This is a genomic window from Rhodococcus koreensis (assembly GCF_017068375.1).
Taxonomy (GTDB): domain Bacteria; phylum Actinomycetota; class Actinomycetes; order Mycobacteriales; family Mycobacteriaceae; genus Rhodococcus_F; species Rhodococcus_F koreensis.
In genome coordinates this window covers 8,664,362-8,895,047 of the sequence record NZ_CP070609.1, presented here as the reverse complement: position 1 = coordinate 8,895,047, position 230,686 = coordinate 8,664,362, and the positions used below count along the sequence as shown (strand labels likewise).

Genomic DNA, 230,686 nt, shown 5'->3' with positions numbered 1-230,686 from the left:
CGGACTGGAGTGTCCGCTGACGGGCAGAGCGGGTGTCCGGGGTGATCGACTCTCGGGTGATGACGATGCGGTCGCGGTGCGCCACGTGCCGCACCGTGGTCTCGCTCTGTGCGGTGGCGGGGAAGGCTGCCTCGATCGTGCGGGAGAGCTCCTCGAACTGTTTGGGCCGAATGACGGTGCCACGGTGCAATGTGATCCTCGCGCGGCGGATCACACGCCACCCGGGCGAGAACGAGACCACGATCTTCGTCGGCAGGTGCCCGGTGGCCTGCCGGACCACCGATTCGACCATCTGCGACCACCTGTGCATGCGGTGGCGCAGGACGTCGACGATGACGAGCAGGGCAGCGGCGGCAACGAGCAGCGCCCGGTAGTCGTGCAGCTTCGCCAGCACCTCGGACGACCGTCTCGTTGCCGACGGCCGCCGACACCACACACAGGGAGTACACGGCAACGCCCGCGGCGGCGACGGCGATCGGCGAGAGCGGGGTAAACCGGCGGATGCGCGTCGGCTGACCGTCCGCGCCGACCCGGCCGGCGCGACCGCCGCCGGAATCGCCGAAGGTATCGCGCCACGTCGCGACCAACCAGTCCTCGAGTGGGTCGTGATTTCCGCTCACCGCCTGTGCCTTTCGATCGTTTCGAGCCTGAACGCCGTCCGGGGGCGTCGTTGAGCACAGTGACAGAAACCCGCGATTTTCCTCAACGGGGTGTCCCCTCGTGCGCCGCACCCCCGGTGGTGCGACGAACACCGCTCTCGTGCACGATCTGCAGGCCGGATTTCCCGAACCTTCACCGCGTTCGGCTGGCACCCTGACGGGCGCTCTGTTCACCGCCCGCGTGCACGGTGGTTGCATCGGGCCGTCGACCGCTGCGCCGGGTGCTCTGCCGAGTGCTGTTCGGCACGCTCGTTCGAGCGCTGTTCGGCACGCTCGTTCGAGCGCTGTTCGGCACGCTCGTTCGAGCGCTGTTCGGCACGCTCGTTGGAGCGCTCTACGGGGCGTGCACCGAGTGCTCTACGGGGCACTGTGAGGCGCTGTTTTCAGCGCTCGCGGCAGTGCTCTGTCGAGCGCTTCGCCGCGCGCCTCTGTGGGCGGTTCCGCATGCTCGATCGAGCGGTGTTGTGAGCGCTGCGGAACGCGTGGACACCCGTGGCGGTGAGTGCTCGCCGCGGCACTGCTTCGAGCACCGCGTATAGCGTTCTACATGGGCGCTTTCGAATAGCGTTGGCGCTGAGCGTAATTCTGGATTACACTCCCCCCAAGGAACGCCGGGGGGAGTGACCCCCGGAGGGGGTGGGCGTGGGAGCCGTATTTTCGGGCGGTCGAATCCACCGCCGAAATCCATAGCCGAATCCGGCGCCGTTTTCACCGCGCATCTGAGCGCTTTCTCCACGCACCGGTTCACTGGGTGCTCGATCCGCTCGCTGCGGACCTGCCGCGACAGCCCGTCTGGGCGCAGTCTCCGACGCCGCCGTCTGCACCGCGTGCGCACACCGCCCGACCTCACGCTTGTAGAGCCCGTGTACGTACCCATAGCCTCGACGCTCGACGGCGCCTATACGCGAGCACACCACTGCGCCCCATAGGGTCCTGATCACCGCGCCGACACACGGGCCGCCCCGTCGTGCGAATCACCGCGGGAATCCCCTCACCCGCCTGGTTACCGGCTGACCATCGAGGTCGTGCGGTTCCCGCCGCGCCGCCGCTGCGCGCCCGTCGCGGGAATCGACATTCCCGATGCCGCACAGCTCCGTTGGCCTGCGTCGATGACCCGATCCCGGCGCGGACACCCCGTTGAGATGAAAAGCGACATCGACTTACGGTCGTGCGCATCCACATTCAGGTGCACCTACCGAACTCAGCGATGGAGTGTGCTCATGTCCCTCACGTCCGCAGTCGTCGACCTCGCGACCACCCCCACCCCGGGCATCGACGTACTCGCCCAGAACACCGAAGTCACCACGGGCGGGCTGCGCGCATGGATCGGCGACAACATCGTCTTCACGATCCTCGCCCTGATCGCATGCGTCGTCCTCCTCGGTGGCCTGCGCGGCAACCTGTCGAAGGTCTTCACCGTCGGCAGCCTGTCGCTCGTCGGTATCGCGTTCTTCTCCCTCGCGAGCAGTGAGAGCGCCACGACCGGCATCGACCGCTGGATTCTGAGCCTCTTCGGGATCCGGGTGGTCTGAGCTGCCATGCCTGATCACCGACCGACGATCGACGGGAGCCGACCGTGATCGACAACGACGACCTGCTGCACCGGGTGGATCAGCACTACCTCGGCCCGACCGGGTTCACCCTGCCGGTCCGGATTCGGTACGCGGCGCTCGGGCTCGGGGCCGCGTTCATGGTCACCGTCTTCGTCGTCGCCCGCGCCGTCGTCCACGTGCCACTGGGGTTCAAGTCCCTCGTCGTGATGATCGTCATCACCATCGCGCTCACCGCGCGGGTGACGAAGTTCGTCAACGCCGATCGCCCGGTCCGTTCGGTGATCCGGGCCGCGTGGAACGACCTGAACGCACCCGCCCACCGAAGCCCGGCCAGACCGTCACGGTCCGCATTCCCACCATTTCCCGCGCCGCCGGCAGCGCGCATGCCCTCACGCCGACCGAAGGTGAGTCCTCCCGATGACTGTGCAGCCCGACAACGAGATCACCGCACTGTTCGATCCGAACTTCGACGAGCCCGAGCCGACCATCGTTGCGCCCGGTGCGTTGCCGCCGTCGTGGGCGGCGGCAATGGCAGCGAACCGGGCCGCCCCCACCCCGCACCGGGCGCGGAGCCAGAACCCACCGCACAGGGCACCCGGCGCGGAAAAAAGCGCGGCGGCCGCAGCGACCCGGAGGCGGAGTTCACCCGGCAGGCCGCGGCGGCGAAAAACCGCGCCGACCGTGAACGCAAGGCGATGCGTCTCGCGCTGGTCGGGGTGGAGGGCAACGTCACCCGCACGCGCCGGCATGGTTCGTGCAGCCGCCGGGGCCGTGGAACATGCGTCCAGTCGGCAAACAGCGCCGCTACATCCAGAACGAGGCCCTGGTCGTGGCGAACCTCGCCGAATCCGGTGTGACGGGGCTACACCGGCGGCTGGTACGCACACCGTGGCCGGTGCGACAGTGGGCGCAGGCGCATGACGGGTGGGCCGATCCGATCCCGGACGTGCCGGGTGCGTTGTCGTGGGCGGACTACCTGCGCGGGCAACAGCACGCGATGCTGTGGGCAACCCGACCCAGAAGGGCCGCTACTGGGGCGTGGAGCTGCCGCCGCGCTCGGTGCTCGCACAGGGTCTCGACACGGTCGGGCAGTGGCTGCTCCCTGTCGTCGAATGGCCACTGCTGGGCAAGTTCGCTCAGCTGTGGCGCAAGTGGGCGCGCGATGCGTTCCTGGGGCCCTCATAGGGTGCCGGTGGGCACTTGAACGGGACACTGAGGATCGCGAGCAGCACGGTCCCGCCGGTAAAGCTCTCGAGCCGCTCCCGCAACCGGCAGGCACCGTCGATGACCCGCATCGACCTCTCGCACTCGTGTCTGGCCGGCGCGGCCCTGACCGATGCGCACCTGTCCCATGCGGACCTGTCCGGCACGGACCTGTCCGGCACGGACCTGTCCGGCGCATCGCTGCCCGGCGCGGACCTGCGTGGCACCGACCTGTCCGGTGTGGCCAATCTGATCGGGGCGAACCTGACCGGCGTCGCCCACGACGAGACCACGATCTGGCCGGACGGAGTCACCCCGCCGCCCGCCCTGCCCATCGATTCCCCGTCGCGGTCTCGGCCGTGTGCCTGACGTAACGCACCCGGCCGCAACCACTCGGCGGCCTCGGCGGCGCCGAGCATCCCGGCGGCGGTGAGCGCATCGTCGACACCGGTGTGGCCGCTGCCTTCGGCTGGCGGTCACGGACCGGACACCAACCCCGGCCTCTGGATGCCACCGGCGTCTCGATAGCGGATCCGCATATGGGACGGTGCTGCCGACGGGTCGACCCCACGTCGCACGTCGGGTTCGTCGAAGTCGCACTCATTTGGACAGGCGATCCCTTCGTTGATGTGGCGGAAATCCCCCGCGGTCGTTTCCGGCGGTGAGCGGCAGAATGGTTGTGGTGACCAGCGAGGAGCTGCTCTCCCGCGCCCGCGCCGCCCTCGCCGAGGGGCGCTGGGGTGATGCGCGGGCCGGGTTCGAGCAGGTGCTCGAGAACAGCGAGACGGCGGAGGCGTGTTTCGGGTTGGCGGTGTCGTTGTGGTGGTTGGGCGAAAACTACGACTGCGTCAACCGGTGTAACCGCGCCTACTCGCTGTTCCGCCGGTCGGGAGCCGTGGCGAGTTCGGCGCAGTGCGCGGTGTGGTTGGCCATCATCTACAAGGCGAACTTCGCCAACATCGCGGCGGCCAACGGCTGGATCGGTCGGGCCGAGCGGCTGTTGGCGGGGCTCGAGCCGGGCCCGTTACACGGCTGGGTGTGGGTGGCCCGCGCCTACCGGCTGCCCGACCTGGACGCCGCCGAAAACCTCGCGTCGCGGGCCCTCGATGTGGCGAGGTCGGCTGGGGATGTCGACCTCGAGCTCGTCGCGTTGTCACAGCTGGGGCTGGTTCGGGTGGGCAAGGGCGAGACCGCGGCCGGCTTCGCGTTGATCGACGAGGCGATGGCCGCCGCGCTGGCCGGTGAGCGCTCGACTCTGGACACGGTCGTCTACACCTGTTGCGACATGCTCAATGCCTGTGAGCTGGCCAGCGACATCGAGCGGGCTGCGCAGTGGTGCACGGTGGCCGACGATTTCGTGCGCACCTATGGCTGCCCGTTCCTGTACGCCGAGTGCCGCATCTACTATGGGAGCGTGCTGACCGCCAAGGGACGGTGGGACGACGCCGAGCGCGAGTTGGGTGCGGGGCTGCGGATCACCGACGGCGCCTGCCCGGGCCTGCACACCAGGGCGCTGACCCGTATGGCCAGGCTGCGGATCCGTCAGGGCCGCCTCGAGGAGGCCGAGCAACTGCTGGCCCATCTCGGCGAGGGCGTCGAGGCCCAAGCCGAAGAGGCGTTGTCGCTCGCGGCGCTGCTGCTGGCCCGAGGCGACGCGCCATCCGCCAGCCGCAACCTCGAACAACGGCTGCGTCACCTCGGGGAGCACCGCACGCATCTGGCGGCCGCCCTCGACCTGCTCGTCGACTCGCATCTGGCCACCGGAAACATCGAGGAGGGCGGTGCCGCCGCCCGGCGGCTGACCGACATCGCGTCATCGATGGACAGCGACCAGCTGGCGGCGACGGCCGCGGGCGCCGAGGGCCGCGTGGCGATGGCCCGCGGCGACGCCGAGACCGCCGCCGCCCACTTGGCGGCGGCGCTTGACACGTGGTCCCGCCTGGAGCTCCCCTTCGAGTCGGCTCGGACCCGCTTCGAGCTCGGTCGCGTGCTCGCAGGCAGCCAGCCCGACGTCGCCGTCGACCACGCCCGCCGCGCCCTCGCGGTATTCGAGGCGATCGGCGCCACCCTCGACACCGATCGGGTCGCGGCATTCCTCCGTTCCCTGGGGGTCAAGGCCCGGACCGGCGCCAAGGGGGTGGGGATGCTCACGGTGCGCGAGCAGGAGGTGTTGCGGCTCCTCGGGGCGGGATTGTCGAATCCGGAGATCGCCGACCGGCTCTATCTGAGCCGCAAGACCGCGTCCCACCACGTGAGCAGCATCCTGACCAAGCTCAACCTGCGCAACCGGGCCCAGGCCGCCGCCTACGCGGTCGGGGTGCTCGGCCCGCCGGACGGTAGGTCCGACCCGCGCTGATGGTCCTTGGTCGGGACACCGCATGGGGCAACTGCCCGATGCTCCCCGTCGCCCACGGCCGCACGATGGGGCCATGACCACCTCCAGCGAAGCGTCCGAGTCCTTCCAGATCCCCCTCGAAGCGACCGAGTTCTACGAGTCCGCGTTCGTCCCGGCGTTCTTCGCCCAGTGGGCGCCGATCCTCTGCGACGCTGCCGGCGTCGCGCCGGGCCAGCGGGTGCTCGACATCGGCTGCGGGACCGGGATCGTCGCCCGCACCGCCGCCGACCTGGTCGCACCCGACGGCACGATCGTCGGGGTGGACCTGAACGAGGCGATGCTGACCGTCGCCCGCCGGGTCGTCCGACCCGACATCGAATTCCGCCAGGGCAACGCCGATGCGCTCCCCCTCCCGGACCAGTCCTTCGACACGGTCCTGTGTCAGATGTCGCTCATGTTCTTCCCCGACCGACCCCAGGCTCTGCTGGAGATGGCCCGGGTCGTCACTCCTGGGGGAAGGGTCGCGGTCGCGGTCCCGGGCGCCCTCGACGCCCAGCCCGCCTTCGCACCCTTCGTCGATATGGCCGCCCGCCACGCCGGCCCCGAAGCCATGTCCCTGCTGAGTACCTACTTCGTGTGCGGCAACCTCGAGGAGCTCACCGGCCTGGTCGAGTCCGCCGGGCTGCAGGTCACGACCGCCCGCACCCATTCGGGCACCTACCGGGCCCCATCTGTCGACGCGTTCGTGACCACCGAAGTCGAGAGCACACCGCTGCTCGAACTAATCTCCGACGACGTGTACCGGCGCATCCGCGCCGACGCCCACGACGTTCTGGCACCGTTCACCACCCCCGACGGCAGCATCGCGGCGCCCTTCGAATGCAACATCGTGACGGCACGCCGGCCATGAGCGACGCCACCACCGCCACGATCCATCCCGCCCACCGCGGCTTCAGCGCGTAGCCACGCCAGATCCTCGGCCGGCGGCTCTACGCCGTGCTCGGCACCGAGAACGACGACGGGTCTCCCGCCATGTTCCTTCTCGACAACGGGCGAATCCTCATCGAGACATCAGCGGCGACCCCCGGCAAGGCCCGCAACGTCGCAGCCTGTCCGCACGGCTCGGTGCTCGTCCAGACCCCCCGACGCCGCGTGGGTATTCGGGTCCGGCCCGGCCACCATTGCGCGAGGCGCAGAGGCCAACGGCCTCAACGAGCGAATCCGTGCGAAATATCTCACGGACGACGGTCACCGAGCGTGCGGCGACCTGCTCTCCGAAATGGACGACATCACCCTCCTCTGCAGGACGTTTGGATCTAGACCTAGACAGGGAAGGAGTCAGCGAACGGCGGCCCATTCGTCGGCCGGGGCCACCAACGACCTTTGGTGTCAGCCCGGGCTCCTGCTGCCTGCGCGTAGCTGTGGAGCTGCTGCATCGGCCATTCCGTCACGTCGAGGAGGGCCACGAGTTGGTGCGTGGAGATTCCCTCGTTCGCTGCGACCGTGCGGGCGATGCGTGCCCTTGTGACGGCGCTGCTCAACGTCGTGTCATAGTGACCGCCCGGTGCGCAGTTCTGGGTGATTCTGCATTCTTCAGGGCTGCTCATCGTCTCGGTTCCGCTTCCTGCAACGTCCCGACGTGGGACTGATGGTGTCTCAAACCGCTTTTCGTAAGGCAATCGCTCGGCAAGCTCGAGTCGGCAGCTCCGACGCGGAGCACGCCTGGGGATTCACACTCTAGGAATCCGGCGTTCGCTCACCGTTCGCGTCGAAGTCCCGCCGGCGAACGGTCCCGCCCGATCCGAGTGATCGAGGTCTGCGCGTTCTCTGGGTATACCGACCACGGCGCCCTCAAACATCACTCCCGATACAGACTGGCTCGGGCCCGGATGGTCGTCGTATGCACCGTCAATGTGCAGACGATCGGTGACCCCGCTGGTGAGGAAGCCCGGCGGGCGGTGGCCGCGTGCGTTCCTCAAAGTCAGCCACCGCGTAGCTATGTGCCAGTCCGGCTCGTCTCTCGTTCGTTCGATATCTTCAGTCGGTCTCATCGCGTCTTCGATGTAGATCACTATGCTTCCAGCGATGGATGCTGCGTGGTGGACAGGTAACGGTCTGCGCGTCCATGACGCAGGCGGTGGGGCCGATGCAGGTGAAGCGAGCTCTCGATCAGGCCGGTGACGAGGTGTAGTTCACGTTGCTCGACGGTGGTTAAACGCTCTCGAACAGAGAGTCATGCCACCCGCGTCCGGGGTGGCGAGGCGCTGCCGGGGCGAGCCGCGGCCAGGGCTGGAGCTGCTCCAATTGGGCAGCGAGCGCCAGGACGGTGGTCTCGCCGCCCGGCGGGGCGGCGATCTGCACGGCCAGCGGGGTCCGGGTGTGCGGGTGGATGCCGACCGGGACGGTCACGGCGGGCCATCCCACCACATTCCACAGCGAGTTGTACGGTGCGAAGCGCATGCAGGCGATCGCGTTCGCGAGCCACGACCGTCGACTCCACTCCACCGCTGCGGGCGGCGGGTGCGCCAGCGCGGGAGTGACCACCACGTCGAAATGCTCGGCGAGGGCGCGCAGTCGTCGCTCGACCCGCACCACCGGGCCGGGCCGGACCAGACCGACTCTGTTCACCGCCCGCCCCACCGCGGCATGCCGCCGGGTCCTCGGCTGCAGCATCGCACGATCCAGAGTTTCCGCGTCCGCGGCAACACCGGCGAACCATCGCACCAGATCCGGTACCGAGGTGGCCGAGTACACCTGCGTCCCTTTCGCGGCGGTGGTGAGATGGCCGGCCGCGTCGAGGATCCGTGCCGTCTCCTCCACGCCACGTGCACAGTGCGTGTCGGTGCGCACCATCGGGTTGGGATGGCCGAGCACCACCGCGATCCGGGCACGGCCAGGATCGCGGATCTCCGCGAGCTCGGGGCGGCCGGCGAGCACGGACAGCATCAGCGCCGCGTCGGCCACCGTGGTCGTCAGCGGCCCGTTCTCCGCCATCGAGTGCATCGAATTTGCCCCGATCTCGGCCGGCACGAGGCCACGACCGGGTTTGAGGCCGACCAGGCCGCAGGCGGCGGCGGGGATGCGGATCGATCCCAGGCAGTCGGTGCCGTGCGAGATCGGGACCATGCCCGCGGCCACCGCGGCGGCCGCACCGCCCGAGGATCCACCCGCCGACAGACCGGGATTCCACGGGTTGCGAGTGACAAAACCCGGTGAATCGGTTGTGCCCCACACACAGAGTTCGGACACGGCCGTCAGCCCCACCGGCACGGCGCCGGCCGCGCGCAACCGCGCCACCACCGGGTGGTCGGTCGCCGACGGCTCGACGCTGGTGGCTGCGGAGCCGTCACGCAGCGGTGCGCCCACGAGCGCTACCTTGTCCTTGACCGCGACCGGCACCCCGGCCAGCGGCAACTTCGCCAGATCCGCTCGCGTGGCCAACGCCGTCGCCTCGGCGAGCGCCTCGTCGGCGCGCACGGACACGAAGGCGTTCAACACGGGATCGCGTTCCGCGATTCGGTTCAGAGCGTCGCTGACCGCGTCGACCGGCGCCAGAGCACCGGAACGCACCCGCACCGCGATCGCCGCCGCGGTGTTCTCGTGACCCGGGTCGACGGACCCCGTCACCCAGGTCATGCGGCCACCTCCTTTCCCAGGTCTGCGCGTATGACGATTTTCTGCGCGCACCGCGACAACGAACAGGCACCCCCGGGGTGCGATTTCTGCACCCCGGAATAATCGCCGGCAGCACTGGTCGATCCCGCTGGCCTACCCATGGCTTACGAAGGACGAGGAAGCCGACTTCGGTTTTAATACGGATGCTCTCGACACCGCCTGGGTCCAGCTAACCTGACAGACATGCGGGCGCCCCTCGGTCGGGGATCAGCTCGCCGCCCTGACCGTCCGGAACCTGCGCACCAGCGCCCGCGTCCCGCAGTTGCTGATGTTCTCGCTGACCATGCCGATGGCGATGCTGGTGCTGTTCAGTCAGGTGTTTCGCAGCGTCGCCGCCGGACCCGGTTTTCCGGCCGGGGTCAGCTATATCGTCTTCCTCACCCCGGCGATGCTCGCCGTCTCCACGGTGATGGCCGGCACCAACGCCGGAGTGTCCGCCGCGATCGATCACACCAACGGCCTGCATGACCGCTTCGCGGCCCTGCCGATGCGGGCGGGCCTACCCGGTATCGCTCGCACCATCAACGAGGCCGTGTTCACCCTCGCCCGGGCCGTATTGCTCGGGGTCGCCGCCGTGGCTTTGGGTTTCGAGTTCCACGGCAGTGCCGTCGATGCCGTCGCCGCGGTCGTGGTGCTGGTGGTGTTGGCGGGGGCGATGAGCGCGTTGTTCGGGCTGATCGGGGATCGGCTGCGGCGCCCGGACGTGGTCCAGTTCGCCGGAATGATGGTGATGATGCCGCTGATGTTCGTCTCGAGTGCGTTCACGCCGATCGAGTGGAGGGCTGCACTCGCCAGAGCAGGTCGGCTCCTGTGTCGGCGGCTTCGTGCCAGAACTCGCGCCCGAAGAACCCGCGGTCGGCAACGACCAGCATGCCCGGCTCGAAACTCGGCAGCAGGGGCCGGGCGAGTTCCCGCTCGTCGACCAGCACTCCACCGATGGGCGCGTCGACGACGGCGTGGGTGCCGCATTCACCGAGACCGACCACTTTGACCTTCGGGTACGGGGCGTCGAGCCCGTGGCTGTTGCCACGACCGCATGCGCTTTCCGTTCGCGGTGGTGCCGGGGACATCGAGTTGCACCCCGTCGATCGCCATCACCCGCAGCTCACCGAGCCACCCGCCGGTCGGGGCCGGGACCGACCAGTGGCAGGGCCACCCGCAGGTAGAGTTCGCGCAGCGGCCGCTCACCGAGCCGGGCGCGGGCCTGACACAACGCCGAGGAACTCGGGACCTGCCAGTCCTCGTCCCAGGACCGCAGAAACCGCAGTCTCTGCACCAACTTGCGCATCACCTCTTCGTAGGCGTCGTCGAAGAAACAATGTCATCGCCGACACGAAATAGACCACGACTCGGGCGGGGAGCAGCGTCGTCGGCGCTCGACGGCCCCGGTTTCCGTCAAGACTTCGTCGACGAGATCGCGGTGGACAATTCGGGTGAGCACGCCGAGACCGATACGATCGGTCAACCGGTCGTCGCCACCGCGTTCCTCACCTGAATCGTCGTCCGCCACAGGCATATAGGGTACGTGGATTACGTTGCTGCGCAATATCTCTAGAAGGCAATCTGAGGGCTGGAATTCCCGCCACCCATCACATCACCCTCGCTGGATCAACCCGCTCGGCACACTCCGGACATGAACCGCATCAACATCTTCCGCAGGCGCAACGACGTGACCAGCGGCGATGCCAAGGTAACGGCATTGCCACTCGATCCAGGGCGGTTCGCACCGCCGCCATCGACGAACTCTGCCAGCTGCTCAACGACACCCACACCGTCTACCCCGGCACCACCCTCACCCTGCGCTACGGCACCAAACCCCACCGGTGACCCTGCAACAATTCCTGCGCTATGTCAGGAGTCCTGGGGATTCGAGCGGTTGCCGCGGACGCTCCGCAGCATCGATCGGGCCCAGGCTACTGGTCGCCAGGTGCGGGTCAATCCCGTTGTCTCCTTCGCTATCTCGCGCGCGATGAGCGCGTCGAGCGTGTGTGGGACGTCGGCTCGCATCTGAACCGGCGGACGCCCGATCAGTTGAGCGGCGATGTACTGCTCGATGGCAATCCAGTCGGCGGTCACGAGGTAAGTCCCAGGCTCAGCTTGAAGCTCGGCGTGCCACCGATGAGATAGGCACCGGCCGACTGCAGGATCCGGTCTTGCGCCACGACGTGCTGGCACATGGTGGTGGTGTCCCGCAACCAACGATCCAGCGGCGACGGGCGGTAGATCGATGCGGTCTGGCGCAGGTCGTAGAGCCGAGTGACGATCGACCGGGCGGTCCGGAACGCATGCAGCCGCGAGAGCGGCAGTGCCGCGCGCTCGTGCGCGGTCAGGTCGTCGAGGGTGGCACCGGCGGACAGTACCTCCCACTGGCGCCGCATACTGCCGTACACCCCGTGCCGGGCGGCGTTGAGGTCCGCCTCGCATTCGGCCAGGGTCACCTGCAGGCGATAGTCGTCGGCTCGGGCGGCACTGCCGTCGAGCACGTGGTCCAGCGCCGCGCGGGCCACCCCGAGCGGCACCCCCGGCATGTTGCGCATGTGCACTTCGGGCTGGGCGAGCGGGCTCGGCCGACCGGGGACGGTGCCGAACTCGAGCGTGTGCTCCTCGGGAACGAACACGTCGGTGATCGTGTAGTCGCAACTGCCGCTGCCCGCCAGGCCCGTCGTGTGCCAGGTGTCGATGACCTCCACCTGCGAGCGGGGGACGATCATCAGACGTGAGTCGTGCGGGTCGCCCTCGGGGCTCGGCTCCGGGCGACCGTCACGGTAGATGAAGGCCCCGGACACCACCCAGTCCGAATGGGTTATCCCGCTGCCGAACTGCCAGCGTCCGGACAACCGGTACCCGCCGGGTACGCGCTCTGCCCGGCCGGTCGGGAACAGCAGTCCCGCGGTCGTCATGTCCAGAGTGGGAAACATCTTCCGTGCGACCGGCTCGGCGAGAAAGGACGCGTAGAGCCCGGAGTCGGAGCCGATCATCGCGCACCAGCCGGCGGAGGCGTCGCCGTAGGCGATCGCCTCGATGACCTCGGTTTGCTCGATCGAGGTCAGTTCGGGACCGCCGAAGTCGCGGGAGAATCCCATCCGGAACACTCCGGTGTTCCGTAGCATCTCGACGACGTCTGGGGGCAGCCGCCGGGCGCGCTCGATGTCGTCGGATCGCTCGCGCAGCCGGGGGGCGATGTCCCTGGCGCGGGCCAGGATCTCGCCGGCCGAGTGCACGTCTCGATCCTCGAGTTCGTTGATGGTGTCGTCGACGATGGTCATGTGAGATCTCCTTGTCGGGAATTCGGGTTGTCGAGAACGTGGAAGGCGCCGTGGAGGAAGACGAGGCGGGTGCCGTCCGGCCGGGTGCCGGCGGCGACCACCTCGCCGACGACCATGGTGTGGTCGCCGATGTCGTGGGCGGCCTGCAGGACACACTCCAGCCAGGCCGGTGCGTCGAGCACCAGGGCCCCGGTGTGCTCGCCGGCGGTGGCGCCCAATGCGCTCAGCGATGTGGTGCGGCTATCGCGCTCCTGTGCGAAACGCCGTGCCAGATAGCTGGCTCCGCCGTCGAGGATCGAGGCGGCCCACACCTTCGATTCGAGCAGGTCCGCGAGGAACCGGGACTCCCGGCCGAAGCACAGCGATACCAGCGGCGGGTTCAGCGACACGGAGGTCAGCGAGTTGACCGTGACTGCATCGTGTCGGCGTCCGCCGTCGGTGTCGGCGAAGGTGGTCGCGATGGCGATCCCGGTCGCGAAACCGCGCATCGTGCCGCGCAGGTCGCGTTCGGTGGCGCGTTGCCTCGACATGATCACACCGCCTGGCCGAAGTCGAACAGCCGGTCCGGGTCGTAGCGCCGCTTGATCTGCGCGAGCCGTGGATGGTTTGCGCCGTAGTACCCGGATCGCCAGTCCCGTAACGCCGGATCGGTGAAGTTCACATATGCTGCGTCGCCGGCGAATTCGCCCATCTCGGTGTGCAGGTCGTCGAGCCATTCGAGGTTGGCCGAAACGGTGTGCGGCGAGTCACCGGTGCTCCAGGAGGTGTCCATGGAGACCAGGAACAGCAGGTCTCGATGTGCGAATGCCGTGTCGGCGACCGGAACCCGGTTGATCTTGCCGCCCCAGGTGAAGAGAGCGACACCCGCACCGTCGGGGTTGGTGCTGCCGGGCCAGCGTTCGAGCGCCGCGAGGAAGCGTTCGACCCCGGCCTCCGGCAGGGGCTTCGGCGTGCCTCGGGTCCGCACCGCGAAGGGATCACCGGATGTCTCGTGGTGCAGGATCTCCTTGGCTTCCCAGTAGGAGCGGTCGGCGAGGTCGCAGCGCTCGGGCGTCGCGACGGTGAGCACCGGAGCCAACATCTCGCGCAACTCGTCGGCAGAGCCGAGATGCTGGCCGACCACGGACACGACGCCCTCGGACCCGGCGATCCGCGTCACGCCGATCCGTGCCGCGAACTCGTCCGGCGCGTCGTGCATGATCTCCTGCATCCGAACCACGACCTCTCTCGCGTCGTCCCATCGCCACCGGAGCAGGCAGGTCGCACTCGGGCGAGGAAGGCGTGCCTGGAATGTGAACGACGTATTCACGCCGAAGTTGCCGCCTCCCCCGCCGCGGCAGGCCCAGAACAGGTCGGCGTTCTCGCTCGCGTTGCACGTCAGGACGCGGCCGTCGGCCAGGACGATGTCGGTCTCCACCAGCGCGTCGCAGGTGAGGCCGAAGGCTCGCGAGACCGCCGAGACCCCGCCGCCGAGAACCAGACCGCCGATGCCGACTTCGTTGGAGTTGCCGAGCGGCACCGCGAGGTCGTAGCGCTCGAGTTCGGCGTACAGCTTGCCCATCCGGGTGCCGCCGCCGACCGTGACCAGCCCGCTCGATTCGTCGATCCGCACCTCGTCGAGTCCACGGAGGTCGAGCACCAGACCGGTGTTCACCGAGTTGCCGGCGTAGCTGTGCCCGCCGCCGCGGGCCACCAGCGGTACCTGCTCCTGACGCGACCAGTCGATCGCGCGCGCGATATCGGTGACCGTATCGGCCGACAGCACGGCGGCCGGCCGTACGCCGGCGTAGCGCTTGTTGAACGCGGCACTGGTCGACTCGAATTCGCGATCGCCGGGATATCGGACCACACCGCCGACGAGACTCTGCAGCCCCTTCACCGGATCTCCTCCAGATACGATATGCCGGTCGTGGCGCTCGCGCCGTAACGCTCCCACTCCTCGCGGAGCCGGATCCGTCCGCTCGCGTCTGGTTCGGGAGTGGACAGTGTGTAGCCGACCACGACCTCACCGCTGACGAGCACCATGGTGTAGGCCAGCCCCAGGATGCCCTCGCTGTCGCAGGTGCCGTTGACCGTGCCACGCCGCACATTCCCGCCGGAGAAGTCGGCCCACACCAGGTTGCCCTGCTGGTGGTACTGCGCGATCACACCGTCGTCGTCGGCGGGGTTGCAAAAGCGCCGTCCGTCGTAGTCGATCATTCGTCGACGTCCAGCAGTCCGGCCGGCAGCCCGAAGGTCGCGCCGGGAGCCGGTGGGCCGAGCGGGTCGCCGTCGACGCGGACGGCTGCGGCTGCGGCATCGAGCAATGTGTCGCATGTGGCGGCGTCGTCGGCCTGGCACACGACGAACGAATGGCGGGCGAGGTATCCGCCGGGCGGCAGGCGCAGTTCCGCGCGGGGCTCGACCATCGCGGCCGCGGTCACCAGCCCCGGCGCCTCGTGTGGTACCGCGACCGAGCGAACGGTGAGGTCACGCTCGGGGTAGCCGAACCGGATTCCGGCGACATCACTGCGCGTTGGTGTGACAACGGGTCGGCGGCCGAGGGCGACGTCGACGAGAACCTCACCCGGGTCGATGCCGGTCGCGATCTTGCCGAGGAACGGGATCAGGTCGCCGCCGAGGCGGCCGTTGATCTCGATGATCAGTGGTCCGCGCTGGGTGAGCCGCACCTCCGTGTGGGTGATGCCGTTCTCGATCCCGATCGCCAGGTGCGCCTTCGCGAGCGTTGCCATGAGGTCCTGGTCGTGCAGCAGCGGATCGGTGGCGTCCACGATGTGCCCGACCTCCTCGAAGTACGGCTCCATGCCGGTTCGTTTGCGCGCCAGATACATCGGAAGATATTCACCCTTGTGCACGGCGGCGTCGATGCTGATCTCGGGGCCGACGGCGAACTCCTCGACGATCGCGGTGCCGCGGAACGGTGCGTCGCCGATCTGGCTGGCGCCCGAGGCGATCCCGAATGCGGCATCGAGTTCGCCTCGGTCCGAGGCGAGGATGACGCCCATGCTGGCGCCGAGCGCCTGCGGCTTCACGACGACCGGGTAGCCGATCCGCTCGGCCGCCGTCCGCGCCTGCTCGACGGAGGTCGTGAGCTCGAATCCGGGCTGCACGAGGCCGGCCGCGGTGAGCACCGAGCGGGTGCGGTTCTTGTCCCGGCAGCCCCGCACGCCCGCGGCGCTCAGACCGGGCACGCCGAGCTCGTCGGCGATGTCGGCCGCCGGCTGGACCAGCGGCTCGTCCCAACACACGACGCCGACGACGCGCCGTTGCGCGGCGACCGCGCGCGCCGCGTCGGCGAGGACCGCGTGGTCGAAGACGTCGACGACGGTGATCTCGTCGAAGTACTCGTGCTGCCAGGTCGGCGTCAGGTTGTTGATCAGCACGAGGTCGAGCCCCGCTTCCCGGGCGCGCGCCGCAACCGACCGGACGAGATACTCGCGGTAGCGTCGCAATCCGCTGCCAATGGCGAGGATGGCATCGTTCTTGGTGTTCATCGGTGTTCCTTCTCGAGGGGTGGTCCGGCAGCGAGGTCCGCGCTCGCAACCTCGGCAATTCGGTCGGCGATCAACGGCGCGGTCCGGAAGCCGTCGCCGCCGGTAGCGGCCCGCGCCCACACCGCCGGACCGATCCGGTCGAGCGCGCCGCCGCCGGTGCGCGCGTCGACCGTGTAGTGGCAGTGTTTGACCGCCGCGATGGTGTACCGGTGCTGGTCGGTCAGGATGGGCTCGGCCAGAAGTCGAGCAGCCCACCACGAGTCGTCGGAGATGTCCACCTCCCGCACCTCCCGGCACACGGTGTCGGAGCTGATCTTCAGCAGCGTCCCCGCGCCCGGCGGAAGCAGCCACGCCTGCCCGCCGGCACCGATGCGTCCCGCGCTGGGAGCCCGCTCCCACCAGGACCGCGTGTCGGCGGGCGGGCGCAGGTACATCATCGTTTGGCGGTGCAGCGCGATCGGCCGGTCCACCAGGGTCGACGACCACGCCCCGGTGGCGATCAGGACGAGATCGCCGCCGAGAATCTCGCCGCCGGCCAACGTGAGTCGCGCCCGGTCGATGTCGACGCCCACGACTTCGCGCCCAGACCGCAGCGTCACGGCGGGGTGCGCGCGCAGCCATTCGGTGGCCGCGCGCAACACCCGGTCCGCCAGCAGGACGCCCGCCTCCGGTTCCCGCATCACGACATGCCCGTCCGGGACGACGATGTGCGGCACAGAGTTCGGATCGTGGAAGCGCACCGCGACGTTCGCGCGGTGCGCGGTGTCGAGCACCGCGTCGACCCGATCCTCGGGCCATGAGGTGACCACACCGACCCGGCGGTAGAGGCGCGCGCCCAGCAGCCTTTCCAACTCCCGCCAGCGACGCCGTGCGCGCACCCCGTCGCGGGTGCGCAGGGCGTCTGCGGGGTGCAACGCACGAAGCACCCTGTGCTGATCGAACGAGCCGGACGCCGGGTTCGGTATGGCGCCCCGGTCCACCACGATCACGCGGTGGCCGCCGCGGGCGCACTCGACGGCGGCGAGCAGCCCGGTCACACCGGCACCGGCAATGACGATGCGCGACACGTCACCCTCCCGCGGGCCGCAGCCGGGGCAAAAGCCTCGGCGTGATCTCGGTACGGTCGGCGACCGCGTGAATTTCCCTCTCCACCAACGCCTCCGAAGCCAGATCGATCAGAATCGGGGCCGCACACCGCAGCACGACGTCGACCTCGTGACAGAAGTCGCCGGGCGAGTATGCGGTCAACCGTTGCAGCCGGTCGAGCTGCTGAGTCAGCGTCTCCGCAACCCGGCTCACGCTGAACCGGGGCAACTCGTACGCCGCGGTGAAGCGCTCGACGATGCACGCGGCAGCTGCCCGGGCATGTTCCGAGACGCTGAGCGGTCCGTGTCCCACCCACGCCTCGACCCTCGCCGCCACCGCGTTCCACGGTTCCACCAGTCGTGCCCGCGTGACCGTGTCGAGTGCACCGCGGTCGAAGTTGGTTCGCTGATGCTCCGGGCTCGTCGAGGCGAGATAGAACCGGATGAGGTCGCGCGGTGCGGACCTCGCCAGATCCCGGCCCCAGACCGCGTGCCCGCGGCTCGTGGAGAACTTCTGGTAGTCGAGTTCGTAGAACTCGTTGGTGAGAAACTTCTTCGGCAACACGTACCGGTCCGAGAGGGCCAGCAGCATCGCGAGGCCGGAGATCGCGAACGGGAAGATGTTGTCGAATCCGAGGAAGTACACCACTTCGGATGCCGCTTCCGGCCGCCACAGCGCGTCCTCGGACGCCACCTCGATCCCGCGGTTCTCGGCGGCGAGCATCGAGCAGTACATCGCCCACGCCACCGGTTCCGCATTCGGGTTGATCACCTGGGCCGCCACCGCGCCTTGCGGTGCGGAGATGCCCCAGGAGACCGGGTAGGTGACCGGGAAGTTCGGCAGCGGCCGTGACAGCATCTCCTCGATCGCCTGTGCCATGTGCGGGCGCATCACCGTGCCGAGGCCGGCGAAGTGTTCGCGCAACCGGGCGCGGTATTGCTCCATCGGCAACACCAGCACCCACGCGTCCCGCAGCTCCAGCGGATCGTCCGAGGACAGCGTCGAACGCGGATCGACGAGTTCACCGGCTGCGATCGGATGACCGCAGCTCTCGCAGAGCCCCGCGCATCCGTCGGCGAGGCAGACCGGACATCCGCCGCGAACATGACCGTCCACCAGGTACTGTCGTGTGCGTGGCGAGAAGGGTAGCTTCACCGATTCCAGCCGCAGCGCACCAGCCTTCCAGAGGTCTCCGACGATCCGCGTGACGAACGAGGTGAAGCGCTCCTCGTCGCGGGTGAACGCGTCGACCGCGATGCCGAGCGAGGCGAGGGTCGACTGGATCTCCTTGGCCGACCGGTCGGCCAGCTCCCGCGGTGTCGTACCCAGCCGCGCGGCGGTGGTGACCACGTAGGTCGGCGTGTCCTGTACGCCCGTACCGAACAGCACCTCACGCCCGGCGGCGCGGGCATATCGCGTGTAGACGTCGGCGGCCAGAAACGGTCCGGCGATGTGGCCGAGATGCAGATCGCCGTTGGCCGTCGGCGCCGGCGAGATCACGATGGTCAGCGCGTTAATTTCGGGGCCTCCTCATGGTGTCGTGCCACGAATCTCGCCGACATGTCGACGTCCCACCAGATGCCGTAGTACTCGAAGTCGTCGGCTTCGTCGTTCACGACGTTGTGCATGCTTCCCGGCGGAAGATGCGCGATGTCGCCGGCAACGAACTCGCGCCGTGCGCCGTCCACCACCAGCGCCGCGCGACCGCTCATCGCGATGAAGATCTCGTTTCCGTGGTGTGCGTGCGGATCCGACGCCTCGCCGGGCCGCAGCACGCACCACGCGCCTTCGAACGGTGCATTCAGCGCCGGCCAAGGCAGCAGCCGCTCGGAATCCAGGCCGTACACCCTCGTCAAGTTCGCTCGGTCCAGTCTGCGGATGTCCATCACGCCGACCTCGCCTCGTCGGCTGCGCGACGATCGAGCAGGTCGTCGACGATGTCCTGGCTACGGTGTGCGAGCACGCTGATCAGCGAGTCGGAGATGCCGTGCGTCTGCTCGTTCACGCCCTGCAGATACACTGCGCCCCCGGCAGAGTCGCCGTGATCGACGCGGTATCGGCGGCTCACCACGATGTCGTCGAGACCGATCCGCTCGGCGAGGTCGCGCACGATCGCGGGCATCTGCGGTTCGTATCCGGTGCCGAGCAGCACGATGTCGCAGCGCAGCGGTGAGACCTTGCCGGTCTTGCGGTCGCGTAGATCGAGCACAACCTCGTCGCCGTCCATCCTGGCCGCGACCACCTCGGTCATCGACAGGACGCTCGTTCGGTTGTCGCCCAGCATCTTCTGCTGGTAGAGCCGCGAATAGATCTCGTCGAGGAACGGCGGTGCGAGGCCGGCGTAGTTGGTGAGGTTCATCTCCTGGAGGATCTGGCCGCGCACATCGTCGCCCGTGCCGTAGAACTCGTCCACGAACGACGGGAAGAACAGTTCATTGACGAACTTGCTCGTCTGATAGTTCTGTAGCCCGATCGAGCGCAGCACCAGCGTCGGCGTGCTGTTCGGCAGGTGGTCGTGCACCGCCATGAACATTTCGGCGGCACTCTGCGCGCCGCCGATGACGACAGGTCGCAACGCTCGGTCGGCAGGCACGTGCGCAATCCGGTTGCAGTACTGGGTGCTGTGAATCACCCGATCCTCGGGCAGGTCGCGGAAGACTTCGGGCACGTGCGGATCCCGGCCGACGCCGATCACGAGGTCACGGCAGTGCATGCGGCTGCCGCTGGTGAGCGTTACGGTCCAGCCGACGATTTCGCCGCTGCCCGCGCGTCGTGGCTCGACCTTCTCGGTGCGGGCGTTGTAGCGCACCCGGACATGCTCGAGGGAGTGGGCGACCCACTGCTGGTAGTCGGACAGCTCCCAGCGGTACGGATTGAACGTGGACAGGTTGACGAACTCGTCCAACCGCCCGCGCTCGTGCAGGAAACTCAGGAACGAGAACCGGCTGCACGGGTTACGCAGGGTGACCAGGTCTTTCAGGAAGGACACCTGGCTGCGCGCCCAAGGCAGGAGCATGTTCCGCTGCCATTTCACGTCGGGATGCTGCTCGAGCAGGACGGTGTTGTGCGCAAGGTCGGGGGAACCGGATTCCTCGACGGCGATCGCGAGCGCAAGGTTCGCCGGGCCGGCCCCGATGGCCAGTACGTCAACGTATTGATCTATCACAATTTCCACCCGGAATGTCGATGGGCTCGACTCGATGGAGTACGAGTCGACTTCTTGAAGCCGAGGCTTTCCGGCATTCGGCCAGCCGGTTCGGCGATCTTCGCCGCGGACGTCTGATGTCGTCCTGCTCAAACTGTCCGCATCGGCCGGCTCCGAGTCAGCACCCCCTAGGGTGCAGGGATCGCACCCCGGAGGGTCGTCCTCGAACCCCCTCGGGGGTGGCGCGCAGCTCTCGCCGGCCCTACGGTTTCTCCACCGGGTCAACGTGTGTCGCGCTGGCCCCGTTCGACTCGAATCCGACTGCCGCGCATTCGGCGGTCCCTACATCTGATGAGGATTCATCCATGACCGCAACGAAGACCGCGACGCGGACGGGCGTCCTCGACGCCGTTCACGCCACACCGCCGCCGGTCAGATATCTGCTCGGCGGCGTCTTAGTGAATCAGGTCGGCGCCTTTGTGCAGACATTCCTGCTGCTCTACCTGATGCATCGGGACTTCTCGATCGGCGCGGCCGGAATAGCGCTGACTACCTACAGTGCGGGCTCGGTGCTGGGCACCCTGCTCGGCGGTGAACTGACCCACCGGATCGGTCCGCGCGCGACGATCGTGGCAGCGATGACGACGTCTGGGCTGATCCTCGGCGCGGTTCCGCTGCTGAGCCGCTCCGACCTGTATCTCGCCTTGCTGATGGCAATCGCGCTCGCGGGTCTGGCGACCCAGTGCTACCGGCCGGCGGCGGCGGTATTGCTCTCCGACCTGATGCCGGACGAGCACCGGGTGATGGCGTTCTCAATGATGCGGACCGCGTTGAACATCGGCGCCGCCCTGGGGCCGCTGATCGCTGCCGGCCTGATCCTGGTGGACTGGAACCTGCTGTTCTGGTTCGACGCCCTCACCGCGCTGGTCTACGCGGCGGTGGCGCGCATCCTGCTGCCGAGCGTGCGCGCCGCCCGAGAGACCGAGGAGCCGGCGCCGGATCGGCGCTCCGCATACGCGATTCTGCTGCGGGACTGGCGGTACCTGCTGTTCCTCGCGTCGTGCCTGATCGGCACGGTCATCTATGTGCAGTACACCGTCGCATTGCCGCTGCAGATCACCGCAGCCGGTCATCCGACGGCGCTCTACAGTGCCGTGCTGATGACCGCCTCGCTCGTGCTGATCGCCTGCGAACTGAAGATCACCTCGCACGTCACGAAGCTACGGCCCAACACAGTCGGCGCGGTCGGCACCGCGGTGATGGGCCTCGGCGTCGCCGCCTACGGTCTGGCGACCCACTCGAGCGCAGCGATCCTGGCATGCACGGTCGTGTTCGTGTTCGGCGTGATGATCAACGGCCCCACCATGTTTGCCCACCCCGCGAAGTCCCCAGCGGCAGTGAAGGCCCGTTACATCGGCGCCCACCAGGCGACGTTCGGGCTCGGGATGGCGCTCGGGCCGGCGCTCGGCGTGCTGGCCTGGGAGACGATGTCGACCGGCATGTGGGCCCTGTGCGGCGTGCTCGGCATCGCCGCGGCCTGGTGCGCCCTCGTCGGAATGCGCGAGGAGTCGCCGTCGTGATGCCCTCCCGAATGGTCACTGCCATTGTCGGCCTCGTCGTGCTACTCCTCGCCGTCGGTTGCACAGGTTCCGGAATCGATGAGAACCAGACCACGATCAGTTACAACGGCACCGAACCGGAGAACGCGCTAATTCCCGGCGACACCACCGAAAGCGGGGGAATCAAGGTCATCGGCGCGCTTTTTCGTGGTCTCGTCGAGTACGACGCACGCACCGCCGAACCGCGCAACGCGGTCGCCGAATCGATCGAGACCACCGACTCCCGCGTGTACACGATCACCCTGAAATCCGGCTGGACGTTCCACGACGGCACACCGGTCACGGCGAGCAGTTTCGTCGACGCGTGGAACTACACGGCATACGCACCCAACAACCAGCACGGCGCCGGCTACCTCTCGCACATACAGGGTTACGCCCAGCTCCAGTCGCCGCAGCCGTCCACGACGACGATGTCGGGCCTGCGCGTCGTCGACGACCGCACCTTCGTCGTCACCCTGACCGAACCGTTCTCGGCGTTCCGAACTCAGCTCGGGTTCGCGGCGTTCTTCCCGTTGCCGACGAGCTTCTTCGCCGACAAGGCGGCGTTCGAGACGCATCCCGTCGGCAATGGGCCGTTCCGGTTCGTCTCGCGCGATCGCGGACACAACATCGTCGTCGAACGGTACGAGCAGTTCGCCGGTGCGCAGAAACCGCACGTCGTGCGCGTCGAGTTTCGCTTCTACCCGACGCTGGAGAATGCCTACGCCGACGTCGTGGCGAACAAGCTCGACTTCATCGAGATCACTCCAGCTTCCGCCCTCGCGGAAGGCAGGTACCGCACGGAGCTCCCGGACCGGCACCTGTCCCAGACCTATCTGGGTGTGCAATCGATATCATTCCCGCTCTACGACGAGCGCTACGCGAATCCGCAACTACGGCAAGCACTGTCGATGGCAATCGACCGCCAGTTCGTCATCGACACGGTGTTCGACGGCGACAAGGTCGTTGCCGACGGCGTGGTCCCCCCGAGCGTGCCGGGACGCGCCGACGGCCAGTGCGGACAGCTGTGCACATATCAGCCGGCGCGGGCCCGGCAGTTGTTCGACGCGACCGGCTTCGAAGGACCCATCGAGCTGACGGCGAACAACGACACCGCCAACCAGGACTGGGTCGAGGCGACCTGTGCCACGATCACACGGGCGCTCGGCCGGGAATGCCGGTTCGTCCCGGTGCCGACGCTCGGTGAGTTCCGCAAGGCGATCAATGACCATCGGATGACCGCGATCTACCGCTCCGGCTGGGTCGCCGACTACCCGTCGATCGAGAACTTCCTCAACCCGATCTACCGCACCCGCGCGGCGGTGAACGGCGGACAGTACTCGAACCCGGCGGTCGATGCACTGCTTGCCCGCGCAGACGCGGCACCGACCGAACAAGAGGGGTGGGCGCTCTATCAAGAGGCCGAGCGACAGATACTGCTGCAGGACATGCCCGCGATTCCGCTCTGGTTCCAGACCGTGCAGTCAGGTTGGTCCACGCGGCTGCACAACGTGGTCGTGACACCGTTTCGGGAACTCGACTTGTTCAGCGTCACTGTGTCGTAATCCGCTGACCGATCCAGTGCTACCGCCGGCTGCCCAACGGTGAACCCAAGGGCGTTGTCAAGTTGTTTGGAGTGCCACTGTTTTCGGGGGCAGTCGAGTGTCGGTAGACGTCGTCGATCAGGTTGCTGGGGTCTGTGCGGTGACCTGATTCCACACCTGGAATCGGGTACGCATCTCGGTGCGGTAGTCGGCGGCGGTCATGCGGTGGCGGCGTAGCCGAAAGTGCGGGGGGATCCGGCTGAGCACCGCCAGAAATCTTTGGGCTGTACCGACGGGGCGGAAGCCCTTCATCGCGCGTTCACGCTGGCGGGTGGGTGGGCGGGTGTTCTCCGCCCGGTTGTTCAGATATTTCGATTGCCGGTGCTCGACCGTGGCACTGTCAAGTTAGCTGAAAGGAACAGCGGCGCAATTGGTTTAGAGCGCGTGGCGATGTAACACCGTTGGGGTTGTTCACGTTTCAGGAGGCAACCCCGGTCGCGGTGACTTCCCGCCAGACCGCGAATCGGTCGGCCATCTCGGTGCGCCACTCGGGCGCGGTCAGTCGGTGCCGGCGGGGCCGGAAATGTGGTGAAATGCCCGAGAAAGCCGAGAGGAAGCGTTGCGCGTGCCCGGTTGAGTCGAACTGTTTCATCGCCCGCTCCCGCTGTCGGGTCGGCCGATGGGATCACCGGCGGTGCGCGGCTGAGCGGCGATTTCGGGACGAGTCCTGGCGCATCGACGCACTCGTCGGCCCGGTTGTTCAAGTACTTGGATCGGCGATGCTCGACCGAGGCCAGCGACTCGCGGTGGGCCACGCTGTAGCTGGTCAGCTTGTCGGTAACGATCACCCGCGGCACATATTGCAAGCCCTTGAGCAGCTTACGGAAGAATCGTTTGGCGGCGTTGCCGTTTCGGTGCGACTGGAGCAGCACATCGAGCACGTTGCCGTGCTGGTCGACCGCGCGCCACAGGTCGTGCCGGGTGCCGTTGATGCGGATGAAGACCTCGTCGAGGTGCCACTTGTCACCGGGCCGCACCCCCCGTCGGCGCAGCTGGTTCGCGTACGCCTGCCCGAACTTGGCACACCACCGCCGGATCGTCTCGTAGCTGACCACGACACCGCGTTCGAGCATCATCTCCTCGACTTCACGGAAGCTGAGCGGGAACCGGAAGTACAACCACACGCAGTGGTTGATGATCTCCACCGGGTAGCGGTGGCCCTTGTACGACGGCATTGCTGTGGTCACGCCACTGATCCTCCCAGCTCGCCAAACTCGCCAACGTGATGCGATGTAGGAGCGGGGGCCTCCCGCTCCTCGTGGTTCCCGGCGAATGCTGGGGGTGTCAAGGTTTCATCACGACGGAGGAGGCCCCTATGAACGAGTATGACGGAAATCAGGTCGTCGGGATCGATCTGCACCGGCAGCGATCGGTGATCGTCCGCCAGACGGCGGAGGGTGAGCAACTGTCGGCGGTGCGGATCGTCAACGACCCGGTGGCGTTGGGTTGCAGATCGAAAAGGCCGGCCCGAATCCGGAGGTGGTGCTCGAGGCGACGTACGGCTGGTACTGGGCGGTCGATGCCTTGCAGGCCGCCGGCGTGATCGTGCATCTCGCACATCCTTTGGGTGTCAAGGGTTTCCGGTATCGGCGGGTGAAGAACGATGTACGTGACGCGGGGGATCTGGCGGATCTGTTGCGGATGCACCGGTTGCCCGAGGCGTGGATCGCCCCGCCCGCCACACGCGAGTTGCGTGAGCTGGTGCGCTACAGGGCGAAGCTGGTCGCGTTGCGCTCCGGGCTCAAGGCGCAGGTGCACTCCGTGCTCGCCAAGGCGGGAGTCCTGATCCCGGTGTCGGACCTGTTCGGTGTCACCGGTCGCCAGAAGCTGGCGCGGGTGCCGCTCGCCGACGCGTACGCGCGGCGGGTGATCTCGTTGCTCGAGCTGATCGACGTCCTCGACGCCCACGAGGCACGGTTCACCACCCGGATCGCCGCCGAACTGCGTGGCGAGCGCGGTTACACGGCGATCCAGGCGTTGCCCGGTGTCGGTCCGACTCTGGCCGCAGTGTTCGTCGCCGAGATCGGGGATGTGCACCGGTTCGCCGACGCCGCGCACCTGTGCTCCTGGGCCGGGCTGACCCCCAAACACCGCGAATCGGACACCGTGGTGCGCCGCGGCCATATCACCAAGCAGGGCTCGAAGCTGGTGCGCTGGGCGGCGGTCGAGGCCATCCAGCGACACCAGGCCGGCACGAAGATCTCGGTCGACCGCACACCCATCGAGGCCCGTCGCGGCAGGAACATCGCCAAGGTCGCCGCGGCCCGCAAACTGCTCACCCACGTCTACTACGGACTGCGCGACGGAGAGATCCGCGCCGTGGCCCACCAGAAGGCGGTGGCGTGAGCACCCCGGGCGCAACACGCGCGCGGTCGCTGCACTGTCTGACCCCTGCCTCGGCGGCGTGGTCGCCAACGTGATTGACCCCGCGTGTTGCTTCGCCGTAACGCTCCATGCCCGCCCTACCCCGGCCGGGCGAAGGGATGACCGCAGCCGAGGAAGCTCGGCCCTGCCCAACCCCCACACCACACTGGAGACGTTGCACCACAACCACATAGCGAAATCGAATCCGCGTCGTTGGTCCTCGATCGATTCTCGGGCTCACTCCAGGGCCGGGCCACCGTCAAGACCATTCGTCCTCGCTGACGCTGCGGGCGCTGTGTCTTGACCCCCGGCCCTCACCCAGCGCTGCCCGCATGGAGCCGAAATCCGTACAAATGCCCCCTTGACAAGGCCCCACTCCTACAGACATCCCAGGGCCTCGGATGTCAAGCAGCGGGCTTGTCGACGTGATGTGACCATGCGGTCGTCTCGTCGTAGTGGGTGCGGGTCTTGAGGCACCCGTGCAGGATGCCGACGAGCCGGTTGGCGAGCTGGCGCAGCGCGGGGTTGTGGTCGAGCCCGCGGGCGCGTTGTCGGTCGTAGTAGGCGCGCGCCCCGGGCGAGGTCTGCAGTGCCGATTGCGCCTGCCGCATGAGGGCGTCGACGAGCCGGTCGCCCAAGCCCGTATCTGGCGGCGACGAGCTTCCGTTTGCCCGAGGCGCGGGTGATCGGGCTGGTGCCGGCATAGTTCTTGCGGTTCTTTGCGGTGGCGTAGCGGGTGGGGTCGTCACCGAACTCGGCGAGCACCCGGGCACCTAGGGCGTGTCTCCCAATGATTTGGGGTGTTGTGCTGCAGACTCTTCGCTGTGGCAGACGTTGTTAATCGGTTTGAGGTGTTGACGGACAAGCAGTGGGAGTTGCTTGCGCTGCTGTTGCCCAGTTCGGATGGGCTGCGGGGGCGGAAGTTCCAGAACAGCCGACTCGTGGTGGAGGGGATGCTCTACCGGCTGCGTACCGGGCTCCCGTGGCGGGATCTACCTGCGCATTTCGGCCCCTGGAAGACGGTGTGGAAACGGCATCGACGCTACGCCGGGGATGGAACGTGGGATCGGGTACTCATAGCCCTGGCCGCGATGGCCGATGCCGGTGGCGACCTGGATTGGGCGGTGTCGGTGGATTCCACCGTGGTGCGGGTGCACCAGCACGGCGCCAACGCCGCGCGTGACACAGGGGGATCTACCGAATTACACGAATCTGCTTGACGAACCGGTCGATCACGGCATCGGCCGGTCCCGCGGCGGGCTGACCTGCAAAGTCCACCTGGCGTGCGATGGCGACGGACGTCCCTTGTCGGTGCTGGTGGGTCCTGGCCAGGCCGGCGACAGCCCGATGTTCGGCCCGCTCCTGGAGGGCATCTGCGTGCCGCGCATCGGTGGCGGCGCACCCCGTACGCGCCCGGACGAGGTCCGTGCCGACAAGGCGTACACATCCAAGGCCAATCGAGAACTGCTACGCAGCAAGGGCATCAAGGCGGTCATTCCCGAGAAGTCCGATCAGGTGGCCAACCGCAAGAACAAGGGCAGCGCGGGCGGTCGGCCACCGAACTTCGATGCCGAGTCGTACAAGGGCCGCAACGTGGTGGAAAGGGCCTTCAACAAGGCAAAACAGTGGCGAGCGGTGGCAACCCGGTATGACAAGCTTGCCCTGACTTACCGGGCTGGATTCCTCCTCGCCGGCATCGTCGAATGGCTCAAACTATTGGGAGACACGCCCTAGGACCGTGGCCAGGCCGGGCTGGGCTGGGCTGGGCTGGGCTGGGCTGGGACCGCACGATCTCAGCGTCCGGGTGACGACGAAAATGGGCATCGACCTGCGCTTCGAGTGCGGTGATCTGCTCGTTGAGGGTGCCCAGCACCGCCACCGCGGCGCGCGTGGTGGCCGCATACGCGGTGGTGACCACCCCCGGCCGGCCGAGCTGTTCGGTGCGCAGCGCTGCCCGGATGCGAGTGGTCTTGGTGTCGATGTCGCGGCGACGGGCTCGGCGCAGGGCGGCCGAGATCTGGGCCCGGCTCAACCGGGCCGCCGCGGTCGGGCCGGGGGCCTTGCCGAGCAGTTCGAGGGTATCGGCGGCGTCGAGGTCGTCGAAAGCCTCCAGCGCGGCCGGGAAGTACTCACGCAACGCGTGTCGCAGCCGCTGCGTCTGACGGGTGCGTTCCCAGATCAGCGTCTTGTGCGCGCGGGCAACGACTTTCACCGCCTCGGCGTCGGGGCTGTCGCCGGCCATCGCGCGGAGCTGGTGGGCGTCGGTGCGGACCATGTCGGCCAGCGAGTGTGCGTCGGCGGCGTCGCTCTTGGCACCGGACACCGCATGGCGTTGCCGATACCGGGCCGCCTGCAACGGGTTGACCGGATACACGACGTAGCCGGCTGCATCCAGCGCCGCCACCCACGGACCACGGTCGGTCTCGATCCCGACCCGCACCTCGGCGTCGTCGCCGGCGTCGTCGCCAAGCTGTGCGGCGATCAGCGCGTGCAGCCGTGCGATTCCGGAACTCCCCTCCGGTAGTATGGATTTCGCCAGTGTGCGCCCCGACGAATCCATCAATTCCACATCGTGATGATCCTCGGCCCAATCGTCACCCACCAGCAGCAGCATTTACTATCTCCCTTCCCCGTCCGTCATCGACAGATACCTCGGCAGCCTGGCGGAAGAAGTTTCGGCGACCTAATAAAATAGTGCTCTGCGGCACGACATCCCAGCAGCGATCATCTTCTTCCGAACCGAACCGGCGAGGGCACGATCTGTAGGCAGGACTTCCACCCCCGTCCAAGGGATGAACAGTGCTCTCTCGCTGGCCGGCTACCGGACACCAGTCTGGCGCATCGACCGCTGACCCGTAGCTCTTATTAGGGATGACAGGGTCTACCGGTCGAGATCCACCATCGGACAAGTCCCGCTAGCATCGGACAATCGCCCTGGTCAACGGGGTGATTGTCGTGACGGGGCGATGCCGGGGATGTTCGGGGTCGAAAGAAGATTGCGCATATGAAGGAAGCCACCGACGATACGAAGTCCACCAACAGTGGCGGGAACCGCCACCCCGAGTGCCAGTTATGGGATCTGATCCTGGGTTCGGCCTCCTTGATGGCCGCCGCAGTGATCATCGCCGTCACTCTCACCACCGGTGGATACCTGTGAACTGCGGCAACGGCGCCTACCGCTGCGACGGTGGGTGGCACGGCCACACGATCGGCGGCACCGACTACATCGAGCACCTCGGACACAGAGCACACGACCTGATCGGCGGGCCAGATCACCGATCCATCTCCGGTCAATCTTCGCCGCATCTCAACACGTACTGTGGTGCCGTGCACGATCAACTGCCTCCCGGCCTCCCGCTGGACCCGTTCGCCGGCGACCCCGCCGACCCGGCAGCAGCCCTCGACGCCATTGAGCCGGGCCAGCCACTCGATCCCCAGGAGCGGCTCGCGGCGGAGGAAGATCTGGCCGACCTCGCCGTATACGAGGCGCTGCTGGCACATCGGGGGATCCGCGGTCTCGTCGAATACTGCGAGGACTGCCAGCACGATCACTACCAGGATTGGGACATGCTCCGCGCCGACCTCCTCCAGCTTCTGGCCGGCGGCCCCGTCCGCCCGCACGAGCCGGCCTATGCCCCGACCCCCGAGGCGTACGCCACCTGGGACTACTGCGGCGGGTACGCCGATGCCCAGGTGAACAATGCGGCGCACGGCGCCACCTTCGACACCTGAGGGCCCAGCCGCCACAACGGCCGGACATGTCGCATCCGCGGCGGAAATCCCGCAGCGCACACGAGACCGACCAGATGGCCGGTGCACCGAGCTCCGCACGACCGGCGCGGCGGAATCGGCACTCCCGTCCGCCCGATCCGCCTCCCTCGGCAGCCAGTGTCCTAGCACGGGAACGGTTTTCGTCGAACGCGGAGTGACTCACCAGACCACCGATCCACTCCCCGCTGGTGGTCACCAGACCTCGGCACAGACGTCGTGGCCTCCGACACCACGAATATGGAGGACGTGGGAAACGACCCCCACGTCCCGCTAGCAACACACACCGATGCCGTCACGGGGGCGGGGCTGTCCCGGGCGAGGCGGCCAGGGACGAGACTGACAAGATGCTGATCCTCTCCGGAGCCAACGCCCCACCCACCGCCACACTCGGTACGCCGGGCAGCGTCGTGACCTGTGTGTACGCGCGCCCGTCTCGGACCGCTCCTCGACAGCCGGGGCGGTCCGCACACTCCTGGTGGCCGACCTGACCCGACGGGTCCTCGAGGATGTGCACCGCTCACAGGTCGCACTCACCCTGCTCGCCTCCGGCCCCGGTTCACCCGTGGCACCAGGCGATCTCGACGCGTGGATGATCCGCCCACCGGCGGGCGTCTTCGAGTCCGTCGACGCCGCCGCGGCCGCAGTCGGCGCCCCGGTCGGGCTCATGGTGACCGCGGCCGAGGACGACACTGCCGAGTCTGCGCTGACCGTCGGTGCCGCGGCCGGGTCCGAGCCGCTCGACGATCTGATCCACGCCGGTCATGACCCGTTGACGCTGCGTTGTGTGCTGCTCTCGACGCACTACGGGCAGCAAGCGCCGCTGACCATGGAGCGGATCGCCGACGCCGCGGGTCTGTTGCATCGATGGCGGCAGCGCGTCGCCGACTGGAGCACGCACATCTCCGTCCCGATGCCCGCAGACATCCTCGAAGCCGCGTATCGTGCTTTCGACCGGAACCTCGACGTGCCGGCGGTTCTCGACCTGATGCGACACGTCGAGTCCGACGCCGCGATCGCCCCGGGCGCCAAATTCGAAACCTTTGTCCACCTCGACCGGGTGCTCGCCTTCGATCTACCCCGCCACCTCGGCGGCCCGCACTCGTGAGATTCACCGTCCCGAGCCGCCGTGCGCCGGCGGGCAACACAGTCCCGTGTCCCGCGCCGCGGAGCTGGCACCCGGAAACGGGTACACCTGCATGCGGCTCGGGATATCACCGAGACCGGCTTCGTCAGCGGCTCACACCCAACGCGGCCATCGTCGGTCAGCCTCAGCAGGCTGATTGCGGTGCTGCCGCCCTGCGCTGACGGAACCCGCAAGGGAGCAACCCCATCGCGGAACGGCCTTCCAATCAGTGTGCGCGCGAGCGATGTCTGCCGAACGGTTGATTGACAATATCGGCGATGGGAGCGACTTATCACCTCGCCGGGGTGGTCGGGATCCGCGAGATCGGCGCTCTGGTGTGTGCGGGCTCCTCGGGGGTGGCAGCATCGTGGCCGCAGGGTCGGCTGGCCCGGGCCGATCTGCGGGCTCCGGTGACTCCGCACCAAAGGTTCGAACCCCACCGACGGGACGGTAAACAGCAGGTCAGCGCTGATATTTAGCATGCTTCGACTTGCATGTTTGCATTAGCGGTGATTCCCCGCTCTGGACGCCCGGAGGAGAATCAAGGCCATGAGCACACAGCACGATGACCACGCGATCCGCGACGGCGTGAACTGCGTAGCCCCGCCACCTGACAGTGTCATCGAGCGCGTCACCCCCGCACTCCGCGCCGCACTTTTCCGGGAGGAGAGCCGACTGGCAGAGCGATGCGCCTCGGCTGCGACCGTCGAACTGCACGACGCAGCCATCAAGGCCGTGAACCTCGCGCATGCAAACCTGAGCACGTTCCTCGCCGCCGACACTGCGCATCCCGACAGTCCCACCTCGCAGAGCGACTACTACCGCTTCGCCTACGCACTGATCGATAGGATCACCGAGGCACGCAAAGCCGGCGTCGACGTCAGGCTCGACAAGCTCGAGATCCGGCGCTGACGTCAAATCAGATCAAGAGCAACGTCGGCCCGGGTGGGGCAACCCACAGTGCAGAGGTGGTGACCGGGTGTGATCCATCAAGAGATCCGGGAGTGGGTCGCGGAGTTGATGAAACTCGACATCGCCACGGCCAGCCCCGGAGAGTTGGCCAAACTCGACGCCATGACCGCGCTGGCCGAACGGCAGTATGTGCAGCAGCTGCTGAGCCTCCACGAATTCAGGCCGCCGGCGGGCTGAACCAGGCTAGAACGCCAGCACCGCGACCTGCGATAAGACAGTTAGGGTGGGATCGTTTCCGTTCACGAGGTGACCACCATGGGTTCTGCAGGTATCGACTTCAATCTGGCCTTCGCCGCGTTTCTGCACTGGCTCCACATCATGTTCGGCCTGAACGTCGCCGTCTGACAGAAACGCTCACATCGCCGACCCCGCATCGGCTGCCTGCATCGGCGCCGGGGTCGGCCCAATACTTCCCCACCGCCGTCCCCCACACACCCAATCCGTCCGGCCGACTCTGCACAGGGGCGTTGCGGGCACACACCAGAGGGTAACGAAGGACAGCTGGATAGTATGTCTCGTCCTTCAGCGCCCACGAAAAACAATTCTTCGCCTGAATTCAACTGAGGTGCAACAACTTCCCCGTCCGGATTGATACCCAGCGACAAAATGGGGTGGCCGTTTCGAAAGACTCCGCGGCGTCGCTGTCGTCGACCCCGTGGCAGGAGACGGTGATTCTCGTGCTGGCCGCCAACTGCTCGGGGACGTCTCCGGCAGCTCGTCGGGATCGGCGGCTCAGGGTGCGTCGTAGTCGGTGGCCATGACTCTTTACCTCGTACTCGGCGTGCGCGGACCCGCCAGGCGCCAGGGTCCGGTGGCGGGCCCACGGACGGCGGCGTCGGGGGCTGGGGCGGCACCACCCTCGAGGCGGAGGCCATCGTGACCAGACCCGGGGTCCGCGGCACTCCGTGTTGTTATGCCTGCCAGTCGAATTCAAAATTTCGGTACGCTGAGGGGCGGTTGAGCGCTTGGCCGTGGTTGTCGCCGCCGACGATGCCGTGCCCGGTGGTCTGCACCGAATTCCGCGTCGCGCAGAAAGTCTCCTCGACCGCAGTGAACATGGACTGTGACGGCTTGCGGATGTTGGAACGGAAGCACAGCCCGCGCTCCCGACGAGGAGATCTTGAGTGGCGATGTTGGCGCCGACGGCGAAGCCGGGACCGTGCATCGAATCGGTCGGGCAGCGACGAGCTGTTCGCGCCTTCACCAGGCGAAAGCTGCGGACAGCACACACCGGCCCGTTCGGCCCGACGAAAACACTCGCGCGACCTACTGGAATGCGCCGAAACCGAGGTGCCGCCCGCACGGGCCGCCGACGGGCGAACTACTCCCGCGTGCCTGACCCGGTCGCCGGAGACACGGGGCATTCCCCGGTCGGCACAGGCGATTCCGGGACATCGGCCGGAGGTACGGACGCCCAGTAATCGTCGTCGGGCGAGCAGATTTCGACGGTGCGGTCGGCGACCGCGCGGACGACGTCGGTGAGTGTGCCGGCCCGCAGAGCGCGTCGCTGATGGACGGCGCCGTTGCCGTGGGCCAGGACCCGCGCCACCGCCGCCCGCGCACAGGCGTAGTCCTCGAGGGCGGTGCGGACGTGCGCGAGAAGGAGAGCAAGGAGCCGGGATGCCGGCATCAGATTTTGCGAGGTCGGGTCGATTCCGTGTCCGGTCAGACCGTCGTGGGCGGCACGCCAGCACGCCGCCCGCAGCAGGTCGTCGCCGACCGGCCGGGCGAGATCCCCGCGCCCGAGTTCCGACAGTGCGGTGATGACCAGCCCCCGGACCAGGAACGCGAGCAGCACGGTCTCGTGCACCGTGGCGGGGACGTCGCTGATGCGGATCTCGATGGTGGCAGATGCGCGGACAGCCGCGCATCCCAGTAGACCATCGCCGGATCGAGGACGCTGCCGCAGTCCAGCATCGCCGCGACCGCGGCGTCGTAGTGTCGCGCCGACCGGAAACACGGTGGCGGTCCCGCGCTCGGCCACCGCGCCCACAGGATGCGGCGCCAGCTGGCATATCCGGTGTCCACGTTGGCGGCGATCGGCGAGTTCGCCGTCAACGCCAACAGCGCGGGCAGCCAGGGCCGCAGGTGATTGCTGACCTGCACCGCCGTGTCCCGGTCGGGAACGCAGACATGGACGTGGCAGCCGCAGATCACCTGCTCGGCCAGTGCGCCGAACCCATCGGCCATCGGCCATCCGCCGGTACCGCGGTGTGTCGGTGATCGCCCGCGGCAACGGACCGAGCACGGGAACCCCGGTGGCAAGCAATCGGGTCCCGGACCGGGCGGCCGCGGCGGCAGCGAGTGATCGGGCCCTGCACAGCTCCCGAACCAGATCCGATATCCGCGCGCAGACCGGGGTGGCCGTTTCGATCTGGCATCGTGCGAGTTCGAGCTGCAGATCGATGCCGAGCGCCGTTCCATCCTCCACCACCGCAGCGTTGCGGTGTTGCGGCGCACCCGTGTGGGAATCGACCAGGATGAACTCCTCCTCGACCCCGATCGTGGGAGGGACACCCGACGCGGCGCATTGAGCGGAACCCGCGGGATTCGACGGAAGAACGGATGCCCTCGACGTCGGCGGCCCGGCACCCGGGCTCCGCGGCATTACCTCCATAGAGTCAGCGTTGCACGCCGGTGCGGGTGTGGCCAGGGCACGGGAGCTCGCCCCCGGACGCCGTCGACGTGCCGGGCGCGATCACCCACGGCGGCGACCGGTCTGCGACCGACCCGCCGCGGCGAGGACCGGCCGGCGGGGCACCGACCTGCCGCAGACGATCGGCTCGACGCCGCGCGGGTGGAGCACCGGGGTCGTCCGCCGGTCGAACGGGAGCGTCCGGCCGACCACCGGCAGCGACGCGTTCTCGGGGTCCGAGCCGATCCGCCCCGTTGCGGCCGGCGGGCGGGCGTGGCTATAGCGGCTCACGATTTTCGAACATCCGGCGCCTTCGCCGACCGATCCGATCGCTCGCCACCGACCCCCGGCTCGGCGGCGATGTACGAGTCACAGACCGTCGCGCCCAAGCACAGACCAGATCGACCGATCGAGGGTGAGCTGCTGTCATGGACAGTCGAACAGCCGGCCGGGATACCGATACAGATCGGCGACGGCCATGACATCGGCGAAGAACCGATCCCCGTAGACCCTCAGCTGCTCGTTGAGAAGAGCGATAACCGCGTCGCCGCCGCCCATACTTCCGGTCGCCGGGGTGTAGCGACCGTATCAGCGTTCACCCACGATCCGCGACGGATCGATGCTTCAGCAGTCAGGCTGCTGCAACGCGACTGCCGATAGCGCGCGCGCAGAGCAGTTCATTGAGGCGATCGACGCAGGTGCCGCACCCCCAACCGGCTCCGCACTTCTCGCCGATCGCATCCGCGCTGTCCGCGCCGTCGTCCATGTGCTCGTGCACCTCTTCTTCGGTGACGGCCTTGCAGATGCAGACGAACATTGGAGCTCCCTTACGAACCAATCCAGTTAGGTAAGGGTTACACCATTCGAGCGCATCCGCAAGGGTAGCCTTACCGAAAGTTTCCAGAATTCCCGACGAACGGGACCACGCCTCGGGCACCCCGAATTACCGGATACGGAGAAGGGGCCGAAGTGGCCGCCGGGGTACATCCGCACCTCGGCGTCGGGTGCCTTGGCCGCGGCCTTCAGTGCAACTGTGGGTGAAGGTGACCACCTCGTGCTCCGCGATCTGAAGAGCACCGGGCTGGTGATCGCATGCACCTGCGTCGTCGGCCGAGATCGGGCGGCCTGCAACGCCGCCCGTCCCGGCGTCTCGTTCCGCCACGTCGACCCCGGCGATCCATCGCCCGGTATCCCGCCTCGGCGTCGCGGGTGGTCATCGCCGCGAACGTTCCCCGTGGCCCGACCACCGGGAACATGCCCGGCGGTCGCCGCAGCAACGGCCGGAACCGGTCACGCGGGTACGCGGGTACGCGGGTACGCGGGTACGCGGGTACGCGACCACCGTGTGCCCACGCCCGACCATCCCGAGCGGGGCAGGGTGGCCAGCCCGTCGACGTACGGGACCTGCGCGACGACCGCCGCAACGCGCCGGTCCCGCGCGGGCATTGTCACGTTAACTGAGAGGTTCTGCAGGGCATAGGATTCGGGTGCGGCATTGTCCGATTCGGATGTTGCTGTGAGTGGTTCAGGCGGCGACCGCGGTGTCGGAAGCTCAGCGCTGGTCGGACATCGCGACAGCGCTGGCACAGAGCACAGAGTGGTCGACTGCCTACCAGTTCGCTTGTCTCCCACGGGCGACGAGGACGTCGTCCGCGCCCGCGTCGATGCGGGTGCCGAAGTCGCGGCTGATCCCGTCGAGAACCCGCCGCAGCCATGCGGTGTCACTTGTCGACGCGCGTTGCAGTTGCATCCGCCGGGATCTCATCGGCACCATTCGTAGCTCGAGCAGTTCGTGCGTGCGCGCGTCGAGGGTCACCAGGTAGAGCAGCCGCAGATCGTCGCGGTAGCGTTCGTGCCCTCGGATGCCCTCGTAGTCGTTGATCAGGTCGCCGCAGCCGTACAAGATCGGATGGCCACGATAGATCTCGAGCGGCCGCGGGTGATGGGACGAGTGCCCGAAGACCACGTCGACGCCACCGTCGACGAGCCGATGCGCGAACTCGACATGCGCGTTCGGCACGTCGTATCCCCAGTTCGAACCCCAGTGCAGAGAGACCACCACCACGTCCGTGTCCCGCCGTATCAGCCGTGTCCGGTCGAGCACACGGTCCACCTCGGCGCCGGTGGGTTCCGAAAGGTACGCGACACCGGGCCGGCCCCGGCGGGCCGCCCCGTGCGGCGAGACCCCGCTCGACGACATACCTGCCGCCCAGATCAGCAGCCGACTCGTCCCGGCCTTCACGACCACGGGACACCACGCCTGCGCCACGGTGCGCCCCGCACCGACGGTCCGCACGCCGTTGCGGGCCAGCGCGTCCAGGGTCTCCACGAGCCCATCGGCACCGAAGTCGAGAAGGTGATTGTTCGCTAGAACGCAGACGTCGATCTGCGCAGCGGTGAGCACCCCCAGGTTCGACGGATGCATTCGGTAGTTGATTCCCTTGGGCGCGAAGCGCGCACAGGTGGTGACGGTCGTTTCCAGGTTGATCACACGGGCGTGGGGCTCCGCCGCGTCGAGGACGCGCAGCGCCTCACCCCACGGCCACCCGAACCCGACGGGGCCGGGGATCGAGCCGTTCCGCTTCTCCGCCAACGCCACGTACTCGCGGGCATCGCGAACGCAACGCTCCCGCAACTCCGGGTCGCCGGGAAACGGGAGGATCTGGTCGACTCCCCTACCGGTCATCACGTCGCCGGCGAGGAACATCGTGATGGTGTCAGGCACGAACGCCGGCTCGGTCGAGCTGAGAGACCCGTTGGGGGCTCAGCTCGAGGATGACACCGATATCACGCACCGACAGACCCGATCGGCGCAGATGCGCCACCGCGGCCCGCGAGGCCCGCGCCGCACATTCCTGCGCGTGGGCGGCGGACTCGACTTGCAAGTGGGCCGCTCGGGCCTCCATGAGCGCCGCGGAATCTCCGATCTCGTAGTCGAGTTCCACCTCGACGTCCTCGGCCGGCACATCCTCGACCAGATGCACGGCCTCCGCCACGATGGCAGACACCTGATCGAGCCGCCGAGCCTGGGTGAGCACGCCTTCGACTCCCGGAACCTCCACCACCCACCAGCCGCCGCGACGGGTGGCCGTCGCCGTCACCTTCATCACGAACCACTTCCTACCCGGCCCGCATCTCGTGCGAAACTCGCCCCTCCAACGCCAAGTCTAGTCCCCCTCTACTGAGCACAACCACACTGACAGAAGACATTTAGTCTGTGTGACCGCGGGAATCTCGACCCGTCGGTACCGGCACACTCACCAGAAATCCAAGGCCTGTGCAGTCGCGGTGGACTCCGCGTGCGTGGGCCGTAGTGCACCGCCGATGGCGTAGACGGTGTGTCCGACCGTCGCAACGGACATCCCGTGCGCCCCGCTGGGCATGGGCGGCAACGGTGACCTGGTCCCCGACGCGACGTCGTAGGCCTCGACCGTCGACAGCACCCGGGTCGGCTGTTCACCACCGACCGCGACGATGCGACCGTCGATGAACGCCGCACCGAGCCCACCGCGGGGAGTGGGCATGGCAGGCAACGTCGTCCACGTTCCCGCGGCCGGGTCGAACCGCTCGACCGCGGCAGTGTTCTGGTCCGACGCCAGGTCCCGCGCACCGATCGCATAGAAGTAGGTCCCGTCCGACACTCCGGCCAGATGCTCCCGTGGCGTCGGGATGTCCGAGACGGTCGTCCACTTCGTTCCGTCGAACACTTCCGTCGTCGGTACCAGTGCGCCGTTCGCCTGTCCCCCGGCGACCACGATCCTGTCGCCGACCACGGCCGCGGCACCAGCCGCCCGCGGTTCGTTCAACGGGGGCAGGTCCACCCACGTGCCATGGCATCGTCAACTTGGCTGTGCGGGTGACCGCTGGGAGGATGGGCGACCGTGCCCAGCGCAGATTCGTCGTACAAGGGCTTCCGCTACCCGAAGGAGATCATCAGCCACGCTGTGTGGCTGTATCCCCGCTTCGCGTTGAGCCTGCGTGACGTGCAGGAACTGATGTTCGAACGCGGCGTCGTGGTCTCGCACGAGACGATCCGGCAGTGGTGCGCGAAGTTCGGCCAGTCCTATGCCAACCAGCTGCGCCGCCGCCGGCCGCGCCCTGGCGACAAGTGGCACCCCGACGAAGTGTTCATCCCGATCAACGGCGAGCGGATGTACTTGTGGCGTGCGGTCGACCAGGACGGTGTGGTGCTCGACATCCTCGTCCAGTCGCGTCGAAACACCAAGGCTGCCAAGCAGTTCTTCCGCAAGCTGCTCAAGGGTCTGCGGTACGTGCCGCGGGTGCTCGTGACAGACAAGCCGGCCAGCTACCAGGTGGCGCACCGCGAGATGCTGGCCTCGGTCGAACATCGCCGGTCGAAGTATCGTCAGCAATCGGGCCGAGAACTCGCATCAGCCGACTCGGCAACGGGAGCGCCGGATGAAGCGGTTCGCCTCACCCGGACAGACGCAACGGTTCCTGTCCGCGTTCTCCGGCATCACGGGGCACTTCCAGCTGCGGCGGCACATGTTGTCGGCATCCGACTGGCGTCGCGAGATGACGGACCGCTTCGCGGTGTGGCGCGAAATCACCGCGGCCGCCACCGCTGCCCGAACAACGCACCCAGCCAATAAATTCCGGGCAGAGGCGAGCCCAAACCGCCTGCGCCGCTGCGACTATCACTCAAGTTGACGTGCCCTATAAGTGGTGCGTGGTCCGCGAGCGAGCTTTTTCAGCCGCACAGACCGCGACTCGTATCGCTACTGGGTTGTTGTAGAAGTGCGTGCACAGCAGATGACCGCAACGTCCGGTCTCGGCTTCATTTCCCGGCCGGATGGAAGCTGGTGGGCATCCACGTCCCGCGGCCGTTGGAGCGTCCTGCGCTCATCCTCGGTGTAGCCGCCCCAGATTCCGTGGCTCTCACGTGCCTCGAGGGCGTGGTCGAGGCACTGTGTACGTACGGGACACCGTCGGCAGACCTGTTTGGCAGCACGGATGCGACTCGAACGGGGATCACCGCGTTCATTGTCGGCATAGAAGAACACCGACGGGTCGGCATCTCGGCACGCGGCAGACAATTGCCAATCCCACGACTCTGCGATCGGCGACGGAAGCCGCAACATTAATGCAGGCAACTGCGTTCCCCTCTCGCTAGCCGGTACGCGCGAATCAACCCGGCGGTGGAGCTGTCCCCAACGTAGGCGGCGCCGTCTGGGTCCCAGAGAGCGGAACCCAATTCCAGAGCCGATGTCTTGCCGAGCTCGACCCCCCACTGGTCGAACGAGTCGATGCCCCACACGATTCCTTGCACGAAGACCTGGTGTTCGTACAAGGCGATCAGCTGTCCGAGGGTCGACGGTGTGAGCTTCGTGCCCAGGATCGATGTCGACGGCCGGTTTCCCGGCATCACCTTGTGCGGGACGAGTTCGGGAGGTGTTCCATCGGCGGTGACCTCAGCAGCGGTTTTTCCGAATGCCAGAACCTTGGACTGGGCGAGCATGTTCGCCGTCAGCACACCATGCATCGATCCCTCGCCATCGAGCGTGGGCAGGTCCTCGATCGGCCGCGCGAACCCTATGAAATCCACCGGAATCAACCGGGTTCCCTGGTGCAGTAATTGATGGAATGCGTGCTGACCGTTGGTACCGGGCTCACCCCAGAACACCTCACCCGTCGCCGCACCAACGGGAGTCCCGTCCGCCCGTACCGACTTGCCGTTCGATTCCATCGCCAGTTGCTGCAGGTACGCCGGGAACCGCACGAGGTCGTTCGAGTACGGCAGCACCGCGCGTGAATCGGCGCCGAAGAAGCTGGCATACCAGACGCCCAGCAGACCCAGGAGGACAGGCGCATTCGACTCGATGGGGGCCGTGCGGAAGTGCATGTCGAGCTGGCGCATGCCGTCGAGGAATTCCGCGAAGCGTTCTCGTCCGATGGCGGCCATCACCGCCAGCCCGACGGCCGAACCCACCGAATACCGTCCCCCGACCCAATCCCAGAACCCGAACGTGCTCTCCGAATCGATACCGAAGGCGGCCACCCGTACTGCATTGGTCGAGACGGCCACGAAATGATGCCGGACCGCGTCTTCACCGAGCGTCTCGGTGAGCCACCTACGGGCCGCCTGCGCGTTGGTCATGGTCTCCAACGTCGAGAACGTCTTGGAGACCACGACGAACAGCGTGCTGGCGGGATCGAGGTCCGACAGCGTCGACACCAGATCCGCGGGGTCGACATTCGACACGAACCGCACCTCGGGTCCGTCTACATAGTGGCGCAGCGCGCGGTAGACCATGGCCGGGCCAAGATCCGAGCCACCGATGCCGATATTCACGACCGTTTGGATGGGCTGACCGGTGACGCCGCGCCAGTCACCGGACCGGATCCGGTCGGTAAACGCACCCATCCGATCCAACACATGGTGGACATCGCTGACGACATCCTGCCCGTCCACCATCAGGGTGACACCGCGGCGTTCTCGCAGCGCTGTATGCAAGACTGCTCGATCTTCGGACACGTTGATGTGCGCACCGGCGAACATCGCGTCCCGCTGCTCCTCCACCCCGGCGGCGCAGGCGAGGTCGAGGAGTAGACCGAGGGTTTCACGGGTCACCCGGTGCTTGCTGTAGTCCACATACAAGTCACCGGCGGTGACGGTGAGGTCTTTGCCGCGGTGCGGGTCGGTGTCGAACAGCTCCCGCAGATGCAGCGCCGCGACCGCCTGCTGGTGATCGGTGAGCTTCTTCCACAGCGGGTTTCGGGTGACGTCGATGACCGTGGTCATGGCAGTGCTCGCAGCCGCGGGGCGAGATCTTTCTCGAACAGCTCCAGGAACCGCTTCTGATCGTGCCCGGGAGCGTGGAACACCAGGTGATTGAGCCCGGCATCGAGATACGGGCGGATCTGCGCCACCGCCTCATCCGGATCCGACGCCACGATCCACCGCTTCGCGACCTGCTCGATCGGCAACGCATCCGCCGCCTTCTCCATCTCGATCGGATCCTCGATCGAATGCTTCTGCTCCGGCGTCAACGACAACGGCGCCCAGAACCGCGTGTTCTCGAGCGCCAACTCCGGATCCGTGTCGTACGAAATCTTGATCTCGATCATCTTGTCGATCTCCGCCACATCCCGGTCGGCCTTGGCCGCCCCCTCCGCGACCGCCGGCATCAACTTCTCCGTGTACAACTCCATCCCCTTACCGGACGTGCAGATGAACCCGTCACCACTGCGACCGGCGTACCGGGCCACCACCGGACCACCCGCGGCGATGTACACCGGGATCCCACCCTCCGGCACGTCGTAGATCGACGCCCCCTTCGTGGAGAAATAGTCGCCCTCGAAATCGACCCGGTCACCCAACCAGAGCTCCCGCATCAACCGGACCGCCTCCCGCAGCCGCGCGAACCGCTCCTTGAACTCCGGCCACTCCCCCGCAAAACCGGTCGCGATCTCGTTCAGCGCCTCACCGGTACCCACCCCGAGCATGATCCGCCCCGGATACAGACACCCCATCGTGGCGAACGCCTGCGCCACCACCGCCGGGTTGTACCGGAACGTCGGCGTCATCACCGACGTCCCCAACTGCAACCGCTCCGTCCGCTCCCCCACCGCCATCATCCACGCCAGCGAGAACGGCGCATGACCACCCTCGTGCCGCCACGGCTGGAAATGATCCGACACCGTCGCCGAATCCATCCCGTGCCGCTCCGCCAGCACACCCAGCTCCACCAACTCCCGCGGACCGAACTGCTCCGCAGACGCCTTGTAACCCAGCTTGATCATGACTGCACCGCCTCCATTTTCCGGACCTGATGTCCGCCGAACTGCTGCCGTAGAGCCGAAACCGCCTTCATTGCCGGCGAATCCAGCTGTCGGGAGAGAATCGCGCGAACAGGACGGCCGAGAAACGGAACCGGCACCGCGGGAGCGATGGCCTCTCCGATGGTCCAGCGGCCCTCTCCGAGTCCTCGGGGAACCCGGATATCGAGCTCAAACCTGGGTCCTCCCGGAGTGCAGCCACCAGAAGTTCGAGCAGCCAGGGTCGCACCACGGTGCCCTTCTGTCACGCTCTCATCACGCTGTCAACCGCGGTGATGCGGGGTTCGCGGCCAGAAAGTTCATAACCTTCGGCGTACGCCTGCATCAAGCCGTACTCGATACCGTTGTGAACCGCAACGCTCAGCGCGGCCGCCTCGATCCGGAAGCGTTCGCCGAGGGACCGGCCCACGATCTCACGCGCAACGGTGAAAACGGTGCCAGCCGGGGTGCCCGAGGTCGGTGAGCACCCGTCGATCGGCGGGTGGATCCCTCTCGCCCGAAGGATCTGCCGCAGCCGACGGTGATACCTGTCGAGAGTCATGCCGAAGGTCTCGAAGACATCGCCGGCGGATGCCCCACCGAAGGGCGCCCACTGGGCGGCGAATTCGAGGAGTTCGTTGTCCTCGCGGTTCATTCCCGAGTTCTCCTACACCCTCGCTGTGCCCGCACGATCGCCTCGGCCGCCGAGGCGCCGACCCAGATGGCCGTGGGGATCCCGTGGAGTATCGGCGGGCGACATCCTCGTCGATCGGCCGAGGAGGTTGCCGTCCGGGTCCACCGTCCGGAGGTATTCCAACTCCGTCGCGCTCGGCGCTTCCATCGGATGGGCATCGGGTGCGAGCTGTACGTCCCAGCCGGTTGCGGTACGGATGAGGGCCAGGGCCGCGTCCGCGTTGTCGGCCAGATCGGAGAACCACGCGGACAGTACGTACACCCCATCCCTTTTCCGGAGGTGGCCGATGTCCGTGGCGATGACGTCGAGGTGGGTGCCCCGGTAGCTGATGAACCGTGCCGTCTCGACAAACTTGCGCGGGTCGGCCGCCACCACGGCGATCGTGGTCACCTGCGCCGCGATGTCGGTGCTCCCTCCGCCGCCGACCAGGAAGTTGCCCGAGGGCGAGCGATTGCTGTTGGCATTGCCGTGGCTGTCGATGACCCCGGCCGACAGTACCGCGATCGTCGTCTCCGCTGTCGAGGGAAGCAACATTCCGAGCACCTCGAGGGTGCTGCTGAGGTGCCGCGCGGTCGGCAGATTACGGGTATTGGAGAGGGTGGCGTCATGGGGCCGGGGGACGTAGCCGAGGACACCGCTCTCGAAGACCAAATCGACGACGTGCGCGGTCGCGAGGAGCGTGGCCCGTCCCAATGCGGCCGCGAGGTGCGACAGCCCGGCACCGGCCACAACGGTGCGAGTCCCCGACGCCCGCGCCACCGCCTCCATCGCGCGGGCACCGGATACGGCGAGACGCTCGCTCACGGTCATCTCACTGACCTCGACAGACTTCGGTTCGTCATCGAGTGCGTCGATGCGCCAGGACTCGTCGAGATCCATGGCAACCAGATGTTCGATTCGCTCTCGGCCGAGCTGGCTGAGGTATTGCCCGCGGCCCGGTAGGTCGATCCACCGCTCGCTGAAGGACTCCGCGTCCTCGACGGTTCGCAGACGCCCCAGTTCGGCGAGGAAGGCGTAGTCCTCGCCGTAGCCGGACGCTCCCTCCACCCGCACCGGGACCGGCGAGGCGGCCGGGTGTGCACCGAAGGGCACCTGCGCGACACCGAGAACCCGGGCCGCGGGCACCCGCACGTGGCCCGCCCACCGACGCAGCTCCGCCGGGGACACGATGTGATCGGCCGTGAGGATGACGCCCTTCCGGGCGGCGTAGACGGTGTGGAGGTCCTCGGCGAAGGGCGGGAATATCACCCCATTGCCGTCCCAGTCCGCGACCGGGCAATGGATGAGCGACACATCCGGGCGCAGCGCGGGCATCACCGAGCGCTCCGAGCCATCGAACGGATCCACCACGATCCTGGTGCCTGGCCCGAATCCTGCGGGCAGGTCCGTGCCGTCCATCGTTCCGGCCGGCACGAAGGGCCACCCGAGCGCCCCGGCGAGTACCCTCTGGATCAGGGCCAGGATGGACCATTCCTCGACGACCAGCGAGCCGTCCTTGACCGCCTGTGCGAGGATCGAGTTCGGTCGCACCGCCGGATAGGTGGTCGCCGCGAACGAGGTGATGAGCTTGTCCACCCCGCCCGAGGCGACGAGGAGGCCGAGCTCCGCGCGCAGGGACGCGGAGATGACGGTCAGGCCGCGCAGTCGACCGGACCGCGCCTGCCGGATCACCTCGAACAGCGCGGCATACGCCCGCGTGGAGAGCCAAGGAAAGTGGATCGCGTCGCCGGGCCGGACCTCCTGCTCGACGAGCTGCTCGAGCGGCTGCACTCGTGAGCGGGCGGGCGCGGTGGCGACCGCGTCGTAGCGGAAGGCCTCGGCCGCTCGCAGGGGGACGGCGACGTCGGGGAAGGTGATGGGTTCCACCCTGAGAGTCCAATCTGTTTGGTGATGCCGGCTGGTGCCTCGTCCTCGAAGTCCGTTGATCGCGAGAAGACTTCGGGCGCGGGCACTAGTGCGTCGTGGGATAAGTAACTTGACGGTCGAGGCTTCGGGTACGAGCCATTAGACGATGTTGTTGCTCATATGTCACCCACTCGCAGTGGATTTCGATCAAGCGCCGATATCGCAGACAGACCGTAGACGAACTCACTGGAGGTGACGCCTTTCCGAAGTTGGGACACCTGGAACCCGACAGCTGCTGTTAGTCGGCGTTTGTACTCGGTGATGTCGATTGCGAATGCGGCGGTGATATCCCTCGGAGCAGGCCCACCGAGCGGTTTCCAAAGAAGCGCAAAGTCGAGAATGTCGTTGTCACTAAGGTGGTTCCACATTTCGTTCCTATATGAGGCGCGTGCTCAAGTTTGCGTAACTGCCTGGGATCTGTCGGATCGCCGGCCGCCCGCTCCGTCGACGTGAGCCGCCGAGCGACTCACGGAACGGGATGAGGATCGTCCGTTCGCAGGGGGTGCGGGGTATGTGCTCGCCAAACTGCGCATTTCCCGTTGAGCGCAGTTGGAATCAGGTATGACCTGCCACAAACGTTCGATGAACCGGAGCCGCGACATTCCGAAGTGAACGAGGATCTCTTCCTCGTCCGGACCGCCGTATGGTGTCCACATACTGGCGAACTCGATGAGGCGCTCCGCCTCGGTGTCGCGATGCTTGCGCGTGCGGTTGACCTCGGCCCATGCGGCGCGTCGCCGCTGGGACCATCTGCGATACTCGCGAGAATTCATCGGATTGAACGATCTACTCAGGGCCTGTGGTGGCCTTCGGGATTTGGTCGTCCTCGCAGCGGCAAGGCGTAAAGCGGAGTGACATCAGTTCAGGGGTGACTGTCAAGTTACTGTAATTTCCGCACGGCGCACTAGAGGTCGAGAACCAGTCGCGCAGACCTCGAACGCCCCACGCAGACCATCATCCGGTCACCGCACGCGCGCTCCTGGTCGGTGAGCAGCTGATCGTGATGCTCCGGCTCGCCTTCGAGGACGCGCACTTCACAGGCCCCGCAGTAGCCCTCTTCGCAGTCCGAGAGGAAGTCCGGGATCGCTTCGCGCACAACATCGATCAGGGTGCCGTCAGCCGGCACGGTTAGCACTGCACCGGTGCGGCGCAACTCGACCTCGAAGCTGTTGCCGCCCGATTCCGTCTGGATTGCGATGCCGCCGCGCGGGACGCTCGATGACGCACCGAAACGCTCCACGTGCAGAGCATCCGGCGCGAACCGCGTGGCTGCATGCTCCTCTGCCGCCCGAATCAGACCCTCGGGCCCACAGCAGTAGATCGCGGAATCGATTGGCGCACGGCCGAGCACGGTATCGAGGTCGAGCATCCCGTGCACGTCCTGCGGTACGACCTCGATGTTCCCCATGCCGAGTTTGTCCAGGTCGTCGAGAAAGGCCATCGACGTCTCACTGCGGCCGCCGTAGATCAGGGTCCACGGCACGCCGCGGCGACTGACCTCGCGCGCCATGGCGAGGATCGGAGTGATGCCGATTCCCCCGGCCAGGAACAGGTAGGAGGGGGCGTCGACGAGCCCGAAGTGGTTGCGCGGTCCCCGCACCGACAGCGACCGCCCCACCAATGCGGTGTCGTGGATCTCGCGCGAACCGCCGCGGCCGTGCTGATCCCGCAGCACCGCGACGGTGTACGCGGCGCGGTCACCGGGGTCCCCGCACAGCGAATACTGGCGCACCTTCCCCGAGGGGAGGACCAGGTCCAGATGCGCCCCCGGGGTCCAGGCCGGCAGCTCCGCGCCGCTCGGATCGACCAGCCGGATCGAGACGACACCCTCCGCCTCCCACGTCACCTGTTGCACAAGCAGCTCATACACGCGCTGCAGATCAGCGTCGAGGCCAGCGTTTGTCATGCGAATTCATCCGTTCACAATTGTTCGTCGTTGCATTTCTTGACATGGCGTCGTGGTCTGGCGCGGGCCGCCGTGGCGCGCGGCGCGGTCGGACCGGTCTGGCGTGACTACCCCAGGATCTGGCGATCGTTGATCTGGTGCGTCCAGGTGTACTCGAGCAGACCGTCGGTCCCCATCTCACGGCCGTAGCCGCTGTCCTTCACCCCGCCGAAGGGGGCACCGGGATCGAATGCGGCCATGCCGTGCTTGTTGATGAACGTGACGCCCGCGTCGATATGTCCGGCCATCTCCCAGGCGCGACTCGGGTCGGTGGTCCAGATGCTGGAGGTCAACCCGTACGGCGTCGCGTTCACCAGCGAGATGGCCTCGGCGTCCGAGCCGAAACCGATGATCGGCAGGGCGGGTCCGAACTGCTCGTCGGCGACGATTCGCTCCTCCCCGCGCACCTGCGTGACCAACGAGGGCAGGTGGAAGTACCCGCCGCTCCACGACCCCTGGTCCCTCGCGCGGCCGAACGACTGCACCTTCGCACCGGAGGCTTCGGCGTCCGCGAGCATCGCGGTGAACCGCTTGAACTGTCGCTCGTTGGCCAAGGGACCCATCGTGACCTCGGGATCGAGGCCGTCGCCGACGACCACGTCCTGGAGGGCATCACCGAGCTTGGCGGTGACCTCCTCGAGCAGGCTGTCGTGTACATACAGCCGCTTCACCGCGAAGCAGACCTGACCGGAGGTCACGGTGAACGCGGCCACCAGCTTGCGGATGAGGTCGTCGTCGACGGTGACATCGTCGAGCAGGACCGCGGGATCGTTGCCGCCCAGCTCGAACACGCCTCTGCGCAAACGTGATCCGAGCGCCTGGGCGACCGCCCGGCCCGCCTCGAGTCCGCCGGTGAAGGCGATCATTGCGACGTCGGGATGGGCGCTCAGCGCGGCACCGACCCGCTCGCCGGTGCCGGTCACGACGTTGACGACGCCGGCGGGCAGCGCTGCGCCGATTGCCTCGATGGCCTTGAGCACACCCAGTGACGCGAACGGGGAGGGTACGGCGACGATCGTGTTGCCCGCGAGCAATGCCGGGCCGAGCTTGACGCCCAGCAGTGCGATCGGCCAGTTCCAGGGAACGATCGCACCGACGACGCCGACCGGACGGCGGCGGACCTCGAGTCGGCCGGTGTCGTCGAACCGGCGGTCGGTGAGGACCTTGTCCAGCGCGTCGAGATCGTTGAGGTAGTGCGACCACGCCCACGGTGGGGACTGAAAGTCCATCACCGACTCCGCGAGGATCTTGCCCATCTCCCGGGTCAGCGCCTCCGGAGCCGAGGGGTCGATCGCCGCCAGCCGTGCGCCGGCCTCGGCTACCATCGCCGCCCGCTCGGCGAGGGGAAGGCGCGCCCACTCGAGCTGGGCCCGCTTCGCGGCGGATACCGCGACATCGACGTCGATTGCGGTTCCGTCGGGTATCGACCCGACGATCTCACTCGTCCGTGCCGGATTGATGACCGAGATCCGCCCGCCGTCACTTCCCGCGTGCCACCGGCCGTCGACATACATTTGCATCTCCAGTGCGCTCACAGCAGCACCACTCCCTTGGTGATTTCGTTCGCGGCCAGCCGGTCGAGGGCCTTGGGGACCTCGTCCAGTGCGAAGGTGGCGTCGATGACCGAATCCAGCGGCAGCCGGCCGTCCATGTAGAGATCGACGAACGCGGGTATGTCTCTTTGCGGGAGAATCGATCCGGCGTAGGTACCGGTCAGCCGCTTGTGCATCAGGAACCCGAACAGGTCGAAGGTGGCGGTCACCGAGGCGTCCATCACGCCGATGGCGACAGCCAGTCCGCCGGGGCGGACGGACTGCAGCGCGGTCTCCAGGGTGCCCTGTGCCCCCACCGCGTCGAAGCCGTAGTCGGCGCCCCTGCCGTCGGTGAGGTCGCGGATCGCGTCCACCGCGTCCGCCCCGGACAGGGTGAGCGTGTGCGTTGCCAGGCCCAGTTCGCGGGCCCGCGCGAGCTTGTGCTCGGCGATGTCGACCGCGATGACGGAGGTGGCCCCCATCGCGCGGGCACCCATCATCGTCGCGAGTCCGACACCGCCCGCGCCGATCACGACGACACTGCTGCCGGGTCGCACCTCCGCCCGGACGATCGCGGCCCCCAGACCGGTGGACCATGCGCAGCCCAGGCCGGCGAGCTTGTCGAGTGGCGCGTCCTGACGAATCTTTACCGCCGCGGTGGCGGGCACGACGGCGTACTCCGCGAAGGATCCCTGGCAGAAGAGGGTGTGCACGTCGTCATCGCCGGACCGGAGTCTGGTGGTGCCATCGAGCATCGTGCCCGAAAAGCCCACCGCGCCCTCGCACAGCACGTACTCGCCGCGCTGGCACTGGAAGCACGAGTGACACGAGGTGACGATCGAGCAGATCACGTGATCACCGACCGCGAGGTGGTCGACGCCGGGGCCGACCTGATCCACGATCCCGGCACCCTCATGCCCGAGGACGATCGGTCGCGGCGAGGGCAGGTGTCCCGCCAACACCGAGACATCGGTGTGGCAGATCCCGGAACTCACCAGGCGGACCCGCACCTCGCCCGCCTGTGGGCTGGGGTCCGGCAGCTCCTCGATCTCGATCTGGCCGACTCCGCGGCTGACTGCAGCTCTCATGTGTATCTCCTGCACGTGGTGTGATGTGTGAGAAGCGCGCGAATCGCGCTGTGGCCGTTTATTGCTGGGGCGTGAAGACGATCGGCAGTGAGCGGATGACCCGGGTCTGCCCCTCCGATATCCGCACCGCGGCCGGGTCGGCCAATCGGTAGTCCGGGATCCTGCGGAGGACCTCGTCGACCATGATGCCGAGCTCGAGCCGGGCCAGCGGGGCTCCCGGGCAGCGGTGCACACCCGCGCCGAACGCGAGGTGCCGGTTCGGCTTTCGGTCCAGGACGATCGTGGCCGGTTCGTCGAATGCGGCCTCGTCGTGGTTTGCCGACAGCCAGGACATCCACACCCGCTCGCCCTCCGGGATCACGGTCCCAGCTACGTCGACCTCACAGGTGGTCGTGCGGGCGAAGCCCGGGACCGGTGTGACGTAGCGCAGGAACTCTTCGATCGCGGAGTTCAGCAACTCGGGCCGTGCCTGCAGCTGCGACCGCAGATCGGGGTGACGGTCGATCAGGGTGAAGATGTGGTTTGCCGCAGCGGCGGTTGTCTCGCCGCCCGCCCCGGTCAGGGACAGGTAGATGTCGAGCGCCTCCTCCTCGGTGACCGGACGGTCGTCGATGGTCGACGCGAGCAGGTGGCTGGCAAGGTCTTTGGTCGGGTTCTCCCGGCGGTCCGCAATCAGCCGAACGTAGTAGTCGCGGATCTCCATCTGCAACGCCATCCCTTCCTCCGGCGTTGCGACCGAGACCAATCCCAACGACCAAGCGCTGAATCGGGATACGTCCTCGTCGGGAATCCCGAGGAGCCAGGTGATCACCCGCGACGTCAGCGGGAAGGCCAGGTCCCGCGCCAGATCTGCCTCGCCGGCGGTGACGAACCGTTCGATCAGTTCCACGGCGTGCTTACGGATCTCACCCTCGAGCTCGGCGATCCTGCGCGCGCTGAACACGACATTGAGGAGCGACCGGTACTTCGAGTGCTCCGGCGGGTCGGACTCCATGGGGATGAACGGTCGCGGAGCACCGACCGATGGCAATGTGATGGTGGGGAGGGATGAGAACCGGGGCGTGTCCCGCGTTGCTGCCTCGACCTCCTGATAGCGGGTCAGCGCCCAGAATCCGCCGTAGTTCTCGCTGTGCTGGACGGGACACTTGGCCCGCATGTCGCGGTGAATCTCCTCAGGATCATCAAGAGTGGCGACGTAACGGTTGTCGTAGTTGTTGTTGCTGATGTCCACTGCTCCCCCAGAATTGGGATGGTCGGCCAGAAGCCGGTGATTGTGTCGTGCGCCACATCGGGCGATACATAGACATTAAAGCCTTCCGATCGGAAGGTCAATGACTGATTTCGGAGAATCTCACCGAGCTGGACGCGTCATCACGCTGCGGGTGAGGGCCCGACGACGGGTTGCCACATCACTCGCACGCCCGGCGACAAACCGGGCGACCGGCGCTCGGCTCACCTGGCGCCGGCGGTCCCGGGACACCCCTTTCGGGCCATTTTGACGACTTTGGTCACAATGTGTGCGATTGAGAGCTGTCGATGATCGAATCCAATCCGATTGCGACACACCATGCTCGGACGCCGCTCTGCGCGGCGAAGTTTGGTCGCCGCCGGGTTCGAGGGTGCCGAGACGAATCGGCCGGGGCCACTTCGGCATCGTCTACCGATGCCAGGCAGCCCACCCGTGCACCTGACGTGCCTGGCGCTGCACCTGGCGTGCCTGTCGCTGCGCGGATGCGAGGACCCCGCGGAGCTGATCAGCCACTTATCCGGACGGCGTCGCGCGCCACATCCGCCCAGGCGGTCCTCGGTCTCGCATACTCGCTGCTCGACTGGAGTTCACTCACCGACGCCGCGATCGCCGAGCTCAGGATCGAGGCCGATGTCCTCCAAGCTGCCGTGAGGATCGCGGCCGACCGGATCGACGGTGTGGACGAACTGGTCTCCGAATGCCTCTCGCGACCGAGGATCTGCGCCCGTGGACCGTGGCCGGAGCGGCTGGCATCGCCACGTTCGCCGCGATCTGCCGGTTCGACTTCGGTGGCGCCCGCCGAATGCCGGACTCGGCGGCCCCGTACCACGAGAGGATAAGCGACCGTACTACACTATGTACGGAGCTGGACGGCGGTCGATGGCGTCCGGAGTGGCCGCCGATCCCGAGTACGTTCCTGGCGGACGCACTCGGCGCCGCGCGCCCGCCGTAGCGGCGCGGTCAGGCCGAGTGGCGGCGGCTCGCGTCCGTGAGTGCGCGCGCGATGGCGAGCGCGGTGACCCGCACATGGTCGGCGAGCCTGGGGTCGGCGAAGATCTGGGAGATGGGCCCGCAGACCGAGATCGCGGAGGCGCCCGCCCCGGGAACCCGGATGGGTGCGGCGACGCAGCCGTACCCGATGACCAGCTCCTGGCGGTCGTACGCGACTCCGCACCTTCGGATCTCGGCGATCTCTCGGTGCAGTCGCCCGCGTGAGGGGATCGAGTTCTCGGTACTGCGCGTCAGCAGCGGACCGCCGACACGGTCCAGATCGGACGGGTGCGCGCTGCTCAGGAGTGCCTTTCCGAGTGCCGTGCAGTGCGCGGGCAACCGCCCGCCGACGCGGGTCGGTATCGCGGCGGCCGGGCGCCCCCCGATCTTCTCCAGGCACACAATGTCCGGCCCGTCGAGCACGCCGAGGTGTACGACATGTCCTGTCAGCCGGTGCAGTTCGTGCAGGCTCGGTACGGCGACGCGGTGCAGGACGGCCTGGTGCACGGCGAGCGAACCCAGCTCGACCAGGCGCATGCCGAGCTCGTATCTGTGCCCGACGCGACGCACCCACCGCAGCTTGACCAGGCTGACCAGCATCCGATGTGCTGACGAGCGCGGGAATCCGGTGTACTCGGCGACCTCGTTCACCGTGAGCTGACCGCGGCCGTCGAAGGCGTCGAGGAGCGTCGAGATCCTGTTCAGCACCGTTGTCGGAGGCCTGTGTTCGGCATGTGATGTCATGTCATCTCCTTGTTGTGGCCACCCCGCCCGGCAGGCCCGGCTCACCTCTCGGTCGTGGCGTGTTCCCGCTTCCATACGCGCAAGCCCTCCTCGGTACGACCGCGCCGTCGACCCGAGATGGAGAGCCACCTCGGGTCGACGGCGCGCTCGCTGCGCAGATACGGCCGCAGGTTCCCTTTTACGGTTTTGGCCTCGCCGTGCACGAAGGCCTGGACCTGCCCCGGCAGCCACCGCGCGCCGCGGACGGCGGCGATCAGCGGCGCGCGGTCGCCCACCAGGTGCTCGGGGGCACGATCGGGCGGGGTCCCCCGGTGGACCCAGTGCACGTCCACGCGGGCCGAGGTATCGAAGTCCACCTCGTCCCGCGGGCCCGCGACCTCGACGAACACCTGCGCGGTCGCGTCGTCGGGGAGCGCCTCGACGGCGGCGGCGATCGCCGGTAGGGCGGACTCGTCGCCGACGAGCAGGTGCCAGTCCGCGCCGGGATTCGGCGAGTATCCGCCGCCGGGACCGATGAATCGCAGGGCCTCCCCGGCGGCGACGGTGTCCGCCCATGGTCCGGCGACGCCCTCCGCACCATGAACGACGAAGTCGATCGCGACCTCCCGCCTCTCATCGTCCACCGACCGGATCGTGTACGTCCGCAAGGCCGGGTGATCCTCGGGCGCACAGCAGGCCCGAATGGCGTCGAGATCGACCGTATCCGGATATCCGACACCGGGTTTGAGGAAGACCAGTTTGACGTAGGCGTCGGTGGCTCCGTTCGGGGTGAAGTCGTCGAACCCGGCTCCTCCCGCGAACACCCGGACCATGTGTGGGCCGATTCGCTCGGTTCGGGTCACCGCCATCGTGAGGATCCGGCGCACCGCACACTCCTCTCGTCAGCGGGTGAGTTCGGTCTCGCCGGCGTCGGCGGCGATGTCCTCGAGGGACCGGTTGGTGGTCCGTTCACCGAACAGCATCAGCCCGAGCCCGAGGACCACGCCGACGACCGCGAGGTAGACGAACACCGCACCGAAGTCGAAGGCGCCGTATACGGCAGCCACGATGAACGGACCCCCGATACCCGCGATGCGACCGATGCCGTTGACGACTCCGTTGCCGATCCCGCGAAGGTGGGTGGGAAAGACTTCGGGGGCGTAGGTGTACACCGCGGTCAGCAGCGCATGGATCAGCATCGAAATCGCGAACCCCACCACCAGCATGACCGGTCGACTTCCGGTGGCGGCGAGAGCGAACAGCAGCACCGCCAGGGCAACCGTCAGCGCGAACACATAGTTCTTCCGGTCCCACCTGTCGATGAGCAGCGAGGAGGTCATCGCGCCTGCCACCGATGCGATGCCCAGGATGGTGACGAAGGTGAGCGCCTCCGCCTGGGTGTATCCCCGCGCGGTCAGCAGCGAGGGCAACCACGGCGACCAGCCGTAGGCGATGAGGACGAAGCACGCCATCGCCGTTAAGGCCACCACCGTGCGCTTGACGTAGCGCCTGGCGAACAGGTCGCGGATCGATCCGGTGCGGATCACGGGCTCCGGACCAGGCGGCGGAAGGGGCGCCCCGGTCGCCGCCTCGGCCTCCGCTTCCAGCCTCTTTACCAGGACCTCAGCCAGATCGGGGCGGCCGCGGGCAACCTGCCAGCGCGGCGACTCGAGCAGGCGGCGATACCCCGACACGACGCCCAGGATCCCGAGCGACCCGAACACATACATCCACCGCCAGGTGTCGTCCCCGAGCGGAACGACGATCCGCGAGACCAGTGCCGCGATCGGAACGGCGACCGCCCCGATTGCCGCGATGATCGCAAGGTAGCGACCCCGAATGCGCGGCGGCAACAGTTCGCTGGCATAGACCATGACGGCACCGACCAGGGCTTGCAGCCCCACTCCGGTCAGCCCCCGGAGAACGACAACCGTCTCGTAGTTCGGGGCGAAGGCGGTCGCCAGACAACAGACCGAGTACACAACAGTAGAGGCCAGAATGATCCGGCGCCTCCCGAAGCGATCCGCGAGCTGACCGCCGACGAGGGCGCCGAGGAACATCCCGACAAACGGCGCCGCCGACCCCAGCGCGATCTCATTGACGCTCAGCCCCCACTGCGCGCGCATCGCCGGGACCGTGTTCCCGAACACGACGATGTCCACGGCGTCGAACAGGTAGAAGAACCCGACGAGGACCATCATGCTCCTGAGGGTTCTCGTCGCGACCGGAAGTCGATCTATCCGGGCCCCGAGCCCGGGCGAGCTCGGTAACTGCGAAGTGTCAACAGTCATGGCAAGTCCATTCCGCGGGTCAGGTCGAAGGCGGTGACAGGGAACGCCGCACGTGTCAGCGCCACTTCGAGTAGTCGGCCGGACGCTTCTCCATGAACGCATCGCGTCCCTCGTCGACCGATTCGGCCGGCACGCCCATGGCGATCATGTCCAGGCCGTTGACCATGGTGTCGTAGGAGTAGTTCCACCAGACGTTGCTGCCGGCCTTGGCGATCTGGAGCGCCTGAGGGTGCAGCGCGAGCAGCCGCTCGGCCCACTCGCGGGTGGTCTTCTCCAGATCCTCGTCGTCGACGACCGCGTTGACCCAGCCCCACTCGAACGCCTGCTGGGCCGACACCTTCTCGCTGAAGAAGACGATTTGCTTCGCCCGCTTCTCGCCGATCTGCAGCGGCAGGACGTTCGTCCCGCCGAGGACGGGGCACGCCCCGATCATCGTGCCGGCCTGGCCCAGCCGCGCACTGCGCGCGGCGATCGCCAGGTCGGCGGCGATGACCAGCTCGTTGCCGCCGCCCACCGCGATCCCGTTGACCATCGCGATGACGGGCTTGCGGCAGGATCGAATCGACGTCATGGCTCGCAGGGCGTACACCCCCGTGTCGACCAGGCCCTTCTTCGTGAACTCCCGCACATCCCCGCCGGCCGAGAAGGCGCGGCCGCTGCCGGTCAGTACCACCACGCCGACCTCCGGGTTGACCGAGAGTCCGTCGAGCAGGTCGGCGAGACGGTGGAACTGGGCGGGGCCGAAGGCGTTCAACGTCTCCGGCCGGTTGAACGTGATCCAGGCGATCCGGTCCTCGATCGAGAGGAGGATGTCCTCATCCGATCCGTGATATCCGTTCAATGACATGGTGATTCCCTTCTGGTCCGGTGTGGCTAGTCCCACCACAGGGTTCGGTCGAAGACCGCCTGGGCGAGGAGATTCTTCTGGATCTGGCTGGTTCCCTCGACGATGGTCAGCTGTTTCGCGTCTCGGTAGTACATCTCCACCGGGTGGTCCTTCATGTATCCGGCGGCGCCGAGCAGCTGTACTGCGGTACCGGAGACTTTGACTGCGGTTTCCGTCGCGACCAGCTTCGCCATCGACAGCAGGGGAACCGCGGCCTTGTCGAAGGCGCCCTCGTCGACCATGCTGGCCGCGCGGTAGGTCAGCAGGCGGGCTGCCTCGATCTCGGCGGCGTGCTCGGCGACCATCCAGCCGAGTCCCTGCTGGCTGGTCAAGGGCGCTCCGAACGCCTCGCGCGTGCGCATGTAGTCGACGGCGTACATCAGCGCGCCCTCCGCGAGCCCGAGGCCGCGTGCCGCGACGATCGGCCGCATCGAATTCAGGGACAGCATCGCCAGTTTGAACGCCTGGTCGGGCTTCCCGACCAGCGCCGATTCGGGCACCCGGACGCCGTCGAGGCGCAGCTCCCCGGTGTTCACCCCCCGCACGCCCAGCTTGTCGTCGACGTGGGCCACCGACACGCCGGGGAGGGTGCGGTCGATGAGGAAGCAGCTGAAGCCGTCCTGACCGGTGCGCGCGAAGACGGTGTAGAAGTCGGCCTGCTCGAGTCCGGACATCCAGCACTTGGAGCCGGTGATCACCCAGTCCGTTCCGTCTCGGACCGCGCGGGTCCGCATACCCTTCAGGTCCGATCCGGCCTGCGGCTCGGACAGGCCGAAGGACGCGCGCCGGGCGCCGCTGGCGATGTCGCGAACATAGGTGTTCTTCTGCTCCTCGGACCCGCCGATGAGAATGGGCAGGGCGGGCAGTCGGGTGAGCAGCAGCATCAGCGCGACGGTGTTGGAGTATTTCGCGACCTCCTCGATGGCAATCGTCAGCCCCAAGGTTCCGGCGCCGGATCCGCCGAATTCTTCCGGCGTCGCCAGTCCGAGCAGGTCCGCCGCGAGCAGGGCCTTGAAGATGTCGTCCGGGTACTCGTTCCGGCGGTCGATCTCCATCGCGCGCGGCTCGACCACGGTCTGCGCGAATCGTCGGACGGTCTGCGCTAGCTCGACGTACTCGTCGGGAAGTGCGGCATACATTAAGTCTCCAATTACGTTGAAGGGGTTATTGGTTCAGGCCGGAAGGGCCCATCGGGCGAAGCACATGCCGACGCCGTAACCGGATTCGGTGCGATACGCCGGTACGTAGTCGATGATCTCCGCCGGAGCCTGGGCGCAGGCGTCGGCGATGATCCAGTCGGTGATCTCCGCCGTCCCGTTGAGGCGCAGCGGCAGGCCGTGCTTCTCGTGCGCCAGGCGAAGTTCGTCGTCCTCGATCGTGCGCCAGGCCTCGAGGTCGCTCGATTGCATGGCAGCCAGCACCCGCGAGTCCAATTCCTCGTCCAGCACCAGGTGGCTCAGGCCGCCCGAGGCCAGCACCGCGACCCGCGCCGGCGACGGGTCGGCGTTGATCGCGGCGCGCAGCGCCTGGCCGAAGGCGACGCATCGGTGCACGCTCGGCACATTGGGCGGGTTCCACACATTGGTCACGACAGGCAGCAGTGCAAGCGTGGATTCCATGAGATCGAGAAACCTCATCGGCCACGTGATCGCGTGACCGATTCCATACTCATTCGAGGTCTCCGACGTGTGTGCAACATCGAACCCGTCGGAACACAGTTGCTCCAGGATGCCGAGGCCGAGGTCGCGGGCGATCGGCATGGAGACCCGGAACTGGTCGGGTCCCTCGTCTCGCCGGTTGGCGGCGCTGGCGTCGAGGTGGTCGGCGAGGAACATCTCGAACACCGGGGCGGAGCGCGGACCGAAGTTCTCACCCTGGTCACTGCCGACGATCAGCAGCACATCGGGTTCGACCGCCAGGATCGAGGCCCGCAGTTGCTTCATCGCGCTATCGAAGCGCGCCTGGTGCTCGTCCCAGTGGTCGCGTACGTTGCCCGCGAGACGATCCAGTGAGGGACGCGCGATGTTCGGCTCGAGCGCGGGCCAGTCGGAGACCGGTGCGATCAGCGCGGGGCTGTGCGAGGTCCCGAAAACGCCTACAAGATTTGCCATTTGTGTTCATGCTCCAAGTTCGATGACGCGGTTGTGCTGTCGACCGAGACCCGTGATCTCGCTCTGGAGAACGGATCCGGGGCGCAGCCACTCCTGGGGTGTCCTGGCCAGCCCGACCCCGGCCGGGGTTCCGGTGCTGATGACGTCGCCGGGTTCGAGTGTCAACGATCGGCTCAGGTCCGAAATCAGCGTGGCGACGTCGTGAATCATCAGGCTGGTTCGGGACCGTTGCTTTTCGACGCCGTCCACCCAGCACCTCAGCTCGAGGTCCTGGGGATCCGGGATCTCGTCGCGGGTGACGATGAACGGTCCGAACGGTGACGACCCCTCGATGCTCTTGCCCTTCCACCATTGGTTTCGGGAGAGCTGCACGTCTCGGGCGCTGACGTCGTTGAACACCGCGTACCCGAAGACGTGCCGAAGGGCATCCGCCGATCGGATATTGCGCCCGGCCCGGCCGATGATCACCGCCAGCTCGACTTCCCAGTCCAGCTGCGTGCTGACCCGGTCGTCGGACGGAACATCGTCGAAGGGCCCGCAGATGCTGCGGACGTCCTTGGTGAAGTACACCGGCGCGTCGGGCACGTCGATGTCGCCGACAACACGCTCCGACTCCTCGATGTGCTCGCGGTAGTTGACTCCGACGCAGATGACGTTTCGGGGAAGCCGACCCATCGGCGCAACGAGCCTCAGCTCGCCGACGTTGCCGACGACATGGTCCGCTCCGTCCTGCGCGCAGATCTGTCCGAGCATGTCGATCCCGTCGACGCCGAGTTCGACCCAGCCGGCCATCGTGAGCGGCAGGTCGCCGCTGCGCAGTTCCGCCAATCTGGTCACGTCGATGACCGAATCATCGGCGCCGACCACGCCGACGTGGGGCAGTCCTTCGGAGAGGAAGGAACACAGACGCATGGGAAACCTCTCGGTTGGGACGAACGAACAGAAACGATCTACTGCGGCCCGGGCACCCGGTGGACGCCGAGTGTGCGCAGCTGATCACGTAACTCGGGTGAGAGACCCGGCCATCGGCCGGCGGTGATGTCCTCGAGCAGCACCGCCTCGCGGGAAACCCTGGCGCGGCCACGCTCGAGGACCTGCTCGGCCGATTCGAGAGGAACGACCACGACGCCGTCGTCGTCGGCGACGACCACATCACCCGGCCGCACGGATGTGCCGCCGGCGACGACCGGCGTGTTCACCCAGCCCGGGCCACCCTTGGTGGTGCCGGTGGCCGAGATCGTTTTCGCCCACACCGGCAGCGGCAGCCGGCGCAGCTCGCGGACATCGCGGACACCGGCGTCCACGACGAGCCCGGCTGCCCCGCGAGCAATGAGGATGTTGGCGATGATCTCGCCGACCATCCCGGCCGTCGACGGCGCCAGGTTGGCGACGACCAGAACGTCACCTTCCCGGCACAGGTCCAAGGCGGCCAACAGCATCAGGTTGTCACCGGGCTGGTTCAGGCACGTGACGGCGGGGCCGGCGACCCGGGACCCCGCCACCAGCGGCTTGATCGCCGGATCCATGAGCCCGCTGCGCCCCTGCGACTCGTGGACCGTCGCGACGCCGAGCTCGGCGAACTCCGCCGAGAGCGAGCCCGCGCGCCGGTCCACGTGGTCGAGGATGGACGGGCTGATCAGATGGTTACTCATCGGAACAGGTCCCCGGCCGCGGGCAGGAAGCTCTCGAATGCCTCCGCGTGAGTGACCTTCTTGTTCAGCAGCAGCCCGGCCATGATCGCCCGGTACCGGGCCCGCTGCTCGTAGACGTCGATCATGAACTCCTGCACCTGCGAGCAGCGCATCATCTCGAGCTTCTGCTCGGCGACGTCGCTGATGTCGATGTAGGTGTCCGGCTTGAAATCGCAGAACTCGGGGAATTCCGGTTCGTAGCCGTGGATCTGGCCGACAACGAAACGGGGGAGCTCCGGCAGGCGCCCGTGTGCGCGGGCCCAGATCGCCGCGTCCTCCACCACCTTCGCCGTCGCCACATGGTCCGGGTTGTTGGGATCCCTGCGACCGTGCGTGAGCACCACATCGGGCCGGAGTTCGCGGAGCAGCCGGACCACCTCCAGGCGGCGTTCTTCGTCGATCACCATCGGGTAGTCGCCCCAGTCATAGGTCCGCAGTTCGACGCCGGCAACCGCGGCGGCCTTTTCGGCCTCACCCCGGCGGACCGCTCGCACCCGCTCGGCCGTCTGGCCGGGCTCCGCCCACGCCGACGCGGACTCACCGCGCTCCCCCATCGACAGGCAGACGACGGTCACATCCGCCCCGGCCTTGACATATTTGAGGATTGTCCCGCCGGTGCGCCACACCCAGTCCATGCCGTGCGCGCTGACAACTGTCACTCTGGTCATCTTGTCTCTCCTTGCTTGTTGGATGGCTGCGGATTCGTGTCGCAGTTACGGGGTGGATCCGGTGGTGGGCATCGCGCGCACGTAGCTGCTGTCCGCGGCGATGGGCCCGATGGTTCGGGCGCCGCCCGGTGAGCCGATGGGTTGTTCGCGGCCGGGCAGCACGGTCTGGAAGAACTCGACCGCGTCGGCGACGAAGGGTTCGAAGTCCTCGTCCTTGTCCCGTTCGGAGGCGATCGCTTCCACCGGGCACGCCGGTTCGCAGGCACCGCAGTCGATGCATTCGGCGGGGTTGATGTACAGCTTGCGTTCGCCCTCGTAGATGCAGTCGACCGGACATTCCTGCAGGCAGGACCGATCCATCACATCCACGCACGGGGCACCGATGATGAAGGTCACGGCGTCACTCCTTGCTCCTGTGAGTGCGTCCCGGCCGCGGAGCGCGCCGCGAGGTGCCGGCCGGCGCCGTAGCCGAACGCCAGGGCCGGGCCGATCGTCGCGCCGGCCGCCCAATAGCCGTCATTCGACGGCGACGCGGCGCAGTTCCCCACCGCGTAGAGTCCGTCGACCGGGACGCCGCCCACCCCGAGCACCTGGCCGTCGACTGTGGTGCGCGGGCCGCCTTTGGTGTCGAGGGTCCCGAGCCCGACCAGGACGGCGTGGAACGGCCCGTCCGCGCTGAGCGGCGCCATCACCGGGTTCGGGCCGCCACCCGCACGCGGCTCACCGGTGAAGAACACCTCGATCGGCTCGGTGCCGCGGCCGTGCTCGGCGTCGACCCCGGCGCTCGCCGACATGTTGAACCGGGCGATGGTGGCGGCCAGGTTCGACCCGAAATCGCCGCTCAGCCGCGCACCGCCGGTGGCTGCACGCAGCGACCGCAGCCGCACCTCGAGGTTCGCCGACAGCTGCTCCCAGCTATCACCCGACACGAGGTGGGTGGTCGATTCGCCGGGCAGCGCCAGTGGGTAGGCGAACTGCTCCATCGAAAACAACTGCTGCGTCCGCTCGTCGAAGAGCAGCACCAACAGCTCGGGCGAGCCCGCGCCGATATGAACCTTGGCCCGGTCGCTGTAGAAGAGCTTCTCGTTGACGACGCGGTGACCGGCGAGATCCACGATCAGCGACGAATCGCCCGGGGCCACCCACATCCCCGCGCGGGTTTCTGTTGTGCCGGCGAGGGTGTGTTCGATGGCGACCTGGTCCCACCAGGCGCAGTCCATGTTGTGGAGGGGAATGTCGAGGGCCGCCAGGGGGTGCAAAGCGTCGCCGGTGTTGCCCCCGGCGGCGCAGCCGCCCCATACTCGCGCCGGTAGATGCCTCGATCTGTGCCCTGGGTGGTGGGTGAATCCGCCGACGGCGAGCACCACACCGAGCCGCGCCCGGACACGGAACTGCCGCCCGGTCTCGAGGTCGCGGACCACCGCACCGGCAACCCGTCCGTCCTCGACCACCAGATCCGTGAACGCGTGGCGGGTCGTGATCCGGACCCCCGAGCGTGTCGCGGCGGCCGTCAGTTGCGCAATGAGATCGCCACCGTTGCCCGGGCGGTTCTGCTCATCCGCGGGACACAGCGCACGGCCGTACACGCCCCCTTGCTCGGGCAGGCTCATGTGATAATCGGGGAAGCGTAGAGCCATCTCGATTGTCGAGCGGAGTGCACCGATGTCGTCCAGGAATTGCACGGCCTCGGAAGCGAGCCCGTAGTAGCCCGTGAGGAGGTCGTGCTCCCAAGTGGTCAGCCCGAGCAGGGGGTCCTCGGTCGAGTACCGGTCAGGGGCGCTCACTCGCGCCATGTAGGCCACGGCCCGGGCCTGCGGGTCGTCGATGCCGCGCTCACGCATCAGGTGGTTGTCGGGAACCCAGTAGACGCCGCCGGATTTCGCGGTGGTGCCGCCGACCGCCGCGGCCTTCTCGAACAGGTGTACCGTGCGTCCGGCGGCGGCGGCCGTCACCGCGGCTGCCAGCCCTGCTGCGCCGGAACCGAACACCACGACGTCGGCCGCTGTTTCCACCGAGTCGTCGATCGTGCAGCCCATGGTGCTGTGCGCGTCGGTGCTCATGGAGACACCTCCTCGCGGGCCCCGAGACGGGTGTCCAACTGAACCTGTCGGACCGCGAAGCGCCAACCGTTCGAGGTCCGGACCAGTCGATCCGAGTACCGGCCGGTCGCCAGAAGTGTTGGTCGTTCCTGGCTTTCGTACCGGCGGAACATCAGGAGGTTGCACCGCTGTTCGGCGTGATCGCCGTCGACGGTCACCTCGGGATCGAGGGTCATGTGCAGGATTCCCCAACCTCTGGACCGACAGAACTCCGACAACTGATCACGCCCGGTGTAGGTGACCTCCTGGTCGATGATCTCCAACCTGCCCGACTCCAGGAATGTTCCGGCCCAACCGGCAGCGTCGGACTTGTCGAAACAGCGGTTGTAGGTCGCCGTCAGCTCGCGGATCGCCTGCCAGTCGGCGAACTTGGTGCCTCCCGGGTCAGACATATCGAGCCTCGGATGTTGCGACGGCGCGCCAGTCATCGGTCGGCGCGAGGGTCATCGCCACGCCGGCCGAGTCGGGCCTTGCGAGCGGATCCTGGTGCCCGAAGACCTCCCCGCCCTGCTGGTGGGAGCGAACGGAATTGAGCAGCAGTCGGCGGGTCTTGACCACCGCGATGTCACTGGTGCCGAGCTTCTCCCGGGATCGGTCGACGATCGGGCCCTGACTCTCCTGGATCGCGACATCCTCGAGGACCAGGTTGGTGAACCCGGAGAAGTGTCCCTCGGACATGAGGGCGCGGTCTTGTCCCCAGTTGTCCTTGCCTCGTGTCAGGGCGGCGAAGTCGTCGGGCGCCACCGTCAGGTCGTGGTACCAGAAGTGGGTATCGGTGTCCTCGGTGAGCGGATGGTCATCGTTCCACCGGATGAACCACTGCCGGGAGTGTTCGTCGTCGATCGGTGTGCCGATGATCGCGATTCGGTCCTCGTCGCCGGTCGGGATGTAGGCCGTCCACGGCATGACGAATTCGGTCACCCGCACGTGCATCCGGTCCGCGCCCGCGTGCCGGATGGCGGCGAATCGGATGCCGTAGCCGGTCTCGTCGGATTCGTAGCGCGGCGCCGAGTCTTCCGCCGTCTCCCCCAGGCTGCCGCTGCTCTGACCCAACCAGGACTGGTGAAGGATCGACACGTGCGAGGAGTCCAGCGTGCCCTCGACCGCCTGCAGCCAGTTGCAATTCGTCTCCGCGGCCAGGGCTCGGACGTGGTCGGCCGGCACGTCGGCGAACGGGAACCGGGGGAAGGGCGGCGGATCGTCGTGCGATCCGAGATACACCCAGAGCACCCCGCCGGCCTCCCTCGAGGGGTACTTGCCGACCGCGATCTTGTCGGCCATGTCCGCCAGTCGCTCCGCGGGCTCGGACGGCACCTCCACGACCGTGCCCGAGACGTCGATCTTCCAGCCGTGATAGATGCACCGCAGCGCACAGTCTTCGTTTCGGGCCAGTGCCAGCGAGGCCCCGCGGTGCGGACACGCCTCATCCAGGAATCCCACTGTTCCGTCCGTGGCGCGGAAGGCCACGAAGTTCTCCCCGAACAGCCGGACCTTCACGGGGGCTCCGTCGGCGACCAGCCGCTCCGAGCGGACCGCGGGCGTCCAGTACTCGCGGAGGTACGCGCCCATCGGCGCTGCGTCCTCTACTCGGGTCAGGAGTTCATTGTCGTCATGCGACAGCATGCGGGTCCTCCACTCGTCCACGCCGCGATCCGGCGTGCTGAATCAGCCTCGTGACTAAGCACTTTCACGGATGTGATGGCTTCAACCAGGGGCCGAACTGTTATCCTGTCGATTGGAAGGGTAACGCGCTCTAGGGCCTAAATCAAGACCCGGATCACATCGACATCCAGCCATGTCTCGCACCCACCCCGCGGATGCGGGTCCATCACACACAGGAGGTAGCAATGCAGATTTCCGGAGCAGTAGCCGTGGTCACCGGCGCCGGCGCAGGGTTGGGCCGAGCCACCGCAGCGATGCTCTCGCAGCGTGGCGCTCGGGTTGCCGCGGTGGACCTGGCGGCGCCACCGGGCGCGCCGAGCGCGACGTGGCTACCACTCGCCGCGAACGTCGGCTCCGCCGACGAAGTCGACGCCGCGTTCGACACCGCGGTATCGACCTTTGGTCGGGTGGACATCGTCGTGCATTGCGCCGGCATTGCCGGCGGCTTCCGCCTGATCGGCAAGGACGGACCGGTCGATCCCGCTCGGTTCGCAGCGGTGATCGATGTGAACCTGATCGGCACATTTCACGTCTTGCGCGCGGCGGCATGGCGGATGAGCAGCAATCAGCGGCCGGGCGGGGAGAGTGGCGTGATCGTCACGACGGCGAGCATCGCCGCCTATGAGGGGCAACAGGGTCAGCTGGCCTATGCGGCGTCCAAATCAGGTGTCATCGGCATGACACTGCCGGCGGCGAGGGAACTGGCACAGTACGGAATCCGGTGCGCCACAATCGCACCCGGAGCGTTCGAGACCACGCTGACCACGGACCTGCCCGCAGCGTTGCAGGATCAGCTCACGTCGTCGGTCGCCTACCCGTCACGCCTGGGCAGGCCGGCCGAGTTCGCCGAGCTGGCGTGCGCGATCGTCGCCAACGAAATGCTCAACGGAGAGGTCATCCGCCTCGACGCCGGGGCCCGGCTGTCCAAGCGCTGATAGGTGACGGGGAAGGAGCGGGCGTCAGTTCGCCGCCCGCTCCTTCGCTCCGCCGGAAGCCCGCGGTCGAGTGCGTAGTCCTTCGAAGGTCATGTCGATGATCTTGTCGACCAGCGGCCGCAGCGGTCCGTGCTGGTCCTCGTTGTACCAGAATGCGCACCAGCTCATGCTGCCCATGAGTCCGTTCACCACCAGCTCCGGATCGGCCTTACGGAAGATGCGCTTGCGTGAGCACTGGGCCACAACATCTTCGAAGGTTCGCTGATACTCACGCACCACCGCGGGCTGATGACGACCGTTCGGCGAGGACGGTGATGTCCACAGCTGCATGAAGCCGACCAGCACCGGGGACGACACCCGCAGGGTGCAGTGCTCGGCATGGAAGTAGAGAAGCTCGCGGAGCCGCTGGTCCGGCGTGAGGTCGCTGCGCTCCGCGATCTTGGCGAGCTCCTGCTCCGCCACGTCGGTGAACCGCGCCTGGATCAGCTCGACCAGCTCCTCCTTGGAGGAGAAGTAGGTATTCAAACTGCCCTTCTTGATCCCGACCGCATCGGCAATGTCCTGCAGGCTGGTGCCGTCGATGCCCTTCTGGCGGATCAGTTCGATGGCGGCGTCGAGCACCTCGGCATGCCGCTCGGCGGAGCGCTTGGGTGGCATGGGCTTCCCTCCGGTGGGTCGGCGTGGCCCCGCGATCAATCCAGCCGCGGACCCTGACCCGCCGGGGTGCGCAGGTCGGGAACTATTACCCTACCGAACGTCTGAATGGCGTCGAGCACCGCGTCGTGCGGCATGTAGGGATGGTAGAGCCGGAAGCAGAGGTGGGAGTCGGTTCGGCCGGCGAAGCGCTGTTGGTAGGGCCGCAGGGCCGCCGTGACCTCGTCCGGGGTGCCGATGAGGTTGTACCGGCGCACGGCATCCTCGGACGAGAGGTTCGCGTCGGGCTCGACCGGTGCCCCGGCTTCCTCGGCGGCCCATCGGGCGTGCACGTCCTGGGTGTAGGTCATCCCTTTCCCGGCGATCTTCCAGCCGAGTTCCGGATCGTCGGCGATAAAGCCCGATCGCAGCTGACCGAACGAGAAGGACGTGCGCTTCTCCTCCGGCGCCGAGTCCAGCACCCGAGAGAACGACGACATGGCGGAATCGAAGGGCGCGGATACTCCGAAGAAGCCGTCGCCGAGGCGCCCGGCACGTTCGAGTGCCCGGGGTCCGGTGCCGCCGAGCCAGATCGGCGGACCGCCGGGCGTGAACGGCTCCGGCCTGACGACAGCGCTGTCGATCTGGTGCACCCGACCGTCGAATCCGAATCGCTCGCCCTGCCAGGCGAGCCGGAGAATCTGGGCCGTTTCCTCCAGTGCCTTGCCGCGGGTGGCCATGTCGGCGCCGAAGGCCCGGAACTCGGTGCGCCGCCATCCCGTTCCCATGCCGAGAATGAAGCGGCCCCCCGACAGCTGGTCGAGGACCGCGACGTCCTCGGCCAGCCGGAGCGGGTTGTGGAAAGGAGCCAGCAGGACCGCGGTTCCCACCGTCAGCCGTGTCGTCGAGGCGAGGATCGCCGCCGCGATCGGCAGCAGCGACGGCAGGTAGCCATCAGCGGCCCCGTGGTGCTCGCTCAACCAGATCGAGTCGAGGCCGACTTCTTCGGCCAGTTTCGCCTGTTCGATGATCCGGGCGTACTCATCATGGAAGCTGATGTCCTCATCCGGCGGCACCTGCCCGGTATACAGTCCGAGTCCATATTGCATTGCGCTTACCTCCGCTGTTCTAATACCACTGTCACACAGCTCATTTTGATGGGGGTAGGGTGACCCAGCCGCCGCCGTGGACCACGACTTCTGCACCGCTCACGTAGGAGGCGTCCTCCGAACAGAGGAACGCGACCACGGCGGCGACCTCGTCGGGTTCTCCCCCGCGGCGCGCCGCAATTGCCGCGATGTTGGCCTCGAGCACCGCCGGATCGACGTCACCGACGATGTCCGTGAGGATCGTTCCGGGCAGCACCGCGTTGGAGGTGATGCCCCGCCGAGACACCTCGAACGCCAAGCTCTTCGACATGGCCAGCAGCGCGGCCTTCGAGGCGCCGTATCCCGTGTCGCCCGGGCCGCCGGTGGCTCCCAGTACCGAGCTGATGAAGACCACACGCCCCCAATTGGCGTCGTACATGGACGGCAGGGCCGCCCGGGTGACCGACCAGGCGCCACGGACGTTCGTGGACAGCATCTGATCGAACTCGTCCGGGGTCTGTGTGATCATCGCCCGGGAATGTTGGACCCCGGCGTTGTTGACCACGACCAGCGGCGGGCCCAATCGGCGGTCGGTTTCGCGGACGAGGTCCTCCCCCGCGCCCTCCTCCGAGATATCCGCCTGAATTGCGGCGGCTCGGCCCCCGTTCGCGATGATCTGCTTCACGATCGCCTCGGCGTCGGGCTTCGACCTGGCGAAGTTCACCGCGACGCGGTATCCCTGTGCGGCCAGGCGCAGCGCCGAGGCGGCTCCGATTCCGCGGGAGGCACCCGTGACGAGCGCGACCCGTTCTGGCCCCTTGTTCGAGCTGGTCATGACACATCCCTTTCGTGCGCTGCCCAGTGCGGACGACGCAAAGCCAATTTGTCGATCTTGCCGGGCCCGGTGCGAGGCAGCTGGGTGTGGAATTCATACGAGCGGGGGATCTTGTAGCCGGCGATCAGCTCGCGGCAGTGCCGGTCGAGGTCGGCCTCGGTCGCGGTCGCTCCCCGGCGGAGCACGACGGCGGCGTGTACCTGCTCACCCCATTGTGGTGACGGGACGGCGATGACCGCGGCCTCGACGACGTCCCGGTGGCGGTCGAGCGCTGCTTCGACCTCGGCGGCGTAGACGTTCTCGCCGCCGCTGATGATGGCGTCCCCCGCCCGGCCGACGATGTAGAGGTAGAAGTCCTCGTCGCGGTACGCCAGGTCCCCCGACCAATACCAGCCGTCCCGGAACCGTTCCCTGGTGACCTCGGGCTGCCGCCAGTAACCGACGGCGAAGTTCGGTCCGCGGCCGACGATCTCGCCGATCTCCCCGACCGCGCAGTCGGTGCCGTCCGGCCGGACCACCCGCACCTCGACGCCCACGACCGGCCGGCCGGCCGAACGCAGGACCTCGGCGCCGAGCAGGCGGTCTTCATTCGGCAGGAAGCTCAGAATCGGTCCCGCCTCCGTCATGCCATACGACTGGGTGAACGAGCACCCCAGCCGCGCCATGGCGCGGTCGAGGAGCGCGGGCGAAATGGGCGCGCCCCCGTGCACCACGAGCCGCAGCGACGAGAGGTCGGGGACTCGGTCCATCCTGTCGAGATACTCGAGCAGCAGGGTGAGCATCGTCGGTACCAGGAAGGTGCAGGTGACCCGTTCGGTCTCGATGGCGCCCACCACGGACTCCGGATCGAAACGGGGAATCACCACATGCCGTCCCCCGGCCCAGGTCATCGGGTAGGTCGACATCCCGTCGCCGAGGTGGAACATCGGCGAGCAGTGCAGATAGACGTCGTCGACCGCGTAACCGAGCCCGGCGATCATGTGCAGTGCGTTCGCGGCGAGGTTGCCGTGGGTGAGCATGGCACCCTTGGCGCGTCCGGTCGTGCCGCCGGTATAGAAGATCGCGGCCAGATCGGTCGAGCTCGGCTCCGCATCGCGGTCCGCGACGGTTTCGTCGGCCGGGTGCGCGAGCAGCTCCTCGAAACCGATCGCACCGGTTCCGGCGGACCGGGCAAGCGCTTCCGCGCGGGCCTGATGCGCCTCGTCGGCGACCAGGACAGCCGGCTCGCAGTCCTGCACCACCTTCAGCAGTTCCGCATCCGCCAGCCGCGCATTGAGCGGGACCAGGACGTACCCGGCGGCGGGCACCCCGAAATAGGCGGCCAGATACGCCGCGCTGTTGGCCCCGAGGATCGCGATCCGGTCGCCCCGCCCCGCCCCGCGCCGCGCCAATCCCGACGCCAGGCGATCGCACCAGGACAGCAGCTCGGGGTAACTGAGCCGGGTGTCGCCGTCGACCACCGAGACCGAGGCGCCGTGCAGCCCCGCCGCTCGGCGCAACGACCACATCAGGTTGGGGGCCACCGTGACCGCGGCACCGGCCGCAGTCGAATCGGACAGCGACCACCGCACGTTCGGCGCCACACTCAGCGGCGGAGTGTTCTCGGGCATGGGCGTTCCTTCGGGTCCGGTCATTGCGCGTAGGTGAAGAAGCCGCGTCCGGTCTTTTCGCCGAGGAGCCCGGACTCGACCATGCGCAGCAGCAGCGGCGGCGGCGCGAATTGGGGGTCCCGGAACTCCTCATACATCGAGTTCGACGCCGCCAGCAGGATGTCGAGGCCGACGAAGTCGGCGAGTGACAAGGGACCGACGGGGTGGGCGCAACCCTCCACCATGCCCTGGTCGATATCCGCGGCCGAGGCGAAGCCTGCCTCGAGCATCCGCACGGCGGAGAGCAGATATGGCGTCAGCAGCGCGTTGACGACGAACCCTGCCCGGTCCTGGGAACGGATCACCAGCTTGCGCAGGTCATCGGTGGCAAAACGCTCGATACGATCGATCGTCGCGGCGTCCGTATGCAGCGTGGGTACCAGCTCGACGAGGCGCAGCGCGGGCACCGGATTGAAGAAGTGCAACCCGACGACACGTTCGGGGCGCGTGGTCGCCGCCGCCAACTTGGTGATCGAGATGGAGGACGTGTTGGAGGCGAGGACGGCGGTGGGACCGGTCACCACCTTGTCGAGCGCGGCGAACAATTCGCGCTTGACGGTCTCGTCCTCGACGATGGCCTCGATGACCAGTTCGCGGTCTGCGAGTTCCTCGAGCGTGCCCGTGAAGCGGAGCCGGGACAGCGCCCCGGTGCAGTCGGTGTCGGTGATCTTGCCGCCCGCCACCGCGCGGCGGAGCGAGCTCTCGGTTCGTGCGCGTGCCGCCGCTGCCTTGTCGGAATCTGCCTCGCAGATCACAACGTCGGCCCCTGCGAGCGCGCAGACGCGTGCGATGCCTGTTCCCATGAGGCCGCCACCGACGACGCCTACCTGATCGATGATCAATTCTTGCTCCCTAGTTAGTGCTGACAGATATCTGATTCACCCGAAGGTCGATCACAATGACCTTCAGGCCGGCGACCTAGTCGTGCGGCGGACCCACCAGCCACGTGTCGTGTCCGGCGATGACCGTGGACAGATCGGGTGCGCGGCCGTCGGCGCGTGCATCGACGATCTGTTTGTTGACCAGATCGTCGTAGGCGGGACGGGCCACATCCCGGAAGATGCCGAGCGGCGTGACGCCGTCGGGTCGGTCGCCGAGACGCGAGAGCATGAAGGCCATCGACGAATCGTTTTCGTGGACATCGTGAACCAGCACCGAGCCGGAATCCACGTCATCGAGTGCCACGATTTCCAGTCCGCCGCGGGGGCCGGCTCGCAGGCCCTTTCTGGTCGTTGTCCCGAACAGCATCGGTTCGCCGTGCTGCAGCCGGACGGTGGTCTCACCCCTGGTGTCGGGATTCTTCAGCGGGTCGAAGGCGCCGTCGTTGAAGATGTTGCAGTTCTGCAAGATCTCGACCAGCGCCGTTCCCCGGTGCTGCGCGGCGGCCCGCAGGACACCGGTGAGATGGGTGCGGTCGGAGTCGAGTGTGCGCGCGACGAAGGTCGCCTCCGCTCCCAACGCCAGCGAGATCGGGTTGAGCGGCCGGTCCACCGACCCGACCGGCGTCGACTTGGTGACCTTGCCCGCCTCGCTCGTCGGCGAGTACTGGCCCTTGGTCAGGCCGTAAATCTGGTTGTTGAACAGCAGAATCTTCAGATTCACGTTCCGCCGAAGTGTGTGGATCAGGTGGTTTCCACCGATGGACAGGGCATCGCCGTCACCGGTGACGACCCACACGGACAGATCAGGACGTGACATCGCCAGGCCAGTCGCGATGGCGGGGGCGCGACCATGAATGGAGTGCATGCCGTAGGTGTTGAGGTAGTAGGGGAACCTCGACGAGCAACCGATCCCCGAGATGAAGACCATGTTCTCGCGGGCCAGCCCGAGCTCCGGCAGTAATCCCTGAACAGCCGCCAGAATCGCGTAATCCCCGCACCCGGGACACCACCGCGCCTCCTGGTCGGTCTGGAAGTCCTCCGCCGTCAGAGCACCGGAGACAGCGGGGACCGGGGTCGCCTCCGACATCGGCATTTCGTGGGTGATGAGGTTGTCGAACATCTCAGATCAGCTCCTCGATCTGCGCGGCGAGTTCCGCCGAGGTGAACGGCAGGCCGCGGACGCGGTTGTATCCGACGGTGTGGACGTCGAAGAAGGCCTTGAGCAGCATGCGAAGCTGACCGAGATTGAGTTCCGGGACGAGCACCGTGCGGTACCGGCCCAGGACCTCTGCGGTGTTGGCCGGGAAAGGATTCAGGTGACGCAGGTGGGCCTGCGCGACATCTCCGCCGCGTCCGCGAACATCACGCACGGCCGAGCAGATCGCACCGTGGGTCGATCCCCAACCGAGCACGAGGACCTCCGCCCGATCACCCGGGTCATCAACCTCGAGGGGTGGCACATCGGCCGCGATGCCCGCGATCTTGGCCGCCCGGACCCGCACCATCGCCTCGTGGTTGTCCGGGTCCGAGGAGATGGTTCCCCGGCCGTCGAGCTTCTCCAGCCCGCCGATGCGGTGCTCGAGACCGGGTGTCCCCGGCACGGTCCACGGCCTCGCCAGCGTCTGCGGGTCCCTGAGATACGGCCAGAACTGGCCGTCGCGATTCGGCTCGGTCGTAAATCGAACCCCGATGTCGGGAAGCTGGTCCAGGTCGGGCAACCGCCACGGCTCCGAGCCGTTCGCCAGGTGTGCATCCGACAGCAGCACAACCGGCGTGCGGTATTTGGTCGCGATCCGGACGGCCTCGTACGCCATGTCGAAGCAGTCCGAGGGTGAGCGGGGCGCGAGAATCGGGACGGGTGATTCGCCGTTGCGGCCGAACATCGCCTGCAACAGGTCCGCCTGCTCGGTCTTCGTCGGCATCCCGGTCGACGGCCCTGCCCGCTGTACGTTGCACACCACCAGCGGCAGTTCCAGCGCGATCGCCAGGCCGAGCGCCTCGGCCTTGAGGGACATGCCGGGACCGCTCGTGGAGGTCACCCCGAGATGCCCACCGAACGAGGCGCCGATCGCCGCCGCGATGCCGGCGATCTCGTCCTCGGCCTGGAAGGTGCGCACCCCGTGGTCCTTGTGGCGGGCGAGTTCGTGCAACAGGTCGGATGCCGGCGTGATGGGATAGGCCCCCAGGAACAGCGGAATACCCGCCTTCTGAGTTCCCGCGAGAAGCCCGTAACAGAGTGCCAGATTCCCAGAGACGTTGCGGTAGAGACCATCCAGCATGCGCGCGGGACGCACCTCGTATCGAGTCGCGAACGTCTCAGTCGTGTCACCGAATCCATACCCCGCCTGGAACGCAGCGATGTTGGCGTCGGCGATCTCCGCGCGCTTGCCGAACCTGCGGCGCAAGTACTCGACGGTCGAGTCGGTAGGGCGGTCGTACATCCAGCAGAGCAGGCCGAGCGCGAACATGTTCTTCGCTCGTGCGGCCTCCTTCGTGCTGATCGGGAAGTCGCGGAGTGCTTCGATGGTGATCGACGTCAGCGGAACGGCGTGCAGGCGATACCCGTCCAACGAGCCGTCTTCGAGCGGGTTGGTTTCGTATCCGAGCCGTTTGAGGCTTCGCCGCCTGAACTGGTCGCTGTCGACGATGATCTCAGCCCCGGCCTCGAGGTCTCCGATATTCGCCTTCAACGCCGCCGGATTCATAGCGACCAGGACATCCGGTGTATCCCCGGCCGTATCGATGCCGTGGTCCGCGAACTGCAACTGGAACGACGACACCCCGGCGAGGGTTCCCGCAGGTGCCCGAATTTCGGCAGGGAAGTCCCGCAGGGTAGACAGATCGTTCCCGAAGAAGGCCGTCTCCCCCGTGAATCTGTCACCGATCAGCTGGATACCGTCGCCGGAGTCACCGGCGAACCGGATGATCACATTCGATAGTTGCTTGGTGCCAACGGAACCGAAGCCCATGGGGGTCACCACTCCTCGCGTACGCATTCAAACCATGCGCCGTGCGGCGCAACTGCCTCGGTCCTAGGTTCCGATCACCGAACCGACCTCAGATTGCAGAATCTATTACCTTCCGATCGTAAGGTCAATAGCTTCGTGCCATGACCCGCGCCGACGCCGCCTCCTGTCGCAGCGGACGCCCCTCACCTGTTCAGCAACGCACCATCCCCACGAGACGCCCCGCTATGCACGCAGCGCAGCTCCTTTGCTCCACGACCCGGTTGGTGACACCACAGCGCCCGTTGGCTGATCGTGCAGATTTCAGTGATAAGACAGCCCGAAGCGCCAACCCTGACCCTGCGGCCCACGTCAACGGGTGCACATCCCGAACAAGTACCCACGACGACTGGGTACAACTTGGACGCGTCACGTCTCGTCGCAGTGTTGGATGCACCACCGAAGCGGACCGGTTTCAGTTCTGAATGAGACCTTCCCGGACTGACATGATCCCTTGCCCGGACCGGGCGCGTCGCCCCGAGGTGCGCGACCTGAGTCACCGAATTCTTGCAGCGCGGTCGGTGCCGAGATTCGCCCGGAATCGGAGTGACCGTGTTGCGGTGGGGGTAAGTTGCCGCGGACCTTCTCCGACTCGGGGGTGTCCGACTGGAATGCTGGGCTCCTGCGTGTCGAATCTTGCCGTAGCCCGAATGTCCTCGTGAACAACAGAATCCGTTGACAGCCTGATGACGGTCGTATACCTTCCAATCGTTAGGGCAACGTGATGGGGTTCACACACTCCGTACCGCCCAAGCGAATGAGAAAACTGGTCCGAAGCATCTCCGAGCGAAATGTCGATCGAATGGAGTCAGTAATGGCGCTTGATATCCACAACCCGGATGTCGAAAGTCAGGGAAGAGGGCTCGTTCGGTCAGAGCCGACATTTCTACCAGACCCCGACCCTCGGGAATTATGGTGCCCTCTCATCTCAGTGGACGATCATGTTCTCGAGCCCGCAGATATCTTCACCAGTCGTACAAGCTCGCGGTATCGCGACCTTGTACCAGCAGTTGTCCCCGACCAGGATGGCATCCCGTATTGGCACATTGATGAGGACCGAATCCCCATGCGCCTCACAATGTGCGGGGCAGTCGGTCGGCCCATCGAAGAATGGAGCCTGGCGCCTCAAAAGTACGAAGACTTCCGGCCCGGTGTGTGGGACGTCCATTCGCGAGTCAGGGATATGGACCTCAACGGGGTATACGCATCTCTCAACTTTCCATCCTTCGTCTGGGGATTTGCCGGCAAACGGTTGAGCGGAATGCGTGATCGCGAGGTCGGTCTCGCCTCCGTTCGGGCCTACAACGACTGGATGCTCGAGGAATGGTGCGGCGCGTATCCCGACAGATTCATCTCATGTCAATTGCCGTGGCTCCTTGACCCTGAGGTGGCCGCACTGGAGATCAAGAACAACAAGGACCGCGGTTTCCAGTCAGTAACATTCTCGGAGAACCCCGAGGGATTGGGGCTCCCGTCTCTCTACTCCGAGTACTGGGACCCCTTCTTTCGCGCATGCGAAGAGACCGAGACCGTAGTCAATTTGCACGTGGGGTCCTCGGGATCGATCTGCCAACCGAGTGCGGCATCGCCTGCGGATGTCACAGTCGCACTCTTCCCGTTGAACGCCATACAGGCAGTAGTTGATTGGATCTTCTCCCGGATCCCACTGCGTTTTCCGAAGCTGAAGATCGTACTGTCCGAATCCGGCGTCTCCTGGGTGCCGATGATCATCGAGCGACTCACGCGTTCGTACAGGCAGGCGGCCAGCTCGGAGACATGGAGCACGTCAGACCCGGACCCGGTCGACATCCTGCGACGAAACTTCTGGTTTACGTCGATCGAAGATCCAGCGGCATTCCGGATGCTCGACATCATCGGCGCCGAGAAAGTCATGGTCGAGACCGACTACCCGCATGCCGACTCCTCGTGGCCTGATTCGCAAGAACTCTTCAGTCGAGACATGAAATCACTACCCCGCGACACGATCGAGAAGCTCTGTTTCCGGAATGCGAGTGCTCTCTACCAACACCCGCTTCCCCCCTCGGCGCTAATCGATTCATCGCTCATATCCCGATATTAACCTTCATCAAGGCCATCTACGACGCCGATCACCTCCCCCTGGAGTAGCCGATAATGCATACTCTTGACCTGCCAACTCCGCCCACATTCCTTTCACCCGATGAGGAGAGAAATCATAGGAAGATTCGCCTGGCCGCAGCCTTCAGGATTTTCAGTAGGTTCGGCCTCGACGACGGAGTTACCGGGCATATCACCGCCCGCGACCCCGAATACCTCGACCACCTTTGGGTCAACCCCTGGGGTATGCCCTTCAGCCAGATCCGCGCATCAGACCTATGTCTAATCGATGCGGCCGGAAAGTTGGTCGAGGGCACAGGTCCCGTCAATCCAGCAGCAATCACGATACATTCCAGTGTGCACGATGCCAGACCCGATGTCGTCGGCGTCGCGCACAGCCACTCTCTGCACGGAAAGACGTGGTCCGCGTTCGGTCGAAAGTTGGATCCGATCACCCAGGATGCATGCGCCTTCTACGAGAGGCACTCCGTCTTCGAGCAGTACAACGGCGTCGCGCTCGATGACGGCGAAGGTCGCTCCCTCGCAGCGAATTTGGGTACGAATCGCGCCGCGATCCTCAAGAACCATGGCATCCTGACGGTCGGCGCAACGGTCGACGAGGCCGCGTGGTGGTTCATCGCACTCGAACGCTCGTGCCAGGCACAGCTTCTCGCCCTCGCCGCCGGGCAACCGGACTCCATTCCCGCGGAGACCGCTCGAGAGGTAGCCGCACTCTACGATCAGCGCGCTGGATGGTTCAATTTTCAGCCCATATTCGCACGGATCATGCACGAACAGCCCGATCTCGCAGAATGAAGTGCCCGATTCCCTGATCGGCAACTGACGTACCTTCATCCAGGGCACCGATCACCCTGATCGAGGGATCGTCGACCCTCGGGCTATCCACCCCCCGGTCTGCATATGGCGCGGGGGCCCTTCGACAACGACAGCTTTGCCATTCCGTCGGGAATGCGAACACGGAAGGTTATGTCATGCTCACGTCCTCTCACATCAGCAGACTTGCTTGCGGGCTTACCACCGCTGCGGTAGCACTGACACTCGCCGGCTGCGGGGCAGCAAGCAACGCCGAATCACACGGCGATGTAATCAAACTCGGTGAGACCAGTGGAATCAGTGGGCCGGCCGGGGGCTACGGCAAGGCCCTGAGCGAAGGGCAGCAGGCGATCTTTCGGGCAGTCAACGACGCCGGCGGCGTGGACGGGAAGAAGATCGAACTGACACTGCTCGATGACGGCCTCGATGTGGCCCGTGCGGTGCAGAACGTGCGGAAGCTGGTCACAGACCGGAACATAGCGATTGTCGGCGGCTCCGGTTCGGGCTCGATCGACGCGATCGTCCCGGTCCTGGACAAGGCAGGCGTTCCCCTGCTCTTCCCTGCGAAGTCGAGTCCGTCCTTCGTCAACGCAGTAGTGCCACAGGCCTTCGCGATGGTTCCCACTTTCCCTGATCAGGCACATGCTCTCGTGTCCGCAGCGTACGAGAAGACCGGACCAGGAAGCGTCTTCCTTGTCCGCACGGTGTCCGACCAGAATGACCCGATACTGGCGAAGGTCGAGGCTGCAGTCCAAAATGGCGGTGGCTCATTTCTCGGCACGGCGATCGTGCCGTTCGGGGCCGACGTGACACCCGTCGCACTCCAAGTCGCCGAGGCGAGGCCGGATTATGTCGTCTTCACCTCCGCTCCCGCTGAGACCACCAAGATCGTCAATTACCTTGCCGGCAAGGACCAGCTCCCGAGAAGGGCGATCCTCGGTACGACCTCGCTTCCCGGTGAGACCTTTCTGCAGGGAACACCGCGGAGCGCACACGAACTTCTCTTCAGCCTGGCCATCACCAAGCCACCCACGGACCCGAGCGCTGCCGATTGCCTAGACGCGGTACGAAAGTACTACCCGGACTCACAGATCGACACAGTGACGACGTTCGGTTGCGCGATCGCGCAGGCCGTGGTCGCGGGACTCGAACTCGCTGGACCTGACCCGACCAGCGAGAGCCTGGTCAAGGCACTTGCCTCCATGCAGGACCGTCAGGTGAGTCCCCTCATCCCCCCCGTGACCTTCTCTCGGGAATCGCATATGGGTCTGACTTCACTGCCAGCAGTCACCGTCAAGGACGGCCAATACCAGGCAGCCGAGACCGTCACCGTACCGGTTCTGCCGTGAGGCTCACCCACCCAATATAGGAGAGTGTCATGGGTCTGTTCCTGGAAACGGTCCTGAGCGGCGTCACCGTCGGAATGCTCTACGGCCTCCTATCCTTTGCGATGGTTGTGCTGTACAAGGCGACTGCCACCGTGAACTTCGCCCAGGGAATGATGGGAACCGCCGCCGCCTTCGTGGCGTTGACTGTCATGGTTGAGTACGGCGTCCCAGTTGGCGTGGCCATCATCGTCGGATTGGTGTTCAGCACCTTGTTGGGTGTTGTCACATTCTACGGCGTCATCCGCCCCAAGCCGAGTGCGGGTAAGACAAATGTCATTATCAGAACGCTCGCCCTCTCGCTGGTATTAGCAGCTTTCATAGACCGATTCAGGGGCGCCGGTCAGCCATTCCAATTTCCTCAACTTCTCAGCTCTGGCGGCTTCAGCCTCTTTGGAATCCAAATCAACTATTCACTGATACAAACTTTCGCCGTTGCAGGGGTTCTCCTGGGCTGCTTCAGTCTCTTTTTTCGATATACCCGCGCCGGTTTGCTCACACGCGCCATGGCCGAGTCCCGCGAAACGGTCAGGCTACTCGGTGTCCGTAGCGATCGATTATTTGCGATCGCCTGGGGAATCAGTAGTTTCTTGGCCGCGATCGTGAGCCTTCTATCCGCCAACCGTGTCTACGTCTCGACTTTCATGCTCGAAGGCCACTTACTCTACGCTTTTACAGCGGCGATCGCTTTTGGGCTCACCAGCCTGACTGGGGCGGTTGTCGGCGGCATCTGCGCAGGTCTTCTGAGCAATGTAGTCGCAACCTACTTCGGACCCGACGCGGCCAACCTCGTCATCTTCGCGGCGCTGATTACCGTCCTAGTCATTCGCCCACAGGGAATTTTTGGAGAGCGGAGAGTACATCGTGTTTGAGCACTCGGTGCAGCGACAGCTACCGACAGCCGTATTACGACGGTATTCGGGCGTGGCTACGGCGCTTGTAACGCTTGCAGCCCTCGGGTTGATCGTCCGCGAAGCCTCGTGGCAGTACGTCCTGATACTCGGCATGGCCTGGGGCGCGGTGGCTGTCGGAATGAACCTCTGGCAGGGATACCTTGGCGAACTTTCGTTCGGACATGGGGCACTCGTTGCAATCGCTGCGTATGCCTGGACCGTGGCGAGAACCGCCGGGCTGTCTCCCATACTTGCGCTTACCATTTGCGTAGGACTTACCTTGATTGCATGCGGAATTATCGGACTCGCGGTGGTCCAACTTTCACACTTTGGTTCCGCCGTTGTCACCTTCTTTCTGGCATTTGTGGTGTCGGCAGGTCTGCAGTCAAGTGCGTTCGTCGATCTCACCGGTAGCCAATCTGGTCTGCTCGTGCCTGATCTACACGTTCTTGGTGTCGATTTCGGCAACGGCGTTGGCTTGTATTACCTTGCGCTCGGTTTTCTCGCTGTCGTTCTGTTTTCCTCCTCAAATTTCGGCGGCGGACGACGCGGTCACGAACTTCGGCTGGTGCGGTCGAGCGAGCAGGTCGCGTCCCTACTCGGGGTCAAGGTCAAGCAAGCCAAGTGGACCGCCTTTGTGTTCACAGGTCTGGGTGCAGCGTTGGCCGGTGTCGTCATTGCCCAGGCACTGACCGTCATCACACCAGATTCATTTTCTGCCGCGGTATCTATCACCCTGGTGGCGATGGTTGTCGTGGGAGGACAAGGAACATTATTGGGACCATTGCTCGGTGCACTCTTTTTTGCGGCACTACCCTCCATCTTTCAAGGCGCTCCTGAGAACCAGGCCCTATACGCGAGTATCACTTTTCTTGTCTTTGTTGTGCTGGCTCCGGCGGGAATCCTGGGCGCCCTGTCCAGGTGGGGCGGTGCTACCACGAAGCGGCTACCAAGTCGTCCGCGAACTTTGACTGGCACGGGCGGCGAGTCCGGAAGCATGGAAGCCTGCGATACATCATCCGAGGCTTTCGATGTCCCAGAGGTGGACTCTGGCCGGAGAATTGCCGGCGAATGCGACATGGCAGCGACTGCAGCGGCCGCAATGGAGATTGCCGACGTGAGTGTCGCTTTCGATGGAGTACATGCACTGAGTGGAGTCGACATCACCGTGACCCCAGGACAGATCCATGCCCTGATCGGCCCAAACGGTGCTGGTAAGACGACGCTGATCAACGCCGTCACCGGTCTACTCCGACCGACGAGTGGGGAAATCCGAGTCAATGGCCTTGCAACTACCAAGCTGTCGCCACCGGAGATTCGTGCTGCTGGAGTAGGGCGGACCTTTCAGAATCCGTCGCTCGTCGACGATTTGTCCGCAGTCGAGAACGTCGCACTAGGACTCCTGAGCCAGCAACGGCGCTGGTTGCTCGTGGATCTGCTACGCCCTACCCTCGGGCGGAACGCAGACGCTGATACTCGAGCAAGGTGCGAAGAGGCTCTGCGCCTGGTCGGGGTTTCAGAGTCCACCTGGAATAAGAGAGCCGATGAAATCTCGCTAGCTGACCGGAAACTGGTCGACCTGGCTAGGTCATTCGTGGCAGAGCCGACGATCTTGCTCCTCGACGAGCCCACTGCCGGACTGGGAGAACAGGAGATCCACATTGTTGAAGACGCGATACTCAAACTTCGTTCCAATGGACGCGTAACGATCCTACTTGTCGCGCACCATGTCGCCTTTGTTCGGCGGGTGGCCGATACCGTCACCGTACTCGACGGGGGGAAGATACTAGCCTCCGGCCATCCGGAGCAGGTCACAAGCGACGAGCGGGTACTGGAAGCCTTCATCGGCCAGCCTGCCGAACTGCTGAACCTGGCGGGTGAATTTGGGTCTACAGCAGGAGAACCAGCCCTCTGCTCTCCGGGCGAACCGGCTGATAGCTCCCTGGCAGATCCGGAAATGCTACAGCCGGAAAGATCTGGCACGGATCTGTCGTCACAGGGGATGCGGGTTACCGACCTGACCGTAGGATACGGGCCGGCGCGCGTCCTCGACAAAGTCTCGCTACATGTCTCCCGAGGGGAACTCGTGGGGCTTACAGGCCGTAACGGCGCAGGGAAGACGACACTGCTACGAGCCCTGTCCGGAATGATCGGTCGCGGTAATGGCCTGGTCAACATGGACTCGGTCACCGTTCCCCCGTCACCGGTGGACGCAGCCAGGGCCGGATTGATCCACGTGCCCGAGGGTAGGGGCGTCGTCGGATCACTGTCCGTGCTAGAGAACCTACAGGTCGGCGCCGTGGCGGTCGGACACAAATTGACCAACGAGGACCTAGATCACATTCTGAGCCGATTCCCCGCACTCAGGCCGCTATTGCAGCGCCCCGCCGGGTTGTTGAGTGGTGGCCAACAACAGATGCTCGCGATAGCCCGAGGACTTGCCGCCAAGCCTTCCATCTTGATGGTAGATGAACTCAGCCTGGGGCTATCCCCCAAGGCCACCAGCGAAGCTCTCCAAGTGTTAGTGAGGCTCACCCGCGAAAGCGGCGAGGGTGTGCTTGTCGTCGATCAAAACATCCAGACCCTCTCCAGCGTCTGTGATCGGATGTACGTCTTACGGGACGGGTCTCTCGTCGAACTCGAGGGAGACAGCGGATCGATTCATGAATTGCAAGAAGTCTATTTCTGAACCGTCCCGAGTTTTCCTCCGATCCAATGCTTGCGACATGCGAATGTCGGTCAAAAGAGCGACGTCCGGAGTGTCGACCATCATCGCATTCCGCTCGGTTCGAGGGAAACGGGGACTGCCGAACGACGAGCCAGCGTCCGCACAGCCGACCCCAGCCCGCCCTTCGACAGGATCGCCGGATGGATCCCGTGCGAGAGTTCCCGCAGATCCTCCGACACACCCCTGAGCCCCAAGGCGACGGCCGACAACTGCTCCCTCACGTCCACCCACTCGGCCAGCACCGACGCCTCCGCCATACGCGCCTCGAGTCCCAGCGACACCAGCCGCTGCTGGGCCCCGTCGTGCAAGTCACGTTCCAGGCGGCGGCGCGCCTCGTCGGCGGCCGCGACGATCCTGGCCCGCGAGACGATCAATTCGCACGGGTCGCCGCATTGGCGATCGCGGTCGCGACGAGATCGGCGAAGTCACCGAGTCGGGCCTCGGTGTCCGCGGGCAGCGGCTCGGTGCGCCGCGATCCGACGATCGCCGCGCCCCACACCCGTTCGTCCACGACGATCGGGACTCCCACGATCGAACCGAAGCCCTCGGCACGAATACGCGTAGCAACCGCCCCACCGACGTGTGCGTGGTTGTCGATCCGGGCGCCGTGGCCGGTGCGCAACACGATCGCCCCGACGTCGCCGCCCACCGTCGAGATCCTGTCCCCGGTCACGGGCATCCCAGTCACCCCCGGCTCGTATCGAACCGCGACCAACGTCCCGGTGCCGTCCCCCTCGTACCGAAGCACGGCGTCGACCACACGCAGCCAGAGCGCCAATTCTTCGGCCACCGCCGTGAAGACCTCCGAGGGTCTCACCCCACGCGCCGCCAATGTTGCCACTCGACGCAGTGAAGCCTGGTGTTCGGCGAGGATCGCGAGTTCATCCCGGCTCGCGTCCGCCTCCCGGCGGCGCAGAACCGCCTCCGCGGCGCAATCTGGCCTGACCCGCCATGAGGTTGGCCACCAGCGCGACGGGCAGGAACACCACGACGGCCAACCAGTCGCTGACCCTGGTCGGGATCAGGGCCCTGCACGCCGCCGAGGTTGTGCAGCTCGGGCCGCGCTCCTGCGGTGCGGGCTGCGTTCACCACGGCGTCGAGTTGGTTGAGATGCATCACTTAACGCCGACCGGGAATGATCCGGGTGTTCGATCCGCGCCGGTGTCCTGTCGCCGGGGCTGGCTTTGAGTCACTCACCCGCACAGTTGTGCCAACTCCTGCTGGCTATGCCACCAAATAGCACGATCCCGATGATGGCGAGCCAGAACGGGCCCTTGATCACGAACCACCAAACTGTGGGCGATCGCCGGTCGGCGCGTCGACGACATTACCGCTGACGAGGATATCCCGCCGGCCATTAGCGGCAGGGTCGAGTCGACCGGTTGCTGCTCGCCGTCAACCACCGCGTCCCGATCACGTAACGGGCGGTCCGGGGGCTGAATACTAATCTCACGGAGCCTAAAGCAAACCTAAGTCGGGGTCCCCCACCGGTTTCTGAATCGGGTCCTTTCTAGAGAAATTTCCCTGTCCGGCAAGATAAAACGGCCACAGGTAAACGCTCGGAAGGACAACCGCCGACGGACACACGCCAGACGGGCGACGAACAACCCGATAGTACGACTCCGATCGGCGGGCAAATCGCGTCAGCGTGGCGGGTCACCGCCATGCCGGAAAGTCGAGGACAATGACATTGCCTCGGACTGGAGACAAATCGTGAACGCAGAGACAGGCTCGAACCTCGTCATGCCGGCGGCGTTCATCGGACACGGCAACCCGATGAACGCAGTCGAGATCAACCGCTACACCGCCGCTTGGAAGGCGTTCGGGCAGGCGGTGCCTCGCCCCCGCGCGATCCTGGTCGTCAGCGCGCACTGGTACATCAACGCGACCGCGGTCACCGCCATGCCGCGGCCGCGCACCATCCACGACTTCTATGGGTTTCCCCCAGAGTTGTTCGACGTGCAATACCCCGCACCAGGACTGCCCGAACTCGCCACCGAGATCAGTGACACCGTCCACCCCACCTGGGTCGGTGCCGATCTCGACAGCTGGGGAATCGACCACGGCACCTGGTCGGTACTCGTCCACGCCTTCCCCGACGCCACGATTCCCGTCGTCCAGCTGAGTATCAACGCGGACAAACCCCTGGACTACCACCTCGAACTCGGCGCCAAGCTGGCCCCGATGCGCGAGCGCGGCGTACTCGTCGTCGCAAGCGGCAACGTCGTCCACAACCTCCGCGGCATGAACTGGACACTCGCCGACGACGGTTACGACTGGGCCAGGCGATTCAACGAAGACGCCAAGACTCGGATGCTCACCAACCCGACCGAGTTCGCGACACTCGACGCCCACCGCGACTTCACCCAGGCGGTACCGACTCCGGACCACTTCATCCCCGCCTTGTACCTGGCCGGGCTGGCGGCCGCCTCACTGAAACCCGACATCGATGTCCTGGTCGACGGCTACGCATACGGCTCGCTGTCGATGACCGCCTACACCCTCGATCTCCCCTGCCCGACCACGACCGAACTGGGTGGATCCCCATTGCCGCCGGCAGAGCTCCCACCAGACGCCTCCAACATCTGAGGGCAACGACAAACACCACCGACGTGACAGCCGACACGGAGCGGAACAGCTACCTCGTCACGGGATCCCGCAACCCACCTGCTCAATGCCTTCGGTGTAGCTCATCCCTCGGCCACCCAGGCACACGAACGCGCCAGCGGCGGTGGCGGCGCCAGGCGGGCTTCCGGATCGACGATGCCGGGGACCAGTCGGGATCGGCAGCCCTGTCATCCCTCTGCTCACCCTTCACCTACACGCCGGTCGGAGAGAGGGCCGCGCAGAGCTCAGATCAGCACCCCGGGCATCCGCGTGCAAGCACTGCGGCCATGAGCTGTGCACGACCCGCCCGGTCCACGCGCACATCGTCATGGCCTCACCTGGCACGATCATCACCACAGCCGGCCAGGCGATCTGGCCGAACAGAGCAGCAAGGAGCACCTCATGGCATTGCCTGTCTTGACCCCGGAACAACGCGCCGAGGCACTGGCGAAGGCCGCAGAAGCCCGCAAAGCGCGTAGCGAACTCCTCTCCGCCGTGAAATCCGGCGAGCTGAGCATCGCCGAAGTCCTCGCCAAAGCCGAAACCGACGAAACCGTGAAGAAGACGAAGGTGACTGCCCTGCTCAAGGCGCTCCCCGGCGTCGGACCGGTGAAAGCCGCAGAACTCCTCGAAGAATTGTCGATCGCCGAGACCCGACGGATCGGTGGACTCGGAGCCAACCAGCGCCAGGCACTGATCCACGCAGCCGGCGCCTGATCCGGGCACACCCCGCCCTGTCACATCGGCGCATCCGGCGACAGCGGCACGCTTCAATTCCTAGAAGCCGGTCTCAACCTGCACGACTGTGGACCGGCACCGACACGCATGACGGTATGTCCTTTGCTGCGCGCCCGGCGCTGCCGGTCAGGCGTGACGGACAACGTCTTGGACGAGTTGTACGCGGGAAGTGAGGCCGAGTTTGGTGAAGACATGGGTGAGGTGGCACTGTACGAGACAAAAGCCGCGCGGCAATCTCCTTGCTGCCCGCTGACCAGGTCGACGATGTCACCCGGTCGGTGTGAGTGAGCCCAGCCACTCGTCGGCAGTCTGCGTTCACCGTGACCGCGCCGAGCGTAGGCGATCGCTGCGCCGGTGGACAGAGCAGCACCCTCCGCCCACACATCGTCAAAATCGTGGTCGCCCATCGCGCACGCAACTCGGCCAGGAGGCCTCGTAGCGGACTTGGTAGATCTTGAACCGGACCCCGGCCGATGCGCTGCCGGATCGCCTCAGCCGCGTCGAACAGCCGCGTGCCCTCGTGGTTCGGTGGCCAAATCAGGCAGCCCGACGATGCCCACCGCCACAGGAGCGAGGACGAACCAGGGGATGAACTGATCGAATTCGTTCCAGTGGCGCAGCGATGCCAGCTCCAGGGCTGCGCCCACACAGGTGAACGCTGCCAGGCCGATCAGCACTGCACAAAACGACCCGACCAGTCGCTGTTCATCTCGGGATTGGGTGGCGCTCATGCGACCCCGTGTCGTGTCGGTCGGGGAAACGTCCGGTCGCCCTCTGGATATACACCCGAACGACTGTCCGATCAGGTTCACCGGGGCGGGCGAAATTTCTCTCACGTGTTTGGTGAACGGAATGGGTCGATGATTCGTGGTATCGGGTATGAAGCTCTCCGCAGCTCTGCTGGCGGCTGCCGTCGTCGCGGCGTGTGCGCTCACCGCCTGCAGCGATGACGGCGGCAGCACCGTCGACTACGCACCCACCCCGACGATCACCGACACGACGGCGATGCCGTCCTCCGAAGGGGCGGTGGCGGCGGGAACGAACGAGATCGTCATCTCGGGATTCGCGTACACGGTGCCCGCCACGGTGGCGCCCGGCGCGCAGGTCACCATTCGCAACAGCGACACGGCCGAACACACGGTGACCGCGGACACCGGCGGCACGTTCGACGTCGAGATCGAGGGCGGCGAGACCGCAACATTGACGGTGCCGCCGACACCCGGTACCTACCCGTTCCATTGCACGTATCATTCGAACATGCACGGTGACTTGACCGTCGGGTGACGAGGTCATCGCCGATCCGGGTTCGACGCGGTGGGAATGCGCAGCTTCCTGCCCGCGCCGCGCACGGTGGATGAGGCGCTCGCGAGCACGCTCAACATCTCCGGTCTCGTGACCATGACTGCAGTGAACTCGACACCGTGGTTCTGCTCATCTACGACGGCGTTGCGCGCGGTCGGGGACGGTTCCTGCAGATTGGACGGGCTACCCGGAAATCAGTGAACCCTCGGGAGTCCGGTTTCGTGAATAGGTTTATGCCCGCTCAACAATCCGGGGCGGCCCCGGAATCCGACGGGATGCGGTCGACGGCGCTGGTCCGCGGGCTGATCGCCACGTCGAGCACTCGTTGTTCGCCGTCGAGTTGCAGGGCCGCGGCGGCCCTTGCGCGCTCTTCAACCACGGAGAGTCCGTGCAGGCTCAGCGCCGCGACGACGGTCGGCCGCCACAGCCGCTCGTAGGCGGCGGCAACCCGGTTGTTGGTCATCGCGCGCTGCGCGAGAGTGCGCCGTGTCGGTGGACTCGATTCGAGCAGGTCGATATAGCCGGTGTCCGAGTAGCTCGACGAGTGCAGCGCGTCCTCGCGGACGGCCGCGAGCAGATCCCGGCTATTCCGCTGATCGACGAGCAGGCGCAGCGCGCGCCACACCCTCGCTGGCCGCCTGCACCAGCAGCGCCGCCACCACCGCGACAGAGCCGGGATCACCCCCGGGGCGCACTTCAGGCATCGGGATCACGAACTGCCGGTCCTGCTGTTGATCTTCGCCATCGGGGCCGGTGCATACGCGATCGGCGGGAGCGAGGAGGACGGCACCCTCGAACTGCTCCTGTCCAACCCGGTGACCCGCGGACGTGTCCTGATCGAACGATTCGTCGCCGTCCTCGCGCTGTCGCTCGGCCTCGGGATCGTCACCACCGCGAGCCTTCTCGCGTTCTCCCCACCCTTCGGTCTGCTCGCGGGCGTGTCGATCCCCGGACTCGTCGCGGCCGTGTTCGCGGCGACCGCCTTCGGGCTGATGCACGGCGCGATCGCGTTCGCTGCCGGCGCCTGGACCGGCCGCCGGTCGGCGGCGATCGCCACCGCCGCAACCGTGGCCGTGGTGGGAAACCTCCTCAACGCCGTCGCCGTGTCGAGCGAGAGCCTGCACTTCCTGCGGTTCGCCTCACCCTGGCACTGGTACGGGGGTCGCAACATGCTCGCGCAGGGGATCGCGCTCGAGCCGTTCCTCGCCCCGATGGCCGTCTCGGTGGTCTGTGCGGCGGTGGCCTGGTGGAGCCTTCGACGGCGGGATCTGCACTGACCACCCGTCACACGTGGGATGAACTTCGAACCGCGTCACGTCCCGGCGGGCAGCGGGCCGGTCCGCCGGCGGTGACACGTTTGCGGTGCGCGCCCGGTAGTCCACTCCGCACTCACGACAGGGTGTGCGGGGCCGGTGTTTTCGCCGGAAGGGCGCCGCGGCGGATGTCACTGGGGGCGGGCCAGGCCGTCGGATACGTGTTCCCCCAGCGCCGCTTCGCCTCCCCCCACGAACGGGACAGCACGCTCGACGCGGTCCACGCCCGCGGACTGGACCCGGCCGGCAAGGAAGACCGGGGCCAGTTCCACGCCTGCTTCTACCTGTCCCGTCCCGCGTCCGACGTCGAGACCGAGCCATTGACACGGCTGCTGAGCGGACTCACCGTCGAGGCCGGCAGCGAGGAGGCCGACGCGGCATGTCCCCGGGTTCGATGATGTACTGGCCATCGGGTCGCCGTGGATGCTTACCCGACGAGGAGCGGGTCGTAGCGCCCGCGAGCTGACCACTCGTTGTGCTGCCCGAGGTCGTCGTTTCCGTCGACGTTCGATGCCCGCCGCGAGCAGCCGGTCGATCAGTGTCGATCAGTACGGACGAGACGTTGCAAACTTCGAAATCGGCGAGCCGCTGGGGACGGTGTCCGAGCGCAGCAGAGCCGACGAGAGCGGTATCGGTTGGTGGGGAAGCCTTGATGAGGTGCCACCGATCCACCCTGTGTGAGCGCCCGCCTCGCACAGATTCTGCCGCCCCGAGCGGGTTCGGGTTTCATGCCCGGAACCTTCACGGCCGCGCTGCACGTCACGGTCAGCTGCGATCTGGCGGCGTGGCGTGCAGGGTGGATCATCGGACGACAGTAGGTCGGATTTCGGGAATCCGCCCGAGGTCATCGACCACCGGGGAGGATCTTGGCGAGCAGTGCATGCAGTTGCCGCTGTTCACGTGTGGTCAGTGCCGACAAACGATGAATGCTCCGCGGTGTCCGGCTGTTCGGTCTGCTTCGGCGCCGCCGGCACCCATTCCGCAGTTGTTGCACCACTGTCCCTCGAGCGTCGCTCGACGACGTCACGCTGGTGAGAGAATTCGCGGCGGTCCCCGTGGGCCTACCGCCCAACCGGTTGGACTGCTCGAGACAGAAGGAAACGATGTCACTGGAGCGGCCGTCGGTCAGTACCCTCGGATCCGCCCGCACCGCGTCGAGATGCTCACAGGCTTGTTGCCACCGTTCGGGAAACGCCGCTTCGACCTGAACGTCGCCGGGGACGTCTTTGGAGCTGCTTGATAAGCCACGCCAGTCGTCGAACCCGGGGTTGCCTCGTTCGGCGCCTCCACGCCTTGGATGTTGACCGCGCATACGAGCGTGGCGCCTATACGTACGGTGGGGACAGGTCTCAGACACTGACCCGGGCTACGTCGTCAGTTCCGGCTGACCCTCCAATCGGCATAGCCACTCCTTGCGTGCGACCTCACGTCGCAATTGTGGTACTGCTTGAGTCTCAGCGGCGGGGTGAATCGCAGCCCGGTCAGATACGGGTCCCCACGCGGTGGCGGGGTGAGATACCGGATGAAGAGGCAATTGACCCACAGGTCCCGGCCCGAAGTGTCGCGGCCATCCGGTGAGCCCTGCTGAGATTTTCGGTGAATACCCTCGCGTTGAGTCCGTACCCGTGTGTCGTTGGCGAGGGCGACGGCGTCGGATTCCTCGTCGAAGGGTTGGTTGCACGACGGCGACGGGACCGACAGATTTCTTCCGGGCGACACGCGAATCTACGGGTGTATCGAAGACGACGGTGGGACGGACCACCGTGATGATCTTGCCGCCGCACGATCTGCGTCGCTTCCTTGAGAGGACCGCCGATACGCATGGTCTCGGCTCGCACGATGACGCGATCGAGAAAATGCGGTTGGGCACCACTGCGACCAACCACGCCGAAGACGGATAGCGGTCGAGGAACCCGAGATCCTGACCCAGTTCTCGTACCGCGGAAGCGTGCGTGCCAGGGGTCGTCACCCGCACAGCTTGCCGGGCACGGGAGAAGGCGGAGCCACTGACCGAACAAGGATCGTCAGACAGGACCTGCCGTTCTCTCGACGATGCGGTCGGCGAGTCCGGTGATCGACGCGAGTAACCGGTCCGGCGGCAAGGTCAAATCCACCGCGTGACAAACGATGGTGATGTCGGCGCCGACTACCTGCACGGTCGCCGGCGCCGTTTCGCCCTGGGCGTATACCAGATGGCCGTGCGACAGTCCGAGCGCCGTGCAGTACGCCACGAGTTGGTATATGTCCGCGGTCGGAACCCCGCTGTGCGCGGTCTTGTACTTGGCGTCGACCACCGAGACCGGCCTCCCCTCGGCGTCGTACCACGTCAGGTCCGGTTCGATGGTGACCGTGCACCCGTGGTCGAGAAACCGGTCCGGCTCCGGCCGCCGGGGGCGGGCGCCCCGCCCACCGCGCTCGGCGATCTCCTCGCCGAGCGCGGTCATCAGGAAGTCCTCGTACACCGACCACATGTCCACGACGAAGCCGGAGACGGTCACGTCACCGATCCGCTGCTGGACCGACCGGTTCGCGAGCACCAGCTCGGCGAGCTGCAGCGCCCAGTGGTAACGGGTATTCAACCGGGTCGGGTGCCACCGGGGCTGCTCCGTGCCGGGAACCGGCGGGGTGATCTCGCCGAGTGCCCGGCGCAGCCCGAGCAGTCGGGCTCGCAGCCGCTGCGGGATCCGCGGCATCCGCAGCAGCGTCAGGGTCGCGGCGAGCAACAGCTGGTTCTCGGCGATGTCCGCGCTGTACTCGTCGTAGCGCACCTCGACCGGCAAGGCCAGGCCGAAGCGCCGGCCCATCTGCTCGCCCGCACGGAGCCGGCCGCGCAGCACCGCGCCCGACTCCTCGACGGTGCGGTAGCCGCACAGCAGCCCGGTCTCGATGGCACGCTGCGTGGCCCGGGTGAACCCCTCCGCCAACGCCGGGATCAGCTCGGCGTGGCTGTCGAGGGCCGCGGTGTGGGTGGTCCAGAACTTCGGGTCGTGCACGTAGCCCATAAGCCACAGCAGCCGGTCGACCGGAACCTTCGGCTCCACGAGCACGTGCAGATCCCCGATGGTGACGGCGCCGACCTTCTTGTTCGCGGCCAGCGCGAACCGGCCCGGGCTCAGGGTCGGAGTGACCGCGACCAGATCGCTGGCCGCCAGCGCCGCGGCCTGGGAGGGTGTCAGGCCGACCTCGGGGCGGCACCGGTCACACCACCCGCGCTCGTGCCGGCACGCGGGGAACTCACGCAGCGTCAGCGCCGTCAAGGGGACTCACCCCCGGAGGCGATCTTCTCCAGCACCGCGAGGCCGTAGGTCGCTTCGACGTCCACCGTGCGGTCACCGAAGTGGTACTCCTCGAGCAGCGGCAGGATCGAGGTCTCCCACACCTGACTCAGGCCGCCGGCGTTGTGCACGGCCGGGCGCATGAAATACGACGGCCCGATCTGGAAGTTCGGGTCCGGGATGCGGGCATTGAGCGCATCGTGCAGATCGGCGACCTTCGACGGGTAGTTGCGGGCGTGCAGCCACCGCCGCAGCATCTGGTTCGTCGGCGCGAGCGCCGGATGCAACGGCAGGAACCCGAAACGGCGACGCATCGCCGCGTCGACCAGGGCGATGGACCGGTCCGCGGTGTTCATCGTGCCGATCATCAACAGATTCCGCGGAAGCGTGAACGGCTCGGTGTCCTGCGACGAATACATCAGGTCGATGGCCTCGTCGCGGTACTCGAGCAGGAAGTACAACTCCCCGAATATCTTGGCGAGGTTGCCACGGTTGATCTCGTCGATGATCAGCACGAACACCTGATCCGGGTGGCCGCGGGCCCGCTCGACGAGCACCCGCAACGGTCCAGGCTTGAGCTCGAACCCGACCTGCCCGTTGCCCGCAGGCAGCGGGCGGAAGCCCTCGAAGAAGTCCTCGTAGCTGTAGGCAGGGTGGAACTGGACGATCTTGACATTGTCCGCACCGTCGGCCAGGTGCCGCGCCAACGCCTTTGCAACGTACGTCTTTCCGGTACCGGGCGGTCCGTAGAAGATCAACTGCGGGCGGTCGCGAAGCAGGGTGACGCACTTGGCCAACCAGCCCAGATCGACGTGCAGCTGGTCTGCAAGTTCCTGGCCCGGATCGGGCAGGTCGGCGTCGAGCAACGACACATCGACGTCGTCCACGGTCTCGGGGTCGACCGCATCGTTCTTGGCGGCCTTGGCCGGACGCCACATCGATACCCACGGATCGCGATAATAGTCGATGGGCCGGTTCTGCTCGGCCTCGAACGCGCGGTTGATGTCGTGGAGGTCGACCTCGACGTCCGGGGACACCGGCCGATCCAGGTACGACGCGAAGGTGTCACGGATGAGCTTGCGGTCCTTGCCATTGACCAATGGCAGGAAGAACTTCGGGAACGCCAGATAGCACAGGGCGGCGCGCTGGGCCGGCTCGTTGGGCCTGGCCACCTCCGCCAGCGCGTCCCGGAACTCGAGCGGGTCCTCGGCGATCCTGGCGCGGCGTTCGTCGGACAGGGCATGTAGATGCAGGCCGAAGAAGATCAGCAGCCAGATCTGGGACCAGCGACGCACGCCGAATGCGGTGCCTCCGTTGAAGGCACCGATCTGCGCGGCCCGCACGATCTCGTCGGGAACCGGGACGGGACTGGCCATCATGTCGAGCACCTGCTCGACGCGGTTGACCTTGGTCTTGCCAAGATAGTTCGCCAGGGGCAGCACATTGAGCAGGAGCAGTTCGGCGAAGAGTTGGATGGCGCCGTCGGAGGCGTCGTCGAACCGGACCCGAAGCTTGTCGAAGAAGCCCTTGTCCGGGCTTTGGTCGGGGCGGTCGATGTAGATCCGCTTGAGTTCGGCGAAGTTGTCGCTGCTCCACACGGCCGCACCGGGGGTGAGCACCGAGTCGCCCTTCAGGTATCCATCGACGATCAGCCGACGGCCAATCCCTTCAAGCTCGTCGACACCGTCGCGGCCCCTGGCAGTGAACTCGGCAGTCATACCTGCACTTCTACAGGGCGGATCCGACGCACATGCCGGCGGTCACTGGATCTCCGGCCCGCCGAACCCCGCTGGCTCGCTGATCAGCGGTTTCGGCTGGCCCGGTGATTGAGTCGCCCGCGGGAGGAACCCTGACCGGGCCAGACAGCCGCTAACGTAACTAATGGGCGGGTTCTCCCTGGTTGAGCATCCGCAAGGTCCGGTCGTGCCAGGTACGCGTCGAGATCGCGCTGCAGGGCGCGGAATTCGATGGCCCGCTCCCGCCCCAGGTGGGCCGGAGATCGCCGAGGCCATCACGATGCCCCCGGCCGCTTGAGAACGCCTGGCCGCGGCTACTACGGTTCGGTGAGCCACAACGTCAAGGTGATCTACACCGCCACCTGGGCCGGTACGACAGCAACCCCGCCCACCTGTAGCCGCACCCGCCGACCGCCACGCACCGCTACGTCGACTTCATGGGGCGGCGCGCATGCCATCGTCACCAAGGCCCGCACCTGCTACGACGCCGACGACTTCCTCTGAGTCGCCGAGGTAACGAGCACCTGACGCTGGACGCGCACCTGACCAACGTGGACACTACCTATCGGCTGGTGCTGCGCAACGGCGTCCTGACCTAAACAAAGGCGGCGCCGGCGGACGCCATGCTGAGCCTCCCGGTGATGACACTGCCCGTTGTCGCAACCGGCGCGACGGCTCCCGATCAGCTCGCCGCGGCTGGGTCCGACGCATCCGTGCTGTCACATCTGCTCGGGTCTGGCGCGGCGTGCGTCGGTGAGTTCGTCCTGGAGCTCTACGGCTCGTTTCCGGGCTGCCGCTGCCTGGGCGGACACGAGATCCGCTGTGGTGGTGGCGAGTTCGTCGCGGACTGTGTCCACACGGGCGTTCGGACCAAAATTGCGGTCCGGGGCCTCCATCAGACCAACTTCACGCCGGTCATCGGTGGCCGTCGCCGCTGCCACGGACGATCGGATTCAGCCCGGACCTGGGCTATCTCGCCACCGAGCTCCCCCGAACATCGGATCACCGCACTACCGAGGTGTCACAATGGTGCACCGCCCGGTGTCTTCATGCCGGCTGGCTTCCCGAGACACCGGAGTCACCTACACAACCGCCAGGGAGATCCTATGAACCTCAGTCTGTGGATTGCTGCCGGACTGCTGGCCGTAGTCGCTCTAGTCGCTGTCGGATCCGCAATTCACGCTCGACGGCAAGAAACACTTAACACCGATCCTCGGTGGCCCATGTTCGACTTTGCGTCCATAGCGCGCTCCTACTACGACGGATTGCTCCTTGCCTGCATGCTGCGATGGTGCACTCCTAGTGAAATATGGTGGGGTGATACCCCTCTTGATCAGATCTCGGCTATCAGCGCACTCCTCGCCAGAACCCGCGTCAAAGAGGATCAAATGATCCTGTTTCCGGAGTTGCTGCTCGCCGCAGCACAGGGCAAGGTGCCGACGGACGCGGCTACTGATGCGGCGACTCGCATCGCCACGGAAGCTGCTAGTTGGGAACCCGCCGAGCGCGTCGGCATCCTGTGTGGCCTCGCACTCATGGATGAGTCGGGTCTCGACATCGGTAGCTCCATTGACGCGCTCGATGCTTGATGAAGTTGGCCAGGCACGCAATCGGGTTCGATCACGGTTATATCTTGCTTGCACAGGTTGACGGCGATTTCCGGGTCGGGCCTTCCGAGAGGTCAGCCCGCCCTTGCGCACTCACCGTGACCACACTGATGCGGCGGGACGGCGGCGTCTCGGCGACGCACGCCGTGAGCCCCTTCCGTGTCGGCGATGTATATCGGCTGACCGATACACATGATCCGGTTTGTCTGATTACATGCCCTTGGTGAGGAAGACGACCTTTGCGATAACCCTGATCGCCGGCGCTGTGCTCGTGACCGGATGCGGAAGCAGCAAGACCCAGTCCAGCACCACACCGACCACGACAGCGTCCGTTGCACGAGTCGTCGACGCATCGAGCGCCAGGCCGACCACCACGTCACGACCGGCACCGACAATGACCACGGTTGCCGCTCCGGTCAGCACCTCACCGGCTGCCGTGCAGCCGGTCGCCCCGGTAGTTCCTACCACCACCATTGCCGTGGCACCACCACCGGCGCCGGTCGCGATTCCGACGCCCCCGCCCGTACCGAAATCGACGGTCAGCTACGGATCTTGCGATGAAGTGCGAGCCGCCGGCGCGGCACCGATCTACAAGGGTGAGCCCGGATATTCGACGAAGCTCGACCGCGACAAGGACGGAATCGCCTGCGACAAATGACACGTCGCGAAGCTCCCTGAAACGTCGCCCGCGCTCGACGCACTCGGCTGCGCCCCGTGAGGACCGGACGCCCACAGGACCGCAGTGTCAGGCGTGCATGCGCCAGCTGAGCCAATCCGCACCACCTCCGCTAATCCCCCAGTCGGCCCTTCACGCCCCCGAGTACCGTCGACCGGCCACACGCGGATAGATGCCACTGAGGTGGACGACATCGCCGTCCATCACTGTCCCCGGTCTCCGTGCTGCCACCATCGCCGTTCCGCTGCTCGGCGATAGCTCAGGGTCCAGTTCAACCCAGACGAAACGGGGCACCCACGTGCCTCGGTGTGCAGATTGCACGCCGACCGTCGATCCCCGCTGCGTGTCCGGCCGAGTCATTTACTGGGTATACAGACAACGCGCACGCCTTCTGGTAGCACCAGAACCAGCTCCAGTCGAGGTGTCGGGATCGCTCACTACTCAAGGCAGACAACCGTTCACGCGCCACGCGAACCGGTTTGCACCGAAATCGCGCGTCCTCTCGCATGACCGAATCCCCACGATCTATGGTGAGCGTGCTCGAACATCTGCGGGGGTGGCAAACATCTGTATGCACGCCCCTATCCCCTGTGTGAAAGGACCTCCATGGGCGTCACCCTTGCCAAAGGCGGCAACGTTTCCCTCGACAAGCAGGCCCCCAACCTGACCGCAGTTGCGGTAGGGCTGGGCTGGGACGCGCGCTCGACCACCGGCCACGAATTCGACCTGGACGCCAGCGCACTGGCCACCGGTGAGAACAAGAAGGTCCTGTCGGACCAGCACTTCGTGTTCTACAACAACCTGCGCTCCCCGGACGGGTCGATCCAGCACGAAGGCGACAACCTCACCGGCGAAGGCGACGGAGACGACGAGGTGATCAACGTCGACCTCAAGGCGGTGCCGCCGAACATCACCAACATCTTCTTCCCGGTCTCCATCCACGACGCGCACCAGCGTGGCCAGAGCTTCGGGCAGGTCACCAACGCGTTCATCCGCGTCGTCGACCGCAGTACCGGCAACGAACTGGTCCGCTACGACCTCACCGAGGACGCCTCCACCGAGACCGCCATGACCTTCGGCGAGCTCTACCGGCACAACGGCGAATGGAAGTTCCGTGCCATCGGCCAGGGCTACGCCTCCGGGCTGGCCGGTATCGCCCGCGACTACGGCGTCAACATCTGACCTCACTGGGTCGGGGAGGGCGCACATGTCCGCGCCCTCCCCAGGCGTTCGGCCCGCGGTCTACATACCCCTGCAGTAGCCACCCTGCATGCCCACTAGAGAAAGGCCACGCTTCGTGGTTCTGCGAATATTCGGTCTCTCCTTCGCCGTGACGGTGATCTCCCTGATCATCGCGGCGATCTACGGAGGCCCCCAGGCCGTCCTCCTCGTGGTGATCCTGTCGATCCTCGAGATCTCGCTGTCCTTCGACAACGCCGTCATCAACGCCACCGTGCTGCGCCGCATGAGCGAGTTCTGCAGAAGATCTTCCTCACCGTCGGCATCGTCATCGCGGTGTTCGGCATGCGCCTGGTCTTCCCCCTCGTCATCGTCTGGCTCGCGTCCGGCCTCGGCCCCGTCGCCGCCCTCGACCTGGCCCTCAACCCGCCCGCCGACGGCGCCGCGTACTTCCCCGACGGCAGCGCCAGCTACGAAACCCTGCTCACCGACGCGCACCCGCAGATCGCGGCGTTCGGCGGCATGTTCCTGCTGATGCTCTTCCTCGGCTTCATCCTGGAAGAGCGTGAGATCACCTGGCTGTCCTGGCTGGAGAAGCCCCTCGCCCGCGCCGGCAAGCTCGACCAGCTGGCCGTCATCCTCGCCGGCGTCCTGCTGCTGATCACCGCCGCCTACATCGCCCCCGAGGACACCGTGTCCACCGTGATGATCGCCGGCGTCCTCGGCATGGTCACCTACATCGCCGTCAACGGTCTCGGTGAACTGTTCAACACCCCCGAGGAAGACGAAGACGGCGAACCGATCGAAGGGTCCAAGGGCGGACCGACCGAGCTGGCCAAGGCCACCGGCAAGGCCGGGTTCTTCCTGTTCCTCTACCTCGAGGTCCTCGACGCGTCGTTCTCCTTCGACGGTGTCATCGGCGCCTTCGCAATCACGTCCGACCCGATCATCATCGCCCTCGGCCTCGGCTTCGTCGGCGCGATGTTCGTCCGCTCCATCACCGTGTTCCTCGTCCGCAAGGGCACCCTGTCGGACTACGTGTACCTCGAGCACGGCGCCCACTGGGCCATCGGCACACTGGCCGTGATCCTGCTGATCTCCATCGGCTACCACGTCAACGAAAACGTCACCGGCCTCGTCGGCGTCGCCCTGATCGGTGCCGCGTTCATCTCCAGCATCGTCCGCAACCGCCGGGGCCTCGAACCGGTCGAGGCGACCGGTGAGCGTGACGACGAACCGGAAAAGGTCACCGTCGGCTGAACAGGCTGATCGATCACCGGCCGAGCTCGCCCCAGACGGCAACCGGGACATTGTTCACCCCGCCGCGGCTGGCGCGGCGGGGTGAACCCGAAACGGTCGCCCCCCTTTGCCCCTCTGGGCGCCGACTAGCAGCCACACCCGGTGCGAGCGGCACCTTTTCATCACAGCAACTGCAGGAGAGAGACCCATGACTTCGCTTGTCCGCGGTCAGAACACCCCACTGACCGCACCGCAGCTGACCGTCAACGTCGCCGGCGTCACCCCCGGGACCGTCGACCTCATGGTTTTCCAGGTCACCTCCACCGGAAAGGTGCGAAGCGACAGCGACTTCGTCTTCTTCAACCAACCCGCCTCCCCCGAGGGAGCGGTCCGGCTCACCGGCCCCAGCACGGTCGCGGTCGACGTCACCAAGGTGCCGTACGGGATCGACACGCTGCGCCTGGCGGTGAGCATGGACGACTCCGCTCCCGGCAGCCTCGCCGCCATTCCCGGCCTCGGCGTCACGCTGGGTTCGGTCTCGGCCCCGGCCCTGGGCCTGACCACCGAACGGGCCGCCGTCCTCGCCGAGATCTACCGGCGCGGTGAACAATGGAAGATCCGGAACGTCTCCGCCGGCTGGGACAGTGGCCTCAAGGCCCTCGTCACCGAACACGGTGTCACCGTCGACGACGCCCCCACCCACCCGCCTGTCCCCACCCCTGCGCCCACTCCCCCGATCCCGTCACCTGCGAACGTGATTCGCCCTCCCGTACCCACCCCGCCTCCGGCGCCGCAGCCGCGGGTCCAGCTCAGCAAGATCACCCTCACCAAGGCCGCCCCCACCGTGTCCCTCGCCAAGGGCGGCGACACCGGCACGATGCGGATCAACCTCAACTGGACCCGCGGCCGGCGCGGACTCCTCGGCAACGGCGCGATCGACCTCGATCTCGCCTGCCTCTACCAACTCACCAACGGATCCAAAGGCGTCGTCCAAGCGCTCGGCAACGCGTTCGGCGATCTGAACTACCCGCCCTACATCGCCCTCGACGGCGACGACCGCTCTGGCACCAACGCCGGCGGCGAGAACCTGCACATCAACCTCGCCCACCTCGCGGACTTCAAACGCATCCTCATCTTCGCCTACATCTACGACGGCACCCCGAACTGGTCCGCTGCCGACGGCGTGGTCACCTTGTACCCACCCCACGGCCCCCAAGTAGAAGTGCGCCTCGACTCGCCCGACAACCGCGCCCGATCCTGCGCCATCGCTCTCCTGAAAAACGAAAAGAACGAACTCACCGTCACACGAGAAGTGCGGTACATCAACGGAACCCAATCCGAAATCTCCAAAACCTACCGCTGGGGCCTCAAATGGACCGCCGCCCGCAAATAACTACGCACGAGTGGACCGCTCGAGGGTGATCGACACGGGTGATCACCGCCGGACGGACATTCCCACATCGGGCGGCCACACCGCGATGTCAGCACGAGTGCCGGGAGCGATCACCGACTGAACCGAAGCTGATCGGACTCGCCTCGGTAGCCGCTCAGTGTCCCACCGCACAGCCAGACACCGTCCGGCAACTGTGGCTACCCGACAGTGGCCATTTGGTACGGGGCGAAAGCTCTCGGCACCGACGGTCCCTCAAGGTGTGTGCCATCACGGCGGAACTATTGGGGGGCGACCCGCCAGCGCTTGGGTTTGGTCCACGACGCGGCACTGAATGCCTCGAGGAGTTTGCCGCTGTCAGGGTCCTCGACGAACCGGAACATCCACGGTCCGTCGAATCGATATCCTTCCTCGACCGCTTTGTCCGCCCACATCCGCAGATCGAATGCGATCGAATGCAGCTTGCACGGACCGGTTCCGACCCCACCACGCCATTCCGGAAAGTCCAAGTCCGGGCGGTACCCGTACCGCTTGGTCATTCCGTCCTCTTCGTAAGTGATACGAACGCCGAACGGATCTCGCGTGTACGCGGGCCTGCACGTGAAGGCCACCTTGCTGATCGTGTACTCGTCGACCTGGTCTGTGGGATCGAACGACAGTTCCCACCAAATGTTCTCCGGATCGATACCGGTCCCGTTCAAGGCAACCTCGAACATGTGCTCGAGGTCGAAATGCAGCATCTCGAATCCCGACGGCACATCATAGGAGGAATCGCCAGCCGGGGTGCGGACGGTGAACTTCTTCTTCACCGGATAGACGATGAGGACGATCTGTCGACTCGTTGGTGTTGCCGGGGTGCGAGCCGGTGCCGGGGTAGAAGTTGGTACCGGCTCGGGAGCCGGCGGGGCGGGGTCGTCGACTGTGACGCCGTGTTCGATCACCAGCGCTGCCAGGCCGCGGTCCCACCCCGCCGAGATGTTGCGGGCTTTCCACTGATCACCGCGCCGGTAGAGCTCGAGGAGAACCGCGGCACGTTCGCTGGTCAATCCGATTGCGGCAGCATCGACACGGGTGCCATCCTGGCCGCACACCCTCACCCCGAGTCCCTTGATCAGTGCGAGGCTGCCGGTAGCGGCGTCGTCCAGCGCAACCGCGATACGCAGAAGCTGCACGTCGGCCGGAATCTGCGGCAGATCAACCTCCACCGTGCTGGTTCCGGACAGGCGCACGGCGCCCTCGCGGGAGGTGGGTTGGTTGAAGAAGATCAGGTCGTCGTCGCGGCGGACCTTCTCGGCGGAATCGAGCTGGAAGACCAATAGGTCGACCGTGCCCGGGGTGACACCGGCAACGTCGATGGTCAGTGGCACATGGCTGAGCGCAGTGTTCTGTCCGCGGATCAATGCCGTCATCGTTCGTGGTGCCGCGCCGGTGCGCGATCCTCTCTACTTCTGCCGGTAGATACGTGTAGTTCGGTCAATACGTGAAATGCGCACGAGCATCCGGTCACTGACGCACGACTTCACCACCATCCGAAGGCGGCGCAACGTCGAACACGCATACCGAGGGTTACTCCCCCTCGGATTCTGCGGTCTCCGGCTTCGGCTGTTCATTCTGTTTCGGCGCTGCCGGCACCCATTCCCGCAGTTGTTGAACCACCGTGCCGTAGAACGCGTCGGTCGATGACGTCACGCTGGTGATGAAGCTCGCCGCGGTGCCCGACCGCCGACCGCCCATCGGGAAGGTCTGTTCGAGGGAGAAGGACACGATGTCCCCCGAGCGCCCATTGGTCAGTACCTTCGGATCCTTACGCACCGTGTCGAGGTGCTCGCAGGCTTCGTTGCCGCGCTCGGAGAACACCGCTTCGACCTCAACGTCGCCGGGCACGTCCTTGAGCTGCCTGAGTAGCCACGACAGCCGGCGACCGGAGGTTCCCTCGTTCGGTGCCTCCACGGTGGTGCGGCAGCGGATCTTGTTGGTCCGCACATCCGCGGTCACCACCAGATCACCGGCGGTCTCCGGGACCCGCAGCACCGCTTCGAACACCCCGTCGGTCGCCAACCTCTCGGCTACCGCCGCATTGCGGGCGGCCGGGTCGCTACCGTGGCGGCGGGGCAGGATGTGTTTGACGGTGACACCGAGTTCGGCGGTCAACCGCAGCGCGAGATGACGGGAGAGGGACACCCAGGTGTCGGCCACGGCGGCGGCCTTCTGGTCGCCGGCGCGCAGGATACCGGCGGTGACCGCGTCGCGGACGGTCACCCAGTGCCGGCCCATGTCGACGAACTCCGCCGCCCCGGAGCGGGGGTGGTCGAGGTAGCGCAGGAACTCGGCCAGGATCCAGGCCTGCAGGTCGTCGTCGATACCGCCGTGCGAGAGCAACATCCGTGCCTCGTGCGCCACCTCCGCCCACGACAAATGCCGCAGCGCGACCTTGGCGAGCTTGCGACGGTCGACCTCCACCGGCAACTCCCCGGCACTGGCGGGGACGTCGTTCGACAGGCTGACCACCACGTCGTACTTCTTCTTCCGCGCCACATCGAGATAGTTCTCGAGCTGCTCCTTCCTGAGCTTGCCGTTGCCGGTCTTGACCTCGAGCAGGCCGGTCCACACCCTGGCACCGCGGGAGACCTTCAGCACCGCGTCCGGGATCACCTTGCTCTCACCCCGCTCGTACGCCACCTCGACATAACCTTCGAAGACACCGACCGGTGCCCCCATCCGGGCGCACACCGCCCGTGCGAAGGGGTGCACCGCCTGCATGGTGGCGATCAACGCGGAGGTAGCCCGCCGCTCCTGTTCCTCACCGGTCCCGACACCGATGACCGAGAACAACCGCGCCGGCTGCCAGGTGTCCTGTTCGGCGAGGGTGAATTCGACCGGCTTCGACTTGCGCACCGCTCGCTTGGCGGTGCGGACACCCCGGGTCCTCGGCTTCGCCTGTGTCGCCGGTGCGGTGGGTGTGGCGGGCAGTTCGGGCACCAGATGCGTGGCGTCACCGGCGGACCCGTGCGGCGGCGCAGCGGGTTCGACACTGCCGGATGAGTCATCACCGGTGGCGGGTTCGAGATCCGGCTCGTTGTCGATGTCGACACCGAAATCCGTGGCCAAACCCGCCAGCCCGGACTCCCAGCCCTGCCCGACCGCCCGGATCTTCCACTCCCCATTGCGGCGGTACACCTCGCCGAACACGAACGCCGACTCGGTTGTGGCATCGGCCGTGACGTACTCCGCCAACGTGTACCCGGCCCCGTCGACGACACGCAGAGCGAGCTTTCCGAGATCACCGAACCTGCCGTTGCCCACACTGCCGACCAAGGCCACGGTGTGCACGTCCTCGGGTACGGCGGACAGGTCGATCGCGATCCTCGCCTGCGCACCTTCCTCGGTGCCGCTCGTACCCAGGAACCGGATCGACCCGTCTGTCGACTCGGGCTGGTTGTAGAACACGAAATCCTCGTCGGAGCGGACCTTGCCGCTGGAGTTCAGCAGCAGAGCCGACGCATCGACCTCGACCTCCGATTCGGTCCACCCGAGCACCACATCGATCTGCTCCACCTCAGCGGGCAGCGACACGTTCTGTCCCTTGGACAGCATCGGAAACTCCACCAGAAACCACCCTCGTTCGACCCGGAACCGCACCAACCCTGCGCGGCCGGACAAAAGGCCGACGCCCGGTTACCGACGTCCGTCGCATCAACTGCGGATACTAATCGGTTCGTTTCATTCTTGGACACTACCCGGCAAACATTGTGTCGCCGCCGACCCGCATGGCGTCCACGGGTCGATTCTCCCGAGCAGACCGGTGTCATCCACGTGAATGACACTGTGAACCAGGCGAAGTGAGTCCGAGTGGCGGCGATCCGATAGCGGCGGGCTCAGCGCGTGGCTCCCGGCCGGGCCGCACCTCGGAGAAGATACGCGCGCTGCAGCTATCGCGCCCGCGATCGACAACCGCCTCGGCCTTGCCGCCGTCGCCGCATCACGCCGACGTCGCCACTGGAGTCCGCGATTCCGGCAACCCGTGGTGGATGTCCGGCGGAAGATGGCCTTACATCGCCCGAGAGGACCGGTCATGAAGGATTCATCACGCCCCCGTCTGCCGCGCCTTCTCGCGGCCGGAATCGCAACCCTGGCGACGCTGACGGCTGCGATCGTCGGTGCACCGACTGTGTCCGCGGCACCGGTCGATACGGTTCTGCCCGTTCCGGTGGCCGGCAACACGCTGTCGTTTCAGTATGCGACGTGGATGGGCATCTTCCAGGGCCGCGTCATCGCGCGAACCGACACCGCGACACCGGGTCTCACGTACTTCCGCATGGAGACCGGATGCACCGGGACCGTGCATTGGCGCAACCTCACCACCGGCGCGATCGGGGATGCCGAGGTGCGAGCATCCAACTCCCCGCAATCACCGCCACCGGCGGTCGCCGCGACCGGGTCCGGTGTCCTCGTCGCCACCATCACCCTGGGCATCCCCTACAGCACCACATTTTGGCCGGGGATGGGCGTGTGGACTGTGCCCCGACCGGGAAGGGAGAGCTGATTTCGAAGCGCGGGGGTGGCGTGGCAGCGCATGCCAGACCCCCGGTGACGTCACCGGGGCGCGGCCCCTTCACACCGGTGACCAGCCCCGCGGGCCTTGCACGCGTCAGGTGGGATCCCGCGGTGGTCGTTCGAGAGTGTTGTACTCATCGAGGACCTGGTCGACGGCGGTGGTCGGGATGCGGAAGTCGTTGCCCTCCGCAGCCCGGAGGCGGTCACGCACGTAGGCGAGCATGGCGAGTTCACGCTCGAGGTCTGCTGCGGTTCGGTCGCTCACGGTCCCATCCTGCCCTGTGGGCGGTGATCAACAGCATGTGCCCAGCACTCGCCGCAACGAAAGCAACGATGTAAGATATCGGTGCAAACGTAGCAAGGAGTGCCATGTCGACCCACCGATCGATCTCCCCCCGGCGACACCACAAGCTCGCCGGCCACCGGCTGCGCCGAGACACCGCGACCGGCCGCTACACCCGCTCCGGCGACCGCCCGCACGCCACTCCGTCGCCGGACGACCGGCGTTTGTCGGATCTGTCGACCCCCGAACTGATCGACGTCGTCGCCTCCGAACTCGCCGCCCGCCCAGAGATGCACCTGGTCCGCAACCAGGTGACCGCGCTGCTGGCGATGGCACCGACCCTGACCGACCGCACCCAGGCCGCCCGGATCGGCGCCGACCTCGTCGACGACGCCATCGCCCAGGCCGATCTCGAGCAAGCCGCCCGCCGGCACATCCTCGACCACCCGATGCTCACCGCCGGCCAGGTCGCCGCCGTCCTACGCAGGCCCGCATCAGATCGCACCGTCGCCTCGAGGCTCCGCACCACCGGCAAGGTCGTCGCCCTCCCGGTGGGCAACAGCTACCGGTACCCGGCGTTCCAGTTCGACGAGGCCACCGCCTCGGTCCGCGACACCGTCGCCGCGATCAACGCGGCCCTCGGTGCGGCCGCCGACCCCTGGGGTGTCGCGTCGTGGTGGCTGACCCCCTCCACCCGCCTGCCCGAGGGGCAGACCCCGGCCGACCTCGCCGCCGACCCGGACCCCGCTACCGGCCAGAAGCTCGAGCGGCTCGCCGCCGCGGTGCTGCCCGACTGATGCCGAACATCGAACCACCGGCCGCAGGACTGCTCCGGCCGGCGCATAAGACCGTGCTCACCGCCGGAACAGTGGTGTGGCGAGTGCACAGCAGCCACCGCGCCCCACACGCCCCGAACCCCACCGCCCAACCCGACGAACTCGCCGGCGGCCGCTTCGACTCCCTCGACGGCAGCTACGCCTACCTCTACATCGCCGACAGCCCCGACGGGGCGATCGCTGAAACCATCTGCCGGGACCTCCCCCTCGACCCCACCATCGCGCGGATCGTTCCCGCCTCCGCCGTGACCGGCCGCACCCTGACCGCCCTCACCGTCACCCGCACCCTCACCACCGCCGCACTCCACGGTCCACACCTGGCCGCGGTCGGACAGGACCTCTGGCTCACCAAATGCGAAGCCCGGCACTACGTCACCACAAGACGGTGGGCCCACGCCATCCGCGCCGCCGACGCCGACATCGACGGCCTCGCCTACCGACCCCGGCACAACGAAGACACCCTCGCCTGGATCCTCACCACCGACCCCGCGATCACACCCCACCCCGACCTGACCCTCGACCCCACCACCACGCCCCTGCCACTCGACCACGGCCCCGGCCGCGACCTCGTCGCCCGCATCATCGCCGACCACAGCGCCATCCTCTCCCCCACCTGAACCGCACCAGCGTCAACGCCGTCCGACACACGACGCCGACGGTGATGCGCACCGACCGCGACAAGCGACGGTCGCTTTCGGCTCTGTGAAACGATCCGTCAGTGCGGGCCACCGTCCCGGAGAGCGTCCGCGGACCACGAAGGGAGGTTCGCCCACCTGACCTCTAGGTTTGTCGCGCAGCACTCTCCACCTGGCTACCGGAGGGGCAAGGCCATCGCTGACTGTTGACTGGCTGGCTGGCTGGCTGGCTGAACAGGATCGTTGAATATCTTTCCCTCACAACTTACCCCGCACCCGACAACTTGCATCGACACCGCCGGTGATCCTCCAGTGTCGGGCGCGCCACCCAACGGCCGATCAGCGAGTGTAGATCGACTTCAAGGTGACGTATGCGCTCAGGCCCTCCGGGCCGAGTTCGCGGCCGAGTCCGCTGGCTTTGACCCCGCCGAATGGGGCTCCGATGTCGAGATCGAAGAAGTTCACTCCCACACTGCCGGTTTCGATACGGCGAGCAAGGTCGAGGCCCCTGTCGGGATCGGATGTCCAGATAGTGCCGCCCAGTCCGTAGTCGGAATCGTTGGCGATCGCGACCGCGTCGTCGACGTCCCCGTACGGCAGGACGGTCAGGACAGGACCGAAGATCTCCTCACGCGCCACGGTTGCCGAATTGTCGAGGTCGGCGAAGACTGTCGGTTCGACGAACCATCCGCGATCGAGGTGTTTAGGTCGGCCGCCACCCGCGACGACGGTGGCACCATCGCGTTTGCCGGTCTCGATGTACGCCTCGACACTGCGGCGCTGGCGTTCGGAGACGAGCGGTCCGACCCGGGTGGCGGGGTCGGTCGGGTCACCGACCGTCAGCGACGACGCGAGATGCGCGACCGCCTCGACGGTTTCGCGGTACCGGGACCGGGGCGCAAGAATCCGGGAGGACAGGTAGCACGTCTGCCCATTGTTGAGCAGGCTCGCCCACGACATCCCGCGCGCGACGCTCACCAGATCGGCATCGTCGAGGACGATCGCTGCGCTCTTACCCCCCAGTTCGAGGGTGACCGGCCGCAGCAGGCGACCACACGTCTCCCCGATCGCCCGTCCGGCAGCAGTGGACCCGGTGAAGGCGACCTTGTCCACACCGGGGTGGCCCACGAGGTAGGAACCGATCTCGCGACCACCTGTCACGATGTTCAGTACCCCTGCTGGGAGTCCGGCCTCCTCCGCGGCGTCCGCGAGTTGGAACACGTCGAGCACGGTCTCCGGGGCGGGCTTGATGACCACGGTGCAGCCTGCCGCAAGCGCCGGCGCCACCTTGAACATGGTGAGCGACTGTGGAAAGTTCCACGGAATGATCGCGGCGACAACACCGATCGGCTCACGGCGCACGATCGTCGTGGACCGGCCGTTCGCCGAGGTCCGCGGAGTCTCGACTGGAATCTTCTCGGCGAGATCGGCGTAGTACCGCAGCGTCGCGGCGGGTCCACTGCCCTCCGCGGCCAACGAGATCGCCGAGGGCATACCGTTCTCATCGGTCACCACCGCGGCCGTTTCCTCTCGTCGCCGGTCGAGCGCATCGGCGAATCGCCGGAGAGCGGCTGCGCGTTCGACAGGTTCCAGCGCGCCCCACTGGGTTGCACGCAGCGCCCCGCGCGCGGCGGCGACGGCCGCGTCGACGTCTGCGGGAGTGCTGTCGGGCGCGGAACCGACCGGTTGTTCGGTGGTCGGCGAGATCACCGTGATGGTCTCGGAGGTGGACGGGGTGTGCCACCGGCCGTCGATGAACAGCTGCGAGCGGGTGTACTTCATGCGGGTCCTCGATCGGTCGTCCGTCAGGCGGGTCAGGAATTCGGAAGCAGAACCGGTTTGATGGTGGCGCCGCTGGCGGCGTCTGCTTCGGCGGCGGCAATATCGGCGAGTGGGTAGGTGCGGATGAGCTGATCGAATGGGAACCGGCCCTGTCGCCACAGGTCGATCAACCGAGGCAGGAACAATTGCGGAACGGCGTCACCCCCGAGGATGCCCATCACGTTCTTGCCGGCAGCCAGGGCCCCCGGTGCGAGGACGAGCTCGCGTGTCGCCGCGCCGACGAGACCGACGGTTCCGGTGGGCCGGAGGCTGTCGATCGCCGAGGCGATGACCTGCGGGACTCCTGTCGTGTCCAGGGCCGCGTGGACGCCGCCGCCGGTCAGCTTCCGGATCTGGCGGGCCACGTCGTCCGCGGAGCCCTCGATCACGTCCGTTGCCCCGAGTTCGAGGGCGAGGTCGAGTCGGTTCGCGTGCAGGTCGACCGCGACGATCCGGGAGGCGCCGGCCACCCGCGCGGCCAGGACCGCGGACAAACCCACCGCTCCGGCCCCGAAGACGGCGAACGTCGTGCCCGGGCGCACCTTCAAGGCGATCAGCGCCGACCCCGCGCCGGTCTGGATCCCGCACCCGAGCGGACCCAGCAGATGCAGGGGCAGATCCTTGTCGACCACAACGACATTGCGGGACGTGACGATCGCGTGGGTGGCCAGGGAGGACTGACCGAACCACCGTGACGCAAGGGCGTTGCCGTTCACGTCGGTGAGCGGGCCGGGCCCATCGGGGCCACGGCCGGACAGATTGCGCGCGAAGAACGCGAAGCAATACGCCGGGTGCCCACCCACGCAGTTTTCGCACAGCCCGCAGGAATCGAACGACAACAGAACATGATCGCCGACCTCGATGCCGGTGACACCGGCGCCGACTTCCTCGACGACTCCGGCCCCCTCGTGGCCGACCACGATCGGCGGCTGAGCGAGGAACGACGGGTCCCTGGGCAGGACGTCGGTGTGACAGAACCCGACACCGGCGATGCGAACCCGCAGTCGGCCACCGGTCGGGTCGGCCAACTCCACCGTCTCGATCTCGAACGGTGCGTCGTGGTGACGCAGCACTGCGGCTTCGATGCGCATCGGAAGGCTCCCTCTGTTCGGTGCGGTAACCAGAACGTACAGCTGACCGCCTGTACGGTCAATAGCAGTTGACGAGCTCACAGGACCAGACCCATGCGCTTTTCGATGTCGTGCGGGACTACGAGGACGCGATCGAGCCTCCTCAACGCATTCACCACGAGGGACGCCCAGGGGATCGCCGGGCGCGAGCCCCTCCCCCATCGTCGTCACGACACTCGCTGCCGCTGTCACGTAAGGCAATTGAGCCACACGGTGATTCGGAGTTCATCCAACATGTGGTCATCACTTATGGACCATCAGGGCGCTACCCTGGTCCATCGCGTGTACGTCTCATTACGCGAGAAGTTCTGCAACCGCCTCGATCGAGGAGTAACCGAGGCCCTGAAGTAGCAGCGTTTTGACTGCCGTCTTCTCCCATCGAATGATGTCATCCTTTATCTTCTCTCGTGATCCGACGAGGGCGACATCCTCGACCATGGCCAAGGGCACCGATGCTATTGCTTCGGACTTGTGCCCATCCAGGTAAAGGCGCTGAATGCGCGCGCATTCCGCTTCGTAACCCATGCGCACGAACACTTGATTGTGAAAGTTGGCTTCCTGGGCGCCCATTCCACCGACGTAGAGCGCGATGTTGGGCCGGATCACGTCGGCTGCCTTCTCGAGGTCATCGTCGATGACAATGGGGACCGTGGCGGCGATGTCGAAATCGTCCAGAGATCGGCGGGCTCCGGGTTTCGAGAATCCTTCCTCCAGCGCTCCTCGATAGAAGTCGTCCATTCGGGGCGAATAGAAGATCGGCAGCCACCCATCGGCTATCTCGGCGGCGAGTGCGATGTTCTTTGGCCCCTCGGCCCCGAGATAGATCGGGATCTCGGTACGAATGGGGTGGATCATGGACCGAAGTGGCTTTCCAAGGCCGGAGCCACCGTGCAGCGGGAGTTGGTAGAACGAACCATCGTGACTCACGGGTTCGTCTCGTCGCACGAACTTACGGACGAGTTCGACGTATTCTCGTGTGCGAGCGAGCGGTCGAGGATACGGCTGCCCGTACCATCCCTCGACGACCTGTGGCCCGGAGACGCCCAAACCCAGGATGAAGCGGCCCCGAGACAGGTGGTCCAGTGTCATCGCCGCCATGGCAGTCGCCGCTGGGGTCCGCGCCGACATTTGCAGGATGTTGGTGCCCAACCCGACAGTGCGGGTCGAGGCGCCGTACCACGCCAAGGGGGTTAAGCAGTCGGATCCGTAGGTCTCGGCAGTCCAGACCGAGTCGTAGCCGAGACTCTCCGCACGGGAGAAGGCCGCTCGTTCGTCGTCCGAGGGCGCGGTAGACCAATAGCCCAGGTGAAATCCCAATTTCATGTTTGCGTGTCCTTACTTCGTCGTCATTGGCGTGTCTCGTTGTCGAGGAATTTGGATTCGGTGGTGGTGTCTACCGAGACGGGGGATGCACGCTGTCGCTCGTGCGGACAGTCCGCAGGTCGTCAACCGCCAGTTCATCGGCGTCGTAGCTCCGGCGCAGGTCCTTCTTGTCGAGTTTGCCGACACTGGTCTTGGGGAGGGCGTTCACGAAGGCCCACCGTTCCGGGAGCCACCAGCGAGCCACCTTGCCGTCGAGGAAGGCGAGAAGTTCGGGCGCGGTCACCCTGGCCCCCGGCGCAAGTTTGACGCAGACAAAGGGCCGTTCCTCCCACTTCGGGTCGGGAACACCGATGACCGCGACCTCGGCGACGGCGTCGTGCTCGAGCAGTGCGTTCTCGAGTTCGACCGTGGAAATCCATTCCCCGCCGCTCTTGATGCCGTCCTTGAGCCGGTCCTTGAGCTGGATCCATCCACCCTCGTGCAGGACCCCGAGGTCGCCGGTGCGCAACCAACCATCGTCGAACTTGTCGGGGGCCTCGGTGCGGAAGTAGCTGCCCGCGATCGTCGCGCCGCGCAGCTGGACTTCCCCGATGGATTCGCCGTCCCAGGGCAACTCGACGCCGGCTTCGCTGACGATGCGCGCCTGCACTCCCGGAACGATGCGCCCGGTCAGGCTCGCCCACTGCGCAACCTCGACGTCGGGGGTGTTGCGGGGCGGGCGCGAAAAGGTGAGCAGCGGGCTGGTCTCGGTCATGCCCCACCCCTGCGTCAACGCGACGCCGTGGTGGGTGGCCATGCTCCGCACCAGCGCGGCCGCGAGTGGGGAGCCACCGGACACGGCGAGCCGCAGGCTAGTGAGATCGGCTGCGAGTGTGCGGGCGTACTCGTCGATTCCGGTCCACAAGGTGGGCACGGCGGCGGCCGCGGTGGGTCGCAGTTCGGTGATGATGCGCGCCAGGTGTTCGATCTGGAGGTACCGGTCGTTGAGGATGATGTCGGCCCCGCTGGTCCAGGCCGCGTGCGGCCAGCCCCAGGCGTTGGCATGGAACATCGGCACGATCGGCAGCACCCGGTCGGCGTCGGAGAACCCGAAGGCGCTGCCGGTGGAGATCTGCAGGCTGTGCAGATAGATCGACCGATGGCTGTAGGCAACGCCTTTCGGGTCGCCGGTGGTGCCGGTGGTGTAGCACAGCGCGGCGGCGCTTCGTTCGTCCAATGTAGGCCAGCGGAAATCGGTGTCGTGGGTGAGAACGTCGCCGAAGTGGTGTACCCGCACACCGTCGGGCACGGTCAGGTCCGCTTCGGCTTCGCCGGCGATGATGATGTGCTCGACGGTGGGCAACCGGTCGATCACCCGCTGCAGCTGCGGTACCAGGTCGGCGTCGACGAGGATCACCTTGTCGGCGGCGTGGTTGACGATGAAGACGATCTGATCGTCGTGCAGCCGCAGGTTCAGCGTGTGCAGCACCGCGCCCATTCCCGGGACTGCGAAGTAGGCCGCCAGGTGGGCGGGACTGTTCCAGCAGAGGGTGGCGACCACGTCGTCGGTGCGGATACCGAGGCGGCGCAACCCCGCGGCCAGGGCGGTCACGGTGGCCCCGAACTCGCGGAACGAGGTGCGCTGCACCCGTCCGCCCTGGTAGTGCAGCACCGAACTCTCCGGATGCGTGCGGAGGCCGTGCAGGAACAAATCCGACACGAGGAGATCGACATCTTGCATGGTGCTGTGCATGGCAGGTCCGTCCTGGCTGGTGGGGAGGTTCGTCACGTTCCGCTGCCCGTCGGCGAGGCCGTTCAGCCCGCCTGTCTTGACCCGTGGGCAGCTGCTCCCTACCCTAGACCGTACGTACGGTCAGTCAAGATGGTTGCTGATCTCCCTACAGACCACTTTCCCCTTCCTGAAACGCGAGAAGGACAACGCCATGACGTTATCGACACTGCACACCGATCTGGGAAGCCCGGACACGTACACCGACGGAGTTCCGCACCAGGTGTTCGCCGAGCTTCGCCGCCACGAACCGGTGGCCTGGATCGAGGAGCCGGCCGGTGACGGTTTCGCCGGTGGTCCGGGATTCTGGGCGGTCACCCGTTACGAGGATGTCATGACGGTCTCGAAGAATCCGGACGTCTTCTCCTCCCACAAGGGTGCCTCGTTCCTGCGCGATCAGCGGCCGCAGGATCTGGCGGCCCTGCAGCAGATGATGCTCAACCTCGACCCCCCGGACCACTCGCAGATGCGATCGATCGTCAGCAAGGTCTTCACCCCGAAGATGGTGCGGGGCATGTTCGACAGCATCACCGCCCACGCGCAGGCGATCGTCGCTGCCCTGCCCGACGACGGTGAGATCGACCTCGTCGAGCACGTCTCGGCGGAGATGCCGCTGCGGGTGCTCGCCGACGTCCTCGGCGTGCCGTCCGAGGATCGGCACCTGCTCTACGACTGGACCAACCGCATGGTCGGACTCGATGATCCCTCCTACGGCGGGCGTGAGGCGTTCCTCTCCGCGTTCATCGAGATGTTCAAGTATTCCAACGCGCAGACCAAGGCCAAGCGCGCCGAACCCGGCTCCGATGTGTGGTCCCTGATCGTCAACGCCGAGGTCGATGGCGCTCGTCTGTCGAGCGAGGAGCTCAACCGCTTCTTCCAGTTGCTGGTCATCGCCGGAAACGAGACGACCCGCAACCTGCTGACCGGCTTCGTCCTCACCCTGAGTGAACACCCGGACGAGCGCAGCAAACTGGCCGCCGACCCGGCGCTGCTGCCGAAGGCCATCGAGGAGGTGCTCCGGTTCCACTCCCCGGTCATCCAGTTCCGTCGCACCGTGACCCGGGAGACCGAACTCGGCGGCAAGCGACTGCAGGAAGGGCAGAAGGTCGTGATGTTCTATGTCTCGGCCAACCGGGACGAAGCCCAGTTCGAGGCGCCGGACGAGTTCCGCGTCGACCGCGGGGCCGCCAATCACGTCGCCTTCGGCGCCGGCACCCACTTCTGTCTCGGCAACAGCCTCGCCCGCCTCGAGGCGAAGGTGCTCCTGGAAACCCTGTTCGCGCGGTTCCCCCACTGGCGGGTCACCGGTCCCCCGGACCGGTTCCGCTCGAACTTCATCAACGGAATCAAGAAGCTGCCCGTTCACCTCGGAAAGGCCACGTCATGAAAATCTGCGTCGATCGCACCAAATGCACCGGTCTCGGTATCTGCGAATCCCTCGCCCCGGACATCTTCGAGATCGACGATGCCGGCGGGCTGCTGCTGCTGCGCGAGGACGCCGATGAGAGCGTCATCGACGACGTCCGTGCCGCCATCGAGGGGTGCCCGACCGAGGCACTCGCGCTCGTCGAGGACTGAGACCATGGCCGAACAGAATCTCGTGGTGGTCGGGGCGTCGTTGGCGGGGCTGCGCGCCGCCGAGACCGCCCGGAAGGCCGGCTTCACCGGAACGGTGACCCTCGTCGGCGCCGAGCCACACCTGCCCTACGACCGCCCCCCGTTGTCGAAGGCCTTCCTCGACCCGGCGCCGACGCCCCCGGACACCACCTTCCGGGCCCGGGAAGTGTTCGACGCAGCCGGAATCGACGTTCGACTCGGAACCGCGGCGACACAGTTGGATCCGGCGGAGAAGACGATCCACACCTCGCAGGGCCCGCTGCCCTACGACATCGCCGTGATCGCGACCGGGTCCACCGCGCGCCGACTTCCGGGTACCGCCGGGTTGGCGGGCGTCGAGACCCTGCGCACCCTCGACGACGCGGTCGCCGTCCGCGCCGCCCTGGACAACCGCGCGAAGACAGTGGTGGTCGGCGCCGGATTCATCGGCTCCGAGGTGGCCTCGGGCGCACGGAAACGCGGACTGGACGTCACCGTCCTCGAGGCACTGCCCGTCCCGCTGGTCCGCGCCATCGGCGAGGAGATGGGGCAGGCCTGCGCCGAACTGCACCGCCGCAACGGCACGGATCTGCGCTGCGGTGTCGGGGTGGAGGCCGTCCTCGGTGACGGTCGGGTCGAGGCGGTGCGACTGTCGGACGGGTCCACGGTCGAGGCCGACCTGGTCGTGGTCGGGATCGGCGCGGATCCGGCCACCGACTGGCTCACCTCGTCGGGTATCACGCTCGATCGGGGCATCGTGTGCGACGAAAACCTGGCCACCTCCCTGCCGGGCGTCTACGCCGCGGGCGACGTCGCTCGTTGGCACAATCCGTTGTTCGACACCGCGATGCGGCTCGAGCACTGGACCAGCGCTGCCGAACAGGCCGCCTCGGCCGTCCGCCATGCCCTCGACCCGACGGCCGCGAAACCGTACAGCACGGTGCCGTATTTCTGGTCCGACTGGTACGACACGAGGATTCAATTCGTCGGTATACCGGACGCGGACGAAATCGTCACCGTCACGGGAGATCTGGGTAGCGGGTCGTTCGTGGCGTTGTATCGTCGCGGCGACCGGGTGGTCGGCGCCTTGGCACTGAACCATCAGACCCACATCATGAAATACCGTGCCCTGATCGCCAAGGGCGCCAGTTGGGAACAAGCACTCGACTACGCCCGTACTCGCGGGGAGAAGGATGCCGCGCTCAGCGCGGTTCGCTGACTGCTCGGGCACAGCCGCATCGGGAAAGCTCGAAGGAAGAGAGGGTTTATGCCAGAGCGCAACGCAGCCATCGTCGGTTACGGGCTCACCGAGGTGGGCAAGGTCTTCGGGCGAACAGCACGTGGATTTGCCGCGGACGCGGTCCGGTTGGCCGTGGCCGATGCCGGGCTGGCCCTCGGTGATATCGACGGACTGCTGGTCAACGCCCGCGCGGGTACCGATCTCAATCTGTCCCTGGCTCGCACCCTCGGACTGCAGGACCTGCGCATGCTCAGCGAGGTCAACGCTTTCGGTGCCTCCGCCGCGATCATGGCCGCTCAGGCGTCGAAGGCTGTTCTCGCCGGGGAAGCCGAGACTGTGGTGTGCGTGTTCGCCGACGACCCCAAGGAGGAGAACGCCGGCGGTTCGGACGCCTATCGAGCCACTTCGCTGACCGCGACCGGCTTTCGGAGCGCCGAGACCGCGGCCGGATTCACCAGTGTCAACCACCGTTACGCGCTCGCGGCCCGTCGCTATATGGACCATTACGGGGTCACGTCGTCACAACTCGGTGCCGTCGCGGTATCCCAGCGCGCGTGGGCTCTCGACAACCCCGTGGCCCAGATGCGGACGCCGCTGTCACTCGACGACTATCACCGCTCACGCTGGGTCGTCGACCCCCTGCATCTGCTCGATTGCTGCCTGGTCTCCAACGGCGGTGCGGCGGTCGTGGTCACCACCCCCGAGCGCGCACGGGATCTGCCCACGACACCGGTGTACGTGCGGGGGTGGGGTCAAGCCCATCCCGGCCACGTTCTCGAACGGGGAAGTGATTTCGGGCTGGTCACCGGCGCCGCCGTCTCCGGCCCCGCCGCACTGAAGATGGCCGGGATGACCGTCGACGACATTGATCTGCGGGAGATCTACGACTGCTACACCTACACCCTGCTCGTCACCCTCGAGGACTACGGCTTCTGCGGCAAGGGCGAGGCCGGGGAACTTGCCGCCAGCGGGGCACTCGCCCCGGGCGGCGCACTGCCCACCAACACCGGCGGTGGACAGCTGTCCTCGTTCTACCTGTGGGGCATGACCCCGCTCGTCGAGGGGCTCACCCAATTGCGCGGCGAGGCCGGGGTTCGGCAGGTCACCCGGCACGGCACCGCGATTGTGAGCGGCAACGGCGGAATCCTCGACCACCACGGCACCCTGGTGCTCTCCACCGCAGCGGCCTGAACCCTCATGACAGGCACCAATAGGAAGAAGCGATGACCATTCCCGCGAGCCGAGACGACGCTTCGGCACCGTTCTTCGACGGCCTCACCGGGGGCCGGCTGATGCTCCGCTCCTGCATACGGTGCGGGCATGTGAGCCGCCCCGACACGATCAGCTGCCCCTCTTGTCACAGCGACGAGCTCATATGGATCGACTCGTCCGGCCAGGGCGCGGTGGTGACCGCCATCGTCGATCCCGCAGGCCCTACCGTGCTCGCCCTGGTCGAACTCACCGAAGGTCCGTGGATCGCCACCTGCATCCTGCGCGCCGAGACCGCCGACGATGTCCCGGCCGGCACTCCGGTACGTCTCGAGGTCCTCGACACCGGTCGCGGCGAGCCGATCCCCGCGTTCGCCCGCGCACAGTGACCAGCGGCGAACCAGAGTCGACCGAGGGCGCTTAGACTGTCTCCGGATCGGACCGTGAACGAGGTGGAGGTAGACGATGGCAAAGGCCGGTACCCGGCTGGCCGGAAAAGCCAACGAGATCCTCGAGGTCTTCACCCACAACGTCGCGCAATTCGGCTACGACGGGACGAACCTGAGCGACATCGCCAACGAGTTGTCGATCTCGAAGGGCACCATCGTCCACCATTACGGAACCAAGGACCGTCTCCTCGCGGCGCTGCACGAGTCCTATATGCGCCGGCGCCTCACCGAAGCGAAACTGCTGATCAGCCGGCTCGAACACCCTGACCAGCAACTCGCCGGTCTGCTGTTCGCCTTCATCCTCTATCAGGAACACGACCGGGATGCCACCATCGCCTTCCAGCGGGAGGTCATGCGGTTGTCCGCGCTCGACGGCGAGGCCGAGGGCGTCAGCTTGCGCACCGAGTACATCGGGCTTGTGCGGACCGTGATCAGCGACGGCGTCGCCGCCGGCCGGTTCCGGCAGACGGATCTGCAGGTGCAGTCGCTGCTGATGTTCGGATCCGCCCAGTGGGCGTACACCTGGTTCGATCCGGACGGCGACGAGACCGCGGAGGAAGTGGGGGCCGCTCTCGTCGATCTCGTCCTCGGCAGCCTGCTGGTCCGCCGCACCAATTTGCCAGGGCTGGCGGATCCGCACGGGCTGGCGGCGCAAACCGCGCGGCAATGCCTGCTGGACTCCACCCCGTCCGGTCTCGCGGCGTCCTAGACCGAAACCGGTCCCGTCCACGTGCCGGTCGCCGTCACTCCGCCCGTCGGATTCCTCACACCGGTGGAGTTCGAGCGACGATCTCGCTCGACGTCTGCGCGGTCACTCGCCGCATGAAAACCGGTGTCCGCGTTCAGGGGGAACCTCCCGTCGTCCCGGCGATCTGACACGTCGGCGTGCGGTTGTGCAGCCGCACCGAAGGTTCGTGCGCCCAGCCCACAGTTGCCGAGTTCATCACTACCAACAACCCTGACGCTCATGCCGAGTAGGGATATCTGCAGTCCGACACAGATAAGCGGCGTCATCCTATTAGGCTGCGCTGCAACGCTAGTGAGGACCTAGCACGAGACGTTCCGTGACCCATGTCACGATAGTGCACTCGGCTGTTCCCGCCACCTTGCCGAGTGGGACGCAAAGAAACGTCCCCTCCCCCGTGCAAGCCCTTGTGCCCCACGTCACCTTCTGCTTTACTGACCGTGCGTACGGTCACTAGTTGAGTTGGCCGCCACGGCCTGCACAAATCCCATCGAGAGGTGCCTGATGGCTTCACCCATCCTTCATGTCTTCGACCCGATCACCCACTGGACCTCGCGGGATCCCGCCCGCATCGCGATCCGGTTCCAGGACCAGTCGTGGACGTGGCAACAACTGTCGGAACGCGTACGCCGCAACGCCGCCGCGCAGCTCGTGCTCGGACTCGCGGCCGGGGACCGGGTGGCGTTCCTCGACAAGAATCACCCCGCCAGCCTCGAAACCACCCTCGGGTGCGCGGTCGCCGGAACGGTCAACGCGGTACTGAACTTCCGCCTCGCGCCGTCGGAATTGGCCTACGTCATCAACGACTGCCGCGCGGAATTGCTGATCCTCGGCGCCGAGTTCACCGGAGTTGTGGAATCGATTCGGGCCGATCTCGAATATGTGCGCACGATCGTGGTGCTCGGCGGCGAACACGACGAGTACGAGTCCTGGCTCGACTCTGCACCGTCCGACGTACCCGCACATCGCGCCGACCCCACCGACTGCTTCCTGCAGCTGTACACCTCCGGTACCACCGGACACCCCAAGGGCGCGATGCTGACGCACCGATCGGTGGGCGCGCACAGCGAATCAGCCAGCACCGCATTTGGATTCGATCGCGACAGCGTGAACATGGTGGCGATGCCGCTGTTCCACGTCGGTGGGACCAGTTGGGCGCTCGCGGCCATGTCGCAGGGCGCGGAAACGATCCTCGTCCGCGAGGTAGTTCCTGCCCTGGTCCTGAAACAGATCACCGACCAGGCGGTCACTCATGCGTTCTTCGTCCCCGCCGTCATCCGGTTCCTGCTGCAGATCCCCGGTGTGAGCGGACAAGACCTGGCATCGCTGCGCTGCCTGGGTTACGGCGGGTCACCGATCCCCGAAGCGCTGCTGCGGGAGGCGATGAACACCTTCGGCGTCGACTTCTACCAGGTGTACGGCATGACCGAGGCCTCCGGAGTGTTCTGCGTGCTCCCCCCGGCCGATCACCGCGATCCCGCACATCCTGAGCGCCTGCACGCAGCCGGGTGGCCGGTCGACGGCGTCGAAGTTCGGGTGGTGGACCCGGTGACCGGAGAGGAGTTGCCCGACGGCACGGTCGGCGAATTCCAGATCCGCGGAGCACAGGTCATGTCGGGGTACTGGCAACGAGACGCAGACACCGCCGCATGCTTCGAGGGTGAGTGGTTCAAGACCGGCGACGCCGGCCGCCGCGATACCGACGGCTACTTCTACGTCGAGGACCGAGTCAAGGACGTCATCATCTCCGGAGGAGAGAACATCTATCCCGCCGAGGTCGAGCGCGTAATAAGCGAATACCCGGACGTCGCGGAGGTCGCCGTCATCGGCATTCCCGACGACAAATGGGGTGAATCCGTCCGAGCCGTCGTGGTCGCCCGAAACGGCAGTGAGATCGACACGGACACACTCCTCGAGTACTGCGCCCAGCACCTGGCCGGTTACAAACGGCCGCGCAGCATCGAAATCATTCCGGCCCTTCCCCGGAACGCAACGGGCAAGATCCTCAAACGCGACCTTCGCGCACCCCATTGGGCCGGTCGTAGCCGCGCGTTGTAAACCCGCGGCGATCGCTCCGAACCATCGTGTTGTCGCTCGGCCACGCGCGGCGCCGGTGGCGTGATCGGTGACCTGGTTCCGGGGGCGGAGCAGCCGTTCCGGCGGGCTGCGCAACGCAGCTGATCGATCGCCGCCAGCGTCTTCGCACGGCCCCCGGCGAGTACGCGTACGAGGCGGGAGACCGTCAGGATCGGGCGCCGGAACACGTCTTGTTTTCTCACGCCAAGATCCACATGGGCACGACGGGGCAGCTGTCGCCGGGCATGGCGTTGCAGATACCGGCCACGGGGCACGGGGCCGAGAAGGGAACGAGCCTTCCGGCGGCAGGCTGAGAAGTACCACCATCAAGAGAAGATCGATCGAGGCGCTGTTCCGCCGGCCAACCTCGAGGGGACGCCCGCGATTCGCTCCGTTTCCGCTCTCGGCGCGCACACCACGTTGGTGCTACTCGAGCTCGGCGCGTTCAAGGTCCGCGACCGCGAGCCGCCATACGATGGAGACGCTGCGACGGGGGCTTCCCTACCGGGCGCAAAGATTCTGATCGACAGTCCCATTCCACAGGGCTCGGACTTCGCGCAGGTGCCCCCGCCCTGCCGAATAGTTGCACCCGCCGCAGCTCAGGGGGCTTCGTGCAGGACGGCTCGGCCCGGTGCCGGACACGTGGCTGAGATCTTCATCGGGCGCCGCTTCCCGGGGCTCTGCGTGGGTTCGGGTGGCCCGTCACGGTGACGCCTCTCGCCCTCGGAGGTGCCACCCCACACTCCGTAGCGTTCCCCGACCGACAACGCGTGGCGAAGACACTCGCTCTGCACTGGGCAGCTGCCACAGAGTGCCTTCGCCACTCGTTCTCTCCGAATCCGTTCCGCTCGCGTCTCGCCATCACACGAGAAGAACACGTCAGCACCGAGGGATCGACAGCGTGCGCGCAGTTGCCAGTCCCACCAGTCGGTGCAGGCGTTCAGCGGTGCGATCAGTCGAGAGAGCGAAGACACGGTGCTGCCCCTTCAAGCCTGATGATGCCCGCCAGTAGGGAGCTGCCGGGTACTCCCCACCGGTTCCTGGACGGAGTTCTCAGCGTGCAGTGGCGAAGTTATACACCTCGAGGGTGGTTTTGCCTGCTCGCAGTTCGTCGAAGATGCGTTTCTCGTCGGCGACGCGTGCATCCGAGCGATCGAGGACGTCGGTGACGTGTTCGAGCGGGATGGCGACGACACCGTCCGCATCTGCGACAACGAGATCCCCCGTGGTGATCCGAACCCCGCCCACGGTGATCGGTACCCCGAGACCGCCCTGATAGTCCTTGCGGGTGCCGACGATCGAGATCCCGCGCGAGAAGACGGGGAAGTCGATGCCGGCGAGTTCGACGGTGTCCCGGACGCCACCATCGATGATCAGTCCCAGCAGACGGCGCTGTTGGGCGGCGACGGCGAGCACCTCGCCCCAGTGGCCGTGTTGCGCGCCACCGAGATCGGCGACCAAGACGTGACCTGCGGGGGCGGCGGCCACCGCGTTGTGCAGGGCCAGGTTGTCACCGCCGGCGCCCTGGACTGTGTATGCCGGACCGGCGACGCGGGCGCCGGTCCACGCGGGCCGGATGGCGGGATCGAGGGCGATATTCAGCTGGGAGGCTTCGTAAATGGTGGCAGTGGCGTGATCGCGGGCGTGGTCGGTCATGGTTGCTTCCTGTGAGAGCGAGATTGAATGGGCTGTCGCGTTTGTTGTGGAGACTGCTTCCGGCCGAGACGGCGATGATCGGTCCAGATCGGCACGGCCACAACTATTCCGGGCCACTTGGTCTGTCTGGTGCCCTCATCATCCTTCGCGTCCGGCCAGGCGCGCATCACGCATGGCGTCGGGTAGGGCGGTGCCGGATCGCAGATCTTCGGCGATGGACTCCTCCCGGGCGGCGATGCCCTGCGCCGCCTCGAGTACCGCCTCGGCATGTGCACGGGGAACGAATGCCACACCTGTTTCGTCGGCGATCACGATGTCTCCCTGCGATACTCGAACTCCGGCGACGCTGATCGGCTGCCCGGCGGACTGCTGCTGGATTCGGCCGCGTGCGGTAGCTGGGATTCCACCGCGCGCGAAAACGGGGAATCCGAGTGCACGCGCCTCACCGATGTCGCGGCAGCTACCGTCGGCGATGGCGGCGCGTACGCCCCGAAGACTGGCACCAAGGCTGAGCAGCCCGCCCCAACATGACACATCGGTGCGGCCGTCGTTGGCGACCACGATGATCTCGTCCGCACCGGCGGTGGCCACCGCGGTGGTGGCGATGTGGGCACCGCTCGGTCCCGGCGTGTAGGGCTCCAGCTGCACGGTCGAGGCGAAACCGACCACCGTGGGATGCCCCCATACCGGTGCGATGCCCCCGATTCCGCTGGGCAATCCCTGACTGTCGAGAGCATCGCTCACCGCGGCACTGTCCAACTCGGCGAAGGCCTTCAAAAGCACCGGGTCACTCATCTGTTTCATCCCATCGGTTTGTGGCAATTGGTCTTTGAGTACTGCGAGCTGCTCAGAGGTGAGCGGCGCGCCGCGCTCGGTCATTCATCGCGGCGGCGGCGAAGTTTGCACTTCGGATGCGCCGTTGAACGCCATCACCGCTGCCATGGCGGTCATTGACCCTTCTCCGTGCCGGTCGTCTGCAGGGCGTGATACCCGAAGCGAGTTCGTGCGGCGACGAGTGAGGCGCCGTCCCGTACCGCGTGAACGATCCGCGCTTCGGTGGATTCGATGTGCTCGGCGATGGTGGCGACTTCCTCGGCGTGCTCGATCGGGACGATCACGACACCGTCCTCGTCACCACACACGAGATCGCCGGGGCGAATCGTGACGCCGTCGATCGTGAGCGGTTGCTGGATCGCCACCAGGCGTACGCGGTCTTTCCCGGTGCGCATGAACTTTCCGGCGCACCACATCGGATAGTCGGTCGCATACACCGACGCGGTGTCACGACACACGCCGTGGATCACGGTGCCACCGATGCCTCGTGCCGAAGCGACCCCTGTCATGATGCCGCCCCACACCGTGCAATCGGTGCGGCCGTCGTTGTCGATGACGACGACGGCCCCGGCGGGAACGTCGTCGAGGAAGTCGCCGACGGAGCCGCCGTGCTCACCGATGGGAGCGTAAGCGACGGTGAAGGCCGGTCCGCAGCTCCGTGATGCTTGCGCAAGCGGGCCGATGCCGTGCAAAGATCCAGGGAGCCCCAGCTTGTCGAGGGCGTCGGAAAGCGCGGCGGTCGGCAGCGCCGCGAGCCGCGAACCGAGATCGGTGGGGGTGGGCATACGCGCTGTCCTGTCCTCTCGGTGGAACCGACCGGCCGATCGAAAGATCGGAACTTGTCGCCGTCATGTCCCAGTGGACCCCACCCGGCGCGAACACTGAAGGTCCAATCTGCTCCATCTGTGAGACGTTCAACGTCTTACTGCACGTGGGCCCGCACGCACTGTCTCGCACAGTCGCGGATTTTCTGGTTTTGACCGGAAGAGTTGCACCATCGGGGCGCGGGGAACAGGCATCCCGAACGGGTAGGGCGAATACGGCAGGGTCCGGTCACCGCGGGTGATGACGCCCGGATCGACCCAGCAAAACCGCTGTCAGATATCGCCCACGCATTCGCTGGCCACCTCGACCAGGCGGCTGGTGAGAGGACCGTCGTCTTCGAGGCGTACCACGATGGACAGGCCGGCTATCGGAACCGGGACGGTGAGGGGCCGATAGGTCACGTCCCGCTCGTGCCGCACCGCGGCCTCGGGGGCCAGGCACACTCCGAGGCCGCACCGAACGATATCCAGTTGCGAGGGAATCGTTCGTGCTTCGTGTACAAGGTCTGGGGTGAAGCCGGCCGAATGACACGCGGCGATGACATCATCGTGGAGAAACGGCGACGAGGATCGCGAGATCCATGCCCATGGTGCGTCCCGCAGGGCGCCGAGTGAGATGCGGTCGTCTCGGTCAACGTATTCGCGCTCGGTGCCTGGCGGAATGACCGCAACGAACTCGTCTGAGGTCAGTTTCAGGATGCGCAAACGAGGATCGGTGTGGACTCCCCGCACGAAGGCGGCGTCGCATTCGCGCATGAGGACAGCCGCAATGGCGTAGGCACTGTCGAGTTCTTTTACTCGAAACTCCACCTGGGGAAGGTCGCGGCGATACCGCGCGACGATCGCCGGAAGGAGGTCGGCCAGGGCCAGTGACCCGGCCGCGATCCGCAGCCGCCCTACTCTGCCGGATGCCGCGAACTCGGCCGCTTCCTCGGCTCGGCGCGCCGCGGTTACCAGGTCATGGCAGCGTTCCAGCACGATACGCCCAGTATCGGTCAAGGCTACCGACCTGCGGGTGCGCACTAGGAGAACAACCCCCAACTGCGCTTCGAGGGCCTTGATCGCCTGACTGAGCGGGGACTGCGACATATGCAGCCGTTCCGCGGCCCGGCCGAAATGCAACTCTTCCGCCACGGCGATGAAGTACCGCGCTTGACGTACTTCGAGCACGCGAACCTCCCGATGCTGGCAACAATCGTGTAGTAAGACGCCGAGCATCTCACAGTCGGAGTAGATCAGACCTTCAGTTCTCCCCTTCGCGCTGATTGACTGAGCCTCGACGGAACGAATGTCAACGCCGCATCTAGTGCCGGGTGCTAGACGAATGAACCGTTCGAGCAGAGCGGCACGTGACCGATGCCGTCGCTTGCTCCGATCACTGTGGTGATGCCCTTCAGCGGCGATCGGGTACTACCCGGCGGTCTCCAGATCTCCGCGAGACGGGCGCGGGGCCCTCGCTGCATCAACCACCGCAGGTGGACGCTCCCGGGCGCGAGAGGAAACCTCGCGCTTCACTTTCGCCAACGAACGCACCGAAGAAAGGAACCCCATGACCAATTGGAAGCTGCGACTCGAGGACGCCGGCTATGAGCTGTCCAACCCACCCACTCCGAACGGCCGCTACCGTCCGTTCGTGCGGGTGGGCAACCAGCTGTTCATCGCAGGACAGACTTGTATGCGGGACGGTGTGCTGATCCACCGCGGAACGGTGGGCGTCGACGTGGACATGGACGAAGCACGCCGTGCCGCTGCGTTGTGCGCTCTCAATACCCTCGCCGTCCTCGAGGTCGCCACCGACGGAAACCTCGATGCGGTCCGTGCGGTCAAGATGACAGGTTTCATCCGCTGCCTCTCGGATTTCTCTGCGCAGCCCGCTGTCTTGGATGGCGCGTCCGAAGTGCTCGAGACCGCACTCGGAGACCGGGGCGGACATGTCCGTGCCGCGATCGGCGCATTGGCGCTTCCGCGGAGCGCCCCCGTCGAGATCGAAACGGTATTCGCCTTCGATGGTGAGTTCCAATGACGTCGACGTCGATGCATTCCGACTCCCAGTCGGCGCCGACTATCCTCTCCCTGGACGACATCGAACGCGCCGCGGTGAGGATTGCACCGTATGTTCACCGCACACCGGTCCTGTCCTCCCCGCAATTGGACCAGGCGGTTGCCGCCGCGAGTGTGCATCTGAAAGCGGAAGCCCTTCAGCTCACGGGTTCGTTCAAAGTGCGTGGAGCGACGAATAAACTCCTGACCCTCGACCCGAACGCACGTTCTCGTGGAGTCGTGGCGTTCTCCGCCGGAAATCACGGCCAAGGGGTAGCAGCGGCAGCCAAGATCGTGGGCTGCCCGGTTGTTGTGGTGATGCCCTCGACGGCCCCCGAGATCAAGGTAGCCAACTGCCGCTGGTGGGACGCAGAAGTCGTCACCTACGATCCGGCGACCGAAGATCGAGTCGCGGTGGCGCACGAGTTGGCCGAAGCTCGCGGCATGACCGTGGTGTCCCCGTTCGACGATGTCGATATCATGGCCGGCCAGGGCACTGTGGGATGGGAACTCGCGCAGCAGTTGCAGGAGAAGGGAATCGAGCCGGACATTCTGGTGGTCAATTGCAGCGGTGGCGGGCTCGCCTCCGGTGTGATCACAGCAATGCGCGCACCGTTCCCGCAAATCCACGCGGTCATCGTCGAGCCGACGGGATTCGACAAGATGGCGCAAACGCTGCGTGGCGGTGAACCGCTGACACTGGACAAGCCCTATACCGGTGTTCTCGATGGGATAGGTGGACCGTCCGCGGGTCGACTGACCTCGTCGACGTTGAGATATCTGGGCGTCGACACGGCAACTGTCAGCGATGAGGACGGGCTCCGTGGTGTGCGCGAGGCCTTCCGTTACCTGAAACTGGTGCTCGAGCCGGGCGGAGCCGCGTCACTCGGCGCCGTTCTCGCCGGTTCGGTAGACGTTCGCGATCGGCACGTCGCACTCGTGGGCTCCGGCGGTAATGTCGACCCGGCGGTTTTCGCCCGCGCGATTACCGACAACAACTGAGTTCGATCGGTGACGACGTTGCTACGTCGCCATTTATGCCCTTGCTCGGGCACGCGTCGAAGCCGCGCAGAGCGACTGCGACTCGCTGAAGAGGACCGCTGCCGAACGATGCGGGCTTCCTCGCTGGCGGTCGGCGTGTAGCCGGCGAGCGGGCCGCACCTGGTAGTTAGCGGCAGTTGAGGGTGGGTCTCCTGCGGTGCTGATCTCAACGACCCAGCGCCCCGACAGGTGACCCACCTCGCTCTTGTGGCCGCCTCGACGCACGCAGCTTCCATCCAGTCGCCAAGAGCGGGCGTCGCTGAATCTCAGATGCCGCGCCGAGGGGACCGATGACTGCCGCGCGGCGACTTCTCTCGGACTGCGAGTCCGTCACCGCGCAGCAGGATCCGCAGGCGGTGATATCACCGTGTTCCACTGTTCTCCTGCATATTCCGTGGTTCTCTGACCTTCCGGTCCACATGCGACCGATGCCCGCCCGACCACCGTCATTCCGGCAATGACGTGTATCGGGCGAGAGGTGTGCTTGCTGGGCTTCTCCGAGCTGCGGTGAACTGCGCGTAGTTCCGCTCTCGACGCCGAACGGCAGTCGATCGATGTCGTCGACCCGACCGCGGGCGCGGCCCGTATCCGGGCGTCCTCGCTGGCTGAGTCCGCATCGGGCTTGGCCCGCAAGACCCGTCGCAGCGGGTATTTGACGACGCGAGATCGGTGACCGGCGCAGCCGTCTGGTTCTGCGGGTGCAACGGTTCCTGTGCCGTCCATCGAGGATGGCCCAGGCGGTCGAGAATCCGTTGCCGCCCAGCACCGCTACCGTCGACCCGGACACGGTCTTGGACAACAGGCGCACGCACGGCCACTGAACAAGTGGCGGAGTGCCGACGGGCCGATCGCGGTTCGCCAGTAGAATTCATGCTCACCGCACGCATCGAGCGGGGTTCGCGGACGTCGCCACTCTCACAACCCAGGGCCTACCGAGCACCATCGTCAGACGAAGACTCGGACTGACACCGAACGCCGGCGGCCGGTTGCGAAGCCGAGCCGCGGCACACTGCGCGCCGGTCGGCCCAAACTGTTCACCGAGCATCGTCACACGAGGCCGCCGCCGGGTGGACTCCACTTCCCTTCTCCGCGAGGAACTTTGTCAAGGGTTATCGCGGATAGCGTCGCCGCCGTCCGCGACCTCCTTCGGCCTCTGCGCAAGATCCGAGCAGGCCCAGACAGACGGACTGTCTGTGCCCCACGCCCGGTGGATATCCGCCTGGATGCTGCGCCACGATGACCGCACCGCCGAGGAGCAGATCGGACTCGACCAGGTCCTCGCCAGCTGCCGGCAACCTCGCGCTGCTGGGACCGTCGGTCGCACGCCTCCCCTCCCGTCGCTGCACCGTGCCCATTGCCCTGTTCACCGACCACCGCCGAGAAGGCACCACAGCGCACGGCCCGGCCGGCACCGCCGAGCGCCATTCGCCCGTTACCGGTCTCGCCAAACACCGGCAACCCGGTCGAGGATCGCATCCGCGGCCCGCACGGAGGCCTCCGCACCCAGCGCCCTGATGGTCGCCGCCGTGTCGACCACAACATTTGTAGCGCCACAACATTTGTAGCGCCACAACGTGGTGGCGCTACAAATGATCAACTACCGATGTTTCTCGCTCGGCCAGCTGGCCGCGAAACCGGCGGCCGGTCAGTGGCCGCGCCGAGGACCCTGCTCACAGTTGCGACAGTGCAGGCACTTTCGTCCCGGCAGCTGCTGGGACGGACCGTCGCCGTCCGGAGCGCACTCGGCGTTCCACCGCGACAGCGAGTCGACCCAGGCCGAAATTCACGATGACCATGAATGCGGCTACCACGACCAGTGCCGGGATGTAGTTCGAATACGTCGAGCCGGCTTGCACCCCCTGCCGCACCACCTCGATGTAGGTGATCTGGTAACCCAACGCCGTATCCTTCAAGATCACGACCATCTGGGCGATCATGGGCGGCAGCATCGAACTGATCGCCTGCGGGAGCAGGACACGGCGCATCGTATGCCCCGGTTGCAAACCGAGCGCTTCAGCCGCCTCCGTCTGCCCCCGAGGCAGGGCACGGATACCCGAGCGGACCAGTTCCGCGATGACAGCAGCGTTGCATAACGTCAACCCGCTGATCACCGCCGCCGGCGCAAGATAATCCACCGGGAACAGCGCCTGGCCCGCATAGAGTGCGAAGAAGAAGATCATCAGCACCAGCATCGGGATGGCCCGGAAGAAGTCGACGATAGCGCCCGAGGCTTTGCGGATCACCCAACTCGTCGATTGGCGGCAGGCCCCGAGAATGATGCCCAGCGTGACCGCGGCCACGATCGAGATGGCCGCAGCAACGAGCGTGCCACGGATACCGGGAAGCAGGAACGTCGTCCACATGTCCTCGGTGAGGAACGGCTTCCACATCTCGGGAGCCAGTTGGCCGTCGGCCCACAGTGTCTTCCCGACCCATGCCGCAATGGCGGCAACGACCAGGTAGAAGATCAGAGAGAGCCGGCGGTGACGCGCCAGGGCCGCGGGTCCGGGTTCATCGAACAGAACGTGATCGCTGTGGGTCATGATTTCACCGAGTATTTCTTCGCAAGGAATTCGAACAGCTGCCCTGTGGGGAGCGTCAGACACATGAAACCGATCGCGATGATCGCCCCGACCAACAACAGCGCGCCGGTATTCTCGACCATCTCTTTCATCAGCAGGGATGCTTCGGCGACACCGATGATCGACGCGATGGTGCTGTTCTTGGTCAAGGCAATCAAGACGGTACCGAGCGGGCCGATCACCGACCGCAGAGCCTGCGGGAGAATGACGAGTCCTAGGGTTCTGCCGAATCCGAGACCCAGCGCCCTGGCCGCCTCGGACTGCCCTCGGGCCACCGTGTTCACACCCGCTCGCAATACCTCGCAGACGAAGGTCGCGGTATACGCACCCAGACCCAGGACTGACAGTCGAAACGCACTGTCCGCCAATGACGTTGATGATGTGCTGTCGACCATCGTCAGGCCCAGGGTCTGCGCGAGCCCAAACGAGCAGAAGAGGAGTATCAACGTCAATGGCGTGTTGCGAACTATCTCCACGTAGATGGTCCCTGCCCGCCGCAGTGAGGCCACCGGGGAGAGCCGCATGACAACCAACACGAGACCGAGAAGGACGGCCACCACCGCGGCGGACACCGTCAAGGCAATGGTCGTTCGGAAGGCCGCGAGGACGGGTCCGCCGTACTCCGCAAGAACCGCCCGGGAACTAGTCGACGTGTCGGCGGCCGTGGTGTAGCGGTCCACGGGCTGCACCGGCAGCGGCCGGTACCCCGACACCCCCAAGTTCTCATCGAACGCCCGCTGCCAGGACCCATCGGCGACGAAGTGTTCGATCGCATCGTTGACCCTGCTGCGCAGTTCGTCGTTGTGGCGATTCAGCCCGATGCCGTACTTCTCGGTGGTGAACGCCGGGCCCGCAAGTCGCAAACGTTGGGGATCGCCCGCCGCGAATCCGGCGAGGATTGCATCGTCGGAGGTGACGGCATCGACTGCGTTGTTGCGTAGTGCCTCGATGCAGGCGACATTCGTGTCGTACTCCTGCAGCTGTGTGTTTTGAGCGTAGTTCTTCTTGATGTTCTGCGCCGGCGCACTACCGGTCGGTGCGCACAAGCGCTTGCCGTTGAGATCGTTGGGCCCATTGACAGAATTGTCACCCGAAGCGACCAGCAACCTCTGCCCGGCCACGAAGTACGGTCCGGCGAAGGACACCTTCTCCTTTCGGGCGTCTGTGATCGAATAGGCCGCGACGACCATGTCGACCTGACGGTTTTGCAGCATCACTTCCCGTTGGAAGGGCGGTGTTTCCTTCCACTCGATGTTGCCGGGCGGTACGCCCATGTAATTGGCGACATACCGGGCGACATCGACGTCGAAGCCGGAGAACGAGCCGTCGACATTACGCAGACTCATCCCCGGGCGATCGAAGGTGATACCGATCGTCAAATGCCCACCCTCACCCGGGCCGGAGGCCGCGCTGCCGCAACCTGCAGACAACACAACGACGAGCCCCGCCAACAGGCAGACGACTACTTTCTTCATCATGCGGACCCCACCTTTCAATGCTGAAGAACCCGAGCGAGGAAGTTGCGGGCGCGGTCGGTGGCCGGGTTGGCGAAGAAAGCCGCCGGTGTGGTGTCCTCCACGACGGAGCCGTCAGCCATGAAGATCACCCGGTCCGCTGCCTGCCGCGCAAACCCCATCTCGTGCGTCACGACGAGCATCGTCATTCCATCCCTGGCCAGTGCACTCATGACATCGAGTACTTCGTTGACCATTTCCGGATCCAGGGCCGAAGTGGGTTCGTCGAAGAGCATGACCTTCGGTTTCATCGCCAATGCACGCGCGATCGCGACCCGCTGCTGCTGGCCGCCCGACAGCTGCAACGGATACTTATGCGCTTGATCTGCGATCCCGACCCGCTCGAGCAATTCCAGCGCTTTCTGCGCGGCGAGATGTTTGTTCTCTCCGCGGACCTTGCGGGGGGCCAGGGCAACGTTGTCCTGACACGTCATGTGGGGGAACAGATTAAACTGCTGGAACACCATTCCGACATCGGCACGCAGCGCAGACAGCTCCCGGCCTTCGACGGGCAAGGGTTGCCCATCGATACTGACCGACCCGGAAGTCACCGACTCGAGGCGGTTGATCGTGCGACACAACGTTGACTTACCCGACCCCGACGGTCCCAGGACAACGACGACCTGACCCCGGGGGATCTCGAGATCGATCGACTTGAGCACATGAACCGCACCGAAGTACTTGTCGATACCGCGCAACTCGACCATCGGAGCCGCAGTGGCTGTGGCTTCGAGGGCCGGCGCGGGGGCTTTCATCGCCGCACCTCCCCACGACGACAATCGGCGGGCGACACCAAGCAGCCGGACAGAACGCCCGGGTGGGTCCGAGTTACATGATCTGACGTAATGTACATCGATGTCATGTGCGGCATCCCGACGTGGAGTCGGCGACCGTGTGACGCGGCGCCAAGTGCCGCTCGCGTCGAACGCAATGGTGGTGTCGGCACGGGAAATCCTTTCGGGGCGAGAGCCATATGAAATACCTCGCGTGTGAGGTGGAGTGAATTCCAGTCAAACAGTGACGTAGCCAATACAGAAGGTTCAAAATTCACTGTCTGTAAGTCGCGCAGCATCTCAAAAGCATTCACGCTCGTCCCATCATCTCGGCCAGGTTGTGCCACTTCAGCCCGCCAGGTTGTGCCACAGGTGCCAGCAGGCGGCTCCGGTTCCCCGGACGCGATCCAGGTCGCCGACCGCTGGCACCTGTGGCCGGGCCTCGTCGGCGCGGTGGAGAATACGGTGATCCGCCACCGCGTCGACCTGCGCCCACCCACCGAGACCACGAGTACCAACGACGGGATCGACAACCCCTCCTCCGCGACTACCGACCCGACCGAAAGTGGCCTGGCTGACGGTCGCCTGGCCACCCGAACCCGGGAACGCCACGCCGCCGTCCACGAATTGCTCTCGCAGGGAAGAACGATCTCGTCTATCTCCCCCGGACACTGCCACTGCACCCATAATCTGCAGAGCCGATTGAACGAGCTGGGTATCCCGGCGACCTTCCACCTTCGCAACTCAGGCACCCACCCCGTGGGGCTACTGGCAGGACGACCTCAAGGACTCATGGCCGGTGATTGCCGGGCCGCTGCGCGGCCTGTGACTCGAGCCCGGAGCCTTCGACAAGCAACGGGGCACCAATCCCGAGCCAGGTTGACCCCGTTGGCTATTCGCAGGGATCAGGACGCCGTACGCACAGCGTGTCGCGCTCTCCGCATGGACCGTGGTCGTCGTACCGCCGATCAGGGTGCGGAACCTGCGGCGCCCTCACCTCGCCCGGGCGAGCTCGCGATGCTCGACGGCGCTGACGCTCAGCCCTGCCGCGACGAACGCTGCCCGCTCAACGAGGGTGGGTCGGATTCGCCGAACGCCTCGAGCATCACCTCCGGTGCTCCCTCTCTGCGAGGTGCGTCCAGGACACCCCGTTCAAGGCCGCGACAACATCGCCTTCCCGATGTCGTGACACCACACCCCGTGACTGGGCCGCGGCCTCGCGGCGGACCCGAGCACCGACACGTTCGGAATCCGGAGCAAAGAACACCGACGCCTCCACATCGCGGCACCGCGCCCACTCACGCCACACCCGCGAGGTGCTGCCACCTCCCCCAGCAGACGAACGGGTGAGGGGCAGTCTCGAGAACTGGTGACGACAACGATGCGGACGACACAGAACCCCCTTCGCCGACACGCACGGCAGCCACGACGCGATAGCACGGTTCCGACTGGCCACCCTCGACACAGCGCCCGGATATCCGAAAGGCAATGCACTGCATGCAGATCGCCTCGACCTCGTGTCCTCGACCACGCACCTGAAGCAGGGTGGACGCAGGATTGCCGGCATCCGCGCATGCTGCGACGCCGGCATCGTGCCGGGGCCCGACCGAAAGTCCGACCCGTCACGGTAGTTGCGGTGGCGGCATTGAGCGGCCTACCCACCCCTGGCCGCCGTACCGAGTCTCGTACACAGCAGGCTGGGGCACTTCTCGGGGACGTTCCGTCCGTGCAGTTCAGAGGCGAAATTCAGTGCCCCATCCCAATTCCGCCGTCCACGTTGATGACCGTGCCGGTGATGTAGGCCGCGCCCGGGCTCAGCAGGAACGCCGCGGTGGCGGCAACCTCCTCCGGCTTGCCGAACCGTCCCATCGGAATGTGGGAGAGCGCGGTCTCGACGACCGTGTCGCTGACGGCCGCGGCCATGTCGGTTTCGGTGAAGCCGGGTGCAATCACGTTGGCCGTGATGCCACGTGAGCCGAGTTCGCGGGCCAACGACCGGGTGATCCCGACGACGCCGGCCTTCGCTGCGGTGTAGTTCACCTGGCCGGGCATCCCCGAAAGGCCGCTGGCCGAGCCGATGACCACGATGCGGCCGACGCGGTGTTTGAGCATGTTGCGGGTCGCGCGTTTGGTGACCCGGAAGACGCCGGTCAGGTTGGTGTCCACCACTCGGGTGAATTGTTCGCTGCTCATGCGCATCACGAGGGCATCGTCGGTGATACCGGCGTTGGCGACAACGCCTTCGACGGGACCGTCTGCGGTCTCGACATGGGTGAACGCGCGGTCGACCGAGTCATCATCGGTCACATCGCATTCGACGCCGCGGACACCGTCCGGCACGGCGGAGCCACGGTGCGTGCCCCACACGGTGTGCCCCTCGGTGACGAGGTGGCCGGCGATCGCGGCGCCGATTCCTCGGTTCGCTCCGGTGACGAGGACGCGCAAAGGGGTTACCTCCAGTAGGTGTAGATCGTTCAGGGATTCGTGGCGGGTTACTCAAACCCCGCGGGCGCAGCATTGTTCTCGATCGGCACGATGACCGACGCGCTCCTTACTCGCCGATATCATGCACAACCGGCACCGAAAACCGAACAGTACAAATGATTACCAAAGTTCCTTGCACAGCAACATGCGGTGGCCGCAGAGGCAACCCCGGCCGTCCCCCGCGTGTTGCCATCCCCCGGGGTCGGTCAGGCCTCGGCTCGCGGCAGTCTCGGTCCACACGTCAGGGGAAGGCGCCGGCGCCTCAGGAGAGCCAGTCGGCGTAGCGGGTGGGGGCGAGGTGAGCGTGCGTGTCGGTCAGGACGTCGCCCTTGACGACGGCGAACATGCCGGCGGTGGGGTCGGTAACGACGGTACGGTTGTCGCCCTTGCGGGACAGGGCGATCCGGCCCAGCTCGTCCAGGGAGAAGACCTCGGGGCCGGCGATGTTGCGAATGCCCCTGAGCGGGGCGCCCGCGGCGACCTCCGCCACCGCACTGGCCACGTCCTTGGAGGCGATCGGCTGGATCGGGGTGGCGGGCAACCGGACCGTGTCGCCGTCCGCGGTCCAGGACAGGACGGCGTCGACGAACTCCATGAACTGCGTCGCCCGGACGATCGAGTACGGGATCGGCCCGGCCGCGAGAATGTCCTCCTGCAGCACCTTCGCCCGGTAGTAGTCCAGCTCCGGAACCTGGTCCGCGCCGACGATCGAGAGGATGACGAAGTGGCCGACGCCGCCCCTCTGGGCCGCGGCCAGGAGGTTGTCCATCGAGGCCCGGAAGAAGGCCGGGGAGGCGTCGTCGAAGGTCGGGGAATTGGTCAGGTTGACGACGACGTCGACCCCGGCCACCGCCTCGTCCAGTCCCCGGCCGCTGATGACGTCGACGCCGGTGGACTGCGAGTGCGGTACCGCCTGGTGCCCGGCGGCATTCAGATTCTGCACGACCTGCGACCCGATCAGCCCGGTACCGCCGATGACTGCGCACTTCATGAGATGCCCTACTTTCTTGTCGTGGGTTGAACTGGTTATTCGTACGGTCAGCGGGCCCCCGGGGATCCGGGGACGGCTGTCATGCGAGCGGCGGGCGAGGACCGGACAGGCTTGGCCGCCCGGTGTCCTGCGACGACTCCCCCGCCGACCGACTAGCAGCGGGCGATTGTTGGTAGTCATCGACGAACGTGACCGTCTCGTCCAGCGGCGCCCGACCCGTACGGGCATACCCCACCGCGGTGTCCTCGAACCCGATCGACATGCCGCAGAAGAGGATGAGCCCGTCCGGGGGTGACAGCACCTCCGCGATGGTCCGGCGAAACACCGACCAGGCCATCTGGGCGCAACTGTGCAGGCCTTCGGCGCGGAGCAGCAGCATGACCGTCTGCAGATACATGCCGACGTCGGCCCATTGAGCCGGACCCATCTCGCGGTCGAGGTAGCAGAACAGGGCGGCGGGCGCGCCGAAACAGTCCCAGTTCGCGGCAGCGGCCCTCTGGCGCGCCTCCCAGTCCTCGCGCGTAATACCCAGTGCGCCGTAGCGCTGCTCACCGAAGGCGGATCGGCGCTCGTGATACGGGGACTTCAGCACGGGCGGGTACATCTCGTACTCCCGTTCGTCCCAGGGCTCACCCGCCGCCACACGCTCGCCGGCGCGCTTCTTGAGCTCGGCCAGCGGCGCACCGGTCAGCACGTAGGCGTGCCACGGCTGAATGTTCGATCCGGACGGGGACCACGCCGCGGCCGACAGCACACGCTCGAGCACCTCCCGTGGGACCTGCCGGTCGGTGAATCCGCGCACCGCCCGTCGGCTCGTGACCGCGTGATAGGTGTCCACGACCTCCCACTTCCCCATCTGCTCGACTTACCGATTTTCGTTACGTTCGATACGGTATCATTCAATATGATCTCATTCAATATGATCTCATTCAATACTAATTGGTGTGACATTCGAGCCCCGACGCATCGCAAGGAGGGAGACCCGCACGGGCGCCGACCACGAACGTCGCCGTCGTCGACCGAATCCGCCACCGGAACCATGTCCCGCCGGCCAGCGGGGTCCGCCGAGGGGCGCCGGCGCGGAGCACCGATGGCCGCAGGCCTCGAGTCCGGATTCGCCACGACAACCCCGTCAGATCACGCGCGCCCACCGGCAGGCAACCGGAATACGCGGGCGCGCCTACCCCTGACCGTCGGCGGACAGGAACCGGGTGAGCAGATCCCTCAGCTGCTCGGGCTCGCCGGGCCCCAAGACGGCAACCAGACGCTCAGCCAGCGGCTCCGCCGCCACATGCGCCGCATCGAAAAGCTCGAGACCCGCAGGCGTGATCTCCACCGCCCGCGCCCGCCGGTCCCCCGGCACGGACTTGCGCACCGCCAGCCCCCGACGCTCCAGGTCGTCCACGATTCGCCCGGTCCCCGCCTTGTCCGACCCCGTCGCCGCCACCAGGTCCCCCTGCACCGTGGCCCCCCGGTCGACCAGCACGATCAGCACCGCGAAATGCCGCAACTCGATGCCGAGCGGCCGCAGCGCCTCCGCCATCACCGCGGCCGCGTGCCAGTGCGCCCGGCGCAGCAGCAAGCCGAGAGCGAACGGCGATGCATCCCCGGCGCGGCCGGTCGCCCGCGAGGCGGTGGTTCTGCGAGGAACACGGGCGGTCATGAGGCCACATTACCGCCATCGATTCATTCGATACGGTTTCATCTGAAACAAAAGGTCACGTCTATTGCAGTCCCTTCCAACCCACGCCGGAAGGACCTGATCACGACCGCGGGGCGCACCGCCGACAACCAGTCGATCCACCCGCCGGCAATCGACACCGACCCCACACCCCGCACCCCGCACCCCGCACCCCGCAAAGCGGTGCCGTACCCGCGACGCCACGGATCGACCTCGGGCACCCGGGCCCCGGGCTCCGCACCGACCACCGCATTGTCTCCGCCCGCCTGCGGGCAACGCTGCTCCGACTCTGGAACCTGTGAACCGATCCACGTTTTACAGGCGTGACCAGGGTGTACGACACGTGTGTGCCGGCAGCGGCGGCGGGTATTCGATGTCGATGGGGTCGAACGTCGACGACTTCGCGCACGAGGCGAGGCTTGCGGGGCACCTGGTGGAACTCCTCGGGAACCGAGAGATGGGCGCCCTGTCCGCCGAGCTGTCCCCGCTCGTGCGTGCACCGGGACCGGAGAGGGCGCGCCGGTCCCTCTACGGCGGTGTGCTCACCTGGCTCGTCACCGCGATCGCGGACGTGATCACGGCGCGTCTGGGATACCCGGAGAACGGTGAGGCATTCGTCCTCGAGGTCCACACCACCCGCGGGCGGCACCTCGGTCTGGACGAGGTGCCCGCATCGGCGAGCCGAATCCTGCGGTCGGTCATGGCGCTGCTCGCCGGCGACCGCGTCGGGGCCCGGGTGCAACTCGACGCCGCCCAAAGCGAACCCTCTCCACTCGTCCGAGCAGAGACCCTGGTCGATGCCCTGGTATGGCTGAATGTCCTTCTCGACGTCAATCTTTCCGCGTTTCCCGACCGTCCGCCGGAATAGGGAACATGGGCCCCGTCGTGCCCTGTGCGAACCCGCGCGGACAAGGACTAGAGAGCGGTAGATAGAGCAACAACGATGATCGACGAGGAAACCACTGCCGCACTCGCAGGTCACCACCGGGCATGTCATCGTCGCCTGGCGACAACTACGGCAGGGATCCTCGCGGGAGCACGCCACGATCACCCGGCACTACCTCGGGCTGCCGGCGGCTCGACCGCGGGCCAAGTGTCGCCTGGATCAACCGGGTCGACTGATCCGGGCCGATGTCCTCGCCACCGACGGGCGCCGTCACCGCGACAGCCCGAAACCAGTCAAACGCTCCCACAGGCCAGAGCGGCTCGCTACTGTCAGCGGGTGGCCGAGCGCGTGGGACTCGTCGTCTCGGGTGGCGGCGCCCGCGGCGCCTACGAGGCCGGCGCCATCACCTCGCTGCTGCCCCGACTCGGCCGTCCGCCGACGATTCTGGTCGGTACCAGCGCCGGTGCACTGACCGTGACCGGTCTCGCCGCCGATGCCCATCTGGGCCTCGACCAGGCCGCCGAACACGTGGTGTCGCGATGGAGTTCGGTGGCGCTCGACGACGTGTTCGGAGTGGTCAGCAGCATCGCCGGCGGCGGCCTGCGGTATCTGGGGCAGCTCGCGGGGCTGCACGTGCGACTGTCGAGCCTGTTCGACACCACCCGGATGACCGAGACGATCACCAAGCTGGTGCCGTTCGAGCGGGTGCACGAAAACATCGAGCGGGGGATCGTCGAGGCGGTCGCCGTCGCCGCCACCTCGGTCGCGACCGGCGGCACCGTGGTCTTCGTCGAGAAGCACCCCGCGATTGAGCTGCCCCGGTATGACGCGAACCGCAACATCAGCTACGTGGAGACCGAGCTGCGGCCCGAGCACGTGCTCGCGTCCGCGGCGGTGCCGGGGCTGTTCCGGCCCATCCACATCGGAACCCCGCCGGCGTGGGCCGGCTGGTACGTCGACGGCGGATTGCGGCTGAACATGCCGCTCAAGCCAGCCGTCCAGATGGGCGCCGACCGTCTGGGCATGGTCTCCACCCGGCCCCGCCACTGGCCGACCGGGTTGCCGTCGCAGCAACACACCGGCACCGGCGAACCGGACATTTTCAACGCCGCCGGGGTGATCCTGCGGGCCATGCTCGCCGATCGGATGGTCGAAGACCTGCACCGTCTCGAGTCCCGCAACGCACAGGCGCACGCCGACCCGGGCGGCGCGCCCTTCCGGCACATCGATGTCGAATTCGCCGGTCCGCCGCTCGAGCGGGCGGATGCGCTCGCGGTCCTGGCGGACGAGGTGTTCCGCCAACGGTATCGCGGGCTGCGGCGGCTGCGGCATCCGCAACTGAGCGTGCTGGCCCGGTTCATCGGCGGCGAGGCCACCGACCGCGGGGGCCTGCTCAGCTTCCTGTTCTTCGACCCGGCATTCACGGTGCCCGCGGCGGCGCTGGGTCGGGCCGACGGTCGGCTCCGACTTCACCGACCCCGGACCACCGGGCGCAACGCGTAGCGTGTGATCCGCGCCCGCCGCCGCGGGGAACCGGCCGGGATGCCCGAGTGGAGGCCGACCCTTCCGGTAGGTGGTCGGTGTTTTCCGGTCGGTATCCGGTGTCTATCGGATCGGACGTCGCGGTGGCCGACCATGCCCGCAGGCACAGCACACCTGATCACCCGGATGAAGGACCGGGACGTCGGGGCGCCATCGGCCGAACGGTCCCCTTTGGCGCGGGCAGGGGGCCGCACCCGGCGCGATCGGCCCCACGAAGGCTACTCACCTGGCTCGTCACCGCGCTCGCGAACGTGGACGTCGCCCGCCTTGGCGTCCCGGAGGACGGGCCGTCGCTCGTGCTCGAGGTGCACACCGGCGGCCGAACCGTTGGTGCCCGCGACGTGTCATCAGCGACGCCGAAACGCCGATGCCGGGTTGCTTTGATGCCGGTCGAGGTGCGGAGGATCAGGGCGACGGCGCGGTCAACTCGAGCGCGACGCCGTCGGGTCACGGAACTCAAGGATCGCGAGGCCTACGGCGGTCAGATGTTTGATTCCACCGTGATCGACTCCGAGTTCTTCCAGCAGCGCTGCGGTACGGGTGAGGTCGTCGACGCTGGGCACGACGAAACTGAGGTGATCGAGGCCGGCCGGGTCCTCGTCGAATCGGTCGAACTCCGGTGCGGCGGGTCGCAAGCCGAGCAAGCCACCGGGGAAGGCGTAGATGACCCCGCCGAACACGAAGGACAGCGCCTCCGCGGTCATCTCGCCGGCGTTCTCCGGCACCTCGAGGACGACATCGAAGCCGAAGACGGCGTCGTAGAAGGCACTCGAGCGACCGATATCGGTGACGGTGAGGCGGAGGTGGCTGACGTTGGTAACGGCCACCGTCATGGCGTACTCCTCTCGTGGAACCCCGCCAAGGACGGGTGTGGGCGGGCAGGGATGATGATCCTCGCGCGGGCGCGTCGACGTTCGGCATTCCGGGACGGGTGCATCGACGGGCGCGTGGCTCGGACCGGTGAGGAACGCCAGGGCTGAAAGTGGTGGTGGCGGTTCGAGATCAAGCTTCTCAGGAGTGCTGTGGTGCGGCGGGCAGGGTGACGACCTGGGCGGCGTAGGTCAGGCCGGCGCCGAACCCGACGAGCAGTGCAGTGTCTCCGGCGTGCGAATCCCCGGTGCGGAGCAAGGTTTCCATGGCGAGCGGCACGGAGGCGGCGGAGGTGTTGCCCGCCTCGACGATGTCCCGTGCGACAACCGTGGCGGGTTTCAGCTTCAGTCGCTTGGTGATCGCTTCGGTGATCCGCAAGTTCGCCTGGTGTGGGATGAAGGCGTCGACTTGGTCGATCGCGACACCTGCCCGGTCGAGGGCAGATCGGCTGACTTTTTCCATCTCGGACACCGCCCATCGGAATATCGCGGGCCCGTCCATCCTCACGGTGGGCGGTGGGCCCATCGGATTGTCGCGGAACGTCGTCAGCGACGGATGTTGCGTGAGGGCGTGCGCCTGGGATCCGTCCGAACCCCATTCCACCGGTCCGATGCCCGGTTCGTCGGAGGGACCGACCACCACAGCGCCCGCGCCGTCGGAGAAAATGAACGCGGTGGACTTGTCCGTGAAGTCGACAAACTCGCTGAGACGCTCGACGCCGATGACCAGCACATGGCTGGCGGTGCGCCCGCGCACGACATCGGAGGCCAGTGCGAGTGCAAGGCAGAAACCGGCGCACCCGGCGGAGACGTCGAATGCGCTTCCGGTGATCCCTAGCTGGTGCGCGATCTGCGGGCCCGCTGCGGGCGTCTGGTAGGGGAAGGTCGAGGTTGCCACGATCACGCACCCGATCTGGTCCGGGGGCACCGCGGACGAGCGCAGGGCGTCTCGACCGGCGCGCACGGCCATGTCGATCAAGGTCTCGTCGGGTCCGGCGAAGCGCCGAACCCGAATGCCCGATCGGACCCGAATCCATTCGTCGGTGGAGTCGATCTGACGGCAGATGTCGTCGTTGGTGACCACCCGACGTGGTCGATGCACCCCCAGTCCGAGGATCGAACTGTTTTGGATTTCCTGGCTGTTCGTGATCGGAATTGCCACGGGCGCTCTCCGTTGGTCGACCGGCAGCACTCGCCGTCCGCGTCTGCTGGGTGGTTGTTCGCTCCAGTGTCGTGACCGCCGGCGACGAAGGGCAGCCACCCTAGGGTGCGGTCGCCACCACCTTGTTTCGCTCCCGTCGGCCCTAATTGGTTTCTGTCGGGTGAGACCCGTTCGACGGCACGCACTCGAAAAACAAAAGTACGTATATGGATTCAGGGCGGCCGCGAGCGCGGATACTGCGCGGCGGCGGTCACGTGAGCACCTATTGATTGACGACCATCACTTCGTCGGACGTCGTGAACACCCTCTCGACCCGTCCAGCGGCATGCCGACTACTGGCAAATTCTGTGTGGTGGCCATCGACGACCGTGGCAGACCTTGTTCAACTCCTGCACTGCCATCGCGCTGGAGCCACGACCCCTACCTGCAGTGGCGCGCGGACACCGCCGTGCAATGGCTACCGTGACGACAGCCGCCGGTACCGGAACAATCCGCCGGGATCGTCGCCGCTCCCGATCATTGAATGTGCAGACACTTCGCGGTCGCCCACGCATACTGCAGCGCGGCATCGACATGCGCGAGCGCAGCCCGTGCGTCCCGGATCTGGGCCGCGACGACCGCTGCCAAGGCATCCGGATCGGTCGTCGAACCCTCCCCATCACTCCGCAGACCATGGCGGGTGTCCGGCCAATCCTCGATCTCCGCCCGCACCCGCAGGAGCCGGTCCCGGAGCGCCAACACCAACTTCTCAGTGTCCCGCGCATTCTCCCGGTAGGTGCTCGTCGGATCGGCCATGCCCTTTATCCTCCTCTTCCCCTACCCCGGCCGAGACGATCGTTGGCCAGGTCGTCCAGGTAGCGCTCCAGCATGAGTTGATCGACGCCTGTGACGTCGCCGATGGGGTAAGTGAGGACCGGGTGCAACGGGTCACCGTTTGAGATGTCGCCGGTGGTGTGGATCGAGCTGCGTCCGATGCTCAACCACCAGCGGGGACGAACGGTCTGGAGTTCGAGAGGTCCTCCGCACCGATAGTCAGCTGGGCGACCGCGGTGACCTGCCGACGGCATTCGCCGAGCGCCTCCGGGGTGACCCTGGCGGCGTCGAGCCGGTCGCTGAGCGGCCGATCGAGGCAGCTCCACATCCGGAGGGTGTCGAAAGTCAGGTCTGCCCAACCGGTGTGACACGCAACGTCGATACTGCGCGCGGCTGCGCACTCGTCCGCACGGAAGCGTCCGCCGGCCCTGCGACCGGCACCTTCGCTGAAAGTCCACCGTAGAGCTTGCCGATGACCAGGACCTGTCGGCGGAGGCTCCCCTCGGTGATTGATGCCCCGCGGGATACCGATGGGGATGCCGTGGCGTTTCTTCTCGCTGCTACAGGGTCGAGGGGTCCCCGACATCGATCTGGGCCGCCGGTTGGCCGCAGCACGATTCGGCCGACCTTCGATGGCCATGAACATCGTTCGAAACGCGGTCGTTGTTGTGCTCCCCCGAAGTCCTCGCCGCCACCTTCAACACCCACCTCGACGATCTACCGAACTTCCCGTTCACCACCGACGACGGGCTCATCGTCACCCGCACCGACCGCTCGACGAACGCGACGTCCGGCGAAGGCTAACCACCAACCATCCGGACCGCGATCCACAGCCTTCCCCTCCCCGAGCACGGCATCACTGATGATCAACGCTGAGGACCGCGTCGATCAAGAACTGGGCCGGGCCTTCACCGAATGTCCCGGTCTGCCCGCAATGTCGATACTGTGCCCGCGTCGGGACAGGCACACCGACAGATGTACGTCGCCGACCCATTCCCTCGCCCACTGCCTTGATCTACTCGACCGCAACATCGTCTTCGGTCACGTCAGGCACGTGGGGTGGGCTTCGCTTCCCGGGTCGGCGAGAAAGCCTCAGCGGAGATCCCGGCCGGTTCATCCGTGAGCATCGGCGCGACCGCGAAGCGACTGTGCGCTTCAACGATGGCGTCGACTTCGTTGATTCCGGCGGCTGCCCGACGCTTCAGGATATCTGACGTGGGTAGGCAGGTTGGATTGGCCGAACTCAGCAAGCCATTGGCCCGCTCGATCGAGTCGACGCTCGCCCAATCATGCGTGTGCGGGCGACCCCTGCAGGGTTACCGGTATCGGCGGTTCGATTCGCCGTCGATCAAGCGGTAGACGACGTACAGGGAGAACCACGTGATGAGCACAGCCGCGAGAACCAGCAACACCTCGAAAACGATGACCACCGTCACATTCTAGAGCGCTGGGCGGCGGTGATACGTGGGAGGCACCGTCTGGGGCACGAAGGACGGAAGCATCGGTTCTCCGGCGTGTGAACAGTGGTGTGGGCGGGTGGGTGTTCGGCTCGTTGCGGGGCGGGAGCATATCGATTACCCGGATTCCGCGCTGGCGACGTGTTTCGATCCTCACCGGGTCGCATCCCCAAGCGCGGACAAGCGGGGGTGGCGGGAGCACGGCGGAACGGCAACGCGGCCAGCGCCGGGGGTGCGGGCAACCACGCCGGCGTACTGATCTCGTCGAAGTGTGCGGTCAGCCCGCCGCAGTAGGGGTTTCGCCAGGTGGCGAGACGATCAGCAATCGGCAGGTTTGCTCCGCCGCCCTCCTCGCAACAGGCGATTTCTCGCCATGCATGGAGGCTTGCGCCTCAGTCCGACTGCCGGGACCTACCACCGTTCGCCCAATGGTCGGTTACCGCGGTTTACCGTTACGCTGATCGAGTTCCTGTCAGGCTCAATGGTTTTGGCATCCGATGTCCGCCTGTTCATCCTGATCGGCATGGTGCTGCTGCTGTTCCGGCCCTTCGCGTACTCCCTGTTTCGCCCCGAGAGAACATCTACCTCCGCAGCGGCTCGTCGGCCACCGCCTCGACCCCCACCTGCTCGGTCTCCACAAGCGACGCCGACGCGACCAGGAGCAGGCCTCCGACGGATCCCGCTGCCGGGGCGCCCCCTCACGCGCATGTGCTCCGGAAGACGCGGTGACACAAGGGCACTGACTGACTCGGCGACCGACTGTCGGTCGTCCCAACTCAGCGACAGGCCGCTGGTGGCACGGTGTTGGTGTGTGTGCGGGGACGAGGACCACCGGGCGGCGGCCGTGGTGGATCAGGTGCGAGGACGGTCGCCGACTCGGATACCAGTGGCTATGCGCGGGTGCGCGAACGCCAGGTGGACGATCGAGCGTGATGACTCGACGCCCCGGCGGGTTCCCGGACGGTGGTGGTACGGCGGCCGGGTGATCTGGTCGCGGGGGTGGAGAGACGGCGGGCGGGCGATGTCGTTTTCCGGGGTGGACGTTCCGGCACGGATCGGGTGAGGCTCATCGAGAGGTTGGCCGCCAGGATGTGATAAATCTGTGGCCGGACGAGGCCGGGTGGCCGCAGGACATCGGTGGGGCGGTTCCTGCTCGAGGTGACCTCGTCGACACGGGGCAGTTCCTGCTCGAGGTTGTCCGGACGTCGGAGGACCCACTAGGTGATGGGCCCTGTCAGCAGGCTGACCGCGCCGTCAACCACCAGGAGGGCGCCGCCCCAATCCACATCATCGCGTTCATGGCTTCCTGCTGGGCCGTGATTCGCGCGCCGGGGTGGGCCCTCGGGTTCCGGATCAGCGGTTCGGTCGGGACACGAGACTCGCGAGGACTATCGAGGGCTGTCTCCCCCGTCGATGGTGGCCCGCCGGAAGCGCGCAGGACGTCGATCTGGCTCGACGCCCGCCACTGGCGGGACTGGCCACCGCTGCACCCATCCCCCCAGTGGGCGCCACCCGACGACGGGCGTTTGCTGCAGCATGATCTCGCTCACAGGATGTGTCGGGCGGTCACACACCCGCACGACGCCGCGGGAGATTCCAGGCCTCCGACTCGCACCGGCTGATCGGCACGAGGCGTCGCCCGTCACTTCTCCTCACACGTCCCGTCGGCGAGGCGCGAACCGGAGTTTCCGTCGCCGTAATGTTCCCGCCGAGCAGCCGCAACAGGGCGGGTGCACGATAACCGCATGCCCCACTCCAACCCGGTTGCCGCGTGGAAAACCCTCCGCCAGGGTAACGAGCGCTTCGTCAGCGGAGTCTCGATCCACCCCGGTCAGGGAATCGCCGACCGCGCGCAGCTCGACGCCGAGCAGCACCCCACCGCGGTGGTGTTCGGATGCGGAGACTCACGTGTCGCTGCGGAAATCATCTTCGACCAGGGACTCGGTGACATGTTCGTCGTCCGAACGGCCGGCCACGTCCTCGACGACGCCGTGCTCGGTTCCATCGAATACGCGGTGCAGGCCCTCGACGCGCCCTTGATCGTCGTGCTGGGTCATGACGGTTGCGGCGCCGTGAAGTCCACGCTCGACGCGCTGGACAAGGGCAAGGTTCCGGACGGCTTCATCCGCAGCATCGTCGAACGGGTGGCGCCGTCGATCATGGTGGGTCGCAAAGAGGGCCTCACCACCGTCGACGAACTCGAAGGCCGCCACGTCGTGGAGACCGGGGCTCTGCTCATGCAGCGTTCGCGCATCATCGCCGATCGCGTCGGAAGTGGTGCCTGCGCTATTGCCGGCGTCACCTACAAGCTGTCCGACGGCCGGATGCACCTGCAGGGAGGGGTCGGAGACATCGGCGAGCTCCGCGACTGACGCGACACACCGAGCCCGCCGATCCACCGGTCCATCCGGAGACCTGACGCGGTGAACGGAACGCACGGGCAGATCGCGAACCGGCCGATCTCCGCGGCCCCCGAGGTCACCGCGGAGGAGACGCGGAAGGTCCTCGCCAGGACGGCGAGCATTGCGACTCGATCGATTCCCCAGGTGCCGACGCATCGGGACACCGCGTGCCCGCTGCGGTGATCGCCCGGGCGCACGCACGACGAAGATCGAGTAGCTCACTTCTGCGGGTGTGGCCCCCTCTCGGCCACCTGACGCACCGCCGCCGCGACCGCCGGCGCGACACCCGCGTCGAACACGCTCGGCACGATGTAGGTGGCATTGAGCTCGGACGGCGACACCCTGTCGGCGATCGCGCGGGCCGCGGCGATCAGCATCTCGTCGGTGATATCGACCGCGTGCGCGTCGAGCAGACCACGGAACACCCCTGGGAAGGCGAGGACGTTGTTGATCTGGTTCGGAAAGTCCGACCGGCCGGTGGCCACCACGGCGGCATGCTCACCCGCGGCGACCGGATCGACCTCCGGGACCGGATTGGCGAGTGCGAACACGATCGAGTCGTTGGCCATCGCCGCGATGTCCTCGCCCGTGAGAATGTTCGGCGCCGAGACCCCGATGAACACGTCCGCCCCGACCAGCGCGTCCCGCAGTGATCCCGTCCGAGCCTCCGGATTGGTGTGCTCGGCGATCCAGGTACGAAATTCGTCGGCGGTGTCGTCCGGGGACAGAATTCCCTTCCGCCCGCAACCGATGATGTTCGTGCCGCCCTGGGCGACGAGCAACCGGATGACGGCGTGCCCGGCGGCGCCGACACCCGAGACCACGATCCGAGCCCGGTCGAGCGTCTTGCCGACCACGCGCAGCGCGTTGGTCAGGGCGGCCAGGACCACGATCGCGGTGCCGTGCTGGTCGTCGTGGAACACCGGAATGTCCAACATGTCGCGGAGCCGGGCCTCGATCTCGAAACACCGTGGGGCGGAGATGTCTTCGAGGTTGATCCCGCCGTAGACGGGCGCCAGGGCGCGGACGATCTCGACGATGGCATCCGGGTCCTGGGTGTCCAGGCACACCGGCCAGGCGTCCACACCGCCGAACCGTTTGAACAGTGCCGCCTTGCCCTCCATCACCGGGATCGACGCCGCGGCACCGATGTTGCCCAAACCCAGGACCGCGGACCCGTCGGTGACCACGGCGACGGTGTTGCGTTTGATCGTCAACCGGCGCACGTCCTCGGGGTGTTCGGCGATCGCGGTACACACCCGGGCGACGCCGGGGGTGTAGGCGCGGGAGAGGTCGTCGCGGTGTGTCAGCGGAACCGTCGGGTTCACCTCGAGTTTGCCGCCCAGATGCAGCAGGAAGGTGCGGTCGCTGACCTTGCCGACGGTCACCCCGGGCACCTCGGCGATGGCGGTCGCGATCTGGTCGGCGTGCGCGACGTCCGAGGCGTCGCAGGTGAGGTCGATGACCATGTGGTCGGGGTGGCTCTCGGCCACATCGAGCGCCGTCATGGCACCCTTCACCGACGCGATGGCCGCCGCCAACGTGGACGTGGTGCCGGCGCCGACCGGTGCGTGGACGCGGACGGTGATCGAATAGCCGGGGCTGGGACTGGGCATGGGAACTCCTGATCGAGTGACGAGCAGCAGGCGCCTACAGGGGGCGTGACCCGATCGGCCCGCACGGCTGGCGCTTCCGCCGCAACATCTTCAGTCTGCGCGGCCAACGCCGATCCGGACAAGAGGAGTTCGGCTGATTCCGCGCGCGAAACGCTGCCCCGCGTCGCCGGGCCGCGGAGCAGGATGGAAGACACCCGCGGCGACCAGCCACCAGGCGCGAACACAGAACACCGCCGCTGCGGCGCCCAACCGCGAGAGACAAACCGGAAAGAGCAGGAGCCGTCATGACGGCACACAAGAATCCACCGGTCGGGCCCACCACCGATCACGAACGAATCCGCTGTTGGATCCAGCACCATCACGGGGCGCCCGCAACGACCACCCGGCTCCCGGCCCGCCCCGCGTCGGCGACGACAACGCTGCTGGTCGACTTCGCCGGTCTGCGCCCGGGATCGGGTCTCGAGCACATTTCCTGGAAGCAATGGTTCGCCCTGTTCGACGCGCAGGCCCTCGCGTTCCGATTCCCCGGCACCGAGGACAGTCTCGCGTTCGAGCTGATACCACGCACCACCGGAAGACCGGCAGGGCGGCACCAGACCACACCCCGACCGGCACCGGAATGAGAGTCGAGAACAGATGACAGGGGAATCGGCACCAGGCCGATTTCGTCGAGTCGACCCCCTCCCCAGCAAAGAAGGTGGTTTCGAGCCGGCGCACACCCCTCTCCGCCCGGCCTCGGGTCAGCCGGCGCAGTCGCGGCAGATCATCTGCCCGCCGCTGGTGTCGACGAGCCGGCTGCGATGCTGGACCAGGAAACACCGGGTACAGGTGAATTCGTCGGCCCGCTTCGGGATCACCCGCACACTCAGTTCCTCCCCGGACAGATCCGCGCCGGGCAGCTCGAACGACTCGACGACGTCCGGTTCGTCGACGTCGACCACCCCGGAGCGGGGATCACCCCGCCGGGTCTGCAGTTCGTCGAGCGATTCGTCGTCCAGTTCCTCCGGACGGATTCGCCGGGGTGCGTCGTAGTCGGTGGCCATGACTTCTCCCTGAGTTCGGGTCGGCACCGGATTCCCACCCACCTTCGGGGTGCTGTATAGACAACGCCCGGGCGGGCCGTATCGTGCCCACCCGGTGCGTCATTCGCACTGTCGACCGCCCCGGCACCGTCGGCCTCCCCCGCTGCGATGCCGGGCACGGCAACGGCGCCTACCACCACAACGGCGGGTGACACCGCCACACGATCGGCGGCACCGAATACATCGAGTACGTCGGACACAGAGCACACGACCTGATCGGCGGGCCAGATCACCGATCCATCTCCGGTCAATCTTCGCCGCATCTCAACACGTACTGTGGTGCCGTGCACGATCGACTGCCTCCCGGCCTCCCGCTGGACCCGTTCGCCGGTGACCCCGCCGACCCGGCAGCAGCCCTCGACGCCATTGAGCCGGGCCAGCCACTCGATCCCCAGGAGCGGCTCGCAGTGGAGGAAGATCTGGCCGACCTCGTCGTGTACGAGGCGCTGCTGGCACATCAGGGGATCCGCGGTCTCGTCGAATACTGCGAGGACTGTCAGCACGATCACTACCAGGATTGGGACATGCTCCGCACCGACCTCCTCGAGCTTCTGGCCGGCGGCCCCGTCCGCCCGCACGAGCCGGCCTATGCCCCGACCCCCGAGGCGTACGCCACCTGGGACTACTGCGGCGGGTACGCCGATGCCCAGGTGAACAATGCGGCGCACGGCGCCACCTTCGACACCTGAGGGCCCAGCCGCCACAACGGCCGGACATGTCGCATCCGCGGCGGAAATCCCGCAGCGCACACGAGCCCGACCAGATGGCCGGTGCACCGAGCTCCGCACGACCAGCGCGGCGGAATCGGGCACTTCCCTCCGCCCGATCCCGCGCCTCCCGCACTTCCGTCGCATCGAGCTTCCCATTCTGCGCGTGGGCCCTGGACGCGATCTCCCGCGATGCCGTCCCGCTCGCACCGGCCGGTCCCACGCTCACCGGCGGCAATCGCAACACGGGCCGTGGGGGTCTCACGGGCTGAGCAACGACGATTGGCCACGGCACGGTCTGGCACCGGCCCCGTCCCCAATGCGGGCGAGGGCTGTCCCGGGCGAGACCGCCGCGACGAGACTGAGAAGATGCTGATCCTCTCCGGAGCCAACGTCCCACCCACCACACTCGGTACGCCGGGCAGCGTCGTCCACCTGTGTGTACGCATGCCCGCCTCGGACCGCGCCGCGACAGCCGGGGCGGTCCGCACACTCCTTGTCGCCGACCTGACCCGACGGGTCCTCGAGGATGTGCACCGCTCACAGGTCGCACTCACCCTCCTCGCCCCCCGACCCGGTTCACCCGTGATACCAGGCGATCTCGACGCGTGGATGATCCGCCCACCGGCAGGAATCTACGATTCCGCCGACGCCGCCGCAGCCGCAGTCGGCACCCCGGTCGGGCTCATGGTGACCGCGGCCGAGGACGACACTGCCGAGTCTGCGCTGACCGTCGGTGCCGCGGCCGGGTCCGAGCCGCTCGACGATCTGACCCACGCCGGTCATGACCCGCTGACGCTGCGTTGTGTGCTGCTCTCGACGCACTACCGGCAGCAAGCGCCGCTGACCATGGAACGGATCGCCGACGCCGCGGGGCTGTTGCATCGATGGCGGCAGCGCGTCGCCGACTGGAGCACACACATCTCCGTCCCGATGCCCGCAGACATCCTCGAGGCCACGTATCGCGCCTTCGACCGAAACCTCGACGTGCCGGCGGTCCTCGACCTGATGCACCACGTCGAGTCCGACGCCGCGATCGCCCCGGGCGCCAAATTCGAAACCTTTGTCCACCTCGACCGGGTGCTCGCCTTCGATCTACCCCGCCACCTCGGCGGCCCGCACTCGTGAGATTCACCGTCCCGAGCCGCCGTGCGCCGGCGGGCAACACAGTCCCGTGTCCCGCGCCGCGGAGCTGGCACCCGGAAACGGGTACACCTGCATGCGGCTCGGGATATCACCGAGACCGGCTTCGTCAGCGGCTCACACCCAACGCGGCCATCGTCGGTCAGCCTCAGCAGGCTGATTGCGGTGCTGCCGCCCTGCGCTGACGGAACCCCGTAAGGGAGTAACCCCATCGCGGAACGGCCTTCCAATCAGTGTGCGCGCGAGCGATGTCTGCCGAACGGTTGATTGGCAGTATCGTCGGCGATGGGAGCGACTTATCACCTCGCCGGGGTGGTCGGGATCCGCGAGATCGGCGCTCTGGTGTGTGCGGGCTCCTCGGGGGTGGCAGGATCCTGGCCGCCGCAGGGTCGGCTGGCCCGGGCCGATCTGCGGGCTCCGGTGACTCCGCACCAAAGGTTCGAACCCCACCGACGGGACGGTAAACAGCAGGTCAGCGCTGATATTTAGCATGCTTCGACTTGCATGTTTGCATTAGCGGTGATTCCCCGCTCTGGACGCCCGGAGGAGAATCAAGGCCATGAGCACACAGCACGATGACCACGCGATCCGCGACGGCGTGAACTGCGTAGCCCCGCCACCTGACAGTGTCATCGAGCGCGTCACCCCCGCACTCCGCGCCGCACTTTTCCGGGAGGAGAGCCGACTGGCAGAGCGATGCGCCTCGGTTGCAACCGTCGAACTGCACGACGCAGCCATCAAGGCCGTGAACCTCGCGCATGCAAACCTGAGCACGTTCCTCGCCGCCGACACTGCGCATTCCGACGGTCCCACCTCGCAGAGCGACTACTACCGCTTCGCCTACGCACTGATCGATAGGATCACCGAGGCACGCAAAGCCGGCGTCGACGTCAGGCTCGACAAGCTCGAGATCCGGCGCTGACGTCAAATCAGATCAAGAGCAACGTCGGCCCGGGTGGGGCAACCCACAGTGCAGAAGTGGTGACCGGGTGTGATCCATCAAGAGATCCGGGAGTGGGTCGCCGAGTTGATGAAACTCGACATCGCCACGGCCAGCCCCGGAGAGTTGGCCAAACTCGACGCCATGACCGCGCTGGCCGAACGGCAGTATGTGCAGCAGCTGCTGAGCCTCCACGAATTCAGGCCGCTGGCGGGCTGAACCGGGCTAGACGCTAGGAGGCCACTGAACAAGGCTTGCAGTGGGGCGGGAAGAACGCCGACAAGGCCGTCTGTGCGGCATAGTCAGACCTGTGCGGTCGACAACGTGGTCGTTCTTCCCACCGATTCCAGTGTGGTTGGCGAGCATCGACATTGGCAAGGGCTGGGCGGTGGGGCGCCGGCCGGTCAGGCCAGGGCCCACACCCCGTTCTCACGGGTGAGGCCGCTGTTGACGAGGGTGCGCAGGTTCATCGATGCACATCGGGTCCGGAGCCAGGCGTCGTTCTTGCGGACGCCGAGGTATCGGAGCTTGAGACGATGGCCGTTCTTCGGTCGCGGCCCAGGCGATGATCCGCTCAACGGTCGAGCGGGTGGGATAGTCCTGCTTGAACTGCGGGGTGCGGGCCCGGGCGCGGGCGGCCCGCAGCAACTCCTCGTGCGGGTGGATGGTCATCGAACGGCCGTCTTGCGCTGTGGTGCACCGGGATCGGAGCGGGCAACCGGCGCATACCCGGCCGAAGGTCACCGTCCGCTTTGGGCTCATCGGCCTGCTGTGCCCGGCGGGGCAGGTGACGGTGCCACCGGCCTCGTCGACCGTGAAGTCGTCGAGGGTGAATCCGCCGTCCACGGCCGGGCGCAGCGGTTTGGGCTTGATCACCGTGTCGTGCCCGGCGGCCCGGTAGACGGCACGGGCTCCCCGGTACCGTAGGAGGAATCGCCGTACACCTGCAGGCCCCGGCCCTGCTGCTCGTCGGCGGCGTCGGGCTGCGGATTGTCCGCGGCATCGGCATCGGCGGTGGCGGTTTCGCTGTCCGCGGCGGTCGGAGCCGCGTCGGAATCGGTCACCGGCTCAGCGGAAACCTTCTCCTCGTCAGCAGACTGGGGCCAGGACACGGCATCGACATCGACATCGACATCGACACGGTGGTAGCGGTCGCGGGAGATCATCTGCTCGCCGACCACCGGGTCGCTGCCGGCCTCTCCGGACGCCTTGGTGAGCTCGCAGTCGGTGATCAGTCCGGTCTCCGGTTCGGCGGCCACGTGGCCGCGGAAGCCGTCCCTGCGGTTCGACTTGGACTTACGGGTGTGCCGGGTCTCGACATCGACGGTGGAGATGGCCCGGTCCGCCGCGACCTTGCGGGCAGCGCGTTCTCGGTGAAGACCATCAGCCCCACCGGGCCCGACCGCAGCAAGCGGATGCACTCGGCCGGAGAGAGCGCCGAATCCGGGGCTGTCGTGGTCATGACGGTCTCCCCCGTGCGACGGGCCCGACCAGTACAACAATCAACTCACCCCGGGGTGGTGAAACAGAGGATAAGGCCACCCCGGCAAGCCAGTCGCCGAACTCACGATCACCACACCCACATGTGCTGATCCAGCCAGGACCGGACGGGGCCCTCGTGTCCGGTGCGGCCGGGTATTTCTTCAGCCCGGTGGGCCCGATCGCAGATCGCGACGGGAAGCGTCGGCGGGCGTGGCACTGGATCTCCGCCGGAACACCCGCCTCGGGTGTCTGCACCGCCTCGCTGCGCGGCTGACTGTTCCTTTCCCGGTGCCGGTGGCCTGTGCGGCGCCTCGCATTTCGGGATCGGGTTGGGTTTGTTCACGGCGTTCCGCGGGAGATCCGGCTGGTCGTGGGTGTCGGGTGCTGGTGTGGGTACACCACCTTCGGAGCGTGGGTGTCGCGGCGGTGACCATCGGCGCCGGGAGGGGCCGGCCTCCCGTGGCCATAGGTGGTGAGGAGGAGCAGATGATCAAGAAGAAGCCCACTGCCCGGGAAGGTGTGCGGGACTGGCGGAAACCGGTGCGTGTGGACGGACCCGCGGCCGCGACCGAGCCGGCGTGTCATTTGGTGGTGGGGTTCGACCGGTATCCCGCCAGCCATCAGGCGCTGTCCTTCGCCATGGGCCTCGCGGTGCCGCTCCGTGCGTATCTGCATGTCGTCCACGTCGTGGACCTCGACGATTTTCCGGTTGAACCGGACCGGGACGATTGGGAACGGCGCATCGTCGAGACGGTCGAGCGGGAACGGACGGAGGCGTGCACCATGCTGGGTTCGCTCCCGGGGAATTGGACCTACTACTCCCATCAGGGCAACCCGGCGCACCTGTTGGCGTCGATCGCCGATGCGAATGACGCCCTGATGATCATCATCGGGCGCTCGCGGGGTGGGCTGGTGTCCGTCCTCGAGCGGGCGGTGGGCGAATCGGTGTCCTCGCACCTGATCCACCACGGCCGCCGCCCTGTTGTCCTCGTCCCCGAACACGCACCGGCACAGCGCAAGCCACGGCAGGACGCGAACTGACGCCACCGACGGCCGGGCGGCCAGTGGGGAGGTTCCGCGGTGCCCGGCGCAGGGTCCGGGCACCCGCACCGGCCACCGGCACAGGCGGGTTCCGGCCTTCACGCGCGTCCGGAGACCGGCATGGGATCTCGCTGTCCGGGGAGTGGTCAGCCGCGGGCGAGGCGGCGGACCGCGCCGCGGAGGGTGTGTTCGATCTGGGGCAGGTCGACGTCCTCGCGGGCGGTCACGGTGTTCTGGGTGGGGTTCCAGCTGATGCGGCGGTCGATCCCGGTGGCCGCGGCGGCGAGTTCGGTGCTCCACTCGCTCAGGGTCGGTTCGGGGTTGTCGACGCCTTCCCACTCGAGAATCCAGAGGGCGAGTGAGTTCCACTGCAGGTCGGTGGCGTGGATGGTGCGGGTCTTCATCGGGTCCTGGCTTCTGTTGGGTCGGTGGCTGGTTTCGGTCGGCGATCTCGGCGAGCATGGGTGGTGGTGGTTCCGGCGTCGCCGCGTCGGCGACGCCGGGAGAACGGGGGTCGGGCACGGGACTGCGAGGGAGGTGGTGGACCGCGGTCGGCCCGGGCTTCACGGGTGCGGATTTACTCGCGGTCCGGCGCTCCCACTGATCGGCGGCTCAGTGGTTTCGTGATCTGGTCCGGTTCCACCAGTTCGAAGTAGCGCGGATCGGGATTGGTTCGCGCCGCGACGATGTCGCCGTAGTTGACCATGCGGGTCGCGTCGCCGAGATGGATTCTCTCGTGGGTGCTGACGTATCGGAAATGTGGCATGCCGATCCTTCCTCGCGGGCGTGGCCGGTGACCGGGCGCACTGCCGGATGGATATGGGGTGCGCCACCACCAGATGCGCGCCGGCCCAGCTTGAGCAGTGTCGCCGAACTCCGGTTCCCGGTTCGCTCGATCCGGGAGGCGCATGCCCACCCCAGTTCACCGTCCATTCCATTTTTTCTACTTACGAAGATTAGCAATTAATCGGTTGGTAGTGAACAGGGTGCCCGCAAGACCCCCGGGGTGCACCCCGGGGGTCTTGCGGGATCAGGGGGCGGAGCGGTAGCGGGATTCGTAGGAGGCCTGTTCCTGGTCGAGTCGGCGTTGCTTGTGGAGGTTGAGGAGGCGGGGGTCGAGGCCGTGGCTGACCAACCGGTGGCGGAGGTAGATGTTCTTCAGAGCGAGAAGGAAGTACACGAACGGCAGGAACAGCAGCAGGACCATCCCGATGCGGATGATCCAGGGGCCGGGAATGAGCAGGAGCCCGACCAGGATCGGAATCAGCGGGATGAGGCAGCGGGTGGCGTAGCGGCGGGTGGCGCCGGGGCCGGTGGTGTCCGCGACGACCCACGGGTGCAGCTCGGCGGGCAGGGTGCGGCCCAGCAGGTAGCCGAGGCGTTGGCCCGCGGTGGGTTCGGGTGTTGGGGTGGGTTCGGAGGTGGGGGTCGTGTTGTCGGCGGGGTTCTCGGTCATGGTCGGTCCTCGTTCGTGGTGGGGGTGTAGTGGTGTTCGGGTCGGACGAGCATGCGGGCGTAGGCGATGGCGCGCGGGGTGGTGTCGAAGAGGTGGCGGTCTTCGCTGTCGGTGGTGGTGAACACCCCGAGGGCCTTCAGGGGGCGGAGGTGTTCGGGTTTGGCTCCGGAGATCAGGACGGTGATGTGCCGGTGCTCGAGTTTGGTGATGACGTCCTTGAGGACGATCGCACCGGTGGCGTCGATGGCGGTGATCCGCGACATCCGCAGGATCACCACCTTCACGTCGGAGACGTCGGCGAGTTCGAGCAGGAACCGGTGGGCGGCGGCGAAGAACAGGGCGCCGTCGATCCGGTACGCGACGATGTGCTCGCGGAGCAGGTCGTGTTCCTCGGCGAGGTGGTCGTCGGTTTCGAGCGGGACCTGTTCGAGGCGGGCGGATTTCGCGACCGCGCGGAGCGCGAGGACGGCGGCGAACCCGACCCCGACGGCGACCGCGGTGACCAGGTCGAAGACGACGGTGACCAGGAAGGTGGCCACCGTCACGACCGCATCGGCGCGGGTGGCTCGGGTGATGGCCAGGATCGAGGCGGTCTCGACCATCCGCGCCGTGGTCGCCAGCAGCACCCCCGCCAGGGCGGCGAGCGGGATCTGCGCGACGAGCCCCGCCGCCGAATACACGATCGCCGCGAGGAGGAGTGCGTGGGTGAGGGCGGCGAGCCGGGTGCGGGCACCGGAGCGCACGTTGACCGCGGTGCGGGCGATCGCCCCGGTGGCCGGCACCCCGCCGAACAGCGGGGCGGCGATGTTCGCCAGCCCCTGCCCGAACAGTTCCCGGTCCGGGTTGTGGCGGGCCCCGACGGCCATCGAGTCGGCGGCGGTCGCCGACAGCAGGGACTCGAGCGCCGCCAGCGCGGCGACCGCGAGGGCGGGCGCGATCAGCGAGGTCAGCTCACCGAGGTGCAGGAAACTCAGGGTGGGTGCGGCGAATCCGGCCGGAATGGCGCCGATCCGGGCGATGTCGAGGTGAAAGAGCTGCGCGATCAGGGTGGCGGCCGCGACGGCGATCAGGGAGAACGGGACGCGGGGGAGGTAGCGGCCGCCGAGGAGGATGACCGCGGCCACCGACAGTGCGGTCGCCGGGGTCAGCAGGGTGGGGGCCTGCACGAACTGATGGACGGCGTCGGCGGCGCTCTGCCACACCTTCTCCCCGGCGGCGCCGGTGATGCCCAGCGCGGCGGGAAACTGCTGCAACGCGATGACGACGGCGATCCCGGCGGTGAATCCCTCGATCACCGGGGCCGGCATGTACCGCACGGCCCGGCCCACCCCGGCGAACGCCAGGACGACCAGCACCATTCCGGCGATCAGCCCGACCGCGAGCACCCCGGTCGGCCCGTACTGGCCGACGATCGGCACCAGTACCACGGTCATCGCACCGGTCGGGCCCGACACCTGGAACCGGGACCCGCCGAACACGGCCGCCACCGCCCCGGCGATGACGGCGGTGGTCAGCCCGGCGGCGGCACCGAGGCCGGAACTGATCCCGAATCCCAATGCCAGCGGCAGCGCCACCAGCGCGACGATCAACCCGGCCAGCAGGTCCGCACCCGGGGCACCGGCCGCGGGTTTCCACTCACCCCAGCGCGGCAGCAGCGCGGCCACCGACCGCGCCACCCACACGAGGGTGCTCTCGTCCGCGTCGGCCGGGCCGGTAGGGGCGGATGGTTCTGTCATCGACGTTCCTCGGTAGTGACGGCCAGCGGGCCATCTCCTCTATAATTGCTAATGTTAGCAAGTAACCATCATGGAAAGTTGGGTGATGCGGGTAACCCCGATCACCGCCCTGCGGGGCGGATTCTGCACTGCACCGACTGCGGACGGTGGCCGGGTGTCGGCGCTGCGGGCCAATGGTTTGCGCCCGAACGGCATTCGGGCTGAGCCCGGGTCTGCCGAACGCCGACCGGGGCACGCACCGGTGGACGCTGTCAGAAGCAGGGCTGCGACCACCGGGATTCCCCGCCCCCGGGCGCTAGGTCGCGTCGGGGATCGGTGGTGGCGGCGTGGCGGGACGCGGCCGCGGCGAGCCGCTGCCGCAGGGCGGCGAGTTCCTCGCGCAGGACGTCGGGCAGCCTGTTGCCGCCGATGCTGGCGAACCACTGGTCGATCAGCCGAAGTTCGGTGACCCATTCGGTGGGGTCCACCCGCAGCGCGGCGGCGATCTTGATGTGGTCGAACTTCAGGCCCGTCAGGTCGAGGTCGCCCGGGGTGGGCACGTTGCCGAGCGGGGTCGCCTCGGCTTCGGCGGTGCCCTCGATCCGCCGCAACGCCCACTCGAGGACCCGGGAGTTCTCCCCGAAGCCGGGCCAGAGGAATTCGTCGTCATCGCCGCGACGGAACCAGTTGACGTAGAAGATCTTCGGCAACAGCTCCGGGCTTGTCTTCTCGCCGATGTCGAGCCAGTGCTGGAAGTAGTCGCCGACGTGGTAGCCGAGGAACGGCAGAATCGCCATCGGGTCGCGGCGCACCACACCGACCCGCCCGGTGGCGGCGGCGGTGGTCTCCGAGGACAGGGTGGCGGCCAGGAACACCCCATGCCGCCAACTCAATGCTTCGGTGACCAGCGGGATGGTGGTGGCGCGGCGGCCGCCGAAGAAGATCGCCGAGATCGGCACCCCGGCCGGATCGTCCCATTCGGGGGCGACGGTCGGGCACTGTCCGATCGGGGTGCAGTACCGGGAGTTCGGGTGCGCCGCAGCCTCTCCGGAGGCCGGGGTCCAGTCCCGTCGTTTCCAGTCCGTCAGGTGCGGCGGCGGCGTGTCGGTCATCCCTTCCCACCAGATGTCACCGTCGTCGGTGAGGGCGACGTTGGTGAAGATCGAGTTACCCCGCGCGATGGTGGCCATGGCGTGCGGGTTGGTGTGGACGCCGGTGCCGGGGGCGACGCCGAAGAACCCGGTCTCCGGGTTGACCGCGTAGAGCCGGCCGTCGTCACCGAACCGGAGCCAGGCGATGTCGTCGCCGATGGTTTCGGCGGTCCACCCGCCCAGGGTGGGGTCGAGCATCGCCAGGTTGGTCTTGCCGCAGGCCGACGGGAACGCCGCCGCGACATAGCGCACCGTGTGTTGAGGGGAGGTGAGTTTGAGGATGAGCATGTGCTCGGCCAGCCAGCCCTCGTCCCTGGCCATCTTCGACGCGATCCGCAGCGCGTAGCACTTCTTGCCGAGCAGGGCGTTGCCGCCGTAGCCGGAGCCGTAACTCCAGATGGTGCGCTCCTCCGGGAAGTGGGAAATGTACTTGGTGTGGTCGCACGGCCACGGCACGTCCACCTGACCCGGGTACAGCGGGGCGCCGACCGAGTGCAGGCATCGGACGAAGTCGGTGCCCGCGGTGAGCCTGTCCCAGACCGGGGTGCCGGAGCGGGTCATGATCTGCATCGACACCGCCACGTACTCCGAATCCGTGATCTGGACCCCGAACTTCGGCTCCGCCGCATCGAGGGGGCCCATGCAGAACGCGATGACGTACATGGTCCGCCCGGCCATCGCGCCGCGGTAGTGCTCGGTCATCACCGTCTTCATATCGACCGGGTCCATCCAATTGTTCGTCGGACCCGCGTCCGCCTGGAACCGGGAGCAGAGGAAGGTGCGGTCCTCGACCCGCGCCACGTCCTCCGGGTCGGAGGCGCACCAGAACGAGTTCGGTTTGCGCTCCAGTCGCACGAAGGTGCCCTTGTCCACCAAGTGCGTGGTCAGCCGGTCCCACTCGCCGGCGCTGCCATCGCACCACACCACCTCGTCCGGTGCCGTGAGGGCGGCGACCTCGTCCACCCAGGACACGACGGCGGGATGCGCGGTCGGGGCCCTGCCGGCGCCGGCAGGGCCGGGGGCGGTGGGGGTGCTCACGGGTGTTCTCCTCACAAGAATGCGATATGCGCTGCTTGCGGCGCGGTGCGTTCGATCACCGCTGCTGATCGCGATACGGGACGGGATGGCCGAGGGCCCGGCTCACGTGGCGGGCGACCGCGGGCACCAGCCGCCGGTCATCGAGAGACGGCAGCATCCGATCGGCGGGGGTGATCAGCGCCAGCGCACGCACGCACGCGGCCACCACCTCGACCGTCACGGTCCGCACACCGTGTCCACACAGCGCGGCGAGCAGCCCCGGCAGCACCAGGGAGCCATGGACGAAGCCGTCGGCGGGGACCGTCACCGTGCGACCGACTGCCGCACCGTCGGGGGCGCAGCCGGCGAGATCGACCAGGACATCGTTGTGGTCCATCAACCGACGCAACGGGAACGCCTCGGCATCACGCTCGTGCCAGCTGCTCAGATCCCCGACCCCGGAGGCGATCAACACCGGCGCCAGCAACGGCGCCCACTGGGAGTTGGTGATCACGACCCGGCCGGCGCGCGGCGGCACGCCGCGGCGACGCAACAGGGTGATCGTCGCCGCCACCACCGCCGCCGTCAGCACGTCCAGTTCGGTGAGGACCACGGGCCCGCCGCGCTCGATCACCTCACGCGCCACCGCCGCGGAGTCCACCGGCCCCAACCCGACCACGAACACCGCCGACACCCCACCCGGGAGCCCCAGGACGCGCTCGGTCAGCACGTGCGGGTCGCGAGTGGTCACCGGAACGCAGAGCGGGCGCATCGGTGTCCGCTCCCGGATGAGCGCCGCATAATCCTCCATCGCGACCCACGGCGACCGGGTCCGCGCCGACCCGGCTGTGCGCGAGCCGGTGGTGGACACCGCGACGACGGCAACGCTGACTCCCGTCAAGACCGGACCGGCGCCGTCGGGCAGACCGCTGGCACCACCGTCGTGATTGTTCGTCACCGCCCACTTCTCCTTTTCTCTTTCCCGATCGAGGGCGTCCCATGCCACCCGTATTCGCACGATGTACGCACTTAAGAAAATTCGCAACCAACATATGCAATGAGGGAGTCCTGCCTTGGTGGGCCCCCGTCAGCCCCCGGTTTCACCCACCAAGGCAGGAGGTTCGGACACGTCCTCGAGTACCTCGGCCTGCCCGGCCACCACCCCGGTCAAGATCCCCCGCGCAACGCGTAGCAGCTCAGCGATGCGGGGAGAGGTCAGCGCGTAGGACACCGATAGGCCCTCGCGGCGGGCGGTGACCAGGCCGGCCCGGCGCAGGATCGACAGCTGCTGGGACAGGTTCGCCGGCTCGATGCCCACCTCGGGCAGCATCTCGGACACGGCGTGTTCGCGTTCGCTGAGCAGCTCGAGGACCCGGATGCGGGCCGGGTGCCCCAACGTTTTGAAGAAGTCCGCCTTCATCTGATACAGCGGTTGGCGCGAGTTCGCGGTCATGGCTCCTCCTGTCGTCCGGGTCGAGCCAGCGGCGGCGAGATACGTGTCGCGCTCGCCGCGGCGCCGGGCCTGCTGCCCCGCCTGCAACCCGCAACTCCGGCAAGTTGTGTTACTTGCGAATCTTAGCAATTTACTATTGTTCGTGCTGCGGAGCCGCCGCCCGAATCGGCTCGTCGTGGATCGCTTCGCGCCGGGCGCACCCGCACCGGTGGAGATGGTGCGAAAGATCCCCTCGGCGGCGTCGACCGTCCCGGTCAACGGAGGCCGCCTCGCCCCCATACAGTCTCCGCTACCGGTAACCGACGGGTGGGTGAAGCGCGCCGAATGAGCACAACCAATGCGGAGATGACCATGCGACCGTGGCCACGACGAGCCGTCGAGACCGCGATCGCGATGCACGTCGGATTCGTCGACGCCTTCGGGTTCGTCCTGCTGGGCGGTTTCTTCGTCTCCTCGATCGAAGCCACCACCACCCGGGCCGGCGTCGCCCTCGCCGGCGGCACGTGGTTCGTCCTCGGACTCGGAGGGCAATCCTTGCCGGGTTCCTCATCGGCATCGTCCTCGCCGGCGTGATAGGCCGCATGTGGCCTCGCGCGCGCCTGACACGGGTACTGATCCTCGCGGCGGTTCTCCTCGCGGCGGCCGGCGTACTGCACGCCGCCACCACCGCAACTCCGGCCCTGATCGGATTCGTTCTGGCCCTCGCCATGGGCGCCGAAAACACCCTGCTCGACACCGGCGGCCTGCTGGTCGAGACCGCGTGGGGGCTCACCGACCGCCTCCTCGGCACGGCACCCCACCATCGATGGATTCGATCCCTGCGGCTCTGGGGTGCCGTCGTCGTGGGAGCGGCCGTCGGCGCCTACGCATACCGGATGTTCGCGTTCAATGCGCTGTGGATCGCCGTCGGGGCCGCGCCCGTTGCCGCGACCGTCGTCAGGAACATCCCCACCGGCCCGGCGGAACCAGTCGGCCCGTACGGGCTGGAAAGCTAGTGGACGCACCGCCGATCGATCAGGGCATGTCGCCCCTCGCCGACGCGGCGTGCTGGGAGGCTCTGGAGCGCGGTGACCCCGCAGCCTTCGGTGACCAGTCTCCGGGTTCCGGGTGCACCGCGTTCGGGTACGCCCGCACCGACGCGGAGGGCGTGTCGGCACACCTGACCGTGTCCTGGGTCGTGTGTGGTCCATCAATGAGCCGCACACGGCCCGGCCCCCTGACACGATGCACGAAGACCGGCATTCGAGCGGGTCACGGAACCGGGGCGCCCCCGGGCTGCGCCCCGCGTCCTGAAACGCTGCCGGACCCCACTCGGCGCAGGACTCGAATCCCTCGATACCTCTGCCCGCGACGGCCCCTTACCCGGGTGTCGGCCGGTGCGCGCGCCGGATCGTGCCGGCTGGTCTGCCGGTGGTCCGGGGGACCAGTCCGAACGCGAAGCTGTCCTCGGTGTCGGGGAAACAGAACGCGAGAGCCTGCGCGTCGAACAGGGCGAACCACTGCGTCCAGGAAATGTGTTCGAGCCCCGATCCCGGGCGCAGACCGACAAAATCGATCCGCAGCACCGTCGCCACCGACCCGGGGCGGGCCGGACGGTCCGAGATCGTCGCGGGTGCCCCGTGATGGTGCTGAATCCAGCAGCGGATCCGTTCGTGGTCGGTACTGACCTCGATCTGTGGATACTGGTGTGCGGTCATGTCCGCTCCCGCCTTCCCGGTGACCGTTCGCGGTGTCCGGCACCGCGGAGGTCACTGCACTCGGGTGTGTTCGCGCCCGGCGCCCGGTTGCCGCGCGCCTTCCTTCATCCTGCTCTCCCCAGCTCGGGCGCGGCGGGCATCGTGTCGCCGGGCTTGACGACCGGGCGCCCACGCACGAGGCCTTCCGAGCCCGGTGGGAGTTGCCGCCACCGCACCCGCCACACGGAGCCGTCCCCGCACCGACGTAACGAGCGGAATCCCCCGCCGCGCCGATCAGCACCACGACGTCGGGGACGTGCCCGGACCCTCTTGTCCGGGTCGGAACACGCCGCGCAGACTGAAGATGGTGCGGCGCGGCCGGTGTGCCTGCCATTCGGGCAGCCCGGTGACCTGCCGGCACCTGCTCGTCGTCACGCGGTAGTCCAGGAGATTCCCATGCCCAGTCCCAGCCCCGGCTATTCGATCACCGTCCGCGTCCACGCACCGGTCGGCGCGGGCACCCCGTCCACGTTGGCGGCCGCGATCGCGTCGGTGAAGGGCGCGATGACGGCACTCGATGTGGCCGAGAGCCACCCCGACCACATGGTCATCGACCTCACCTGCGACGCCTCGGACGCCGCGCACGCCGACCAGATCGCGACCGCGATCGCCGAGGTTCCGGGGGTGATCGTCGGCAAGGTCAGCGACCGCACCTTCCTTCTGTATCTGGGCGGCAAGCTGTATCTGGGCGGCAAGCCGTGGTGAACCCGACGGTTCCGCTCACACACCGCGACGACCTCTCCCGCGCCTACACCCCCGGCGTCGCCCGGGTGTGTACCGCCATCGCCGAACACCCCGAGGACGTGCGCCGGTTGACGATCAAACGCAACACCGTCGCCGTGGTCACCGACGGGTCCGCGGTCCTGGGATTGGGCAACATCGGTGCCGCGGCGTCGATCCCGGTGATGGAGGGCAAGGCGGCACTGTTCAAACAATTCGCCGGCGTGGACGCCTGGCCGGTCTGCCTGGACACCCAGGACCCGGATGCCATCGTCGAGATCGTTCGCGCCCTGGCGCCGGTGTACGGTGGCGTCAACCTCGAAGACATCTCCGCCCCACGGTGTTTCGACATCGAGGCGCGGCTGCGCGGAATCCTCGACATTCCGGTGTTCCACGACGACCAGCACGGCACCGCGATCGTGGTCCTGGCCGCCCTGACCAACGCGCTGCGCGTGGTCGGCAAGACGCTCGCTAGGGCTCGGATCGTGGTCTCGGGTGTCGGCGCCGCCGGGCACGCCGTCATCCGGTTGCTCGTCGCCCAGGGCGGCACGAACATCATCGGCTGCGGGCGGCGGGGGATCGTGTCACCCGATGACACCGCCGACGAATTTCGTACCTGGATCGCCGAGCACACCAATCCGGAGGCTCGGACGGGATCACTGCGGGACGCGCTGGTCGGGGCGGACGTGTTCATCGGGGTCTCGGCGCCGAACATTCTCACGGGCGAGGACATCGCGGCGATGGCCAACGACTCGATCGTGTTCGCACTCGCCAATCCGGTCCCGGAGGTCGATCCGGTCGCCGCGGGTGAGCATGCCGCCGTGGTGGCCACCGGCCGGTCGGACTTTCCGAACCAGATCAACAACGTCCTCGCCTTCCCAGGGGTGTTCCGTGGTCTGCTCGACGCGCACGCGGTCGATATCACCGACGAGATGCTGATCGCCGCGGCCCGCGCGATCGCCGACAGGGTGTCGCCGTCCGAGCTCAATGCCACCTACATCGTGCCGAGCGTGTTCGACGCGGGTGTCGCGCCGGCGGTCGCGGCGGCGGTGCGTCAGGTGGCCGAACGAGGGCGGCAGCCGCAGAACTGAGCCCAGTCGCTCCTGCATGTACTCGAAGGTGGCCAACAGGCCCGCGCCGCCACGCAGAACCACGGCGCCACAGCATTAACCCGTGCATAGAGTCACGAACGGCGATCGATGTCGACATAGGCGCAGGTGGCGGTCTCCGGCTCTCGAAATGAGCCTTCAGCAGTCTGCCGGGACCAACCGATCGAGCCGACAACTCCACCGATACCTGCCGGGAGCGTCCGGCAGGGCTGCGTCCCGTCGTCGGTGGCATTCCCTGCGCGGACATCTGAGAGTGCGTACTCGGTCCGGTCCGCAAGTAGTACGCACCGTACTACTGCATCCATCAGTACTGCATCCACCCCCCGCACGATCGGGTTGATGCGCCCGGCGAGACCGGCGAAGGTGTGGCCGGTGGGCCAGTGCAGCCGCCAGGACCGCACGTGCGCACTGATCCTCTTCCAGGGCGTCCCTTGCTGACCTCTATGCCTTCGATGCGTGGAGACCCCTACCAGCTGATCAGTACCGAGGCGTCGCCCGCCACTTCCTCCTCACACGTCCCGTCGCCGAGGCGCGAACCGGAGTTTCCGTCGCCGTAATGTTCCCGCCGAGCAGGCGCAACAGGCCGGGTGCACGATAACCGCATGCCCCACTCCAATCCGGTTGCCGCGTGGAAAACCCTCCGCCAGGGTAACGAGCGCTTCGTCAGCGGAGTCTCGATCCACCCCGGCCAGGGAATCGCCGACCGCGCGCAGCTCGACGCCGAACAGCACCCCACCGCGGTGGTGTTCGGATGCGGAGACTCACGTGTCGCCGCGGAGATCATCTTCGACCAGGGCCTCGGTGACATGTTCGTCGTCCGAACGGCCGGCCACGTCCTCGACGACGCCGTGCTCGGTTCCATTGAATACGCGGTGCAGATCCTCGACGCGCCCTTGATCGTCGTGCTGGGTCATGACGGTTGCGGCGCCGTGAAGTCCACGCTGGACGCGCTGGACAAGGGCAAGGTCCCGGACGGCTTCATCCGCAGCATCGTCGAACGGGTGGCGCCGTCGATCATGGTGGGTCGCAAAGAGGGCCTCACCACCGTCGACGAACTCGAAGGCCGCCACGTCGTGGAGACCGGGGCTCTCCTGATGGAGCGTTCGCGCATCATCGCCGATCGCGTCGGAAGTGGTGCCTGCGCTATTGCCGGCGTCACCTACAGGCTGTCCGACGGCCGGATGCACCTGCAGGGAGGGGTCGGAGACATCGGCGAGCTCCGCGACTGACGTGACACGCCGAACCCGCTGAGTAGCTGGGCTGCTGGGCTCGATGTGCTGCTCGACGCCCGCGTTGGTCGTTCCCGGACCGAGCACTGGATAGGCCGGAGCTGCGTCGACGGTCCGGGAAGGTTTGCGGTGTTTCCGGGTTGTTCACTCTGAATCGGAAGCGGGGTGCGGAGGGGGTTGCCTTACCTTCGCGCAGGAATCTCCTCTCGGACAAGCCGAATACGCGATGAAAATCGCTGTCTGCTCATGCTGTGCTGGCCCTGGTGTACCCGTTCTTTCGGGCGATCCTCGGGTCACCGAATCCCGGTGACCCCGGGGACGGTCGTGGAGCTGGGAATCGGACCGAAAGCCTCACCGGAGGGCCGGTGACGGCGGAACGGCGCCGGGCACGTCGTCATCAGGTTGCTCGTCGCCCAGGGCGGGACCCCCATCGCGTGCGGGCGGAAGGGGATCCTGTCGCCTGACGACACCGCCGACGATTCCATCGTGTTGGCGCTCGCCAACCCGGTCCCCGAGGTCGACCCGGGTCGCGGCCGGCGAGCACGCCACAGTGGTGGCCACCGAACGGTCGGATTTTCCCAACCCGATCAACAACGTGCTCGCATTTCCCCGGGGTGTTTCGTGGACTGCTCGACGCGCACGCAGTCGGCATCACGGATCAGATGCTGATCGCCGCGGCCGGCGTGATCGCCGAGTCGGTGTCGCCGTCCGAACTCAATACCACGTATATCGCGACCAATCCATCGCTCTAACACGATGATTCCCCCGGTGATGACCGCGAGGGGCAACCGAGCAGAAAGGCCCCGGCGTGGGAGATCGGCATCCCGCCGACCACACGCTGATACGGGACCAGCCCGATCGCGACGGCGATCAGACCGCCGAGCAGCTACGGTCCGAGGCTCGACCTCAGGAACCCAGGCATCTCGAACGGGCGAGGTGGGCCGGCACCGGACTTCGCGAATGGTTGTTGCGCAACGCTATTCGGATTGCGGCAACTTATATCATGTCAATTTGATCCGTATGACACTCTTGCCCACCGATTTTCAATGCCCAACGGGCGCGGTCCCGGTGGCGTCCAGGAACCGGAACCGGGCCGGCCCCGAACCCGGTCGGCCCGGTCTCATACCTTCCTTCTCGCTGGAGTGGCCCCGTCGGCGGATCCGGCGTCTGGCCGACCAGTTGAGTCGGTTGCTCGCCGACGGTGATCTGGCCGGATTGCGGGCCGCGCTCACCCGAATCGTCTCTGCGGACGGTCTGGACCGCCACATGCGCACCGCGCTGCTGATGTGTCTGTCCGGTACGGTCGCCGCCCGGGTGTCTGATCGCACGGCAGCAGCGCCGACCTGATCCGCCCCACCATCGACACACATCGCCCGCCGGCATGGCGCTGGCCGCCGATCCCGCCTGGTGCGCGTGCGTCGCCGCCCTGTCCACCCACGTCTGGCTACTCAACCTGCACGCGCCCCTTGACATCGTGCACGGGACGGTAAGAACCCTCACGTGTGCAGGGTTTCTTCTGCGGGACGGCGCGTTATCTTCTGATCTGAGGTTGAGACCACAGCCTGGTAGACACTGCCCGCCACCGGTTCGGGATCGTCGGCCCATGTGTCGAAGACCCTCGTTGCAGGGTTCGGTGCGGTTCCGCAGCCGGTCACACTCCGGGAGCCACCCATGGCCTATTTTCGCTCCATCTTCGATTCTCCCGAACTGGTGCAGTCCTCGTTGTCCGAAACCGACCGGTGGGACAACGCCGATCCCGGTGAACCCGGATTTCGCATCGACATCGACGAACCCACCGGCGGCCCCGGGGTGATCCGGGTGCGCGGCGATATCGACGTCGTCACCGCCCCGATACTGAACGCCTGCCTCGCCGAGGCGGTGCTCACCGGTCGCAGCGTGGTCGTCGACCTCCTGCACGTTCCGTTCATCGGATGCGCCGGACTGGCCGCACTCGACGGCGCCGCCACCCGGTTGTCCGAGCAGCGATGCCGCCTGACCGTCGCCTCCCTGGCCGGCCTGCACTCGACCCTGGACCGGATCGGAATCGGCGCAGCGGTGCGCTGCTTCGACACCGTCGCCGAAGCATTCCACGCCGCACTCGCACACCCTGCTACCACGGCAGAACGTGCACCGACGTTTCCGATCCTCGACCGACCGCGTTCACCGCTCTGCTCCCTCACCGCCCTCCCCTCCAGCGCGGGCCTCGACCGGAAAGGCATCGCCCGATGACCAACCAGGCTCCTTGCTCACCCCCTCGGTCCGCGTGGTCGACCACGTGGATCAAGCAGCACCTCGATCGCATGGACCGCGGCGACCACGGCCGCGAGGTCGGGACCATGGATGCGGACGCGGCACGGCCGACGCAGAAACAGCGATACCCGTGGGAACCACTCAGGTGAATCGGATGGTGGCGTTCGAAGTGCGGTGGTGCGCCCATGGCGGCGGCCCCGCTGAGACGATCATGGCCGATTTCGGCATGGACGCCGCGGCCTTCTTCCGGCAGCTGACCGAATATCTGGAGAATTCCCCGCCCACTCCCCTGCGCCCCGACGTGGTTGAGCGGATGAAGGGCCGTTACGCGGCGGCGCCTCTGGCTGGCCACCTGACAGGCCCGGAAACCGGGTCTGACATGTCGAACGACCCGAATCACGGCGAACCGTCCTGTGTACCGTTCCGTCCGCGTGGCGACTGCGGTGACGATCGGGCGCCGATCTTGGGGAATCGTGGCCTCGCTTCGGCAGTCACGGATCTCGGATTACCGGACCCGGGACGACCTCGGTGACCTGGCCGATCTGGTCTCGATCACCGATACCCAGCTGCAGCCTGCCTTGGTGGTCACCCGGGACGCCTACCTGCGGCTGTACCCGGACGACGAAACCAAGATCAGGCTGGCACGGTGGGTCGTCATCAACGGGAGCTCGGGCGGCTCGAGCTGGGTGGCGAGCAGGATGCCGAGATTGTTCATGGCGTCGGTGTGGCCGGCGTCGGCGGCGCGTTCGTACCAGTGCCGGGCGGCGCCGAGGTCTGCGATGACCCAACCGGAAGCCGACCGGGGCGCGATCGCGCGGGAGTTCATGGACGAGATGGGCTTCACCGAAACCTCCGGCCGCTCCCCGCCCCTGGGTCGCGGTTCGCGGTTCGCCACGGCCTGTCCGCGAATGGAAATGACCGCAACCACATCGCCGCCTCCGCGGTGCGCGAGGATGGCACGAAGGTCGACCTCTACCGCGACTGGAGGCGTGCCAGCGAGACTGTGAATATGCTCGAACATAAGCACGCGTTGAAAGTGCTCGAGCCTCGCAACGCCGAGACCGGTGAGCGTGGCTACCACCGCGCCGAGTTGCACCGCGCCGCCCGCGAAGGTGCAACCGAGTTGGACCGAGAACTCCCCGCGCGCCGGGTGCGGGCGTGCGCGGCCGCATCGAAAACGGAAGCTGAGTTCGTGCGACGTCTGCGGGGGCAAGGGTTGATTGTGCGTCCACACCTGGCATCCGGCCGCAACGACGTCGTCGGCGGCGACAAGGTCGCGGTGCGCCCGTCGAAGGAGCACGGTGCGAAGCGGCGGCGGCCATCTCGCAAAGGACTTGTCGCTGCCCCGCCTGCGGAAGGAATGGGAAAGGCTCCCCCACCGCATCCGAGGCGGTCGCGGAGTGGAACGTCGCCCGCCGCGACATGCCCTCCACCAAGAACTGCCGCGCCGAACGCACTCAGCCGGAGGCGTCGGCCGGAGGCGTCGGCCGGAGGCGTCGGCCGGAGGCGTCGGCCGGAGGCGTCGGCCGGAGGCGTCGGCTGAAGCCACGGGGAGCGTTGATCCGGCGCTCGCGGCCGCGTATGACGCACGTCGACTGGCGGCATTGGACGCCCCCAGTAACCCGCGGGAGGCGCCGCAGCCGAGCAGCTCCCCTGTCCCTGCGAAACTGACTCCTCGCCCGGGCGCATCCGCTCGGAATGGTCGATCTTCGGATCACGACCGCGGGTGATTAAGGCAACGAACCCGGGCGGAACGCCCGTAGAAGAAGAAGGGGATATCGCGCTTGTCCGACTCACCGATACGCGATGCAGCGACAAAGAGCATTTATGAGCGGGGGCTCGAAGAGGCCGCCAGAGCAGGTTGGGCAGTTATAGCGGGGACTATCGAGGGAATGTGCGGGTTCGTCGACCAGTCGGAGCATTACTCGACGACCAAGGCCCGGACTACCGACAACGTAATCAGTGAGCTGCGACCGACCGGATCCGAATCGGCTGAGCCGCGTTCATTGAGCAAGATCCACGGGTCGAAAGCTCTCCCGCTGCACACCGACGGCGCCCACTTGCCGGAGCCTCCCAAGTACGTCGTCCTGGAATCAGGGAGTGAGGTCACCGACGACGTCTCGGAAACGTTCGTAGCAAGGGCAAACCCTCTGTTCACCGGTCGATCCGAGCGTGCAGATTGGAGTAACGGAATCTTCCTGGTCGATGGTGGCGCCCAAAACCTCTTTTACGCGTCGGCCTACTCAGGGCACTACGTGCGATTCGACCCAGGATGCATGACACCTGCCGACGCCCGTGCACGCCGGGTGTGTCGGTTAGTTCGCGGGACCGAACCCGACTACGTCCATCGTTGGGGTGATCCGGGGAAACTATTGATCCTCGACAATCACCACGTTCTCCATGGTCGAGACGCATCCGATGCGCCGCACAAAGTGCTCCGTAGGATCCTCGTCAGTCAGGAGACCCGGTGATTGCACCGTTTGAGTACCGCGCACTCTGGGTGAAGTCGGTGAACTTCATCAACAAGGCGTTGGATCCCGAGCTCGGTCCCGATGAGCAAGGATTCTGGGCTTCCTCTGCCCTCGAACTGTTGGGGAAGGCCACGCTTGCGAAGATCCACCCCACGTTGATCGCCGACATCCGTAACAACGACCGAGACCGAGGAGGGGACTCTCTTCTCGCCGCGGCCGGCGCGATTCGGTCGTCGGGTGACTTCGTATCGATCGCGGCGACAACGGTGTATTCCCGGTGCGCCAGAGTGGTGCAAGGATTCGATGCCGGGCGCGCCGGCCTGGTAGCGCGGGATCGCAACGCCTATGTCCACTCCGCGTCGGCGATCCGTGTAGACGACACGTGGTGGGATCGGTTCTGGCCGCTCGTGAGTCTCTTGCTGGCGTCGCAGGAGCGGCATCTCGAAGAGTACGTAGGCGTCGATCGCCGCGAGGAAATTGAATCGGTGCTCGCACGAGCGAACAAACACGCCCAACAACGCTTGACGACCCTCATCAAGGTCGCCAAAGAACGTCACGAGCGACTGCAACGAGGTGAGGCTACCGAGCGCGAGCGAGCAGACATCGGAACCAGAACCCGCGTGATGGCCTCCTACGCGGAAAGCCACCGGTGTCCCGCATGCGGGGGACAGGGATGGATCTACGGGGATCAGACACTCGACTCGGACTACATAGGTTCGACAACCCCGTCCGGAGATTACGTTGGCTTCATTCGGGAGGTTGCGACCGACGGATTCGCCTGCGGTGACTGCGGCTTGGTTCTCTCGGACAAATCTCTGGTAGAACACGCGAACATGCCTCTGGAGTTCGAGATCGAAGACGACGAATCCGACTACTTAGAGCCCGAGTACGGCAACGACTAACCCCGTAGCACTCTGCCATCGGCACCCGTCGTACTCCAGAAAAGTCCCTTTGCCGGCACCGCCGCGTCCATGACCCATCCGATGGGCGCGGTGCCTATCGTCGCGGACATCGTGGATGCTCATCCGCCGACTCCAGATATCCACCGTATTCGATCGATTGCGGCCCAAAGGGCTCCTCTCCGACTCCGGCCCGAAACTGCCGATGAGCTGTGGAGCAACTCCCCATGCGCAGCGTACGACTCCGTACACTTACTGAGCAGGAGCGTCAGTACATCGCCGACAAGGTTCCGAGGCGGCAGCCGTGGTGAAGCAGCGAAGCGATAGGTCGCAAGAAGTACTCGGCGCCGTCCTCGGCGTCATCAGAACGATGGCCGGGGCAGTGGTCGGCGGCGGGATCGCCCTGGCGTTCGTGATCGGAGCCGTTGCGAGTGGCCCTCACGAGAGCGATCCGTGGGGCGAGTAGTCGCCAAGTAGGGCACTGCGTAGTTTCCAGCGAAAAAACAACGATTGCGTGAGAGTGATGCCCCACTGACGACCCGGTCTCGTTCTGCCCGTCTCGACGGCCGGGCGGTGAGGGGGCCGGGGTGGCGACGCGCTATGTGTTCACCGGAGGAGGAGTTGACACAATTTCGGGGATTCCCGGAGATCACCTGTGCGGCGTCGAGCCGCCATGTCACACCGACCGGGGCGGATGAGAGAGTAAAGCGCCAGTTTTCTGGTGCCGCAACCGTTTTGGGCGCAGCCGTGCAGCTGTGCGCGCTGCCGTGGCTGGGGTTCGCGCCCGCCGAGGTGCGAGCCGCACCGGAGGTGGCGGTGGCGCGGCCGGCCAACCGACTGGAGTTACCGGTCGACGAGTTGGCCGGCCATGCCGTCCGGGAGCAGACCCTCACCGATCACCTTCGGGAGATCCTGTATTACAGGCGGCCGGCGCACCACCGATATGGCCGAGTGGAAGGAACTATCGACGAGTTTCCGTTCGCCCGGGCGATGGAGCACGATTCGCCGAAGCTGCTGTTCGGTCGAGCGTGCGAGTACCTATCCTCGTCGCGGGTGGTGCGCCCGGGTGTGGCACAGCTCGAGCATGTCGCTACCGCGCGGACCAGGGCGCCGGCTCGAGACGTGGACACGGATGACGCACCTGCTCGACGAGGGCAGGCGAGCCGAACTGTGGGAGTTCTCCGCCGGATTGTTCAAATATTTCGATTGCCGGTGCTCCACCGACGACATCATGTTCCGGTGCGCGACCTGGTAGGAGCCGAGTTTGTCGGTGACCGGTGACCGGTGACCGGTGACCGGTGACCGGTAGCCGCGGCCGACACCCTTGTTTCTTCAACAGTTTCCGGAAGAACCGAGTCGCGGCCTACCGTCCCTGCGAGCCTACCGTCCCTGCGAGCCTGCACCAGGATATCGAGGACGTTCCCATGATGGTCGACGGCCCTCCACAAGTACCGGCGTGCCCCGTTGACCGTCAGGAAAACCTCGTCCAGGCCCCTCCTACATATCCCAGTGCCGTACGGGTTCCATCGTCACCGTCCGCGCCGGTCTGGTGGGATCGATGCTGATCGGAGGACACTTACAGGGTGTGTTCCGGTCGACCCCGACCCCCTGTGTGCCGGCGAGCCCGTGGGTTGCTTCGGTGGGTGGCGGGCGGGTCGTCGATCCGGTATCCATCCCGAGCTTCCGGAACATGCACCCACACAAGCGAATGCGAATCGGGCCCAGCCCGGGAACGGTGGTCGGTGATGGATGTGGAGCACCCGCGGTGCGCGGGAATCGATCTCCGAGACCGGCCAGGTGTATGGGTCGATCCTGGTCGAGGCAGATGCGACCGTCGGAGTGGTACCGGGAGGGCTCGAGCAATGTTGACACGATTCGCGGCGGTGGTCGCGGCGACGATCGGCCTTCTGGGGACCGTGGCGGTGGGTGTCGCGACGGCGGCGCCGCCGGTGGTGATGGGCGGTGGGACGGGGATTATCGTCAACGACGAATTGGTTTGCTCGCTCACGACGATCGGTCACGACAATTCGGGCCGGCTGGTCGGGTTGACGGCGGGGCACTGCGGTGCCGTCGGTGCGTCCGTGGTGGCGGAGACCTCGCAGGACAGTGGTGTGGTCGGCCGTTTCGTGGTGTCGAATCCGGCTCTCGACTACGCGGTGATCCAGTTCGATCCCGGGAAGGTGACTCCCGTGAACCGGGTCGGCAGCGTCACCATCACGGGGATCGGTGCACCGGCCGGGTTCCCGCAGGTGGCGTGCAAGGAGGGCCGCACAACCGGCAACACCTGCGGCATCGTGTACGGGGACCTGCTCGGTACCGGGGAGACCTGGACGCAGACGTGCGTCGTCGAAGGTGATTCGGGCGCACCGGTGGTCGTCGGCACCACGCTGGTGGCGATGGTCAACGCCTACCTCGTCGCGTCGTGCGTGGGCCCGGAGGTCGGCACCAACATCAGTGCAATCGTCGCCGACATGAACGCCACGGGCGGGTACGGCGCCGGCTACCGGCCCATTTGAGCCTGAATCCGTTGATGAGTGATCTCGGCAGCTCAGAAGGCCGCTGCCAGCGAATCTGTGCGTGGGCGTGCGTGTCGGTTCCGACCAGAGGGCCGTTCACATTGTCGGATCCTCGGGTCGGACCATGCGCCGGCGTTGAGTGCATCACGGCAATCATCGGCGACGGGCCTGGCACGAGGTCGTCAATGGTCCGTTTGGCCGAGACGAACGCCTTCCGATCCAAACCTAGAGCAGATCGTCGCACCGCGGCACGGCCGCGAGGTGAGCATCCGGTTGGAGGTCACCCTCTCAGCCGGAACGGCTTCATACCGAACCCTGGTGCGGTTCTGCAGCGATCGTCGGTGGGGCGCGGCGACGAGGGGTTCAGGTCACCCGTCCCGGGTTCGTGGTGAAGAGCCGCGACAGCACCGACGCAGCGGTACAAGGAGTCGGCTCGGGGGGTGGCCGCGGCAGCGGGTTGGCAGAGACCGAATGTGCCGGTGCTCTCCGGGTCCTATGCTCAACGGTGCAAGACTGTCCTGCCTTGTCGGGTTCACATTGTCCGGTTCATTTCGATTGTCTTGGGCGGCTCACCGTGACGGCGCACCGATCGCGTGGTCGACGGGCGCTGCATGCCAATGCGGCACCGATAGCCTGCGCGCACGAGCGTCGGGGCGGATGCGGCGCGATGATGGTCTGCGCGCTCGCCGTCGGGTTGGCCGCGGCCTGCAGCTCATCGGCGAACCACACACCGGCCACGTCGGTGGCCACCGATTCCTCGACGCCGTCGGCAGCCGCCGAATCCGGCACCACACCGGGCCCCGACGCGGCGGCGGCGATCACCATCGAGGGCTACCGCTTCGCCACCCCCATAGGGGTCGGGCCCGGCGCGCAGGTCACCGTCAAGAACGAGGACACCGTCGAGCACAGCGTCACCGCCGACCGGGGCGACGCCTTCGGTCGGGACGTCGACGGCGGCGGCACCGCCGTGTTCACGGCCCCCACACGGTCGGGGGCCTACCCGTTCCACTGCACGTACCATCCTCACATGCAGGGTGTACTCGTGGTCGTGGCGTTACACCGTGGACAAAAGTGAGAGCACGACGGCCGGTCCTCGGGGTGGACCCGGTGCTGTTCGTGGCCGCGAACGAGCGTCGAGAGCACCACCCGGTCGCAGCCGTTGTGCGGGATGGGCGATCACCCGCCGACGACGATGTATCCCTCGGTGGTCAGCTTGTTGTCGGCGCCGAACTTCAGCTTGCCGTACGAACCGATGGACGGCTCACCCGCGGCGGTGAAGTCGAGCTTGCCGGTGATGCCGTTGTAGTCGATATCCGTGCCGGCCGCCGCGAGCGGCAGGCACTCCTGGTACGACGTGCACGCGGTGCCGCCCTCGGTGACGGCGTTGATGTTCGCGGCGATGTCGCGACCGGCCGTCGACTTGGCCTGCTCGGCGGCGAGCGCGGAAATGACGACGGCGTCGTACGCCTCGCCGGCGTAGTTGAAGTCGATCAACCCCGGGTTGATGGCCTTGAGGCGATCCTGGAAGGCCGGGCCGACGTCGGTGAGGGGCGTGGTGCCCTGCATCCCGTCGAGCAACGGCACGGCGACCGACTCGCCGAGTGCGTTACCCATGTTGCCGTCCACGCCGTAGACCTTCATGCCGTCGGACGGGCCGATGCCGACCTCGTGCATACGGGTGATGATCTTCGCCGACTCCTCGAACCCGACCACCGCAATGGCGTCCGGGGCAAAGTCCTTGACCTGATCGATCTCCGAGTTGAACGACTGCGCGTTGGGGTCGTAGATGATCTTCTGGATCTGGTCCTCGGGGATGCCCGCGTCGACGAGGTTCTTGACGATGTTGTCGGCGAGCCCGGTTCCGTACGGGTCGTTGAGGGCCAGGATGGACACGCGCTGGCCGCCGTCGTCCGAGATGAGTTGCGACACAGCCTGAGCCTGCAACACGTCGGTGGGGGCGGTGCGGAAGTACTGGCCCTTGTCCGGGTAGCAGACGAACTGGTCGGAGGTGTTGGCCGGGGAGAACATCACGACGCCGGCGCTGGACACCTTGTCGATGACCTTGAGCGACACCGACGACGACGCCGCACCGATGATCACCTGGGTGCCCGCGGCCAGTTCCCGGTCCACGGTGGTGTTCGCCGTGTCGGTGGTGGTGTCGCCGGAGTCGCCGGGAATCAGCTGGACCGGCTGGCCGAGGACCCCACCGGCGGCGTTGACGTCGTTGACGGCGAGTTGGGTGCCGGCCACCATCGGCGGTCCGAGGAAGGCGAGGCTTCCGGTGTCGGGGAGCAGGGTGCCCATCTTCAGCGGTGCGGTGGACGGAGTGCCACCGGCGGTCGCTTCTTCGGGCGTGCAGTCGGTGGACACCGTGGTAGCCGAGGCGGAGCCGCCACTTCCGCTGGCGGAATTGTCGCCGCTGCCGGAGCTACAGCCTGCCAGTGCGAGTGATGCCGCACCGAGCACCGCGGCCGCCCGCACGAGGGTCCGTTGAGCCATCCCAACTCTCCTTCAATCACCTGTGGACGGACGCCACCCGAGTCGGCGTTCGCTGTGGGTCACGACGCTACGCCGATTCCGGGCCTCGACTCCGGAGAGCGCCCCGGGGTTTGTGTTCGGTGCGACACCAGTCAGGACGTCGAAATGGGCAGCTCCCCGCCGCAACGGTCCGCGAGGGCGCTGTAGGCGTGGTGTGTCCACCGTCGGCGGTCTGCGGCGCCGCGCTGATGGGTGATCGTGATCCGTCGCGGTCACAGGTCGGGCGCCTTGCGGGCGGTGTCGTCGATCGGCCCGAACTCGAGGGAGACGTGACGATCGCGATCGGCCGTCGGGGTGACGATGATGCGGTCGGGTTCGCCGCGCATCTCGGTCCGCGCGCCCGGTATCGCGGCGATGACGTCGGCGAGTGCGGTGACGGACGTCGCCCCGATCACGTCGATGGAGTCCTGCCCGGTAGTTCTGCCCGCGCATCTCGGGTCCTCCGTCTCTTCGCGGACCGCGGGAGGTCTCCACCGCGTCGCTGACGGCGGGGAAGCGCCGCATCGCGTGCCGTTCACCCCCACTGTCGGCTCATTGTGAGGATTGGGTTAACTCGTTGTTGGGAGGCACCGGAGGTCAGATCCGCGCGGTAGCGTGAGCTGTACGCCCTGTGAGCTGCGGGCGCCGTGGCTCACGCAATCCCGATACCGCTCATGCACCAGCTCAGTTCCCTCGATGCGCAGTTACTCGACGCCGAGACCTCGACGACCTTCACCCATGTCGGGGCCCTGAGTGTCCTCGGCCCCACGACGCCGGGCCGCGGGCTCGCGGCCCCGGATCTGCGGGCGCTGGTCGGTAGCCGATTGCACCTGGTGGGGCCGCTGCGGTGGCGGCTGCAGGAAGTACCCCTCGGCCTCGACCTGCCTTACTGGGTGGACTCGGAGTCCCTCGATCTCGGCTACCACGTCCGGGAGGCCACCCTGCCCGGCCCGGGCACCGACGAACAGCTCGCCGATCAGATCGCCCGTCTCGCAGCACGCCCCCTCAACCGCAACAAGCCCCTGTGGGAGTGCTGGCTGGTCCACGGTCTCACCGGCGGCCGGCAGGCGATCTACACCAAGGTGCACCCCGCGGTGATCGACGGTCTGACCGCGGCGCAGGCCCTCGCAGTGCTGATGGACACCAGCCCGCGACCCCACGTAGTGCCGCACCGCTTCAGCGACGAGCAGTACCAGGCTGCGGGCGTCCTGGGAATGGTCGGCAAGAGCGTATGGCACCTGGGAACCCTGCCCGCCCAGCTGCTGTGGTCCTCGCTCGAGATGGCCCCGCACCTGCCCGAACTCGCCGGCACCAGCACCGTTCCCGGCGCGGGCATGCTCACTCGAAGGTTGGCCCGGTTCGCGCAACGGTGGTTGCCCCCGGCGCCACCGCCCGCGTCGCCGACCCCGCCCGAGACCCCGTTCAACGGCCCGGTCACGGCCAACCGGCGTTTCGCGTTCACCTCACTGCCGCTCGGCGAGGTCGAGGCGGTGGGGGCCGCGTTGGGGTTCACCGCCGACGACGTGGTGACGGCGCTGTGCACCAGCGTGTTGCGCCGCTGGCTGATCGACCACGACGCCCTGCCCGGCACAGCGCTGGCCGCGGCCATGCCGGTCTCGGTGCGCACCGAGACCGGACCGTTCGCGACCGCCCGCACCCGGCTCTCCCTGGTCCCCGTCGCGCTGCCCACCGATGACGACGACCCGGCCCGGCGCCTGCAGAGGGTGCACACCTCGCTGACCGCGGCGCCCCGGCGTTTCCGCTCGGCACCCGCCACGCTCGTGCGTGACTTCGGCGCCCGGCTGCCGCAGGCGGTGCGCGGTCTGATCTCGCGCACACCGCTGCGGGCGCTGACCACGCCCACACCACCGGTCAACCTGGTCATCTCCCACGCCGTCGGCCCCACGCGGCCGGTGTACGCCGCGGGCGCCGAGGTGACCGGGAACTTTCCCATCTCCGCGGTCACCGACCACGCCGGCATCACCATCGCCGCGATGTCCTACGACCGGCACCTCGATGTCGGAGTCCTCGCCTGCCGCGAACTGGTTCCCGACGTGTGGGACGTGACCGGGCACCTGCACGAGGCCCTCGCCGAACTGACCGCATGCACACGCAACGTCCGACACCTGCGCCCCCGCCGCCCCCCACCGTGACTGGCGGCGAGGTCGGCGGCGCGTCATCACGCACCCATCCCGAACGGTGACACCCATCACTCGCTCCCACTCCCGCGATCCGCTGGGGCGGTCAAATCGCGGGCGGCGCCCTGGGCGCCCAGCCGGCGGGCGGTGTGCTTGACATGGGTGCGTTTGGCCTCCCCCACCACACGGGCGCGGCAGTTGCGGTTCGCGCCGAGCGCCGCCTGCTGATCCGGGGTATACGTGGGCCGGGCTCGGTCGAGGTGGGCGAACACCACCCGCTGGGTTGATCAGATCCGCCACCCGCCGCAACGATGACTGTCTTTCACCCTTGATCTTGCGCCCATTTACCCCCGCACCCCACCCCTGACGGAACGTAATGCCCCTACCGACCAGCTCTTTTGCTCCCACTCCCCCACTCCCCGCCCTCTGTGCCCACGGTCGGCGACGACCGAGTGACTCACCTTCGGAGCGGACGCGCCGGCGGGTAGGACCACCGGCACTGGGCCCATCCGGGGGAGCCGCACCCTCAACGCGGCACAACTTCGTCTTCGTCGACATCGAGGAGACGACGGTGGACAAAACACCGTGCCCGCCGCAGCGTCATGCCCACGGCGTACACGCTGCATCCGAACGAGGTCATCGGGGAGTTCGGCGAGTTCGGGGAGCGCCGACATGCACGCGAGGACCGCGGGACGGGGCGCATCTTGTGTGTGGGCGCCCGGGCCGATCGAGGCATCCGAGTAACCAGGCGGTGCCGGTGCGCGATCACCCGAAACCTGAACACCGAACCCACGTCGGAGACGTCGATCAGACGGCCGCACGGCGGAACGAACGACCCACCGTCCGATCACCACTCGCTCCGCATGCGCCCGTTCCCGCCGCGGAAGGTGTACGGCCCGTTCGGCTTCCACCCGGGCCGGGCGAGCTGCCGGTGTGCGCCCTTGTCCCACGCGGTGCGGCGGAGAAAAATTGGGTACGCAGTGGCTGCGGCCGCGGGCCGTCGACGCCCGCCGGCGGTGGACCGCGACGGGTCGGCCACCGTTGCACTCACCGAGGGGACCTATTGTCCCCGCGGGAGGAGGTTACTGATGTTCATCCAAGTCATCCAGGGAAAGGTCTCCGATCAGCCGCGGCTGCGCGAATGCATGGATCGGTGGAACGAGGAACTGCAACCGGGGGCCACCGGCTACCTCGGCTCCACCTCCGGCACCCGCGATGACGGCACGTACATCGCCCTGGTTCGGTTCGACTCCGAGGAGGCGGCCCGCCGCAACAGCGAACGTCCCGAGCAGGGCACCTGGTGGGCCGAGACCGAGCGGTGCTTCGACGGCCCGGTCACCTTCATGGACTGCCCGGACGCGATGGAGTGGCTCGGCGGCGGCTCCGACGATGCCGGGTTCGTGCAGATCATGGAGGGCCGCACCACCGACGCGCACCGGCTGTCCGAGCTGATGGCCCAGGCCGGCGACAAGCTACCCGGGGTGCGGCCGGAAATCCTCGGCGGCACGTTCGCCGCCGCCGGCGACGGCGGATACGTCGAGGCGGTGTACTTCACCACCGAGCCCGAGGCCCGCGCACACGAGAAGGTCACCGTCCCCGACGATCTGCGTTCGCTGTTCGAGGAGGAAGGCCGGCTGATGGGCGAGGTCGACTACTTCGACCTGCGCGAGCCCATGCTGGTCTCCGCGTCGCGGTAGCGACAACCACCCACCGCACGCCGCACCGGCCCCCACCTCCGGTGGTGAGGGGCCGGCGTATGCCCACCACCTCTTCGAGCATCTACGCCCCGCCCGGCCACCGCGTGCGATGGCCGTGATCGCCCGGGCCGCCGGCGACGTCCTCGACCATGCCACACGGGCAGTCGGTCAACGCGCCGGGTGCTCGTGACGCTTCATCCGCATCATCATCGTGCACTCCGCAGGGCGCCGGGCTCGTCGTTTTTCGACAACCGGGTTCAGAACCGATCAGTGAGGCGACCGGTCGACGTGCGCCCTGCTCCCGGCGCACCAGGTGCGCTCGTCAGCTGCCTGGGTCCGATGACAGCTCGGGTCTGACGGCACTGCCGTTCTTCCGGCGATCGCACCGCGACCACCGGATCCGGCACGATCCCGGCCGGTGAGCTGCCGAGCCGGGCGTGCCCCTGCTGCGAATATTCCTTGTGCTAAACCTTTTCCGGGTTCCAGGTCGAGACCGCCCAGATGACGACGACGTCGAGTGCGATGATCACCAGCGACCACACCGGGTAGTACGGCAGCCACAGGAAGTTCGCCAGAATCGAGATCGCGGCCACGATGATCGCCGACACCCGGGCCCATCCGGCGCCGGTGAACAGCGCCAGGCCGACGATCGCGACGAGGGCGCCGAGGACGAGGTGGATCCAGCCCCAGGTGGTGAGGTCGAACTTGTAGACGTAGTCCACCCCGACCACGAACACGTCGTTCTCGGCGACGGCGGCGAGGCCCTGGAAGAATTGGATGATGCCGACGGTGACCATGATGATCGCGGCCGCCATCGAGGTGCCGCCCGCGAAGCGTTGTTCGGTCGATGGATACTCGGACACGGCCGTCCCCTTCCCCACAGCTACGAATTCGTTCGGTACGACGATTGTCCGCCGCGGCGTGCTGCCTTCGCCGGAGAACCCCGGATTCCGGCTGGAACGAGCCCGGCGACGATCTTCTCGGTGGTGAACTGGAGGTCCGGCCGGCAGGGTCGGTGCCGGTCGTCCTCCGTTCGTTCGCGAGCGTGGGTCACTCTCGTTCGGGTCGCCCCGCATCGTGGCCCTGAGCAAGGGCAAGGGCAAGGGCAAGGGCAAGGAATCAGGGGGACAGAATCTGTGCTGCTGCATGATGCTTGTGGTCCGGCGAGCCGGGTCGGACACGATCTCGACGCCGACCCCGGACAGCGGGGGGCGACGGCCTGCGCCCCCATTCATGATCAGCCTCCCCGGTCTTGTCGAAGGATTAGGCTCACACCAGCCCGGGCGTGGTGGACGGCCGCCGACACCGGTGCCCCGCTCCCGGGCCTCGCCATCTCCTGCCACCGCTCACGACAGACGTGGTGAGTGACGCACGAAGACCCGCCGCACCCCCCAGCCGCCGATCGCGGCCCGCACCGCCGGCGCGGTGTGCAGGGTGGTGGGAAGTTCAGGTGTGGTATCGGTTCGGGTTGCGCCGGTGCACGACTGTGCGTGGCATCGAGGGTGCGCGTGGCGGCCCGTTCGACCAGCAGGGGGACGAAGCCTCGGATGCGGCCTCCGTCGAACCGACGGAGGGATGCCTCGATCAGGTAGGTCCTCGATCACCTCGGGGTCGAGGTCGGGGTAGCTAGCGCTGGATCAGTCGGGTTCGGACGACGTCGATAGCGTGTTCTTCGCTGTCGCCCATGACGACTATGTCCCGCCCGGCCGGGCGGGGCAGGAACACGTTTCGGCGAACGATTCCAATGTGCGCTCCCGCGGCCGGCGGACTGACGGGACGAGCTCGCCGCGCGCCCTCGGGTTCTGTCTCGGTTGATGCTGACGTCGTGTGCGGGAGTCGCTGTGGCTGTTACCTTCCCGCGTCGGATTCGGAGGTGGTGGGGAATGGGCTGGGACCGAGTGCGAGGGTGAGGGAGGTGGGGTGGAGTCCGATCTCGGTCCAGCTGGTGGTGAGGATCAGCGACCCGGTGCGCGGGTAGGTGCCGATCCAGTACAACGGCGTCGTGCGGTACGGCCCGGATTCGTCGGAGGGGGGTTCGGTGGGGTGGAGCGGGTCGGCGGGGCCGTCGAGGTCGTCGACGAGGACGAGCACGGTCAGGTAGGACCACCGCGCCGACCAGTCGTGGGGGTCGGTCAGGGGACGGGTTTCGTAGCGGGCGAAGTCGGCGCGGATCCCGGTGACACGCATCGCCAGTTGCAGCAGCAGCCCGGACGCGAATGCGGTGACCGCGGACAGTTCGAGGGTCAGGTCTTTCTCGGCCGTGATCGGCAGCGGTGCGTGCACGCGAAGACCTCGGTCGGGGGGCGGCGCGATAGCCGGCCAACGATGGCGGCGCATGCTTCATCTTCGCACCACTGGCCGCCTCCCGGGTCCGGGATCAGGCGGCGGAATTGTGTGTTTCCCAGAGACATTCGTCCGGAGGCACCATTGCTGCCGAGACGAAGAGGTCCCGCAGTCGACTGACGGCCGTGACGGTGAGGCGGGGTGTCCTGCCGTGACGCCACCACCCAGTCCGCGGTCGCCTCAAGGGCGCACCCTCGGTGCCGAGCTGCAGCTCGGATTTCCAATGCCAGATCGACTCGTACTTTTCACCGGCAACGGTCACCGGGCACCGTCGATTTGGTCATTGTGGGGCGTCTTCGTCTTCGTCGTCGATGGCAGCTCCTCGTCTGCCACCCCGATGGCGGAGCCGCGCCGGTATCGGCGAGTCCTGCGGTACGACAGAATTTCTCCGTCCAGGTCCAGCACCACCTCGTACAGTGCCAACATGTCCGCTGACGGAGGGATACGCCGGTCGTCGACCACCTCCACTTCCACCGTCCAGCCCTCCTCGGTCGGCAGCACCGCCGTCGCGCTCTGCGACTCCTTCCCGATCACATCCGCGATGTCACGCAACGCGGCCGCAGCGGCCGCCGCTGCCGACACGGGCGGGGATGTTCGTCAACCATCCCAACCATCTCCTCCTTTTGCTTCGTGAGCATCTGGTGTGAGATCTGTTGTGGCCGGATTCCTGAATGGACCGCGCACGTCGGTCAGGCGTGGAACACCTACGACGTCGCACCGTGGAATCTGTACAACGTGATCTGGCGGATCCAGCACTGGATTCGCGGCGGCGTCAACACTGATCGGTGACCTGAATCCGCTCTCCAGCGGCGTCAGGGTGCGCGGTTCGGCCGGGGTGCCAGACATTCTGACGCAAGACGCGCAGCAGGGTCCCGGGGCTCATCAGCCGCTCCGGACGATCGACCAGGGCGGCGACGCGGATGAAGGCAGTAGCGAGCACGGGATCGTGCACGGCGGCTTCGTGCAGGCGCCGGATGTAGGCGTTGCCGATCCGCATCTTCGGACTGCGGTGTCCCATCACTTCCGGGAACGCCAGGTCCCCGCCGACCGACATGGCCCATGGAACGTCGATCACCTTTGCGACATCGCGGAAGAAGCAGCGTGCGTGTGGCTCGGTGCCTCGCTGCAGGTGACGGTGCAGCGTGCGCGCCTCGAGCGCCGCCACGGTCATCCCCTGTGCATAGATCGGGTTGAAGTTGCACAGGCCGTCCCCCGTCACGAGGAAGCCGGCGGGGAAGCGCGACAGTCGTTCATACCGTCTGCGGACGCTCGCCGGAAACCGGAAACTCCGGGCCTGCGCGAGCGGCTCGGCGTCCCGGATCACCTCGGCGAGGTCGGGGATCCGCAGGGACGTGGCAAAGTCGAGGAAGCCGTCCGGATCGGTCGGCGGATAGTCGCCGAGCATCCCCATCAACGTCACCAGGAAACGGTGTCCCTCGAGCAGCTGTAACGCGCCCCCTCGCGGAGAATCGGGTGTCGGACCGATCACGATCCCTCGGTCGTCGCCCAACCCCGGCGCCGGGGCTCGGTAGATGCGGGTGGCGTAGCCGAGGCCGACGTGCACCTTCTCCTCGTCCGGGCGTCCGAAGCCGAGATCCGCCAACCACATCGGGGCGCGCGAGCCCCGTCCGGTCGCGTCCACCACCAGGTCGGCATCGAGGATCTCCTCGGTACTGCCGTCGGCCCGCCGGAGAACACGGACCCCGGTGACGCGAAGGCGGTCGGGCGTCGTGGTGATGCCCGCGGCATCGCAGCGGTCCACGATCGTGACCCCGGCCAGTTCGCTCACCCGGGCACGCACATAGCCCTCCAAGAATGGCCGGCTGGCGCTCACAACAGTCATTCCGCTCTCCGGCTGCGGAAATCGGTGCCCACTCAGGCACCACCGCACGTCGCGCAGGTTGTCCAGGGTCGGCACCCCCAACCCGACCAGGTCGTCGGTGAAGCTCGGGAACAGCTCCTCCAAGATTTGCTGGCCGCGTTCGATCAGCACGTGGGTGTGGCGGCCCTGAGGCACGCACCGTCGCGGCTCGGCTGCGCCCGGGAGGTGGTCGTGATCGACCACAATCACCTGCGAATACGCTTCGGACAGTACGCGGGCCGCAAGCAAGCCGGCCATGCCGGCTCCGAGCACGACCGCTCGGTGTCCGATCTGAGTTGTCATGGGAGCCTCCTCGATTGGATACGAGGAGAATGCAAGCATTCGGTGTTCGATCACCAGTCCGAATACTGCTCAGTCGTGTTCATTGCGGGTGTCCGTAGACGTCGCGGTCCCACAACCACGAGACGATCCGCGCGACACCTTGTGTGAGGTGGCGCCGATACGTGCTGAACGGCACTCCGAGCACCCGGGCGGCGGCCTCCTGGGTTCCCGCCGGGCGCAGGTACGTCCGGTCGACCGCCCGCAGCAGTTTGTCGTCGCGTGGGTTGTCGGCCAGCGAGTCCACCGCGTCGCGGAGCACGCAGTCGAGTTCGGCGACGTCCGGCTCCCCATCGCTGCGATCGCACACGACCCGGGTGCGCATCAACGGGTTTCGCCGGAGCAGGTCGGGGCGGTGCCAGTCGTGCAAAGCCTGCCGGACCGCCTGCTCGAACTCGGGTTGCGAAAGTACCAGCAGGTCCGGCGTCGGTCGCAGAGGTGCGGAAGGGCTCTCGGACAATGCGCGCTCGGTGACCCGCTCGAGCCATGCGTCGACCGGGACGCGACGGAAGTCGTGCGCGAACAGCCCGTACGTTCGGACGCCCACCTCGAAATCGGCGCCCTCGGCACGCGGAAGGTCGGCGACCGCGAAGTACTCGTTCCACCGGTCCGGCTCGGCAAGTGTGAGGAAGTCCCAGGACAGGCCCGGTGTGCACAGGTACCGCTGCATGGTGATGATTGGAATGGCGTTCATCGTGGGCGACGGGTCCTGATAGGTGTCGAGGTCGACGACGAACCGGGTCTGGGTGACGGTCTCCCCCGTTCGCGGCGGCGAGTGCCCGCGGGCGAACTGCCAGGCCGCCGCGGCACCCGGATCCGATGCCAGATCTTCCGCGGACGCGAGGCTCAGATCGATGAGGCCGAAGAACCCACGGGGCGCACCGTCGGGACGGCGCACGATGTAGAAGCCGTCGGGCTGGCATTCGAACCAGGCGGCCGCGATGGCCGCCGCCTCCGCACCCTCGTGTAATCGGGTGAACTCGACGATCGTTTCGCGATCCGCCGGGGAAGCGGGTTCCGGATAGTGCCGGCCCCACGATTCCCAATCCACCGGGTACAGAATCCCCGGCAGATTGCGAAACACGAACTTCAGGTCGAAGATCATGCGCTGCTGTTCGCGCCCGGTACACGACAGAAGTGAGTGGCGAATGTGCCGGCACACGCGGTGGAAGACGTCGGTGTAGGCGTCGAGGTCGCGCCACCGCAGGTCCGCGTCAATGACGTCGCGGGCCATATCGTGTGGGGCCAGGCCCTCCGGGCCTGCGTCGACGAACGACAGCTGCCGCAGCCACCCGAACATCTCGTGCGCGTCCTCGAGCCCGAGGGCGTCACGCAACAGTGCCTCGGTGGTCACTCGGGCGAGGGCGCACACCTCGAGCGCCCGCCGATGCGCGGGGCTCGGCACCACCGCGATGAACCGCTGCATCAGCTCCCCCATGAGGTCGGGGGTCAACGGATCGGCCGCCACCTCGCCGCCGCGGGATGCCACGTCGGCCAACAGCGCCAGCGCAAGCGGATGGCCGTGCGTGGCCCGGCAGATCCGTTCGTGCAGCGGCGGCGGCACCGCCACTGCCCGGAGAAACTCTCTGCTCTCCTGCGGAGTGAGATTCCGTAGGGACACGACCCGCAACAACTCGGACCACGCCGCGTCGGACCGCCATTCGGAGCTGGGCGGTGTCCGGGCCGCGATCACGGTGAGCGCCGTTGCCGGTAGTCGCGGCAGCAATTGCCTGCGCACCCACTCGTCGATCGGCGCCAGAACCTCGTACGTGTCGATGAGGACGCAAAGTCGTTCCTCCTCCCGCGCGATCACGCCCGTGTCAGGCACATCGACGGCCTCGCCCAACGCTGCCAGGACAGCCGACGGAGACGGCGGAATATCGCGCCCGTCGAGCCGGACGACCGACGCGCCCGTTTCCGCCGCGATCTGCGCGCACTCGTCCAGCAACGTGGTCTTCCCGATCCCTCCGGGGCCGTGCAGGAACAGCACGGACAACTGCGGATCGCCCGACTCCAGTCCAGCCCGAACCAATTCGCGCTCGACCCGGCGCCCGACGAAGGTCCGCCTGCGCCTCGAATTCAGGATGTCTCCGAGCAGTATCGAGGACTGTGCCGTGCCCTCCATACGTCCAATCTAGGAGCAGTGCCCTTCGAACAAAACCTTGGTGGGATCCGCTCAACGGTGTGTGCACAGCGCGTCCGCTCCGTACACACCCGCCACCTACCAGTTCGCTTGTCTCCCACGGGCGACGAGGACGTCGTCCGCGCCCGCGTCGATGCGGGTGCCGAAGTCGCGGCTGATCCCGTCGAGAACCCGCCGCAGCCATTCGGTGTCACTTGTCGACGCGCGTTGCAGTTGCATCCGCCGGGATCTCATCGGCACCATTCGTAGCTCGAGCAGTTCGTGCGTGCGCGCGTCGAGGGTCACCAGGTAGAGCAGCCGCAGATCGTCGCGGTAGCGTTCGTGCCCTCGGATGCCCTCGTAGTCGTTGATCAGGTCGCCGCAGCCGTACAAGATCGGATGGCCACGATAGATCTCGAGCGGCCGCGGGTGATGGGACGAGTGCCCGAAGACCACGTCGACGCCACCGTCGACGAGCCGATGCGCGAACTCGACATGCGCGTTCGGCACGTCGTATCCCCAGTTCGAACCCCAGTGCAGAGAGACCACCACCACGTCCGTGTCCCGCCGTATCAGCCGTGTCCGGTCGAGCACACGGTCCACCTCGGCGCCGGTGGGTTCCGAAAGGTACGCGACACCGGGCCGGCCCCGGCGGGCCGCCCCGTGCGGCGAGACCCCGCTCGACGACATACCTGCCGCCCAGATCAGCAGCCGACTCGTCCCGGCCTTCACGACCACGGGACACCACGCCTGCGCCACGGTGCGCCCCGCACCGACGGTCCGCACGCCGTTGCGGGCCAGCGCGTCCAGGGTCTCCACGAGCCCATCGGCACCGAAGTCGAGAAGGTGATTGTTCGCTAGAACGCAGACGTCGATCTGCGCAGCGGTGAGCACCCCCAGGTTCGACGGATGCATTCGGTAGTTGATTCCCTTGGGCGCGAAGCGCGCACAGGTGGTGACGGTCGTTTCCAGGTTGATCACACGGGCGTGGGGCTCCGCCGCGTCGAGGACGCGCAGCGCCTCACCCCACGGCCACCCGAACCCGACGGGGCCGGGGATCGAGCCGTTCCGCTTCTCCGCCAACGCCACGTACTCGCGGGCATCGCGAACGCAACGCTCCCGCAACTCCGGGTCGCCGGGAAACGGGAGGATCTGGTCGACTCCCCTACCGGTCATCACGTCGCCGGCGAGGAACATCGTGATGGTGTCAGGCACGAACGCCGGCTCGGTCGAGCTGAGAGACCCGTTGGGGGCTCAGCTCGAGGATGACACCGATATCACGCACCGACAGACCCGATCGGCGCAGATGCGCCACCGCGGCCCGCGAGGCCCGCGCCGCACATTCCTGCGCGTGGGCGGCGGACTCGACTTGCAAGTGGGCCGCTCGGGCCTCCATGAGCGCCGCGGAATCTCCGATCTCGTAGTCGAGTTCCACCTCGACGTCCTCGGCCGGCACATCCTCGACCAGATGCACGGCCTCCGCCACGATGGCAGACACCTGATCGAGCCGCCGAGCCTGGGTGAGCACGCCTTCGACTCCCGGAACCTCCACCACCCACCAGCCGCCGCGACGGGTGGCCGTCGCCGTCACCTTCATCACGAACCACTTCCTACCCGGCCCGCATCTCGTGCGAAACTCGCCCCTCCAACGCCAAGTCTAGTCCCCCTCTACTGAGCACAACCACACTGACAGAAGACATTTAGTCTGTGTGACCGCGGGAATCTCGACCCGTCGGTACCGGCACACTCACCAGAAATCCAAGGCCTGTGCAGTCGCGGTGGACTCCGCGTGCGTGGGCCGTAGTGCACCGCCGATGGCGTAGACGGTGTGTCCGACCGTCGCAACGGACATCCCGTGCGCCCCGCTGGGCATGGGCGGCAACGGTGACCTGGTCCCCGACGCGACGTCGTAGGCCTCGACCGTCGACAGCACCCGGGTCGGCTGTTCACCACCGACCGCGACGATGCGACCGTCGATGAACGCCGCACCGAGCCCACCGCGGGGAGTGGGCATGGCAGGCAACGTCGTCCACGTTCCCGCGGCCGGGTCGAACCGCTCGACCGCGGCAGTGTTCTGGTCCGACGCCAGGTCCCGCGCACCGATCGCATAGAAGTAGGTCCCGTCCGACACTCCGGCCAGATGCTCCCGTGGCGTCGGGATGTCCGAGACGGTCGTCCACTTCGTTCCGTCGAACACTTCCGTCGTCGGTACCAGTGCGCCGTTCGCCTGTCCCCCGGCGACCACGATCCTGTCGCCGACCACGGCCGCGGCACCAGCCGCCCGCGGTTCGTTCAACGGGGGCAGGTCCACCCACGTGCCATGGCATCGTCAACTTGGCTGTGCGGGTGACCGCTGGGAGGATGGGCGACCGTGCCCAGCGCAGATTCGTCGTACAAGGGCTTCCGCTACCCGAAGGAGATCATCAGCCACGCTGTGTGGCTGTATCCCCGCTTCGCGTTGAGCCTGCGTGACGTGCAGGAACTGATGTTCGAACGCGGCGTCGTGGTCTCGCACGAGACGATCCGGCAGTGGTGCGCGAAGTTCGGCCAGTCCTATGCCAACCAGCTGCGCCGCCGCCGGCCGCGCCCTGGCGACAAGTGGCACCCCGACGAAGTGTTCATCCCGATCAACGGCGAGCGGATGTACTTGTGGCGTGCGGTCGACCAGGACGGTGTGGTGCTCGACATCCTCGTCCAGTCGCGTCGAAACACCAAGGCTGCCAAGCAGTTCTTCCGCAAGCTGCTCAAGGGTCTGCGGTACGTGCCGCGGGTGCTCGTGACAGACAAGCCGGCCAGCTACCAGGTGGCGCACCGCGAGATGCTGGCCTCGGTCGAACATCGCCGGTCGAAGTATCGTCAGCAATCGGGCCGAGAACTCGCATCAGCCGACTCGGCAACGGGAGCGCCGGATGAAGCGGTTCGCCTCACCCGGACAGACGCAACGGTTCCTGTCCGCGTTCTCCGGCATCACGGGGCACTTCCAGCTGCGGCGGCACATGTTGTCGGCATCCGACTGGCGTCGCGAGATGACGGACCGCTTCGCGGTGTGGCGCGAAATCACCGCGGCCGCCACCGCTGCCCGAACAACGCACCCAGCCAATAAATTCCGGGCAGAGGCGAGCCCAAACCGACTGCGCCGCTGCGACTATCACTCAAGTTGACGATGCCGCCGGAGAACCGGCTCGTCGCCCGCAGCCTGGAGGCCCGCTGGCAGACCAAGCTCGCCGCCCTGGCCGAGGCCGAGCGCAGCCTGGCCACAGCCAAAGGACACGCTGCCGCCGCTGCCCGGCCGGGCGGAACTCGAACGACCGGCCTGTGGCCTCCGGTCGCCGCTTGCCGCCACCGCCAGCGGCCAGTACCGGAGAGGGCGCCCTCACTCGTCCACCGAGCGCTCGGAGAACTACGCGACCTGCATCGCCGACCTCCCATCCACGAGCTCACTCACACGCGCACCATCGCGTCGCACCCACCAGTTATTGATCATTGCTCCCGATCGCACGGCCGTCCTGCTCTTCAAGTCAACGGCAAACAGGTGTGCAATGGATCTATGGACACCAAGGAACCTTCGCCCCTCGACCGTCGCCGGATAGCCCGGAAGGCCGTGGAGGCTCTCGGCGTTGGGCGCGGTGATTACGCGATCGTTCGTGTCACATGCCCGGCCAGTCATCGCGTGGCCACCGTGTATCGAACCGACGAGGGCCCCGTGATCGTGGCCGGCGGTGGTCCCGGCGCCCACGGCTCACGCGACCGTGTCGATACCGCGCATCACGGCGACCGGCTCGGCTCCGAGTATGTCGACATGCTCGAGTCCACCAGGTTCGAGGACGACGAAGTGCCGGCCCGGTGCGCGTGCGGTTCGAGGACCCTGTCGAGGGCCGAGTTGAAGCGTGCGGTCGAAACGCATACCCACGCCCTCGCGGTCCCGTAACCCACCGAGCACACCACGTGCATGCCGAGCGGGACAACTCACCCAAGCCCGCACACCGCCGTCGGCAGATGTCGCAACCCCCCGCGCCCCTCGCCGCCCGGATGTCCCGTGGACGGCGAGGGACTACCACCCCGGTCGGTGGGGGCACGAAGGTGGCTGCCCAAATTTACAACCCCGACACGCCGGAACAGGAGCACCGACGGGAGGAGACAGTTGACGACGACAAATCTGGCGATCGAGCGGGCGGCCGTTCGCGCGAAGGGGGTGCAGCAGGTCGGGCGACCGTCACGCCGGATCGATGCCCACGCGGTGGCGGCGACGTCGATGGAAACGTGCCCCGCTGCTCGTCGAGGACAATGAGGCCCCGACGCTGGAGATGGTGTTGCTCGCGGGCGGTGGAGTACCGGATGCCGCGGCTGCGGCCACGAAGTTCCTCGGCACGCGCGGCGGCGTTCTGATCGTCGAGGAGATCGTCGGCGGCGACGAGAAGCCACTCGTATGCCCAGGCGGGTCGGTGCCCCGTCGTCGAGGAGTACGGCCACCACAAAGGCGTCCACCAGGTGGAACGGGAGCCTGTCAGCCGATTCCGTACCCGCCACACGGGCGAACAACACGCTCGGCGGAGGAACGCTTGAAATGCAACTCGGCGACCCCGACAGATCACGTTCATCGCCCGTGACCGGGCGTTTGACATGCAGTCGACGATGACGTTCTCGGGCGCGTCGGCCGCCCGCGCTGTCTTGACGGCGTGCATGGGGTCGCCGGTGAACTGTCGGTAGGTGTCATGCTGTACCCGCGCCGGAACACCGGTGTTGTCGGCCCGCAGGACGCCGCACACCTGGGCGATCCGCGCCCACACCAGCCGCGCGGCACGGAACTTGGCGATGGTCTGGAACTGGTCGTCGGTCCGCAGGACCGCACAGGTGTCCCGGACCTGCTCGAGCGCCCCGCGCTGTTCGGCGGTCATCGGGGGTCGGGCAGGTGCCTCCTGCGGTGCCGATCCCGGATGTGCGTTGCCGACGGCCGACATGAGCTCGTGATGGAGCCGCCGGTTGGTGGCGAGCCACGTCTCGTCGACCGGCTCGTCGCGGAGGTACGCGGTCAGACTGCCCTGGTCGGTGTCCAACCACATGCGCGGTGCGGTCGTGCAGTCCTGCACGGTGTGCATCTGTTGTCGAACGGACACATATGTCATCGGGCCTTCCCCCTTCCGCGGTCCGGGTTCAGTGTGTGGCAGGTGCCGCTGATTCGCAGGGTAATCGGTCAATCTTGCGCACCGTTGCGCATTTTCGATCCGCGACCAACGAACGGAAGAGCCGAAACATCTCCTCGAACAAGTGCTTCCTCTCGAGGCACTCCAACGCGTCGGGGCTCACGGCTGGGTATGGCGCGCAAGGCATGACCGACCTCGCCGCCCTGACGGCCGGGATCAACTTCGCCAGCGGAGACCCCGTACGGTTCGAGTTCGACGGCACCTGATTCAGGCTGACGAAGAACGGCCCGACAGCGAGGGGGGCCACCACCAACCGGGCCCGGGAACCGGGCGTCGCGCCATCAGGGTCGAACGCGCACCGATCGGCCAGAACTCATGCTCGATCAATAGCTTCACGATCGCCGACTTAGCCTTCTGGTCAGGCTGGTGGTGGCCGGATCGATCGTCACGTTACCGGCGGGACTCGCCGCCGCACCCGCGGTGGCCTCGGTCGCCGCACCCGCGGTGGCCTCGGGTCGCCGCACCCGCGGTGGCGTCCGCCGCCGCATCGACCGCCCCGCCGGGGCAGGACCCGTGCGATCCCAACAACAACTGGCTCCTCCGGACCAAATTCAGCAGCAGATGAATATGTGCGGCAACAATGGCGGCCAAATGCAACGGGACCGGAACCGCGAGCAAAATAACCCGCCGGCACCCTTCAGGATGTCTCCGCCGCCGAGCTTCGGCTCCTCCTGACGCGGACACCCACCCCGCGGTTCCGACGCGACCCGGCCCACGAACACCGAGCGGCTCGCGGGCAGCGGGCTCTCGCGCGCCGCAACCTTCGTTCCGTCCGGTCGCGCGATGGAACTGCGCGAAACTCGGCATCCGCGTCCCCACTGCATGGTCAGCCCATGACTGCGCACGCGCCCACTGAGTTGGGCCGAGCCTCACGTGTTCCCGAGATCGGCGACTTCGAGCGCCCACGCTCGCTTCGGCACGGCTCGGATCGGCCGGTGCTCACCTGGTGTGCAATCCCGCAACCGCCTGCGTGAGGTTCGCCGAGGCCCGGCCGACCGCGGGAAGGTCTTCGCCGTCGGCCGCCCGCCGCACCTCGTCGAGGGCGGTGTCCACATCCTCGGTTTCCTCGACCCCGGGCCGGGTGCGCTCCCAGACCCGATCCAGCGCCGCCGTATCACCCCGGACCGCACCGGTGTCGGCGGCGGCCACATCGACCGGAAGCTGGCGTGCCCACAGTGCGAGACGGGCCACGTCGACGTCAATCACCCGCCGGTACAGCAGTCGAAGGTCGAGCTCGTTCTGGGCGATGCGCTGCGCAGCCGACTGTGCGGACCTCGAATCCCGATTGCCGACGGCACGGGTGAGGGTGTCGATGTCGCGCTGGATCTGCAGCTCCGCCTGAGGCGGAATGCCCACGTTACGCACCGAATCCCATGCTTGATCGAGTGCCGTAACGGTCTGCCCCACGCGCTCGGGGTCGGCGGCCGCGGCGAAGACATCGCCGACGGCGATCGACAGCGCGCCGAACTCCGCGGGAGCCGGACCCGGCCGCATGTCGGTCGGCGACGCCAGCGACACCGCCTCGAGGTCACCAGCGGGGCTTCCGGTGGAGAACTCGCCGTACCCGGGAGCGAAGATCTTCCCCTCCCGTGTCCCGTCCATATGCAGCTCGCTGACTTCCATGGCGCCGCCGATGTTTCCGCTCGGGCCGGCGACATCCTGGTCGACCTTCTCGACGCGCACTTCCTCGAACACCACCTCCGGGGCATTCTCCGGGCGGTACACGTCACCGACGCGCGGCTGCGCCGGCATGATCATCGCGTCCGGTGTCTGGTCGCCGGCCATCCAAGTCCCCTCGGTGTCGGCGACGCTCCCGTTCTCGAAGTTGACAACGTCCTCGCCGAAGTACCACACCGACCCGTCGCCGGCCTGGGCGAACCAGTCGATCGCCACCTCGTGGATGCGCCCGTCCAATATGCGACGTACTGGACGATCACCGTCTCGACCGGCGTGCCGCGCCACGGGATTGTCTTTGTCCCGGGCATCCGGGTCACCTCGGTGCGCAGCGGCTCGCCGCCCACCTGACCGCCGTAGATTATCTGCGCGAGCGCGCTCGTCGGATGCAGCCGGTTCGTGATCGAGGTCGGTGCGGCGAAGGTCGGTGTGCCGAGGTCGACGCGCGCAGTGTCCGATGCGAGGGGCAGGCACTCGTCGGTCGGGTCGCCGGATTCGTCGACGACCCCGATGCAGTCCGCGGGGGCGGAGTCGTTGCCGCACGCGGCCGGGGCGACACCGACTACCGCGCAGAGCACCATCGCGACGAGGCGGCGCACGGGGCCGGTGTTCATCCCGGGGCCTATTCAGTTGCCGTCGTTGTCCGGTACGCCGGCTCCGTCGTCGGTGCCCGGCCCGTCGGTCTTGGTACCGACGACGGTGAAGTTCTGGTCCAGTTGGACGTCGACCTGGTTGCCGTCGGGCAAAGTCACCTCCACCTCGTAGAGGCTCTCCTCGTCGCCGATCTCGGTGCCGGTGACGGTTCCGCCGTCGGTGTGCGCCAAGGCGGCGGCGCTGGCCTTCGTGAGGGCGTCCCCGGTGATGGGTGTTTCCTGGTCACCACTCGAGGCCACCGCGACACCCGTTCCGATCGCGACCACGACGCCGACGGCAACCGCCGCAAGTCGGACATGTTTGATCCTCATCACACAACTTCCCTCGCTGAATCTCCCCGTGCGGTAAGGCTGCCCCCGGTCACCTGACGGCAGCCTGAACGCTCGTCGAAACGTGTTCAGCCATCGCCCGCGGGCAGTATCACCGCGACGCGCACGCCGCCCAACGGCGATTCGGAAATCGACACCGACCCACCGTGTGCCCGGACGATCTCGTCGACGATGGCCAGGCCCAGACCGCTGCCGCCCACATCCCGGGATCGCGCGGCATCGAGCCGGACGAACCGCTCCAGCACCCGCCCCCGTTCGGGCTCCGGGATTCCCGGTCCGTCGTCGTCGACCGTCAACAGCACGTCGCCGCCCCGATCGGCGAGGACGAAGTCGATCCGACTCTGTGCGTGCCGGGCGGCGTTGTCACCGAGATTGCGCAACACGCGGCCGAGTGCCTCGGCATCGCCGCGCACCCGAGCCGCCGTCACGGCCGCCGTGTCGACTCGCGGGGAGGTGATCGAGCGAAGCCGGCGGGCCTCGTCGAAGACCAGGTCGTCGACGTCGACCGGCGCGCTCGGCGGCCGGACGTGTTCGTCCGCGCGGGCCAGCAGCAACAGGTCCTCGACAAGGTGCTGCATCCGCAGGTCCTCGGCGAGCACCACCTCGGCCAGCTCCTCGGTGGTGGTTCGGTCCGAATGCGCGAGCGCGACCTCCGCGTGCTGGCGGATCGTGGTGATCGGTGAGCGCAGCTCGTGCGCGGCGTCGGAAACGAAGCGTCGCTGACTATTTCGGGCGCGCTCGAGGCGGGCCAGCATCCGGTTCATGGTCGACGCCAATCGCCCGATCTCGTCGTCGGTCCGGGGCTGGGGCACCCGGTGGTGCAGTTGCGCGGCCGAGACCTCGTCGACCTCGCGCCGGATCGCCTCGACGGGTGTGAGCGCTCGGCCCACCGTCAGCCAGGTCGTGCCCGCCACGACGAACAGCACTATCGGCAGTCCGACGATCAGCAGCCTGGTGATCAGGCTCGTGGTTTCGAAGACGCCGATCAACGCCCTGGCCACCACCACCGTCCGCGGCCCGGCGGGGGTCTGCGCGCCCGCCGCGACCGCGACGAAGGGGTCGTCGTCGAGCGGTGTCACGACGCGCGCGGACTCGCCGGGCTCCAGTCGCGCCACCGCGGCTTCGCCGGTGACGTTGCGGCTCGCTGCGAGCACCTCGCCGTCCGGGTCGAGCACCTGGATCAACTGCTCATCGCTGCCGGCGACCTCCAATGTCGGCGGTCGGCCGGATTCGAGTTGACGCGCCACCTCGTGTGCCTGCGCCCAGGCAGACTCCTCGACCTCGTCGATCAGCGTGCCGCGCAGCGCCGCGATCAGCGCGGCGGCGCCCACGACGAGTGCGACCGCGACGATCACGGTCGCCACCGCCGTGGTGCCCGCCCGAACCGTGCCGACGCGCGCACGTACCCGGCGGATACGGGCGACCACACGGTCAACCGCCATGGGCGACCAGCCGATATCCGGCTCCACGAACGGTTTCGATCACTGGCGGATCCGTCGACCGCCCCAGTTTGGTGCGCAACCGCCGCACGTAGACCTCCACGATGTTCGGATCACCGTCGAAGTCGAAGTCCCAGACGTGACCCAGGATGTCCGCCTTCGGCAGCACCTCGCCGGGATGGCGCAGCAGGAACTCCAGGACCGCGAACTCACGTGTCGTCAACTCGATCTGCTCGCCGCCGCGCCACACCCGGCGGGCCGACGGATCCAACCGCAGGTCCCCGGCCTCGATCACGGTGGGGCGTGGGCTCGCGCCCCGGCGCAGCAGTGCCCGCAGCCGGGCGAGCAGCACCGCGTACGAGAACGGCTTGGCCAGGTAGTCGTCGGCGCCGGTGTCGAGACCCTCCACCTCGTCCCAGACTCCGACCTTGGCGGTGAGCATCAGGATCGGGGTCCAATTGCCCTCGCTACGCAAGGTCCGGCACACCTGGTAACCGTTCGCCCCGGGCAACATGATGTCGAGGACGATCGCGTCGAACGGGTTCTCGCGCGCCATCCAGAGGCCGTCGGTGCCGTTGTGCACGACATCGACCGCAAAACCTTCCGCCTCGAGCCCCTTGCGCAGCCCGGCGGCAAGGCGCCGCTCGTCCTCGACCACAAGTAACCGCATCGTGCAGTCCATGATCGCAGGCCGAAACTGACTCACGGCTGAAAAATGCGGGCCGGCCAACCCCGGGCGCTGCCGGGTTCAGATCGTGACGGCACGGCGCCGCCCCCGCCAGTTCCGGGAGGATCTCATCGCACCGTCGAGTGTGTCGGAGAATGCGAGTAGATGACCGGCTGGGTGACGAACCCCGCGCGGTGGGGAGTGCCCGCCGAGTTGGGCGACGACGTTCGCGCCGTACCCGGCGGCCAGGGCGCGCCGGCGGATCGGCGCGTGCACCGACGCCCCGGACAGGGCGGTCTCGGAGAGGCTGCCGTTGTCCCGACAGGTGAGTTAGGTACGGCATGCCTTATAGACTCGGTCGGTGCCTAGCCAGTCCGTCCGTGTAGAGCTCCGCGGTGTGGGCTTCGCGCGCGCGTTGGGAGGATTCGGCGACGCCCCGGCACTGGTCACACCGGACGATACGGTCACCTACCGCGAACTGGCGGATCGTGTCGAGCGGGCGGCCTCACAGCTCGGCCGGACCCGCCGTCTGGTGCTGGTCGCCGGCACCCCTGAGATCGATCTGATCGTCACCTACCTCGCGGCCCTGTTCGCCGGGCATCCGGTGCTGCTGGCACCGGGCGACAATCCCGACAGCCTCAACGGCCTGATCGCCGCGTACCGGCCCGACGTGGTGGTGCGCAGCACCGACGGACGCACGGTGGTCGAGGAGCAGCGTGCAGGCTCCGCGCACCTGCTGCACCCCGACCTCGCGCTGCTGCTGAGCACCTCCGGATCCACCGGATCACCGAAACTCGTCCGCCTCTCGCACCGCAACGTGCAGACCAACGCCGAGTCGATCGCGGAGTACCTCAACATCTGCGACACCGACCGTGCTGTCACGACGCTGCCCATGCACTACTGCTACGGGCTGTCGGTCATCCACAGCCACCTGGTCCGCGGCGCCGCCCTGATCCTCACGACTCTCTCGGTCACCGACCCCGGATTCTGGGACCTCGTCCGGACCCACCGCGGCACCACCTTTGCGGGGGTGCCCTATACCTTCGATCTCCTGGACCGGATCGGGTTCGACGACATGGATCTGCCCGACCTGCGTTACATCACGCAGGCCGGCGGGCGGCTCCCGCCGGACCGCGTCCGAAACTATTCGGAACTGGGACGACGCCGGGGCTGGGATTTGTTCGTCATGTACGGGCAGACCGAGGCGACCGCCCGGATGGCGTACCTGCCCCCGGAACTCGCGCCCAGCCACCCGCACACGATCGGCCGGCCGATTCCCGGCGGATCCTTCCGGCTCGAACCGGTCTCCGACGCCCCGGACGGCACCGGTGAGCTGATCTACACGGGGCCGAACGTGATGCTCGGCTACGCCCACACCCCCGACGACCTGCGCCTCGGTGACGATCTCGGCGGCGAACTGCGGACCGGGGACCTCGCCCGGCACACGGGTGACGGGTTGTACGAGGTGGTCGGCCGCCGCAGCCGATTCGTCAAGGTCTTCGGACTGCGGATCGACGTGCAGCACGTCGAGTCGGCACTCGCGCAGCACGGGCTGACGGCCTGCTGCGCGGGCGGGACGGACGAGCTCATCGTGGCCGTCCAGGACGGCGGCGACGTGGACGGCGTCCGGCGCGCGACCGCGCGGGCCTGCGGCCTTCCGCTCGGAGCGGTGCGTGTGTGCCTCGTCGACGAGATTCCGCGGACCTCCACGGGCAAACCCGACCTCCGAGCCGTGGCCGAGCTCGCGCACGGGTACGAGTCCCCGCGCGCCACGTCTCCGAGGACCGGCCCCGACACCAACACCCTACGTGCGCTGTATGCCGAGATCCTCCACTGCACGCACGTCACCGACGACAGCACGTTCGTGAACCTGGGCGGCGACTCCCTGTCCTATGTGCGGATGTCCCTGCGGCTCGAGGAGATCCTCGCCTACCTTCCCGAGAACTGGCATACGACTCCGATCGGGGACTTCGCGCCGGCTCCGCGGCTGCGCCGCCGGTGGCGGACAGTGGAAACCAATGTTCTGCTCCGCGCGGTCGCGATCGTTCTGATCGCGGGCTCGCACATTCACCTGTTCACGGTGCTCGGCGGAGCGCACGTGCTCCTCGGGATCGCCGGCTACAACTTCGCCCGATTCCACCTCGGTACGGCCGAACGGACCGAACGTGTCCGCCACACACTCGCGAGCGTCGCCCGGATCGCCGTTCCCAGCATGGTGTGGATCGGGTCGATCATCGCCGTGACCGGGGACTACCGCATCACCAGTGCGTTCTTGCTCAACGGAATTCTCGGTCCGGACGGGTGGTCCGCCGAGTGGAGATACTGGTTCGTCGAGGCGATCGTGTACATCGTGCTCGCCGCCGCCGCCGTGCTGTACATCCCGCTCCTCGACCGCATCGAGCGCAGGCACCCGTTCTGGTTCGCGATGGGGTTCGTGGCCCTCGGCCTGCTCACCCGGTACGGGCTAGTCGACGTCGACGACGGCCCCAATCGCATCCTGACCGCGTCGGTGGTCTTCTGGCTGTTCGCCCTCGGTTGGGCCGCCGCCACGGCGACGACCGTATGGCACCGCCTCTGCGTCACCTCGGTGATCGTGGCGACGGTTCCCGGGTTCTTCTTCGGCGAGACTCGGCGGGAAATGATCGTCGTCGGTGGGCTCTGCCTGCTGGTGTGGCTCAGATCCGTCCCCTGCCCCACCCTGTTGAGCCGGGTCGCAGGGGTGTTGGCGAGCGCGTCCCTGTACATCTACCTGACGCACTTCCAGGTGTATCTGCCGCTGCGCGCCGACCATCCCTGGTTGGCGCTGGCCTTGTCGATTCTGGTCGGCATTCTCTACTGGCAGGCGGTGACATTCGTACTCGTCCTGTGCCGACGACCCGCTGCCTTGCGTTCGGAACTCGACCGGATCCGGATCGCCTCGATCTTTGGTTCGATCCAGCGTGTCACGGCAACAGGACAAATGACTGCCAACCGACAGGCGCATTGATTGCAGGCACGCCCTCCCCACCTGATACGCGGTCCACCAAAATCCAGATGGTTAGGTTTGCCAATCCTGCACGTGGCATCATTTTCCTGGAGACGGCCGGGAGAGGTCCCGCTGCGGAGGAGGACGGACGATGAGGATGCGGATCGGACTGATGTCGGGGCTGGCACTGGCCACCGCCGCGGTGATGACGGTGTCGGGATGCTCGGATTCCGGTTCGGACACCGCGACGGACTCCGGCGGAGCCAACCAGATCACCGTCTACAACGCGCAGCACGAATCGCTCACTCAGGAATGGGCCGACGCCTTTACCGCGGAGACCGGCATCGAGGTGGAACTGCGCAACGGCAGTGACACCGAGCTCGGCAACCAGCTCGTGGCCGAGGGGGGTCAGTCGCCGGCCGATGTGTTCCTCACCGAGAATTCCCCCGCGATGGCGCTGGTCGAGAACGCCGGGCTCTTCACCGACGTGAACCAGGACGTCCTCGACCAGGTCCCGGCCCAGTACCGGCCGTCGAGCGGCAAGTGGACCGGCATCGCGGCCCGCTCCACCGTCTTCGCGTACAACAAGGACATGTTGCCCCAGGACCAGCTGCCGAAGTCGCTGCTCGATCTGCAGGACCCCGCATGGAAGGACCGCTGGGCCGCCTCCCCGTCGGGGGCCGACTTCCAGGCCATCGTCAGCGCACTCCTCGAACTGAAGGGTGAGGACGCCACCCGGCAGTGGCTGGCCGGGATGAAGGACAACGTCCGCACCTACAAGGGCAACGGCACCGTGATGAAGGCTGTCAACGCCGGGGAGATCCCCGGCGGCGTCATCTACCACTACTACTGGTTCGGCGATCAGGCCAAGACCGGTGAGAACAGCAACAACGTCGCTCTGCACTACTTCAAGAACGAGGACCCCGGTGCGTTCGTCAGCGTCTCCGGTGGTGGCGTCCTGAAGTCCAGCACGAAACAGGATGCGGCGCAGCAGTTCCTGAAGTTCGTCACCGGACAGAAGGGGCAGGAGGTCCTGCAGACCGGGACGTCGTTCGAATACACCGTCGGCAGCGGTGTGCCCGCGAACCCGAAGCTCGTTCCCCTCGCCGAACTGCAGGCGCCGCAGGTCGACCCCGCGAAGCTCAACAGCCCGCAGGTTACCGAACTGATGACGGAAGCCGGTTTGCTCTGAATCTCGCACTGATCGGCCGAGTGCGGTCGGGGGACGCGGACACGGCGCGTCGTCCGTCCGCCCGGCCTGGCATGCCACTGCCCTTGGCCGTTGCCGCGGTGATCGTGGTGGCCGCATCGTTCATCCCGCTCGGATACGTGGTGGCGCAGAGCATCGCCACCGGTTGGGACACCGCGTCGGCGCTGCTGTTCCGGCCCCGGGTCCGCGAATTGCTCACCAACACCGTGATGCTGGTCCTGGTCACGGTGCCGATCTGCGTCGCCGTCGGCGTCACGGCCGCCTGGCTCGTCGAGCGCACCCGGGTGCCCGGGGCGAAGGTGTGGGCAGTGCTTCTCGCGGCGCCACTGGCCGTTCCGGCGTTTGTGAACAGTTATTCGTGGGTGACGGCGATTCCCTCCCTCGGCGGGCTGCACGGCGGTGTCCTCATCGCGACCCTCTCGTATTTCCCGCTCGTCTACATCCCCACTGCGGCGACGCTGCGCCGACTGGACCCCGCGGTCGAGGAATCGGCGCGCGCCCTCGGCGCCGACCCGTGGGCGGTGTTCTTCCGCGTCGTGGTGCCGCAACTGCGGCTCGCCATCGCCGGCGGCGCGCTGCTGGTCTCGCTGCACCTTCTCGCCGAATACGGCGCCTTCGTGTTCATCCGGTTCGACACGTTCACGACGGCGATCTTCGAGCAGTACCAGTCCACGTTCAACGGAGCCGCGGCGACCATGCTCGCCGGGGTCCTGGTGCTGCTGTGCCTGACCCTGCTGGTGATCGAATCGGTCGTCCGCGGCAGCGCCCGGTACGCCCGGATCGGGTCGGGGGCCGCGCGCCGGGCCGTCCCCGCCGAACTCGGCTGGCGGTATTCGCCGATCGTGATGCTGTTCCTCGGGGTGCTGATCGCCGCATCCGTCGGTGTCCCGGTGGTCAGTGTCCTACGCTGGCTCGTCATCGGCGGGAGCGCGGTCTGGGAACTGGATACCGTTGCCGCCGCGCTGGTCCAGACCCTCGGCTTCGGCATCGCCGGCGCTGTCGTGACATGTGTACTCGCGTTCCCGATCGCCTGGATCTCGATCCGCCACCGCGGACGATTCAGCCGTTTCCTCGAGGGCGGCACGTACATCTCGAGTTCGCTGCCCGGCATCGTGGTGGCGCTGGCGTTGGTCACCGTCTCCATCCGCTACCTGCATCCGCTCTACCAGACGGTCACCGTCGTGATCGCGGCCTACGCGCTGCTGTTCCTGCCGCGTGCCCTGATCAATCAGCGGGCCGGGCTCGCGCAGGCACCCGTCGGGCTGGAGGAGGCGGCGCAGTCGCTGGGTATCTCTCCGCTGTCGGCGTTCTTCCGGGTGACGTTGCGACTGGCCGCCCCGGCGACGGCGGCGGGCGGGGCGTTGGTGTTCCTGGGGATCGTGAACGAACTGACCGCCACCCTCCTGCTGGCACCGACCGGTACCCGCACCTTGTCCATGCAGTTCTGGTCGCTCAGCAGCGAGATCGATTACGCCGGTGCCGCACCGTACGCGCTGATTATGATCGTGCTGTCGCTGCCGATGACGTACGTGCTCTTCTCCCAGTCGAAAAAGGTGGCGGGACTATGACTTACGCACTCGAAGTGGAAGGGCTCGACAAGTCGTTCGGCGGCGCGACCATCCTCCGACAGGTTGCGTTCGCGGTCGAGTCGGGATCCACCACCGCGATCGTCGGACCGTCCGGCTGCGGCAAGACGACTCTGCTCCGCCTGATCGCGGGTTTCGAGAAGCCGGACGCCGGCACCATCGCACTGGCCGGCCGGATCGTCGCCGGCGGCGGCTGGGTGCCCGCGCACCGGCGGTCGGTGGGATACGTCGCCCAGGACGGTGCGCTGTTCCCGCACGCCACGGTCGGCGCGAACGTCGGGTTCGGGCTCCCCCGCCGGGCCCGCACCCCGGCGAGGATCGCCGAGCTCCTCGAGATGGTCTCGCTCGACCCGTCCTACGCGGCCCGGCGCCCCGACCAGCTGTCGGGCGGGCAGCAGCAGCGCGTGGCACTTGCGCGGGCGCTGGCCCGGGAACCCGAACTCATGCTGCTCGACGAACCGTTCTCCGCCCTCGACGCCGGCCTACGAGCCAACACCCGCAGGATCGTCGCCGACGTCCTCGCGAAGGCCGCGATCACCACCATCCTCGTCACCCACGACCAGCCCGAGGCACTGTCGTTCGCCGACCGGGTCGCGGTGATGAGCGCGGGCCGACTCGCCCAGATCGGCACCCCACGCGAGATCTATTCCACCCCCATCGACGTCCCCACCGCCGAATTCATCGGCGACGCCGTCGTGCTGTCGGCGCAAATCGAGGGCAGCAGGGCCCACTGCGCCCTCGGCGACGTCGCCGTGGCACCGAACGGCGTCCACGGGAACGCCCGAATCATGTTGCGGCCCGAACAGATCGAATTGACCACGGACGGTGCCGGCGTCGCGGGGACCGTCGTCGACGTCGAGTACCTCGGATCGGAGATGCTGCTCGGCATCCGCCTCGACACCGCGGACAGTGAGAATCCCGAACGGGTCACCGTGCGCCGCTTCGGCGCCACCGCCCTCACCCCCGGCGACCGCGTCGGCATCCGCGTCCTCGGCAAAGCCGTGGCGTACGACATATGAGAGCCTCCCGGCGCGGGTGGTGCGACGGCCTTGGCGCACATAACCGGGCAGCCGTAGGCCGGTCCGGCACCGCACGAAAGGTCCCTGACAGTTTGGGTACACCGACATCCGCCGCATCACTTGCGAGACGCGCTGGAACGCAGTAAAACTCCCGGTCGGCCAGGCGTCATCCTAACGCCCGGGCCAACCCCACCGTTCAGTCGACTTTTCTGTCCTGAGGCGGGGACCGGGAGCGGATGGATCATTCCGAAACGCGGCAGGTGGACGCCGCGGGGGCTGAGTACGTCGAGTCCCTTGTGGTCACCGGCCCCGAAACGGGGCTACAGGGGCCGCCATCGCCACATCGCCAGCCGACCCACGTTGCCCGAAGTATCGAGTCCGTAGAGCAGCCCGAACGCGAACCTCCGTCCATCGGGTAGCACTCGATGGACGGACGGCGGCGAATGCATGGCCATCGTGAACGTAACAAACTGGACATGACCAGCGAGGTGCGTTGCCACACATTCTATTTGGTTCAAATTGTCCGATTAGCCCGGGATGTCCGGTAACGGGCCCGCTCTCAGCGAATTCTCAACGAGGATCGCGTACGGTCGGTAGGTCATCTCCGTGGATACAGCGAAAATCCCTGCCCCGCAGCGTCCCAATCGAGCCGCAACGAATTCTCGGGCGGGTGCCGTCCGGGTTGCCGATGATCAACCTTCCAGCTGTTACGCGGTCCACCAGGATCCGGATGGTTAGGTTTGGCATCCTGTATGTAGCATCGTTTTCTTGGAGACCGACCTTCCGCGACACGTGCAACCACAGCCGAGCTTTGGGCGTCAGGTTGAGGGTCGTCGACGAAATGCCAAGGTCAAAGGGTGTCGGTGCTCACGCCGCGGCGTGGGTGGTCAAGCGCATGTTGTGGAGTTTGTATAGTTCCATCGGCGCTCGAAACGACCTCTGGAGCGGAGTCTGGACAGCGAAAAGGGAGGCTCCGGTGCTGGTGCGACTGCCGGGCGTGTACCCCGCGCAGCATGATACGTGGGCGTTGGTCGGGGCTCTGAAACAGGTGACTCTCGGGCCCGATTCCCGAGTGCTGGATCTGTGTGCCGGGAGCGGGGTGCTCAGTGTCTGCGCCGCCAAGCAGGGTGCTGGGCGGGTGACGGCGGTCGACGTGTCGCGGCGCGCGTTCGCGACTACGTGGATCAACGCCCGGTTGCACCGTCGTTCGGTGCGAGTGGTGCGCGGCGACCTCACCGAGCCTGTCCGCGGCGAACGTTTCGATCTGGTGGTGTCCAATCCGCCCTACGTCCCCGCCGAGGCTGCAGGGCTGCCGCACAGCGGGATCGCGCGATCCTGGAATGCGGGCACCGACGGCCGTGCGGTACTCGACCGGATCTGCGTGCAGGTCCCGGACGTTCTTAATGCCGGCGGGGTGCTGCTGCTCGTGCAGTCCGCGTTGAGTGGGATCGAGAAGTCCCAGACGATGCTCGAAGAACGGGGTCTGCGCGTGGATGTCGTGTCGCGGGTCGAGGTCCCCTTCGGGCCGGTTCTCGCGGCCCGCCGGGACATGCTCGCACAGCGTGGAGTGATCGGTCCCGGGCAGCGCAGCGAAGAGCTCGTCGTGCTGCGGGCGGTCAAGTGAGGGGCCCTGCGGGTGCCGGCGCCCAGACTGTGACTCCCCGCCCATGGCCTCGAGTCGAGGACACCTCATCCCCGGCACCGCCCTGTGCGCGTGGTGACGGACCGGATGCGACGAGAATCGCGAGGCGGATGTGATCTCCGGTACCAACCTGCCGGAGCCGGGGCACGCACAAGTGATCCCTCTGACGGCGGCGCAGCGCTCCATATGGTTCGCCCAGCAACTCACCCCCGACGTCCCGTACGTCATCGCCCAGTATGTGGAGCTTCGCGGGCCGGTCGACCTCGACCTGTTGGCCGGGGCGAGCGAGCGAGCGCTGCGCGAACTCGGCGGCGGATTCATCCGGCTGGTCGACGTCGACGGGCAACCGCACCAGGCCCTGGGCACGAGGCCGGCGAAGCCGGTGCCCATTGCCGACTTTCGGGGCGGCTCCGTCGAGGCCGCCCAGGCGTGGATGCGGGACGAGAGCGCAGCGCCCATCGACATGTACGGCGAGTCGCTGATCGTCTCGCACATCCTGCACCTGGCTGACGAGCACTTCTACTGGTATTCGCGCGCCCACCACATCGCGCTGGACGGGTACGCGGCGATGATGTCGATGCGCCGGGCGGCCGAACTGTACGTCGCCGCAATCGACGGTATCGACGCCCCGCAGCGCCCGGTGATCGACCCGGAACGGATCATGCAGGAGGATGCGGAATATCGGTCCTCCCCCCGGTTCGGTCGGGATCGTGACTACTGGCAACACCAGGTGCACGAGCTTCCCCCCGTGGTCAGCCTGAGCCCGCAGACCGCGCCACCGGGCGCCACGGTTCGGGTGGCCGGGGATTCCCTTCCTTTGGAGCCTTCGACCCGGGGACTCGCGCCCGGGACCGGTCATAATCCGACGGCGCTGATCGTGGCCGCCTTCGCGGCGTATCTCGCCCGGTTGACCGGTGCCGACGATGTCGTTCTGTCACTGCCCGTTTCTGCACGCACCTCGGCCCGGCTCCGGGCGGCGGGTAGTTCGGTGTCGAATGTTCTTCCGCTGCGGCTGGAGGGAATCGGAGCTACCACGGTGGGCGGCGCGATCGGGATGGCCAGAGCCGCGTTGACGGCAACACTGCGCCATCAACGGTATCGCCGTGAGGATATTGGGCGGGAGATGGGCTCGGAGGGAAACGGTCTCGCGCATTTCGGACCGGTACTCAACCTCATGCTGTTCAGGCAGGAGATCACCCTCGGCGCGGTGACCGGCCGGGTGCGGGTGTTGACCACCGGGCCCACCGCGGATCTGGCGGTCAACATTTACCCCGGACTTTCGGATTCGGTTCCCCGGATTGATTTCGAGGGGAATCCGGCCCTGTACGACGCATCCGAGCTGCGCAGCCATCACCGCCGATTCACTACCTTCCTCGCATCGTTCACCGCGGCGACCGCGGCGGATCTCCCGGTCGCCGATCTCGACCTCTTCGCCGCGGGTGAACGCGACGAGTTCGTGCCGGCCAGCGGTCTGGCGGACAGTGATCCGATCACTCTCGATCGGCTTCTCACCGCGGCAGTCGAGTCCCACCCGGAGGCCATCGCGGTCCGCGACCGCGGACGTGCGGTGTCCTATGCCGAACTCGACTGCCGCGCCAACCAGGTCGCCGCGGCCCTGATCGGGCAGGGAATCGGACCGGAAAACCTGGTTGCGGTGGCGGTACCGAGGTCGTACGAGTCGGTCCTGGCACTGTGGTCGGTCGCGAAGACCGGCGCCGCGTATGTTCCGATCGATCCGACTCATCCGGCCGAGCGGATCGAGTACACACTCGGCGACTGCGGCGCCGCAGTCGGGCTCACCGTCACCGCCGAGATCGGGCATCTGCCCGATCACGTCCGGTGGCTGATCCTCGACGACGACAGTGCCTGGGGCGATAGTCCTGGCCTGGGCGTGGCGGACGAGCATCGTGTCCGTTCGCTGCGGGTCGAGTACTCCGCGTACGTGATCTACACCTCCGGGTCCACCGGCCGGCCCAAGGGTGTGGTCGTCACCCACCAGGGTCTGGCCAACCTGGCCCAGGAGATCCGCGACAACTACGCGGTCACCGCACACTCACGTGTCCTGCATTTCGCCTCGCCCAGCTTCGACACCGCGCTGGTCGAGGTCCTCGCTGCAGCCATCTCGGGCGCCACCCTCGTGGTGGCCCCGCCCGAGGTGTACGGCGGGCAGGAGCTAGCGGCGCTCTTACGCGCCGAACACATCACCCACCTGTTGTCGACACCGTCCGCGTTGGCCACCGTGGACCCGACGGGGCTCGACGACCTCGAACTCGTCCTGGTCGGCGGCGAAGTGTGCCCGCCGGAGCTGGTGCAGCGCTGGGCCGGCGGCCGGACGATGCGCAACGCCTACGGGCCCACCGAAACCACCTGCAGCGTCACCCTGACCGACCCGATCACACCACAGCAGAAAGTGACGATCGGATCCCTCATGCGCGGGGTCAGCGCCGTGGTCCTCGACCGCAGATTACGTCCGCTGCCACCGGGCGCGGTCGGCGAGCTCTATCTCGCCACCGCGGGGGTGGCCCGCGGCTACCATCAGCGGCCCGCACTGACCGGGGCACGGTTCGTCGCCAACCCGTTCGGTAAACCCGGAACCCGACTGTTCCGCACCGGCGACTGGGTCCGTTGGACCGGCGAGTGCACCCTCGAATTCCTGGGCCGCACCGACGCACAGGTCAAGATCCGCGGGTTCCGCATCGAACTCGGCGAGATCAACGCAGCACTGCACCGACACGACGACGTCACCTTCGCCGTCACCGTCGTGCACCGGAACCCGGCCGGTGACCCAGTCCTCGTGTCCTACGTGACGCTTCGACCGGAGGCGGCAGCCACACCAGGATCCCTGAAAGCTCAAGCGGCCCGGCTCCTGCCGGACTACATGGTCCCCGCATCGATCATGGTCCTGGACACGGTTCCGCTGACGCCGACCAAAAAACTCGACCGCGGCGCCCTTCCTCCGCCCGAGTTCGGCTCCTCCCTGGCCTCGCGCCGCGAGCCGGCGACGGCAGCCGAACGCATGGTCGCCGACGTGTTCGCCCTGATACTGGGAGTGCATCCGGTGGGTGCGGACGATTCGTTCTTCGACCTCGGTGGGGACTCGCTGTCCGCCACCCGGGTGGTCGCGGCGATCAACACCGAACACGGCAGCACGCTCGGGGTGCGGGACCTCTTCGACACGCCCACCGTGGCCGCGCTCGCGCGGGTCGTCACCGACGCCGGTCACCACCGGACCGGCGACCTTCCGCCCCGACCGCGGGTGCGTGACGTCACGGTTCCCGATCGCGTGCCGTTTTCGCCGTCGCAACAGTTCATCGACCGCACCGTCACCACACCCGCGCTGTTCAACATTCCGTTCACCGTCAGGGTGGTCGGGGAACTCGATACCGACGCACTGCAACTGGCCACCGCCGATGTTCTCGAGCGGCACCGCTCGTTGCGGACGGTGTTCCCCGACTCCCCCACCGGGCCGCACCAGTGTGTCCTTGACGTCGCTGACGCCCTCCCCGATCTCGCCCCCGTGAAGATCTCGGCTCGAGATGCCGGGGAACCGATAGCTTGTCTGCTCGAGACCGGGTTCGATGTGCGCGAGCAACCGCCGCTGCGTGCCGGGTTGTTCGAGCTGACCCCTCGCGAGCACGTCCTGGCGTGCGTGATCCACCACATCGCGGCGGACGGTTGGTCGTTGGCGTTGCTGGCCCGCGATCTCGTCGCCGCGTACACCGCCCGCGCCGCGGGCGCGGCCCCGATGTGGGGACCCGCCGCGGTGCAGTACTCGCAGTACAGTGTGTGGCGGCGCGAACTCCTCGGCGCCGAGACCGACCCCGAGAGCCTCGTATCACGCCAAATCGACTATTGGAAAACAGAATTGGCGGGGCTTGGCGAACTCTCACTGCCGACCGACCGGCCACGACCTCGCCAGTGGACCTACGGCGGAGGACGCGAAAGCTTTCAGATCGATCAGCGCACCCACCGCGCCCTGCTGTCCCTCACCCACCACCATCACACCTCACTGTTCACCGCGCTGCGTTCGGCGGTGGCCATGCTGCTTGCGCGCCTCAGCGGGGACAACGACATCGCCATCGGCACCCCGGTCGCGGGGCGCGGGGATCCCGCGCTCGACGACGTGGTGGGCATGTTCGTCAACACCATCGTGCTGCGTACCCGCCTCGACCCGGACATGGGTTTCGCCGAGATCATCGATCAGTCCCGCGAGGTGGAACTGCGTGCCCTCGCCCAGTCCGAGGTGCAGTTCGAGCGATTGGTCGAGGTGCTCGATCCACCCGGCTCACCGTCGCTGCATCCGTTTTTCCAGGTCGCGCTGTCGCTGAACAACTTCACTCCCGCCACATTGGTTGCCGAGACGTTGCGCTTCGAGATCACCCCTCGGCCCCTCGATATCGCGAAATGCGACCTGCACTTTCATTTCACCGAACGCCACAACACCGACGGTCGGCCCGCCGGTATCGCTGCCGAACTCGTGTACTCGACGGACCTGTTCGACGCCTCCACCGTCCGGTCGTTCCTCGACGGCCTCCGCGCCGTCCTCGCGGAGATCACGCCATGAACCCTGCACCGCCCGGGTCTGCCTGCCACTCCCCACCGGCAGGTGCCTCCGGCCTCAGCGCTTTCTCAGCGCCCCCCGCAATACTGGCGTCATGTCCACTGTCAGCGGCCTGCCCGCCCACGTGCTGCTCGTCCATTTCATCGTGGTCCTGGCTCCATTGACGGCGATCCTGGTCATCGTGTGCGGTGTGTGGCCCGCCGCCCGGCGCCGACTCGTCTGGCTCACCCTCGTCCTCGCCGCCGTGACCACCGTCGTGACTCCGCTGACCACCGACGCCGGCGAATGGCTCGAGAAGCACGTTGCTCGGTCGGCTGCCGTGCACGCCCACACCGAGCTGGGTGACACGATGATCTACTTCTCCGCCGCTCTCCTCGTGGTGGCCCTGGCGCTCACTGCGGTCCATCTGCGCGAGCGAAAGACGGACCCGTCCCGGCCGCTCACGCTGATCGTCGCCGCCCTCGCGCTGGTCGTGGCCACAGGAACCATCGTTCAGGTCTACCGAATCGGCGAATCGGGTTCCCGGGCCGCGTGGAGCGATGTCATCACCACCACCGACTCCGCCCGGTAACGCCAACCGATAGCACCGGATGCGGCAGGAAGAGGCAGTCTGATGAGGGTGCTGGTCGTCGAGGACGAAGCGCGGTTGGCGAACATGGTTCGCCGCGGCCTCGAACTCGAGGGGTTCGTGGTGGTTACCGCCGCTACCGGTGAGGACGGTCTGTGGCGCGCCACCGAGGACACCTCCGACGTGATCGTTCTCGACATCATGCTGCCGGGAATCAACGGATATGAGATTGTCCGTCAACTTCGCGCCAAGCAAATCTGGACCCCGATTTTGATGCTGACCGCCAAGGACGGCGAGTATGACCAGGCCGACGCGTTCGATCTCGGCGCCGATGACTACCTCGTCAAACCGTTCTCGTTCGTGGTGCTCGTCGCCCGCTTGCGCGCGCTGGCGCGGCGCACCAGCGCGCCCGGTGTTACTCACCGCCGGTGATCTGAGCCTCGACCCGGCGCGGCGACGCGTCATGCGTGGCAACGAAGAGTTGGCCCTGACTCCCCGGGAATTCGGGGTCCTCGAATTCCTGTTGCGTAACCCGGACACTGCCCTGACGAAGGGCGAAATTCTGCGTAACGTGTGGGACGCGCACTAACGACGGCGACGAAAATATCGTCGAGGTGTACGTCGGGTATCTCCGCCGGAAGATCGACGCCCCCTTCGGCGCGCACACCATCGACACGGTCCGCGGCGTCGGATATCGGCTCACGACTCGGCCGGAGACACCGGAGTCACCGGAGTCACCGGAAGGGTGACCACGACCTGCACCCCGCCCTGCGCACTCTCACCGATCCGCACCGAACCTCGGTGGGCGGACACGATTTCCGCGACGATGGCCAAGCCGAGTCCGGAACCGCCGCGGTCGCGTTCACGGGCGTTGTCCAGTCGCACGAACCGTTCGAAGACCCGGGCCCGGTCGGGCTGCGGGATGCCCGGCCCGTCGTCGGACACCGTGATCTGCGCGGTGTTCCCGCGCAGCGAGACCTCCACGTGCACAGCATGTGCGGCGAACCGGACGGCGTTGTCGATGAGGTTGCGCATCACACGCTCGAGTTGAGTGAGGTCGCCGCGGATCCGCACGGGAGCCAGTGATGCGGTGACCGTTTTACCGGTCTCGCCTCGGGCGCGGTGGACTTCGGTGTCCACCACGTCGTCGAGGTCCACGTCACCGAGCCGCAGCGGCAAGCCGCGCTCGTCGGCGCGGGCAAGGAGCAGCAGATCGTCGACCAGCAGGTGCATCCGGGTGACCTCGGGCAGCAGCGTGTCCCTTACCAGTTCGCGGTCGAGTAATTCTGGTCGGCCGTCGGCCAGTTCCAAGGCCATGGTGACGGTGGCCAGTGGGCTGCGCAGCTCGTGTGATGCGTCGCCGACGAATCGGCGTTGCGCGGCGTGGCCGGCCTCGAGTCGGGCGAGCATGTCGTTCATGGTCCGCGCCAGCGCCGCGATCTCGTCCCGGGGCGCGGGCACCGGAATCCGTTCACCGAGGTCGGTACTCGAAATCGTGGCGACCTGGGTGCGGATTTGTTCGACCGACCGCAGGGAGCGCCGTACCAGTTTGTAGGTCACCACTGCGGCGACGAGGGCGATGACCGGGCCACCGAGGGCGAGCAGCCCACCCACCGTGGCGAGGGTGGCTTCCACCGGTTCCTCGCTCGCTCCGACCAGGACGGTGTATTCACCTCCGACGCCGCGGGCGCCCTGCACGGTGATCCGCAGATCCGCACCGGGTTCGGCCCGCCCGGTCAGTCCCGGCACCGGCGGACCACCGGCAGGTGGCCGCACATCGGTCGCCGGAGTTCCGGGGTCGGTGTCCGATGTCCGCACCACCTGTCCGGCCCGGTCGACGACCTGAACGAGCGTGATGCGTTGTGTGGTGTCGAGGAGCTGACTGTCGAGGTCTGCGGGTGAGTCCGACCGCAGGCTGGTGGTGATGTCCTGGGCTCGGGCGGTTGCGGCGTCGTCGAGGGCGGAGAGCAGGGACCGGTCCAGTACGAACAGCAACGCCGCCGCCCCGAGCCCCAGGGCGATGGTCACGACCGCACCGGCGACCAGTGCGGATCGGATCGCCAGCCCCCACAGCGACGGTCTGAGCCACTCGGGTACGGATCTCATGCGGCCATCATCCGCCATCCGGTCCTTCCGGGAGGCCGACGACAACCGACGCAGCGGCGGACACCAGATGGGTCGGCGCTCCTCTCAGCGTCATCACAGCGGCGCGGGCAGACACTGACGGTGTGGGAACGCCGCCACGTCAGGATTGGACACTGATTTTGGCGCGGACCATGCGGACGGCTCTGGTGGGGGGGCATGGCCGCGCTCGCCGTCCTGTGGTCCGACCCGGTGCCGGATTCGACGATCCGCTACGTCGCCATGGGCGATTCCCGCGCCGCGGGCCCCTACCTGGCGCCGATCTCGCTGCACGACGGTTGCTTCCGGTCGGTCGAGGGATATCCGGGGGTTGTGGCCGGGGCGCTGCACGCCGATTCCTTCACCAACGTGTCCTGTTCGGGCGCGACAACCGAGACTCTCACCACCGAGTCCCAATCCACCGTCACCGGTGCGGTACCACCGCAGATCGATGCCCTGCGACCTGACACCACGCTCGTCACAGTCAGTATCGGCGGCAACGACATCGCGTGGCAGTCCCTGGTGGCACCGTGTTACACCACCGTCCCAGCCGCCGACGCGCACTGTCGCACCGACCCGGAGACCATCGGTGGAATGACTTCCGCACTCGCCGCGCTGGAGCCGAAGGTGTCCGCGGCACTGGCCGCCATCGAGCAACGTGCGACGACTGCCCGGGTGCTGCTCGTCGGTCACGGCGGGATCTTCGGAGCCCACGGTTGCTGGCCGAACATTCCCACCAGCGACGCCGACGCAGCCTGGATCTCGGGCTTCTTCGTGAGGATGAATCAGGTTCTCGCCGCCGCGGCCACTGCCACCGGCGCCCGGTTCGTGGACGTTGCGACCGCCGCCATCGGACACGATGCCTGCGCCGGACCCGATCAGCGATGGTTCGAAGGCCTGCTCCCACAGTCTTTCGCCCAGTCGTTGCACCCCACCACCGCCGGAATGCGGGCGATCGCCGCCCGCGTCCTCACCGACTGGGGTGCATCCCCCGAGTAGGCAGGCCATTGAGCAGTGGCTCACGCTGTCACCTTCCATCTCGTGCTGCTACCTCCCGCTCCCCGGTCCGGCCGCTGCACCGAGATCGACCGCCGATCGAGGCGGGTTCTCGGAGGTGGATTCTCATTCCGGCCGGGGTTTTCTGGTGTTTCCCCGTTGACGGTGAGGTGGACGACATCGCGGAACCCCTCACATTCGGATGGGCGCTCAGGCGGTCAGGAAGGTTGGTGTACGGGTTCCCGCTCGGCTGCGTTCTGCTGGTGGCGCAGGTGGGTGTAGACGATCAGTGCCAGCAGGATCGCAGCCAGGACCGCCGACGATCCGACGGTGCCGAGCTCGAGACCGCCCTTGTCGTTCGGCTTGCTGAACAGGTCTCCCACTGTGGCCCCCAGCGGGCGGGTGAGCACGAACGCAGCCCAGAACAACACGGTGCCCCTGATCCGGGTGAAGTAGTGCGCCACCAGGATCAGGGCCATCAGCACACCGATCAGTGCGGCCCCGCCGGCGAAGCCGAGACCGGAACTGTCGGCGAGAAAATCCCCGAGCGAGGTACCGAGGGTGTTGGAGAACAAGATCGCGATCCAGTAGAGCAGCTCACCGCGGAAGGTGGTGATCTGTTCGACGTCGAACGTTTCTCCGCACCGGATCCAGATCACGAACACACAGGCCAAGCAGGTGATCAGCAGGAGGGCGCCCTTGGCGTAGCCGAGGCCGGCGGACCGGTTGAGGAAGTCGGACATGGTGGTGCCCGCGGTGCTGGTGGAGACGATCACGGTCCAGTAGAGCGCGGGATGGAATTTCTTCGCTTTCATCTGCGTGATCAGGCTGACGAGGAACAGGGCGATGAACAGCACCGAGGAGACGGCGTACCCGACGTTGAGGGTTTGGGCGATCAGGTCGCCGCCGGTCTCGCCCAGGGTGGTGGCGGCAATCTTCATGATCCAGAAGACCGCGGTCACCTGTGGCAGCTTCTTTATAGGTCTCCAATCCGTGCGGAGCGCACCCGCCGACACTTGTCTCCGGGCAGGCCGAGGACGAGTTCGGTGGGGAACGAGGTCGGTTCGGGAACGAGGTGGTCGGGAATGTCTTCGGTGACCGTCAAGGTCATCGGCTGGCCAAGGTCATCGGGTGAATGGTGCGCCGGGACGGGCGCACTGGCCCGCATCGCCGGTGGGCGTCGGGATGCTGTCCGGTTGAAGGACCGCGCCCTGTCCTCGACGCCGGGCCCGCAGTCCGTTGATCACCAGCGGCAGAATCGACACCAGCACGACGGCGATCAGAATCACCTCGATGTGACCGCGTACGAATGCGATTCCGCCGAGCAGATAACCCAGGACCGGCACCCCGACACCCCAGGCAATGCCGCCGATGACGTTGTAGACGGCGAAGGTGCGGTACCGCATCCCGGACGCGCCGGCCATCACCGGTGCGATCGTGCGGGCGACGGGAACGAAGCGGGCCAACAGGATCGTGCGCGGCCCGTAGCGGTCGAAGAACCGCTGCGACTGCTCGAGTTGTTTCGGGCCGATGCGCTTGGCGCTGGGCCGATGAAACACCGTGTCCCCGGCCCGCCGGCCGATCAGAAACCCGAGTTGGTCACCGACGATCGCCGCGGCCGGGATGGTGAGCAGCAGCACCCACAAAGGTGCGAACGGATGCGGCTGGGCGGCGAAGACACCGGCCGTGAACAGCAGCGAGTCCCCTGGCAGGAAGAAGCCGACGAGCAGACCGGTTTCGATGACCACGGCGCCGAGGACACCGAGCAACCCCAGGGTGCCCAGCAGCGTCGGAGCGTCCAGTAAGCCAAGTCCCAGTGCCACATTCATGCCGCGTATCCCATCGTCGTCGGGTCGCTGCGACCCGAGTGCGTGTAGTTCTCGTCCGGACTCGCAGCTCCCCGGGCGCGGGTTCGGTCCATCCAGGTCGTGTAGAGCGCCCCGCCGATCACCGCGGCGAGGCCACCGAGGAGCATCCCGCCGACCACATCACTGAGCCAGTGTTCACCGAGGTACAGCCGCGTCACCGACACCACCACGGTCACCGCCGCAGCCAGCACCAGCAACAGGGCACGACGGGCCGGCGGCAGACCGTACCCGAACATTAAGGCGGCCATCGTGAACAGCACCATGGCCCCGGTGGCATGCCCGGACGGAAACGAATGGTCCGTCTCGAGCAACACCTGGGACACGATCGGGGGGCGAGCGCGCCCGACGACAGATTTCGTCACGGTGGAGGCCAGTGCCGCCGCACCGGCGGTCCCGATGAGAATCAGCGCGGGGATCGGTGAGCGGGCCCGCCGGGACAGCACCGCGCCGATGGCGACGGCGAGGATGATGGTGCCCGCCGGCCCGCCGGCATCGGTCACCGCGATGGCCGGTCCGGTCACCCAGTCCGATCGGTGCCCGGTGAACCAGCCCAGGACTGCCGGGTCCGCACCGGTCAACCAGCCCCCAGCCCTGACCTGATAGGCCAACGCGACAAGCACCGCCGCCAATCCGGTGCACTGCATGGCGATCGCCGCCGCGGCCTGACCCCGGCGATCACCTTGTAGGCTCCGCCAGACCGACGCACCCAGGAAGATCGCCGCACCCCCGGCCACCACGACCAGCACGAGCGTCGCGGCTCCGCCCTGATGGATGTCGGCAACCACCTCGTGGGCCCGGCCGACCAGGTTGGCACGAACCGATGCATCGTGCGCGGACGCCAATGACACAGCGGGCTGTACTACTTCACTCACACCCGCAGTATCAGAGTCGGCCGCTGTGGAGCCGCTGAGAGCGGGACGACGATCACACCCGGCCAGCCCGGGAGGGCGAATTTCGGCACGAGGAAGCGCCCGGCCAAGGGACGTTCCTCAGCCGCAACCCGACACCGATGGTGTTGCGGCCGCAGAGAAACCTTCCGTCCCTGCTGGGACAGGCCGGGGCAGGAAGTGTGACTGCGGGTCCGTCACCGCCGCGGTCTGCCGCCCGAGGATGCCGGTACCTCGTTCGCAGCTCTCAGCCAATCCTCAGCGTGGCAGACGTACCGTCGGAACGGGTTTCCTTATGACGGATGCCCTTATGACGGATACGGAGTCACCATGGTCAATCCAGCATCCGAACCTGCGCCGGACGATCGGCCCACCCGAAGCGTGCCCGCCGCCGACGCAGCCGCGGTCCCATCGGCCCGGGCGAGACCCATCAGCAATGCCGGCTGGGCGGTGGCCTCGTTGCTGTTCTTCTGGCCGCTGGCGTTCTCGGCCTTCCACCACGCGTTCGAGGTCTACCCCCGTTGGGCCGAGGGCGATATCGACGGCGCCGAGTACGCCTCCCGCCGGGTGCGCAAGCTCGGGCAACTGTCGCTGTGGATCTTCGGCGGCTTGCTGCTGCTGGCGATCGTCCTCTACGCGATCGCCGCGATTGTTCTGATCGCGCACGGCGGCGAGGGAGGCGACTGGCACCACCGCATGCGCGACTGACCCCGGGAGAAAATACTCTGCGGTGAGCGATGGACTTTCGTGCATCCTTCGAGCCGAGGGAGCGAGGGTGCCCAACGCTCCCCCGACGGCCCCGAGCAGAACACAGAGAGTCCGTCTGCGCTAGCCGCTCTCAGCGTCTCCACAGCACCCGAGCACCAGACTGGAAGAGTGTCCGGCACTGTGCCCCTCGTTCAGGAGATGGTCACCGAGGTCGTGACCGAGACCGCGACGATGGAGATCGCTCTTCCGGTCCTCGGGATCGCTCTCGCGGTGTTCGTCGCCGGTATGGTGGTCGCCGGGTCCGGGCAGGCGATCGGGTTGCGCACCGCGGCGTTGGCCCTGGCGCTGGGCATTGTCTGCGTTCACATCCGCGACGGTGGTTGGCTGACCGGTGCCGACCGTTCCATCACCTCCGTGCTGGCGGCCCACCACAGTGCAGGACTCGATCACTTTGCGATCGTGGGCGTCGCGCTCGGCGCCCCGGCGGTTGCGATCGCCGTGGCCGCGGCGATCGGGATGGTCCTGATCCGGCGCGATTGGCCGGCGCCCGCTGCGTCGATAATGCTGGGTGCGGTGATGGCCGCCGTGTTCGCGGGCGCGGCCCTCAGCACCGTGCTCGGGCCGGGCCGGGCAGTTGCCGGGGTGTGGCAGCCGGTCGACACCGGGAACGCGGTGCTGGCGAATCTCGCCGGGACCGCCGCGGTGCTGGGTATGGCGGCGGTGATCGCCGGTATCGGCCGCAGCCGTAACCTCCGGACGCTGCTGGCCGCCGCCGTGGTGATCGGCGTCGTCGCTCTCGCCGGTGCACGTCTGTATGCCGGAGTGCCCCTGACCGGGGTGGTGGCGGGAGTGCTGGTCGCGGCGATCTGTCTGACGGTGGGGCACGCACTGCTGGCGGCGTTCGCCTCTCGGGTGCCACCCGGCCCTCTCGAAGCGGCTTCCGAGCCTGGGTTCGTACCGGCTGCTGGATGATTCACCGGAAGGGGTCCGCGCTCACCACACTCGGCCCGAGTTGCGGCAACCGACTGTGGGCAGGTGATGATGGTGCCATGCCGATCGTCGGTCGGTTCGCGAGATTTTCGAGCCGATGATGACCTCCGGATCCGCCGGGCGGTGTCAGATGCCGGAGGTGAGACATGAGGTTCTCCGCTCTCGCGACACCGGGGTGGCTGGTGTTCGCCGCCGTGGTCGGCGCGCTGTCGATCGGTTACGTGTGGGTACTGCGTCTACGGCACAAATACACTCTGCGGTTCACCAATCTGGAACTACTCGAGACCGTCGCACCGGCCCGGCCCAGTTGGTCGCGGCACATCCCACCGGCTTTGCTGCTGGTGGGGCTGCTGCTGCTGACCGTCGCGCTGGCCGGACCGTTGGCGCAGACCAGGGTTCCGCGCAACCGTGCCACGGTGATCCTCGCGATCGACGTGTCACTGTCGATGCGCGCGATCGACGTGCCACCCTCGCGGCTGGCCGCAGCCCAGGCCGGCGCCAAAACGTTCGCGGACAGCCTCACCCCCGGCATCAACCTCGGACTGGAGGCGTTCGCGGGGACGGCGTCGATGCTGGTCTCACCGGTCACCGATCACACCGCGACCGACAACGCCCTCGACCATCTGCAACTCGCCGAACGGACCGCGACCGGGGAAGCGATCTTCTCCGCCCTCCAGGCGATCGACACCCTCGCCGGTGTACTCGGCGGAGGCAGCACGCCGCCGCCGGCACGGATTGTCCTCGAATCCGACGGCAAGCAGACCGTGCCCGCCGACCTGAACGATCCGCGCGGCGCGTTCACCGCGGCCCGTCTTGCGAAGGAGCGCAACGTCCCCATCTCCACCATTTCCTTCGGCACCACTGCCGGTGCGATCGACCTCAACGGCAGCCACATCCCCGTCCCCGTCGACGACGAGTCTCTGCGACGGATCGCGGAGTTGTCCGGTGGCTCGTTCTTCACCGCGACCAGCGCGGACGAACTGCAAGCCAGCTACCAGAATCTGCAACAGCAGATCGGCTACGAAACCCACCTCGGCGACGCCAGCCGTCCATGGCTGATCCTCGGATCCATCCTGATCGCGGCAGCGGCCGGCACCGCACTCGTTCTCCACCAACGCCTTCCCTGAACACGCGGACCGCTGCGATCCACACACCCACGGCACCGTGGTCGGTGACCGGATAACAGGGCACTGCAGTGTCGAAACGGCACTCCACTCGGCGTGCGGCGCGCGGCGATCCATCCGGATTCACGAGACCGCCCTCATTCTCCGGACACGGCGGACCGCCTCGACCGGGGACCACGTGCCCTTGCGCGAGCGGACCAGCGGATAGCATCCCAGACCGAGAAGTGCCGCGGTGAAGTGCCCGATCGCCGTGAAGTTCAGGTCTATGAAAAGCGGGACGGCGAAGAACGCCAGCACAGCTGCGACGTAGAGGTAACGCCAGGGCGGGGCAATGCGGTAGGTCAACACCGCGATCACCCCGGCCAGTCCGTAGCTGACCCCGATATCGAGGGTGTCGACCGCCGACGCGGGGGCGTGGCCGTGGCGAATGGCCCAGTACAGCACCCCCTCACTGAGGTAGGTCGCGCCGACGTGCCCGATCACCACCACACACAACCACCGAAGTGTCCCCAGCCAACGCTCCGCCGGGACGTGGAAGATGTTGAACGAAATGAAGTAGGTGATCCATCCGCCGCCGGCGAGCCAGAAGGCACTCGAGATCAGTACCCGAACGGGATCCTCGGCAAGATGATGCAAGTTGGTCGATCGATTGCCCAGTACCCGGGCCAGGTCGTCCGGCGGCAGGTTTTTCATCACCACCGATGTCACCAGCAGTATCGCCAGCCAGATGTAGGTCCCGGGTGCCCGCCGAACGTACGTCCACGCTGCCCGCGGAAGGGATCGCAGGCATGAGGAGATGGCGGTGTCCATCGACTCAGTGTGCACCGGATCGCCCTGGGGTCGCTGAACCGGAGTGATAGCTCTGTGTGTCGATCACGCGTCAGACCCAGGGCGCATCTGATGGCGGGGCCCGCGTCGTATGCGTTGCTCGACCGCGGCGGTGAGACCGGGATCGTGCCCGTGCTGCCCGGTCGAGGCCACCGTCTCGGAGGCCGCAGCGATCATCACGTCCGACGCATCGGCGGGCAGCATCTCGGGTGTCCTCGCCGACAGGCTGGATCACCAACTTCGGCATCAGTAGCGCGTAGAGGGCGATCCCCACCTCGGCCACCCGGTTAGATACCGCCAGAACATCAAACAGGGCGACCGCGGGTCCGAACATCCACGTCCGCACCGGTATCCGATTCTTGATCCGCGGGTGGCTCGTCAGCGTTGCGGTGAGCCTGGCTGTGGTCGGACAAGGGCGGGCGCTTCTCGGACGGTGCAGCTCTCTCACTGCGATACCTGCACGGCTGCGCGATTCGCCTAATCCGAAAATGAGGTGACCTTGCTCGTGGTGCCGGCACGCGGGTTGTCCCGGCGGAGCGCAGCGGAGCCGGGAAGGTCGTGGTGGTGTTGTTGTGCGGGTCAGGCGGCCGGGGTGAGGGTGACGGTGTAGCCGAGGGCTTCGAGTTGACGGATGTGGTTGCGTTTCTTGGTGTCCGGGTTGATATGGCGGGTGTAGTGGTCGGGGCCGAGGTCGTGGAAGGTGGTGTGGTCGTCGGAGAACAGGTGCCAGACGATGACCAGGATGGAGCGACCGACGGCGACGATGGCCCGTTTCTTACCGCGTCGTCTGGCGATGCGCCGGTACCGGGCGCCGAGGAAGGTGTCGGTGCGGCCGGCCACGACGGCGACCTCACCGAGGGCCCGGGCGAGGTAGCGGTTGCCGTGCCCGGTGGCACCGTTGCCCTTGGACTTGCCGGCCGAGGAGCTGATTCCGGGCGAGAATTTCGCCCACGAACACAGGTGCCCAGCGGTCGGGAACCGGGACATGTCCACCCCCACCTCGGCGAGAATGGCGGCGGCGGCGACGGGACCGATGCCGGGGATCTCATCCAGGCGTGCCGCCGCCGATCCGAAAGGGGCCAGCTGCGCCTCGATCTGCTCGTCGACCGCGGCGATGTCGGCGTCGATCGCGTCGATCCGGCCCAGCATCCGGGCCAGCAGGAAGGCATGGTGGTCGTCGAAGTGCCCGTTGAACGCCTCCTCGAGCCGGGCGATCTTCACCCGCATCCTCGACCGCGCCAGCTGGGCGAGGACCTTCGGGTCCCGTTCGCCGGCGATCAACGCGTCCATCATCGCGCGTCCAGATACCCCGAAGATGTCCGAGGCCACGACGGAGAGTTTGATGCAGGCGCTCTCGAGGAGTTTTTCGACCCGGTTCTTCTCTGCCGTGCGCGCCCCGACCAGATCGGTGCGGTAGCGGGTCAGGTCCCGCAGCCGGCGGATCGGCCAGGGCGGCACGAAGCTGGGTCGTAGCATCTGCCGTTCGGCGACCTTGCACAACCAGACAGCGTCGAGGACATCGGTTTTGGGCCTACCGGGCAGGTGTTTGACGTCGCGGGCATTGACCAGCCACGGATCGAGGCCGTGCGCCTCCAGAAGATAGAACACCGGTTTCCAATAATCCGACGTCGCCTCCATCACCACCCGCTCGACACCCAACTCGACCAGATGATTCGCCAGCTCGGTCAACGCCCGGGTCATCGTCGAGTGCGTGGACACCTCCTGCAACCGTTTCTTCCGTCCAGCCTCTGCCGGGATCCGGACGCAGCACACCACCTCCGCCTTGCCGATATCCAGGGCCGCGACCCGGGCGATGATCTGTTCCTCGTCGTGCGATTCCACCAGCATCGTCGTCCTCTCCTCACCGGCGCACACACCGATTGATCAGGCGTGGTCACCCGTGGGGATCACCGGGGTGAAACGGAATCTAATCCTCGTGCTCGACAACGACGGCAACAGTGAAGGGCCCACGGCGTGATCCCCAACGCCCGGCTAGATGACGGCCTCGAAGAACCATAGGGGGACGGCGTCGACGGGCGACCACCACACCATTTTCAGCCTGGAACGGGCGTCCCACCAGGGACAATTTGGCTAGATGGTTGATTCCTTGAAGGTGTGTCACTGCGGGGGTGGTAGGCGGAGGGTTTCCAAGATCAAAGCGTGACCAAAGAACTGGAAACCCTCCTGACCGAACTGTATGTGCTCATCGACGATCATGTCGTCGAACCCCGCACCGGTCGGGGTCGGCGGCCCGTGCTCAGCGATGCCGAACTGCTCACCCTGGCCGTGGCACAGATGCTGCTCGGGTTCGATTGTGAACGCCGGTGGATCCGGCACGCCCACCACAGCGTCGAGTTGCGTGCCCTGTTTCCCTACATTCCCGGACAGTCGGACTACAACAAACGTGTCAGGGCGGCACGAGGGTTGCTGTGCAAGGCAATTCAGACGCTGGCGCGGATCTCACCATCCTGGTTCGACGACCTGTGGATCACCGACGCCACCCCTGTGCCCTGCGGGATGTCTCGTGAAACGGTGAAGCGATCGGACCTGGCCGGACACGCCGGGTACGGCTATTGCGCTTCCCATTCGCGCTTCTACTGGGGGCTGAAGCTGTATCTGGTCTGTGCGGGCGACGGATGCCGATCATGTGGTGCCTGGCGAATCCGAAGCTCGGTGAGCGTGAGGTGGTGACCGCGCTGCTCGAACGCGATCATCACCTGATTCGGTCGGGGCAGATCTTGCTCGCCGACAAAGGCTTTTCCGGCGCACAGTTCGCCGATACCACCGCCGCGATGGGTCTGAAGCTGCTACGCCCGGACCGTAAGGACGAAACGTACAAGAACGGGAATCTCGGCGGGGTGCGGCAGTGGATCGAATCGGTCAACCACACGTTGAAAGGGCAGCTTGGCCTGGAGGAACACGGTGGCCGTACCACGCACGGGGTGTTCGCCCGCGTCGCCCAGCGTGTGCTGGCGATGGCCGCCGGCATCTGGCACAACTGGAACATCGGCGCCACTGCCAAGCGATCATTGATCGCCTACGACCACTGATCCGTTCAAGGAATCAATCATCTAGCCAAATTGTCCCTGGTGGGACGCCCGTTCCAGGCTGAAAATGGTGTGGTGGTCGCCCGTCGACGCCGTCCCCCTATGGTTCTTCGAGGCCGTCATCTAGCCGGGCGTTGGGGATCACGCCGTGGGCCCTTCACTGTTGCCGTCGTTGTCGAGCACGAGGATTAGATTCCGTTTCACCCCGGTGATCCCCACGGGTGACCACGCCTGATCAATCGGTGTGTGCGCCGGTGAGGAGAGGACGACGATGCTGGTGGAATCGCACGACGAGGAACAGATCATCGCCCGGGTCGCGGCCCTGGATATCGGCAAGGCGGAGGTGGTGTGCTGCGTCCGGATCCCGGCAGAGGCTGGACGGAAGAAACGGTTGCAGGAGGTGTCCACGCACTCGACGATGACCCGGGCGTTGACCGAGCTGGCGAATCATCTGGTCGAGTTGGGTGTCGAGCGGGTGGTGATGGAGGCGACGTCGGATTATTGGAAACCGGTGTTCTATCTTCTGGAGGCGCACGGCCTCGATCCGTGGCTGGTCAATGCCCGCGACGTCAAACACCTGCCCGGTAGGCCCAAAACCGATGTCCTCGACGCTGTCTGGTTGTGCAAGGTCGCCGAACGGCAGATGCTACGACCCAGCTTCGTGCCGCCCTGGCCGATCCGCCGGCTGCGGGACCTGACCCGCTACCGCACCGATCTGGTCGGGGCGCGCACGGCAGAGAAGAACCGGGTCGAAAAACTCCTCGAGAGCGCCTGCATCAAACTCTCCGTCGTGGCCTCGGACATCTTCGGGGTATCTGGACGCGCGATGATGGACGCGTTGATCGCCGGCGAACGGGACCCGAAGGTCCTCGCCCAGCTGGCGCGGTCGAGGATGCGGGTGAAGATCGCCCGGCTCGAGGAGGCGTTCAACGGGCACTTCGACGACCACCATGCCTTCCTGCTGGCCCGGATGCTGGGCCGGATCGACGCGATCGACGCCGACATCGCCGCGGTCGACGAGCAGATCGAGGCGCAGCTGGCCCCTTTCGGATCGGCGGCGGCACGCCTGGATGAGATCCCCGGCATCGGTCCCGTCGCCGCCGCCGCCATTCTCGCCGAGGTGGGGGTGGACATGTCCCGGTTCCCGACCGCTGGGCACCTGTGTTCGTGGGCGAAATTCTCGCCCGGAATCAGCTCCTCGGCCGGCAAGTCCAAGGGCAACGGTGCCACCGGGCACGGCAACCGCTACCTCGCCCGGGCCCTCGGTGAGGTCGCCGTCGTGGCCGGCCGCACCGACACCTTCCTCGGCGCCCGGTACCGGCGCATCGCCAGACGACGCGGTAAGAAACGGGCCATCGTCGCCGTCGGTCGCTCCATCCTGGTCATCGTCTGGCACCTGTTCTCCGACGACCACACCACCTTCCACGACCTCGGCCCCGACCACTACACCCGCCATATCAACCCGGACACCAAGAAACGCAACCACATCCGTCAACTCGAAGCCCTCGGCTACACCGTCACCCTCACCCCGGCCGCCTGACCCGCACAACAACACCACCACGACCTTCCCGGCTCCGCTGCGCTCCGCCGGGACAACCCGCGTGCCGGCACCACGAGCAAGGTCACCTCATTTTCGGATTAGGATTTGCTGGCTCCGATATCGTCGAATAAGGCCTTTTCAACGATCAACCGATCAATATCGCCCGACCCGCTCTTGGTCGACCCCTCGCCGCGAAGAAATCCATGCCCCCCAACCTCGCTGACGGTATCTCGGTTCAATGCGGATCGGGCGCAGGGCGGACTGCGACGCCTTCGACCCCAGTCTCTTTCTGGCCACCGCAGCGCATGACGACGGTGTAGGAGCTTCCTGCAGGAAGGCTGGTGAGCGTCACAGTGTGAGTCTTATTCGGCGCCAGACTGGCCTCTTGCGAAGCGATTGACCTTTTCGATTGATCCAGCACGCCGACGTCACAGTCTCGCGCGGTGTTGTCGCCCTTGGCGGTCACCGTCACCTTGCCCGGTCCGCCGACTGCGGTCATCGTCGCGTCGGCCGATGCCGCTCCCGCTGCCAGCGCGGCGAGCGTGGCGGCCACCACGATTGCTGCGAGCAGGCGTGAGCCCCTCTTGACGGTCGTGTTCATGTTCATGATGGTCAGTCCCCACAGTTCGGGGCGGCCATGAAACCGTCAGAGAGGGCACCTCTCGACCGATGTCGTCCTGGCGTAATCGTGACCGTCGCGTGGATGTCCGGGATCCGCGGTGGCGGTTCGAGGGCAGATCGAGGCTCGGTCCACCTTCATCGTAGGCCGGGCCCTCACAGCCGAATCCGAATTCTCAGGAACGCCACAGGTCGACGGCACCCCCGCGACCGTCCCGGGTGTCCTCACACCATTGGCGGAAAAGCGGTCCGGGACGGTGGGGGCTACGACCCGTAGTAGAACGGTTGGTAGCGAGATCTCAGGAACTTCAGACATTCTGCAGGAGCACACATTGACCGATCTGTCGTTGCTGTCGGGGCCGATCCCGCTCGTGGTCGCCGCCATGGGCGCGGCGGGCGGTGTGTGGTTACTGACCGGGCGGGCGGGGTGGTTTCGGCGCCGGGCGATACCGCTGTGCGCAGCCGGGGCAGGCGTACTCACCGGTTGCCTCTGGTTCTGGGTGGAGCGGGTGTGGCGTCCACTTCCCGACCCGATACCCCTCACCGTCTACCTGTGGACGGCCCTCGCCCTGTGGGCGGTGACGTTGCTGGTCCCCCGCATCCTCATCGCCCCCCGCCGTGTATGGGCGGCGGCGGTGTCGGTGGCGGCCGCCGCCGCGGTGGTCGTGGCCTGCGCCGTACAGATCAATCTTTTCTTCGCGGCCTATCCCACGGTCGGCGCAGCCCTGGGGTTCGAGCATGTGACCCGCATCGACTTCCAGGCAGTTCCCCCGCTCACACCGACACCGATCGCGGGCCTGCCCCTCGAATCCGTGTGGACGCCACCGGCGGACATGCCGCGGGCGGGCAAGATCACCTCGGTGAACATACCCGGGGACCATTCCGGGTTCCACGCTCGCCGCGCCGAAATTTATCTTCCGCCCGCCTATTTCACCGAACCGCGACCGCAGTTCCCGGTTCTCGTGTTGCTGGCCGGTCAACCCGGCCAACCGAAAGACTGGCTCACCGGAGGCAGGCTCGGTACCACCATGGTCAACTTCGCCCGCGACCACGGGGGGCTCGGACCAGTCGTGGTGGTCGCCGACGCAACCGGATCGACCTGGGACAACCCGCTCTGCGTCGATTCCCCACTCGGCCATGCCGCAACCTACCTCGCCGAGGACGTGCCGGCGTGGATCAAAGCTCATATTCAGGTCGACCCCGACCCGGGCGCATGGGCCATCGGCGGACTGTCGCTGGGCGGAACCTGCGCGCTGCAGATGGCCACCAATTACCCCCAGACGTATCCGACGTTCCTGGACCTCTCCGGGGACCCCGAACCCACCCTCGGTGATCATCAACGCACCCTCGACGCCGCGTTCGGCGGCAACCAGGCCGCGTTCACTCGGGTCAATCCCCTCGATCTGCTCGCCGAACACCGCTATCCCGACTCGGCCGGTGTCTTCGTAGTCGGTAGCGACGACGAGGAGCTCAAACCGTCGATCCGCAAAGCCTGTGACGCCGCCCGGCTGGCGGGGATGGACGTGACCTACGCGGAGGTTCGCGGCGGCCACAACTTCGCCGTGTGGTCGGCCGCACTCTCCACTGAGATGGACTGGCTGGCCACCCGGCTGGGGCTGACGTCCTGACCACCGTCGCATCGGACGCCGGGCGCGCACCCCAGACCTGGACTGCAACGCGCAGGTGCCGGTGGGTTGGCGCCGGCCGCGGTGTGGGGAGAGCAGTGCCCGCCGCGGTGCCGGGATCTGGGTCCTGGATCGCGGAATGGGGCGGATCCCGGGCTTACGGCTTGATGAATACGTCGTTGAGGGTGACGGTGCGCAGGTTTCGGCTCCGGATGATCTCGACGAGTTGCGGGTAGACGTGGGTGACCGGCAGATAGTTGAGATGCCCGATGACGATCGCCTGCGGGGTGAAGTACTGGTTGGCCATCTTCACGATGTAGTCCTCGGTGATCAGCGAGGAATCCGACAACGAGCCGTACCACAGCGTCGGCACCGTGTAGCCGAGGTCGGCGGCCACGGAATCAACGGCGGCATTGTGTTTTCCGTACGGCGGCCGGAAGTAGGGTGCGGCGTCGACGCCGTACGTCGTTTTCAGGAATTTGTGGTTCTTGGTCAGTTCGTCGGAGATCCGACTCTTCGACACGGTCGTCAGGTCCGGGTGGGACCAGGTGTGGTTGCCCAGCTGGATCTGACCGCTGTCGACGAGTGGCCGCAGGAGAGTGGCGTTGTCGGTCCACGAGTCGTATTGGCCGTTGACGAAGTAGGTGAGACGGACCCCGGTGTCCTTCGCGAACTGGGTGTAGAGCCGGACCACGTCGCTGCTGACGCCGTCGTCGACGGTGAGCGCGAGGAGGTCGCCCTTGCCGGGCAACGCCGTCAAGGTGCCCCCGCCGGGCAACGGGATACGGGACGCCGGGGGCGGTGGTGGAAGTGCCGTCGGTGGCGGGGATGCTGCCGGCGTGGGTGCAATGCCCGGATCGGTGGGGTCGGGCACGGCGGTACCCGGGGTTTCTGCGCTGCTGATGCTGCACCCGGCCGCGCCGGCAACGGTTGCCGCGGCGAGAATGAGAAATTGGCGTCGATCCACGGCCGCATTATAGGGGTGTGCGATGAACGTCGATGGTGTGCGGCGCGGGCTCCACGGGTGGCGCTGAGGGTCCCGCGTGTGCCGCCGTATCGGTTGCGGCGGAACACGCATGAGTCGAGTCCCATCGGGCGCCTTTCACGCTGAGATGCAATTTTCAGCCCAGTCCGATTCTCAGCGTTCCTTCAGCAACGAAGGCCTACGCTTCCTCAGCTCGCGTGGACACCTATACAAGCCGCGCTGTCCTTCGCCGCACCCTGGGTGCGAGCGGTTGAGGTGAGTCGGATCCGCGTGTGCCCGGACCATGCGCACTGTGCCCTTGTGCGGGTGGTTGCCGCCGATGTCCGATATCGGGCATTGTTCCGATAGGACCGAATTCCGTTGCCTATCAACATCTTGTTCGATCAACGGTCCGCACGCCGTGCCACCGTCGGGCGCAGGAAGCGAGGTCGTGAACTTCTGATCAATACTGAGATTCTCTGCGCCCCCTGTGGTTACGCTTCGCATACTTCTTCATCTCTGATTTGAAGCACTCTGAATGGGGTCGGTATGACGGACATCAGCACATCTCGCTCTGGATACAGAGCCTTCACCCGCGCAGCCGCAGTCGCAGGAATTGCCGTGCTCGCCATAGTTATGGGGAACGGAACCGCCTCGGCCGGCGTCGACAATTCCAGCTCCGTCGTCGACGCGAGAGGCAATCGGGTCGAAGTCCTGCAGGGTGATACCCAGTATCAAGTGGTCCCGCCGCTGGACGGTGTTCCCACCAGTGTCGAGTTCTTCCACAACGGTTACGCCGGGGTGAATATCACCGGCCCGAACGCGGCGGAGTTCAAGGGCACCAAGCTCACCGTCGGTTACCAGATCGGTTATCCGATCGCGTTGAGCGGGGCGACCATCGTCCTCAATTCACCCGGGCTGGGGTTTGTGATCGGTTCGAGCAACGGGATCAACCTGGGGATCCTCCCCGATCCATCACTGAGCCTGAACGCGGGCACCAACGTCGGACTCGCCGGTGACATCATCCCATCGCAGGAACTCGACATCGACCTGGCGCCGGGCGGCATCACCACCGTCCCGCTGCTGGAGAACCAGTCGTTCGACGGTCCGGCGGCGTCGGTGCGGATGCAGGGAGTTCACGGCTCCATCTCCGGCGCGCTCGGTGCGGTCACCATCCGGCCGTACGCCACCGCCGTGACTTCCAGTGGTGACACCGTCACGACGTACGGTGTGCCGCAGAAGCTCAACTAAGCGCCTCGCCGCCCAGTGACCCGTGGTCCTGGGACGGAAAAGAGAACGACAACAGCTGGCCGACGCGACGGTAGTCGCGTCGGCCAGTTTTGGGTGGGCGCCCGGACAGGGGGTGCGGTCACCGCAGACAGGTCGAGTCGCCGGTGTGAGCGACGATTTCACCGGTTGTCGAAGAGGCGTTGAACGACAGCCGTTCCTCCGACGGCCGCAAGCAAGAGAAGCAACATCATCAGCACATTGATCATCGATGTCTCCGATAGCAGGTTTGCCCGATCAGGGCCATTCGGTTGCCCGTCAACCTACACCGCTGCAGCGCTTACCCTTTCAAGCTCGGTCAGCACCGCAAATACGGCTACAACGACACAGAGAACCCGCCTGATGGTATGACGCGGGTGCTGTGAAATCGCTGAGAGGAGACCGGATTGTCCGTTGTAAGGCAAGGATCGACGGCGCATTTCATCGGTTCGTCCGTTGTGACGGCAGATGAATCGGATCAGCACAGCTCGTCAGGGCTGTTCACTATCGACGATCGACAGAACCCCTGGTCAGTTACTGCACGACACCCGCAACGGTCGGCGCATCGCTTCGGGCGCGGTGAAGACATCGCGTCGGTTCGGTCGAATGGCCTGCGGATTCTCACGTACCGGCAGGTAAGCGCGGCGTGACCGGCCGCCCGCGTGGACCGGCCCTGTCCCAGAAAGGGGAGGTTCGGCAGCCCGATCGTGGCGCACGACGGTGAACCCCCGCGCTGGCACAGGGGGTTGCGATAGCGCGGATTTCATCGGCACGCTGAATCCGAGGTCAGCAATTTGTGCGCGGAGTATGACCCGACGCCGCTGAGAGAATGCTGAGAACTGAGATGTGGCTGAGAAGAGGGGAATTCGTGACTGTCCGCCCATTGCACGTGCGTAGGATTGCGCGTGTGCTGCAGGTCGCTGCAACCGATACGGCGGCACGTCGGCCCCCGTTCACTACCCCCATCGGTGGCGGGGGCCGTTTTTGCGCCTCACCCCGCACTGTGGCGGTGCACGCCAATTCCGCTGGTGCGGTGTGTAAGCCGGATCCGACCAACGACAGTCTCGGTCACCAGCGGCGCGGACCTCATCGACGGCCCCGTCGGGCGGAAATCAGCTTCAGGTGTGGTGTTGCCCAGGCCCGGCGGATCCACTAACTGCCGGTGGAGAAGTCTTCGGCTCCGGTAGCTGGGGTCGGAACCCGGGCTCGCCCTGGCAGGTGAGCGTCCGGTGGAACACGCCTCGATCAAGCGCGGGGCGGGAAAAGCCCCGGTCGACCCTTCGTTACCCGGGTGCGGCGGTCCGGCACCGTGCACACCCTGAGACGGTCGCAGCCTGTCGCGCGGCCAGCCGGGTCGGCTATTCGCGGAGCACGCTGATCGGATAGCGGGCGGCCGTGTGCGCGGCGGCGGTGGTGACGGCGGCGATGGCTGCGGCCGTCGCCGCGGCCACCAGGGTCAGATAGGCCCAGGGCACCGTGAGTGTCGCCGGGGGTGGGTCGAAGACCCCGGACAGCACCGTGACGAGCAGATGGGACAGGACGACACCGCCGATTACCCCGAGTACTGCCCCGCCGGCGGTGACGACGGCGGCCTCGGCGAGCACGATCGACGCGGTGTGACGCCGGGTGCCGCCGAGCGCGGTGACAATGGCGAAGGTGCGCCGACGCTCCGCGAACCCCGACGCCAGCATCAACGCCGACCCGGCCGCGGCGAGGACCGCGGCGTAACCCAGTTCGAGTCGGGTCAGCCCCCGCAAATCGACGGAGGTGAGTGTGGAGCCGACAGTGCCCCGCACCGTGGTGATATCGGTGACGGTGGCGCCGGTACCGACCGCATCGGACACCGCCTGGCGAACCGCCGGGGTGTCTGCCTCACCGGTATCGATGAGGAACGCGCCGACCGCCGGGTTCGCGGTCACCTGGGTGAGGTAGGCGGCGTTGGCAACGAGGAAGCTGTCCTTCGGTGCCGTCGGGAACTCCTTGACCACCCCGATGAAGCGGAACGGCATGGTCTCGAATGTCGTCGTGGCGGCGTTCTGGATCCGCAGCTTCACCGGGTCGCCGGGGGAAAGTTGGAAGTCCGCCACGGTTTCGGCGCCGACCAGAACCCCGTCCGGTTGGGCAGCGAGGCGGTCCATCAGTTGTGCGGCGGTACCACCATCGAAGTAGCTGTCCTGCAGCAGCGCCGCTCCGGTGATGGTGGTGGGGTCGACCCCGTACAGGTCTTGCAGGTCCGCGCCGACATAGGCGAAGCGGTGTTGGAGCGGTTCGACATCTCGGACGCCGGGAATCCGGCGCAGTTCGCCCGCGAGGTCCGGTCCGATGGTGGCGGTGGGAGGTTCGGTGACGGTGACGTCGGCGCCGTTGGTCACCCGGGCGTCGACCTCGGCCTGTTGCCGGTAGGTGCTGTTGAACACCGCGGTCGAGAGGGCGAACATCCCGGCCAACGCCACGACCGCGACCGACCGGGCGAGTGCGCGGCGATTGCGGGCGAGCATCGCCGCCACCGTGCTCGACAGCGGGCCCGCCAGCGGCCCCAACAGTGCTGCGACGAACCGGCGGCCCCTACCGAGGGTGAGATCGGCCAGTCGCAGTGTCAGCAGAGCTGTCCCGATCCACAGCAGCCCGGGTCCGGCGAAGGCCCAATAGCTCACCGACAACGCGGTCACCCCCTCCGGCGCGAGCACGAGGGCGTACCCGGCGCGGCTGGTGACCCGGTAGACGGCGAACGCCGCGGCCAGCGCGAGGAAGTCGACCCCGGCCCGCCGCCACAGCGGGCGCCGGGTGCGGCCGATCGCGGCGCGGGCAGCGGCCGCCGTCGAGAACCGCAGATCACGCAGGGCGGGAGTGAGAACGGTGACCGCCGTCAATACCACACCCGCCGTGGCGGCCGACAGCAACCAGGACAGGGACACCGGCGAACCCAACACCGCGCGGTCGACGACGATGCCGGCCCCGGCGCCGACCACACCGCCGATCAGCCCCACCGCCACCGCCTCGGACCCGGCCACAGCGGTGAGCTGCCCGCCACCGGCACCGCGGGCGCGCAACAACCCCAACTCCTGGCGACGGCGCGGCGCCCCGTCGGCGGTGATCACCGCGGCAAGGACCGCGGACAACGCGACACCGGGCAGGCCCAGGAACAGAAACAGCACCTGCGAATACAGGGCGTCCTGGCGGGCCGCGTCGAGGGTGGCGCCGAGGTTGTCCCCCACCAGTGCGGCGCCGGCGAGGGTTGCCTCGAGGTTGCGGGCACCGCCGATGTCGGCAGCGTAGGCGGCGGCCGGATCCGGGGGCAGATTCCGGTCCCGGGCGACATGCACCTGCGCACGCACCACCGCCGGATCGTCCCGCAGCCCGGGGGCGAAGAGGGCGTCGAACTCCGAGATAGGCAGCAGCAGCACATTGTCCGGGGGTGCCTGGGGCTGCGCGGCGGCCGGGGCGGCGACGGTCTGGAACAGTGAATCCGCCTGCGGCAGATCCACCACCCCGGCCACCGTCTCGGCGGCGGTGGCGCCGCCGGGCACCCGGACGGTGATCACCGACCCCACCGTCGCCCGCAGATTCGATGCGGTCTGCTGCGCCAGCAGCACCCCGGAGTCGGCTCCGCTGAGGGTGCGGATCGTGCCGGGAAAATGCTGCCGGTACTGATCCGGGATACCGACTATGACCGCCGGCCCGGTGCTCACGGCGCCGCCCCCGCTGGTGGCGAAGAGCCCGGCGCTGTCACCGAAGTGGACCGGGTCCGCCACCCGAACCCCCGGATAGGACCGGATCTGATCGAGGACGGTGCCCGGATCGGCGCCGGGCTGCACCTGGATCTGCCAGTCGACGGCGACCGCCCGGGTGGCCCGGTCGGTCATGGTGGCCTTGGACGCGGCGAGGAACCCGCCGAGGGCGGCGAGGAGACTGACCGCGATCGCGATACAGGCGGCGGCGCCGAGGAGTCTGCCGCGGCGGCGGCGCAGCAAGCCGGTCAGCCACATCCCCGCCAGGGCCAGACCTGTGCTCATGGCGTGGGAGGGACCGGGGTGGTCGGTGACCGGATCTGCAGGCGGCCGCCGCGCATCGACCACCGGACCGGGCAGCGCCCGGCGATCGTGTCGTCATGGGTGCTCACGACCAGGGCGGCGCCGAGCATGTCGACGGTCTCGAACAGCACGTCGAGGACCTCGGCGCCGGTGCGGTGGTCGAGTTGCCCGGTCAGCTCGTCCGCGAGGACGAGTCGCGCGGTGCCGGCCAGCACGCGGGCGAGCGCAACCCGGTGCGCCTGCCCACCGGACAGTTCCTCCGGAAGCCGCCCGGCCAGCGGTTCGAGCCCCAGCCGAGCCAGCGCGGTCCTCGCCCGCGCCCGCGCCGCGGTGTCCGAGCGGCCGGCCAAAACCTGAGGGAGCGCCACGTTTTCGGTGACATCGAGGGCCGGAATCAGGCTCGGGGCCTGAAAGACCACCCCGATGCGGGTGCGGTCGCGGCGGGGATCGGCGCCCAGCCCCGGCCAGGAAATGTGCCCCGCGCTGGGGGCGTCGAGGGCCGCGAACAGGTGGATCAGGGACGATTTCCCCGAGCCGGACGGGCCGGTCAGGGCGATGCGGGCACCGCGGTCGATGTCGGCGCTCACCGAGTCGACCGCCACCCGCGCGGTGCGCCCGGACCCGAAGACCCGGCTCAGATCCCGGCACCGCAGCACCGGCCCGGCTGCGGCACTGCCCGGCCGGGTGCTCATCACAGCACCCGGCCGTCGACCAGTTCGATCACCCGGTCCGCCCTCGCCCGCACCGCCGGGCTGTGACTGGCGACCAGCACCGCTGCCCCGCGCCGGCACC

At 66.9% G+C, this 230,686-nt stretch carries 197 protein-coding genes and 28 pseudogenes (2 of these 225 cut by a window edge); 98 read left to right on the top strand and 127 right to left on the bottom strand.

Annotated features, from left to right (window positions below):
- A pseudogene (locus tag JWS14_RS40555) lies at positions 1–620 on the bottom strand (type IV secretory system conjugative DNA transfer family protein) (it extends 1,466 nt beyond the left edge of the window).
- 1,259 nt (positions 621–1,879) lie between these two features.
- Here JWS14_RS40555 and JWS14_RS40550 point away from each other — a divergent pair.
- The 6 genes and pseudogenes from JWS14_RS40550 (at position 1,880) to JWS14_RS40525 (ending at position 6,660) form a co-directional block, all read left to right on the top strand.
- Positions 1,880–2,191 carry a hypothetical protein gene (locus tag JWS14_RS40550; RefSeq protein WP_206015804.1) on the top strand — a complete coding sequence of 104 codons (312 nt, stop codon included), beginning with the start codon at positions 1,880–1,882 and terminating at the stop codon, positions 2,189–2,191.
- Positions 2,192–2,235: 44 nt separating this feature from the next.
- Positions 2,236–2,633: pseudogene (locus tag JWS14_RS40545) on the top strand (hypothetical protein).
- A gap of 581 nt (positions 2,634–3,214) precedes the next feature.
- Positions 3,215–3,397, top strand: coding sequence for a hypothetical protein (locus JWS14_RS50570; protein ID WP_241031622.1), 183 nt, complete (start codon positions 3,215–3,217; stop codon positions 3,395–3,397).
- A gap of 99 nt (positions 3,398–3,496) precedes the next feature.
- The gene (locus JWS14_RS40535) at positions 3,497–3,784 is read left to right on the top strand and encodes a pentapeptide repeat-containing protein (protein WP_206015803.1); all 288 of its coding nucleotides are present in this window, start codon (positions 3,497–3,499) and stop codon (positions 3,782–3,784) included.
- 313 nt (positions 3,785–4,097) lie between these two features.
- The gene (locus JWS14_RS40530; RefSeq protein ID WP_206015802.1) at positions 4,098–5,771 is read left to right on the top strand and encodes a helix-turn-helix transcriptional regulator; all 1,674 of its coding nucleotides are present in this window, start codon (positions 4,098–4,100) and stop codon (positions 5,769–5,771) included.
- Between the two features lie 73 nt (positions 5,772–5,844).
- Entirely contained in the window at positions 5,845–6,660 is an 816-nt protein-coding gene (locus JWS14_RS40525; RefSeq protein ID WP_206015801.1) for a class I SAM-dependent methyltransferase, read from the top strand.
- 1,301 nt (positions 6,661–7,961) lie between these two features.
- Here the strand turns inward: JWS14_RS40525 and JWS14_RS40520 are convergent.
- Entirely contained in the window at positions 7,962–9,386 is a 1,425-nt protein-coding gene (locus JWS14_RS40520; protein WP_206015800.1) for an amidase, read from the bottom strand.
- A gap of 259 nt (positions 9,387–9,645) precedes the next feature.
- Between JWS14_RS40520 and JWS14_RS40515 the strand changes: the two are divergent.
- A pseudogene (locus JWS14_RS40515) lies at positions 9,646–10,200 on the top strand (ABC transporter permease); the annotation flags it as partial.
- On the opposite strand, the gene JWS14_RS40510 reads toward JWS14_RS40515, so the two are convergent.
- The 12 genes and pseudogenes from JWS14_RS40510 to JWS14_RS40450 form a co-directional block, all read right to left on the bottom strand.
- On the bottom strand, positions 10,187–10,495 hold the full coding sequence (locus JWS14_RS40510) for a hypothetical protein (RefSeq protein ID WP_206015799.1): 309 nt from the start codon (positions 10,493–10,495) through the stop codon (positions 10,187–10,189). The pseudogene JWS14_RS40515 and the gene JWS14_RS40510 overlap by 14 nt on opposite strands.
- Before the next feature lie 35 nt (positions 10,496–10,530).
- Positions 10,531–10,941: pseudogene (locus tag JWS14_RS50565) on the bottom strand (transposase domain-containing protein).
- A 335-nt stretch (positions 10,942–11,276) separates the two neighbouring features.
- Positions 11,277–11,501, bottom strand: coding sequence for a hypothetical protein (locus JWS14_RS40495; RefSeq protein ID WP_206015796.1), 225 nt, complete (start codon positions 11,499–11,501; stop codon positions 11,277–11,279).
- Positions 11,498–12,691 carry an acyl-CoA dehydrogenase family protein gene (locus tag JWS14_RS40490; protein ID WP_206015795.1) on the bottom strand — a complete coding sequence of 398 codons (1,194 nt, stop codon included), beginning with the start codon at positions 12,689–12,691 and terminating at the stop codon, positions 11,498–11,500. The genes JWS14_RS40495 and JWS14_RS40490 overlap by 4 nt, the downstream gene beginning before the upstream one ends.
- Entirely contained in the window at positions 12,688–13,221 is a 534-nt protein-coding gene (locus tag JWS14_RS40485) for a flavin reductase family protein (RefSeq protein ID WP_206015794.1), read from the bottom strand. The genes JWS14_RS40490 and JWS14_RS40485 overlap by 4 nt, the downstream gene beginning before the upstream one ends.
- 2 nt (positions 13,222–13,223) lie before the next feature.
- Positions 13,224–14,570 (bottom strand): FAD-binding oxidoreductase, encoded by a 1,347-nt coding sequence (locus JWS14_RS40480; protein ID WP_206015793.1) that lies wholly within the window; start codon positions 14,568–14,570, stop codon positions 13,224–13,226.
- Positions 14,567–14,890, bottom strand: coding sequence for an avidin-fold protein (locus JWS14_RS40475; protein WP_206015792.1), 324 nt, complete (start codon positions 14,888–14,890; stop codon positions 14,567–14,569). Before JWS14_RS40475 ends, JWS14_RS40480 begins: the two co-directional genes overlap by 4 nt.
- Positions 14,887–16,185: an ATP-grasp domain-containing protein gene (locus tag JWS14_RS40470; protein ID WP_206015791.1), complete on the bottom strand. Its 1,299-nt coding sequence runs from the start codon at positions 16,183–16,185 to the stop codon at positions 14,887–14,889. Before JWS14_RS40470 ends, JWS14_RS40475 begins: the two co-directional genes overlap by 4 nt.
- Positions 16,182–17,252, bottom strand: coding sequence for an NAD(P)/FAD-dependent oxidoreductase (locus JWS14_RS40465; protein ID WP_206015790.1), 1,071 nt, complete (start codon positions 17,250–17,252; stop codon positions 16,182–16,184). The genes JWS14_RS40470 and JWS14_RS40465 overlap by 4 nt, the downstream gene beginning before the upstream one ends.
- A gap of 1 nt (position 17,253) precedes the next feature.
- Positions 17,254–18,771: a class I tRNA ligase family protein gene (locus tag JWS14_RS40460; protein WP_206015789.1), complete on the bottom strand. Its 1,518-nt coding sequence runs from the start codon at positions 18,769–18,771 to the stop codon at positions 17,254–17,256.
- Positions 18,772–18,776: 5 nt separating this feature from the next.
- A complete protein-coding gene (locus JWS14_RS40455; RefSeq protein WP_206015788.1) occupies positions 18,777–19,118 on the bottom strand; it encodes a cupin domain-containing protein in 342 nt (113 codons plus the stop codon).
- A 38-nt stretch (positions 19,119–19,156) separates the two neighbouring features.
- Positions 19,157–20,446 (bottom strand): lysine N(6)-hydroxylase/L-ornithine N(5)-oxygenase family protein, encoded by a 1,290-nt coding sequence (locus tag JWS14_RS40450; RefSeq protein WP_206015787.1) that lies wholly within the window; start codon positions 20,444–20,446, stop codon positions 19,157–19,159.
- Positions 20,447–20,781: 335 nt separating this feature from the next.
- On the opposite strand from JWS14_RS40450, the gene JWS14_RS40445 reads away from it, so the two are divergent.
- The gene (locus JWS14_RS40445; protein ID WP_206015786.1) at positions 20,782–21,996 is read left to right on the top strand and encodes an MFS transporter; all 1,215 of its coding nucleotides are present in this window, start codon (positions 20,782–20,784) and stop codon (positions 21,994–21,996) included.
- Positions 21,997–22,007: 11 nt separating this feature from the next.
- A complete protein-coding gene (locus JWS14_RS40440) occupies positions 22,008–23,579 on the top strand; it encodes a peptide ABC transporter substrate-binding protein (RefSeq protein WP_206015785.1) in 1,572 nt (523 codons plus the stop codon).
- A gap of 117 nt (positions 23,580–23,696) precedes the next feature.
- Here JWS14_RS40440 and JWS14_RS51920 read toward each other — a convergent pair.
- Positions 23,697–23,951 (bottom strand): annotated as a pseudogene (locus JWS14_RS51920) (IS6 family transposase); the annotation flags it as partial.
- Positions 23,952–24,036: 85 nt separating this feature from the next.
- Positions 24,037–24,793 (bottom strand): annotated as a pseudogene (locus JWS14_RS40435) (IS6 family transposase).
- Positions 24,794–24,933: 140 nt separating this feature from the next.
- On the opposite strand from JWS14_RS40435, the pseudogene JWS14_RS40430 reads away from it, so the two are divergent.
- Positions 24,934–25,964 (top strand): annotated as a pseudogene (locus JWS14_RS40430) (IS110 family RNA-guided transposase).
- Between the two features lie 422 nt (positions 25,965–26,386).
- Here JWS14_RS40430 and JWS14_RS40425 read toward each other — a convergent pair.
- A pseudogene (locus JWS14_RS40425) lies at positions 26,387–26,759 on the bottom strand (transposase); the annotation flags it as partial.
- Positions 26,760–26,806: 47 nt separating this feature from the next.
- On the opposite strand from JWS14_RS40425, the gene JWS14_RS40420 reads away from it, so the two are divergent.
- A protein-coding gene (locus JWS14_RS40420; RefSeq protein WP_259376026.1) for an IS5 family transposase occupies positions 26,807–27,716 on the top strand; the annotation gives its coding sequence in 2 pieces (ribosomal slippage) (positions 26,807–27,157 and positions 27,159–27,716; 909 coding nt in all).
- 40 nt (positions 27,717–27,756) lie between these two features.
- Here JWS14_RS40420 and JWS14_RS40415 read toward each other — a convergent pair.
- Positions 27,757–28,593 (bottom strand): annotated as a pseudogene (locus JWS14_RS40415) (IS110 family transposase); the annotation flags it as partial.
- A 393-nt stretch (positions 28,594–28,986) separates the two neighbouring features.
- Here JWS14_RS40415 and JWS14_RS40410 point away from each other — a divergent pair.
- From JWS14_RS40410 to JWS14_RS40390, 5 genes are all read left to right on the top strand, one after another.
- The gene (locus JWS14_RS40410) at positions 28,987–29,139 is read left to right on the top strand and encodes a hypothetical protein (RefSeq protein ID WP_206015783.1); all 153 of its coding nucleotides are present in this window, start codon (positions 28,987–28,989) and stop codon (positions 29,137–29,139) included.
- Positions 29,140–29,309: 170 nt separating this feature from the next.
- Complete coding sequence (locus JWS14_RS40405; RefSeq protein WP_206016301.1) at positions 29,310–29,714, top strand: DUF5319 family protein; 405 nt, start codon at positions 29,310–29,312, stop codon at positions 29,712–29,714.
- A gap of 514 nt (positions 29,715–30,228) precedes the next feature.
- Positions 30,229–30,858 (top strand): cysteine--tRNA ligase, encoded by a 630-nt coding sequence (locus JWS14_RS40400; protein ID WP_241031620.1) that lies wholly within the window; start codon positions 30,229–30,231, stop codon positions 30,856–30,858.
- A 567-nt stretch (positions 30,859–31,425) separates the two neighbouring features.
- Positions 31,426–31,788: a hypothetical protein gene (locus JWS14_RS40395; protein WP_206015782.1), complete on the top strand. Its 363-nt coding sequence runs from the start codon at positions 31,426–31,428 to the stop codon at positions 31,786–31,788.
- 69 nt (positions 31,789–31,857) lie between these two features.
- The gene (locus JWS14_RS40390; RefSeq protein ID WP_206015781.1) at positions 31,858–32,025 is read left to right on the top strand and encodes a hypothetical protein; all 168 of its coding nucleotides are present in this window, start codon (positions 31,858–31,860) and stop codon (positions 32,023–32,025) included.
- A gap of 1,144 nt (positions 32,026–33,169) precedes the next feature.
- Here the strand turns inward: JWS14_RS40390 and JWS14_RS40385 are convergent.
- From JWS14_RS40385 to JWS14_RS40355, 7 genes and pseudogenes are all read right to left on the bottom strand, one after another.
- Positions 33,170–34,465 (bottom strand): annotated as a pseudogene (locus tag JWS14_RS40385) (carboxylate-amine ligase).
- An 81-nt stretch (positions 34,466–34,546) separates the two neighbouring features.
- On the bottom strand, positions 34,547–34,774 hold the full coding sequence (locus tag JWS14_RS40380; protein ID WP_206015780.1) for a hypothetical protein: 228 nt from the start codon (positions 34,772–34,774) through the stop codon (positions 34,547–34,549).
- 340 nt (positions 34,775–35,114) lie between these two features.
- Positions 35,115–35,300 (bottom strand): (2Fe-2S)-binding protein, encoded by a 186-nt coding sequence (locus JWS14_RS40375; RefSeq protein ID WP_206015779.1) that lies wholly within the window; start codon positions 35,298–35,300, stop codon positions 35,115–35,117.
- Positions 35,301–35,773: 473 nt separating this feature from the next.
- Positions 35,774–35,935, bottom strand: a complete 162-nt coding sequence (locus JWS14_RS50555; RefSeq protein ID WP_241031619.1) for a hypothetical protein — start codon at positions 35,933–35,935, stop codon at positions 35,774–35,776.
- Positions 35,936–36,092: 157 nt separating this feature from the next.
- Positions 36,093–37,208, bottom strand: coding sequence for a CapA family protein (locus tag JWS14_RS40365; RefSeq protein WP_206015778.1), 1,116 nt, complete (start codon positions 37,206–37,208; stop codon positions 36,093–36,095).
- The gene (locus tag JWS14_RS40360; protein ID WP_206016292.1) at positions 37,201–37,590 is read right to left on the bottom strand and encodes a hypothetical protein; all 390 of its coding nucleotides are present in this window, start codon (positions 37,588–37,590) and stop codon (positions 37,201–37,203) included. Before JWS14_RS40360 ends, JWS14_RS40365 begins: the two co-directional genes overlap by 8 nt.
- Before the next feature lie 150 nt (positions 37,591–37,740).
- Positions 37,741–38,313 (bottom strand): annotated as a pseudogene (locus tag JWS14_RS40355) (Kelch repeat-containing protein); the annotation flags it as partial.
- Between the two features lie 51 nt (positions 38,314–38,364).
- Between JWS14_RS40355 and JWS14_RS40350 the strand changes: the two are divergent.
- A pseudogene (locus JWS14_RS40350) lies at positions 38,365–39,154 on the top strand (IS6 family transposase).
- A 68-nt stretch (positions 39,155–39,222) separates the two neighbouring features.
- Here JWS14_RS40350 and JWS14_RS40345 read toward each other — a convergent pair.
- The 22 genes and pseudogenes from JWS14_RS40345 to JWS14_RS40240 all read right to left on the bottom strand — a co-directional run bounded on the left by JWS14_RS40345 (position 39,223) and on the right by JWS14_RS40240 (position 63,757).
- Positions 39,223–39,585, bottom strand: a complete 363-nt coding sequence (locus tag JWS14_RS40345; protein ID WP_206015777.1) for a WhiB family transcriptional regulator — start codon at positions 39,583–39,585, stop codon at positions 39,223–39,225.
- Positions 39,585–41,246: a glucose-6-phosphate isomerase gene (pgi, locus tag JWS14_RS40340; protein ID WP_206015776.1), complete on the bottom strand. Its 1,662-nt coding sequence runs from the start codon at positions 41,244–41,246 to the stop codon at positions 39,585–39,587. The genes JWS14_RS40345 and pgi overlap by 1 nt, the downstream gene beginning before the upstream one ends.
- The gene (gene fgd, locus JWS14_RS40335; protein ID WP_206015775.1) at positions 41,243–42,247 is read right to left on the bottom strand and encodes a glucose-6-phosphate dehydrogenase (coenzyme-F420); all 1,005 of its coding nucleotides are present in this window, start codon (positions 42,245–42,247) and stop codon (positions 41,243–41,245) included. The genes pgi and fgd overlap by 4 nt, the downstream gene beginning before the upstream one ends.
- A pseudogene (locus JWS14_RS50550) lies at positions 42,244–42,635 on the bottom strand (6-phosphogluconate dehydrogenase); the annotation flags it as partial. The gene fgd and the pseudogene JWS14_RS50550, both read right to left, overlap by 4 nt.
- Positions 42,636–42,929: 294 nt before the next feature.
- Positions 42,930–44,822: a CoA-transferase gene (locus JWS14_RS40325; RefSeq protein ID WP_206015773.1), complete on the bottom strand. Its 1,893-nt coding sequence runs from the start codon at positions 44,820–44,822 to the stop codon at positions 42,930–42,932.
- Positions 44,823–45,765: 943 nt separating this feature from the next.
- On the bottom strand, positions 45,766–46,767 hold the full coding sequence (locus JWS14_RS40320) for a PDR/VanB family oxidoreductase (RefSeq protein ID WP_206015772.1): 1,002 nt from the start codon (positions 46,765–46,767) through the stop codon (positions 45,766–45,768).
- 107 nt (positions 46,768–46,874) lie between these two features.
- A complete protein-coding gene (locus JWS14_RS40315; protein WP_206015771.1) occupies positions 46,875–48,341 on the bottom strand; it encodes an aldehyde dehydrogenase family protein in 1,467 nt (488 codons plus the stop codon).
- On the bottom strand, positions 48,338–49,426 hold the full coding sequence (locus tag JWS14_RS40310) for a zinc-binding dehydrogenase (protein WP_206015770.1): 1,089 nt from the start codon (positions 49,424–49,426) through the stop codon (positions 48,338–48,340). The genes JWS14_RS40315 and JWS14_RS40310 overlap by 4 nt, the downstream gene beginning before the upstream one ends.
- A 58-nt stretch (positions 49,427–49,484) precedes the next feature.
- Entirely contained in the window at positions 49,485–50,657 is a 1,173-nt protein-coding gene (locus JWS14_RS40305; RefSeq protein ID WP_206015769.1) for a cytochrome P450, read from the bottom strand.
- Between the two features lie 978 nt (positions 50,658–51,635).
- Positions 51,636–52,409: an IclR family transcriptional regulator gene (locus JWS14_RS40300; RefSeq protein ID WP_206015768.1), complete on the bottom strand. Its 774-nt coding sequence runs from the start codon at positions 52,407–52,409 to the stop codon at positions 51,636–51,638.
- A gap of 41 nt (positions 52,410–52,450) precedes the next feature.
- Positions 52,451–53,275 carry a siderophore-interacting protein gene (locus tag JWS14_RS40295; protein WP_338051518.1) on the bottom strand — a complete coding sequence of 275 codons (825 nt, stop codon included), beginning with the start codon at positions 53,273–53,275 and terminating at the stop codon, positions 52,451–52,453.
- Positions 53,276–53,290: 15 nt separating this feature from the next.
- Positions 53,291–54,589, bottom strand: coding sequence for an MFS transporter (locus JWS14_RS40290; RefSeq protein ID WP_206015767.1), 1,299 nt, complete (start codon positions 54,587–54,589; stop codon positions 53,291–53,293).
- Between the two features lie 145 nt (positions 54,590–54,734).
- Positions 54,735–55,526: an enoyl-CoA hydratase/isomerase family protein gene (locus tag JWS14_RS40285; protein WP_206015766.1), complete on the bottom strand. Its 792-nt coding sequence runs from the start codon at positions 55,524–55,526 to the stop codon at positions 54,735–54,737.
- Between the two features lie 26 nt (positions 55,527–55,552).
- A complete protein-coding gene (locus JWS14_RS40280; protein ID WP_206015765.1) occupies positions 55,553–56,704 on the bottom strand; it encodes an acyl-CoA dehydrogenase family protein in 1,152 nt (383 codons plus the stop codon).
- A 33-nt stretch (positions 56,705–56,737) separates the two neighbouring features.
- The gene (locus JWS14_RS40275) at positions 56,738–57,676 is read right to left on the bottom strand and encodes a DODA-type extradiol aromatic ring-opening family dioxygenase (protein ID WP_206015764.1); all 939 of its coding nucleotides are present in this window, start codon (positions 57,674–57,676) and stop codon (positions 56,738–56,740) included.
- Positions 57,677–57,682: 6 nt separating this feature from the next.
- Entirely contained in the window at positions 57,683–58,588 is a 906-nt protein-coding gene (locus JWS14_RS40270; protein ID WP_206015763.1) for a fumarylacetoacetate hydrolase family protein, read from the bottom strand.
- Positions 58,589–58,626: 38 nt separating this feature from the next.
- Positions 58,627–59,328: a 4-carboxy-4-hydroxy-2-oxoadipate aldolase/oxaloacetate decarboxylase gene (locus JWS14_RS40265; RefSeq protein ID WP_206015762.1), complete on the bottom strand. Its 702-nt coding sequence runs from the start codon at positions 59,326–59,328 to the stop codon at positions 58,627–58,629.
- Positions 59,325–60,035, bottom strand: a complete 711-nt coding sequence (locus JWS14_RS40260) for a PIG-L deacetylase family protein (RefSeq protein ID WP_206015761.1) — start codon at positions 60,033–60,035, stop codon at positions 59,325–59,327. Before JWS14_RS40260 ends, JWS14_RS40265 begins: the two co-directional genes overlap by 4 nt.
- A gap of 45 nt (positions 60,036–60,080) precedes the next feature.
- Positions 60,081–60,431 carry a ferredoxin gene (fdxA, locus tag JWS14_RS40255; protein WP_206015760.1) on the bottom strand — a complete coding sequence of 117 codons (351 nt, stop codon included), beginning with the start codon at positions 60,429–60,431 and terminating at the stop codon, positions 60,081–60,083.
- Positions 60,428–62,095 (bottom strand): FAD-dependent oxidoreductase, encoded by a 1,668-nt coding sequence (locus JWS14_RS40250; RefSeq protein ID WP_206015759.1) that lies wholly within the window; start codon positions 62,093–62,095, stop codon positions 60,428–60,430. Before JWS14_RS40250 ends, fdxA begins: the two co-directional genes overlap by 4 nt.
- Positions 62,092–62,526: a nuclear transport factor 2 family protein gene (locus JWS14_RS40245; RefSeq protein WP_206015758.1), complete on the bottom strand. Its 435-nt coding sequence runs from the start codon at positions 62,524–62,526 to the stop codon at positions 62,092–62,094. The genes JWS14_RS40250 and JWS14_RS40245 overlap by 4 nt, the downstream gene beginning before the upstream one ends.
- Positions 62,519–63,757 carry a Rieske 2Fe-2S domain-containing protein gene (locus JWS14_RS40240; protein WP_206015757.1) on the bottom strand — a complete coding sequence of 413 codons (1,239 nt, stop codon included), beginning with the start codon at positions 63,755–63,757 and terminating at the stop codon, positions 62,519–62,521. The genes JWS14_RS40245 and JWS14_RS40240 overlap by 8 nt, the downstream gene beginning before the upstream one ends.
- A gap of 248 nt (positions 63,758–64,005) precedes the next feature.
- Between JWS14_RS40240 and JWS14_RS40235 the strand changes: the two genes are divergently transcribed.
- Positions 64,006–64,731, top strand: coding sequence for an SDR family NAD(P)-dependent oxidoreductase (locus JWS14_RS40235; RefSeq protein WP_241031618.1), 726 nt, complete (start codon positions 64,006–64,008; stop codon positions 64,729–64,731).
- Positions 64,732–64,755: 24 nt separating this feature from the next.
- Here JWS14_RS40235 and JWS14_RS40230 read toward each other — a convergent pair whose 3' ends face one another.
- From JWS14_RS40230 to JWS14_RS40200, 7 genes are all read right to left on the bottom strand, one after another.
- Positions 64,756–65,388: a TetR/AcrR family transcriptional regulator gene (locus JWS14_RS40230; protein WP_206015755.1), complete on the bottom strand. Its 633-nt coding sequence runs from the start codon at positions 65,386–65,388 to the stop codon at positions 64,756–64,758.
- Between the two features lie 35 nt (positions 65,389–65,423).
- Positions 65,424–66,473, bottom strand: coding sequence for an LLM class flavin-dependent oxidoreductase (locus JWS14_RS40225; RefSeq protein WP_206015754.1), 1,050 nt, complete (start codon positions 66,471–66,473; stop codon positions 65,424–65,426).
- Positions 66,474–66,513: 40 nt separating this feature from the next.
- On the bottom strand, positions 66,514–67,287 hold the full coding sequence (locus JWS14_RS40220) for an SDR family NAD(P)-dependent oxidoreductase (protein WP_206015753.1): 774 nt from the start codon (positions 67,285–67,287) through the stop codon (positions 66,514–66,516).
- Complete coding sequence (locus tag JWS14_RS40215) at positions 67,284–68,897, bottom strand: class I adenylate-forming enzyme family protein (RefSeq protein WP_206015752.1); 1,614 nt, start codon at positions 68,895–68,897, stop codon at positions 67,284–67,286. The genes JWS14_RS40220 and JWS14_RS40215 overlap by 4 nt, the downstream gene beginning before the upstream one ends.
- Before the next feature lie 20 nt (positions 68,898–68,917).
- Positions 68,918–69,778 carry a 3-hydroxybutyryl-CoA dehydrogenase gene (locus tag JWS14_RS40210; RefSeq protein ID WP_259376051.1) on the bottom strand — a complete coding sequence of 287 codons (861 nt, stop codon included), beginning with the start codon at positions 69,776–69,778 and terminating at the stop codon, positions 68,918–68,920.
- Positions 69,779–69,854: 76 nt separating this feature from the next.
- Positions 69,855–70,937, bottom strand: a complete 1,083-nt coding sequence (locus JWS14_RS40205; protein ID WP_206015751.1) for a 2-oxoacid:ferredoxin oxidoreductase subunit beta — start codon at positions 70,935–70,937, stop codon at positions 69,855–69,857.
- 1 nt (position 70,938) lies between these two features.
- A complete protein-coding gene (locus tag JWS14_RS40200) occupies positions 70,939–72,813 on the bottom strand; it encodes a 2-oxoacid:acceptor oxidoreductase subunit alpha (protein ID WP_206015750.1) in 1,875 nt (624 codons plus the stop codon).
- 811 nt (positions 72,814–73,624) lie between these two features.
- On the opposite strand from JWS14_RS40200, the gene JWS14_RS40195 reads away from it, so the two are divergent.
- From JWS14_RS40195 to JWS14_RS40175, 5 genes are all read left to right on the top strand, one after another.
- A complete protein-coding gene (locus tag JWS14_RS40195; RefSeq protein ID WP_206015749.1) occupies positions 73,625–74,902 on the top strand; it encodes an amidohydrolase family protein in 1,278 nt (425 codons plus the stop codon).
- Positions 74,903–74,955: 53 nt separating this feature from the next.
- Entirely contained in the window at positions 74,956–75,714 is a 759-nt protein-coding gene (locus JWS14_RS40190) for a class II aldolase/adducin family protein (protein WP_206015748.1), read from the top strand.
- A 176-nt stretch (positions 75,715–75,890) separates the two neighbouring features.
- Positions 75,891–77,081, top strand: a complete 1,191-nt coding sequence (locus tag JWS14_RS40185) for an ABC transporter substrate-binding protein (RefSeq protein WP_206015747.1) — start codon at positions 75,891–75,893, stop codon at positions 77,079–77,081.
- A gap of 29 nt (positions 77,082–77,110) precedes the next feature.
- Positions 77,111–77,989 carry a branched-chain amino acid ABC transporter permease gene (locus JWS14_RS40180; protein WP_206015746.1) on the top strand — a complete coding sequence of 293 codons (879 nt, stop codon included), beginning with the start codon at positions 77,111–77,113 and terminating at the stop codon, positions 77,987–77,989.
- Between the two features lie 52 nt (positions 77,990–78,041).
- Positions 78,042–80,699 (top strand): ATP-binding cassette domain-containing protein, encoded by a 2,658-nt coding sequence (locus tag JWS14_RS40175; RefSeq protein WP_206015745.1) that lies wholly within the window; start codon positions 78,042–78,044, stop codon positions 80,697–80,699.
- 98 nt (positions 80,700–80,797) lie between these two features.
- Here JWS14_RS40175 and JWS14_RS51550 read toward each other — a convergent pair.
- Positions 80,798–81,763, bottom strand: a pseudogene (locus tag JWS14_RS51550) (histidine kinase); the annotation flags it as partial.
- A gap of 718 nt (positions 81,764–82,481) precedes the next feature.
- On the opposite strand from JWS14_RS51550, the gene ygiD reads away from it, so the two are divergent.
- Both ygiD and mihF read left to right on the top strand, forming a co-directional pair.
- On the top strand, positions 82,482–83,327 hold the full coding sequence (gene ygiD / locus JWS14_RS40165) for a 4,5-DOPA-extradiol-dioxygenase (RefSeq protein ID WP_206016298.1): 846 nt from the start codon (positions 82,482–82,484) through the stop codon (positions 83,325–83,327).
- Between the two features lie 420 nt (positions 83,328–83,747).
- Complete coding sequence (mihF, locus tag JWS14_RS40160) at positions 83,748–84,062, top strand: integration host factor, actinobacterial type (protein WP_206015744.1); 315 nt, start codon at positions 83,748–83,750, stop codon at positions 84,060–84,062.
- A gap of 512 nt (positions 84,063–84,574) precedes the next feature.
- On the opposite strand, the gene JWS14_RS40155 is transcribed toward mihF, so the two are convergent.
- Positions 84,575–84,814 carry a hypothetical protein gene (locus JWS14_RS40155; RefSeq protein ID WP_206015743.1) on the bottom strand — a complete coding sequence of 80 codons (240 nt, stop codon included), beginning with the start codon at positions 84,812–84,814 and terminating at the stop codon, positions 84,575–84,577.
- 148 nt (positions 84,815–84,962) lie between these two features.
- Between JWS14_RS40155 and JWS14_RS40150 the strand changes: the two genes are divergently transcribed.
- The gene (locus JWS14_RS40150) at positions 84,963–85,367 is read left to right on the top strand and encodes a cupredoxin domain-containing protein (RefSeq protein WP_206015742.1); all 405 of its coding nucleotides are present in this window, start codon (positions 84,963–84,965) and stop codon (positions 85,365–85,367) included.
- Between the two features lie 259 nt (positions 85,368–85,626).
- Here the strand turns inward: JWS14_RS40150 and JWS14_RS40145 are convergent, their stop codons facing one another.
- Complete coding sequence (locus JWS14_RS40145) at positions 85,627–86,010, bottom strand: hypothetical protein (RefSeq protein WP_206015741.1); 384 nt, start codon at positions 86,008–86,010, stop codon at positions 85,627–85,629.
- 106 nt (positions 86,011–86,116) lie between these two features.
- Between JWS14_RS40145 and JWS14_RS40140 the strand changes: the two genes are divergently transcribed.
- Positions 86,117–86,662 carry an ABC transporter permease subunit gene (locus tag JWS14_RS40140; protein WP_241031615.1) on the top strand — a complete coding sequence of 182 codons (546 nt, stop codon included), beginning with the start codon at positions 86,117–86,119 and terminating at the stop codon, positions 86,660–86,662.
- 164 nt (positions 86,663–86,826) lie between these two features.
- A complete protein-coding gene (locus tag JWS14_RS40135; protein ID WP_206015740.1) occupies positions 86,827–87,096 on the top strand; it encodes a hypothetical protein in 270 nt (89 codons plus the stop codon).
- A 1,626-nt stretch (positions 87,097–88,722) separates the two neighbouring features.
- Here the strand turns inward: JWS14_RS40135 and JWS14_RS40130 are convergent.
- Together JWS14_RS40130 and JWS14_RS40125 are read right to left on the bottom strand one after the other, a co-directional pair.
- A complete protein-coding gene (locus JWS14_RS40130) occupies positions 88,723–89,955 on the bottom strand; it encodes an McrC family protein (protein WP_206015739.1) in 1,233 nt (410 codons plus the stop codon).
- A complete protein-coding gene (locus tag JWS14_RS40125; protein ID WP_206015738.1) occupies positions 89,952–91,691 on the bottom strand; it encodes an McrB family protein in 1,740 nt (579 codons plus the stop codon). Before JWS14_RS40125 ends, JWS14_RS40130 begins: the two co-directional genes overlap by 4 nt.
- 345 nt (positions 91,692–92,036) lie before the next feature.
- Between JWS14_RS40125 and JWS14_RS40120 the strand changes: the two genes are divergently transcribed.
- Entirely contained in the window at positions 92,037–92,213 is a 177-nt protein-coding gene (locus JWS14_RS40120) for a hypothetical protein (protein WP_206015737.1), read from the top strand.
- A gap of 215 nt (positions 92,214–92,428) precedes the next feature.
- On the opposite strand, the gene JWS14_RS40115 is transcribed toward JWS14_RS40120, so the two are convergent.
- Positions 92,429–92,566, bottom strand: coding sequence for a hypothetical protein (locus JWS14_RS40115; RefSeq protein ID WP_206015736.1), 138 nt, complete (start codon positions 92,564–92,566; stop codon positions 92,429–92,431).
- A 249-nt stretch (positions 92,567–92,815) separates the two neighbouring features.
- Here JWS14_RS40115 and JWS14_RS40110 point away from each other — a divergent pair, with 249 nt between their 5' ends.
- Positions 92,816–93,298, top strand: coding sequence for a hypothetical protein (locus tag JWS14_RS40110; RefSeq protein ID WP_206015735.1), 483 nt, complete (start codon positions 92,816–92,818; stop codon positions 93,296–93,298).
- A gap of 228 nt (positions 93,299–93,526) precedes the next feature.
- On the opposite strand, the gene JWS14_RS51915 is transcribed toward JWS14_RS40110, so the two are convergent.
- Entirely contained in the window at positions 93,527–93,790 is a 264-nt protein-coding gene (locus JWS14_RS51915; RefSeq protein WP_241031614.1) for a hypothetical protein, read from the bottom strand.
- Between JWS14_RS51915 and JWS14_RS51910 the strand changes: the two genes are divergently transcribed.
- The 5 genes and pseudogenes from JWS14_RS51910 (at position 93,711) to JWS14_RS50510 (ending at position 97,803) form a co-directional block, all read left to right on the top strand.
- On the top strand, positions 93,711–93,974 hold the full coding sequence (locus JWS14_RS51910) for an excalibur calcium-binding domain-containing protein (protein WP_241031613.1): 264 nt from the start codon (positions 93,711–93,713) through the stop codon (positions 93,972–93,974). The genes JWS14_RS51915 and JWS14_RS51910 overlap by 80 nt on opposite strands.
- A gap of 624 nt (positions 93,975–94,598) precedes the next feature.
- Complete coding sequence (locus tag JWS14_RS40100; RefSeq protein ID WP_072943909.1) at positions 94,599–95,174, top strand: TerD family protein; 576 nt, start codon at positions 94,599–94,601, stop codon at positions 95,172–95,174.
- A 115-nt stretch (positions 95,175–95,289) separates the two neighbouring features.
- A pseudogene (locus tag JWS14_RS40095) lies at positions 95,290–96,431 on the top strand (DUF475 domain-containing protein).
- A 187-nt stretch (positions 96,432–96,618) separates the two neighbouring features.
- Positions 96,619–97,068: pseudogene (locus tag JWS14_RS50515) on the top strand (TerD family protein); the annotation flags it as partial.
- A gap of 96 nt (positions 97,069–97,164) precedes the next feature.
- The gene (locus JWS14_RS50510) at positions 97,165–97,803 is read left to right on the top strand and encodes a TerD family protein (protein WP_241031717.1); all 639 of its coding nucleotides are present in this window, start codon (positions 97,165–97,167) and stop codon (positions 97,801–97,803) included.
- A 278-nt stretch (positions 97,804–98,081) separates the two neighbouring features.
- Here the strand turns inward: JWS14_RS50510 and JWS14_RS40085 are convergent, their stop codons facing one another.
- Both JWS14_RS40085 and JWS14_RS40080 read right to left on the bottom strand, forming a co-directional pair.
- Positions 98,082–99,209, bottom strand: a complete 1,128-nt coding sequence (locus JWS14_RS40085; protein ID WP_206015732.1) for a TerD family protein — start codon at positions 99,207–99,209, stop codon at positions 98,082–98,084.
- A 157-nt stretch (positions 99,210–99,366) separates the two neighbouring features.
- Positions 99,367–101,406 carry a TerD family protein gene (locus tag JWS14_RS40080; RefSeq protein ID WP_206015731.1) on the bottom strand — a complete coding sequence of 680 codons (2,040 nt, stop codon included), beginning with the start codon at positions 101,404–101,406 and terminating at the stop codon, positions 99,367–99,369.
- A gap of 466 nt (positions 101,407–101,872) precedes the next feature.
- Between JWS14_RS40080 and JWS14_RS40075 the strand changes: the two genes are divergently transcribed.
- Complete coding sequence (locus JWS14_RS40075; protein ID WP_206015730.1) at positions 101,873–102,343, top strand: hypothetical protein; 471 nt, start codon at positions 101,873–101,875, stop codon at positions 102,341–102,343.
- A gap of 105 nt (positions 102,344–102,448) precedes the next feature.
- Here the strand turns inward: JWS14_RS40075 and JWS14_RS40070 are convergent, their stop codons facing one another.
- Entirely contained in the window at positions 102,449–102,619 is a 171-nt protein-coding gene (locus tag JWS14_RS40070; RefSeq protein ID WP_206015729.1) for a hypothetical protein, read from the bottom strand.
- A 104-nt stretch (positions 102,620–102,723) separates the two neighbouring features.
- Between JWS14_RS40070 and JWS14_RS40065 the strand changes: the two genes are divergently transcribed.
- Both JWS14_RS40065 and JWS14_RS40060 read left to right on the top strand, forming a co-directional pair.
- On the top strand, positions 102,724–103,434 hold the full coding sequence (locus tag JWS14_RS40065; RefSeq protein WP_206015728.1) for a hypothetical protein: 711 nt from the start codon (positions 102,724–102,726) through the stop codon (positions 103,432–103,434).
- On the top strand, positions 103,434–104,090 hold the full coding sequence (locus JWS14_RS40060) for an RES family NAD+ phosphorylase (protein ID WP_206015727.1): 657 nt from the start codon (positions 103,434–103,436) through the stop codon (positions 104,088–104,090). The genes JWS14_RS40065 and JWS14_RS40060 overlap by 1 nt, the downstream gene beginning before the upstream one ends.
- Before the next feature lie 357 nt (positions 104,091–104,447).
- On the opposite strand, the gene JWS14_RS40055 is transcribed toward JWS14_RS40060, so the two are convergent.
- The 4 genes from JWS14_RS40055 to JWS14_RS40040 all read right to left on the bottom strand — a co-directional run bounded on the left by JWS14_RS40055 (position 104,448) and on the right by JWS14_RS40040 (position 110,114).
- A complete protein-coding gene (locus JWS14_RS40055) occupies positions 104,448–105,890 on the bottom strand; it encodes an aldehyde dehydrogenase (protein WP_206015726.1) in 1,443 nt (480 codons plus the stop codon).
- Positions 105,891–105,922: 32 nt separating this feature from the next.
- Complete coding sequence (locus tag JWS14_RS40050) at positions 105,923–107,020, bottom strand: NAD(P)-dependent alcohol dehydrogenase (protein ID WP_206015725.1); 1,098 nt, start codon at positions 107,018–107,020, stop codon at positions 105,923–105,925.
- Between the two features lie 333 nt (positions 107,021–107,353).
- Positions 107,354–108,382 (bottom strand): LLM class F420-dependent oxidoreductase, encoded by a 1,029-nt coding sequence (locus JWS14_RS40045; protein ID WP_206015724.1) that lies wholly within the window; start codon positions 108,380–108,382, stop codon positions 107,354–107,356.
- A 70-nt stretch (positions 108,383–108,452) separates the two neighbouring features.
- Positions 108,453–110,114: a fatty acid--CoA ligase gene (locus tag JWS14_RS40040; protein WP_206015723.1), complete on the bottom strand. Its 1,662-nt coding sequence runs from the start codon at positions 110,112–110,114 to the stop codon at positions 108,453–108,455.
- Positions 110,115–110,304: 190 nt separating this feature from the next.
- Between JWS14_RS40040 and JWS14_RS40035 the strand changes: the two genes are divergently transcribed.
- From JWS14_RS40035 to JWS14_RS51275, 8 genes are all read left to right on the top strand, one after another.
- A complete protein-coding gene (locus JWS14_RS40035) occupies positions 110,305–111,537 on the top strand; it encodes a cytochrome P450 (RefSeq protein WP_206015722.1) in 1,233 nt (410 codons plus the stop codon).
- Positions 111,534–111,728 carry a ferredoxin gene (locus JWS14_RS40030; protein ID WP_206015721.1) on the top strand — a complete coding sequence of 65 codons (195 nt, stop codon included), beginning with the start codon at positions 111,534–111,536 and terminating at the stop codon, positions 111,726–111,728. Before JWS14_RS40035 ends, JWS14_RS40030 begins: the two co-directional genes overlap by 4 nt.
- Positions 111,729–111,732: 4 nt before the next feature.
- Entirely contained in the window at positions 111,733–112,965 is a 1,233-nt protein-coding gene (locus JWS14_RS40025; RefSeq protein ID WP_206015720.1) for an NAD(P)/FAD-dependent oxidoreductase, read from the top strand.
- 48 nt (positions 112,966–113,013) lie between these two features.
- Positions 113,014–114,177 carry a thiolase family protein gene (locus tag JWS14_RS40020; protein ID WP_206015719.1) on the top strand — a complete coding sequence of 388 codons (1,164 nt, stop codon included), beginning with the start codon at positions 113,014–113,016 and terminating at the stop codon, positions 114,175–114,177.
- Between the two features lie 32 nt (positions 114,178–114,209).
- Positions 114,210–114,584: a Zn-ribbon domain-containing OB-fold protein gene (locus JWS14_RS40015; protein WP_206015718.1), complete on the top strand. Its 375-nt coding sequence runs from the start codon at positions 114,210–114,212 to the stop codon at positions 114,582–114,584.
- Between the two features lie 76 nt (positions 114,585–114,660).
- Positions 114,661–115,353, top strand: coding sequence for a TetR/AcrR family transcriptional regulator (locus tag JWS14_RS40010; RefSeq protein ID WP_206015717.1), 693 nt, complete (start codon positions 114,661–114,663; stop codon positions 115,351–115,353).
- 540 nt (positions 115,354–115,893) lie between these two features.
- On the top strand, positions 115,894–117,447 hold the full coding sequence (locus tag JWS14_RS40005; RefSeq protein ID WP_206015716.1) for a long-chain-fatty-acid--CoA ligase: 1,554 nt from the start codon (positions 115,894–115,896) through the stop codon (positions 117,445–117,447).
- Between the two features lie 209 nt (positions 117,448–117,656).
- Positions 117,657–117,779 (top strand): hypothetical protein, encoded by a 123-nt coding sequence (locus tag JWS14_RS51275; protein WP_259376049.1) that lies wholly within the window; start codon positions 117,657–117,659, stop codon positions 117,777–117,779.
- A 285-nt stretch (positions 117,780–118,064) separates the two neighbouring features.
- Here JWS14_RS51275 and JWS14_RS40000 read toward each other — a convergent pair whose 3' ends face one another.
- From JWS14_RS40000 to JWS14_RS39980, 5 genes are all read right to left on the bottom strand, one after another.
- A complete protein-coding gene (locus tag JWS14_RS40000; protein WP_420855155.1) occupies positions 118,065–118,343 on the bottom strand; it encodes a WhiB family transcriptional regulator in 279 nt (92 codons plus the stop codon).
- A gap of 175 nt (positions 118,344–118,518) precedes the next feature.
- Complete coding sequence (locus JWS14_RS39995; protein WP_206015714.1) at positions 118,519–119,121, bottom strand: RraA family protein; 603 nt, start codon at positions 119,119–119,121, stop codon at positions 118,519–118,521.
- A gap of 138 nt (positions 119,122–119,259) precedes the next feature.
- The gene (locus JWS14_RS39990) at positions 119,260–119,916 is read right to left on the bottom strand and encodes an RraA family protein (protein WP_206015713.1); all 657 of its coding nucleotides are present in this window, start codon (positions 119,914–119,916) and stop codon (positions 119,260–119,262) included.
- A 152-nt stretch (positions 119,917–120,068) separates the two neighbouring features.
- Positions 120,069–120,740 (bottom strand): RraA family protein, encoded by a 672-nt coding sequence (locus JWS14_RS39985; RefSeq protein WP_206015712.1) that lies wholly within the window; start codon positions 120,738–120,740, stop codon positions 120,069–120,071.
- 312 nt (positions 120,741–121,052) lie between these two features.
- The gene (locus JWS14_RS39980; protein ID WP_206015711.1) at positions 121,053–121,949 is read right to left on the bottom strand and encodes a LysR substrate-binding domain-containing protein; all 897 of its coding nucleotides are present in this window, start codon (positions 121,947–121,949) and stop codon (positions 121,053–121,055) included.
- A 379-nt stretch (positions 121,950–122,328) separates the two neighbouring features.
- Here JWS14_RS39980 and JWS14_RS39975 point away from each other — a divergent pair, with 379 nt between their 5' ends.
- Complete coding sequence (locus tag JWS14_RS39975) at positions 122,329–122,802, top strand: RidA family protein (RefSeq protein WP_206015710.1); 474 nt, start codon at positions 122,329–122,331, stop codon at positions 122,800–122,802.
- Positions 122,799–123,821, top strand: coding sequence for a threonine ammonia-lyase (locus tag JWS14_RS39970; protein ID WP_206015709.1), 1,023 nt, complete (start codon positions 122,799–122,801; stop codon positions 123,819–123,821). The genes JWS14_RS39975 and JWS14_RS39970 overlap by 4 nt, the downstream gene beginning before the upstream one ends.
- A 1,709-nt stretch (positions 123,822–125,530) precedes the next feature.
- Here the strand turns inward: JWS14_RS39970 and JWS14_RS39965 are convergent.
- The 4 genes and pseudogenes from JWS14_RS39965 to JWS14_RS39955 form a co-directional block, all read right to left on the bottom strand.
- The gene (locus JWS14_RS39965) at positions 125,531–126,403 is read right to left on the bottom strand and encodes an amino acid ABC transporter permease (RefSeq protein ID WP_206015708.1); all 873 of its coding nucleotides are present in this window, start codon (positions 126,401–126,403) and stop codon (positions 125,531–125,533) included.
- Positions 126,400–127,122 carry an amino acid ABC transporter permease gene (locus JWS14_RS50505; RefSeq protein WP_259376117.1) on the bottom strand — a complete coding sequence of 241 codons (723 nt, stop codon included), beginning with the start codon at positions 127,120–127,122 and terminating at the stop codon, positions 126,400–126,402. The genes JWS14_RS39965 and JWS14_RS50505 overlap by 4 nt, the downstream gene beginning before the upstream one ends.
- Positions 127,111–127,920: pseudogene (locus JWS14_RS50500) on the bottom strand (glutamate ABC transporter substrate-binding protein); the annotation flags it as partial. The pseudogene JWS14_RS50500 and the gene JWS14_RS50505, both read right to left, overlap by 12 nt.
- A gap of 14 nt (positions 127,921–127,934) precedes the next feature.
- Entirely contained in the window at positions 127,935–128,711 is a 777-nt protein-coding gene (locus JWS14_RS39955) for an amino acid ABC transporter ATP-binding protein (RefSeq protein ID WP_275957902.1), read from the bottom strand.
- A gap of 693 nt (positions 128,712–129,404) precedes the next feature.
- Between JWS14_RS39955 and JWS14_RS50495 the strand changes: the two are divergent.
- Positions 129,405–129,558: pseudogene (locus tag JWS14_RS50495) on the top strand (esterase family protein); the annotation flags it as partial.
- A gap of 917 nt (positions 129,559–130,475) precedes the next feature.
- Here the strand turns inward: JWS14_RS50495 and fabG are convergent.
- The 4 genes from fabG to JWS14_RS39935 form a co-directional block, all read right to left on the bottom strand.
- A complete protein-coding gene (fabG, locus tag JWS14_RS39950; RefSeq protein ID WP_206015707.1) occupies positions 130,476–131,174 on the bottom strand; it encodes a 3-oxoacyl-ACP reductase FabG in 699 nt (232 codons plus the stop codon).
- Positions 131,175–131,475: 301 nt separating this feature from the next.
- A complete protein-coding gene (locus tag JWS14_RS39945) occupies positions 131,476–132,204 on the bottom strand; it encodes an SDR family oxidoreductase (RefSeq protein WP_206015706.1) in 729 nt (242 codons plus the stop codon).
- A gap of 79 nt (positions 132,205–132,283) precedes the next feature.
- Entirely contained in the window at positions 132,284–133,042 is a 759-nt protein-coding gene (locus JWS14_RS39940; RefSeq protein ID WP_206016295.1) for a nitroreductase, read from the bottom strand.
- A gap of 342 nt (positions 133,043–133,384) precedes the next feature.
- On the bottom strand, positions 133,385–133,867 hold the full coding sequence (locus JWS14_RS39935; RefSeq protein WP_206015705.1) for a MarR family winged helix-turn-helix transcriptional regulator: 483 nt from the start codon (positions 133,865–133,867) through the stop codon (positions 133,385–133,387).
- Between the two features lie 361 nt (positions 133,868–134,228).
- On the opposite strand from JWS14_RS39935, the gene JWS14_RS39930 reads away from it, so the two are divergent.
- Together JWS14_RS39930 and JWS14_RS39925 are read left to right on the top strand one after the other, a co-directional pair.
- Positions 134,229–134,753: a hypothetical protein gene (locus JWS14_RS39930; RefSeq protein ID WP_241031612.1), complete on the top strand. Its 525-nt coding sequence runs from the start codon at positions 134,229–134,231 to the stop codon at positions 134,751–134,753.
- Between the two features lie 354 nt (positions 134,754–135,107).
- A complete protein-coding gene (locus JWS14_RS39925) occupies positions 135,108–136,274 on the top strand; it encodes a patatin-like phospholipase family protein (RefSeq protein ID WP_241031611.1) in 1,167 nt (388 codons plus the stop codon).
- A gap of 444 nt (positions 136,275–136,718) precedes the next feature.
- Here JWS14_RS39925 and JWS14_RS39920 read toward each other — a convergent pair.
- From JWS14_RS39920 to JWS14_RS39905, 4 genes and pseudogenes are all read right to left on the bottom strand, one after another.
- Positions 136,719–137,146, bottom strand: a pseudogene (locus JWS14_RS39920) (VOC family protein).
- 178 nt (positions 137,147–137,324) lie between these two features.
- Entirely contained in the window at positions 137,325–138,344 is a 1,020-nt protein-coding gene (locus JWS14_RS39915) for a beta-ketoacyl-ACP synthase III (RefSeq protein WP_206015702.1), read from the bottom strand.
- 516 nt (positions 138,345–138,860) lie between these two features.
- Complete coding sequence (locus JWS14_RS39910) at positions 138,861–139,139, bottom strand: hypothetical protein (protein WP_206015701.1); 279 nt, start codon at positions 139,137–139,139, stop codon at positions 138,861–138,863.
- A 181-nt stretch (positions 139,140–139,320) separates the two neighbouring features.
- Entirely contained in the window at positions 139,321–139,485 is a 165-nt protein-coding gene (locus JWS14_RS39905; RefSeq protein WP_206015700.1) for a hypothetical protein, read from the bottom strand.
- Positions 139,486–139,823: 338 nt separating this feature from the next.
- On the opposite strand from JWS14_RS39905, the gene JWS14_RS39900 reads away from it, so the two are divergent.
- The 3 genes from JWS14_RS39900 to JWS14_RS39890 all read left to right on the top strand — a co-directional run bounded on the left by JWS14_RS39900 (position 139,824) and on the right by JWS14_RS39890 (position 143,199).
- Complete coding sequence (locus tag JWS14_RS39900) at positions 139,824–139,961, top strand: hypothetical protein (protein ID WP_420855130.1); 138 nt, start codon at positions 139,824–139,826, stop codon at positions 139,959–139,961.
- A gap of 2,398 nt (positions 139,962–142,359) precedes the next feature.
- Entirely contained in the window at positions 142,360–142,986 is a 627-nt protein-coding gene (locus tag JWS14_RS39895; RefSeq protein ID WP_206015699.1) for a carbonic anhydrase, read from the top strand.
- Between the two features lie 51 nt (positions 142,987–143,037).
- The gene (locus JWS14_RS39890) at positions 143,038–143,199 is read left to right on the top strand and encodes a hypothetical protein (RefSeq protein WP_206015698.1); all 162 of its coding nucleotides are present in this window, start codon (positions 143,038–143,040) and stop codon (positions 143,197–143,199) included.
- A 35-nt stretch (positions 143,200–143,234) separates the two neighbouring features.
- Here JWS14_RS39890 and JWS14_RS39885 read toward each other — a convergent pair whose 3' ends face one another.
- Positions 143,235–144,632, bottom strand: a complete 1,398-nt coding sequence (locus JWS14_RS39885) for an NAD-dependent malic enzyme (RefSeq protein WP_206015697.1) — start codon at positions 144,630–144,632, stop codon at positions 143,235–143,237.
- Positions 144,633–144,916: 284 nt separating this feature from the next.
- On the opposite strand from JWS14_RS39885, the gene JWS14_RS39880 reads away from it, so the two are divergent.
- Entirely contained in the window at positions 144,917–145,255 is a 339-nt protein-coding gene (locus JWS14_RS39880; RefSeq protein ID WP_206015696.1) for a hypothetical protein, read from the top strand.
- 117 nt (positions 145,256–145,372) lie between these two features.
- Here JWS14_RS39880 and JWS14_RS39875 read toward each other — a convergent pair whose 3' ends face one another.
- Positions 145,373–145,675 (bottom strand): DUF4193 domain-containing protein, encoded by a 303-nt coding sequence (locus JWS14_RS39875; protein WP_206015695.1) that lies wholly within the window; start codon positions 145,673–145,675, stop codon positions 145,373–145,375.
- 323 nt (positions 145,676–145,998) lie between these two features.
- Between JWS14_RS39875 and JWS14_RS39870 the strand changes: the two genes are divergently transcribed.
- The 4 genes from JWS14_RS39870 (at position 145,999) to JWS14_RS39855 (ending at position 148,723) form a co-directional block, all read left to right on the top strand.
- Positions 145,999–146,403, top strand: coding sequence for a DUF5319 family protein (locus tag JWS14_RS39870; RefSeq protein WP_206015694.1), 405 nt, complete (start codon positions 145,999–146,001; stop codon positions 146,401–146,403).
- A 387-nt stretch (positions 146,404–146,790) separates the two neighbouring features.
- Positions 146,791–147,549 carry a cysteine--tRNA ligase gene (locus JWS14_RS39865; RefSeq protein WP_206015693.1) on the top strand — a complete coding sequence of 253 codons (759 nt, stop codon included), beginning with the start codon at positions 146,791–146,793 and terminating at the stop codon, positions 147,547–147,549.
- Positions 147,550–148,123: 574 nt separating this feature from the next.
- On the top strand, positions 148,124–148,486 hold the full coding sequence (locus JWS14_RS39860) for a hypothetical protein (RefSeq protein ID WP_206015692.1): 363 nt from the start codon (positions 148,124–148,126) through the stop codon (positions 148,484–148,486).
- A 69-nt stretch (positions 148,487–148,555) separates the two neighbouring features.
- Positions 148,556–148,723 carry a hypothetical protein gene (locus tag JWS14_RS39855; RefSeq protein ID WP_167372148.1) on the top strand — a complete coding sequence of 56 codons (168 nt, stop codon included), beginning with the start codon at positions 148,556–148,558 and terminating at the stop codon, positions 148,721–148,723.
- A 210-nt stretch (positions 148,724–148,933) separates the two neighbouring features.
- Here the strand turns inward: JWS14_RS39855 and JWS14_RS39850 are convergent, their stop codons facing one another.
- Both JWS14_RS39850 and JWS14_RS51905 read right to left on the bottom strand, forming a co-directional pair.
- On the bottom strand, positions 148,934–149,380 hold the full coding sequence (locus JWS14_RS39850) for a transposase (RefSeq protein ID WP_083395521.1): 447 nt from the start codon (positions 149,378–149,380) through the stop codon (positions 148,934–148,936).
- A complete protein-coding gene (locus JWS14_RS51905) occupies positions 149,377–150,006 on the bottom strand; it encodes a hypothetical protein (protein WP_206015691.1) in 630 nt (209 codons plus the stop codon). Before JWS14_RS51905 ends, JWS14_RS39850 begins: the two co-directional genes overlap by 4 nt.
- A gap of 83 nt (positions 150,007–150,089) precedes the next feature.
- Between JWS14_RS51905 and JWS14_RS39840 the strand changes: the two genes are divergently transcribed.
- The gene (locus JWS14_RS39840; RefSeq protein ID WP_206015690.1) at positions 150,090–150,260 is read left to right on the top strand and encodes a hypothetical protein; all 171 of its coding nucleotides are present in this window, start codon (positions 150,090–150,092) and stop codon (positions 150,258–150,260) included.
- A 212-nt stretch (positions 150,261–150,472) separates the two neighbouring features.
- Complete coding sequence (locus JWS14_RS39835; protein WP_072951525.1) at positions 150,473–151,027, top strand: universal stress protein; 555 nt, start codon at positions 150,473–150,475, stop codon at positions 151,025–151,027.
- A 146-nt stretch (positions 151,028–151,173) separates the two neighbouring features.
- On the opposite strand, the gene JWS14_RS39830 is transcribed toward JWS14_RS39835, so the two are convergent.
- From JWS14_RS39830 to JWS14_RS39800, 7 genes are all read right to left on the bottom strand, one after another.
- Complete coding sequence (locus tag JWS14_RS39830; RefSeq protein ID WP_206015689.1) at positions 151,174–151,431, bottom strand: hypothetical protein; 258 nt, start codon at positions 151,429–151,431, stop codon at positions 151,174–151,176.
- Positions 151,432–151,604: 173 nt separating this feature from the next.
- Positions 151,605–151,793, bottom strand: a complete 189-nt coding sequence (locus JWS14_RS39825) for a hypothetical protein (protein ID WP_206015688.1) — start codon at positions 151,791–151,793, stop codon at positions 151,605–151,607.
- A 264-nt stretch (positions 151,794–152,057) separates the two neighbouring features.
- Positions 152,058–152,483: a DUF5313 family protein gene (locus tag JWS14_RS39820; RefSeq protein ID WP_072951532.1), complete on the bottom strand. Its 426-nt coding sequence runs from the start codon at positions 152,481–152,483 to the stop codon at positions 152,058–152,060.
- A complete protein-coding gene (locus tag JWS14_RS39815) occupies positions 152,480–154,219 on the bottom strand; it encodes a SulP family inorganic anion transporter (RefSeq protein WP_206015687.1) in 1,740 nt (579 codons plus the stop codon). The genes JWS14_RS39820 and JWS14_RS39815 overlap by 4 nt, the downstream gene beginning before the upstream one ends.
- A 251-nt stretch (positions 154,220–154,470) precedes the next feature.
- Positions 154,471–156,387: a phosphoenolpyruvate carboxykinase (GTP) gene (locus JWS14_RS39810; protein ID WP_206015686.1), complete on the bottom strand. Its 1,917-nt coding sequence runs from the start codon at positions 156,385–156,387 to the stop codon at positions 154,471–154,473.
- A 55-nt stretch (positions 156,388–156,442) separates the two neighbouring features.
- Positions 156,443–157,324 carry a Rossmann-fold NAD(P)-binding domain-containing protein gene (locus JWS14_RS39805; protein WP_206015685.1) on the bottom strand — a complete coding sequence of 294 codons (882 nt, stop codon included), beginning with the start codon at positions 157,322–157,324 and terminating at the stop codon, positions 156,443–156,445.
- Positions 157,325–157,453: 129 nt separating this feature from the next.
- Positions 157,454–157,819: an ArsR/SmtB family transcription factor gene (locus JWS14_RS39800; protein ID WP_005263702.1), complete on the bottom strand. Its 366-nt coding sequence runs from the start codon at positions 157,817–157,819 to the stop codon at positions 157,454–157,456.
- 324 nt (positions 157,820–158,143) lie between these two features.
- Here JWS14_RS39800 and JWS14_RS50480 point away from each other — a divergent pair, with 324 nt between their 5' ends.
- Both JWS14_RS50480 and JWS14_RS39795 read left to right on the top strand, forming a co-directional pair.
- Positions 158,144–158,392 (top strand): hypothetical protein, encoded by a 249-nt coding sequence (locus JWS14_RS50480; protein ID WP_241031610.1) that lies wholly within the window; start codon positions 158,144–158,146, stop codon positions 158,390–158,392.
- Positions 158,393–158,400: 8 nt separating this feature from the next.
- Complete coding sequence (locus tag JWS14_RS39795) at positions 158,401–158,814, top strand: DUF1275 family protein (RefSeq protein ID WP_241031609.1); 414 nt, start codon at positions 158,401–158,403, stop codon at positions 158,812–158,814.
- Positions 158,815–159,177: 363 nt separating this feature from the next.
- Here JWS14_RS39795 and JWS14_RS39790 read toward each other — a convergent pair whose 3' ends face one another.
- Positions 159,178–159,516: a hypothetical protein gene (locus JWS14_RS39790; protein WP_206015684.1), complete on the bottom strand. Its 339-nt coding sequence runs from the start codon at positions 159,514–159,516 to the stop codon at positions 159,178–159,180.
- Between the two features lie 435 nt (positions 159,517–159,951).
- Here JWS14_RS39790 and JWS14_RS39785 point away from each other — a divergent pair.
- The 7 genes and pseudogenes from JWS14_RS39785 to JWS14_RS50475 all read left to right on the top strand — a co-directional run.
- Positions 159,952–161,366, top strand: a pseudogene (locus JWS14_RS39785) (NAD-dependent malic enzyme).
- Positions 161,367–161,986: 620 nt separating this feature from the next.
- On the top strand, positions 161,987–162,613 hold the full coding sequence (locus JWS14_RS39780) for a carbonic anhydrase (protein ID WP_206015683.1): 627 nt from the start codon (positions 161,987–161,989) through the stop codon (positions 162,611–162,613).
- A gap of 381 nt (positions 162,614–162,994) precedes the next feature.
- A pseudogene (locus JWS14_RS39775) lies at positions 162,995–163,344 on the top strand (malic enzyme-like NAD(P)-binding protein); the annotation flags it as partial.
- A 289-nt stretch (positions 163,345–163,633) separates the two neighbouring features.
- Positions 163,634–163,960 carry a hypothetical protein gene (locus JWS14_RS39770; RefSeq protein ID WP_206015682.1) on the top strand — a complete coding sequence of 109 codons (327 nt, stop codon included), beginning with the start codon at positions 163,634–163,636 and terminating at the stop codon, positions 163,958–163,960.
- A gap of 324 nt (positions 163,961–164,284) precedes the next feature.
- Positions 164,285–164,842, top strand: a complete 558-nt coding sequence (locus JWS14_RS39765; protein ID WP_206015681.1) for an STAS domain-containing protein — start codon at positions 164,285–164,287, stop codon at positions 164,840–164,842.
- Between the two features lie 175 nt (positions 164,843–165,017).
- Positions 165,018–165,395: a hypothetical protein gene (locus JWS14_RS51540; protein WP_338051505.1), complete on the top strand. Its 378-nt coding sequence runs from the start codon at positions 165,018–165,020 to the stop codon at positions 165,393–165,395.
- A pseudogene (locus JWS14_RS50475) lies at positions 165,379–165,528 on the top strand (peptide transporter); the annotation flags it as partial. The gene JWS14_RS51540 and the pseudogene JWS14_RS50475, both read left to right, overlap by 17 nt.
- On the opposite strand, the gene JWS14_RS39755 reads toward JWS14_RS50475, so the two are convergent.
- Positions 165,462–166,076 (bottom strand): sel1 repeat family protein, encoded by a 615-nt coding sequence (locus tag JWS14_RS39755; protein WP_206015680.1) that lies wholly within the window; start codon positions 166,074–166,076, stop codon positions 165,462–165,464. The pseudogene JWS14_RS50475 and the gene JWS14_RS39755 sit on opposite strands and share 67 nt — an antisense overlap.
- Before the next feature lie 571 nt (positions 166,077–166,647).
- On the opposite strand from JWS14_RS39755, the gene JWS14_RS39750 reads away from it, so the two are divergent.
- From JWS14_RS39750 to JWS14_RS51900, 4 genes and pseudogenes are all read left to right on the top strand, one after another.
- Positions 166,648–167,334 (top strand): TauD/TfdA dioxygenase family protein, encoded by a 687-nt coding sequence (locus tag JWS14_RS39750; protein ID WP_206015679.1) that lies wholly within the window; start codon positions 166,648–166,650, stop codon positions 167,332–167,334.
- A complete protein-coding gene (locus JWS14_RS39745) occupies positions 167,331–168,236 on the top strand; it encodes a hypothetical protein (RefSeq protein ID WP_206015678.1) in 906 nt (301 codons plus the stop codon). Before JWS14_RS39750 ends, JWS14_RS39745 begins: the two co-directional genes overlap by 4 nt.
- Before the next feature lie 301 nt (positions 168,237–168,537).
- Complete coding sequence (locus JWS14_RS39740) at positions 168,538–168,699, top strand: hypothetical protein (protein ID WP_206015677.1); 162 nt, start codon at positions 168,538–168,540, stop codon at positions 168,697–168,699.
- Between the two features lie 134 nt (positions 168,700–168,833).
- Positions 168,834–169,265: pseudogene (locus JWS14_RS51900) on the top strand (DUF4158 domain-containing protein); the annotation flags it as partial.
- Between the two features lie 126 nt (positions 169,266–169,391).
- On the opposite strand, the pseudogene JWS14_RS51895 reads toward JWS14_RS51900, so the two are convergent.
- Positions 169,392–169,723, bottom strand: a pseudogene (locus JWS14_RS51895) (DDE-type integrase/transposase/recombinase); the annotation flags it as partial.
- 372 nt (positions 169,724–170,095) lie between these two features.
- Here JWS14_RS51895 and JWS14_RS39720 point away from each other — a divergent pair.
- Entirely contained in the window at positions 170,096–170,749 is a 654-nt protein-coding gene (locus tag JWS14_RS39720) for a chymotrypsin family serine protease (RefSeq protein ID WP_206015676.1), read from the top strand.
- Positions 170,750–171,416: 667 nt separating this feature from the next.
- Positions 171,417–171,824, top strand: a complete 408-nt coding sequence (locus tag JWS14_RS39715) for a cupredoxin domain-containing protein (protein ID WP_206015582.1) — start codon at positions 171,417–171,419, stop codon at positions 171,822–171,824.
- A gap of 101 nt (positions 171,825–171,925) precedes the next feature.
- Here JWS14_RS39715 and JWS14_RS39710 read toward each other — a convergent pair whose 3' ends face one another.
- Positions 171,926–173,248, bottom strand: coding sequence for an ABC transporter substrate-binding protein (locus tag JWS14_RS39710; protein ID WP_206015675.1), 1,323 nt, complete (start codon positions 173,246–173,248; stop codon positions 171,926–171,928).
- A gap of 251 nt (positions 173,249–173,499) precedes the next feature.
- Positions 173,500–173,682: a hypothetical protein gene (locus tag JWS14_RS50465; protein WP_241031608.1), complete on the bottom strand. Its 183-nt coding sequence runs from the start codon at positions 173,680–173,682 to the stop codon at positions 173,500–173,502.
- A gap of 258 nt (positions 173,683–173,940) precedes the next feature.
- Between JWS14_RS50465 and JWS14_RS39700 the strand changes: the two genes are divergently transcribed.
- Positions 173,941–175,419 carry a wax ester/triacylglycerol synthase family O-acyltransferase gene (locus tag JWS14_RS39700; RefSeq protein ID WP_206015674.1) on the top strand — a complete coding sequence of 493 codons (1,479 nt, stop codon included), beginning with the start codon at positions 173,941–173,943 and terminating at the stop codon, positions 175,417–175,419.
- 832 nt (positions 175,420–176,251) lie between these two features.
- Here the strand turns inward: JWS14_RS39700 and JWS14_RS39695 are convergent.
- The gene (locus JWS14_RS39695) at positions 176,252–176,455 is read right to left on the bottom strand and encodes a hypothetical protein (protein ID WP_206015673.1); all 204 of its coding nucleotides are present in this window, start codon (positions 176,453–176,455) and stop codon (positions 176,252–176,254) included.
- Between the two features lie 37 nt (positions 176,456–176,492).
- Here JWS14_RS39695 and JWS14_RS39690 point away from each other — a divergent pair, with 37 nt between their 5' ends.
- Positions 176,493–177,101: a hypothetical protein gene (locus JWS14_RS39690; RefSeq protein ID WP_206015672.1), complete on the top strand. Its 609-nt coding sequence runs from the start codon at positions 176,493–176,495 to the stop codon at positions 177,099–177,101.
- A 464-nt stretch (positions 177,102–177,565) separates the two neighbouring features.
- On the opposite strand, the gene JWS14_RS39685 is transcribed toward JWS14_RS39690, so the two are convergent.
- The 4 genes from JWS14_RS39685 to gvpO form a co-directional block, all read right to left on the bottom strand.
- Entirely contained in the window at positions 177,566–177,916 is a 351-nt protein-coding gene (locus JWS14_RS39685; RefSeq protein WP_206016293.1) for a DUF7144 family membrane protein, read from the bottom strand.
- 422 nt (positions 177,917–178,338) lie between these two features.
- Positions 178,339–178,650 (bottom strand): hypothetical protein, encoded by a 312-nt coding sequence (locus JWS14_RS51890; RefSeq protein WP_420855154.1) that lies wholly within the window; start codon positions 178,648–178,650, stop codon positions 178,339–178,341.
- Positions 178,651–178,949: 299 nt separating this feature from the next.
- Positions 178,950–179,438, bottom strand: a complete 489-nt coding sequence (locus JWS14_RS39680; protein WP_206015671.1) for a hypothetical protein — start codon at positions 179,436–179,438, stop codon at positions 178,950–178,952.
- A gap of 264 nt (positions 179,439–179,702) precedes the next feature.
- Positions 179,703–180,026, bottom strand: a complete 324-nt coding sequence (gvpO, locus tag JWS14_RS39675) for a gas vesicle protein GvpO (protein WP_206015670.1) — start codon at positions 180,024–180,026, stop codon at positions 179,703–179,705.
- 48 nt (positions 180,027–180,074) lie between these two features.
- On the opposite strand from gvpO, the gene JWS14_RS39670 reads away from it, so the two are divergent.
- Entirely contained in the window at positions 180,075–180,233 is a 159-nt protein-coding gene (locus JWS14_RS39670) for a hypothetical protein (RefSeq protein ID WP_206015669.1), read from the top strand.
- Here the strand turns inward: JWS14_RS39670 and JWS14_RS39665 are convergent.
- From JWS14_RS39665 to JWS14_RS39645, 5 genes and pseudogenes are all read right to left on the bottom strand, one after another.
- Entirely contained in the window at positions 180,217–181,608 is a 1,392-nt protein-coding gene (locus tag JWS14_RS39665) for an NAD(P)/FAD-dependent oxidoreductase (protein WP_206015668.1), read from the bottom strand. The two genes, JWS14_RS39670 and JWS14_RS39665, sit on opposite strands and share 17 nt — an antisense overlap.
- Before the next feature lie 79 nt (positions 181,609–181,687).
- Positions 181,688–183,769 (bottom strand): ATP-binding protein, encoded by a 2,082-nt coding sequence (locus JWS14_RS39660; protein WP_206015667.1) that lies wholly within the window; start codon positions 183,767–183,769, stop codon positions 181,688–181,690.
- 96 nt (positions 183,770–183,865) lie between these two features.
- Entirely contained in the window at positions 183,866–184,981 is a 1,116-nt protein-coding gene (locus JWS14_RS39655; protein WP_206015666.1) for a CapA family protein, read from the bottom strand.
- Entirely contained in the window at positions 184,974–185,363 is a 390-nt protein-coding gene (locus JWS14_RS39650; RefSeq protein WP_206016292.1) for a hypothetical protein, read from the bottom strand. The genes JWS14_RS39655 and JWS14_RS39650 overlap by 8 nt, the downstream gene beginning before the upstream one ends.
- A 150-nt stretch (positions 185,364–185,513) precedes the next feature.
- A pseudogene (locus JWS14_RS39645) lies at positions 185,514–186,086 on the bottom strand (Kelch repeat-containing protein); the annotation flags it as partial.
- Positions 186,087–186,137: 51 nt separating this feature from the next.
- Here JWS14_RS39645 and JWS14_RS39640 point away from each other — a divergent pair.
- Positions 186,138–186,927, top strand: a pseudogene (locus tag JWS14_RS39640) (IS6 family transposase).
- Between the two features lie 518 nt (positions 186,928–187,445).
- Positions 187,446–187,694, top strand: a complete 249-nt coding sequence (locus JWS14_RS39635) for a hypothetical protein (protein WP_241031607.1) — start codon at positions 187,446–187,448, stop codon at positions 187,692–187,694.
- Between the two features lie 166 nt (positions 187,695–187,860).
- On the opposite strand, the gene JWS14_RS52255 is transcribed toward JWS14_RS39635, so the two are convergent.
- Complete coding sequence (locus JWS14_RS52255) at positions 187,861–188,889, bottom strand: methylmalonyl-CoA mutase family protein (RefSeq protein WP_241031606.1); 1,029 nt, start codon at positions 188,887–188,889, stop codon at positions 187,861–187,863.
- Positions 188,890–189,906: 1,017 nt separating this feature from the next.
- Complete coding sequence (locus JWS14_RS39620) at positions 189,907–190,860, bottom strand: hypothetical protein (RefSeq protein ID WP_206015665.1); 954 nt, start codon at positions 190,858–190,860, stop codon at positions 189,907–189,909.
- Between the two features lie 3 nt (positions 190,861–190,863).
- Here JWS14_RS39620 and JWS14_RS51270 point away from each other — a divergent pair, with 3 nt between their 5' ends.
- The gene (locus JWS14_RS51270; RefSeq protein WP_259376037.1) at positions 190,864–190,992 is read left to right on the top strand and encodes a hypothetical protein; all 129 of its coding nucleotides are present in this window, start codon (positions 190,864–190,866) and stop codon (positions 190,990–190,992) included.
- 275 nt (positions 190,993–191,267) lie between these two features.
- On the opposite strand, the gene JWS14_RS39615 is transcribed toward JWS14_RS51270, so the two are convergent.
- The 3 genes from JWS14_RS39615 to JWS14_RS39605 form a co-directional block, all read right to left on the bottom strand.
- Complete coding sequence (locus JWS14_RS39615; protein ID WP_206015664.1) at positions 191,268–191,606, bottom strand: PepSY domain-containing protein; 339 nt, start codon at positions 191,604–191,606, stop codon at positions 191,268–191,270.
- 86 nt (positions 191,607–191,692) lie between these two features.
- Positions 191,693–193,066, bottom strand: coding sequence for a sensor histidine kinase (locus tag JWS14_RS39610; protein ID WP_241031605.1), 1,374 nt, complete (start codon positions 193,064–193,066; stop codon positions 191,693–191,695).
- On the bottom strand, positions 193,056–193,733 hold the full coding sequence (locus JWS14_RS39605) for a response regulator transcription factor (RefSeq protein WP_206015663.1): 678 nt from the start codon (positions 193,731–193,733) through the stop codon (positions 193,056–193,058). The genes JWS14_RS39610 and JWS14_RS39605 overlap by 11 nt, the downstream gene beginning before the upstream one ends.
- A gap of 358 nt (positions 193,734–194,091) precedes the next feature.
- On the opposite strand from JWS14_RS39605, the gene JWS14_RS39600 reads away from it, so the two are divergent.
- The 8 genes and pseudogenes from JWS14_RS39600 to JWS14_RS39565 all read left to right on the top strand — a co-directional run bounded on the left by JWS14_RS39600 (position 194,092) and on the right by JWS14_RS39565 (position 208,030).
- Positions 194,092–196,716, top strand: coding sequence for an AMP-binding protein (locus tag JWS14_RS39600; RefSeq protein ID WP_241031604.1), 2,625 nt, complete (start codon positions 194,092–194,094; stop codon positions 196,714–196,716).
- A 130-nt stretch (positions 196,717–196,846) separates the two neighbouring features.
- On the top strand, positions 196,847–197,887 hold the full coding sequence (locus JWS14_RS39595; protein ID WP_206015662.1) for an iron ABC transporter substrate-binding protein: 1,041 nt from the start codon (positions 196,847–196,849) through the stop codon (positions 197,885–197,887).
- 71 nt (positions 197,888–197,958) lie between these two features.
- The gene (locus JWS14_RS39590) at positions 197,959–199,473 is read left to right on the top strand and encodes an ABC transporter permease (RefSeq protein WP_241031603.1); all 1,515 of its coding nucleotides are present in this window, start codon (positions 197,959–197,961) and stop codon (positions 199,471–199,473) included.
- Complete coding sequence (locus tag JWS14_RS39585) at positions 199,470–200,510, top strand: ABC transporter ATP-binding protein (RefSeq protein ID WP_206015660.1); 1,041 nt, start codon at positions 199,470–199,472, stop codon at positions 200,508–200,510. The genes JWS14_RS39590 and JWS14_RS39585 overlap by 4 nt, the downstream gene beginning before the upstream one ends.
- A 976-nt stretch (positions 200,511–201,486) precedes the next feature.
- Positions 201,487–202,134: a HemK2/MTQ2 family protein methyltransferase gene (locus tag JWS14_RS39580; protein WP_206015659.1), complete on the top strand. Its 648-nt coding sequence runs from the start codon at positions 201,487–201,489 to the stop codon at positions 202,132–202,134.
- Between the two features lie 130 nt (positions 202,135–202,264).
- On the top strand, positions 202,265–206,716 hold the full coding sequence (locus tag JWS14_RS39575; protein ID WP_206015658.1) for a non-ribosomal peptide synthetase: 4,452 nt from the start codon (positions 202,265–202,267) through the stop codon (positions 206,714–206,716).
- Between the two features lie 91 nt (positions 206,717–206,807).
- Positions 206,808–207,284 carry a DUF2231 domain-containing protein gene (locus tag JWS14_RS39570; protein ID WP_206015657.1) on the top strand — a complete coding sequence of 159 codons (477 nt, stop codon included), beginning with the start codon at positions 206,808–206,810 and terminating at the stop codon, positions 207,282–207,284.
- A gap of 42 nt (positions 207,285–207,326) precedes the next feature.
- Positions 207,327–208,030: pseudogene (locus JWS14_RS39565) on the top strand (response regulator transcription factor).
- Here the strand turns inward: JWS14_RS39565 and JWS14_RS39560 are convergent.
- On the bottom strand, positions 207,981–209,387 hold the full coding sequence (locus JWS14_RS39560) for a sensor histidine kinase (RefSeq protein WP_206015656.1): 1,407 nt from the start codon (positions 209,385–209,387) through the stop codon (positions 207,981–207,983). The pseudogene JWS14_RS39565 and the gene JWS14_RS39560 overlap by 50 nt on opposite strands.
- 195 nt (positions 209,388–209,582) lie before the next feature.
- Between JWS14_RS39560 and JWS14_RS39555 the strand changes: the two genes are divergently transcribed.
- Entirely contained in the window at positions 209,583–210,401 is an 819-nt protein-coding gene (locus JWS14_RS39555; RefSeq protein WP_206015655.1) for an SGNH/GDSL hydrolase family protein, read from the top strand.
- A 215-nt stretch (positions 210,402–210,616) separates the two neighbouring features.
- Here JWS14_RS39555 and JWS14_RS39550 read toward each other — a convergent pair whose 3' ends face one another.
- The 3 genes from JWS14_RS39550 to JWS14_RS39540 all read right to left on the bottom strand — a co-directional run bounded on the left by JWS14_RS39550 (position 210,617) and on the right by JWS14_RS39540 (position 213,138).
- Positions 210,617–211,339 (bottom strand): COG4705 family protein, encoded by a 723-nt coding sequence (locus tag JWS14_RS39550; protein ID WP_241031715.1) that lies wholly within the window; start codon positions 211,337–211,339, stop codon positions 210,617–210,619.
- Between the two features lie 183 nt (positions 211,340–211,522).
- Positions 211,523–212,227, bottom strand: a complete 705-nt coding sequence (locus JWS14_RS39545) for a DedA family protein (protein WP_206015653.1) — start codon at positions 212,225–212,227, stop codon at positions 211,523–211,525.
- Entirely contained in the window at positions 212,224–213,138 is a 915-nt protein-coding gene (locus JWS14_RS39540; protein WP_241031602.1) for a phosphatase PAP2 family protein, read from the bottom strand. The genes JWS14_RS39545 and JWS14_RS39540 overlap by 4 nt, the downstream gene beginning before the upstream one ends.
- Before the next feature lie 345 nt (positions 213,139–213,483).
- Between JWS14_RS39540 and JWS14_RS39535 the strand changes: the two genes are divergently transcribed.
- From JWS14_RS39535 to JWS14_RS39525, 3 genes are all read left to right on the top strand, one after another.
- The gene (locus tag JWS14_RS39535) at positions 213,484–213,861 is read left to right on the top strand and encodes a CD225/dispanin family protein (RefSeq protein ID WP_206015652.1); all 378 of its coding nucleotides are present in this window, start codon (positions 213,484–213,486) and stop codon (positions 213,859–213,861) included.
- 168 nt (positions 213,862–214,029) lie between these two features.
- Positions 214,030–214,833, top strand: coding sequence for a hypothetical protein (locus tag JWS14_RS39530; RefSeq protein ID WP_241031601.1), 804 nt, complete (start codon positions 214,030–214,032; stop codon positions 214,831–214,833).
- 164 nt (positions 214,834–214,997) lie between these two features.
- On the top strand, positions 214,998–215,978 hold the full coding sequence (locus JWS14_RS39525) for a VWA domain-containing protein (RefSeq protein WP_206015649.1): 981 nt from the start codon (positions 214,998–215,000) through the stop codon (positions 215,976–215,978).
- A 120-nt stretch (positions 215,979–216,098) separates the two neighbouring features.
- Here the strand turns inward: JWS14_RS39525 and JWS14_RS39520 are convergent, their stop codons facing one another.
- Complete coding sequence (locus tag JWS14_RS39520) at positions 216,099–216,785, bottom strand: rhomboid-like protein (protein WP_206015647.1); 687 nt, start codon at positions 216,783–216,785, stop codon at positions 216,099–216,101.
- 597 nt (positions 216,786–217,382) lie between these two features.
- Positions 217,383–218,651, bottom strand: coding sequence for an IS110 family RNA-guided transposase (locus JWS14_RS39515; RefSeq protein ID WP_206012884.1), 1,269 nt, complete (start codon positions 218,649–218,651; stop codon positions 217,383–217,385).
- Between the two features lie 312 nt (positions 218,652–218,963).
- Between JWS14_RS39515 and JWS14_RS39510 the strand changes: the two are divergent.
- Positions 218,964–219,853 (top strand): annotated as a pseudogene (locus JWS14_RS39510) (IS982 family transposase).
- A gap of 268 nt (positions 219,854–220,121) precedes the next feature.
- Positions 220,122–221,390, top strand: a complete 1,269-nt coding sequence (locus tag JWS14_RS39505; protein ID WP_206012884.1) for an IS110 family RNA-guided transposase — start codon at positions 220,122–220,124, stop codon at positions 221,388–221,390.
- Between the two features lie 235 nt (positions 221,391–221,625).
- On the opposite strand, the gene JWS14_RS39500 is transcribed toward JWS14_RS39505, so the two are convergent.
- Positions 221,626–221,991 carry a hypothetical protein gene (locus JWS14_RS39500; protein WP_206015646.1) on the bottom strand — a complete coding sequence of 122 codons (366 nt, stop codon included), beginning with the start codon at positions 221,989–221,991 and terminating at the stop codon, positions 221,626–221,628.
- 400 nt (positions 221,992–222,391) lie between these two features.
- Between JWS14_RS39500 and JWS14_RS39495 the strand changes: the two genes are divergently transcribed.
- Complete coding sequence (locus JWS14_RS39495) at positions 222,392–223,636, top strand: alpha/beta hydrolase (protein WP_206016286.1); 1,245 nt, start codon at positions 222,392–222,394, stop codon at positions 223,634–223,636.
- A gap of 154 nt (positions 223,637–223,790) precedes the next feature.
- On the opposite strand, the gene JWS14_RS39490 is transcribed toward JWS14_RS39495, so the two are convergent.
- Positions 223,791–224,600, bottom strand: coding sequence for a polysaccharide deacetylase family protein (locus tag JWS14_RS39490; protein ID WP_206015644.1), 810 nt, complete (start codon positions 224,598–224,600; stop codon positions 223,791–223,793).
- 546 nt (positions 224,601–225,146) lie between these two features.
- Between JWS14_RS39490 and JWS14_RS39485 the strand changes: the two genes are divergently transcribed.
- Positions 225,147–225,848, top strand: a complete 702-nt coding sequence (locus JWS14_RS39485) for an MspA family porin (protein WP_206015643.1) — start codon at positions 225,147–225,149, stop codon at positions 225,846–225,848.
- A 1,373-nt stretch (positions 225,849–227,221) separates the two neighbouring features.
- Here JWS14_RS39485 and JWS14_RS39480 read toward each other — a convergent pair.
- The 3 genes in view from JWS14_RS39480 to JWS14_RS39470 are tightly spaced (each overlapping or abutting the next) and all read right to left on the bottom strand, a layout consistent with a single transcriptional unit that may run on beyond the window.
- Positions 227,222–229,876, bottom strand: a complete 2,655-nt coding sequence (locus tag JWS14_RS39480; protein ID WP_206015641.1) for an ABC transporter permease — start codon at positions 229,874–229,876, stop codon at positions 227,222–227,224.
- Positions 229,873–230,586, bottom strand: a complete 714-nt coding sequence (locus JWS14_RS39475) for an ABC transporter ATP-binding protein (RefSeq protein ID WP_206015640.1) — start codon at positions 230,584–230,586, stop codon at positions 229,873–229,875. The genes JWS14_RS39480 and JWS14_RS39475 overlap by 4 nt, the downstream gene beginning before the upstream one ends.
- A protein-coding gene (locus JWS14_RS39470) for an ABC transporter ATP-binding protein (protein WP_241031600.1) crosses the window boundary here: on the bottom strand, positions 230,586–230,686 show its final stretch. Its footprint extends 574 nt past the window's final position; the window shows 101 of its 675 coding nt (coding positions 575–675); its start codon lies off the right edge, out of view — the gene reads right to left on this strand; its stop codon occupies positions 230,586–230,588. Before JWS14_RS39470 ends, JWS14_RS39475 begins: the two co-directional genes overlap by 1 nt.

Bases quoted from the DNA above. Each gene is read 5' to 3' on its own strand.
- JWS14_RS40550 (WP_206015804.1), top strand. From the start codon at position 1,880: ATGTCCCTCACGTCCGCAGTCGTCGACCTCGCGACCACCCCCACCCCG.
- JWS14_RS40535 (WP_206015803.1), top strand. From the start codon at position 3,497: ATGACCCGCATCGACCTCTCGCACTCGTGTCTGGCCGGCGCGGCCCTG.
- JWS14_RS40525 (WP_206015801.1), top strand. From the start codon at position 5,845: ATGACCACCTCCAGCGAAGCGTCCGAGTCCTTCCAGATCCCCCTCGAA.
- JWS14_RS40520 (WP_206015800.1), bottom strand. From the start codon at position 9,386: ATGACCTGGGTGACGGGGTCCGTCGACCCGGGTCACGAGAACACCGCG.
- JWS14_RS40510 (WP_206015799.1), bottom strand. From the start codon at position 10,495: ATGTCCCCGGCACCACCGCGAACGGAAAGCGCATGCGGTCGTGGCAAC.
- JWS14_RS40490 (WP_206015795.1), bottom strand. From the start codon at position 12,691: ATGACCATCGTCGACGACACCATCAACGAACTCGAGGATCGAGACGTG.
- JWS14_RS40485 (WP_206015794.1), bottom strand. From the start codon at position 13,221: ATGTCGAGGCAACGCGCCACCGAACGCGACCTGCGCGGCACGATGCGC.
- JWS14_RS40475 (WP_206015792.1), bottom strand. From the start codon at position 14,890: ATGATCGACTACGACGGACGGCGCTTTTGCAACCCCGCCGACGACGAC.
- JWS14_RS40470 (WP_206015791.1), bottom strand. From the start codon at position 16,185: ATGAACACCAAGAACGATGCCATCCTCGCCATTGGCAGCGGATTGCGA.
- JWS14_RS40445 (WP_206015786.1), top strand. From the start codon at position 20,782: ATGACCGCAACGAAGACCGCGACGCGGACGGGCGTCCTCGACGCCGTT.
- JWS14_RS40440 (WP_206015785.1), top strand. From the start codon at position 22,008: ATGGTCACTGCCATTGTCGGCCTCGTCGTGCTACTCCTCGCCGTCGGT.
- JWS14_RS40410 (WP_206015783.1), top strand. From the start codon at position 28,987: ATGAAGGAAGCCACCGACGATACGAAGTCCACCAACAGTGGCGGGAAC.
- JWS14_RS40395 (WP_206015782.1), top strand. From the start codon at position 31,426: ATGAGCACACAGCACGATGACCACGCGATCCGCGACGGCGTGAACTGC.
- JWS14_RS40375 (WP_206015779.1), bottom strand. From the start codon at position 35,300: ATGTTCGTCTGCATCTGCAAGGCCGTCACCGAAGAAGAGGTGCACGAG.
- JWS14_RS40360 (WP_206016292.1), bottom strand. From the start codon at position 37,590: ATGAAGGTGACGGCGACGGCCACCCGTCGCGGCGGCTGGTGGGTGGTG.
- JWS14_RS40345 (WP_206015777.1), bottom strand. From the start codon at position 39,585: ATGTTGCGGCTTCCGTCGCCGATCGCAGAGTCGTGGGATTGGCAATTG.
- pgi (WP_206015776.1), bottom strand. From the start codon at position 41,246: ATGACCACGGTCATCGACGTCACCCGAAACCCGCTGTGGAAGAAGCTC.
- fgd (WP_206015775.1), bottom strand. From the start codon at position 42,247: ATGATCAAGCTGGGTTACAAGGCGTCTGCGGAGCAGTTCGGTCCGCGG.
- JWS14_RS40320 (WP_206015772.1), bottom strand. From the start codon at position 46,767: ATGACAAACGCTGGCCTCGACGCTGATCTGCAGCGCGTGTATGAGCTG.
- JWS14_RS40310 (WP_206015770.1), bottom strand. From the start codon at position 49,426: ATGAGAGCTGCAGTCAGCCGCGGAGTCGGCCAGATCGAGATCGAGGAG.
- JWS14_RS40300 (WP_206015768.1), bottom strand. From the start codon at position 52,409: ATGACATCACATGCCGAACACAGGCCTCCGACAACGGTGCTGAACAGG.
- JWS14_RS40290 (WP_206015767.1), bottom strand. From the start codon at position 54,589: ATGATGGTCCTCGTCGGGTTCTTCTACCTGTTCGACGCCGTGGACATC.
- JWS14_RS40285 (WP_206015766.1), bottom strand. From the start codon at position 55,526: ATGTCATTGAACGGATATCACGGATCGGATGAGGACATCCTCCTCTCG.
- JWS14_RS40280 (WP_206015765.1), bottom strand. From the start codon at position 56,704: ATGTATGCCGCACTTCCCGACGAGTACGTCGAGCTAGCGCAGACCGTC.
- JWS14_RS40275 (WP_206015764.1), bottom strand. From the start codon at position 57,676: ATGGCAAATCTTGTAGGCGTTTTCGGGACCTCGCACAGCCCCGCGCTG.
- JWS14_RS40270 (WP_206015763.1), bottom strand. From the start codon at position 58,588: ATGCGTCTGTGTTCCTTCCTCTCCGAAGGACTGCCCCACGTCGGCGTG.
- JWS14_RS40265 (WP_206015762.1), bottom strand. From the start codon at position 59,328: ATGAGTAACCATCTGATCAGCCCGTCCATCCTCGACCACGTGGACCGG.
- JWS14_RS40260 (WP_206015761.1), bottom strand. From the start codon at position 60,035: ATGACCAGAGTGACAGTTGTCAGCGCGCACGGCATGGACTGGGTGTGG.
- JWS14_RS40250 (WP_206015759.1), bottom strand. From the start codon at position 62,095: ATGAGCACCGACGCGCACAGCACCATGGGCTGCACGATCGACGACTCG.
- JWS14_RS40245 (WP_206015758.1), bottom strand. From the start codon at position 62,526: ATGTCTGACCCGGGAGGCACCAAGTTCGCCGACTGGCAGGCGATCCGC.
- JWS14_RS40240 (WP_206015757.1), bottom strand. From the start codon at position 63,757: ATGCTGTCGCATGACGACAATGAACTCCTGACCCGAGTAGAGGACGCA.
- JWS14_RS40230 (WP_206015755.1), bottom strand. From the start codon at position 65,388: ATGCCACCCAAGCGCTCCGCCGAGCGGCATGCCGAGGTGCTCGACGCC.
- JWS14_RS40225 (WP_206015754.1), bottom strand. From the start codon at position 66,473: ATGCAATATGGACTCGGACTGTATACCGGGCAGGTGCCGCCGGATGAG.
- JWS14_RS40220 (WP_206015753.1), bottom strand. From the start codon at position 67,287: ATGACCAGCTCGAACAAGGGGCCAGAACGGGTCGCGCTCGTCACGGGT.
- JWS14_RS40215 (WP_206015752.1), bottom strand. From the start codon at position 68,897: ATGCCCGAGAACACTCCGCCGCTGAGTGTGGCGCCGAACGTGCGGTGG.
- JWS14_RS40205 (WP_206015751.1), bottom strand. From the start codon at position 70,937: ATGTTCGACAACCTCATCACCCACGAAATGCCGATGTCGGAGGCGACC.
- JWS14_RS40200 (WP_206015750.1), bottom strand. From the start codon at position 72,813: ATGCGTACGCGAGGAGTGGTGACCCCCATGGGCTTCGGTTCCGTTGGC.
- JWS14_RS40195 (WP_206015749.1), top strand. From the start codon at position 73,625: ATGGAGTCAGTAATGGCGCTTGATATCCACAACCCGGATGTCGAAAGT.
- JWS14_RS40190 (WP_206015748.1), top strand. From the start codon at position 74,956: ATGCATACTCTTGACCTGCCAACTCCGCCCACATTCCTTTCACCCGAT.
- JWS14_RS40185 (WP_206015747.1), top strand. From the start codon at position 75,891: ATGCTCACGTCCTCTCACATCAGCAGACTTGCTTGCGGGCTTACCACC.
- JWS14_RS40180 (WP_206015746.1), top strand. From the start codon at position 77,111: ATGGGTCTGTTCCTGGAAACGGTCCTGAGCGGCGTCACCGTCGGAATG.
- ygiD (WP_206016298.1), top strand. From the start codon at position 82,482: ATGCCGGCGGCGTTCATCGGACACGGCAACCCGATGAACGCAGTCGAG.
- mihF (WP_206015744.1), top strand. From the start codon at position 83,748: ATGGCATTGCCTGTCTTGACCCCGGAACAACGCGCCGAGGCACTGGCG.
- JWS14_RS40155 (WP_206015743.1), bottom strand. From the start codon at position 84,814: ATGAGCGCCACCCAATCCCGAGATGAACAGCGACTGGTCGGGTCGTTT.
- JWS14_RS40150 (WP_206015742.1), top strand. From the start codon at position 84,963: ATGAAGCTCTCCGCAGCTCTGCTGGCGGCTGCCGTCGTCGCGGCGTGT.
- JWS14_RS40135 (WP_206015740.1), top strand. From the start codon at position 86,827: ATGTCACTGGGGGCGGGCCAGGCCGTCGGATACGTGTTCCCCCAGCGC.
- JWS14_RS40125 (WP_206015738.1), bottom strand. From the start codon at position 91,691: ATGACTGCCGAGTTCACTGCCAGGGGCCGCGACGGTGTCGACGAGCTT.
- JWS14_RS40110 (WP_206015735.1), top strand. From the start codon at position 92,816: ATGAACCTCAGTCTGTGGATTGCTGCCGGACTGCTGGCCGTAGTCGCT.
- JWS14_RS51910 (WP_241031613.1), top strand. From the start codon at position 93,711: ATGACCACGGTTGCCGCTCCGGTCAGCACCTCACCGGCTGCCGTGCAG.
- JWS14_RS51915 (WP_241031614.1), bottom strand. From the start codon at position 93,790: ATGGTGGTGGTAGGAACTACCGGGGCGACCGGCTGCACGGCAGCCGGT.
- JWS14_RS40100 (WP_072943909.1), top strand. From the start codon at position 94,599: ATGGGCGTCACCCTTGCCAAAGGCGGCAACGTTTCCCTCGACAAGCAG.
- JWS14_RS40085 (WP_206015732.1), bottom strand. From the start codon at position 99,209: ATGACGGCATTGATCCGCGGACAGAACACTGCGCTCAGCCATGTGCCA.
- JWS14_RS40075 (WP_206015730.1), top strand. From the start codon at position 101,873: ATGAAGGATTCATCACGCCCCCGTCTGCCGCGCCTTCTCGCGGCCGGA.
- JWS14_RS40065 (WP_206015728.1), top strand. From the start codon at position 102,724: ATGTCGACCCACCGATCGATCTCCCCCCGGCGACACCACAAGCTCGCC.
- JWS14_RS40060 (WP_206015727.1), top strand. From the start codon at position 103,434: ATGCCGAACATCGAACCACCGGCCGCAGGACTGCTCCGGCCGGCGCAT.
- JWS14_RS40055 (WP_206015726.1), bottom strand. From the start codon at position 105,890: ATGAAGTACACCCGCTCGCAGCTGTTCATCGACGGCCGGTGGCACACC.
- JWS14_RS40050 (WP_206015725.1), bottom strand. From the start codon at position 107,020: ATGCGCATCGAAGCCGCAGTGCTGCGTCACCACGACGCACCGTTCGAG.
- JWS14_RS40045 (WP_206015724.1), bottom strand. From the start codon at position 108,382: ATGAAATTGGGATTTCACCTGGGCTATTGGTCTACCGCGCCCTCGGAC.
- JWS14_RS40040 (WP_206015723.1), bottom strand. From the start codon at position 110,114: ATGCACAGCACCATGCAAGATGTCGATCTCCTCGTGTCGGATTTGTTC.
- JWS14_RS40035 (WP_206015722.1), top strand. From the start codon at position 110,305: ATGACGTTATCGACACTGCACACCGATCTGGGAAGCCCGGACACGTAC.
- JWS14_RS40030 (WP_206015721.1), top strand. From the start codon at position 111,534: ATGAAAATCTGCGTCGATCGCACCAAATGCACCGGTCTCGGTATCTGC.
- JWS14_RS40025 (WP_206015720.1), top strand. From the start codon at position 111,733: ATGGCCGAACAGAATCTCGTGGTGGTCGGGGCGTCGTTGGCGGGGCTG.
- JWS14_RS40020 (WP_206015719.1), top strand. From the start codon at position 113,014: ATGCCAGAGCGCAACGCAGCCATCGTCGGTTACGGGCTCACCGAGGTG.
- JWS14_RS40015 (WP_206015718.1), top strand. From the start codon at position 114,210: ATGACCATTCCCGCGAGCCGAGACGACGCTTCGGCACCGTTCTTCGAC.
- JWS14_RS40010 (WP_206015717.1), top strand. From the start codon at position 114,661: ATGGCAAAGGCCGGTACCCGGCTGGCCGGAAAAGCCAACGAGATCCTC.
- JWS14_RS40005 (WP_206015716.1), top strand. From the start codon at position 115,894: ATGGCTTCACCCATCCTTCATGTCTTCGACCCGATCACCCACTGGACC.
- JWS14_RS39995 (WP_206015714.1), bottom strand. From the start codon at position 119,121: ATGACCGACCACGCCCGCGATCACGCCACTGCCACCATTTACGAAGCC.
- JWS14_RS39990 (WP_206015713.1), bottom strand. From the start codon at position 119,916: ATGAGTGACCCGGTGCTTTTGAAGGCCTTCGCCGAGTTGGACAGTGCC.
- JWS14_RS39985 (WP_206015712.1), bottom strand. From the start codon at position 120,740: ATGCCCACCCCCACCGATCTCGGTTCGCGGCTCGCGGCGCTGCCGACC.
- JWS14_RS39975 (WP_206015710.1), top strand. From the start codon at position 122,329: ATGACCAATTGGAAGCTGCGACTCGAGGACGCCGGCTATGAGCTGTCC.
- JWS14_RS39970 (WP_206015709.1), top strand. From the start codon at position 122,799: ATGACGTCGACGTCGATGCATTCCGACTCCCAGTCGGCGCCGACTATC.
- JWS14_RS39965 (WP_206015708.1), bottom strand. From the start codon at position 126,403: ATGACCCACAGCGATCACGTTCTGTTCGATGAACCCGGACCCGCGGCC.
- JWS14_RS39955 (WP_275957902.1), bottom strand. From the start codon at position 128,711: ATGAAAGCCCCCGCGCCGGCCCTCGAAGCCACAGCCACTGCGGCTCCG.
- JWS14_RS39945 (WP_206015706.1), bottom strand. From the start codon at position 132,204: ATGAAGTGCGCAGTCATCGGCGGTACCGGGCTGATCGGGTCGCAGGTC.
- JWS14_RS39935 (WP_206015705.1), bottom strand. From the start codon at position 133,867: ATGACCGCCCGTGTTCCTCGCAGAACCACCGCCTCGCGGGCGACCGGC.
- JWS14_RS39910 (WP_206015701.1), bottom strand. From the start codon at position 139,139: ATGGCCGATCCGACGAGCACCTACCGGGAGAATGCGCGGGACACTGAG.
- JWS14_RS39905 (WP_206015700.1), bottom strand. From the start codon at position 139,485: ATGTGGAGCTGCCTCGATCGGCCGCTCAGCGACCGGCTCGACGCCGCC.
- JWS14_RS39895 (WP_206015699.1), top strand. From the start codon at position 142,360: ATGCCCCACTCCAACCCGGTTGCCGCGTGGAAAACCCTCCGCCAGGGT.
- JWS14_RS39885 (WP_206015697.1), bottom strand. From the start codon at position 144,632: ATGCCCAGTCCCAGCCCCGGCTATTCGATCACCGTCCGCGTCCACGCA.
- JWS14_RS39880 (WP_206015696.1), top strand. From the start codon at position 144,917: ATGACGGCACACAAGAATCCACCGGTCGGGCCCACCACCGATCACGAA.
- JWS14_RS39875 (WP_206015695.1), bottom strand. From the start codon at position 145,675: ATGGCCACCGACTACGACGCACCCCGGCGAATCCGTCCGGAGGAACTG.
- JWS14_RS39865 (WP_206015693.1), top strand. From the start codon at position 146,791: ATGCTGATCCTCTCCGGAGCCAACGTCCCACCCACCACACTCGGTACG.
- JWS14_RS39860 (WP_206015692.1), top strand. From the start codon at position 148,124: ATGAGCACACAGCACGATGACCACGCGATCCGCGACGGCGTGAACTGC.
- JWS14_RS39835 (WP_072951525.1), top strand. From the start codon at position 150,473: ATGATCAAGAAGAAGCCCACTGCCCGGGAAGGTGTGCGGGACTGGCGG.
- JWS14_RS39830 (WP_206015689.1), bottom strand. From the start codon at position 151,431: ATGAAGACCCGCACCATCCACGCCACCGACCTGCAGTGGAACTCACTC.
- JWS14_RS39825 (WP_206015688.1), bottom strand. From the start codon at position 151,793: ATGCCACATTTCCGATACGTCAGCACCCACGAGAGAATCCATCTCGGC.
- JWS14_RS39820 (WP_072951532.1), bottom strand. From the start codon at position 152,483: ATGACCGAGAACCCCGCCGACAACACGACCCCCACCTCCGAACCCACC.
- JWS14_RS39815 (WP_206015687.1), bottom strand. From the start codon at position 154,219: ATGACAGAACCATCCGCCCCTACCGGCCCGGCCGACGCGGACGAGAGC.
- JWS14_RS39800 (WP_005263702.1), bottom strand. From the start codon at position 157,819: ATGACCGCGAACTCGCGCCAACCGCTGTATCAGATGAAGGCGGACTTC.
- JWS14_RS50480 (WP_241031610.1), top strand. From the start codon at position 158,144: ATGAGCACAACCAATGCGGAGATGACCATGCGACCGTGGCCACGACGA.
- JWS14_RS39795 (WP_241031609.1), top strand. From the start codon at position 158,401: ATGTGGCCTCGCGCGCGCCTGACACGGGTACTGATCCTCGCGGCGGTT.
- JWS14_RS39790 (WP_206015684.1), bottom strand. From the start codon at position 159,516: ATGACCGCACACCAGTATCCACAGATCGAGGTCAGTACCGACCACGAA.
- JWS14_RS39780 (WP_206015683.1), top strand. From the start codon at position 161,987: ATGCCCCACTCCAATCCGGTTGCCGCGTGGAAAACCCTCCGCCAGGGT.
- JWS14_RS39770 (WP_206015682.1), top strand. From the start codon at position 163,634: ATGACACTCTTGCCCACCGATTTTCAATGCCCAACGGGCGCGGTCCCG.
- JWS14_RS39765 (WP_206015681.1), top strand. From the start codon at position 164,285: ATGGCCTATTTTCGCTCCATCTTCGATTCTCCCGAACTGGTGCAGTCC.
- JWS14_RS51540 (WP_338051505.1), top strand. From the start codon at position 165,018: ATGGTGGCGTTCGAAGTGCGGTGGTGCGCCCATGGCGGCGGCCCCGCT.
- JWS14_RS39720 (WP_206015676.1), top strand. From the start codon at position 170,096: ATGTTGACACGATTCGCGGCGGTGGTCGCGGCGACGATCGGCCTTCTG.
- JWS14_RS39715 (WP_206015582.1), top strand. From the start codon at position 171,417: ATGATGGTCTGCGCGCTCGCCGTCGGGTTGGCCGCGGCCTGCAGCTCA.
- JWS14_RS39710 (WP_206015675.1), bottom strand. From the start codon at position 173,248: ATGGCTCAACGGACCCTCGTGCGGGCGGCCGCGGTGCTCGGTGCGGCA.
- JWS14_RS39700 (WP_206015674.1), top strand. From the start codon at position 173,941: ATGCACCAGCTCAGTTCCCTCGATGCGCAGTTACTCGACGCCGAGACC.
- JWS14_RS39690 (WP_206015672.1), top strand. From the start codon at position 176,493: ATGTTCATCCAAGTCATCCAGGGAAAGGTCTCCGATCAGCCGCGGCTG.
- JWS14_RS39685 (WP_206016293.1), bottom strand. From the start codon at position 177,916: ATGGCGGCCGCGATCATCATGGTCACCGTCGGCATCATCCAATTCTTC.
- JWS14_RS39680 (WP_206015671.1), bottom strand. From the start codon at position 179,438: ATGCGCCGCCATCGTTGGCCGGCTATCGCGCCGCCCCCCGACCGAGGT.
- JWS14_RS39665 (WP_206015668.1), bottom strand. From the start codon at position 181,608: ATGACAACTCAGATCGGACACCGAGCGGTCGTGCTCGGAGCCGGCATG.
- JWS14_RS39660 (WP_206015667.1), bottom strand. From the start codon at position 183,769: ATGGAGGGCACGGCACAGTCCTCGATACTGCTCGGAGACATCCTGAAT.
- JWS14_RS39650 (WP_206016292.1), bottom strand. From the start codon at position 185,363: ATGAAGGTGACGGCGACGGCCACCCGTCGCGGCGGCTGGTGGGTGGTG.
- JWS14_RS52255 (WP_241031606.1), bottom strand. From the start codon at position 188,889: ATGACATATGTGTCCGTTCGACAACAGATGCACACCGTGCAGGACTGC.
- JWS14_RS39615 (WP_206015664.1), bottom strand. From the start codon at position 191,606: ATGAGGATCAAACATGTCCGACTTGCGGCGGTTGCCGTCGGCGTCGTG.
- JWS14_RS39610 (WP_241031605.1), bottom strand. From the start codon at position 193,066: ATGGCGGTTGACCGTGTGGTCGCCCGTATCCGCCGGGTACGTGCGCGC.
- JWS14_RS39605 (WP_206015663.1), bottom strand. From the start codon at position 193,733: ATGCGGTTACTTGTGGTCGAGGACGAGCGGCGCCTTGCCGCCGGGCTG.
- JWS14_RS39595 (WP_206015662.1), top strand. From the start codon at position 196,847: ATGAGGATGCGGATCGGACTGATGTCGGGGCTGGCACTGGCCACCGCC.
- JWS14_RS39590 (WP_241031603.1), top strand. From the start codon at position 197,959: ATGCCACTGCCCTTGGCCGTTGCCGCGGTGATCGTGGTGGCCGCATCG.
- JWS14_RS39585 (WP_206015660.1), top strand. From the start codon at position 199,470: ATGACTTACGCACTCGAAGTGGAAGGGCTCGACAAGTCGTTCGGCGGC.
- JWS14_RS39570 (WP_206015657.1), top strand. From the start codon at position 206,808: ATGTCCACTGTCAGCGGCCTGCCCGCCCACGTGCTGCTCGTCCATTTC.
- JWS14_RS39560 (WP_206015656.1), bottom strand. From the start codon at position 209,387: ATGAGATCCGTACCCGAGTGGCTCAGACCGTCGCTGTGGGGGCTGGCG.
- JWS14_RS39555 (WP_206015655.1), top strand. From the start codon at position 209,583: ATGGCCGCGCTCGCCGTCCTGTGGTCCGACCCGGTGCCGGATTCGACG.
- JWS14_RS39550 (WP_241031715.1), bottom strand. From the start codon at position 211,339: ATGAAGATTGCCGCCACCACCCTGGGCGAGACCGGCGGCGACCTGATC.
- JWS14_RS39545 (WP_206015653.1), bottom strand. From the start codon at position 212,227: ATGAATGTGGCACTGGGACTTGGCTTACTGGACGCTCCGACGCTGCTG.
- JWS14_RS39535 (WP_206015652.1), top strand. From the start codon at position 213,484: ATGGTCAATCCAGCATCCGAACCTGCGCCGGACGATCGGCCCACCCGA.
- JWS14_RS39525 (WP_206015649.1), top strand. From the start codon at position 214,998: ATGAGGTTCTCCGCTCTCGCGACACCGGGGTGGCTGGTGTTCGCCGCC.
- JWS14_RS39520 (WP_206015647.1), bottom strand. From the start codon at position 216,785: ATGGACACCGCCATCTCCTCATGCCTGCGATCCCTTCCGCGGGCAGCG.
- JWS14_RS39515 (WP_206012884.1), bottom strand. From the start codon at position 218,651: ATGCTGGTGGAATCGCACGACGAGGAACAGATCATCGCCCGGGTCGCG.
- JWS14_RS39505 (WP_206012884.1), top strand. From the start codon at position 220,122: ATGCTGGTGGAATCGCACGACGAGGAACAGATCATCGCCCGGGTCGCG.
- JWS14_RS39500 (WP_206015646.1), bottom strand. From the start codon at position 221,991: ATGAACACGACCGTCAAGAGGGGCTCACGCCTGCTCGCAGCAATCGTG.
- JWS14_RS39495 (WP_206016286.1), top strand. From the start codon at position 222,392: ATGGGCGCGGCGGGCGGTGTGTGGTTACTGACCGGGCGGGCGGGGTGG.
- JWS14_RS39485 (WP_206015643.1), top strand. From the start codon at position 225,147: ATGACGGACATCAGCACATCTCGCTCTGGATACAGAGCCTTCACCCGC.
- JWS14_RS39480 (WP_206015641.1), bottom strand. From the start codon at position 229,876: ATGAGCACAGGTCTGGCCCTGGCGGGGATGTGGCTGACCGGCTTGCTG.
- JWS14_RS39475 (WP_206015640.1), bottom strand. From the start codon at position 230,586: ATGAGCACCCGGCCGGGCAGTGCCGCAGCCGGGCCGGTGCTGCGGTGC.